The sequence below is a fragment of the Pseudomonas putida genome, from assembly GCF_030159595.1.
GTDB classification, from domain to species: domain Bacteria; phylum Pseudomonadota; class Gammaproteobacteria; order Pseudomonadales; family Pseudomonadaceae; genus Aquipseudomonas; species Aquipseudomonas putida_AC.
In genome coordinates, this window is sequence record NZ_BSKJ01000006.1 from 115,344 (window position 1) to 341,227 (window position 225,884).

Here is a 225,884-nt window from a genome sequence, read left to right on the forward strand (position 1 = left end):
CGTGGGGTAGGTTATGTACTCGAGGCCCGCTTTTGAGAAACGCCAGCCTGTCGCTACGCCTGGGCCTGAGCGTCACACTGATGGGCGCCGCCCTGGTGCTGCTGCTGGCCTGTCTGGCCGTGTTTGCCCTGGATCACGAACTGGACAGCCGCGCGCGCAAGGATCTGGCGCGCAAGATGCTGCAGGTCGAACACAACCTGCGCGTCGACCTGCGCAGCGAAGACCTGGGCACCCGCGCCCATCCTCTGCTCGACCTGGTGATGGGGCATGACAATCTGAGCCTCAGCGTGCTGGCCCTGGAAAGCCGCCACCCGCACCTGCTCAGCCTCGGCCCGGCCCTGGAGTCACGGGTGAGCGAGTTGCACACCGATGCCCGGCTAACCTTTCACACATGGCGCGACAGCAGCGGTAACCAGATCCTTACCGTAACCCGGCTGATGCGCCTGCGCGACAACACGCCGGTCAAGGTGATGATGTCGCTCAACCGCGCCGACGACAATGCCCTGCTGCAGGCTTACCTGCATTCGACCTTGCTCGCCTTGCCACTGCTGCTGGTATTGATTGGCGCGGGCGCCTGGTGGCTGATGCAGCGGGGCTTGAAACCACTGCGGCGCTTCCGGCGCATTGCCGGGCAAGTGTCGGCCCAAGACCTGCAACATCGCCTGCCGGCTGCCGGCCTGCCGCAAGAACTGGCAGAACTGGCCAGCAGCATCAATGTGATGCTCGACCGCCTCGATCAGGGCGTGAGCCAGTTATCGCAGTTCTCCGACGATCTGGCCCATGAGCTGCGCACCCCGTTGAGCAACCTGATGGGCAAGGCACAGGTGACCCTGGCACGGGAGCGGGACAACGCCAACTACCGGGAGGTGCTGGAAGACAGTATCGAGGAATTGACCCGACTCAACCGCATCATCAATGACATGCTGTTTCTCGCCCAGGTCAGCCAGCCGCAAACCCAGGTCGCATTGAAACCCTTGGCGCTGGCTGACGAGGCAGTGCGGGTTGTCGAGCTGTTTGCCTTCAGTGCCGAGCTAAAAGTGGTTGAGCTGCGGGTTCAGGGCTGGGGGACGGCGCTGGGTGACCGGCTGATGTTTCAGCGGGCATTGTCGAACCTGTTGAGCAATGCCATCCGGCACAGCCCTGAGGGTGAGCGCGTCGATCTGCGCATTGAACGCTCAGGCAGCGAAGTATGGCTTTCGGTGGAGAACCACGGGCCTGGCATTGCTACAGTACACCAGTCGCGCTTGTTCGAGCGGTTCTACCGGGTGGGCTCGGGGCGCTCGCGGCTGGAGGGCGGGACCGGGTTGGGGTTGGCGATCGTGAAGTCGATCATGCAACTGCATGGCGGGCGGGTCGAAGTGAACAGCAGCCCTTTAGGGCCTACTCGTTTTACCTTGGTGTTTGCTGCCGAATAATCTGCCTCCAGTGCCGGCCTCTTCGCGGGACAAGCCCGCGAAGAGGCCGGCACTGGCGACTAAAAATACTAGCGCGAAGCCGCCACGATCAATGCCTTCATCTCGGCCACAGCAGCCTTGAAACCTACAAACAAGGCATGCGCCACCAGCGCATGGCCGATGTTCAGCTCATTGATGCCCTTGATCGCCGCCACCGCCTCGACGTTGTGGTAATGCAGCCCATGACCAGCATTGACGATCAGCCCCTGCCCCACGCCAAAGGCCACGCCATCGACGATGCGCTTGAGTTCATCAGCCACTTCAGTCGGGGTTTCGGCATCGGCATAACGCCCGGTGTGCAGTTCGATGGCCGGCGCCCCCACCCGGCGCGAGGCCTCGATCTGCCGTTCGTCAGCATCGATGAACAGTGACACCTCGGCCCCGGTACGCGCCAGGCGCTCCACGGCTGCCTTGATTCGCGCTTCTTGCCCGGCCACGTCCAGGCCACCTTCGGTGGTCAGCTCCTGACGGGTTTCGGGGACCAGGCAAATGTGCGCCGGGCGGATCTTCTCGGCAAAGGCCATCATCTCTTCGGTGACGCCCATCTCGAAGTTCATGCGCGTCTGCAGCACATCCTTGAGCAGCACCACGTCACGCTCCTGAATGTGACGGCGGTCTTCACGCAGGTGCACGGTGATGCCATCGGCGCCCGCCTCTTCGGCGTCCAGCGCAGCCTTGACCGGGTCAGGGTATCGCGTGCCCCGGGCCTGGCGCAGGGTCGCCACATGGTCGATGTTTACGCCAAGAAGCATGCGGTTGCTGTGAGTCACGAAAGGCTCTCCTGAAGATTGAGCCCCACAGCATACGTCGTGATCAGCGCTTGCGAAACAGTTCCCGGCTGACCAACGGTTTTGCGCCCAGGTGAACCGCCAGTGCCTGGCGCATCAGACGCTTGGCAGCGAGCAAAGCGCCTGGGGTGTCCCAGTCTGCGTCGGCCAGGGCCAACAGCTCGATGCCGCGAAACAGACCGGGTTGCACCAGCTCGACCCGCTCCAGGCCGGCATCCACACGCAAGCGGTAGAGGCCGTCTGCAGCGATGGGTTGGTCGTTGACGTCATGGTTCAACGCGAACGCATAACCGAGTTCGTCCAGCAGCCGCCATTCGAACGAACGCAGCAGCGGCTCCAATGGGCGCCCGGCGCCCAACGCCTGCAAGGTCAGGGCGTAGTGCTCGAACAGGGTCGGGAACGGCGCTTCGGCGGGCAGCAGGCGCATGAGCAATTCATTGAGGTACAACCCGCTGAACAGGGCATCACCATGCAACCAGGCGGCGATGCCGGCGCTGTCCATCCGCCCGACATTCTTCAGCTCGCCACGCCCGCGCAGCTCCACCTCGAGCGGCACGAACGGCCGCACCAGGCTGCCGCCCTTACCGCGCGCACGGCGCAGTACGGCGCGCATGCGGCCCTGCGGCGTGAAGAAGTCCACCAGCGCGCTGGTTTCCTTGTAGGCACGGCTGTGCAGCACATAGGCTGGCTGGCCGACAGGTTGTTCCATGGAAGATCAATAACTCCCTGCGGCCCGGTAAAACTGCACATTGGGGCTGCGATGCAGCCCATCGCCGGCAAGCCAGCTCCCACAGGTACTGCGCATGGCTTGAGGTCGATGCGGTCGGGGTGGGAGCTGGCTTGCCGGCGATGGGCCGCACAGCGGCCCTGATAGTATTGCTTACAGGTCGCCGTAGCCCAGCGAGCGCAGGGCGCGCTCGTCGTCGGACCAGCCGCCTTTCACCTTGACCCACAGGTTGAGCATGACCTTGGAGTCGAACAGCACTTCCATGTCCTTGCGCGCCTCGGAGCCGATGCGCTTGATGCGCTCGCCCTTGTCACCAATGATGATCTTCTTCTGACCATCACGCTCGACCAGGATCAGCGCGTGAATATGCAGCACATGGCCCTGCTGCTTGAATTCTTCGATTTCCACGGTGATCTGGTACGGCAGCTCCGCACCCAGCTGGCGCATGATCTTTTCGCGCACCAGTTCAGCGGCCAGGAAGCGACTGCTGCGGTCGGTGATCTGATCTTCCGGGAAGAAATGATCGTTTTCCGGCAGGTGCTTGGCGATCTGGGCTTCCAGCGCCTCCAGGTTGTGCCCCTGCTGTGCAGAGATCGGCATCACCTCGGCGTTCGGCAGTTGCTCCTGCAGCCACTGCAAGTGCGGGATCAACTCGGCCTTCTCTTCCATGCGGTCGGTCTTGTTGACCGCGATGATCAGCGGGCCGGTCACATACTGCACGCGCTCCAGCACCAGTTGGTCCTCGTCGGTCCACTTGGTGCGGTCGACCACGAAGATCACCACATCGACGTCTTTCAAGGCCGCCGAGGCGTTGCGGTTCATGTAGCGGTTCAAGGCTTTGTCGTTGGCCTTGTGCATACCCGGGGTGTCGACGTAGATCGCCTGCACATCACCTTCGGTCTTGATACCGAGCATGTTGTGGCGGGTGGTCTGCGGCTTGCGCGAGGTGATCGCCAGCTTCTGGCCCAGGATGTGGTTGAGCAAGGTCGACTTGCCCACGTTGGGGCGGCCGACAATGGCCACGTAGCCGCAGCGAGTCGGGTTGTTATCAGTCATTGCCATTCTCCACGCCCAGGGCGATCAGTGCGGACGCGGCAGCGACTTGCTCGGCAATACGCCGGCTAACGCCCTGACCACGGCTCTTGTTGTTCAGCAGCACGACTTCGCATTCGACGAAGAAAGTACGGCAGTGCGGTTCGCCCTGGATATCCACTACTTCGTAACGCGGCAGCTCACAGCTGCGCGATTGCAGGAACTCTTGCAGGCGGGTTTTCGGGTCCTTGTTGGTATCGACCAGGGTCAGGCCTTCGAACTCGTCGGCCAACCAGGCCAGGACACGCTCCCGGGCGGTTTCCATGTCGGCGTCCAGGTAAATGGCGCCGATCAATGCCTCCAGGGCATCGGCCAGGATCGACTCGCGGCGAAAACCGCCGCTCTTGAGCTCACCCGACCCCAGGCGCAGATACTCACCCAGGTCGAAACCACGAGCCAGGCGGGCCAGGGTTTCGCCCTTGACCAGACGCGCACGCAGGCGCGACAGCTGGCCTTCGCGGGCCTGCGGAAAACGCTCGAAAAGCGCTTCGCCGGCGACGAAGTTGAGAATGGCGTCACCGAGAAACTCCAGGCGCTCATTGTTGCGCCCGGCGTAGCTGCGATGGGTCAGCGCCAGGAGCATCTGGTCCTGGTTCTTGAAGGTATAACCGAGCTTTCGCTCCAGATGGGCAAGGGAAGCACTCATACGGCCACCCGTTGGTTGTTCAACGCGTTGTTCAAATCAACATCCTGAAAGACTGTTTGGCTGTGGTGCGCCGCGCGTTGCGCGACGAATCTCCCGATCCCTGAGAACACAGCCTATGTCAGAAATGCATTCGGCGCTGTCTGCTGGACAGCGCCGAGGGTATCAATGGATCAGACCAACCCGCGACAGGTTGGGCAGGTGGCTGAGTTTGGGCTCTGGCCAGCTCATCCACACCGCGAAGGCCTTGCCGACAATGTTCCGGTCAGGAACCATGCCGTGCAGTTCCTTGGGAATGTTAGGGTCATCCCAGAAACGGCTGTCGTTGGAGTTGTCGCGGTTGTCGCCCATCATGAAGTAATGGCCTGCCGGCACGGTCCACTGCTGGTCCGGCGGCATGCGATAACGGCTCATTTCCTTGCGGATCAGGTGTTCGGCCTCGCCGAGCTTTTCCTTGTACAGCTCGGCGCTGCCCAAGGTGCCCGGCTCGGTGCCCACCAGTTGTTCGGCAATCGGCTGGCCATTGACGAACAGCCGCTTGTCGTTGGTGTAGCGAACCACATCGCCCGGCAAGCCGACCACACGCTTGATGTAATTGACGTTCGGGTCGCTCGGGTAGCGGAACACCATCACATCGCCGCGTTGCGGGTCACCCACCTCGATGACCTTCTTGTCGATCACCGGCAGGCGAATGCCGTACGAGAACTTGTTCACCAGGATGAAGTCGCCCACTTCCAACGTCGGCTTCATCGACCCCGAAGGGATCTGGAACGGCTCGACCAGGAACGAGCGCAGCACCAGCACGATGAACAGCACCGGAAAGAACGACTTGCCGTACTCGACCAGCAGCGGTTCCTTGTTCAGGCGTTCGACCACGGCCATCTCGGGCTGGCTGACGCTGCCCTGATAGTTGGCGATTGCCGCACGCCGGCGCGGCGCCAGGAACAGCAGGTCAATCAAGCCCAACAGACCGCAGACGAAGACGGCGATGACTAGCAACAGCGGGAAATTTAGCGACATAGGACCTAGCTATCCAACCTGAGCACGGCGAGGAAGGCTTCCTGTGGAATTTCCACGTTGCCTACCTGCTTCATGCGTTTCTTACCGGCCTTCTGCTTCTCCAGCAGCTTCTTCTTACGGCTGACGTCACCACCGTAGCACTTGGCCAGTACGTTCTTTCTGAGCGCCTTGACGGTTGTACGCGCGATGATCTGGCCGCCAATGGCTGCCTGGATCGCCACGTCGAACATTTGCCGAGGGATCAGTTCCTTCATCTTCTCGGTCAACGCACGGCCTTTGTAGGCCGCGTTGTCGCGGTGCACGATCAATGCCAGGGCATCGACCTTGTCGCCGTTGATCAGTACATCCAGCTTGACCAGGTTGGCCGACTGGTAGCGATCGAAATGATAGTCCAGCGAAGCATAGCCGCGGCTGGTGGACTTGAGACGGTCGAAGAAGTCCAGCACCACTTCGTTCATGGGCATGTCGTAACGCACCTGCACCTGGCTGCCGAGGAACTGCATGTCGCGCTGCACGCCACGCTTCTCGATACACAGGGTGATGACGTTACCCAGGTGCTCCTGTGGCACCAGGATGGTCGCGGTGACGATCGGCTCGCGGAAGTCGGTGACGGACGAGACATCAGGCAGCTTCGACGGGTTGTCGACGATGATGGTTTCGCCGGTCTTGAGTTCGAGCTCGTAAATCACACTCGGTGCGGTGGTGATCAGGTCCAGGTCGTATTCGCGCTCCAGGCGCTCCTGGATGATCTCCATGTGCAGCATGCCGAGGAAGCCACAACGGAAGCCGAAACCCAAGGCATCGGAGCTTTCCGGCATGTACTGCAGCGACGAGTCGTTCAGGGTCAGCTTCTGCAATGCATCGCGGAAGTCCTCGAAATCGTCGGAGCTGACCGGGAACAGGCCGGCGTAGACCTGTGGCTGGATTTTCTTGAAGCCCGACAGCACTTCGACCTCTGGGGTCGAGGACAAGGTCAGGGTGTCACCCACTGGCGCACCGTGAATGTCCTTGATGCTGGCGATGATGAAGCCCACTTCGCCGGCTTTCAGGTCAGCGGTCTGGGTGTGCTTCGGGGTGAACACGCCCACGCTGTCCACCAGGTGCACCTTGCCGGTGGACTTGACCAGAATCTTGTCGCCTTTCTTGACGCGGCCCTGGCGCACGCGCACCAGCGAGACCACGCCCAGGTAGTTGTCGAACCAGGAGTCGATGATCAGTGCCTGCAAGGGGGCATCGATCTCGCCTTCCGGAGCAGGGATCGTTTGCACCAGGCGCTCGAGCACTTCGTCCACGCCCATGCCGCTCTTGGCGCTGCAGGCCACGGCGTCGGTGGCGTCGATGCCGATGATCTTCTCGATCTCGTCCTTGACGCGGTCCGGGTCGGCCTGGGGCAGGTCCATCTTGTTCAGGACAGGCATGACCTCCAGGCCCTGCTCGATGGCGGTGTAGCAGTTGGCCACGGATTGGGCTTCGACGCCCTGACCGGCGTCCACTACCAGCAACGCGCCTTCACAGGCCGCCAGCGAGCGCGAGACTTCGTAGGTGAAGTCGACGTGGCCGGGGGTGTCAATGAAGTTCAGCTGGTAAGTCTTGCCGTCTTGCGCCTTGTAGTGAAGCGTGACGCTGTGGGCCTTGATGGTGATACCGCGCTCACGCTCCAGGTCCATGGAATCAAGCACCTGGGCTTCCATTTCGCGTGCCGACAGGCCACCGCACATCTGGATGAAACGGTCGGCCAGCGTCGACTTGCCATGGTCGATGTGGGCGATGATGGAGAAATTGCGGATATGACTCAAATCACTCACAGGTCAACACTCGAAAAGGCTGCGAGCCGGACGCCCGCCGAAAAATAGCCGGGAATTGTACCTTAAGCTGCTGGGATATGGGAGATTCCTCTGTCCGACTGTACACAGCAATCATCCCTGCAATTGTGAAAAATCATGAAAAAGGGCAGCCGAAGCTGCCCTTTTTTCCTTGTCAGACCGCTTATTCAGCGAGCTTGAAGGTAATGAAGCTGGCACGCCCCTGACGCAGTACGCGCATCGACACCGAACGGTTCTTCGGCAGCTCCTTGGCGATTTCGGTGAATTCCTTGGCCGAGCCGATGGCCTGGTTGTTCAGGTGGCTGATGACATCACCCGGACGCAGGCCGATCAGCGCTGCCGGGCCATCCTGCACTTCCTTGATGACCACGCCGCCTTTGAGCTCCAGGGATTTTTTCTGCTCGGCGGTCAGGTCGGCGACCGATACGCCCAGACGGTTGCTGCTGCGCTCGGCACTGCCTCCGGTCCCCGTGCCGATGTCGGCATCGTCGTCCGGCAGTGCGCCGACGCTGATGTCCAGGTTCTGGCGCTTGCCGTTGCGGATGATTTCCAGCTTGGCCTTCTCGCCATCCTTGAGGCCGCCCACCAGGTGCGGCAGGTCGGCCGACATGACGATCGGCTGGCCATTCATGCTCAGGATCACGTCGCCCACCTGCAGGCCGCCTTTGGCTGCCGGCCCGTTTTCCAGCACCTGGGCCACCAGGGCGCCGGCCGGTTTGTCCAGACCGAAGGATTCAGCCAGGTCCTTGTTGACCTCCTGGATGACCACGCCCAGCCAGCCACGGCTGACCTTGCCATCTTTCTTCAACTGGTTGGACACGTCGATTGCCACGTCGATCGGGATGGCGAAGGACAGGCCCATGAAGCCGCCGGAGCGGGTGAAGATCTGCGAGTTGATGCCCACCACCTCGCCCTTCATGTTGAACAGCGGGCCGCCCGAGTTACCCGGGTTGATCGCCACGTCGGTCTGGATGAACGGTACATAGGTGTCATTGGGCAGGGTACGCCCCTTGGCACTGACGATACCTTTGGTCACCGAGTGGTCGAAGCCGAACGGCGAACCGATGGCCAGCACCCACTCGCCGACCTTGAGCTTCTCGGAATCACCCAACTTCACGGTCGGCAGGTTCTTGCCCTCGACCTTGAGCAGGGCCACGTCGGTACGCGGGTCGGTGCCTACCAGCTTGGCCTGCAGCTCGCTACGGTCCGACAGGCGGACAATGATCTCGTCGGCATCGGCCACCACATGGTTGTTGGTGAGCACATAGCCATCGCTGGAAATGATGAAGCCCGAACCCAGCGACTGAGCCTCGCGCTGGCGGTCACCGCGCGGCGAGCGCGGCTGCTGCGGCATGTTGCGCTCGAAGAACTCGCGGAACATCGGCGGCAGGCCTTCCAGGTCCGGCATCTGCCCGGCGGCGACGCGGTCGGGCAGCTTCTGCTTGGTACTGATGTTGACCACGGCTGGCGAGGCCTGCTCGACCAGGGTGGTGAAGTCCGGCAGGGCTTCCTCGGCCTGGGCGGTGAGCACCTGGCCGAGCATCAGCACGGCGGCGAACATCGTTAGGTAGGATTTCAAGCGTGGTATTGACATACGGCTCCCGTCACAACGAGCGGTAGTTTAGAAAGACCCCTGCACAAAGCAGGAAAGGCCAGGCTCCTGAGAGCCTGACCTATAGAAAATTTGCCGGTGGATTGCAAATGACAATGCTTTAATTTCATTTCAGCCGTATGTCCGCCTGCCTTGGCACAGCCCGCAAAAGCACGCCATCACTGGCGCGCCTGGGCATCCTGAGGGCGCATCGACAACGCGACGCGTTCTGCCGTACCCAGCGGGATTTCGCCGACCACAGTCACCATCACCTTGCCCTTTGGCGTATTCAGGCGGCGTGAAACGGCCGACGTCGGGCCGAGTTGAGTGCGCATGTCGGTGCCGCCATCATCGTTTACCGGCTCGAGAAATACCGAGAAACGCGCCAGGCCATCGTCATACATCAGGCTGCTGACCGAACTGTTGCGCTTGGGGTCGCGACGCACCGAGCTGTTGACCAGCTCGAACCCGGGCGGCAGCCAGTCCGAGCGCCAGCCAGCCACGCTGTCATTACTGACGGGCGCGGTATGCTGCACAGGCTTGCAGGCAGCACTGGGGCGCAAGTCGTCGTCACTAGGCGGCTCGTCGGTATCGAGGCGGGTCATCTGGAAGCGCTCCAGCAACTGCCCTTTGTCGTTGAGCATCAACGAGCGCAGTGGCAGGCCGGTATTACGGTCCAGATGCAGTTCGAAGGCGTAGCGATGCTGGTCGCGGGGCGTGAGCGTCACGATCACGGCGTCGCGCCCGGCAACCCGTGACTTGCCCGCCACGCTCAAATCGTACCAGCCCATCAGTTTCAGCGGATCAAGCACACGCGGCGCGGTGTCCGGCGGTGCCGCAACACTGCTCACCAAGGCCCCGCTGACACACTCCACCTTCCCATCCGCGCGCACGATTTCCTGGGCGGCGCCATCGAGCTGCAACAGCCGCTCGCTGACCTTGCCGTCTTCGACCCTGTGCCAGATATCGTGGGAAGAGAAACTGCCGTTGCGTTCGTAGACGAAAGAGCCTTGGTAGCTCTGCTTTTGCTCGGCCTGTGCCAGCTTGTTCAACCACTCGCTCGCCTGGGGCGAAGAGTTGGCCGCCAATGCTGGCACCGTCATGCAGCTGCCAATCAGCAGCGACAGGAGAGGTAGCGCGCGCATGATCCTCCTTACTTAACGGTTTTCCAGGCTGGCGGCGCGGGCATACGGCAATGCGGTTTCAGTGCCCTTGAGCGCAGATTCCTGGGCATGCTGGCGCAGGTAACCTGGCAGACGCTGATCCCAGCCGGCCTGGTTCTGCAGCACGCCGTTGGCCATCGGCCCGGTCGGTTGCTCACTGCTCTCACTATAGCCTGCCAAAACAGCCGGACCCTGGGCTTGTGGCACACTCAGGCCTTGTTGGGCAGGCTGCTGGGCTGCCAGCTCGGCACCCGTGATTTCATCCTGGTTGTACATGCGAACACCGGCCAGCACCGCAACGGTGACCGAAGCGGCTACCGCCAGGCGACCAATGGTGCGCCATGGGCCCTTTTTGACCTTGGCCGGCACAGCCTCGTCGGCCAGCGCCGCAGACACCGCCGAAGCGATATCCAGGTTAGGCAGCAGCAGCTCCTTGTGCATGGCTGCACGGGCAACCTGATAACGCGACCAGGTGGCACGGGTTTCGGCATCGTCGACGGCGCTCAGCACCCGACGCAACTCCAGTTCGTCCGCTTCGTTATCCATCACCGCGGACAGCGATTCCTGCAAAGCTTCACGACTCATGGCGGTTCCTCTCTTGGCTATCGCCGCTGTCTCAGGTTTCCTGCAACAACGGCTGCAGGGCTTTGTCTATGGCCTCCCGAGCGCGGAAGATTCGAGAGCGCACGGTACCCACCGGACATTGCATGACACTGGCAATGTCTTCGTAACTCAGTCCGTCGAACTCGCGCAGGGTCAATGCCGTACGCAGGTCTTCGGGTAGCTGCTGGATGGTGCGATGGACGGTGCCTTCGATTTCATCCCGCAACAACGAGCGCTCTGGGGACTCGAGATCCTTGAGGCCATGATCGCCGTCGTAAAACTCCGCATCCTCGGAGCTCACATCACTGTCTGGCGGCCGTCTTCCACGCGACACCAGGTAATTCTTCGCCGTGTTGATGGCGATGCGGTACAGCCAGGTATAAAACGCACTGTCACCGCGGAAATTGCCAAGCGCACGGTAGGCCTTGATGAAGGCTTCCTGTGCTACATCCTGGGCCTCGTGGGTATCGTGAACGAACCGCACGATCAACCCGAGAATCTTGTGCTGATACTTCAGCACCAACAGATCGAACGCTCGCCTGTCACCGCGCTGAACACGCTCGACAAGCTGCTGATCCTCTTCCTGGGTTAGCATGAACACTCCTCAGTGAACTCGAAGGAGCGTTGCAACAGCCATCGTTCAGGCTTGCAACCATAGACTCGGGCTTTACGCAAAAGTTCTCCCCTCCAAGCAAGTTTCCTGCAGCCCTTGGTCGGCTTGCACGGAAGACGCGGCGCGGTCACGGCCGGCTACGTCGATAATCAGGTTTCGAATACGCAGGAACAGCCCGGACAGGCCTGCCGCCCTGCGTCGCCGCGGCAAATTGTGGCGTACGGGCAGCCTTCATAGGATTTCCGGCCATGCCGGAAAGTTCCCGCAAAGGTTGTCGCGACCTGGCAAGTGGCATGGAAATTGGCCACCCGGGGCTGCTATAAAGACATCCCGGCCAAGTTTAACGATAGTTTCACAATGCCATCTGCGCGTGACTATTGTGCCGCGCCCCTTCCAAAGATTACTAGTGTCCCGACATGAGCCAACAATTCCAACATGATGTCCTGGTGATCGGCAGCGGTGCCGCCGGTCTCAGCCTGGCACTTAACCTTCCCAGCCACCTGCGCGTTGCCGTGCTCAGCAAGGGCGACCTGGCCAATGGATCGACCTTCTGGGCCCAAGGCGGTGTCGCTGCGGTGCTGGACAACACCGATACCGTGCAATCGCACGTCGAGGACACCCTCAATGCCGGCGGCGGCCTGTGCAATGAAGAGGCGGTGCGCTTTACTGTCGAACACAGCCGCGAAGCCATCCAGTGGCTGATCGAACAAGGTGTGCCCTTTACCCGTGACGAGCATTACAGCGTCGACGACGGCGGCTTCGAGTTCCACCTGACGCGTGAAGGCGGTCATAGCCACCGGCGCATCATCCACGCCGCCGATGCCACCGGCGCGGCAATCTTCACTACGCTGCTGGAACAGGCACGCCTGCGCTCGAACATCCAGCTGCTGGAGCAGCGCGTGGCGGTCGACCTGATCACCGAACGCCGCCTGGGGCTGCCTGGCGAACGCTGCCTGGGCGCCTATGTGCTCGACCGCAACACCGGCGAGGTGGACACCTTCGGTGCGCGCTTCACCGTGCTGGCCACGGGGGGTGCAGCCAAGGTCTATCTCTACACCAGCAACCCCGATGGCGCCTGTGGCGATGGCATCGCCATGGCCTGGCGGGCCGGCTGCCGAGTGGCCAATCTGGAATTCAACCAATTCCACCCGACCTGCCTGTACCACCCGCAGGCCAAGAGCTTCCTGGTCACCGAAGCCCTGCGCGGTGAAGGCGCGCTGTTGCGCCTGCCCAACGGTGAACGTTTCATGCCGCGCTTCGACCCACGCGAAGAGCTGGCCCCACGCGACATCGTGGCCCGTGCCATCGACCACGAGATGAAGCGTCTGGGCGTGGACTGCGTCTACCTGGACATCTCCCACAAGCCGGCCGATTTCATCAAGAGCCACTTCCCCACCGTGTACGAGCGCTGCCTGACGTTTGGCATCGACATCACCCGCCAGCCAATCCCGGTGGTACCGGCGGCGCACTACACCTGCGGCGGGGTGATGGTCGACGACCGCGGCCACACCGACGTACCCGGCTTGTATGCCATCGGCGAAACCAGCTTCACCGGCCTGCACGGCGCCAATCGCATGGCCAGCAACTCGCTGCTGGAATGCTTCGTCTACGGCCGCGCCGCCGCCGCAGACATCCAGACCAACCTGGAGCAAGTGGGCATGCCCAAGGCCCTGCCGGGCTGGGACGCCAGCCAGGTCACTGACTCGGACGAGGACGTGATCATTGCGCACAACTGGGACGAACTGCGACGTTTCATGTGGGACTATGTCGGCATCGTGCGCACCAGCAAGCGCCTGCAGCGCGCCCAGCATCGCATTCGCCTGTTGCTGGATGAAATCGACGAGTTCTACAGCAACTACAAGGTCAGCCGCGACCTGATCGAACTGCGCAACCTGGCGCAGGTGGCCGAGCTGATGATCCTGTCGGCGATGCAGCGCAAGGAAAGCCGTGGGTTGCACTACACCCTGGATTACCCGGGCATGCTGGATGAGGCCAAGGACACCATCCTTAGCCCGCTCTGAAATCGGCATCGCGGCCTTCGCGGGCTTGCCCGCGAAAAAGCTAGCCGGGTCATGATCTATGCCCGGCTCACCTCGGCCCAGCGCCGTCGGCTGAATTTCAACCGCACCCGCAAGCGCCGATGCTCGTCAGCCGCCAGCGCATCCTGCGGTATGCACTGGCTCTCCCCCACCCATCGCCCTGCACGCTCAAAGCGCAACACCACCAGCCGCGGCAAGGCCACGCTATCCCGACACAAACGCACCGGTTGCCAGCCACGCGCACGGCTGAACACATGCCAGCCGCGCACATCACGGCGCAGGCCGACGACGGCATGCGCATGGGTCAACAGGATTCGACGGGGAATCGCCCAGCCAGCGTGGGCAATACAGGCGGCGACAATGAAAAAGGCGAGCCACCCTGGCAACGGGCTCGCCCACACGGCAAGCCACGCCAGCACCTGGCAAACCAGATAGGCCGCTAGCAGCAGGCGCGAGCCTTGCCAGCGGCACTCGAAGCACTCACTTGGGCTGGACACGGTCCAGAATGATGCGAACCATGCGCTGCAGCTCCGGGTCTTCAGACTCGGTGCGTTCCATGAACCAGCCGAACATGTCCTGATCCTCGCAGCTCAACAGACGCACATACAGTTCGCGGTCAGTCTCGTTGAGGGTGGGGTAGACTTCCTGGGTGAAAGGCACCAGCAGTACGTCCAGTTCCAGCATGCCACGGCGGCTGTGCCAGAAAAGCCGGTTGAGTTCAGTTTGTTCGACCATGGGGCCCTCCTCGAATGGCCCGCCAGTATACAGCCAGGCACGCGAAGCGACACCGGGCGTTGGTCTAGTCACCTACCTATTTTGTTACCGGCGTTCTATGATGGCCGCCAGTCTTTAGCCACCGCGATGACCCATGGCCGATTCCGCTTTCTTCTGCCCCCTGTCCCACGAGGGCATCCTCGCCGTCCGCGGCTCCGATGCAGGCAAGTTCCTGCAAGGCCAGCTGACCTGCAACATCAACTACCTCAGCCAGGAACACGCCAGCCTCGGTGCCCGCTGCATGGTCAAGGGGCGCATGCAATCGAGCTTCCGTATCCTGCCCGAGGGCAATGGCTACCTGCTGGCCATGGCCAGTGAACTGCTCGACGCGCAACTGGCCGACCTGAAGAAGTACGCCGTATTTTCCAAGGCCACGCTGACCGATGAAAGCGCCGCCTGGGCACGCTTTGGCCTGCAAGGTGGCGACGCTGCACTGCAAGCGCTGGGGCTCGACGTCCCCGCAGCTGCCGGCAGCACAGTGCGCCATGAGGGCCTGATTGCTATCGCTGTTTCTGCAGGCCGCGTGGAGCTGTGGGTGCCGGCAGACACCGCCGACACGGTGCGCGTGGCACTCGCCAGCGCGCTGCCTCTGGGCAGTCTCAACGACTGGCTATTGGGGCAGGTTCGCGCCGGTATCGGCCAGGTCATGGGGCCGACCCGTGAGCTGTTCATCCCGCAGATGATCAACCTGCAAGCCGTCGATGGTGTCAGCTTCAAGAAAGGCTGCTACACCGGCCAGGAAATCGTCGCCCGCATGCAGTACCTGGGCAAGCTCAAGCGCCGGCAGTACCGCCTGGCGCTGGACCAACAGGCCATCCCGGCGCCGGGCGCCGAGATCTTCTCGCCCACCCATGGTTCGTCAGTCGGTGAAGTGGTCATTGCTGCAGGCAACGGCGCAGGCTGTGAACTGCTTGCGGTGCTCAGCGCCGAGGCGGTGGAAGATGACAACTTGCACCTGGGTAGCCTCGAAGGCCCACGCCTGCAGGTATTGACCCTCCCTTACGAACTGGACCGCGACCGGGAAATCCAGCGCTGACCAGCCTGCCCCGCCCCTGTGGCGGGGCCGCACCACCACTGCGGTAGACACGCCCATGAACAAGCTGGCCGAGATGGTTCAAGCACAGTTGCTCGATGCCATCGAAAAGGATGACCTGGTCCTGCCGACCCTGCCCGAGGTTGCCTTGAGCATCCGTGAGGCAGCGGAAGACAGCGAGATCAGCGTTGCGGCCCTGAGCAAGGTGATCGGTCGCGATGCGGCTCTTTCAGCGCGCCTGATCAAGGTAGTCAACAGCCCGCTGCTGCGCGCAGCGGTCGAGGTCACCGACCTGCACACCGCCATCACGCGGCTGGGCATCAACTACAGCTGCAACCTAGCCATCGGCCTGGTGATCGAGCAGATTTTCCACGCCCGCGCGCCGGCGGTCGAACAAAAAATGCGCGATATCTGGGTCAACAGCCTGGAAGTGGCGGGCATCAGCTACGAAGTCTGCCGGCGTTACACGCAACTCAAACCGGACCAGGCCACCTTGGGCGGGCTGGTCAATCAGATTGGCGCACTGCCGGTGCTCATCTACGCCCAAGAGCATAACGAACTGCTGTCCGACCCGGTTTGCCTGCATTATGTGATCGAGCAGATCCAGCCGGTGCTGGGGGACAAGATCCTCAAGGCCTGGGAGTTTCCGGAGCAGTTGGTCAACCTGCCCAGCCAGGTTCAGGACCTGGACCGGCAGACTGACAAGGTCGACTACATCGACATCGTGCAGATTGCCCGCTGCATCAGTCAGCGCGGTCGCCACCGGCCGCTGGCGGCACTGCCGGCGTACCGCCACTTGGGGTTGCCGTTTGGTACTGAACTGGAGGTGGATGAACTGCTTGAAGCGCGAAGTATGCTCCGCTGACTTGCTTCAGCCTGTGCCGGCCTCTTCGCGGGTAAACCCGCTCCCACAAGAATAGCGCTGCCTTCTGATCTGGCGCAGTACCTGTGGGAGCGGGTTTACCCGCGAAGAGGCCGGCACAGGCAACTCATCAATCCGCGATAAAACTCACCCGCACCCGCAGCCCGCCGTTCTCGCCATCATGCAGGCTCACCTGCGCCAGGTGCGCCCGGCAGATCTCACCGACAATCGCCAGCCCAAGCCCGCTCCCTTGCGCACTGCGCCGGTAGAACCGCTCGAAAACCCGCTCACGCTCAGCCTCGGGAATGCCCGGCCCGTCGTCTTCCACCTCCAGCACCGCTGGTGCCACCACCCGCAAAATCACGTTGCCGCCAGCCGGCGTATGCGCCAGGGCATTGTCCACCAGGTTGCTCAACAGCTCGTTGAGCAGCGTCGGCTCCCCCTTCAGCCACACCGGCGCCTCGGCCTCCAGGGCCAGCGCAACGCCGCGTTTGTATGCCAACGGCGCCATGGCCATGCCCAGTTCACGGGCCAGCTGGCTCAGGTCCAGGCGCTGTGCACCACCTTCGGCAATCGCCCGCGCGCCGTTCTCGACGCGCGCCAGCGACAACAACTGGTTGGCAAGGTGGGTCAGGCGGTCAGTGCCCTGGGCCGCAGATTCCAGCGTCTGCCGCCACTCTTGCGGCTCCGACGAGCGCAGGCCCAGTTCCACACGCGCCTTCAAGGCAGCCAGCGGCGTACGCAATTCATGGGCGGCATCGGCAATGAACTGCGCCTGGCGCTCGAACTGGCCGCGCAAGCGCTCGGTAAAGTGGTTCAAGGCCCGCACCAGAGGGCCAAGCTCACGCTGCACCTGCACCACCGGCAAAGCCCGCAAATCATCCGGCTGGCGCTCCTCCACCGCCGAACGCAGTCGCTCCAGCGGCCTCAACGCCGCACTTACAGCAAACCACACCATGACCAGTGCGCCCAGCGCCAGCATCCCAAGGCGCAGCAGGGTATCGGCCATCAACCCGCGTGCCATGCGTACCCGTGCTTCCTCGGTTTCGGCCACGCGGATTTCCGCCATACCGTTCATGTTCGGCTCGCTCACCGCTTTCAGCAGGCTGACAACGCGCACGTCCTGGCCGAGGTAGGTGGCGTTGTAGAACCGCGCCAAGGCCGGGTAATCGTCAGTGCGCGGCGTGCCCGGCGGCGGTGGCGGCAGGTTCTCGTAACCGGAAATCAGCCGCTGCTTGATGTCCAGCACCTGGTAGTAGATGCGCCCGGCGCTGTCGTAGGCGAAGGTGTCCAGTGCCACATAGGGCACATCCGCACTCAGCGAGCCGTCACGCTGTGACAGACCTGCGGCAATGGTCCGCGCCGAGGCCAGCAAGGTGCGATCGTAGGCTGTGTCGGCGGCTTCGCGGCCATTCCAGTAGGCGCTCAGGCCGCTGGCCAGCATCAGCACCACCAGCAGCAAGGCCAGGTTGCCCAGCAGGCGCCCGCGCAAGCTGCCGTTGTCACGCATCGCGGTGCTCTAGCAGGTAACCCAGGCCGCGGAAGGTGACGATGGCCACCAGGTGCCCGTCGAGTTTCTTGCGAAGGCGGTGGATGTAGATTTCGATGGCGTCGGGGCTGGCTTCCTCGTCCAGGCCGAACACCTGGGCAGCCAACTGCTCTTTGCTCATCACCCGGCCCGGGCGGGCGATCAACGCTTCCAGCACGCTCTGCTCGCGTGACGTCAGGGTCAGGTTGTCAGCGCCCAAGGTGAAGCGTCGGGTATCCAGGTCGTAGACCAGCGGCCCGCAACGCTGCTGCCGCTCGCCACCGAGCACACTGCGGCGCAGCAGAGCCTTGACCCGTGCTTCCAGCTCGGTCAGTTCGAACGGTTTGGCCAAGTAGTCGTCGGCGCCCAGGTTCAGGCCATGGACCCGGTCCTTGACGTCGCTGCGCGCGGTCAGCATCAGCACCGGCACGGTCTTGCCACGGCCACGCAGGCGCGCCAGCACCTCGAAACCGTCCATGCGCGGCAAGCCGACATCCAGCACAGCCACGGCGTATTCCTCACTGGCCAGGGCCAGGTCGGCAGCCACGCCGTCATGCAGCACATCCACGGTCAGGCCGTGGCTTTTCAAAGCCTGGGCCACGCTTTCGGCCAGTTGCAGGTGGTCTTCGACCAGCAGCACACGCATCGGATTCTCCCTGCTCGGGTGGGACGGTGGCGCGGAGTGTACCGCTGTCGCGGAGCCTGTGAAGCCCCTTGTAACAAACCTTTCTCACTGAAAGGTTAGCGAAAGGTTCGTTACCTAGCATCGCACCACGGTCGCCCTTCGCGCCGAAAAAAGCACCCGCAAGGTGCAACGAATAAGAACAATAAACGGAGTCATCGACGATGCTGTCATCGCAGCCGCAGGCGTTCGCGCCTACCCGTTCCTTTGCCGCACGCCCCTCTGCCATCGCCAGCGCCCTCGCGCTTGCCGGTGTCGCCCCGATGAGCCAGGCCGCCTTCTTCGAAGACAGCACGGCCACCTTCGAAACCCGCAACATGTACTTCAACCGCGACTTCCGCGACGGCACCAGTGCGCAGCAATCCAAGCGCGACGAGTGGGCCCAGGGTTTCATGCTCAATTTCGAGTCCGGCTACACCGAGGGCACCGTAGGCTTCGGCCTGGATGCACTGGGCATGCTCGGCATCAAGCTCGACTCCAGCCCCGACCGCACCGATACCGGCCTGCTGCCGACCCACGACGATGGCAAAGCTGCCGACGAGTACTCCAAGCTTGGCCTGACCGGCAAAGTGAAGGTATCCCAGACCGAACTGAAGATTGGCACCCTGATCCCCGAGCTGCCGACCCTGCAACCCAACGACGGGCGCATCCTGCCGCAAACCTTCGAAGGCGGCCTGCTCACCTCGAAGGAAATCAAGGGCCTGACCTTCACGGGCGGGCGCCTGGACAAGGCCAAGGACCGCAACGACACCAACTGGGAAGACCTGGCGCTGAACAACAAGAACGGCCGCTTCGGTGGTTCGTTCAATGCCGACAACCTGGCCTTGGGCGGTCTGGACTACCAGTTCACCGACCGCATCACCGGCAGCTACCACTTCGCCCAGCTCGACGACATCTACCGCCAGCATTTCATTGGCATGGTCGCCACCCAGCCATGGGGCCCGGGTACCTTCGGCGCCGACCTGCGCCTGGCCGTGAGCGACGACGCGGGTGCCGCCAAGGCCGGCAACATCGACAACACCACCGTCAACGGCATGCTCAGCTACGCCCTGGGCGGACACAAGGTCAGCGCCGCCTGGCAGCAGTTGTCGGGCGACAGCGCCTTCCCGTATGTCGATGGCGCCGACCCGTACCTGGTCAACTTCGTCCAGATCAACGACTTCGCCGGTGCCGACGAGCGTTCCTGGCAAGCGCGTTACGACTACAACTTCGCCGCCCTCGGCGTGCCCGGCCTGACCTTCATGACTCGCTATATCAGCGGCGACAACGTCAGCCGCGCCGCCGGTGGCGAGGGCAAGGAGTGGGAGCGCAACACCGAGCTGAAGTACGTGGTACAAAGCGGCCCGTTGAAGAACGTCGCCGTGCGCCTGCGCAACGCCACCTTCCGCTCCAACTTCGCCCGCGATGCGGACGAAGTGCGGCTGCTGGTGAGCTACAGCGTCGCGCTTTGGTAATCCAATAGCACTAATCCAATAACAAAAACGCTCACGGAGATAGACGATGACCTTTTCACTGCGCCGCCTCGTCCTCGCTACCGGCTGCCTGCTGTTGGCCGGTAACGCCCTCGCTGCCGAACCGAAACGCCCAGAATGCATCGCACCCGCCTCGCCCGGCGGTGGCTTCGACCTGACCTGCAAACTGGTGCAAAGCGCCCTGGTACAGGAAAAGATCCTCAGCAAGCCGATGCGCGTCACCTACATGCCAGGTGGCGTCGGCGCGGTGGCCTACAACGCCGTGGTCGCTCAGCGCCCGGCCGATGCCGGCACCCTGGTGGCCTGGTCCAGCGGCTCGTTGCTCAACCTGGCCCAGGGTAAGTTCGGTCGTTTCGATGAGAACGCGGTGAAATGGCTGGCCGCTGTCGGCACCAGCTACGGCGCCATTGCGGTGAAAAGCGACTCGCCCTACAAAACCCTCGATGACCTGGTCGCGGCGTTGAAGAAAGACCCGAGCAAAGTGGTGATCGGCTCCGGCGGCACCGTGGGCAGCCAGGACTGGATGCAGACCGCCTTGATCGCCAAGGCTGCCGGCATCAACCCGCGTGACCTGCGCTATGTGGCCCTGGAAGGTGGTGGCGAAATCGCCACGGCGCTGCTGGGTGGCCATATCCAGGTCGGCTCGACCGACATCTCCGACTCCATGCCGCACATCCAGAGCGGCAACATGCGCATCCTTGCGGTGTTCTCGGAAAACCGCCTGGACGAGCCCGAGATGAAAGACATCCCTACCGCCAAGGAACAGGGCTACGACATCGTCTGGCCGGTAGTGCGCGGCTTCTACCTGGGGCCGAAGGTGAGCGACGAAGACTATGCCTGGTGGAAGGCTTCGTTCGACAAGATGCTGGCTTCGGAAGACTTCGCCAAGCTGCGTGACCAGCGCGAGCTGTTCCCGTTCGCCATGACCGGCGAAGAGCTGGACGGCTATGTGAAGAAGCAGGTGGCCGACTACAAGGCACTGGCCAAGGAATTTGGCCTGATTCAGTAAGTAGTCAACGCCCCGTCACCGATCTCTGTGGAAGCGGGCTTGTCCCGCGAAGTCAGCACCGCGATGCATGGCACCGGCTTTGCCGGTGTTCGCGGGGCAAGCCCGCTCCCACAGAATCCGCGTCGTTCAGAATAACAACGAGGATTCCCCAATGATCCTGCAACGCATCTTCGCCCTGGTCCTGCTAGCGGTGTGCGCCGCCCTGGCCGTGATGGCCTGGCCCTACCAGGCGGCGTTTTCCTATGAGCCGGTGGGCCCGCGGGCCTACCCCCTGCTCATGCTAGGCCTGATGAGCCTGGGCCTGCTGTACCTGGTGTTCCGCCCCACGCCCATCGTGCGCAAGGACGATGAACCGGAACTGGACCGCGAAACCCTGACCAAGATCACCGCCTGCGTGGGCCTGCTGATCGTCTTCGCGGCCACCTTCGAAGCCCTGGGCTTCATCCTCAGCGCCATCCTGGTCGGCCTGCCCATGGCCCGCCTGTACGGCGGCCGCTGGCTGCACAGCGCCATCGTGGTGATCGGCATGAGCGTGCTGCTCTACTGGCTGTTCGACCGCGTGATGGACGTGCCCCTGCCCCTTGGCCTGCTGAGCGTACTGGAGAACTGACACATGGATACCTTGAGCTACCTGGGCCAGGGCTTCGGCGTTGCCCTGTCCCCCTACAACCTGGTCACCGCCCTCTCCGGCACCCTGATCGGCACTGTCGTCGGCCTGCTGCCAGGCCTGGGCCCGATCAACGGCGTGGCCTTGCTGATCCCCATCGCCTTCGCCTTGGGCCTGCCGCCAGAGTCGGCGCTGATCCTGCTGGCCGCGGTGTACCTGGGCTGCGAGTATGGCGGGCGTATCAGCTCGATCCTGCTGAACATCCCGGGCGAAGCCTCGACCGTGATGACCACCCTGGACGGCTACCCGATGGCCCGCCAAGGCCTGGCGGGCGTTGCGCTGTCGCTGTCGGCCTGGAGCTCGTTCATCGGTGCCTTCATCGCCACCTGCGGCATGGTGCTGTTCGCCCCGCTGCTGGCGAAATGGGCTATCGCCTTCGGCCCGGCGGAGTACTTCGTGCTGATGGTGTTCGCCATCGTCGCCCTGGGCGGCATGGCAGGTGACAAACCGCTGAAAACCTTCATTGCCGCCCTGATCGGCCTGTTCCTGTCGGCGGTCGGCATCGACGCCAACAGTGGCGTGTACCGCTTCACCGGTGACAGTGTGCACCTGGCCGACGGCATCCAGTTCGTGGTGTTGGTGCTGGGCCTGTTCTCCATCAGTGAAATCCTCCTGCTGCTGGAAAAGACCCACCACGGTCACCAGGCGGTAAAAGCCACCGGGCGCATGCTGTTCAACTTCAAGGAAGCGGCTTCGGTATTCGTGGTCAACATCCGTTGCGGCCTGCTTGGTTTCATCATGGGCGTTCTGCCCGGGGCTGGTGCGACGCTGGCCAGTGCCGTGGCCTACATGACCGAGAAACGCCTGGCCGGGGAAAGCGGCAAGTTCGGCAAGGGCGATGCGCGTGGCCTGGCCGCGCCGGAAACTGCCATCGGCGCGTCCTGCTGTGGCGCCCTGGTCCCGATGCTGACCCTGGGGGTACCCGGCTCTGGCACCACCGCAGTGATGATCGGCGCCCTGACCCTGTACAACATCACCCCCGGCCCAATGCTGTTCGAACAGCAACCGGACATCGTCTGGGGCCTGATCGCTTCGCTGTTCATCGCCAACATCATGCTGGTGATCCTCAACATCCCGATGATCCGCATCTTCACCCGCATCCTCGCCGTGCCGAACTGGGCGCTGGTGCCAGTGATCGCCATCATCACCGCCATCGGTGTGTACGCCGTGCACGCCACCACCTTCGACCTGTTCCTGATGGTCGGCATCGGCATCATGGGCTACATCCTGCGCAAGCTGGACTTCCCGCTGTCGCCGATCCTGCTGGGTTTCATCCTCGGCGGGTTGATGGAGCAGAACCTGCGCCGCGCACTGTCGATCTCCAACGGTGAGCTGGGCATCCTCTGGTCGAGCCCGATCAGCATGGGCGTGTGGGCGCTGGTGGTGGTGATGCTTACCCTGCCGCTGCTGCGCATCTGGCGCAAACGCAGCCAGCAGCGTCGGGCCCTGGCCGATGCCTGATCGACCGTTGCCGCTGTTTGTCGCGACCGGGCTGGTCGGCCTTGCTGGCGGTTACATCGCCAGCAAGGTCGGCTGGCCCTTGCCGTGGATGGTCGGCTCGTTGCTGGCGATCATCCTGGTGCGCTGCCTGACGCCCTGGCAGTTGTCGGAAATTCCCAATGGCCGCAAGTGCGGGCAGTGCATCATCGGCATCGGCATTGGCCTGCACTTTACCCCGGCCGTGATTGAACAGGTGGGTAGCCACTTCGCGCTGATTTTCTTCGGTGCACTGTTCACTACCCTGTCCAGCGTGATCAGCGTGTGGCTGTTGCGAAAGACCGGTGAAGACCGCGCCACGGCTTTTTTCGCCAGCATGCCTGGAGGCTCGGGGGAGATGGTCAACCTCGGCGCACGCAACGGCGCGGTGCTCAGCCAAGTGGCGGCAGCGCAGAGCCTGCGGGTGCTGGCAGTGGTGCTGTGCGTACCGGCGCTGTTCAAGTTCTTGCTGGGTGACGGCGTACCGCTGAATCACGCCGGGAGTGTCAGCTGGGGCTGGCTGGCCTTGATCGTGCCGTTGGGTGTTGCCGTTGCACTACTGTGGCAACGGTTGCGTCAGCCTAACCCTTGGCTATTCGGGCCATTACTGGTGGCGGCCACGATGAGCCTGGCCGGCAACCTGCAGATCGCCTTGCCCAATGGCGCCAGCCAGATTGGCCAGTGGCTGATTGGCAGTGGCCTGGCTTGCCATTTCAACCGAGCGTTCTTCCGTCGGGCCCCGTCATTCCTCGGGCGTACCCTGGTGGCCACGGCATTGTGCATGGCGATTGCCGCCAGCGCCGCATGGGTGCTAAGCGTGATGACTACGCTGGACCTGCGTTCGCTGACGCTGGGGATGATGCCGGGTGGGATTGCCGAGATGAGCCTGACGGCGGAGACCCTGCAACTGTCGGTACCGTTGGTGACGGCGCTGCAGGTGATGCGCTTGCTGTTCGTGCTGTTTCTGGCGGAGCCGTTGTTCCGCTATTGGGTGAGAGCTTAAAACCAGGGGCTGCAAAGCAGCCCCACAATCCTTACAGCGGCGGCAACGTCCAGTTGATCGGCGCCATACCACGCTGCTCAAGGAAGCTGTTGGTCCGACTGAAATGGCCGCACCCCAGGAACCCACGGTAAGCCGACAGCGGCGACGGGTGCACCGACTTCAGCACCAGGTGCTTGGTCCCATCGATCAGCTTCTGCTTGCTCTGCGCATGCGATCCCCACAGCAGGAACACCACGTTCGGGCACTGCTCGCTGACCACCTGGATGACCCGGTCAGTAAAGAACTCCCAGCCCTTCTTGGCGTGCGACGCCGCATTGGCACGCTCCACGGTCATGGTGGTGTTGAGCAGCAACACCCCCTGCTCGGCCCAGCTTTGCAGGTAACCGTGGCTGGCAATCGGGATGTTCAGGTCGCGCTGCAGTTCCTTGTAGATGTTGACCAGCGACGGCGGCGTGGCCACGCCCGGCTGCACCGAGAAACACAGGCCATGCGCCTGGCCCGGCCCGTGGTAAGGGTCCTGCCCAAGGATGACCACCTTCACCTGGTCCAGCGGTGTCGAGTTGAGTGCGTTGAAGATCAGCGGCCCTGGCGGGTAGATCTCCTTGCCGGCGGCATATTCGCCACGCAGGAACTCGCGCAGTTGCTGCATGTAAGGCTGGTCGAATTCGGCGCGCAGTGCGGCCTTCCAGCTGGGTTCGAGTTTGATGCGATCGTCTTCAGTCATGGGGCCATCCGTAAACAATGGCGCGACACTAGGTAACCCCTCCCCGCTTGTCAAACGATCCGACCGACAACCGGCATGTTCAGCCAGGCAGGCCATACTTGTGCGATGACTTGAGCGAGGTAGTCCATGGCCATTCATTGCGAGGTACTCACCGGCGCCGATGGCGCCCGCATCGGCATTGCCACCCTGGATGCACCCAAGGCACTCAATGCCCTGAACCTGCCCATGATCGAGGTGTTGGGCGAACAACTTCATGCCTGGGCCCGCGACCCAGGGGTAGTCTGCGTGCTGCTGCGCGGCAACGGCGCCAAAGCCTTCTGCGCCGGGGGGGATGTGCGGGCACTGGTGCAAGCCTGCCGTGACCACCCCGGCAGCGTACCGCCCCTGGCCGCCTCCTTCTTTGCCGCAGAGTACCGCCTGGACTATGCCCTGCACACCTACCCCAAGCCGCTGCTGTGCTGGGGCCACGGGCATGTGCTGGGCGGCGGCATGGGGCTGTTGCAGGGCGCCAATGTACGCATCGTCACCCCCAGCAGCCGGCTGGCCATGCCGGAAATCAGCATCGGCCTGTACCCGGACGTGGGCGCCAGCTGGTTCCTGGCTCGCCTGCCGGGCAAGCTCGGTTTGTTCCTGGGGCTGACGGGCGCACCAATCAACGCCCGTGATGCCCTCGACCTGGGCCTGGCCGACCGCTTCTTGGGCGAGTACCAGCAAGAGGCGTTGATAGAAGAGCTGCTGCAACTGAACTGGCAGGAGCAGACCGCCCTGCAGTTGAACAGCCTGCTCAAGGCCGAACAGCACCGCGCCTGCGCCGAGTTGCCCGAAGCCCAGTGGCTGGCGCGCCGGCAGGTGATCGATGCGTTACTCGACGTGGCCGATGCGGCGGCGGCGTGGCGTGCGCTGGAGGGGCTCAAGCACCATGAAGACCCGCTGCTGGCGGACGCGGGCAAACGGCTGCATGAAGGTTGCCCACTGACCGCGCACCTGGTCTGGGAACAGATACGCCGGGCGCGCCACCTGTCGTTGGCGCAGGTGTTCCAGATGGAATACAGCATGAGCCTGAACTGTTGCCGTCACCCCGAGTTCAGCGAAGGCGTGCGCGCCCGGTTGCTGGACAAGGACGACCAGCCGCGCTGGCACTGGCCGGATGTGGCTCAGGTGCCGGCGGCGGTGGTCGAGGCGCATTTTTCCAAGGCGTGGGAGGGGCGGCACCCCTTGGCGGATCTGAGTTAGATTCAAGACCCTGGGGCTGCTTTGCAGCCCATCGCCGGCAAGCCAGCGCCCACATGTCCTGCGTAGAGGCCTCTTGTGGGAGCTGGCTTGCCGGCGATGGGGCGCAAAGCGCCCCGCTTTCATCACCTACCGCTGCCAGTTTCCACCTTGCCCTTGCCCTTGCCCACGCCGGCCATCCCAACGCCCGCCGTCATTGCGCTGCCCATTGGAGTGCCAGCCGCCATGCTGGTAACGCTGGCTACCATCACGATAATCATGCCGGTCCCGATCCTGCCTGTAGTCCTGACGCTGGCGGTTGCCGTAGTCATTGCGCGGGTTGCCATGCCACTGGTTCATCCCCGGCTGCGGATACGGCCGGTAATGGGGCGCAGGCGCAGAACGGTAGTAATAACGCGGCGCCGGCTGGTAGTAATAGCGCGGCTGCGGCGTCACATAGTAACGGTCATAGCGGTAATAGCCCGGCGACACATAGCGGTCGGAGGAGTAGTAATCCGAACGGTAATAGCCCCCGCTCTCGTAATACGGAGCGCAGGCGGAAGTCATCAGCCCCAGCAGGGCGATCAACAGGATTCGATAGGACATGGCGGCCTCCTGGACCGCTGGAGTGCCCGAACAGCGGCGCTGGCGAGCATCGATGCGTAATGCGTTCATCGACACTGAATAAGACAGCGATGCCGAGGTGCGGTGCCATTTCCGCAACAATTTGATACAGGTGCGATAACCCCGAAATACTTGCAGTCATTTATCGGTCATCTCACTAGAATGGGCGGCTCGGCACACATCATGGGAAGATCATGCCCTCACGTTCCGCTCTGTATTCGCAGCGCTCGCTGATCGTTACCCTGCTGGTGCTGCTGGCCTGCGGCTTCCTCGCTACCTCCCTGCTCAGCTACTTCGCCTCGCGCAGTGCCATCCGCGACGGCATCATCAATACCGAACTGCCGCTGACCTCCGACACGGTCTACTCGGAAATCCAGAAAGACCTGATTCGCCCGGTGCTGATCGCCTCGATGATGGCCCAGGATACTTTTTTGCGTGACTGGATACTGTCAGGCGAGAAGGACACCCAGCGCATGACACGCTACCTGGGCGAGGTCATGGGCAAGCAAGACACCTTCACCTCGTTCTTCGTATCCGACCGTACCCTGACCTACTACCAGGCCAAAGGCGTGCTCAAGCAAGTACAGCCGGGCACCTGGCGCGACGCGTGGTATTTCCGCCTGCGCGATCTCAAGGCCCCGTATGAGATCAACGTCGACCTGGACATGGCCAACCAGGACAGCCTGACCGTGTTCATCAATTACCAGGTGCATGACTACCAGCAGCGCTTTATCGGCGCCGCCGGGGTGGGGTTGAGTGTGTCTTCGGTGGTCAAGCTCATCGACCAGTACCAACGCCGCTACCAGCGTTCGGTATTGTTCACCGATGCCAAGGGCAAGGTATTGCTGACCGGCTCCGAAGGTGGCCCGCATGGTTTGCGGGTCGGCCAGCCACTGAGCGAAAACCCTGAGCTGAGTGACCTGCTGGCACAGCAAATGGTGCCTGGTGAAGGCAGCCACGAATACCATGACAGCGACAACCACAGCCACTTCCTCAACGTGCGCCACTTGCCAGAGCTGGACTGGTACCTGTTGGTGGACAAGCGTGAAACCGGCGCCCTCGACCGCATTCGCCACTCCCTGTACCTGAACCTGGCCATCTGCGCGATGATCACCTTGGTGGTGCTGGCGCTGGTACATGCCATGGTGCGCCGTCACCAGGCCAGTACCGAGGCCCTGGCCACCCTCGACAGCCTTACCGGCCTGCCCAACCGGCGCAGCTTTGACTTGCTCGCCGCCCAGGCCTTGCACGAAGCCCAGCGCGACAGTGGGCCGCTGGTGGCTTTGCTGATCGACCTGGACCACTTCAAGGCGCTGAATGACACCCACGGCCACCTGGCAGGCGACGAAGTGTTGCGCCAGTTCGCCAATGTGCTGCAAGGCAGCCTGCGCCAATCGGATATACTCTGCCGCTGGGGCGGCGAGGAGTTCATCGTGCTGCTGCGTGAAGCAGAAGGCCGGCAGGCCATCGAGGTGGCGGAAAAGATCCGCCGCCGCACCGAACAGCTCACGTTCAGCTACGACGAACAACCTCTGCGCCTGACCACCAGCATCGGCCTGAGCAGCTTGCAGCCGGGAGATACCCTGCACGCCCTGCTGACCCGCGCCGACCGTGCGCTTTATCGTGCCAAGCAGGCCGGCCGCAACCGCGTCTGCAGTGAAACCCAAGATGAATGACAGCCAACATTGCCCCGCTTGCGGCGCCCTCAACCAATGCAGCCTGGCCGACCCGCGCCGCGCCACCCAGGCCTGCTGGTGCTACAGCGTGCGTATCGACCCTGCCGTGCTTCAGGCGCTGCCAGCCGAGCTGCGTGACAAAGCGTGCCTGTGCCCGCGCTGCGCGGCCGTTGAAGAACAACTTCGATCAACCACTGCCCACTGACCTGCTGCAATGCGCCTCGACCGCTTCCTTGCCAACCTGCCCAGCCTCAACCGCCAACAAACCCGCCTGATGCTGGCGCAACACCGTGTGCGGGTGGATGACGTGGTAACCAGCGACCCGCTGACGGAGGTGCGCGAATTCAGCCGCGTGGAGCTGGACGATCAGTTGCTGCAAGCCGGTCGCCCGGCACTCTACCTGATGCTGCACAAACCCACGGGCTGCGTCAGCGCCACCCAGGACCCGCAACACCCTACCGTGCTCGACCTGCTGCCTACGGCGTTGCGGGGCGACCTGCACATTGCCGGGCGCCTGGACTTCAACACCACCGGTTTGATGATCCTGACCAACGATGGCCAATGGTCACGGCGCCTGACCCAACCTGCCACCAAGTTGCCCAAGCACTATCTGGTGGAAACCGAGGACGAGATTGGCGAGCACTACCAGGCCAAGTTCCGCGAGGGTTTCTATTTCGCCTTTGAAAACCTCACCACCCTACCCGCCCAGCTGGACATCCTGGGCCCGCGCCAGGCCCGACTGGCGATCGTCGAAGGGCGTTATCACCAGGTCAAGCGCATGTTCGGGTTCTTCGACAACAAGGTGGTGGGGCTGCATCGGGAGAGCATGGGCGCGATCCACCTGGACCCTGGCTTGGCACCAGGGGAATTTCGTGAGCTGACGGCGGATGAAGTCGCCACGGTCTAGACTGCCCGTGAAAAGGCCGGAACAGACCGCACGGGGTCGTCATACGACCGCTCAGCGACAAAAGTCACATTTCCCCCCGAACGGCACTTGCAGGATCCCCGACCCACTGCTTGAATCCAAATCGTCAGTCTGCATGTGACTACCAAGTCACGCCCGCAGTCGAAGACACCTTTTTGCCGGCCACCCAAAGCCTAGATGCCTTGGGGCACGGCAAATTGCCCGCCAAAAACAATACCGTCGACGCAAGTGCCAAGGATCGACACAGGGCCCCCGGTTATTCTTCAGGCAAATGCCTACCTGTCATAAAGAACGTGCACCCTAGGTGACGCGAATACCCTTTTTGCGCCAGGAGTCGATGACATGAGGCCAGAAATCGCTGTACTTGATATCCAAGGTCAGTATCGGGTTTACACGGAGTTCTATCGCGCGGAAGCGGCCGAGAACACGATCATCTTGATCAATGGCTCGCTGGCCACCACGGCCTCGTTCGCCCAAACGGTACGTAACCTGCACCCGCAGTTCAACGTAGTACTGTTCGACCAGCCGTATGCCGGCAAGTCCAAGCCGCACAACCGCCAGGAACGGTTCATCAGCAAGGAGACCGAGGCGCATATCCTCCTTGAGCTGATCGAGCACTTCCGGGCAGACCACGTGATGTCGTTCTCGTGGGGTGGCGCAAGTACGCTGCTGGCGCTGGCGCACCAGCCGCGGTCCGTGAAAAAAGCAGTGGTGAGTTCGTTCTCGCCGGTGATCAACGAGCCGATGCGCGACTACCTGGACCGTGGCTGCCAGTACCTGGCCGCCTGCGACCGTTATCAGGTCGGCAATCTGGTCAACGACACCATCGGCAAGCATTTGCCGTCACTGTTCAAGCGCTTCAACTACCGCCACGTCAGCAGCCTGGACAGCCACGAATATGCGCAGATGCACTTCCACATCAACGAGGTGCTGCAACATGACCTGGAGCGAGCGCTGGAAGGTGCGCGCAACATCGACATCCCGGTGCTGTTCGTCAACGGCGACCGCGACGAGTACACCACGGTCGAAGATGCCCGGCAGTTTGGCAAACATGTGGGCAGGAGCCACTTCAGCGTGATCCACGACGCGGGCCATTTCCTCGACATGGAAAACAAGGCCGCCTGCGAAGATACCCGCAGTGTCTTGCTCGGTTTCCTCAAGCCGACCGTGCGTGAACCTCGCCAACGCTACCAGCATGTACAACAGGGGCAGCATGCATTGGCCATCTGAGCGCATCGGCACTCTGTAGCAGATACCCGCAAGCTATAGGGTGCCGACAAGCTTTTTTATAACTTGGGCTTCTAATTCGTGGAGGGTTCTGGTAAAAAGTGCTGCGCAGACGCGGGTATAGTTTAGTGGCAAAACGAAAGCTTCCCAAGCTTTAGTTGAGGGTTCGATTCCCTCTACCCGCTCCACATTGCATCACCGCATGGCGTTCCAGCAACGTCATCGCTGTCAAAAGGAGCCTTGGCTCCTTTTTTCGTTTCTGCCCGCCCGCTTTTGATCTGGCCCATGGCCAATTACCTGCCGATCCGCTTCAATGCGTACATGGTTACGTGAAGCATTTCGAAAGGACGACGCATGTTTCTCTCCCGCTGGCTACCCGGTCTTGCCAACCTGCTGCATTATCGCCGCGAATGGCTCCATGCCGATCTTCAGGCCGGGCTCTCGGTTGCGGCGATCCAGATCCCCATCGCCATCGCTTACGCACAAATCGTCGGTCTGCCGCCCCAGTACGGCCTGTACGCGTGCGTGCTGCCCATGATGGTCTACGCCCTGATCGGCAGCTCACGCCAGCTGATGGTCGGCCCCGACGCCGCCACCTGCGCGATGATCGCCGGTGCCGTGGCACCACTGGCCATGGGCGACCCGCAGCGGATTGTCGAGCTGTCGGTAATCGTCACTGTGCTGGTTGGGGTGATGCTGATCGCCGCAGGCTTGGCACGGGCCGGGTTCATCGCCAGCTTCTTTTCGCGGCCAATCCTGATCGGCTACCTCAACGGCATCGGCCTGAGCCTGATCGCCGGGCAGCTGTCCAAAGTGGTGGGATTCAAGATCGAGGGCGACGGATTCATTCTCAGCCTGATCAACTTCCTGCAGCGCCTTGGCGAAATTCACTGGGTCACATTGATCATCGGCCTGGCGGCCCTGGGGCTGCTGATCTGGCTGCCACGCCGCTACCCACGCCTGCCCGCAGCACTGACCGTGGTGGCACTGTTCATGCTGCTTGTCGGCCTGTTAGGCCTCGACCGCTTCGGCGTCGCCATCCTTGGCCCGGTACCCGCCGGCATCCCGCAGCTGGCCTGGCCGCACAGCAACCTGGCAGAGATGAAGAGCCTGTTGCGCGACGCTCTGGGTATTGCCACCGTCAGTTTCTGCAGCGCCATGCTCACCGCACGCAGCTTTGCCGCCCGCCACGGCTACGCGATCAACGCCAACCACGAATTCGTCGCCCTGGGCGTGAGCAACCTGGCGGCCGGGGTGTCCCAAGGCTTTGCCATCAGCGGTGCCGACTCGCGCACCGCCGTCAATGACATGGTGGGTGGCAAAAGCCAGCTAGTGGGCATCATCGCCGCGCTTGTCATCGCCTTGATCCTGCTGTTTTTCACCGCGCCTATGGCGTGGATTCCACAGGCCGCATTGGGCGCCGTGCTGCTGATGGCCGGCTGGGGACTCATCGATATCAAATCGCTGGGACGCATCCGCCGCCTGAGCCGGTTCGAGTTCTGGCTCTGCTTGCTGACCACGGCCGGCGTGCTGGGCCTGGGCGTGCTGCCTGGCATCGTGTTTGCCGTGACCCTGGCGATCCTGCGCCTGCTGTACAGCATCTACCAGCCCACCGATGCCGTGCTCGGCTGGCTGCCGGGCACCGAAGGCCAGGTGGACATCCGCAAGTTCAAGGACGCCCGCACCGTGCCTGGCCTGGTGGTGTACCGTTTCGACGACGCGATCCTGTTCTTCAACGCCGACTACTTCAAGATGCGCCTGCTCGAAGCGGTGCAGAGCCAGGACCAACCCAAGGCCGTGCTGTTCGATGCCGAAGCCGTCACCAGCATCGACGTCAGCGGTATCGCCGCCCTGCGTGAAGTGCGCGACACCCTGGCCGCGCAAGGCATCTTCTTTGCGATCGCCCGCGCCCGGGGCACCTTCCTGCGCATGCTGGTGCGCTCGGGGATGGCACGGGAAATGGAAGACAAACTGCTGTTCGGCTCGGTGCGGGCGGGGATTCGGGCGTATCGGGTGTGGCGTAACCGCAACCGTAGTGTGCAAGTGGCCGAACGGGGTTGAAGGGGGTGTTGTTGCTAGTCGCCCTCGCACACCCTGCACGACATGCTAAAGTCGCCCCCGCTCCCCGCTCTACCCAACGGACTCCAGCATGCCCGCACTTGACGCCACCCTCACCCCCTGGCCAGAACTTGCCGCCCGCCACCCCTGCGAAGCCCTGCTGCTGGGCAACGGCGCCAGCCGTGCAGTGTGGAAGCCGTTCGGCTATTTCTCGCTGTTCGAGGAAGCACAACGCGCAGGCCGCAAGAAAGGACTGGCCGTCAGTGACCAGGCCCTGTTCAAGTCGTTGGGCACAGAATTGTTCGAGCCGGTGCTCAGCGCCCTCAACACCACCGTGCGCGCCAACGCCGCGCTGGCCATCAACTCCACCGCACCGCTGAACCGCTATTACTCGATCAAGGAAGCGGTGATTCACGCCGTGCGCACGGTACACCTGCCGTGGCCGCTGATGCCGCCAGCCACCCTCGCGACCCTCAACCAGGCCCTGCGTGGCTACCGCAGCGTCTACACCAGCAACTACGACCTGCTGCTACCGTGGGCTGTACAGAGCGCCCCACACGGCTTCGCCGACCTGTTCGACGAACAAGGCTTCTTCGACGTGCGTCGCACCCGCAGCGAAGGCACGCGGGTGATGCACCTGCACGGCGGCCTGCACCTGCTGAAACTACCCGACGGCACCACCCGCCAACGCAGCGCCGACAGCGCCGAACTGCTTGATGGCTTTGCCGTGAACATCCCAGGTGAAGTGCCACTGTTCGTCAACGAAGACCGCAGCGACGAAAAACTGCGCGCCATCCGCCATTCGGACTACCTCAGCTGGTGCCTGGGGCAGCTGGCCCAGGAAAGCCAAGGGGTATGCCTGTTCGGTCAGCACCTGGACAGCAGTGACCAGCACCTGCTCGAAGCCATCCGCCAGGCCCGACCGAAGCAGCTCTCGATTGCTATCCGGCCGGTGAGCGATGCGTCGGTGATCAACCAGAAGCAGCATTTTGTTGATCGGTTTGGAGATTTGTCGGGGACGCAGGTGCATTTCTATGACGCCACTACGCACCCGCTGGGGCTACCAGATTTGGCGATTGATCGACCAGCGGCTAGACGCTAGCACGCCCGCTGGACGAGCACGCCAGCAGGCTTGCCAGTGGTTGCTTTCAAAGCAAGCCATCCGCCCGCAACAACGTCTCCAGGCAATGCTCCTGCACCCCATAAAACGCCTTGAGCTGGCCAATCTTCTCCAGCAACTCGCCGTTAGCCACGGGCTGTCGCCGCTTCACCGCAAGAATCATCTTGTTCTTGTTGGTGTGCTCCAGCGAGATGAACTCGAACACCTTGGTCTCGTATCCGCAGGCTTCCAGGTACAGCGCGCGCAGGCTGTCGGTCAGCATTTCGGCCTGCTGGCCCAGGTGCAGGCCGTATTGCAGCATGGGTTGCAGCAACCCCGGGCTGTGCAGCTGCGGGCGGATCTGCTTGTGGCAGCACGGCGAGCACATGATGATCGCGGCGTTGCAGCGAATGCCCGTGTGAATGGCGTAGTCGGTGGCGATATCGCACGCATGCAGGGCGATCATCACTTCGATGGCCTCGGGCACCACGCTGCGTACGTCACCACACTGGAATTCCAGGCCTGAATGTTCCAGGCGTGCGGCAGCGGTGTTGCACAGGTCGACCATGTCCTGGCGCAGTTCTACACCGGTGACCTGTGCCTCGCGGCCCAGGCTGTTGCTCAGGTAGTCATGCATGGCGAAGGTCAGGTAGCCCTTGCCCGAGCCGAAGTCAGCCACTCGCAATGCCTGCTCCGCAGGCACCGGCGCACTGGCCAGGGCGTGGTCGAAGACTTCAATGAACTTGTTGATCTGCTTCCACTTGCGCGACATCGACGGAATCAACGCGCCTTGTGCATCGGTTACGCCCAGGTCACGCAAAAACGGACGCGACAGTTCCAGGTAGCGCTTCTTCTCGCGGTCATGGCCGCTGCTCGCAGTGACCTCACGCGGTGCCTGTGCGCCGTGACGCTGCAGCATCGGCTTGCCCTTCTTGCTGAAGGTCAATTGCACTTCGCCATCTGCATCGAACAGGTGGGCATTGCGGAAACCGTCCGGCAACAATTCGGCGACCAGTGCCTGCGCCTGGTCCAGCGGCAGGTTGCGGGTAATGTCGCGGGTCTGGTGGCGGTAGACCAGCGACAGGCAGGGCTGGCCCTTGACCAGCAGCGGCTTGGCAATGATCCGCTGCAAGGTCTGGTCGGCACCGACATGGCGCGCCAGCACCAGTTTGACCAAGGTATCGCCGTGCAGGGCGGCGTTCAGCAGGTCGAGAAACTGGGCGCGCGCATCCGGCGCGGAGGGGGCGGAAGTACTGGCGGACATGGAAGAACGGTGCCTCGGATAGCGGGAAACGCATTCTACACCCTATGGTGTCGGCTTCCGACTCAATCGAGAATCACCAACCGGTTGGGCAATTCGTTGCGGGCATGGGTAGGCGGCACATGCAGGCTAAGCAGCTCACCGCAGGCATCAATACACTCAACAAAGCCCTGCAGGGTCTGGCCCTGACGCACCTTTTCGGCAAAACGGGCAACGATGGCAGCGCGGGCTTCAGCGTTCAGACAATGCTCGATACCCCGGTCGACCAAGATCTCCACATGCCGTTCCGCCTCGCTGACAAAAATCAGCACGCCCGTGGCGCCTGCCGTGCGCTGCAAGTTCTGCTCGCGAAACTGCTGCCGGGCCAGCCGTGAGGCACGCCAGCGACGCAAGGCACGAGGTATCAGCCAACCGGCCAGGCGCGGGTTGCGCAGCAGCAGGCACAAGCCGACGAACAGCAACACATTGGCCACCAGCAAACCACGCACCCCGGGCCAACCCAGCAGCCAATGCAACAGGCCCGGCACCGCCAGCGCCAGCACGGCGGCCCAGAACAACGGCCAATAGGCGTAATCGTCGGCGCGGCGGGCCAGCACCGTCACCAGTTCGGCATCGGTGCGCCGTTCGGCACGGGCAATGGCTTCGGCAATCTGCCGTTGATGGTATGCGTCGAAGGGGGTCATGCCGTCGGTCTCTTGAGCGTTCTTATAGTTGTTGTCCCGGCATTCGGGGCTTCATCCGCAGGCGACATATTCAGGCATAATCCGCTGCTGGAAAGTAAGCCTGCGAATCGTACAACAATAGCCGCCTGAAAACTTCGGCCGCGCGCGTATCACCCTGGATACGGCAGAGGCCCCACAACGGAATTGATGATGAAATTGTCTTTGCTGGGCCTGGCCATGGGCCTTGCCAGTCAGGCGGCCCTCGCCGCCCCCACCGCTCCGCCCTTGCAGGACAAGCAGGCGTTCATCGACCATCTGATCAGCCAGATGACCGAGGCCGAAAAAATCGGCCAGCTGCGCCTGATCAGCATCGGCCCGGAAATGCCCCACGAAAAGATCCGCGAGGAAATCGCCGCTGGCCGTATCGGTGGCACGTTCAACTCGCGCACCGCGCCCGAAAACCGGCCGATGCAGGACGCGGCCATGCGCAGCCGCCTGAAAATCCCGATGTTCTTCGCCTATGATACCGTCCACGGCGAACGCACCATCTTCCCGATCGGCCTGGGCATGGCCGCCACCTGGGACATGGACGCCGTGGCCAAGGTCGGCCGCACCGCCGCTATCGAAGCCTCGGCCGACGCGCTGGACATGACCTTCGCGCCCATGGTCGATATTGCCCGCGACCCACGCTGGGGCCGCACCAGTGAAGGCTTTGGCGAAGACACCTACCTGACCTCGAAAATCGGCCAGGTGATGGTGCGCTCGTTCCAGGGCAGCAGCCCGGCCAACCCCGACAGCATCATGGCTATCGTCAAGCACTTCGCCCTCTATGGCGCCGTGGAAGGCGGGCGCGACTACAACACAGTCGATATGAGCCTGCCGAAAATGTACAACGACTACCTGCCACCTTACCGCGCCGCCCTCGACGCCGGTGCTGGCGGGGTGATGGTGGCGCTGAACTCGATCAACGGCGTGCCGGCCACCTCCAACACCTGGCTGATGAACGACCTGCTGCGCAAGGAGTGGGGCTTCAAGGGCGTGACCATCAGCGACCATGGTGCCATCCAGGAGCTGATCCGCCACGGCGTTGCCCGCGACGGTCGCGAAGCCGCCAAGCTGGCGATCAAGGCCGGCATCGACATGAGCATGAACGACACCCTGTACGGCGAAGAGCTGCCAGGCCTGCTGAAGTCCGGCGAAGTGACCGAGGGCGAGCTGAACCAGGCCGTGCGCGAAGTGCTTGGCGCCAAGTACGACATGGGCCTGTTCAAGGACCCCTATGTGCGCATCGGCAAGGCCGAAACCGACCTGAAAGACTACTACGGCAACGACCGCCTGCACCGCGAAGCCGCGCGTGATGTGGCCCGCCGCAGCCTGGTACTGCTGGAAAACCACAACCAGACCCTGCCGCTGAAGAAAGCCGGCACCATCGCCCTGGTCGGCCCGCTGGCCGATGCACCGATCGACATGATGGGCAGCTGGGCCGCCGACGGCAAACCCGTGCACTCGGTGACGGTGCGTGAAGGCTTGCGCCGTGCCGTAGAAGGCAAAGCCAAGCTGGTCTACGCCAAAGGATCCAACGTCACTGGCGACAAGGCGATGTTCGATTACCTGAACTTCCTCAACTTCGATGCCCCGGAAATCGTCGACGACCCGCGCCCGCCTGCGGTGCTGATCGACGAAGCCGTCAAGGCGGCGAAGCAGTCCGACGTGGTCGTGGCCGTAGTCGGCGAATCGCGCGGTATGTCCCACGAGTCGTCCAGCCGCACCACCCTGGAAATTCCTGCCAGCCAGCGTGAACTGATCAAGGCCCTGAAGGCTACCGGCAAACCGCTGGTGCTGGTGCTGATGAACGGCCGACCGCTGTCGATCAGCTGGGAGCGCGAACAGGCCGACGCCATCCTCGAAACCTGGTTCGCCGGTACCGAGGGCGGCAACGCCATCGCCGACGTGCTGTTCGGTGACTACAACCCGTCCGGCAAGCTGGCGATCACCTTCCCACGATCGGTCGGACAGATCCCGATGTACTACAACCACACCCGCATAGGCCGGCCGTTCACGCCGGGCAAGCCGGGCAACTACACCTCGCAGTACTTCGAAGAACCCAACGGCCCGCTGTACCCGTTCGGCTATGGCCTGAGCTACAGCAGCTTCGAGCTGTCGGGCGTGAAGCTGTCGAGCAAAGACCTCAAGCGCGGTGACACGCTGGAGGCAAAGGTGACGGTGAAGAACACCGGAAAAGTAGCAGGCGAGACGGTGGTGCAGTTGTACCTTCAGGATGTGTCGGCGTCGATGAGCCGGCCGGTCAAGGAGCTGAAGAACTTCCAGAAGTTGATGCTCAAGCCGGGCGAGTCGCGGACCTTGACCTTCCGCATCAGCGAAGAAGACCTGAAGTTCTACAATGGCCAGCTGCAGCGGGTTGCCGAACCAGGGGAGTTCAATGTCCAGGTAGGGCTGGATTCCCAGACAGTGCAACAGCAGAGCTTTGAACTGCTGTAACTGAAGCAGGCCGCCTGTACCGGCCTCTTCGCGGGTTTAACCGCGAAGGGGCCAGCCCCGATATCCCTTCACCGGATACGCCCCAATGCCCTTTTCCTTTCGCGCCCTGCGTCTGGGGCTGATCACCCTGCTCATCCTGCTGGGCACCGCGCTCAGTGCCGGCTGGGCCATGCACCAGGCCAAGCGCCAGTCCATGGAGGACGACGCCCAGCGTGCCAGCCAGCAACTGGGCCTGTACGCCAATGCCCTGCACACCCTGATCGACCGCTACCGCGCCCTGCCCGCCGTGCTGGCATTGGACCCGGAACTGATCGCTGCCCTGCGCGGCCCGGTCAGTGAACAGGTACAGGACGCCCTGAACCGCAAGCTGGAGCGCATCAATGGCGCCGCCAACTCTTCCACCCTGGAGCTGCTCGACCGCACCGGCCTGGCCATTGCCGCCAGTAACTGGCGTCTGCCCAGTAGCTACGTCGGCTCCAACTACGGTTTCCGCCCCTACTTCAAGCAAACCCGCAGCCAGGGCAGTGGCCGCTTCTACGCCGTGGGCGTAACCAGTGGCGTGCCGGGCTACTTCCTCGCCAGCGCGGTAAATGACGAGCATGGCCGCTTCCTCGGTGCCATGGTGGTCAAGCTGGAATTCCCCGAGCTTGAACGCGAATGGCGCCAGGGCAGCGATATCCTGCTGGTCAGCGATGCCCGTGGCATCACCTTCATCGCCAACCAGGACGGCTGGCGCTACCGCGAGCTGCAGCCGCTCAGTGGCGCCGACCGTGCCGAGCTGGCTGAAACCCGCCAGTACGACAAGCAGCCGCTGGTCCCGCTGCAGCACCAGGTACTGACCCGTTTTGCCGAGTACAGCACCCTTAGCCGCGTGCAAAGCCCCCAGGGCAGTGCCGAGTACCTGTGGGAAAGCCTGCCGCTGGAAGGTGAAAACTGGACCTTGCACCTGTTGCGCAAGCCGCAGGTGGCCGCCGATGGCCGCAATGCCGCGCTGGGCGCCGCAGCCGTGTGGCTGAGCCTGGTGTTCGCCGCCCTGTTCGTCAGCCAGCGCCTGCGCCTGGCTCGCCTGCGCCAACGCAGCCGGCAGGAGCTGAAGCGCCAGGTCGAAGCGCGCACCCGCGAGCTGCGCACGGCCCAAGAGGGCCTGGTGCAATCGGCCAAACTGGCCGCACTTGGGCAGATGTCGGCAGCCATGGCCCACGAAATCAACCAACCCTTGACCACCCAGCGCATGCAGCTGGAAACCCTGCGCCTGCTGCTTGACCATGGCCGGCATGACGAAGCACGCCAGGCGTTGGAGCCGCTTGAGCAAATGCTCACGCGCATGGCCGCACTCACCAGCCACCTGAAAACCTTTGCCCGCAACAGCCCGGTCGGCCTGCGCGAGCGCCTAGACCTGGCCACGGTGGTCGACCAGGCCTTGCACCTGCTGGAAACCCGCATTCGCAGCGAAGAAGTGGAAGTGGCCCTGTACCTCGCACGTCCGGCCTGGGTACGCGGCGATGCCATCCGCCTCGAACAGGTGCTGATCAACCTGTTACGCAATGCCCTCGACGCCATGGCCGACAAACGCTACAAACGCCTGGAAGTCCGCATCGAACCTGACGGCGAACTGTGGCGCCTGAGCGTGCTGGATTCCGGCGGCGGCATTGCCGAGGCCGACTTGGTCAAGGTCTTCGACCCGTTCTTCACCACCAAGCCGGTAGGTGAAGGCCTGGGCCTGGGCCTGGCCATTTCCTTTGGTATCGTCCACGAGGCTGGTGGCCAACTGCAGGCCGAAAACGTGCCTGGCGGCGCACGCCTGAGCCTTACCCTGCCGCGTGACCTGGAGCCTGTATGTTGAATTCAGTAATCGTCGTCGATGATGAAGCCAGTATCCGCACTGCAGTCGAGCAATGGCTGAGCCTGTCCGGCTTCAGTGTGCAGTTGTTTTCCCGCGCGGAGGCGTGCCTGGCAGACCTGCCACGGCATTTCCCTGGGGTGATCATCAGCGATGTGCGCATGCCAGGCATGGATGGCCTGCAATTGCTCGAACGTCTGCAGGCGGACGACCCCGACCTGCCCGTGATTCTGCTGACCGGCCACGGTGATGTGCCCATGGCAGTAGAAGCCATGCGCAACGGGGCCTATGACTTCCTGGAGAAACCGTTCACTCCGCAACACTTGCTGGGCAGCCTGCGCCGGGCCCTGGAGAAGCGCCAGCTAGTCCTTGAAAACCGTCGGCTGCACGAACAGGCCGACCTCAAGTCACGTCTGGAAGGCACGCTGCTGGGTATGTCCCAGGGCCTGCAGCAACTGCGCCGGCAGGTGCTGGACCTGGCCAGCTTGCCAGTCAACGTGCTGATCCGTGGTGAAACCGGCAGCGGCAAGGAACGGGTTGCCCGTTGCCTGCACGATTTTGGCCCGCGCGCCGGCAAACCTTTTGTCGCCCTCAACTGCGCCGCGATCCCTGAGTCGCTGTTCGAAGCCGAGCTGTTCGGTCACGAGAGCGGCGCCTTCACCGGCGCCCAGGGCAAGCGCATCGGCAAGCTTGAGTACGCCAACGGTGGCACGGTGTTCCTCGACGAGATCGAGAGCATGCCACTGGCGCAGCAGGCCAAGCTGCTACGCGTGATCCAGGAGCAGAAGCTGGAGCGTTTGGGGGCTAACCAAAGCATCAATGTAGACTTGCGCATCATTGCCGCAACCAAGCCCGACTTGCTCGAAGAAGCCCGGGCTGGGCGCTTTCGCGAAGACCTCGCCTACCGCCTGAACGTGGCCGAATTGCGCCTGACGCCGTTGCGTGAGCGGCGTGAGGACATTCCGCTACTGTTCGAACACTTTGCCCGTGCAGCAGGCGAAAAGCTTGGGCGTACCGCCCCGCCGTTGTCCGGGGCACAACTGGCGCAGCTGCTTTCGCACGACTGGCCAGGCAATGTGCGTGAGCTGGCCAACGCAGCAGAACGGCATGCGTTGGGGCTGGGTTCTCCGAACATTGAGGTGGCACCTGCCGGGCAGTCGTTGAGTGAGCAGATGGAAGCGTTCGAGGCGCAATGCCTGCGCGTAGCGTTGCGCCAGCATGGGGGCGAGATCAAGGCGGTGATGGAGGCCTTGCAGCTACCGCGGCGTACGCTTAATGAAAAGATGCAGCGGCATGGGTTGGCGCGCGAGGCGTTCATCGAGCGGGAATGAGCGGATTTCCGCTTATGGATGGTTGGAGATGGGCGGGGTTCCGCTTATTCCTGTGAGATGTTGGGGCTGCTTTGCAGCCCATCGCGACACAAGGCCGCTCCTACAAGGGCCGCGCAAAGCCTGCTATTACAGGGCTCAAGAAACTCGCAATGCCCCCAAATGAATCACCCCGCACCCATTTGGCACACCTTCTGCAATTGCCTTGGCAAGCTGCGCCACGGCGCGCTCCACAAAAACAACGAGAAGGTATCCCTGATGGATAACGCCACCTCCCTGCCCGCTGGGGCGGCCACTGCGCCCGCCGCTGAAAAAACCACCGCCAGCCGCCTGAAGTCGATTTTCAGCGGGTCCATCGGCAACATGGTCGAATGGTACGACTGGTACGTCTACGCCGCATTCTCGCTGTACTTCGCCAAGGCCTTCTTCCCGGCCGGTGACTCCACCGCCCAATTGCTCAATACCGCCGCGATCTTTGCCGTGGGCTTCCTCATGCGCCCGATCGGTGGCTGGCTGATGGGCCTGTACGCCGACCGCAAAGGCCGCAAGGCCGCACTCATGGCCTCGGTACTGCTGATGTGCGCAGGCTCCTTGGTCATCGCCTTGACCCCGGGCTATGAAACCATCGGCGTCGCCGCGCCGATCCTGCTGGTCATCGCACGCCTGCTGCAAGGCCTGTCTGTGGGGGGGGAGTACGGCACCTCGGCTACTTACCTCAGTGAGATGGCAAGCAAGGACCGCCGTGGTTTCTTCTCCAGCTTCCAGTATGTGACCCTGATTTCCGGCCAGCTGATCGCCCTGGCGGTACTGATCGTCCTGCAACAGACGCTGACCACCGAGCAGCTGTACGCCTGGGGCTGGCGCGTACCGTTCGTGATCGGAGCGCTCTGCGCCGTAGTGGCGCTGTATCTGCGTCGCGGCATGGAAGAAACCGCCTCGTTCACCAAGAAGGAAAAAGCCAAGGAAAGCCTGATGCGCACCTTGATGCGCCATCCCAAGGAGCTGATGACCGTGGTCGGCCTGACCATGGGCGGCACCCTGGCCTTCTACACATACACCACCTATATGCAGAAGTACCTGGTCAACACCGTTGGCATGAGCATCAGTGACTCGACCACCATCTCGGCCGCCACACTGTTCCTGTTCATGTGCCTGCAGCCGGTGATCGGTGGCCTGTCCGACAAGATCGGCCGGCGCCCTATCCTGATCGCCTTCGGTGTGCTCGGCACCCTGTTCACCGTACCAATCCTCAGCACCTTGCACACCATCCAGACCTGGTGGGGCGCGTTCTTCCTGATCATGGCGGCGCTGATCATCGTCAGCGGCTACACCTCGATCAACGCCGTGGTCAAGGCCGAGCTGTTCCCGACGGAAATCCGCGCCCTGGGCGTGGGCCTGCCGTACGCCCTGACCGTGTCGATCTTCGGCGGTACCGCCGAGTATGTGGCGCTGTGGTTCAAGAGCGCGGGCATGGAGAGCGGCTTCTACTGGTACGTCACCGGTTGTATCGCCTGTTCGCTGCTGGTTTACGCGACCATGAAGGACACCAAGCAACACTCGCGGATTACTACTGAGTGATTGTAAGTTCGCTGTAATCAGGAAGGGCGCCCTGTTTTCGGGGCGCCCTTTTTTGTTGCCTGCAAAAGTCTTTGATGAGTCGATTAGAAGTCCTGTTCGGCTCATCAGCCCCCTTGAACCTGGTTCAGGACATCTCCAACGCCTGACGCGGCTCACGGCGCTGGTACCAGCTGGCCATCAGCACCAGTACCAGCAGTACCCCGCCCAGCACTGCCGACGAACCGATTGTGCCGAAGTCCAGGCCGCCCTTTTCATGAGGTTTGGTGAGGAAGTCGCCCAAGGTGGCGCCAAACGGGCGGGTGAGTACAAATGCCACCCAGAACAACACCACGCCAGGGATGCGCGTCCAGTAGCGAGCCACCACTACCAGTGCAATGGCGCTGCCGATGAGCAACGCGCCGCCAGCAAAACCGAGCCCCGAATCATCGGCCAGGTAATCGCCCAGGGCGGTGCCGAGCGTGTTGGAAAACAGGATCGCCACCCAATAGAACAGCTCGCCCGTGCGGTTCTTGATGCGGGTGACATCCAGCGGGTTGCCGCTCAGGCGCCAGACCAGGAAGGTCAGCAGCAGGATGCCGATGAGCAGGGCCGACCCTGTGGCGTAACCCAGGCCCAGGGTGCGGTCCATGAAATCGGACATGGTGGTACCGGCGGTACTGGTGGAGAGGATCACCAGCCAATACAGCATCGGGTGGTAGCGACGCGAGTAAAGCTGGCCGAGCAAGGTCAGCAGGAACACGCTGATCAGCAGCAGCGAGCTGACTGCATAGCCGACGTTCAGCGTCATCGACAGCAAGTCGCCTGCCGTTTCGCCAAGGGTGGTAGCGCAGATCTTCATGACCCAGAAGGCCAATGTGATTTGCGGAAGTTTGTTCATTGTTGTGCCGCTCCAGTTTGAGGTGCGGCGATGGTGCTGATCAGCGTTTGAAAAATCGGTTGGTGATGTATGAAAAAAGCGTTGATAGATCTTTGAAACAAGATATTTCGTTCTTAACGCCCCATTAATTCCCGCCTTTCAAGCTGCAATGGCTGACAGAACAACGACGCGAGGGCTTGCGGCGCCTGATTCACTCCGCTGCCTGATTCACGCGAAGCGTACACAATTACATCGATTAATTCGATTTATTAGCGCTATTTTTTGCGCTTTTTAATCAATTTTATCGGCGTAAGATTGAACCCATAGAAACAAACAACCTCTCGAACCCCTGGAGCAACGACCATGAAAAACAAACTGATCCTCACCCTGGCCCTCTCGGTTTTCGCCGCCGGCGCCTTCGCCGAAGATGGCTTCGACCGTACCAGCGCCCACACCTTTGCAGCGGTGCAAAGCCAGTCTGCGACCTACGCTGAAGATGGCTTCGACCGCACGGGTGGCCAACGCTTCGCCGAAGACGGCTTCGACCGCACGGGTGGCCAACGCTTCGCCGAAGACGGCTTCGACCGTACTGGTGGCCAACGCTTCGCCGAAGACGGCTTCGACCGCACGGGTGGTCAACGCTTCGCCGAAGACGGATTCGACCGCACCAATGCCCACCGCATCAGCTGATCCCTGATGCGTGCACCCAGCCCGGCTTTGGCCGGGCTTGATCATTTGCAGACGGGCACAGGCTTGGCACACTAGGCACCTCGCAACCCAGGAGGTGGGCCCGCAAGCCCAGCACAGATGTACTACTACGAACCTGCCAAAGGCCACGGCCTGCCACACGACCCGTTCAATGCCATCGTCGGCCCCCGCCCTATCGGCTGGATCTCCTCGCAAGATCGTGAAGGCCGCCTTAACCTGGCGCCCTACAGCTTCTTCAACGCCTTCAACTACATCCCGCCGATCATTGGTTTCTGCAGCGTCGGGCGCAAAGACAGCCTGAACAACATCGAGCAGACCGGCGAATTTGTCTGGAACCTGGCCAGCCGCTCGCTGGCCGAGCAGATGAACCAAAGCTGCGCGCCAGTGGCTGCCGAGGTAAACGAATTTGAATTGAGTGGACTCACTGCCACACCGTCGAGCATCGTCAACGTGCCGCGTGTGGGTGAAACGCCAGTGGCCTTCGAGTGCAAGGTCAGCCAGATCGTCCAGCTCAAGCGGGCCGACCAGGAGCTGGTACCCAGCTGGCTGATCCTTGGGGAAGTGGTGGCCGTGCACATTGCAGAGCATCTGCTGAAAAACGGCATCTACGACACCGCTGCCGCCGAACCGATCCTGCGTGGTGGTGGCCCGGCGGACTACTTCGAGCTGGGTAACCTGTTCAAGATGGCCCGCCCACCGGCCTGATCACCAGATCAGCTCGCCCTCTTCGCTGACGCCTTGCAGGCGTTGCAGCTCGGCCGTAGCCGCTTCGTCGGCGGCCACGGCGCCCTTGAACACCTGCCCGTCGAGCACCTTGTGAAAGCGCGGTGCACCGCCCATGCCCAAGGCCTTGACCGCAATGGCAGCGCTATAGCCGCCACCGTCCACCGGCACCATCGCCGATACCGCTTCGAAATGAGTGAATTCCCTACGTGCCATGTTGCTATCCGCTTGGTTGAACAAGGGTGTCACTTTACCTCATCCACCTTCAATCGAAGGTATGCAGGTCCAGGCTGCTGACCACCCGCGCCTGCACCAGCTCGCCAAACACCTGCAACGTCGGAGAAGCAAAATAGCCACTCATCGCCTGCTGATCCTGCCAGCTACCGCTGAGCAACCACAGGTCGGCATCGGCCTGGGAACGCTGCACCGTGAAACTCAGGCAACCTGGCGCACGCAGCGAGGGTTCGAGCAGGTCACGCAGGCGCGCGCCCAGCTCCGCCGAGCGCCCGCTGCTGGCACGGATGAAAGCAAGGTGGGTGACCGGTTGTTTTAAGGTCATTGCACAATCTCCTTGAAGCAGGCGGACAGAAAAGCCAGGCTGCCAAGGTTAGGGGCTCACCCGCGCGGCGCGTTAGGCCATTACTGCACGCCGATTGCCTGATCCTGCAGCACGGCAGGATCAGGCAATCGACGTGCAGCTTTCGACTAGCGCCCGCCATTGCCCAAACCTATGCTGCGTCGGTCAGTAGAGGAAAGCCATCATGACCACCGCCACAACCACCGATCCGACCTTGGAAATGCAGCGCCAGGAGCTTGCGGAGCTGATCCGCCGACATGCCGGCGAGCCCCACGGCCCGGCGTCGGCTATTGATGACTTGTACCTGGTGCGCTACACCGAGAACGTACGCTCGGTACCGACCCTGGCACAACCCGCGCTGTGCATCCTGGCCCAGGGCAGCAAAAGCCTGTTCCTCGGTGACGAGCAGTACGCCTACGACCCGCTGCACTACATGGTCGTTTCGGTAACCTTGCCGCTAAGTGGTGTGAAGCTCGACGCCAGCCCCGAGCACCCCAGCCTGGGGTTGCGCATGGACCTGGACCCGGCAGAGATCAGCCAGCTGATTGCCGAAAGCGGGCCGATGCTGGTGCCTAACCGGCCTTCCGGCCGCGGCCTGTATGTGGACAAGACCGACGCAGCGCTGCTCGACGCCCTGCTGCGGCTGATCCGCCTGCTGGACACCCCGCGCGATATCGCGATGCTGGCGCCACTGTTTCGCCGGGAGATTCTCTACCGGCTGCTGCGCGGGCCACAGGGTTATCGGTTGTACGAAATCGCCTTGGCCAACAGCCAGACACACCGGGTTTGCCAGGCCATTACCTGGCTGAACCAGAACTTCCAGTTGCCCTTGCGTATCGAGGACCTGGCCCGTGAGGTAAACCTGAGCACCTCGACCTTGCACCACCGTTTCAAGGCCTTGACCTCCATGAGCCCGTTGCAGTACCAGAAGCAACTGCGCCTGCAAGAGGCGCGGCGGTTGATGCTCAATGACGGGCTTGAAGCGGCGGTGGCCGCCTATCGGGTGGGGTATGAAAGCCCGTCGCAGTTCAGCCGGGAGTACAGCCGATTGTATGGTGCGCCGCCGATTCGGGATGTGGCCAGGTTACGGGCCACTGCTGGCTGAATCCGGCACAGTTGAAGCACTGCATCAATCCAGCACTGTTTCTTGCCACTGATTCTGGTCAACCTGAATCAAGGTCGGCCCCTTGCGCTCCATCGCCTGCCCCAGTGCCACCTGCAACTGCGCCACATCTGCCACCTGCTCCGCCGCCGCGCCCAACGCCCGCGCCACGCCGATGAAGTCCGGGGTATGGATATCCACCCCGACCGGCTCGATCGCCCGGTTGACCATGTACTTCTTGATCTCTTCGTACCCTTGGTTGTTCCACAGCAGCACGATCAGCGGCACCTGCGCCTCCACCGCACTGGCCAGCTCCGGCAGGGTGAACTGCAAACCGCCGTCACCAATCAGGCACACCGCAGGCGCACGCTGGCCGATTTGCTCCGCGCTCCCCAACCAGGCGCCCATGGCCGCTGGCAGCGCATAACCCAAGGTGCCGTAGCCGGTCGAGGCATTGAACCAACGACGTGGCTGGTCCATGTCCAATGTCAGGTTGCCGGTGTAGACCGGCTGGGTCGAGTCGCCCACCAGAACGGCATTGGGCAGTCGCTCAAGGATCGCGCTCAGCAAACGCGTCTGGCTGAGCGTTGGCTGGTCCCAACCTGCCGCCAGTGCCTGGCGCAGGCTGGCAACGCGGGCCACACCCCAGGTGCTTTCGCGCACGGGTTGCGGCTGGGCCTGCAAGGCACCGAGCAATGCTTCGGCGGCCAGCTCGGCATCGGCCACCAACGCAAGCTCGGGCAAGTAATTGCGCACGGTCTGGTCCGGGTCGATGTCGATGCGCAGCAGGCTGCCCGGGATTTCGAAACCACCCTTGAAGGTCACGTCATAATCGGTTTCGGCCAGTTCGGTGCCGATCGCCAGCACCACGTCGGCCTCAGCCACCAGCGCCCGTGTAGCGGGCAGCGACTGGGTCGAACCGATCTGCAACGGATGGCTGGCCGGCAACAAACCCTTGGCGTTGATGGTCAGAGCCACCGGGGCCTGAAGGTGCTCGGCCAGGCGTGCCAACGCAGCACCGGCTGCCAACGCGCCGCCGCCTGCCAGGATCAACGGCCGCTTTGCACCTGCAAGGCGCTCGGCCATCTGTGCCACGGCCTGCGGCGCTGCCCCTGCCCGGCTGCCACGCACCGGACGCCCCGGCAGCAGGAAGTCGGCCGGTTCGACCAGCACGTCCAGCGGGATTTCGATATGCACCGGGCGTGGCCGGGCGCTGTCGAACACGGCGAATGCCCGGGCCAGCACCTGCGGCAGGTCGGCGGCACTCATCAAGGTGTGGGAAAACGCCGCCACACCCGCCACCAGCGCTGCCTGGTTGGGCAGCTCGTGCAGCTTGCCACGGCCACCGCCCAGTTGGTCACGCGACTGTACGCTGGAAATCACCAACATCGGGATCGAGTCGGCATAGGCCTGGCCCATCGCCGTGGTGATGTTGGTCATGCCCGGGCCGGTGATGATGAAGCAGACCCCGGGTTTGCCACGCGTGCGCGCATAGCCGTCAGCCATGAACCCGGCACCCTGCTCATGGCGCGGGGTGATGTGGCGAATGGACGAGCCCGCCAGGCCACGGTAGAGCTCCACGGTATGTACACCAGGAATGCCGAAGACATGGTCAACGCCATAGCCTTCAAGGAGATTGACCAGTACTTCGCCGCAGGTTGCCATCGGGTTTCACCATGAATCTTGTTGGAGTGTGCCCTTATTGGACCCAAGCGACGGCTATCGCCACAATGCAAAAAAACACATACTAGCCATGTCCTGTAATCATGGCTCAGCGCAATGAAACGACTCCCCCCCCTGCCCGCCTTGCACACCTTTCTGGTCACCGCCCAGCACTGCAATTTCACCCGGGCCGGGCAACAGTTGCACATCACCCAAGGCGCCGTCAGCCGCCAGATTGCAGCCCTCGAAGAGCACCTGGGTTATGCCCTGTTCCAGCGCCAGGCCCGCGGGCTCAGCCTGACCCGTGAAGGCCAGGACTGGCTGCCACGCGTGCAGCAAGTGTTCGCGCTGATTGAGCAAAGCGTGCGTGAAGTAGGGGGACGCAGCACAACGTTGCAGCTCAAGGCCCCCACCTGCGTGATGCGCTGGCTGCTGCCGCGCCTGATGGAATGGCAGGCACTGCGACCGGACGTGCCGGTGGAGCTGACCACCACGGTACAACACGGAGTGGATTTTCGGCGCGAGGGCTTTGATGCGGCGGTGGTCTATGGCGATGCGCCGAACCCTGGGCTGCATGTGCGCAAGCTGTTCGATGAGCAACTTACACCCGTGTGTGCGCCCTCGCTGCGCGAAGGGCCGGTACCGTTGCAGCAGGTGGAAGACCTGGCGCGGCACATGTTGCTGCACCCGTCGCGGGATGAACATGACTGGCAGCTGTGGTTGCGGGCGGCTGGGGTGATGTTGGCTACGCATGGGCCGAAGCAGCACTTCGAGACGCTGGACATGGCGATGGCCATGGCCTCGCAGGGAACGGGGGTGGCGATCGGCGACTGGTCGCTGATTGGTGATGACTTGCGCGGGGGGCGGCTGTGCATGCCGTTTACGCTCAAGGTGGTGACCGGTAAGGCGTATTACCTGGCGAGCCAGGCCAAAAGCTTGCCGCCGGGGTTGGTGGCGTTGCTGGATTGGCTGGAGCACCAGGCAAGTCAGTGAGGGCCTCTTCGCGGGCGACTTAGTACCCGACCGTGAAGCGCTGCCGCGAATGCGCCGGCTTTTCCAGCTCATCGATCAAAGCAATCGCAAAGTCGGCAAAGGTGATCCAGCTTTTGCCGTCTGCACCAATCAGCAGATGGTCCTTGCCCAGCGTGTACCGCCCGCTGCGCTCACCTTCGACAAACTCCGCCGACGGTGACAGGAAGGTCCAGTCCAGGTTCGGCTCGCGTTGCAGCGTCTCCAGAAAGCGCACCCCGGCAGTAGCCTCGGCCTTGTAGGCTTCCGGGAAATCCGGGCTGTCGATCACCCGGTGCCCCGACGGCAGCAACAGGCTACCTGCACCACCCACCACCAGTAGGCGCTTGACCCCGGCCCGCTTGACCGGTTCGATGATTGCGTGCGGCTCGATGGTCGAGAAATGCGCCGCGCTCAGTACGGCGTCCACGCCCGCGACCGCGGCTTGCAGAGCCGCGCTGTCCTTGGCATCCAGCGCCTTGACGGTGACCCCTTCCCGGCCCTGCAGTTTCGAAGGGTCACGGGCGATGGCCAACACACTGTGGCCACGGCGCAGGGCTTCTTCCAGCAACTGGCTGCCAGCGCGGCCAGTGGCACCGATGATTGCGATCTTGCTCATGGGAAACTCTCCATCAGTTGAACGGAATTACCACTTCATTTCGCCCTTGGCGACCTTGGCCCCCAGCTCCAGCGAGCTTTCATCGGCCAGGCCCGGGTAACGTTGCTTCATGGCCTCGATCAGCGCGCCAGCGTCTTTTGCCTTGGCCGCTTCGGCATCGAAGTCACGAATGTAATTCGCCGTGAAACGCACAGCCTCCAGCGAGCGGCTACTATCCCCCAGGTAATGGCCCGGGATGACCGTACGCGGCGCCAGCGCTTCGATGTGGGCCAGAGTGCCGAGCCAGTCGGCATGCGACTGGGCCGTCTGGGTATCGGCCATCCACACATGAATGTGCTCGGACACCACCACGCCCCCGACCACCGCCTTGATCGACGGGATCCACACAAAGCTGCGATCTGGTTGTGGGCCGTCCAGGCCAACCACCTCGAGGGCCTGCCCTTCCAAGGTCAGGTGGTTGCCTTCAAGTACCTGCGGCAGCACCAGCCGCGCCGGCTTGTCCGCGCCCATCTGCGGCCCCCAGTACGCCAGCTTGGCATCCATGGTCTGGCGGATGTGGGCAACGGTCGCTGCCGAGGCCAGCACCTTGGCGTCGGGGAACGCCTGGGTCAGGGTGTTCAGGCCAAAGTAGTAGTCCGGGTCACCATGGCTGATGTAGATGGTGGTCAGGTGCTTGCCGCCAGCTTGCAGCCGCTGCACCAGTTGCTGGGCCTGAGCCTTGCCGAACTGGGCATCGACCAGCACGGCGTCGTGCTCGCCACTGACAATCACCGAGCTGACCGGGAAAATCGCCTCGTGCCCGGGGTTGTAAACTTCCAGCTTCAAGGGTTCGGCGGCCAGCGCCGGGCCGGCCAGGGTAACGCAGGCCAGCAGCAGGCCACGCAAGGGAGTGAACAGGGACATTGGCAAGCCTTCCGAAGAACGATGCCCAACAGCTTAGTTGCCCGATCCGTCACAAAAAATGCGATGCTCAACTATAGTTTGTTTCTGAAATCGGGCAAATCATGGACCGTCTCAACGCCATGCGCGTTTTCGTCACCGTCGTCGACCTGGGCAGCCAGTCGGCAGCGGCGGATCATCTGCAGCTTTCACGGCCGGTGGTCTCGCGCTACCTGGCAGAGCTTGAAGACTGGATGGGCGCGCGCCTGATGCAGCGCACTACGCGCAAGCTCAGCCTCACCGCCGCGGGCCAGGAAACCCTGCCCCGCTGCCGGCAACTGCTGGAACTGGCCGGGGACCTGCAAGCGGCAGTGCAACAGCCGGATGAAGCGCCAAAGGGTGCGCTGCGGATCAGCGTCAGTACCTCATTCGGCCAGGCGCAATTGGTGGATGCAGTGGCGGCCTATGTGCGGCGCTATCCTGGGGTGAAGGTGGAACTGCAGATGCTCGATCGCACCGTCAACCTGGTGGACGAGCGCATCGACCTTGCCATTCGCACCAGCAACGACCTGGACCCCAACCTGATCGCCCGGCGCCTGAGCGTGTGCCGCTCGGCGGTGTGCGCGGCGCCGGCCTACCTGAACGCGCACGGCACCCCGCAGCGGGTCGAAGAACTGAGCCGGCATAACTGCCTGACCCATGCCTATTTCGGCCATAGCCTGTGGCACTTCGAGGTGGGCGGCCAACCGATCGCCGTGCCGGTGACGGGGAACATCAGTGCCAACGAGGCGATGACACTGCAGAAGGCCGCGCTGGCTGGCGCGGGTATCGCCATGCTGCCGACCTACCAGGCCGCCGATGCCCTGCGCCGGGGCGAACTGGTGCGCTTGCTGCCCGAGGCAAAGCCGCGTGAACTGAACCTGAATGCGGTGTACACGTCACGCAAGCACATGCCGGCGACTTTGCGCAGCATGCTGGATTTTCTGGTGCAGCGGTTCAAGGACGAACCCGAGTGGGACCGGGATCTCTGATGTAACGTGAGAAATCGCCTACGATTAAAGGTATCACCTGTCGCTGTAACAGGAGGTGAGTACCATGGGCATCAAATCAAGAAGAGTCGCCCTTGTCATGGCCCTGACTGCTGTCGCAGGGCTGTACGGCTCAGCCTGTTGGCGCGCCGAGCTGCTACGGAGCCAGCCCAGTGCCGCCAACAGCTGCGAGCAGGCACATTGCGTGCCTCACACCGCAACCTTGAGCGCCGTCCGTTGAGTTGACGGCGCGCCGCCGGTCACTCTTCCACGCTCATGTATTCCTTGGCCCAGCGGATGTAATCCTCGGGCTGGGTGTAGGTGTGCGAGAGTTCGGTAGCGCTGAGGTTTTCCGACTTGTTCTGCTGGCCGCGCTGCAAGCGCAGGCAATCGTAGGTGGCCTTGATCGCGGCAAAGTAGGCCGCGTGACCATCGACTACGATGCGCACGCCCAAGCGCGCCAGGCGCGCGTCATCGCGCAGGCTCGGGTTGCCATAGGTGACCAGCATCAGCGGTACCGTCAGGTGCTCGGCAATTTGCTCAAGCTGCTCGAAGTCCTTCACGCCCACCATGCAGATGCCATCGGCACCGGCCTTCTGGTAGCTCTGCGTGCGCACGATGATTTCTTCGGTGGTAAGCACGCCCGCATTGGTGCGAGCAATGATCGACAGCGACGAATCGACCCGCGCCTCCAGCGCCGCACGGATCTTGCCAACGCCCTCTTCGACCGGGATCAGGTCGGTGGACTTGCGCCCGAACTGGGCGGGCAGCAAGGTGTCTTCGATGGTCAGCGCAGCCACGCCGGCGCGCTCCAGCTCGATTACCGTGCGCATCACGTTCAGTGCGTTGCCATAGCCATGGTCAGCGTCAGCCAGCACGGGCAGTTGTGCTACCCGGCCAATCCGTGTGGCCTGCTCGACGAACTCGCTGAGGGTAATGAGGGCAAAGTCCGGCGCCGCCAGAACCTGCAACGAAGCGACCGAGCCACCGAGGATGCCGACCTCGAAGCCCAGGTCTGCGGCAATGCGCGCCGACATCGGGTCGAACACCGAGGCGGTGTGGTAGCAGGAACCTGAAGCGAGCAGCTCGCGGAAGGCAAAACGCAGATCTTGATGGGAAGCCTTGGGCATGATCACTCCGCAATAAGTTGAAATTTGAACGGTAACTACCGACCCCTGTAATCGGGTCTACCTGACCTGTTCCAACCGTCGCCATCTGGGCGGTCATGCTCGACATGCAGGCAGAGGAATAAAAGGTGTGGGAGACAGACGCCTGGAAAAGCTGCGGCATATTGTTGCACCAAGCTGGTGCAAGCCGCGGATTTCAGCCCCTGTGGCATACCAACGATATCACGCAGCCATGCTGCACTGGATGAATGCGCCAATGCCGATTCGGCATAGGGGATGCAGATAGTACATAGGAAGCTACCTAACTCAGGTTACAATCCGACGTGCCCGCGAAGAGGCCGCCACAGACAAACAAGGTATTCCCGTGACCGCCGCCCTGCCCCCCACTACCCTGCGCAACGTGCTCACCGCCCTGATGCTGGCGATCTTCCTCGGTGCACTGGACCAGACCATCGTTGCCGTCTCGCTGCCTGCGATCTCGGCCCAGTTCAACGATGTCGGCCTGCTGGCCTGGGTCATTTCCGGCTACATGGTGGCCATGACTGTGGCCGTGCCGATCTACGGCAAACTGGGCGACCTGTACGGTCGGCGGCGGATGATTTTGACCGGCATCAGCCTGTTCACCCTGGCCTCGATCGCCTGCGCCATGGCCCAGGACATGCAGCAACTGGTGCTGGCCCGCGTGCTGCAAGGCATTGGCGCAGGCGGTATGGTCTCGGTCAGCCAAGCCATCATCGGCGATTTCGTGCCACCGCGTGAGCGTGGTCGCTACCAGGGCTACTTCAGCAGCATGTACGCAGTGGCCAGCGTCGCCGGGCCGGTGCTGGGTGGCTGGCTGACCGAGTATCTGTCGTGGCGCTGGGTGTTCTGGATCAACCTGCCGCTGGGGCTGGTTGCCTTGTGGGCGATCCGCCGTGCCCTCGGCGGCATGCCGGCGCAGCGCCGCGAGGCCCAGGTGGATTACCTCGGCGCCGTGCTGCTGATCCTCGGCCTGGGCAGCTTGTTACTGGGCATCACCTTGGTCGGTCAGGGCCACGTCTGGACCGATCCTGCCGTACTGGCGCTGTTCGCCTGCGCCGTACTGGGCCTGGCGCTGTTCATCGCTCATGAGCGCCGCTGCCCGGAGCCGCTATTGCCCTTGGGCCTGTTCAGCAATCGGGTGGCGGTGCTGTGCTGGGGGGTGATCTTTTTCGCCAGCTTCCAGTCGATTTCCCTGACGATGCTCATGCCGTTGCGCTACCAGGGCATCACGGGTGCTGGCGCCGACAGCGCCGCGCTACACCTGCTGCCACTGGCCATGGGACTGCCCTTGGGCGCCTTCACCGGCGGTCGCATGACCAGCCGGACCGGGCGCTACAAGCCGCAAATTCTGGCCGGTGCGTTGTTGATGCCAGTGGCCATTTTCGCCATGGCGTTGACCCCGCCACAAGCTGGGTGGCTCAGTGCATTGTTCATGCTGCTGACCGGTATTGCCTGCGGGTTGCAGTTCCCGACATCGCTGGTAGGCACGCAAAGCGCGGTGGACAGCAAGGACATTGGCGTGGCCACCAGCACCACCAACCTGTTCCGTTCGCTGGGCGGGGCCATGGGCGTGGCTTGCATGTCCAGCCTGTTGCTGGCACTGCTGCACCAGGGCGGGTTCGACATGTTGGGCAACCCTTTACTGGGGAGCCTGAAGGCAGGTGAAGTGGACCTGGTCACACAAGGGCGCCTGCTTGAGACGTTCCGGCACTTGCTGATGGGGAGTGCGCTGATTGCGGTGCTCGGGCTTGTAGCGGCAGTGGCATTGCCCGACCGGCAACTGCGTGGACGCTGAGGGTTCGGGGCCACCCGCTGACCCCGCCTTTAATCCCCGCTTAATACAAAGGGGAAACACTCCCTCACAATCCTTAACAAAGTGTCATTTGCGCAGCGCCGGGCTCAAGCGCAGCATATCCAGCCCGGTGTCGACCCATTTTTCGACATCACCCAACAGATCGACACTGTCTGGCAGCAACAACCAGCGCCCGATCAGGCCATCGACATAGGCAAACATGGCCACCGCCGCGCGCTCGACATCCAGCTCGCCAGGCAACTGGCCCCGGCGCACGGCATTGGCCAGCGCCAGGGTGATGCCCTTGTGGCAATCCAGCACCGCACCCTGGCGCTGCTGGCGAATTTCACACATGTCATCGGTGAACTCGCACTTGTGATGCAGGATTTCATTGATACGCCGGGTTCGGGCATCGAGCACCAGCTCGTTGAACACCTGCAACAGCAGCTTGCGCATGCAGCCAAGCGGGTCGACTTCGTCCTCGCTTTCGCTCGCCCGCGCCAAATGGTCATGGGTCTCGTGCAGGCTGTCGAGCAACGCCTGCACCAGCTCGGCCTTGTTGTTGAAGTGCCAGTAGATAGCCCCCCGCGTCACACCTGCCAGTTCGGCGATGTCGGCCAGGGTGGTTCGCGCAACCCCGCGCTTGTAGAAGGCCTTTTCCGCCGCCTCGATAATCTGGGCGCGGGTTTCCTGGGCTTCCTCTTTGGTTCGACGGACCATGGCAGTACAACCTCATCTGGCCCGAACGCGCAGCGCGTACGGGGAACGCTCCGGGGGCACCTCTGCGGGGAGCCTCACGGATGAGCTAATCAAGGGCTGTGGCGGTACCTAAGTACAACTCAGCGGTATTTACAAACAACCATGAATGTAAGTATATTCCTTAGCAAGCTATTTATCCACCCGATAGCAATTTTTCCAGATCAAGACACTTCCACTACTCTTGAGCGTTTCCCTGCTCCAGCGACCCGAGGATCCTCATGCAATTCAAGCCAGCCGTTACCGCTCTGGTTTCCGCCGTCGCCCTGGCAACCCTGCTCAGTGGCTGTAAGAAAGAAGAAGCAGCGCCAGCGGCGCAGGCTCCTCAGGTCGGCGTCGTGACCATCCAGCCTCAAGCCTTCACCCTGACCTCGGAATTGCCGGGGCGTACCAGTGCCTACCGCGTGGCCGAAGTGCGCCCGCAGGTCAATGGCATCATTCTCAAGCGCCTGTTCAAGGAAGGCAGTGAGGTCAAGGAAGGCCAGCAGCTTTACCAGATCGACCCGTCCGTATACGAAGCCACCCTGGCCAACGCCCAGGCCAACCTGCAGGCTACCCGCTCGCTGGCCGAGCGCTACAAGCAGCTGATCGACGAACAGGCCGTCTCCAAGCAGGAATACGACGACGCCAATGCCAAACGATTGCAGGCTGAGGCTTCGTTGAAAAGTGCACAGATCGACCTGCGCTACACCAAGGTCCTGGCACCGATCAGCGGCCGTATCGGTCGTTCTTCGTTCACCGAGGGTGCCCTGGTGAGCAATGGCCAGACCAACGCCATGGCCACCATCCAGCAACTCGACCCGATCTACATCGACGTCACCCAGTCCACCGCCGAGCTGCTCAAGCTGCGCCGTGACCTGGAAAGCGGCCAACTGCAGAAGGCTGGCGACAACGCCGCCTCGGTGCAATTGGTGCTGGAAGACGGCAGCCTGTTCAAACAGGAAGGCCGCCTGGAGTTCTCCGAAGTCTCGGTCGACGAAACCACTGGCTCGGTTACCTTGCGCGCGATCTTCCCCAACCCCGACCACACCCTGCTGCCTGGTATGTTCGTGCATGCGCGACTGAAAGCCGGGGTCAACGCCAACGCCATCCTGGCCCCGCAACAGGGCGTGACCCGTGACCTCAAAGGCGCACCGACCGCACTGGTGGTCAACCAGGAGAACAAGGTCGAGCTGCGCCAACTCAAGGCCAACCGTACCCTGGGCAGCGACTGGCTGATCGAGGAAGGCCTGAACCCGGGTGACCGCCTGATCACCGAAGGGCTGCAATATGTCCGCCCGGGCGTAGAAGTGAAGGTCAGCGAAGCCACCAACGTCCAGAAGCCGGGTAGCCCTGATCAGGCCAACGCGACGAAAGCAGACGCCAAAGCGGAGTAAACCATGTCGAAGTTCTTTATCGATCGCCCGATCTTCGCCTGGGTGATCGCCTTGGTGATCATGCTGGTCGGCGCCTTGTCGATCCTGAAGCTGCCGATCAACCAGTACCCCAGCATCGCGCCGCCGGCCATCGCCATTGCCGTGACCTACCCGGGCGCCTCGGCGCAAACCGTGCAGGACACCGTGGTACAGGTGATCGAGCAGCAGCTCAACGGTATCGACAACCTGCGCTATGTGTCGTCGGAAAGTAACTCCGACGGCAGCATGACCATTACCGCCACCTTCGAGCAGGGCACCAACGCCGACACCGCGCAGGTTCAGGTACAGAACAAGCTGAACCTGGCCACCCCGCTGCTGCCGCAAGAAGTGCAGCAGCAGGGTATCCGTGTCACCAAGGCCGTTAAAAACTTCCTGCTGGTGATCGGCCTGGTGTCCGAAGACGGCAGCATGACCAAGGACGACCTGGCCAACTACATCGTCTCCAACATGCAGGACCCGATCTCGCGTACGGCCGGTGTAGGTGACTTCCAGGTGTTCGGTGCGCAGTACGCCATGCGTATCTGGCTCGATCCGGCCAAACTGAACAAGTTCCAGCTGACCCCGGTCGACGTCAAGACCGCCGTGGCCGCGCAGAACGTGCAGGTGTCCTCCGGCCAACTCGGCGGCCTGCCAGCCTTGCCGGGCACCCAGCTGAACGCCACCATCATCGGCAAGACCCGTCTGCAGACTGCCGAGCAGTTCGAAAAGATCCTGCTCAAGGTCAACACCGACGGTTCGCAAGTACGTCTTGGTGACGTTGCCCAGGTCGGCCTGGGCGGTGAAAACTACGCGGTCAGCGCCCAGTTCAACGGCAAGCCGGCCTCTGGCCTGGCGGTCAAACTGGCCACTGGCGCTAACGCTCTGGACACCGCCAAGGCACTGCGCCAGACCATCAGCGACCTGGAACCCTTCTTCCCACCTGGGGTGAAAGCGGTATTCCCTTACGACACCACCCCGGTGGTCACTGAGTCGATCAGCGGGGTAATCCACACCCTGATCGAAGCTGTGGTCCTGGTGTTCCTGGTGATGTACCTGTTCCTGCAGAACTTCCGCGCCACCATCATCACCACCATGACCGTACCGGTGGTATTGCTGGGTACGTTCGGCATCCTTGCCGCCGCAGGCTTCAGCATCAACACCCTGACCATGTTCGCCATGGTGCTGGCCATCGGCTTGCTGGTGGACGACGCCATCGTCGTGGTGGAGAACGTCGAACGGGTCATGTCTGAAGAAGGCTTGCCGCCCAAAGAGGCGACCAAGCGCTCGATGGAGCAGATCCAGGGGGCCCTGGTGGGTATCGCCCTGGTGCTGTCGGCGGTACTGCTGCCCATGGCCTTCTTCGGCGGCTCCACGGGTGTGATCTACCGACAGTTCTCCATCACCATCGTCTCGGCCATGGGCCTGTCGGTGCTGGTAGCGCTTATCTTCACCCCGGCCCTGTGCGCCACCATGCTCAAGCCGCTGAAGAAGGGCGAACACCATGTGGCCAAGCGTGGTTTCTTCGGCTGGTTCAACCGCAACTTCGACCGCAGCGTAAACGGCTACGAACGCAGCGTCGGCACCATCCTGCGCAACAAGGTGCCGTTCCTGCTGGCCTATGCTCTGATCGTGGTCGGCATGATCTGGCTGTTCGCCCGCATCCCCACCGCGTTCCTGCCAGAAGAAGACCAAGGCGTACTGTTCGCCCAGGTGCAGACACCGGCCGGTTCGAGTGCCGAGCGCACCCAGGTGGTGGTCGACCAGATGCGTGAGTATCTGCTGAAAGAAGAAGCCGACACGGTGGCTTCGGTGTTCACCGTCAACGGCTTCAACTTCGCCGGCCGTGGCCAGAGTTCGGGTATGGCGTTCATCATGCTCAAACCATGGGGCGAGCGTTCTGCCGAGAACAGTGTGTTCAACCTGGCTCAACGCGCCCAGCAGCACTTCTTCACCTTCCGCGATGCAATGGTGTTCGCCTTCGCCCCGCCAGCGGTGCTCGAACTGGGCAACGCAACCGGCTTCGACGTGTTCCTGCAGGACCGCGGCGGTATCGGCCACGCGAAGTTGATGGAAGCGCGCAACCAGTTCCTGGCCAAGGCGGCGCAAAGCAAAATCCTGATGGCAGTGCGCCCTAACGGCCTGAACGACGAGCCGCAGTACCAGCTGACCATTGATGACGAACGTGCCAGCGCCCTGGGCGTGACCATCGCCGACATCAACAACACCCTCTCGATTGCCTTGGGTGCCAGCTACGTCAACGACTTCATCGACCGCGGCCGGGTCAAGAAGGTGTACATCCAGGGCGAACCCAACGCACGGATGAGCCCGGAAGACCTGCAGAAATGGTATGTGCGCAATGGCGCTGGCGAGATGGTGCCGTTCTCCTCCTTCGCCAAGGGCGAATGGACCTACGGTTCGCCGAAGCTGTCGCGTTACAACGGTGTCGAGGCGATGGAAATCCTGGGTGCACCAGCGCCAGGCTACAGTACTGGTGAAGCCATGGCCGAGGTCGAGCGCATTGCTGGCGAACTGCCAAGCGGCGTCGGCTTCTCCTGGACCGGCATGTCCTACGAGGAAAAACTCTCCGGTTCGCAAATGCCGGCGCTGTTCGCCCTCTCGGTACTGTTCGTGTTCCTGTGCCTGGCAGCCCTGTACGAAAGCTGGTCGATCCCGATCGCCGTGGTCCTGGTAGTACCGCTGGGTATCATCGGTGCCCTGATCGCCACCAGCCTGCGCGGTTTGTCCAACGACGTGTACTTCCTGGTCGGCCTGTTGACCACCATCGGCCTGGCGGCAAAGAACGCCATTCTGATCGTCGAGTTCGCCAAGGAGCTGCACGAACAAGGCCGCAGCCTGTATGACGCGGCGATCGAGGCGTGCCGCATGCGTCTGCGCCCGATCATCATGACCTCGCTGGCGTTCATCCTCGGCGTGGTACCGTTGACTATCGCCAGCGGCGCCGGCGCCGGCAGCCAGCACGCCATCGGTACTGGTGTGATCGGCGGCATGATCAGTGCGACCGTGCTGGCTATCTTCTGGGTCCCCCTGTTCTTCGTCGCAGTGTCGTCGCTGTTCGGCAGCAAAGAGCCGGAAAAAGACGCCACCCCTGAAACTCCACGTTATGAGGCTGGGCAATGACCAAGTCTTTGTTGTCCCTGGCGGTAACCGCTTTCATTCTTGGCGGCTGCTCGCTGATCCCCGACTACCAGACCCCGGACGCGCCGGTGGCAGCGCAGTGGCCGCAAGGCCCTGCGTACTCGCCGACACAGTCGGCGGACGTTGCCGCCGCCGAACAGGGCTGGCGCCAGTTCTTCCACGACCCGGCGCTGCAGCAACTGATCCAGACCTCGCTGGTCAACAACCGCGACCTGCGTGTTGCCGCGTTGAACATCGACGCTTACCGCGCGCAATACCGCATCCAGCGCGCGGACCTGTTCCCGGCGGTTTCGGCTACCGGCAGCGGCAGCCGCCAGCGGTTGCCGGCGAACATGTCGACCTCCGGTGAGTCCAGCATCAGCAGCCAATATTCGGCCACTTTGGGCGTCAGTGCCTATGAGCTGGACCTGTTCGGCCGTGTGCGCAGCCTGACCGAGCAGGCTCTGGAAACCTACCTGTCCAGCGAGCAGGCACGTCGCTCCACGCAAATCGCCCTGGTGGCCAGCGTGGCCAACGCCTACTACACCTGGCAAGCCGACCAGGCGCTGTTCAAGTTGACCGAAGAAACGCTGAAGACCTACGAGGAAAGCTACAACCTCACCCGTCGCAGCAATGAAGTCGGCGTGGCTTCGGCACTGGACGTCAGCCAGGCGCGCACCGCTGTGGAAGGTGCCCGGGTCAAGTACTCGCAGTACCAGCGCCTGGTCGCCCAGGACGTCAACAGCCTGACCGTGCTGCTGGGCACCGGCATTCCGACAGACCTGGCCAAGCCACTGGAGCTCAATGCCGACCAGCTGGCCGAAGTACCGGCCGGCCTGCCGTCGGACATCCTCCAGCGTCGCCCGGACATCCAGGAAGCCGAACACCTGCTCAAGGCCGCCAACGCCAATATCGGCGCCGCCCGTGCAGCGTTCTTCCCGAGCATCAGCCTGACAGCCAACGCCGGGAGCATCAGCCCCGACATGGGTCACCTGTTCGCAGGCGGCCAAGGCACCTGGCTGTTCCAGCCGCAGATCAACCTGCCGATCTTCAACGCCGGCAGCCTGAAGGCCAGCCTGGACTACTCGAAGATCCAGAAGGACATCAACGTCGCCAAGTACGAGAAAACCATCCAGACCGCCTTCCAGGAAGTCTCCGATGGCCTCGCGGCGCGCAAGACCTTCGAGGAGCAGTTGCAGGCACAACGCGACCTGGTGCAGGCGAACCAGGACTACTACCGCCTGGCCGAACGCCGCTACCGCATCGGTATCGACAGCAACCTGACCTTCCTCGACGCCCAGCGCAACCTGTTCAGCGCCCAGCAGTCGCTGATTACCGACCGCCTGTCGCAGCTGACCAGCGAGGTCAACCTGTACAAGGCGCTCGGCGGTGGCTGGTACGAGCAGACCGGGCAGGCCAACCAGCAGGCCTCGGTGGAAACACCGAAAGGCTGATTGAGTCTGTAGCAGCATCAAGCCCACCTTCGCGGTGGGCTTTTTGTTATCTGCTGCCTGTACCCGCGAAGTGGCCGGCACGGGAAAACAATTAACTAACTGGAACATTCCGTTCGATAATCGCCCCGTTCCGTTTGCGGCGAATTGCCTCACCCCCGCGCTACCCCGCAACATCCCCTTACGCAACGTTGCCCAAGTTCATCAAAAAGACCCGCACCTGCAGGCTCGATCCAGCAGTGCACCGGCTCGCCCCATAAAAACAAGAGATCCACGACAGATGAGCACTTTTCAACCCGCACGCCAGCTGCTGCCCGGCCTGTTGGCCATGTCCTGCACCTTCCCGCTGTTCGCCGCCGAAGGCGGTTTCATGGAGGACGCCAAGGCCACCCTCAACCTGCGCAACTTCTACATCAACCGCAACTTCGTCGACCCGGCCCACCCGCAGGGCAAGGCCGAAGAATGGACACAGAGCTTCATTCTCGACGCCCGCTCCGGCTTCACCCAAGGCACCGTCGGTTTCGGTGTGGATGTACTGGGCATGTACTCGGTCAAGCTCGACGGCGGCAAAGGCACCACCAATACGCACCTGCTGCCCGTGCATGACGACGGCCGCCCGGCCGATGACTTCGGCCGCCTGGGTGTGGCGCTGAAAGCCAAGCTGTCCGAGACCGAGCTGAAAGTCGGTGAATGGATGCCAGTACTGCCCATTCTGCGCTCGGACGATGGGCGCTCACTGCCGCAGACCTTTCGCGGCGGCCAGCTGACCTCGAAGGAAATCGCCGGCCTGACCCTGTATGCCGGCCAGTTCCGCGGCAACAGCCCGCGCAACGACGCCAGCATGGAAGACATGTCGATGAACGGCAAAGGCGCGTTCACCTCCGATCGTTTCAACTTCGGCGGCGGTGAATACACCTTCAACGACAAACGCACCATGATTGGCCTGTGGGATGCCCAGCTCAAGGACATCTACCGCCAGCAATACCTCAACCTGACGCACAGCCAGCCGCTGGGCGACTGGACCCTGGGCGCCAACCTTGGCTACTTCATCGGCAAGGAAGACGGCGCCGAACGCGCCGGCAAGCTGGACAACCGCACCGCCTCCGCCTTGCTCTCGGCACGCTACCAAGGCCACACGTTCTACGTCGGCCTGCAGAAGGTCAGCGGCGACGATGCCTGGATGCGGGTCAACGGCACCAGTGGCGGCACCCTGGCCAACGACAGCTACAACTCCAGCTTCGACAATGCCAAGGAACGCTCCTGGCAGGTGCGCCATGACTTCAACTTCGCCACCGTTGGCGTGCCTGGGCTGACCTTGATGAACCGCTACATCAAGGGTGACAACGTCACCGTGGGCAGCGTGGACGATGGCAAGGAGTGGGCCCGGGAGACCGAGCTGGCTTATGTGGTGCAGTCGGGTAGTTTCAAGGACCTGTCGGTGAAATGGCGCAACTCCACCATGCGCCGGGACTTCAGCACCAATGCGTTCGATGAGAACCGGTTGATTGTGAGTTACCCGCTGAATCTCCTCTGATTTTCCCGGCCTCTTCGCGGCGTCGAACCGCCGCGAAAGGGCCCAAGAACCATCAAATAACCTATAGCTATAAACAAATCAATAAACCTTCTTTGACGATATAAGCTGTAACAGCTTGAATAGGCCCCTGTTCCCCGCCCCAGAGCCGTGACATGGACCTCCGCCAGCTGCGCTACTTCATCGCCCTCACCGAATACCGCAGCTTCGTCCGTGCCGCCGAGGCCATGGGCATCACCCAACCCGCTTTCAGCCGCGCCATCCAGAGCCTGGAACACACCTTCGGCTGCCCCTTGGTAGACCGCGCAAGCAAAGCCCTGCCGCCTACCCCCGAGGGGCTGGTGGTGCTGCAACATGCTCGTCGCTTGGTGCAAGGCGCCGCGCAACTGAGCAACGAAGTACTGCAAATGACCAAGCTTGACGCTGGCGAGCTGCATTTCGGCAGCGGCCCGGCGCTGGCCGTGCGCTTGGTCCCCGATGCCCTGCGCCACTTCATCGAACGCCACCCGGGCATCCGCACCTCGCTGCTGGTGGACAATGCCGAACGCCTGGGTCAGGCCCTGCGCCGCGAACAGATCGAGTTTTTCGTCGACGATATCCGCCCGTTCGAAACCGACCCCAACTTCCACACCGAGCCCCTGTCGCCACGCCCAGGGCTGTTCTTCTGCCGCCCGGGCCATCCATTACTCGCCAAGGACAGCTTGTCGACCAACGACCTGTTCTGCTACCCACTGGCCAGCGCCCTGCTCGCCCCCGGCGTACGCAAGCGCTTGGCCAACCTCAGCGGGCGCAGCGACTTCACCCCGCACTTGCAAACCGAGCACCTGGCGGTGCTGCGCAGCGTCGTGCAGGCCAGCGATGCCATTGGCACCGCCAGCGAAGAGGCCGTGGCCGAAGACCTCGCCGCCGGCACGTTGGTGCGCCTGCACTGGCGCAACCTGCCACCTGCGCTGGAGGTGCTGAGCGTGCGCTGTGGAGTGGTCAGTCGCAGTGGCTATCGGCTGTCGCCAGCGGCGCGGGCGATGATCGAGACACTGGTGGGGCTGGATATGCCAGTGCGGGCTGCCGCCATTCGCTGAGCTGATGATGGTGTTGGCTGCGGGCTATCCTGTTCACTATCAGGCAACACAAAGCTGAACAGGGAGGCACAACAATGAAAAACCTCGTCGACCACCTGAGCCAATACGCCAGCTACCACCGCGACCCACGCAACATCGCCACCCACTTCGTCGGCATCCCGATGATCGTGCTTGCCGTCACCATCCTGCTGTCGCGCCCAGGCTGGGAGGTGGCCGGCATGTGGCTATCCCCTGCCCTGCTGGCAGCGGCGGCCTCAGTCTGGTTCTACCTGCGTCTGGACCTGCGCTTCGGGCTGGTGATGGGCTTGTTGCTGGGTCTGTGCCTGTGGGTAGGCCAGGTGCTGGCAATGCAGACCACAGTGCTGTGGCTCAGCGCCGGGCTGGGGGCATTCGTGCTGGGCTGGATCATCCAGTTCGTCGGCCATCACTACGAAGGCCGCAAACCGGCTTTTGTCGACGATGTCAGCGGCCTGATCATCGGGCCGCTGTTCGTGGTGGCAGAAGCTGCGTTCATGCTGGGCCTGTGCCCGGCCCTCAAAAGCGCAGTAGAACACAACGCCGGCCCTGTGGCCTTGCGGCAGAAGAATGCTGCCATGTGAACATGCCACGGCCCTATCGCCGGTACAGGCTTTACTGCTGGCGCGACTCTACGCCCAACTCATCCCACACCGACTCGGCCATGTGGAAGGTGGCGTTGGCCGCTGGAATGCCGCAGTAGATCGCGCTCTGCATGAGCACCTCTTTGATCTCGTCGCGGGTCACGCCGTTGTTGGCCGCCGCACGCAGGTGCAGTTTCAGCTCATCGTTGCGGTTCATGCCAATCAGCATGGCGATGGTGATCAGGCTGCGGGTATGGCGCGGCAGGCCTGGGCGGGTCCAGATGTCACCCCAGGCGTGACGGGTGATCATCTCCTGGAACTCGCCGTTGAAATCGTTGAGTTTTTCCAGGCTGCGGTCCACATGGGCATCGCCAAGCACTGCACGGCGCACTTGCATGCCGGCGTCGTAACGTTGTTTCTCGTCCATGGCGTTGTCCTCAGTGAGCCAGCAGGAAGTCAAGCACGCGGCGGCTGAAGGCCTCGCCAATCTCGACGTTGGACAGGTGCGCCGCCGGGAAGTCGACGTACGCGGCACCTTGGATACCGGCCTGCATGAAGCGGCCATGCTCGGGGGTAGTCACCACGTCTTCAGTACCGGCAACGATCAGCGCCGGCACCTGGATGCGGCCCAGTTGCTCGCGGTAATCGGCGTCACGCACCGCTGCACAGTTGCCGGCATAACCTTGTGGGCTGGTTTGCGCCAGCATCTGGCAGATGCGCTGAGCCTGTTCTGACTGAGCCTGGGCAAAGGCCGGGGTGAACCAGCGGGCGATGGAGCCATCACGCAGGTCGACCATGGCTTGCTGGCCGCCCTTGAGCACGGTGTCGATACGGGTGTTCCACACCTCGTCGTTGGCGATCTTGGCGGCGGTGTTGCACAGGGTCAGGCTGTGCAGGCGCTCGCCGGCGTTGATGCCCAGCCACTGGCCGATCAGGCCGCCCATGGACAAGCCTACGAAGTGCGCTTTCTGGATGTCCAGGCCATCGAGCAGGGCCAGCACGTCTCGTCCCAGTTGCTCGATGCTGTAGGGGCCTTCGGTGACCAGCGAGGCACCGTGGCCACGCGTGTCGTAGCGCAGCACACGGAAATGCTGGCTCCACAACGGAATCTGGGTGTCCCACATACCCAGGTCAGTGCCCAGCGAGTTGGACAGGACCAGCACCGGGGCGTTCTCCGGGCCATCGATCTGGTAGTTCAAAACGCCATCGGCCAGTTGCAAATGCGCCACAGCAGTCTCCTTCAGGCAGTGAAATGTTGATGTTCGGATACGGCGCGCGCCACCCAAACGCGGGCCTGCCCCAGGTAATGGGCAGGGTCGAGCAGGCGATCGAGTTCTTCGGCAGACAGCTCGGCACTGACGTGCGGTTCATCACCCAGCACCGCACGCAGGTGGCGCTGTTCGGCCACGGCGCGCTGGCAGCATTGCTCCAGCAGGTGGTGGGCGCGGTCGCGGCCCAGACGCTGGGCGAGGACGATGCTTACCGCTTCGGCCAGCACCAGGCCCTGGGTCAGGTCGAGGTTACGGCGCATGCGCGCCGCATCCACTTCCATGCCCTCGGCAATTACCTGGGCCTGGCGCAGCGCCCCGGAGACCAGGCAGCAGATATCCGGCAGGGTTTCCCATTCGGCGTGCCACAAGCCGAGGCTGCGCTCGTGCTCCTGAGGCATGGCGGCGAACAGCGTCGACACCAGGCCCGGTACACGGGTGGCAGCGCCGATCAGCACCGCAGCGCCCACCGGGTTGCGCTTGTGCGGCATGGTGGATGAGCCACCCTTGCCTGGCGCGGAAGGCTCGAACACCTCCCCCGCCTCGGTCTGCATCAGCAAGCTGACATCACGGCCAAACTTGCCCAGGCTGCCGGCCACCAGGCCCAGCACCGAGGCAAACTCCACCAGGCGGTCGCGCTGGGTATGCCAGGGTTGCTCAGGCAGGGCCAGTTTCAGTTGCTCGGCCAGGGCCTCGGCCACCGGCATCGCTTTGCTGCCCAGAGCGGCCAGGCTGCCCGAGGCGCCGCCGAACTGCAGTACCAACAGGCGCGGGCGCAGTTCCTGCAAGCGCTGGCGGTGGCGGGTCAATGCCCCCAGCACGCCGGCCAGTTTCATGCCCAGGGTCACCGGGGTAGCATGTTGCAGCCAGGTGCGGCCCACCAATGGCGTATCGGCATGCTTCAAGGCCTGCTGCGACAGGGTATTGGCCAGTTTGCCCAGGTCGGCTTCGATCAGGTCGAGGGCCTCGCGCAGCTGCAGCACCAGCCCGGTGTCCATCGCGTCCTGGCTGGTGGCGCCCAGGTGCACATAGCGCTCAGCCTCGGGCACGCCACTGGCAATCACCTTGCCCAACGCCTTCACCAGCGGGATTGCCGAATTGCCTGCGGTGGCGATGGCATTGGCCAGCGCACCCACGTCATAACGCTCGGCCTGGCATGCCGCCTCGATGGCGGCCACGGCGCTGTGCGGGACCAGCCCCGCAGCGGCTTCGGCACGGGCCAGCGCAGCTTCGAAATCGAGCATGCCCTGCAAGCGGCCACGGTCGGAGAAAATCTCGCGCATGGCCGGCGCGGTGAAGTAGGCGTCGAACAGTTGGTTGGTCATGCCACGTCCTTAGTCATCGTGGTGCAGGTACGCGGCCTGCTTCGGCAGGCGCAGGCTGAACAGGAAGGCAATCGCCATCATGGCCGTCACATACCAGTAGAAAGTGTTTTCCATGTCCAGGGTCTTCAGGCCCAGGGCCACATACTCGGCAGAGCCGCCGAACGCCGCGTTGGCCACCGCATAGGCCAGGCCCACACCCAGCGCACGCACCTGTGGCGGGAACATTTCGGCCTTCACCAGGCCGCTGATCGAGGTGTAGAAACTGACAATACACAACGCCAGGCTGATCAGCACGAAGGCCATGAACGGGCTGGTCACGGTTTTCAGCGCCATCAGCAGCGGCACGGTGCACAGGGTACCGAGCGCGCCAAACAGCAGCATCGAATTACGCCGGCCGATACGGTCGGACAGCATGCCGAAGAACGGCTGCAGCACCATGAACAGGAACAGTGCGCCGGTCATCACATAGCTGGCGTTTTTCGCCGTCATGCCAGCGGTGTTGACCAGGTACTTCTGCATGTAGGTGGTGAAGGTGTAGAAGATCAGCGAACCACCAGCGGTATAGCCCAATACGGTGATGAACGCCGCTGCATGGTTGCGGAACAGGCCACTGACCGAACCTGCATCCTTGTCATTGCGGGTTTCGGCGCTGCTGGTCTCGTGCAGCGAGCGGCGCAGCATCAGCGAGATCAGCGCGGCGATGGCACCCACGACAAACGGAATGCGCCAGCCCCAGGCCCGCAATTCATCTTCTGTCAGCAACTGTTGAAGGATCACCACTACCAGCACCGCCAGCAACTGGCCGCCAATCAGGGTGACGTACTGGAACGAAGCAAAGAAACCGCGCTGGCCGCGCAGGGCCACTTCACTCATGTAGGTGGCGGTGGTGCCGTACTCGCCACCCACCGACAGGCCCTGGATCAGGCGGGCCAGCAATAGCAGTGCCGGGGCCCAGGTGCCGATGCTTGCATAGGTGGGCAGACAGGCGATCATCAGAGAGCCGAAGCACATCATCAGCACCGAGATCATCAGGGAATTCTTGCGACCATGGCGGTCAGCGAGGCGGCCGAAGATCCAGCCACCGATGGGGCGCATCAAAAAGCCTGCGGCGAACACCCCCGCGGTGTTCAGCAATTGCACCGTGGGGTCGTCGGAGGGAAAGAACGCCGGGGCGAAGTAGATCGCGCAGAAGGCGTAGACATAGAAGTCGAACCATTCCACCAGGTTGCCTGAAGAGGCGCCCACGATTGCGAAGATGCGCTTGCTGCGTTCTTCGCCGGTGTAATAGGTTGAGGTCATGACGGTTTACTCCTGGAGGGTCCTAGGTAAGTCTAGACATACCTGGTAACACACTCGTTCCGCTATCTGGCTGGCAATTGGCCTTGTGTCTAACAAGGCCGGCCTCTTCGCGGGCAAGCCCGCTCCTACAGGGGGAGGCGTGGTTCCCCCTGTAGGAGCGGGCTTGCCCGCGAAGAGGCCGGTACAGGTCAAACCCGCTCGATGGCCAAAGCCAGACCTTGGCCAACCCCTACACACATGGTCGCCAGGCCCTTACGCCCACCACTTTTCTCCAGCTGGTGCAGCGCCGTCAGCACCAGGCGCGCGCCACTCATGCCCAGCGGGTGGCCCAAGGCGATCGCGCCGCCATTAGGGTTCACCTGCGGCGCATCATCGGCCACACCCAGCTCACGCAGCACCGCCAGGCCTTGGCTGGCAAAGGCTTCGTTCAGCTCGATCACATCAAAATCACTGACCGCCACACCCAGGCGCTCGGTCAACTTGCGCACCGCAGGCACCGGGCCAATGCCCATCACCCGTGGTGCGACACCGCCGCTGGCCATGCCCAGTACCCGGGCACGCGGGGTCAGGCCGTGTTTCTTCACCGCTTCAGCTGACGCCAGGATCAGCGCCGCGGCACCGTCATTCACGCCCGAAGCGTTGCCAGCGGTGACCGTCTTGGCCGGGCCATTGACCGGCTTGAGCTTGGTCAGGGCTTCCAGCGTGGTTTCCGGGCGCAGGTGCTCGTCACGCTCGACGATGGTTTCGCCCTTCTTGTGCGCAATGCGCACCGGCACGATCTCTTCGGCGAAGAAGCCAGCGGCCTGTGCGGCTGCAGCTTTCTGCTGGCTGCGCAGGGCGAAAGCGTCCTGATCAGCACGCGAAACCTGGTAGTCGTCAGCCACGTTGTCGGCGGTTTCCGGCATGGAATCCACCCCGTACTGGCTCTTCATCAGCGGGTTGATGAAACGCCAGCCGATGGTGGTGTCTTCCAGCTTCATGTTGCGCGAATAGCCGCTTTCGGCCTTGCCCATGACGAATGGCGCACGCGACATCGACTCGACGCCGCCGGCAATCGCCAGCTCCATTTCGCCGCTGGCGATGGCACGGAAGGCGGTGCCGATGGCATCCATGCCCGACGCGCACAGGCGGTTCAGGGTGACGCCCGGGATGCTGTCCGGCAGGCCGGCCAGCAGCAGCGCCATGCGCGCCACGTTGCGGTTGTCTTCACCGGCCTGGTTAGCGCAGCCGAAGAACACTTCGTCGACTTGATCCCACTGCACGCTCGGGTTGCGCTCGATCAGCGCTTTCAGCGGCACGGCAGCCAGGTCGTCGGCACGCACGCCAGCCAGGGCGCCGCCAAAGCGGCCGATCGGGGTGCGGATGGCGTCACAGATAAATACGTCGCGCATTAGGCTTCTCCTGCCACTGGCCATGGGCCGCGGCGGTACGTTTGGAGGCTACTGGTCAGGGTGCTTCGATGCGCTCAGATTAAGGAGAGTGGCAGGGGGCTTACAATCCGATAATCGACTATTTGTGCGATTAGCGAACAACTTGTTGCTTTGCCAACCCTACAACACCGCGCTGCAAATGGGCCGCCATGCGGCCCCTGCCCCTCAAGTCGCGTCCGCGTGGCTGACCAGCCCTTTCACGATCACCCCCACGGTCGCCAGCGCCGCCGGCACCAGCAATGCCGTCAGCACCTGCTCGAAGTTCCAGCCCAGGCCCAGCAGCGTCGCGCCGCTCCAGGCCCCGAGAATCGCGCCAAAGCGGCCAATACCCAGCATCCACGATACACCCGTGGCACGGCCCTGAGTCGGGTAGAAGCGCGCCGCCAGCGACGGCATCGCCGACTGCGCACCGTTCACACACATACCCGCAATCAGCACCAGGGTGGCCAGTACGGTGATGCTGCCCAGGCTCTGCCCCACTGCGTAGGCGAACACTCCGGCCAGCAGGTAGAAAATGCCGATCACCTTGTGCGGGTTGTAGCGGTCCATGGCCCAGCCCACACCCACGGCACTCAGCACGCCGCCGAACTGGAACAGCGCACCGATGAACGCGGCCTGCTCCATACTCGCGCCGCTGTCACGCATCAGCGTTGGCAGCCAGCTGGTCAGCAGGTAGACGATCACCAGGCCCATGAAGTAAGTCAGCCACAGCAGCACAGTGCCCAGGCCATAGGTGCCGGAGAAGATCACCGCAAACACGCTGCGCGCGGCTACGGCCTTTTGTTCTGGCACGCTGAAGCTGCCCGCCTCGGCCACCACCTGCGGCGCAATCGGCGACAGGGTCTTGCGCACCTTGTCGGTACCTCGGTTGCGCACCACCAGGAACCGCGCCGACTCCGGCAGCCAGACCATCAGCACCAGTGCCAACAGCAGTGGCAGCACCCCACCGATGACCAGCAGGCTGTGCCAGCCGTAGGCCGGGATCATCTTGGCGGAAATGAAGCCACCGCCCGCCATGCCCAGGTTGAAACCACAGAACATGCTGGTTACCAGCAACGACTTGAGGCGCTCCGGGGTGTATTCAGACAGCAGTGTGGTGGCGTTGGGCATTCCCGCACCAAGGCCCAGGCCCGTGAGGAAGCGCAGTACCAGCAGTTGGTCGACGTTGGTGGCGTAAGCCGAAGCCAGACTGAAACCGCCAAACACCAGCACCGCGCCGACCAGTACACCTTTTCGACCGAAACGGTCAGCCAGCGGCCCGGAGCCCAGGGCGCCGAACACCATGCCGATCAACGCAGCACTCATGACCGGGCCGAGGCTGGCGCGGTCAATCCCCCACTCCTGCGACAGGGCAGGGGCGATGAACCCCATGGCAGCGGTATCCAAGCCGTCGAGGAAGACGATCAGGAAGCACAGCAACACGACCCGCCACTGATAGCGGGACAGCGGCTGCTGATTGATGAACGACTGAACGTCGAGGCTTTTGCCGACGTTGTTTTGCGCTTGGTTCATTGTTGTTATCCAGAATGAAGGGCACAGCCAGACCACTGCACGCGGGCAACCGGCACAGAGGACAATGATGGGGGAACAGGGCCTGTGTCAGCCTGGATACAACGGGACTGCGCGCGGGTGCGGCCGCGGCAGCGAGGGGACAGTATTCATGGTAGTGCCTCTAATGTTTTTCTTGTTCGGTCGGCATGGCCGACCGTTGCGAGAGACATTAATCAGCGGGCGCAGGTGAAGCAATTCACCCGGAACGACACTGTGCGTTTATCGCACAAGAAACGGTTTTGCCTGTTCTATTTTGGAGCCGTCTTGCGGCCCCAGCCATCTCAACCAAACAACTGATGACAAAGGTCGCGGCTAGCGGCCAGCAGTATCGGCAAGAAACGCTGCTCCAGTTCACTGCGCGTCACTCGCCCCACATGGGTGCTCACGTTCAACGCCGCCAACACTTGCCCCGATGCGTCATAGATCGGCACCGCGATCGATCGCAGCCCCTGCTCCAGCTCCTGGTCCACCACGCACCAACCCTGGGCGCGCACCTGCTGGATGCAGGCGAACAATGATTCAGGGTCATGCAGGGTACGGCTGGTGCGTGCCTTCAGGTCGGCACGTTCCAGGTATTCACGCAGACTGGTGTCGTCCAGGGCCGCCAGTAGAATGCGCCCCATCGACGTGCAGTAGGCCGGCAGGCGTCCGCCCACCGACAAGTCCACCGAGATCAGCCGCTCCACCGTGGCCGAGCGAGCGATATAAAGAATGTCGTCACCTTCGAGAGTGGCCATGTTGGCCGCCTCATGCAACTGGTCGCTGATGCGGTCCAGGTAAGGCTGGGCAGAAATCGCCAGCGGCGTCGACGACAGGTACGCATGCCCCAGGGTCAGCACTTTGGGTAACAGCGAATAGGTACGCCCGTCCGTGGTGGCGTATCCCAGCTTGATCAACGTATGCAGGCAACGGCGCACCGCTGCGCGGGGGATTTCGGTGCGGTGGCTGATCTGGGCGATGGTCAGGTGGCGCTTGCGCTCCTGGAACGCCTGGATCACAGCCAGGCCACGAGCCAGGGAGGTCATGAAGTCCGGGTCGCCGGTAAAGGCCTGGATGCGCTTGGCCGGGGAAGCCACGATCGGCGGCGCCATGGCAGCCGAGGCAGGTCGTGCCACCTCCGGATTGCCGGAATCGTTGCCCAGGGTTTCGTCACTCATCGCACACCTCAAAAAAAACGCCGGTTCGTGCGATTATCGAACAAACGGCCGATAATCGCAATTGACCGCCGACACTTTTGCTTATACCTTTCTCATGCCACTTGTGGCTTCTTTGGAGAGACTGGTCAGGTACCCACCGTAGAAGTCCCCAGGCAACGGCCTCGCCTTTTGGCGAGGCCGTTTTTCATTCGGGCATCGCCCCGGCACTGCAGCGAACTTTTATCCGCCATGCCTTTCAAACTTGTACGAAAGGTCCAGATTGCATCCCGACACACGCCTCTATTAACGTCAGGTGATGTCAGGGTTGGGTAAATAACGATGTTCGGCAAATTATCGATTGCTATAATCGATTACGCAGGCCCCGACGTTACCGTGGCAATGCAACCTTCCGTTGTATCAAGCCGTTGTGGCCAGTACGGTATGTGCAGGCTGCACAACGCATAACAACAGTCATTACACTTCATTCAGGTACTGCATGTGACGAAAGATGAACTGCGCGCAGAACTCGAGCGCCAGGCTGAACGTTACAAGGATGTTTACGGTGGTGAAGTCACCACTTACGCCGCACAGCCGGATCCGGAACGCAAACCTTGGCGCAAACGTGCCAGCGTGCGTGACCAGTCCTTCAGCCAGGAACTGGAGCGTATGGAAAAGGAACTGCGCAGCGACAATCCCTGACCCAGGGCCACGCCAGCGCGTCGTCGCCCGGCCAGCCCGGGCGAGGTCAACCTTTGATCGATCTTTACCGCCTGACTGACGATGTAATGGAATTACACAAATTTCATACGGTCGTTTGAATGATGGCGAACCCGCTATTTCTTCACTTTTCTGCCTGATTTCGCCAGATTTTGCGCTTTTTAGCAGATATTTACCTGCCCGAATGCCCCATCACGCACAGCATGCCAATGTCATGAAGATTGCCATCGGTCTGTAGCAAGTGCATCGATTGCCAAGGTTTTCTGGCATAATCCCGCCCCCCTATGACCGCCAGACAACCTTCATGATCGATTTATTCAGCGGACTGGATGCCTGGGTGTTGGTGAGCCTGCTGCTCGCCTTGACCTTCGTACTCGCCTTCGAGTTCATCAATGGCTTTCATGACACCGCCAACGCGGTAGCTACCGTCATCTATACCAAAGCCATGCCGCCGCACCTCGCCGTGTTCTTCTCCGGCGTGTTCAACTTCCTTGGCGTTCTGCTCGGCGGTGTCGGGGTGGCCTATGCCATCGTGCACCTGTTGCCGGTAGAGCTGCTGATCAACGTGAACACCGGACACGGCCTGGCCATGGTCTTCTCGCTGCTGGCTGCGGCCATCACCTGGAACCTGGGCACCTGGTACTTTGGTATCCCCGCTTCCAGCTCGCACACGCTGATCGGCTCCATTCTCGGTGTCGGCCTGGCCAACGCCCTGATCAACGACATCCCGCTGGGTGACGGCGTCAACTGGCAGAAAGCGATCGACATCGCCATGTCGCTGGTGGTCTCGCCAATGGCCGGCTTCGCCGTTGCCGCCCTGGTGCTGATCGGCCTGAAGTGGTGGCGCCCGCTGTCGAAGATGCACAAGACGCCCGACCAGCGCCGCAAGCTTGACGACAAGAAGCACCCACCTTTCTGGAACCGCCTGGTGCTGGTAGTTTCCGCCATGGGCGTGAGCTTCGTGCACGGCTCGAACGACGGCCAGAAAGGCATCGGTCTGATCATGCTGGTACTGATCGGGATCGTCCCGGCCAAGTTCGTCCTCGACCTGAACAGCACCACCTACCAGATCGAGCGTACCCGCGACGCCACCCTGCACATGAGCCAGTTCTACCAGCGCAACGCCGCCACCCTGGGCGAGTTCCTGGCGCTGGGCAAAGCCAAGTCCAGCGACCTGCCGGAGCAGTTCAGCTGCAACCCTCAGCAGACCGAGCCGACCATTGCCGCGCTGCAGGCCTCGCTGCAAGGCGTAACCGACTACCACAGCCTGGATGCCGAAAAGCGCGTCGAAGTACGCCGCTACCTGCTGTGCCTGGATGACACAGCGAAGAAGGTTGGCAAGCTGCCAGGCCTGGAGGCCCGTGAAAAGGCCGACCTGGAAAAACTGCGCAAAGACCTCACTGCCACTACCGAATACGCCCCGTTCTGGGTGATCGTGGCCGTCGCCCTGGCCTTGGGCCTGGGCACCATGGTTGGCTGGAAGCGCGTGGTACTGACCGTCGGCGAGAAGATCGGCAAGCAGGGCATGACCTATGCACAGGGCATGTCGGCACAGATCACCGCGGCCTGCGCCATCGGCATGGCCAACGTGTTTGCCCTGCCGGTATCGACCACCCATGTGCTGTCGTCTGGCGTGGCCGGCACCATGGTCGCCAACAAGAGCGGCCTGCAAGGCGGCACTGTGAAGACCATCCTGTTGGCTTGGGTACTGACCCTGCCGGCTTCGATGGGCCTGGCGGCTGGCCTGTTCTGGCTGGCATCCAAAGCCATTGGCTGAGTGACACCGCGATGAATGAAGGCGCCCACGGGCGCCTTTTTCATTCCACAATACGGCCTGTTCCGTCGTCCACTCTCCAGCAACTGTGGTGCATGTTGATGGAGGGTTAATCCAGAACAACTGCGTCAAGCCCGGCAGCCGCAAGATGACGCTCCCGGAAGAAAAGAAAGAGTGGCAAAGCCAACGAAGGGCCAACAGCAAGACAACACAGCGGCACCCACAGTCGGCGCATTGCAAGCCTACGGCCTTCTACTATCACGAATACAGCAACCGCTATTCCTGAAATGAGTACATCAGCCCAAGCGAATGCCGCGATGTTGTCGGAAGTTGCCTGTTGTACCAGTAGCGGTATGTTGAGGTTGTGGACAGCAAGCCATGGAACAAATTGCGAGAGGGGCAAAGCCGCGCCCGCAACGCACAGAATAATGTAGAAGACCTGCATATTGCCTCCTGTCGAGCCAAACTTGATGTAGACCATGCCGACCGCTGGCCATGGCGGGTGCTTGCAGTATGAAAGGGCACCAGCCCTTGCCAACTTCTTCGCGGATACAGGCCAACTACCTTTTCTTGCCCCCCAGCAATGAGCCCATCAACCCCCGCACCAGCTGCCGCCCCAGCTGATTGGCCGCCTGGCGCACCGCCGACTTGATCGCCTGCCCTGCCGCACTCTGCAAGAAATCACCAGCCTTGTCGGCAAAGCTCTCCTCATCCGGCTGCGGCGCCGGCTCCACGGCCTCGCCCTTGCGCTGGGTCAGCATTTCATAAGCCGACTCACGGTCCACTGGCTTGTCATAACGCCCCGCCAGCGGCGAAGCGGCAATCAGCGCACTGCGTTCAGCCGCAGACAAAGGTCCGATGCGTGACTGCGGCGGTGCAACCAGCACCCGCTGCACCATGGCCGGGGTGCCCTTCTCTTCCAGCGTACCCACCAGCGCCTCGCCAATCCCCAGCTCGGTCAACACCGCCAGGGTGTCGAACGCCGGGTTGGGGCGAAAGCCATCGGCCACCGCTCGCAGCGACTTTTGCTCCTTCGCGGTAAACGCCCGCAAGCCATGCTGAATGCGCAAACCCAGCTGGGCCAACACCGCATCCGGCAGGTCGCCGGGCGACTGGGTAACGAAGTACACCCCCACACCCTTGGATCGAATGAGCCGCACCACTTGTTCCAGCCGATCCTGCAACGCCTTGGGCGTGCCGTTGAACAACAAGTGCGCTTCATCGAAGAACAAGGCCAGCACTGGTTTGTCGGCATCCCCTCGCTCGGGCAACTGCTCGAACAACTCAGCCAATAGCCACAGCAGGAAAGTCGCGTACACCTTGGGCGCTTCATGCACCAACCGACTGGCATCGAGCAGGTGAATGCGCCCACGGCCATCCGGGTCCGGCCGTAGCAGGTCTTCAAGCTGCAATGCCGGCTCACCGAAAAGTGCTTCGGCGCCCTGCTGCTCCAGGGTCGCTAGCCGCCGCAACAAAGCCTGGGTAGAGGCAGTGGTCATCAGCGCGCTGTCTTCGCCCAGCAGTTGCGGGTTGTCCTTCAGGTGCGCAAGCAATGCCTTGAGGTCTTTCAGGTCCAGCAGCAACAGGCCCTCGCGGTCTGCGACCTTGAAGGCGGCGTACAGCGCGGCTTGCTGGCTGTCGGTCAGCTCCAGCAGGTTGCCCAACAGCAGTGGCCCCATCTCACTGAGGGTGGTGCGCAGGGGGTGGCCGGACTGCCCGGCGATATCCCACAGGCTTACCGGGTAGGCCTGGGGCGTATGCCCCAGCCAGGGCATACCGGCAATACGCTCGGCCACCTTGCCCTGTGGCGCGCCGGCAGCCCCCAGGCCGCAGAGGTCGCCTTTGACATCGGCCGCGAACACAGCCACCCCCGCCTTGCTGAACACTTCTGCCAGATGCTGCAGGGTGACGGTCTTGCCCGTGCCCGTCGCGCCCGCCACCAGACCGTGACGGTTGGCCAGCCGCATCGCTTGCCCTACTGGCTGGCCATCCGGGCCAGCGCCTACAACGATGGTCGAAGATTCCGACATCTCATTAATCCTCTGCTCAAGCTTTACCTTAATTCGGCCGATACCTTTGGGTGATATTCGCCTTAATAGAGAGGAACAACCGAAAAGGGATATTTCGGGATGTTGCATTGCCTTGCGCTCCCCCCGAGCGAACGCCTGATATAACACCTTAGCGGAACCGATTACGCCATGAACAAAAGCCTTCGTTTCAGCCACAAGATTCTTTTGGCGGCATCACTGATCGTGATGCTCGCCTTCAGCCTTTTCACCCTCTACAACGATTACCTCCAGCGTAATGCGATCCGCGAGGACCTGGAAAACTATCTGGCTGAAATGGGCACCTCCACTTCGACCAACATTCGCAACCTGTTCGAAGGTCGTATCAAACTGGTGGAGAACCTGGCGCAGAACATTGCCCAGGACCCAACCAACGCCGAGACCCTGATGGGGCAGAACGCGCTGGCCTCCAGTTTCCTCACGGTCTACCTGGGTAAGGTCGACGGCGGCTTTAGCGTACGCCCGGACTCAAAAATGCCCGATGGATACGACCCGCGCACCCGCCCTTGGTACAAGGATGGCATGAATGCGGCGGGCGCGACCCTGACCGAGCCGTACATCGACATGACCACCAACAAGATGGTCATCGGCATCCTCAGCAAGGTGTCCAGCAGTGTCGGCGTGGTGGGGGGTGACCTGGCGCTGGACGGCCTGGTGCAGATCATCAACTCGCTGAACTTCGGCGGCATGGGCTACGCCTTCCTGGTCAACGACCAAGGCAAGATCCTGGTGCATCCGGACAAAGACCTGGTAATGAAGTCGCTGTCCGACCTGTTCCCGCAACACACGCCGAAACTGACCGGTGAGCTGACCGAAGTACAGAGTGATGGCCAGACCCGCCTGCTGACCTTCACCCCGATTACCGGCCTGCCGTCGGCCAACTGGTACATTGGCCTGTCGGTGGACAAGGACAAGGCCTTCTCGATGCTCAGCACCTTCCGCACCTCGGCGGTGATCGCCACCGTGGTAGCGGTGGTAATCATCATCGGTCTGCTCGGCCTGCTGATCCGCGTGTTGATGCAGCCGCTGCACACCATGACGCGCGCCATGGAAGACATTGCCGAAGGTGAAGGCGACCTGACCAAGCGTCTGCGCATCCACAATCACGACGAGTTCGGCATCCTCGGCAACGCCTTCAACCGGTTCGTAGAGCGCATTCACAGCAGTATTCGCGAAGTGTCCTCGGCCACCGCGCAGGTCAACGAAGTCGCCCTGCGCGTGATCAGTGCTTCGAATTCGTCGATGACCAACTCCGACGAGCAGTCCAACCGCACCAACAGCGTGGCTGCCGCCATCAACGAATTGGGTGCCGCCGCCCAGGAAATTGCCGGCAACGCTGCCCAGGCTTCCCAGCATGCAAGCTCCGCGCGCCTGTTGGCCGAAGAAGGCCAGCAAGTGGTCGAGCGCAACATTGCCGCGATGAACCGCCTGTCCGACCTGATCGTCACGTCCAGCGAGCACATCGAAACGCTGAACAGCAAGACCGTGAATATCGGGCAGATCCTCGAAGTGATCACCAGCATTTCCCAGCAGACCAACCTGCTGGCGCTGAACGCCGCTATCGAGGCGGCCCGCGCCGGTGAAGCCGGGCGTGGTTTTGCCGTGGTCGCCGATGAAGTGCGCAACCTGGCACACCGCACCCAGGAATCGGCGCAACAAGTGCAGACCATGATCGAAGAGCTGCAGGTCGGTGCCCGCGAGTCGGTCGAGACCATGGACCAGAGCCAGCGCCACAGCCAGGACAGCATGCAGATCGCCAACCAGGCCGGTGAGCGGCTGGACAGCGTTACCGTGCGCATTGGCGAGATCGACGGCATGAACCAGTCGGTGGCCACTGCCACTGAAGAGCAGACCGCCGTGGTGGAGGCCATCAACATGGACATCAACGAGATCAACATGCTCAACCAGGAAGGCGTGGAGAACCTGCAAGCCACCCTGCGTGCCTGTTCGGACCTGGAGCAGCAGGCTGGTCGCCTTAAACATCTGGTGGGCAGCTTCCGCATCTAAATACAGACCGCGTCGCCTGCTTCGCGGGTAAACCCGCTCCCACAGAGACTACGCAGGCCTTGATGCTTGCGCTGCCTCCTGTGGGAGCGGGTTTACCCGCGAAGAAGCCCACGCCGCTCCCCGCCCAACCCCGACCGAACAAACTATCCTTCTGAAAGGTCAACCTTTAGGCGCGTCATCGCCGGCCCACTACCGCCGGATGACAGACCCGAAGACGATCCCGGAGGGATGCTGATCGTGCACATCGCCGACATCACCATGTTCTACGCCCCGGCCAGCGGTGGCGTACGTACCTATCTTGATGCCAAACACCGCCGCCTCGACGCCATCCACGGTGTACGCCATAGCTTGTTGATTCCCGGCGCCAACGCCCGTCATGCCGATGGCATCTTTCATGTACCCGCCCCACCTCTGCCGTTTGGCAAGGGCTACCGCTTTCCGGTACGCCTGGCCCCCTGGTGCAAGACGCTGCGCATGCTCAAACCCGACCTGATCGAAGTCGGCGATCCCTACCTGACCGCCTGGGCGGCGCTGGAAGCACGGCGCCAGCTCGATGTGCCGGTGATCGGTTTCTACCACTCCGACTTGCCGCTACTGGTCAGCAACCGCATGGGCAACTGGTTCACACCCAATGTCGAGGCCTATGTCAGCAAGCTGTACGGCAATTTCGACCGGGTACTGGCGCCCAGCCAGGTCATGGCCGACAAACTGCGCCGCCTGGGCATACGCGATGTGCATGTGCAACGCTTGGGCGTGGACTTGGCCACCTTCAACCCCGATCAACGCGACCCGCACTTGCGCGCGCAGCTGGGCATTGCCGACACCAGCCGCCTGTTGATCTACGCCGGCCGCGGCTCGCGGGAAAAGAACCTGCCGGTGCTGCTCGACTGCATGCAGCAGCTCGGCGCCCCCTACCATCTGTTGTTGGTAGGTTCGAACATGCCCGCCAATGTGCCGCACAACGTCAGCGTCATCGACCACTTCTGCCCGGCTGCGGAGGTGGCCCGGCTGATGGCCAGCGCCGACCTGCTGGTGCACGCTGGCGACCAGGAAACGTTCGGCCTGGTCATTCTCGAAGCCATGGCCAGCGCTACGCCGGTGGTAGCCGTGCGCGCGGGTGCCTTTGGTGAAATCATCAACGAACAGTGCGGCCGGTTGTGCGCGCCCAACGATGGTCGGGCCATGGCATCGGCCGTACGCGAGGCGTTCGATGCAGGTGTAGACACGCTCGGCGCACAGGCCCGTCGCCATGTAGAGCAGCATTACTCGTGGGATAACGTAGTCACGGGCCTGCTACAACACTATCAGGCCGTGCTCGGCCATCAGCCACAGGTGCGTGCCCATGCCTGAGCCCGACTCCAGCCAACGCAGCCTCATGCTGGTGCTGCACGATGTAGCCCCGGAAACCTGGCCAGACTATGAGCCATTCGTAGAGGCCGTGGACGCGCTAGGCAACGTGCCCATGACATGGTTGGTGGTCCCGGACTTCCATCGGCGCAATCCGCTGCCCCAGGCCCCCTCGTTCTGCCACCTGCTGGACAAACGCCTGGCCAACGGGGACGAACTGGCGCTGCACGGCTACGCCCATGCTGACGAAGGGCCGCCACCGCGCAGCCCCATCGACTATTTCATGCGACGCATCTATACCCATGAAGGCGAGTTCTACAGCCTTGATGAAGACGAAGCACTTACCCGCCTGCAGGATGGCCTGGCACTGTTCGAGGGCCAAGGTTGGCCTGTGGCAGGGTTTGTCGCACCGGCCTGGCTTATGAGCCAAGGTACTCGACAAGCGTTGCGCCGCCTGCCGCTGAAGTACACCAGCACACCGCAGCATTTGTACCGTTTGCCTGACTTCATCGCTATCGATGCACCAGGCCTTGTCTGGAGTGCCCGCAGCGCATGGCGTCGCGAATTGTCCCGCGTGCTGTGCGACTGGCAATACCGTCGCTGGAAAGGCGCGACCACATTGCGCCTGGGGCTGCATCCGGTAGACATGCGCCATCGCTCGTCGCGTGACTATTGGCTGCGCACACTGGAGCAACTGCTTGAGGATGGGCGCGAGCCGCTGACCAAATCGGCCTGGCTGGAGCGCCAGGTGGCAGCATGAACCGCTGGGCCTTGCTGATGCTGGCATTGTTGGGCGCAGCGCTGGTGCCAGCGCTGTTGGGAGGTAGCCAGCTGCTGCCCAGGCTAAGCCGGTTCGACCCACAACTGCTGCTCATATTGCTTGGCATGATTCTATCGTGCTGGGTCATCAACGCCCTGCGCTTGCGCTTGTTGCTGGGTGAGCAGGCAAAACAGTTAAGCCATGCACGCAGCCTCGGCGTGGTCATGGCCACGGAGTTTGCCATCTGCACGACCCCCGGTGGCAGTGGTGGGCCTTTGACCCTGATGGCCCTGCTGGCGCGCGACCGAATCGGCCCCGCACGCAGCGGCGCCGTGTTCGCCATGGACCAGTTGAACGATCTGGCGTTCTTCTTCTGCGCAATGCTTGCGATAGCCGGCTACGCGTTGTTCCACAGCCTGGGCCGCAGCCAGGAAAGCATGCTACTGGGCAGCGCATGGCTGCTATGCACCGCACTGGCCGGGGTGATCGGGCTATTGCGCTACCGGCGCACGGTAATGCGCATGAACGGCAGGCTGCTGCAGCACCTGGGCGTGGGCCAGCCACGCAAACGCCGCTGGGCGCGCAAACTGCTGCACTTCATCGACGCACTGGTACAGACCTGGCACCTGCCCAAGCGCACGCTGAGCCTGGTATTCACCCTGACCTGCGCCCACTGGGGCCTGCGCTACAGCGTGCTGTACCTGGTATTGCGAGGGTTGGGAGTGGACCTGGCGTGGATCCCAAGCTTCCTGGTGCAGATGCTGTCGCTCAGTGCCGGCCAGTTCAGCCTGTTGCCCGGAGGGGCGGGTGCCGCCGAGCTGACTTCGGCCAGCCTGCTGACGCCCTTGGTGGGCAGTTCGACCGCAGCGGCGGCGATCCTGATATGGCGGGCGGTTACTTACTACTTCTATCTGCTGGCGGGTGGGCCGGTATTTGTGTGCCTGCTGGCGCGTCCGTTGCTGGAGCGCTGGCGGCGTCAGGCAGGTTGAGTTGTTGCCAGAGTTCGGCGGCGCCGGGGAAGTCGGTGCCGTCAGTGTCATCCAGGGCTTCGGGGTCGTAGCGGGCCAGGCAGCCTTCGCCGAGGGTGGGCGGGGGGGAAGCAGTGGGGGTGTTACGTTGCTTGGCCATTGGCGTATGCCTCAAGATTGCCGGGGGCGCTTTGCGCCCCATCGCGACACAAGGCCGCTCCTACAAGGGATCGCGTACCGACATTGCATCGCATATCTCCTGTAGGAGCGGCCTTGTGTCGCGATGGGCTGCAAAGCAGCCCCAAAATCCCACAGGCAACCAAGTAGTATCAGTCAAACACCACAGTCTTGTTGCCATGCACCAGCACCCGGTCTTCCAGGTGATAACGCAGGCCACGGGCCAGCACCATCTTCTCCACATCACGGCCAAAGCGGACCATGTCCTCGATGCTGTCGGCATGACTGACACGCACCACGTCCTGCTCGATGATCGGGCCGGCATCCAGCTCTTCGGTGACGTAGTGGCAGGTCGCGCCGATCAGCTTCACGCCTCGCAGGGCCGCCTGGTGGTACGGCTTGGCGCCGACGAACGACGGCAGGAAGCTGTGGTGGATGTTGATCACTTTCTCGGCATAGTCCTGGCACAGTTGCGGCGGCAGGATTTGCATGTAGCGGGCCAGCACCACTACATCGGCAGCATGCTCATTGACCAGGCGCGACACTTCGGCAAAGGCAGGGGCCTTGTCCTTGGGGTCGACCGGCACATGGAAGAACGGAATGCCGTGCCACTCGACCATGCTGCGCAGGTCGTTGTGGTTGGAAATCACACACGGGATCTCGCAGTCCAGCTCATCGGTGTGCCAACGGTGGAGTAAATCGGCCAGGCAGTGCGACTCTCGGCTGGCCATCAGTACCACGCGCTTTTTCTGTGCCGAGTCGGTCACGCGCCAAGTCATGGAGAACTCTTCGGCGATGGGCGCGAAGGCCTCACGGAAGGCTTCGATACCGAATGGCAGGGATTCAGCGCGAATTTCATGGCGCATGAAGAACCAACCGCTCTGCTCATCGGAATGGTGGCTGGCTTCGTTGATCCAGCCATTGTACAAGGCCAGGAAATTACTGACTTTCGCCACGATGCCGACGCGGTCGGGGCAGGCGATCACCAGACGATAGGTGCGCATGAATGAGACTCCAGAACTTCGCAAAGGCGCCTATTCTAGCGGCCCGCCAGAAAAAACGCAGTATTGATCGAAGCCGCGAGGGTCAATGCAGGCCTGCAAACGCAGCCACGCGCTTTGTCTGACAGACATGACGAAATGCAGGGCTTTTATGTGAATTTTTGTTCACATAGCGAAATGTTGTCACCGCTTAATTAACAGTTAACTGCCCAATATCATGTTTACTTGCGAGTATCGCCTGTCTATTATTGCCCCACACATTTCTGAACACGCATTAAGGAACACTCCATGTCCCTGATCAACGAATACCGCGCTACCGAAGAAGCCATCAAGGAACTTCAGGCCCGCCTGGCCAACCTGTCGCAGGATGACAAGCTGAAGAAAGAACTGGAGTTCGAAGGCAAACTGCGCACGCTGATGGGTGAATACTCCAAGTCGCTGCGCGACGTGATTGCCCTGCTCGACCCAGAGTCGAAACTGAGCAAGGCACCTCGTGGTGCTGTCAAGACCACTGCCACCAAGCGTGCGCGCAAGGTCAAGCAATACAAAAACCCGCACAACGGTGAAGTGATCGAAACCAAGGGCGGCAACCACAAAACCCTGAAAGAGTGGAAAGCCACTTGGGGTGGCGATGTGGTTGAAAGCTGGGCGACCCTGCTGGACTGATTGTCCACCTACGCCTTTTGCTTATCGCAACAAAAACGCCGGCACATTGCCGGCGTTTTTGTTTGCCCACCTGTCAGTCAATTGCAAATTGTGTCTGCAATTGCCTGGCATGCCTGTGCCAAGCCTCCAACACACGTCGGCCAGCCTCGTCAGCGCCCTCCCAGGCTTGCTGGCGCGCCTTCTCGAAGTCGCCCAGCGTATTCGGTGCGCCCCACTGCGGGTCGCTCAAGCGCTGCTGACAGAAGCCATACCAGCGCTGGCGCTCTTCGCTGTTCAGGGTGTCAGGGAAGTTACGCGCCCGATAGCGGAACAACAGTTCAGGTAAGCGCGGGTCATCGAACATCCAGTGCCCATGGCTCAACTGTGCCGGTTCCAGCGCACGAACTTGCTCGCATAAGCGTCGGTCGCGATCGCCAATAAAACCCTCGTACAACTGCTGTTCCGGGTCCTCACTCGGGGCGAACTCATCTTTGCCATAGATGTGTTCCAGCTTGTCTTGCCATTGCGCCTGTTGATGGGCCAGCTGTTCACCGCGCAATTGTAACAACGTCAAGTCCAGGCCCAATCGTTGTTGATCGGCCGGGCGCAATACCGACAGCGGTGCCAGTACGGGGCAACGATTGATCTGCACCAGTTTGAGCGGTACCGGTAATTCACCCTCGGCCAATTCATCATGGCGGGTGTACAAGCGCTGGCGCAAAACTTCAGCACTTTCCCGCAATAACGGTAGGGTTTCCTGATGCAGGTCGCACACAATCAGTGCATTGCGATTACGCGGGTGCCAGGCCAGTGGCAATACGACACCCAGGTAATTACGCGCCGCCGAAAAGCGCCCGGATATATGCACCAGTGGCTGTAACAAACGGATCTGCTCCATCACTTTATGCTTGCTGCGTAACTGGAACAGCCAGTCATACAATTTTGGCTGTTTCTGCCGAATCAGGCGGGCCAGGGCAATGGTTGCCCGCACGTCGGAAAGCGCTTCGTGGGCATGCCCGTGATCAATGCCATTGGCTTTGCTCAGCAGCTCCAGGCGCAGGCTGGTGCGGCCGTCCTGCTGCGGCCATTGAATGCCGTCGGGGCGCAGGGCATAGGCGGTACGCACGATGTCGATCAGGTCCCAGCGGCTGTTGCCGCCCTGCCACTCACGGGCATAGGGGTCGAAAAAGTTGCGATACAGGCTGTAGCGGGTCACTTCATCGTCAAAGCGCAGGGTGTTGTAGCCGGCACCACAGGTGCCCGGCTGCGCCAGCTGTGCATGCACCCGGGTCATGAACTCGGCTTCGCACAGGCCTTGCTCAGCCAGCAGTTGCGGGGTGATACCGGTCACCAGGCAGGCTGCCGGGTGCGGCAGGATGTCGTCCGAAGGCCGGCAATAAAGGCTGATCGGCTCGTCGACCTCGTTGAGGTCGAAGTCAGTGCGCACGCCGGCCACCTGCAGTGGGCGGTCGCAGCGTGGGTTGATGCCGGTGGTTTCGTAGTCGTGCCAGAAAATGCTGGAGGTCACGGGGTCGTCCTGTATCGAGGTCGACCCGATTCTAGCGCAGCCTCAGACAGAAGCGTTGGCGGGGTGGAAACTGAAATAGTCGCGCAACGAATGTACGAACTCGTCGTATTCGCGCGGTGCCTGCAACAGCATGAAGCCCGAATCGTAGTGCCCGGGCGTCTGGTCTTCGCGGCACCACAGGCAACTGGCGGTAAGGTTGACGAACTGATGCCCCCCGCCGACCAACGGCATGCGCAGTTGCAATTCGTAATCGGGCCCGACCAGCACGGGCAACTGGCTGATGACCATCAGGCCATCTTCGGAGGCATTGCCTAGCTGGCCGATCTCCTGGTTGGTAAACCGGTTGAACACCTTGAGGACACAAGGCAGCTGATGACGTTCGATGTGGCGCTTGTTGAACATGATCGCAAGTGTATTCCGTACCTGATGCCAGGAATACAAGGAACTGGCGGTTGTTGTAACAGCTGAGTTACAGATTAGCGCAGCGCGCGCAGCAAATCTCGTGAAATAAACCACACCTTGGTGTTAGCGCCAAGGTACGGTCGTCACCGGCTTGGCCACCGCCGTTTCACCGCCGCGCAAATGGCCCAGCTTTTCCAGAGTCTGCAGGCGTGCCTGGGCGCGATAGGCGTACTCGTTGCCCGGGTACTGCTGGATCAGGTATTGATAGGTCTGCGCGGCATCCACATACAGCGCCTGGCGCTCCAGGCACTGGCCGCGTAACAGCGACACCTCGGGGTGGATGAATGGCCGCGCACGGCTGGTGCGATCGACCTGCGACAGTTCCAGCATGACCCGGGCGCAATCGCCACGGTCATAGGCGCGGTAGGCATTGTTCAGGTGGTGGTCCATGGACCAGCGGGTGCAGCCGACGACGCTGGCGGCCAGGGCTAAAACAATCAGGGCTCGCATGGGGATCTCCTTTGATGCCTGTTTATCGGCCAACGCCAACAAATCTTCACAGCCTTTTGCAAGGATACCTTGCCCGTTCAAATGCCACCCTGCCTTGGTCGCAGGTAGTGCAACGGAACAATGACTACAGCGAGATTCAGGAGTAGCCTTTCGCTGCGCTTCACTATAGGAGTCTGTGCATGAGTATCCGCCGTACCAAAATCGTCGCCACCCTTGGCCCCGCCAGCAACTCGCCGGAAGTGATCGAACAGCTGATCCTCGCCGGCCTGGACGTGGCACGTCTGAACTTCTCCCACGGCACGCCGGACGAGCACAAGGCCCGCGCGCGCCTGATCCGTGACATCGCCGCCAAGAACGGCCGCCATGTAGCACTGCTGGGCGACTTGCAGGGTCCGAAGATCCGCATCGCCAAGTTCGCCAACAAGCGCATCGAATTGAAGATCGGTGACAAGTTCACCTTCTCCACCGCCCACCCGCTGACCGAAGGCAACCAGGACATCGTCGGTATCGACTACCCCGACCTGGTCAAGGACTGCGGCGTCGGTGACGAACTGCTGCTCGACGATGGCCGCGTGGTCATGCGCGTCGAAACCGCCACTGCAGACGCCCTGCACTGCGTGGTGATCATCGGTGGCCCGCTGTCGGACCACAAAGGCATCAACCGCAAAGGTGGCGGCCTGACCGCACCGGCCCTGACCGAAAAAGACAAGGCCGACATCAAGCTGGCCGCGGAAATGGACCTGGACTACCTGGCCGTGTCCTTCCCGCGAGACGCCAGCGACATGGAATACGCGCGCAAGCTGCGTGACGAGTCCGGCGGCAGCGCCTGGCTGGTGGCCAAGATCGAACGCGCCGAAGCGGTTGCCGACGACGAGACCCTCGACAAGCTGATCGCCGCCTCCGACGCCGTGATGGTTGCCCGTGGCGACCTGGGTGTGGAAATCGGCGACGCCGAGCTGATCGCCATCCAGAAGAAGATCATCCAGCACGCCCGCCGCAACAACAAAGCGGTGATCGTGGCGACCCAGATGATGGAGTCGATGATCCAGAACCCGATGCCGACCCGTGCCGAAGTGTCCGACGTGGCCAACGCCGTGCTGGACAACACTGACGCGGTGATGCTGTCGGCAGAAAGTGCCGCCGGTTCCTACCCGATCGAAGCCGTACAGGCCATGGCGCGTATCTGCTCGGGCGCCGAAAAGCACCCGACCAGCCAGAAGTCCAGCCACCGCCTGCACACCACCTTCGAGCGCTGCGACGAAAGCATCGCCCTGGCGGCCATGTACACCGCCAACCACTTCCCGGGCGTGAAGGCGATCATCGCCCTGACCGAAAGTGGCTACACCCCGCTGATCATGTCGCGCCTGCGTTCGCATGTGCCGATCTTCGCCCTGTCGCCGCACCGCGCTACCCAGGCTCGCGCCAACATGTTCCGCGGCGTGTACCCGATCGCCTTCGACCCGGCCTCGCTGCCGGCCGACAAGGTGAGCCAGGCAGCGGTCGACGAACTGCTCAAGCGTGGCTTGGTGGAGCAAGGTGACTGGGTAATCCTGACCAAAGGTGACAGCTACCACACCATCGGTGGTACCAATGGCATGAAAATCCTGCATGTCGGTGACCCGCTGGTCGGCTGATACTGCTTTAAGGGGGCCGCTCTGCGGCCCTTCGCGGGCAAGCCCGCTCCCACAGGGATATCACTGTTATCGAAACCTGTGATATTCCTGTGGGAGCGGGCTTGCCCGCGAATAGGCTGGTACAGTCAACACAACTCTCAGGCATGCTCGACAAACACATCGGCAAACACCTGCCCCCGCGGCACCCCGGCAATGAACAGCCGCCGCGCAAACCGCTCCACACTCCCCGGCGCCCCACACACTAGCGCCACCGTCTGCCGTGACGTCAGCCGTAACCCCGCCAGCGCTTCCTCCACCTGCTCCGTCAGCACCAACTCGACAGTCACACCTGCCATTTCCTGCAACGGCCCAGCCAGATAATGCCCGGCGACGTCCCTCGCCACATGCAGCACCCGAATCTCGCCGCGATGCCCCTGTCGCACCGCCTCACGCAGGATGCCCCACAACGGCGCAAGCCCAGTGCCCGCTGCCAGCAGCCATAGAGGCCGATCCTGCCAATCCGGATCGTAATGCAACGCCCCGCCTCTGAACTCACCCAGGCGCAGCACATCACCCACCTGCAAACCACGGGCCTTGTCGCAGAAAGCGCCAGGGCGCTGGCAATCGATGTGGAACTCCAGAAAGTCATCTTCTCCCGGCAGGCTGGCCAGCGAATACGGCCGCGCTACCACACCATCCCACAACACCACATGCTGCCCCGCCTGGTAACGCACCGCCCGCTCAGGCCGCAGCCGCACGCGCAACACATCACCGAACCAGTCCAGCGCACAGACATGGGCCGGCACGCCATCGCGCTGCGGGTCGAACAGCGCCACTTGCAGGTCTTCGACCACCCGGCACTGGCAGGCCAGGCGCCAGCCCAGGGCATGCTTGTCGAGCGCCAACGCCTCGGGCAAGGCATCCAGCGGTTGCCCGGCCAGGCAATGGACCAGGCAGGCATGGCAACTGCCGGCGCGGCAGCTGTAGGGCACGTTGAGCCCGGCATCATTCAAGGCATCGAGCAGGTTGCTGCCAGTCGGCACCGCCCAGCGGCGCTCGCCCACGCAAAGTTCGGGCATGGTTGGTCGTTCTCCACAAATCACAGTCCACTTTAAGCCAAGCGCGCAACGGCAGCAAAAAGGATGCCCAACCACTGCCGACCATGGTCCAGACCGGCCGCAGGTGTGCCCGGCAAGGATGCGCGCTATACTGCCGCGCCTTTTTCCGTCGGCCTGACCTGCCGGCGCCTTGCAAGGCGCTTCGACATGCTGGTCGGCAACGTCGAGCGTCTTTTTGAATGTTCCCGTCTTTAAGAGGAGCGCGCTGCATGACCGTGATCAAGCAAGACGACCTGATTCAGAGCGTCGCCGACGCCCTGCAATTCATCTCGTACTACCACCCCGTCGATTTCATCCAGGCCATGCACGAGGCCTACCTGCGTGAAGAGTCGCCTGCTGCGCGCGACTCTATCGCCCAGATCCTGATCAACTCGCGCATGTGCGCCACCGGCCACCGCCCGATCTGCCAGGACACCGGTATCGTTACCGTGTTCGTACGCGTGGGCATGGACGTGCGCTGGGACGGCGCCACCCTGAGCGTCGACGACATGATCAACGAAGGTGTGCGTCGCGCCTACAACCTGCCGGAAAACGTCCTGCGCGCTTCGATCCTGGCCGACCCGGCCGGTGCCCGCAAGAACACCAAGGACAACACCCCAGCAGTCATCCACTACTCCATCGTTCCTGGTGACAAGGTTGAAGTGGACGTGGCTGCCAAAGGTGGCGGTTCCGAGAACAAGTCGAAGATGGCCATGCTCAACCCGTCCGACTCGATCGTCGACTGGGTGCTGAAGACCGTCCCGACCATGGGCGCTGGCTGGTGCCCGCCTGGCATGCTCGGCATCGGCATCGGCGGTACCGCCGAGAAAGCCGCGGTCATGGCCAAGGAAGTGTTGATGGAGTCCATCGACATCCATGAGCTGAAAGCCCGTGGCCCGCAGAACCGCCTGGAAGAAATCCGTCTGGAGCTGTTCGAGAAGGTCAACCAGCTGGGCATCGGCGCCCAGGGCCTGGGTGGCCTGACCACCGTGCTCGACGTGAAGATCATGGACTACCCGACCCACGCCGCATCCCTGCCGGTGTGCATGATCCCCAACTGTGCCGCCACCCGTCACGCCCACTTCGTGCTCGATGGCTCCGGCCCGGCCGAGCTGGAAGCGCCGTCGCTGGACGCTTACCCGGAAATCGTCTGGGAAGCCGGCCCAAGCGCCCGTCGCGTCAACCTCGACGACATCACCCCGGAAGAAGTCGCCAGCTGGAAGCCGGGCGAGACCATCCTGCTCAACGGCAAGATGCTGACCGGCCGCGATGCCGCGCACAAGCGCATGGTCGAAATGCTCAACCGTGGCGAAGAGCTGCCGGTAGACCTGAAAGGCCGCTTCATCTACTACGTCGGCCCGGTCGACCCGGTCGGTGACGAAGTGGTAGGCCCAGCCGGCCCGACCACCGCCACCCGCATGGACAAGTTCACCCGCCAGATCCTCGAACAAACCGGCCTGCTGGGCATGATCGGCAAGTCCGAGCGTGGCCCGACCGCCATCGAAGCGATCAAGGACAACAAAGCCGTTTACCTGATGGCCGTGGGTGGTGCTGCCTACCTGGTGGCCCAGGCCATCCGCAAGTCGAAGGTCCTGGCCTTCGCCGAGCTGGGCATGGAAGCGATCTACGAGTTCGACGTCAAGGACATGCCGGTGACCGTTGCCGTAGACAGCAACGGTGAGTCGGTACACATCACTGGCCCTGCCCTGTGGCAGAGCAAGATTGCCGAGAGCCTGGCAGTCGAAGTGAAGTAAGCCTGATGTAACAGTGGCGCCTGCTTTGCGGGCGCCACTGTTTTCACAAGACTCTGTCAAACTGCTCCGGCCAGTCCCTGCGGGTAAACACCTGCCCTTCCCGCCTCACCCGCCGCACGTCCTCCAGGTCCACCTCACACACCAGCCACTGGCTGCACGCCGGGCTCAGTGCCTCGCTCAACGCCACGACCCCATCCCCCGGCATCCCGTGATCCGGCGGAACGAACAACCCTGCCCGACCGATGTTCTCGTCCAGCGCCGGCGACCACGGCGCCAGCCCGACCGTAGGGCTTTGCAGCACAGCAATCTGGTTTTCCAGCGCCCGCGCCTGGGCGCCGATGCGTACCCGGTGGTAACCCGCCTCGGTATCGGTACAGCTGGGCGCCAGGATCAGATCGGCACCAGCCTCGGCCAGGCGCCGGGCCAGCATGGGAAATTCATTGTCATAACAGATCAGGATGCCCAGGCGCCCCAATTCGGTGTCGAACACCTGCAGCCCCTGGCCCGCATCGATATCCCACTGCTCGCGCTCGAACCGGGTCATCATCAGTTTGTCCTGATGGCCCAATACACCTGTGGGGCCGAACAGCCAGGCCCGGTTACGGTACCGCCCATCACTGTCCAGCACCGGCATGCTGCCCGGTTGCAGGTAGATGCCCCAGCGCCTGGCAATGCTCTCGCACAACGCCTTCCAAGGCTCGATCAATGGCTGAATGGCGGCGATCGAAGCCTTCAGATCACCCCGCTGCTCGGCACCCAGCTGGCCACTAAGCACTAGCCCGGCGTACTCTGGCAGCAGCAGCAGGCGGGCGCCGGCCTCCGCTGCTTCAGCGCACAGGCCCTGCAGGTGGTCGGCGTAGGCATCCCAGGTTTCATGCAGTTCGATGGCGTACTGGCAGGCCGCCAGGCGGATCATATCGGCAGTTCCTTGGTCCAGAACGACATGATCTTTTCCGAGCTTTCCTGCTCGTCCAGGTCGCGCCACGCATAACGGGTGCGCAATGACGGGTCATGCAGGAAACCTCGATTGCGCCAGAAACCGTGCAACGGCTTGTAGTCTGCAGGGCGTCGCGGGTGTGCGCCGGGACGCTCCACGGCGCAGAAGGCGCAGAAGTCGAACTCGGCCAGCTTGTGGGCATAGGACTCGCGCTCGATGAAAAAGCGCACCCCCAGGCCACGACCACGGTACTCCGGCAGCACCAGCGATTCGCCAAAGTAGTAGACGCCGGCAGGGTCGCGTCCATGGGCCAGGAACGGCTGCTGGAACTCGGGCGCCACGTCCACCAGCGGCAGGCCAGTAGAGGCGCCAACCACCTTGCCGTCGTCCAGCGCCAGCACCAGCAGGCTGCGCCCGGAACGGGCATAGGTGGCCAGGTAGTCGGCCTCGTACTCCGAAGTGCCATCGTAAAGGTAGGGAAACTCGCGAAACACGCTAAGGCGCAGGCGAGCGAGGTCATCGATGTAAGGCGCGATAGCGGCGCCGTGCAACAGGCGTATTTCCATGCTTGGCGGTCGTTTTGTCGATGTGGATGACGCGCTCGGCTAAGCCGGGCTTGAGGGGAAACCCTATCATCCGGGGCAACGACCCGCCTTTTCCCTACACGACAGGTATTGTTCCATGACCGCTACCGAACTGGTAAATGCTTACTACGCCGCCTTCAACGCCGGTGACATGCAGGGCTTTCTGGCGCTACTGAGCGAGGACGTGATCCACGACATCAACCAGGGCGAGCGGCAGATGGGCAAGGCCCGGTTTGCTGCGTTCATGGACAAGATGAACCGCTGCTACCGCGAACGCCTGGCCGACATCGTGGTGATGCAGAACGCCGATGGCAGCCGCGCTGCGGCGGAGTTCACGGTACACGGTGAATATCTGGCCGATGACGAAGGGCTGCCAGCGGCCAACGGGCAGACCTATGTACTGCCGGCGGGGGCGTTTTTCTATATCCACTGCGGCAAGATTGCCCGGGTGACCAACTACTACAACCTCAATGACTGGGTCGACCAGGTCGCCTGAGCCTGTTCGAGCCGTGTTGCCTGCACCGGCCTCTTCGCGGGTAAACCCGCTCTCACAGGTACCCCCCCTCTCAGGTTCAATGGGATCCCTGTGGGAGCGGGTTTACCCGCGAAGAGGCCCGGTCAGGCAATACGAGTACCCAGCACGTTGAGGAAGGCCGCCAGCCACGCCGGGTGCGCTGGCCACGCCGGTGCGGTCACCAGGTTGCCATCCACATGCGCCTGGTCCACCGCGATATCGATGAACTTACCGCCCGCCAGACGCACCTCCGGCGCACATGCCGGGTACGCGCTGCATTCGCGCCCCTCCAGCACACCCGCCGCCGCCAGCAGCTGGGCGCCATGGCAGACCGCCGCAATCGGCTTGCCGGCCTGGTCGAACGCCCGCACCAGCTCCAGCACCTTCTCATCCAGGCGCAGGTATTCCGGCGCACGGCCACCCGGGATGAGCAGCGCGTCGTAACTCTCAGCCCGCACCCGCACGAAGTCATAGTTCAGGGCAAAGTTGTGCCCCGGCTTTTCGCTGTACGTCTGCTCACCCTCAAAATCATGGATGGCTGTGCGCACGGTCTGCCCCGCCAGTTTTTCCGGGCACACCGCATGCACCGTGTGGCCCACCATGCTCAAGGCCTGGAACGGCACCATCGCCTCGTAGTCCTCGACGTAGTCGCCTACCAGCATCAGAATCTTCTTCGCCGTCATCGCACCCACTCCTTCGGTTAACAGATACTGCACGATAGCCGTTGTCAGTCACGGCGGTCGAGCAGGTTGACCACCAGCCGGTCGATCCATCCCCAGATCCGCTGTTTCACCCTGCGCCACAGAGGGCGGGCATGCCAGTGGTCGAGGTCGACTTCCTCGCTCAGGGCAAAGTCGCGCTCGAAACTGGCCACGACCGCCGCCGTCAACGGCGGGTCCAGCGCCTCGATGTTGGCCTCAAGGTTGAAACGCAGGTTCCAGTGGTCGAAGTTGCACGAACCAACGCTGACCCAGTCGTCTACCACGGCCATCTTCAGGTGCAGGAAGCACGGCTGGTACTCGAAAATCCGCACCCCGGCGCGCAGCAGGCGTGGGTAGTAACGGTGCCCGGCGTAGCGCACCGATGGATGATCGGTGCGCGGGCCGGTCAGCAACAGCCGTACATCAAGCCCCTTGCTGGCAGCCCGACGCAACGAACGGCGCACGCTCCAGGTCGGCAGAAAATACGGTGTGGCCAGCCATACCCGTTGCTTGCCGCTGTTCAACGCCCGCACCAGCGAATGCAGGATGTCCTGGTGTTGGCGGGCGTCGGCATAGGCCACCCGGCCCATGCCCTGCCCCTGCGCAGGCACCTTGGGCAGGCGCGGCAAGCCGAAGCCTTCGGCAGGGCGCCAGGCGGTGCGGCGGTTATTGGCGGACCACTGGCGGTCGAACAGCAGTTGCCAGTCGTTCACCACCGGCCCCTGGATCTGCACCATCACCTCATGCCATTCGCTGGTTGCGTCGGCCGGCGTCCAGAATTCATCGGTAACGCCCGTGCCGCCCACCACTGCCCAGCGTTCATCCACCAGCAGCAGTTTACGGTGGTCGCGGTACAGGTTGCGCAGACCGCGCTTCCAGCGCAGGCGGTTGTACCAGCGCAGGTAAACGCCGGCCTCAAGCAGGCGCTGGCGCAGGGCACTGTTGAAGGCCAGCGAGCCATAGTCATCGAACAGGCAGCGCACCCGCACACCACGCCGGGCGGCCTGCTCCAGCGCTTCGACCACGGCTTCGGCACACGCGCCGGCCTCGACCAGGTACAACTCCAGATCGACCTGGAATTCGGCGCCCACGATCGCCGTGAGCATGCGCGGAAAGAACTCGGGGCCGTCGATCAGCAGTTCGAACTGGTTGCCATCCCGCCAGGGAAAGACCGGCCCCGGCATGTCAGCGGGCGGTGAAGATCAGCACCGCGCTAACCGGTACCGACGGGTTGATGGACTTGAGCCCGGCGAACTTGCGCAGCTTTTCCAACCCCGGCAGCAATCCGAAATCCTCGGCGCGCAGCAGCAGCGGCTCAAGGGTCACTACCTGAAAGCGCCGCGCGTCGAGGCGTGTGGCCAGCAGCAGGGCGTTGTAACTGTGCGATTGACCATGCAGGGTGACCGTCAACGGCAGTCGCAACTCGATCTGCGCACCGTCGGCCAGGTCATTGATAGGGCGCAGATCGATTTGCGCCTTCACGGTGGCCTCGGCGAAGCGCTCGACCTCGAACAGGTTGTCGCGCATCTGCTCGTCACGCAGCGGGATGCCGCTGCTGACCGAGTCCATCTCGATACTCAACCCCGCCACGCCTTTGCGATCGACCGTGCCATGCAGCACCAGAAAACGGTGCACTTCGGCCGTGTCACCGTTCCTGCCGGTAATGAACGACAGGCGCGACGATTCGCCATCGAGGTGCCAGTTGGCATGGGCGGGTAGGCAAAAAGCCAGCAACAAGGCAGGCAGCAGACGGGGCAGCTTGAACATGACAGATCTCGTGAAACCAGGCCGCCAACCTTACCCGCCCGCCTTCATGGCAGCAAGCGGCAGCCCTCGCGCGGGCCCTGCCAGGCAGCCTGGTTGCACCGCCCCAGGCCCTCGGCAGTGACTTGCCGTTGCGGGGTGTTTTCCTCCAGCAGGCTCAGTGGCAGCCATTGCTTCACATAGCCTTGGCAGTAGGCCTGCTCGAAACCCATGACGAAGCGGCACGAACAGTACTCCTTGGCCGAATAGGCCGAGAGGATGCCAGGGAAATCTGCCAGTGCCTGACGCTCGTGCCAGGCCCAGAACACCAACCCCAGCAACACCAGCAGCAGTAAGCGCTTCATGCCCCCTCCCCGGCCAATGCCGCCAACACCCGCTTGAGCAGTTCGTCGTGCTGGTAACTGCCGTCACGGTCATCGGCATAGCGCACGATCACCAGCTTTTGCGCAGGCAGTACATACAGCGCCTGGCCCCAATGGCCCAGGGCGGCGAAGGTATCTGCGGGCGCATTCGGCCAAGGCCGCCCGGCATCGGCCAGCGGCTGGTTGAGCCACCAGTGGCCGCCCGGGTTGGCCTCACCGGGGACAGGTTCGGCATGCGTAAACGGCGTACGGTTGAAGGCCACCCAGGCCTTGGGCAGCAGCTGTCGACCCTGCCACTGCCCCTCGCGCTGCATCAGCAAGCCAATGCGTGCCAGGTCCCGGGCGCTGAGGTACAGATAGGAAGAGCCCACGAAGGTACCCGCCTGGTCACGCTCCCACACCGCACTGTTGATGCCCAAGGGTGTGAACAACGCATGCCAGGGGTAATCGGCGTACTGCCCGGCATCGAGCATGCCGCGCAGTGCAGCGGCCAGCAGGTTACTGTCGCCACTGGAATAGAGAAAACGCTGGCCGGGGCTGGCCATCGTGCCCCGTGCCGCCGTGTAGGCGGCCATGTCCTCGCGGCCACGCGTATACAGCATGGCCACCACCGAGGACTTGAGCGGGGCGTATTCGTAGTCTTCCTGCCAGTCCAGGCCGCTGGCCCAGTGCAGCAGGTCGACCATGCGTACGCCCGGGTGGTCGCGCATGGCGGGGTAGAAACGCGTGACCGGATCTTGCAACTGGAAGCGCCCTTCGCCCTGAGCCACGCCCATCAGCGTGGCGAGTACGCTCTTGCTGACCGACCAGGTCAGGTGTGCGGTGGCGGCAGTGGTGGCGGCGGCGTAGCGCTCGTGGAGGATGCGGCCGTCACGGATGATCAGCAGGGCGTCGGTGCGGATGCCGCTGCGGTCGGGGGCGGTGCGAGGGGGGAAGGCGTAGGCGTCGACGGCTTGCCAGTCGAAGGTGGCAGGGTCGTTCTGCCACTGCGGATCAGGCCAGTCCTCGGCTTCGGCGGTTGCCAAGGCCAGGCAAAGAACCATCAGCAGACCTTTCAGCATCGCGTTTCAGGCTCGCAATTTTGGGGCCGCAAGGCGGCCCCGGGATTCATCGGTTCACGCAAAAATATCAGGTATTCATGACAATCCCGCAGCCGCCCAGGCCTTGTTCAACCGCTTCTCTCGCGCCGCCGCGGCCAACACCATCACCCCTTGGTCACGCTGCCAGATTTCTGCCCAATGCACCGGCCCTGCCGCCAAGGCCGCATCGATGGCACCCCGCAATGCCTGGAACTGCGCAAACAACCCGCCCAGCAACAAATGGCAACCCGTGCTATCGGCACACTGCCGGCTGCCCTCGGCACACCCGGCCAACAGCCCAAGCAACTGCAGGCGCAATCCCTGAGGCCAGGCGCACTCCTGCCCCACGCCATACAACCAGGCCGTCAACGCCGTCAGCACATACAAATCTTCCAGCGAGCGGAACGGCTTCACATAGGCGTCCCAACCGTCACCGGCCAGCAACTCACATGCAGCCTGTTCCAGCACCAGCCGGCCATGGCCTACTTCGGGCATCAACGGCAGGGCTGGCAGTGGCTCCAGCGTTACCCCCGGCTCCCCGGGGTAGACCACCGCAAGGTTCAACCGCGGCACTGCCCCAGCCGCTTCGCTACGCGCTGCCACCAGCAGCCACTCCGCATCCAGCCCAGCCGTGACGAAATCCTTGCTGCCCGTCAGCCGCAAACCGTCCAGGCGCGTGTGCATGTCCGCCGGCCTCACACTGCGCCGTTCGGTGGCGCACAAGGCGCCGAGACTCGGTGGCGAACTGGGCCACAACACGCGCAAGGCGGCCTGGTAACCCACCAGGAAGGCCAGCCCAGGCGTGGCCATCGCACGCCCGCCCAGTACCGCCAGTTCAAAGGGGGCAACCGGGCCAAGGCGCTCGAGTAGCGCGGCGTAGGTTTCACCCAGAGTGCCCGCCAGCGCTTGGCGAAGCGGGTCGTTCAGTCGTTGCAACCAGGCCATGGGACGGCTCCTTGCTGGGGCTTTCTGGTCAAGGTTTTAGGGGTGTCACGCAAGCATCACCAAAGATTCACAGGGGTGACACCGCGCCTACCTAGGCTGACTTTGCACAACAAAGCCGACCGGCCGCAACCCTTCATGGCTGGCTTATGGAGACTCGCAATGACTCGGATCGCTCTCTCTGGCGACAACAGCACTGAACGCCGTCTGCAAGCCGAACGCCTGGTTGGCGCCGCGGCGCTGCAAGAGGCCCAGGCCCTGCGCTACAAAGTGTTCAGCGCAGAATTCAAGGCCAAGCTCAAAGGTGCCGAGCAGGGCCTGGACATGGACGACTACGACGTGCACTGCCGCCACATTGGCGTCCGTGACCTGAGCACCGGCGAGCTGGTCGCCACCACCCGCCTGCTCGACCACCAGGCCGCCAGCAGCCTGGGCCGCTTCTACAGCGAAGAAGAATTCCGCCTGCATGGCCTGCTGCAGTTGCAAGGCCCGATCCTCGAACTGGGCAGAACCTGCGTTGCCCCCGACTACCGCAATGGCGGCACCATTGCCGTGCTGTGGGGAGAACTGGCCGAGGTGCTCAACGAGGGCCGTTATAGCTACCTGATGGGCTGTGCCAGCATCCCCATGCAGGACGGCGGCGTGCAGGCCCATGCCGTGATGCAGCGCCTGCGTGACCGCTACCTGTGCAACGAGCACCTGCGTGCCGAGCCGAAGAACCCGCTGCCGAACCTGGCCCTGCCAGGCAACGTCATCGCCGAAATGCCACCACTCCTCAAGGCCTACATGCGCCTGGGTGCGAAGATTTGCGGTGAGCCTTGCTGGGACGAAGACTTCCAGGTGGCCGACGTGTTCATCCTGCTCAAACGCGACGACCTGTGCCCACGCTACGCCCGCCACTTCAAGGCGGCAGTCTGATGCCGAAGCTGCGGGTATTGGCCCGCCTGACTCGATTGCTGCTGGTGCTGTTGCTGGGCATGTTGATGGCCAGCCTTATCGCCCTCGGCGAACGCCTGGGCTTCCAGGCCCCCATCGAACGCCGCCAGCGCTGGACCTGCCTGTTCATGAAACGCCTGGTCGCCGCCCTGCCCTTCGACGTGCGGGTAGTGGGCGAGCTGCCGCAGCGGCCAATGCTGTGGGTGAGCAACCATGTTTCCTGGACCGACATCCCCCTGCTCGGCATGCTGCTGCCGCTGTCGTTCCTGTCCAAGGCCGAAGTGCGTCATTGGCCGGTGGCCGGCTGGCTGGCGGAAAAGGCCGGCACGCTGTTCATCCGACGTGGCGGCGGCGACAGCCAGCACCTGCGCGAGCAGATTAGCGGGCAACTGGGCCTGGCCCGACCGCTGCTGATCTTCCCCGAGGGCACCACCACCAGCGGCCGCTCCTTGCGTACCTTCCATGGCCGCCTGTTGGCTGGAGCCATCGACCGGGGCGTGGCGGTGCAGCCGGTGGCTATCCAGTATTTGCGCGATGGCCAGATCGACCCGATTGCGCCGTTCATTGGCGATGATGATCTGGTGTCGCACCTGATGCGCCTGTTCGCCCAGCCGCGGGGGGAGGTTTGCATTCACCTGCTGGCGCCAATTGGCAGTGTAGGTAAAGAGCGGGCGGTGCTGGCGTTGCAGGCGCAACAGGCGATTCAGCTGGCGTTGTTCGGGGATGAGGAAGTCGAGCTGGCGCCACGGCGGCAAGCGCGGGCTGCCTGAATTTTTTGTGCTGCCAGTACTGGCGAACAACATCAGCTGACAGGCATCCGCGCCGCCGCAAATGCCTGCAACTGTGGATAAAACTCCCTGAAATCCGCCAACAGCGGCTCATACAGCCGCTCCAGTTCCCCCATCACCCCGGCCATCCCCTCCGGCCGGGACAGTCTCCGGGCAATGCCGTTGAACACCTGCTCCAACGTGGCAAACTCGCCATACGCCCCCAGCCAGTCATCCGCCGCCATGAACGGCGCAATCCGTGCCAGCCGCCCCGGCAGCTCGGGCTCCGCCAACAACACCCGATAAAAATCACCGGTGAACTGTGCCAGCGGCTGCTCGGCATAATCCTGCCAATGCCGCGCCAGGCAATGATCAAAAAACACGTCCAGCACAATGCCCGCAAAGCGCCGCCGCTCGCGCGGAAAGCGCGCCAGTGCAGCCAGCACCAACGGGTGCTGGTCGGTGTAGCTGTCGATATGCCGGTGCAACCGTATGGCCGCTTCCAGCGCAGGCGGGAAGCGCCCTTCCAGCGAACCTTTGACAAAGTCGCCATACAGGCTGCCAAGCAGTTGTTGCGGCGCCGGGCCGCCCAGGTGCAGGTGCGCAAGGTAGTTCATGCGCGCAGTCTAGCACCGCTCGCCCCTATATCGTCATAACGCGATATAGCGATTCGTGCTCAGCTCAGAACCTCTTCATATTTGTATATCGAGAACGGGCGATTTACATTTCGCCCTATCGCGATATACCGCTACAACGAGCCTCAACCCATGCCTCTCGATCTCGACGAAATCATAAAAGCGCTGGCCCATCCGGTCAGGCGAGAAATCCTCAGCTGGCTGAAAGACCCGGCAACGCAATTCCCCGACCAGTACCACAGCACCGAAAACGGTGTATGTGCCGGGCAGATCGACCAACGCTGCGGCCTGTCGCAGTCGACCGTCTCCGCCCACCTGGCCACCTTGCAGCGCGCCGGGCTGATCAGCAGCCAGAAGATTGGCCAATGGCACTTCTTCAAACGCAACGAAGCCACCATCGAGGCGTTCCTCGAACAACTGCGCCAAGCACTTTGACAAGGCAGGTAACCGCTATGACCACGCTTTTCGATCCGATCACACTGGGCGACCTGCAACTGCCCAACCGCATCATCATGGCCCCGCTCACCCGCTGCCGCGCCGACGAAGGCCGCGTGCCCAACGCGCTGATGGCCGAATACTATGTGCAGCGCGCCAGCGCCGGGCTGATCCTCAGCGAGGCGACTTCGGTCAGCGCCATGGGCGTCGGTTACCCAGATACCCCCGGCATCTGGAACGATGAGCAGGTGCGTGGCTGGAACAATGTCACCAAGGCCGTGCATGCCGCCGGCGGGCGCATCTTCCTGCAACTGTGGCACGTTGGCCGTATCTCGCACCCCAGCTACCTGAACGGCGAGCTGCCGGTCGCCCCCAGCGCGATCCAGCCCAAGGGGCATGTGAGCCTGGTGCGCCCGTTGAGTGACTACCCCACCCCACGCGCGCTGGAAACCGAAGAGATCATCGATATCGTCGAGGCCTACCGCAGCGGCGCCGAGAATGCCAAGGCTGCCGGTTTCGATGGTGTAGAGATCCACGGCGCAAACGGCTATCTGCTCGACCAGTTCCTGCAAAGCAGCACCAACCAGCGCACCGACCGCTACGGCGGCTCGCTGGAAAACCGTGCTCGCCTGCTGCTGGAAGTGACCGATGCGGCCATCGAAGTGTGGGGCGCGAACCGTGTGGGCGTGCACCTGGCGCCGCGTGCCGATGCGCACGACATGGGCGATGCCGACCGGGCCGAAACCTTTACCTATGTGGCCCGTGAACTGGGCAAACGTGGCATTGCTTTCATCTGCTCGCGGGAGCGGGAAGCCGATGACAGCATTGGTCCACTGATCAAGGACGCATTCGGCGGCCCGTACATCGTCAACGAACGCTTTGACAAAGCCAGTGCCAATGCGGCGCTAGCCAGCGGCAAGGCAGATGCGGTGGCATTTGGTGTGCCGTTCATCGCCAACCCCGACCTGCCCGCGCGGCTGGCAGCGGATGCGCCGTTGAACGAGGCGCGGCCGGAGACTTTCTATGGCAAGGGGCCGGTGGGATACATCGATTACCCGCGGTTGTAAGCGAAATCACTGGGGCCGCTTTGCGGCCCATTCGCGGCACAAGGCCGCTCCCACAGGGGAGTGCACAATCCGAAGGGGGCGCTATTCCTGTGGGAGCGGCCTTGTGCCGCGAATGGAGGGCAACGCCCTCCCCGGCCATGTCACGGCCGTGCGTTGATCTGCTGTTGCAGGTTCTGAATCTGGCTCTGCAAGGTATTCAGGTTCCGCGTCATCTGCGCCCGGAAAGCATCGAACTCCTGCACCGAAGCACCACTGGACGCTGCCGCAGCGGGGCGGTTGTCGATCTGGCTCTTGAGCACCAGCATGTCCTGCTCCAGGCCCTGGATCGCTGCGCTTGGGTTACCCTGCTTCTTCAGCGCTGCCACATCGCTGCCCAAGCTCTTTAGCTGGCCATCCAGTTTGCCGCCATCCACCTGCGCGGCCTTCAGCGCGGCAACCTGCTCGTTCAAGCCCTTGAACTGAGCATCCAGCTTGCCACCATCGACCTGGCCCGAACGCAGCGCGGCCAGTTCGCCATTCACCAGCTTCAACTGCGCCTGCAACTGGCCTTGCAGCTCGGTCACGGCCTTTTGCTGCTCACGGGTATCGGCCAGCACCTGCTCCAGGCGTTTGCCCAGGTCACCGGTCTGACCGGCCACACCCTTCTGCAATTGACGCAACTGCAGCTTCAGTGCCTCGCTGTTGGTGGACGCGCCGGACTCACTGGCATCCACCTTGCCACTGATCGCCTGCAGGCGCCCGGCCGCCTCTTCGCTGATGCGGGCAAAGCTCTCCTGGGTCGCCACCAGTTGCTGCTCCATCAGCGAGATCTGCTGGAAGCTCCACCAACCCAGGCCTACCAAGGCAATGAACGAAGCACCGAGCAACGCCCACAACGGCGCCGTGCTTGGGCCGCGGGCGGCTTTCTGGCGGCTGCGCACCACGTGCGCCGGCATCAGTTCGTCGTCATCAACGGTGCCCGCCCGCAAGGTAGGCACGTCATCGTAGTCATCGTGAGCATGGTTACGCATGGATACATTCAACCGCGGTAGTCGCAAAGAGGCACGAGTATAAACCGCCAGCGCGGCGCATTGATGACCATTGTCAGCCCTGCGGCTTCAATGCCCCGGCGGCAGGTGCTTCCACCAGCCACAGAATTCATCCAGCGCCGTCCACAGGCTGACCTTGGGCTGGTAGTCCAGGTACTGCCGGGCGCGGCTGATATCCAGGGTGAAATCACGGCTCATCACCTGCATTCCCAAGCGCGACAGGGTCGGCTGCGGGCGCCCTGGCCACAGCATGCACGCCATCTCGTTCAGCGCGGCCAGGCTGTAGGCCAGGCCGTAGGAGCGGTAGCGGGTTACCTGCGGCAGTTGCATCTGGCGCATCACATAGTTGACCACATCCCACAGCGGCAGCGGCTGACCATTGCTGATGTTGTAGGCTTGGCCCAGCGCCCGGTCGTCAGCGAACAGTGCACTGAGCAGCGCCTCGTTGAGGTTGTGCACGCTGGTGAAATCGACTTTGTTCAGGCCGTTGCCGATGATCGACACGCGGCCTTTGCGTTGCATCTGCATCAGCCGCGGGAAAATGCTGGCATCGCCGGCGCCAGTGACGAAGCGCGGGCGCAGCGCCAGCACTTCAAGGCCGAACTCCTGCGCACCGAACACTTTCTGCTCGGCCAGGTGCTTGGTTTGCGCGTAGTGATCGTGGAAGCGGCGCGGTACCTGGTCCTCACGGATATCAAGGCGCGAACGGCCGTTGAAATAGATCGACGGTGACGACAGGTGCACCAGGCGCCGTACATGCTCTTTCAGGCAGCCCTCGACCACGTTCTCGGTAACCACCACGTTGCCTTGGTAGAAGTCCTGATAGCGCCCCCAATTGCCCACTGCCCCGGCACAGTGCACCACGGCCTCGACGCCCTGGCACAGGCGGCGGGCCAGTTCGGCATCACCCAAGTCACCCGGGATGAACTGGGCGCCGCGCTTAATCAGGTGCTCGACCCCTTCGGCGCGGCGGCCGCTGACGCGCACGTCCAGGCCCTGCTCCAGGGCGAGGCGCGCAAAGCGCCCACCAATGAAGCCGCTCGCGCCGGTGACCAGAATTCGCATGTAAGACTCCGTCTTGCCAGATATCAGATGCAACTGACGCCAGCCGTGGCTACAAGGGCACCAGCCATTGCCGTGCGGTGTGCCGCAGGTGGTCGGTCAGTTGCGCGAGCAATTGCCCGCCATTGCGCCAATGATGCCAGTACAGCGGCACATCGATAGGGGTATCGCGGCAGATTTCCACCAACTGCCCACTCGCCAGTTGCTCCCGCGCCTGCAATTCGGGCACCAGCCCCCAGCCCAGCCCCGCCTCGGTCATGCGCAGGAAGCCTTCGGAGGACGGGCACAAGTGATGCAGGAAACCGTCCTCGATGCCCAGCGATGCCAGGTAACGATGCTGCAGGAAGTCATCTGGCCCGTACACGATGGCCGGGGTGCGGGCCAGGCGGGCGGCAGCAAAGCCCTGGGGAAAATGCCGCGCCATGAAGCCCGGGCTAGCCAGTGCCTGGTAGCGCATGGCGCCCAATGGCAGGCTGCGTGCACCCGCTACCGGGCGCTCACTGCCACACAGGCAGGCCGCCACTTCGCCGGCACGCATGCGCTTCAGGCCCACTTCCTGGTCCTCTACCACCAAATCGGTCAGCACGTTCTGCTGTGCGCAGAAATTACCCACCGCGCCGGCCCACCAGGTGGCGAGACTGTCGGCGTTGAGGGCGATGCGCAAGCGCTCCGGCATGCCCTCTTCGTCCAGCGCCGGCACCTGGCGTTGCAGGTCGCGTTCCAGCAGGCGCACCTGCTGTACATGGTTGAGCAGTTGGCGCCCTACTTCGGTCGGGCTCGGCGGTGTGGCACGCACCAGCACCGGCTGGCCCACCCGCGCCTCAAGCAGCTTGATGCGCTGGGAAATGGCCGATTGCGACAAACCCAGCACTTGCGCCGCACGCTCGAAACCACCCTGCTCGATCACCGCCGCGAGGGCGGCCAGCAGCTTGTAGTCGAACATCGATTTTCCTAATGACGGATCAGCTTTATTTGTTTTTCTTATACAGCGCGAACAACCACAATGGCCAGCATCTTTTCGGTTCTTTCATGGAGAGCACGCCATGTGGCAAAGCTATCTCAACGGCATGCTGGTGGCCTTCGGCCTGATCATGGCCATCGGCGCGCAGAACGCCTTCGTCCTCGCCCAGAGCCTGCGCCGCGAGCATCACCTGCCCGTTGCGGCGCTGTGCATCGTCTGTGACGCCATCCTGGTCGCTGCCGGGGTGTTCGGCCTGGCCACCGTGCTGGCCAACAACCCGACCTTGCTGGCAGTTGCGCGCTGGGGCGGCGCGGTGTTCCTGATCTGGTACGGCGCCAAAGCCCTGCGCAGCGCTTGTTCCAAGCAGAGCCTGCAGCATCAGGAAGGCCAAGGCATGCGCTCGCGCCGCGCGGTGCTGCTCAGCGCCCTGGCGGTGACCCTGCTAAACCCGCATGTTTATCTCGACACGGTGTTGCTGATCGGCTCACTGGGCGCCCAGCAGACTGCCCCCGGCGCCTATGTGGCCGGCGCAGCCAGTGCTTCGCTGCTGTGGTTCTCCACCTTGGCGATCGGCGCGGCCTGGCTGGCACCTTGGCTGGCACGGCCGGCGACCTGGCGCATGCTCGACCTGATGGTGGCCGTGATGATGTTTGCCGTGGCGGCGCAGCTGATCTTCAACTGAGTACACGCCACCGGTCGGTATTGCCAAGCCGCTCTGGAACCTCTATTCCCTATGTTTGTTGCGTGGTTATGCGCCGGGGCTGGTGCTATGATCGGGCCCTTGCGTCGCAAAGAGTACAAACTCGCCGACGTACATAGGGCCGCCCGTGATCGGCCCTGCGCAAACCGCGAACTAGACCTGAATCAGGAGATCCACCATGGCTTTTGAATTGCCGCCGCTGCCGTACGCCCACGATGCCCTGCAGCCGCACATCTCCAAGGAAACCCTGGAGTTTCACCACGACAAGCACCACAACACCTATGTCGTGAACCTGAACAACCTGGTCCCAGGCACCGAATTCGAAGGCAAGACCCTGGAAGAGATCGTCAAGACCTCTTCGGGCGGCATCTTCAACAACGCCGCTCAAGTCTGGAACCACACCTTCTACTGGAACTGCCTGGCGCCTAACGCCGGTGGCCAACCGACCGGTGCCCTGGCTGACGCCATCAACGCCGCTTTCGGTTCCTTCGACAAGTTCAAGGAAGAGTTCACCAAGACGTCGGTTGGCACCTTCGGTTCCGGCTGGGGCTGGCTGGTGAAGAAGGCTGACGGTTCCCTGGCCCTGGCCAGCACCATCGGCGCCGGCTGCCCGCTGACCAGCGGCGACACCCCGCTGCTGACCTGCGACGTCTGGGAACACGCCTACTACATCGACTACCGCAACCTGCGTCCGAAGTACGTCGAGGCGTTCTGGAACCTGGTCAACTGGGCCTTCGTTGCCGAACAGTTCGAAGGCAAGACCTTCAAGGCCTGAGTCCTTCAGCCCTGAACATAAAGACCCGGCCCTGTGCCGGGTTTTTTTATGCCTGTACCGGCCTCTTCGTGGGCAACCCCGCTTCCACAGGGAGCAGCACGGTTTTGCTTGCTCAGCCCGCATACCGCGCTAACATCAAACCTCTGGAAGATTGACACAGCGCACTCAAGTTGCGGGGTCAGGCAACCGATACACTGCTCATGAGCGGCCGATAGTGTATCGTCATCGTTGATGGCAAAATGATGCCATGCGCATGGATTAAGGAAACCCCATTGAAGCTGGAATTGCGGAACAGCTTGTCGGTCAAGTTGCTCAGGGTCGTGCTGCTGTCGGCGCTGGCAGTCGGCGTGGTGCTCAGCTGTGCGCAAATCGTCTACGACACCTACAAGACCCGCCAGGCCGTGAATAATGATGCCCAGCGCATCCTCGACATGTTCCGCGACCCTTCGACCCAGGCGGTATACAGCCTCGATCGCGAAATGGGCATGCAGGTGATGGAAGGCCTGTTTCAGGACGAGTCCGTGCGTATGGCCTCCATTGGCCACCCCAACGAAACCATGCTGGCCGAAAAGTCCCGCCCTCTGCAGGACATGTCCATGCGCTGGCTTACCGACCTTATCCTCGGCCAGGAACGCACCTACACCACGCAGCTGGTCGGCCGTGGCCCTTACAGCGAATACTACGGCGACCTCAGCATTACCCTCGACACCTCGTCCTACGGCGAAGACTTCCTGATCAACGCGGTAATCATCTTCATTTCCGGGGTATTACGGGCCTTGGCCATGGGCCTGGTGCTGTACCTGGTGTACCACTGGCTGCTGACCAAACCGCTGTCCAAGATCATCGAGCACCTCACCCAGATCAACCCCGACCGCCCCAGCCAGCACCAGATACCGCTGCTCAAGGGCCACGAAAAAAACGAGCTGGGCCTGTGGGTCAACACCGCCAACCAGTTACTGGCCTCGATCGAGCGCAACACGCACCTGCGTCATGAGGCCGAGAACAGCCTGCAGCGCATGGCCCAGTACGATTTCCTCACCGGTCTGCCCAACCGCCAGCAACTGCAGCAGCAACTGGACAAGATCCTCGTCGATGGCGGCCGCTTGCAGCACCGCGTGGCGGTGCTGTGCGTGGGTCTGGATGACTTTAAGGGCATCAACGAGCAATTCAGCTACCAGGTTGGCGACCAACTGCTGTTGGCCCTGGCCGACCGCCTGCGCGCCCACAGCGGGCGGCTGGGCGCCCTGGCGCGCCTCGGCGGCGACCAGTTCGCCCTGGTGCAAGCCAATATCGAACAGCCCTATGAGGCAGCCGAACTGGCGCAAAGCATCCTCGACGACCTGGAAGTGCCGTTCGACCTCGACCACCACCAGCAGATTCGCCTGCGCGCCACCATCGGCATCACCTTGTTCCCCGAAGACGGCGACAGCACCGAGAAACTGCTGCAGAAAGCCGAACAGACCATGACCCTGGCCAAGGCCCGTTCGCGCAACCGCTACCAGTTCTACATCGCCAGCGTCGACAGCGAGATGCGCCGCCGCCGCGAGTTGGAAAAAGACCTGCGCGAAGCCCTGCCGCGTAACCAGCTGTACCTGGTGTACCAGCCACAAATCAGCTACCGGGACCACCGCGTAGTCGGTGTCGAAGCGTTGCTACGCTGGCAACACCCGGAGCTTGGCATGGTCCCACCGGACCAGTTCATTCCGCTGGCCGAACAGAATGGCAGCATCATCAGCATCGGCGAATGGGTACTGGACCAGGCCTGCCGGCAACTGCGCGAATGGCACGACCAAGGCTTCAGTGAGCTGCGCATGGCGGTCAACCTGTCTACCGTACAACTGCACCACAGCGAGCTGCCACGCGTGGTCAACAACCTGCTGCAGGCCTACCGCCTGCCGCCGCGCAGCCTGGAGCTGGAAGTCACCGAAACCGGCCTGATGGAAGACATCAGCACCGCCGCCCAGCATCTGTTGAGCCTGCGCCGCTCCGGGGCACTGATTGCCATCGACGACTTCGGCACGGGCTATTCGTCGCTCAGCTACCTGAAATCGCTGCCGCTGGACAAGATCAAGATCGACAAGAGCTTCGTCCAGGACCTGCTCGACGACGATGACGACGCCACCATCGTTCGCGCCATCATCCAGCTGGGCAAGAGCCTGGGCATGCAGGTGATCGCCGAAGGCGTGGAAACCGCCGAGCAGGAAACCTACATCGTTGCCCAGGGCTGCCACGAGGGCCAGGGCTACCACTACAGCAAGCCGCTGTCGGCCCGAGAGCTGACCAGCTTCCTGAAGCAGGCGCAACGTAACCAGGTTTCGATGTTCTGAGCGCGCCTGCCCGGTGACACGCCGTGACCGGCATTTACATGAATTGCACGCCCACCTCTTTACAGCAAATGCAAATCTTTCGCATGATGTTGCGGTTTCGCGTGCCACGGCGCACGGTCCACCCCTTGGTCCAACCACACGACGCAGGAAAACCAACAATGATTCGAATGCCTCTGGCCTCCGCCAGTCTGCTGGCCATTGCCATCGCTCTCGCCGGCTGCGGTGAAGGCAAGGACGACAAAGCCGCCGCGCCGCAAGCCCAGGCACCTGCTGCTGCCGCCAGCACCACCGCTGCCGCGCCCGGGGCTGTCGACGAAGCCGCCGGCAAAGCCGTGGTCAAGCATTACGCCGAAATGGTCTATGCCGTGTACAGCGACTCGCTGAGCACCGCCAAAACCCTGCAGACCGCAGTGGACGCGTTCCTGGCCAAGCCCAACGACGAAACCCTGAAGGCCGCCAAGGAAGCCTGGTTCGCCTCGCGCGTTCCGTACCTGCAGACCGAAGCCTTCCGCTTCGGCAACACCATCATCGACGACTGGGAAGGTCAGGTGAACGCCTGGCCGCTGGACGAAGGCCTGATCGACTACGTCGACAAGAGCTACGAGCACGCCCTGGGCAACCCGGCGGCCAGCGCCAACATCATCGCCAATACCGAGATCCAGGTGGGCGAAGAGAAGGTCGACGTCAAAGACATCACCCCCGAGAAGCTGGCCAGCCTGAACGAGCTGGGCGGCTCCGAAGCCAACGTTGCCACCGGCTACCACGCCATCGAGTTCCTGCTCTGGGGCCAGGACCTGAACGGCACTGGCCCGGGTGCGGGTAACCGTCCTGTGTCGGACTACCTGGAAGGCCAGGGCGCGACCGGCGGCCACAACGACCGCCGCCGTGCCTACCTGAAAGCGGTCACCGACCTGCTGGTCAAGGACCTCGAAGAGATGGTCGGCAACTGGGCACCGAACGTCGCCGACAACTACCGCGCCAAGCTGGAAGCCGAGCCGGTCAACGACGGCCTGCGCAAGATGCTGTTCGGCATGGGCAGCCTGTCGCTGGGCGAACTGGCGGGCGAGCGCATGAAGGTTTCGCTGGAAGCCAACTCGCCGGAAGACGAGCAGGACTGCTTCAGCGACAACACCCACTACTCGCACTTCTACGACGCCAAAGGCATCCGCAACGTCTACCTGGGCGAGTACACCCGCCCGGATGGCACCAAAGTGAACGGCCCGAGCCTGTCCTCGCTGGTAGCCAAGGCCGATCCGGCCGCCGACGCCACCCTCAAGGCCGACCTGGAAGCCACCGAAGCCAAGATCCAGGTGATCGTCGACCACGCCCTCAAAGGCGAGCACTACGACCAGCTGATCGCCGCCGACAACGCTGCGGGCAACCAGATCGTGCGTGACGCCATCGCCGCCCTGGTCAAGCAGACCGGTGCGATCGAGCAGGCTGCAGGCAAGCTGGGTATTGCCAACCTGAACCCGGACACTGCAGATCACGAGTTCTGATCCTGCTGTAGCATGTTGATAGAGGCGGCCTTCGGGTCGCCTTTTTTGCTTCTGGCCACCATAAACCCTGGCCAACAGGCACTGATTTCATCCAGCAATTGCAAATTGCTCTTATTCAAACCCCCCCACTTTGCTAAGCTTGCACGCCGGTTTTCGCTCACGCCCAGGATCCTTGATGTCCTCGTCGCTGTCCCGAGTCTTCCCCCTGCTGCTGACCCTTGCCCTCGCCGCCTGTGACGACGCCCCGCGTTTCACCCAGGCCGAGCCCGGCGAAGCGTTGTCGGGTGGCAAGGCGACCGTGCAACGCAGCGACCGCAACGCCTATTCCCTGCCCTCGGCCAACCTCTCGCCCGAGCGGCGCCTGGACTTCGCCGTAGGCAACAGCTTTTTCCGCAACCCCTGGGTGATCGCCCCGTCCACCACCACCGCACGTGATGGCCTGGGCCCGCTGTTCAACACCAACGCCTGCCAGAACTGCCATGTACGTGATGGCCGTGGCCACCCGCCAGCGCCTGGCGACAGCAACGCGGTGAGCATGCTGGTACGCCTGTCGATCCCCGACCAGCCTTACCTGGCCAAGGTGATCGAGCGTCTCGGCGTGGTGCCAGAACCGGTGTACGGCACCCAGTTGCAAGACATGGCCATCCCCGGCGTGGCGCCGGAAGGCAAGGTACGGGTGACTTACACCCGCGAAACGGTGTCGTTCAAAGACGGCCACCAAGTCGAACTGCGCAAGCCGGCCTTGCAGATTACCCAGCTCGGCTATGGCGTGATGCACCCCGACACGCGCTTCTCGGCACGGGTTGCGCCGCCGATGATCGGCCTCGGCCTGCTCGAAGCCATCCCCGAAGCCGACCTGCTGGCCAACGAAGACCCGGACGACCGCAACCGCGACGGCATCCGCGGGCGGGCCAACCGGGTGTGGGACGATGCCCAGGGCAAGACCGTGGTCGGCCGCTTCGGCTGGAAGGCCGGGCAGCCCAACGTCAACCAGCAGAACGTGCACGCTTTTGCCGGCGATATGGGTCTGACCTCCACCCTGCTGCCCAAGGACGACTGCACCCCGGCGCAGGCCGACTGCCTGGCCGCACCCAATGGTGATGGCATCGATGGCGAAAAAGAAGTCAGCGACAACATCCTGCGCCTGGTCACCTTCTACACGCGTAACCTGGCCGTGCCGGCCCGCCGCGACGTGAATTCGCCTCAGGTGCTGGCAGGCAAGAACCTGTTCTATCAGGCCGGCTGCCAGGGCTGCCACACCCCGCAGTTCACCACCGCTGCCACTGCAGCCGAGCCCGAACTGGCCAACCAGGTCATCCGCCCCTACAGCGACCTGCTCCTGCATGACATGGGCCCAGGCCTGGCCGACGAGCGTACCGAATTCGCCGCCAACGGCCAGGACTGGCGCACCCCTCCACTGTGGGGCGTGGGCCTGAGCGAAACAGTCAGCGGCCACAGCCAGTTCCTGCACGACGGCCGCGCCCGCAGCCTGCTTGAAGCCGTGCTCTGGCATGGTGGCGAAGCCGAGGCGGCACGCAACTTCGTACTCACGTTCAATGCCGAGCAACGCAGCGCGTTGCTGGCGTTCCTGAATTCACTTTAAAACGCGCAAAGGAGCCGGGCATGTTCCGACCCAAACTGTTGTTCACCAGCCTCGCTGCACTCGCCCTCGGCGCCTGCTCGCCGCAGGACCCGCAAGCCGTGACCTCCGCTGCCATCGCCAAGCAGGTCATCCTGCCCACCTACAGCCGCTGGGTCGAAGCCGACCGCACGCTGGCCGCCAGCGCCCTGGCCTACTGCGAAGGCAAGGAAGACCTGGAAAAGGCCCGCGCCGACTTCCTCAACGCGCAAAAAGCCTGGGCAGAGCTGCAACCGTTGCTGGTCGGCCCGCTGGCTGAAGGCAACCGCGCCTGGCAAGTCCAGTTCTGGCCCGACAAGAAGAACCTGGTCGGCCGCCAGGTCGAGCAGTTGGTCAACGGCGACAAGCCGGTAGACGCCGCGTCCCTGGGCAAGGCCAGCGTGGTGGTACGCGGCCTGTCGGCCTACGAGTACATCCTGTTCGACAGCAAGCCGGACATTGCCACTGCCGAGCAGAAAGCCCGCTACTGCCCACTGCTGGTGGCCATCGGTGAACACCAGAAGGCCTTGGCCGAAGAGATCCTCAAGGGCTGGAACAGCACCGACGGCATGCTGTCGCAAATGACCAAGTTCCCTAACCAGCGCTACGCCGATTCCCACGAGGCCATCGCCGACCTGCTGCGCGCCCAGGTTACCGCGCTGGACACCCTGAAGAAAAAGCTCGGCGCCCCGATGGGCCGCCAGAGCAAGGGCATCCCGCAGCCGCTGCAAGCCGAAGCCTGGCGCAGCCACAACTCGCTGAACAGCCTGCAAGCCAGCCTCAAGGCCGCCGAAGCGGTCTGGGTCGGGGTCGACAACCAGGGCCTGCGCGGCCTGCTGCCCAGCGATCAGAAAGCGCTGGCGGACAAGATCGACGCTGCCTACGCTACCTCGCTCAAACTGCTGGCCGACAACCAGAAGACCCTGGGCGAGCTGCTGGCCGACGACGCGGGCCAGCAAACCCTCAACCAGATCTACGACAGCCTCAACGCCGTCCATCGCCTGCACGAAGGCGACCTGGCCAAGGCGTTGAACATCCAGCTGGGCTTCAATGCCAACGACGGTGACTGATCATGCTGCGACGCCAGGCCCTCAAACTCGGTAGCGTATTGCTCAGCGCCCTCACCCTGGGCGGCTGGAGCCTGTTCCGCAACAAAGGCAGCGAACCCCTGCTGCTTTCGGCGCGTGACGATGGCGACGGCAAGCACTATGCCGTCGGTTTCCGCCTGGACGGCACCCAGGTGTTCAGCACCCAGGTCGCCCAGCGTTGCCATGCCATCATCCACCACCCCGAGCAGCCAATCGCCCTGTTCGTCGCCCGCCGCCCCGGTACCGAAAGCTACCTGGTCGACTTGCGCGACGGGCGCCTGCTACAGACGGTCACTTCGCAGCCAAACCGGCACTTCTATGGCCACGCCGTGGTGCACAAAGGTGGCGAATGGTTGTATGCCACCGAGAACGACACCACCGATCCGGGGCGTGGCGTGCTCGGCGTGTATCGCTTTGAAGGCGAGCACCTGGTGCACACCGGCGAGATCCCGACCCACGGCATCGGCCCGCACGAGGTCGCCTGGCTGCCCGACGGCGAGACGCTGATCGTGGCCAACGGCGGCATTCGCACCGAAGCCGAAAGCCGGGTGGAGATGAACCTCAATGCCATGGAACCGAGCCTGGTGCTGATGCAGCGCGACGGTACCCTGCTGAGCAAGGAAACCCTGGCCCAGCAGATGAACAGCGTGCGCCATCTGGCCGTGGGCAGCGATGGCACCATCGCCGCCTGCCAGCAGTTCATGGGCGATGCCGATGAAACCGCCGAGCTGTTGGCGATCAAGCGCCCAGGTGAGCCGTTCAAGGCCTTCCCGGTGCCGGAGCGGCAGTTGCAGGCCATGGCCCAGTACACCGCCAGTGTCGCAATCCACAGCGAGCTGCGGCTGGTGGCGTTGACTGCGCCACGCGCCAACCGGTTGTTCGTCTGGGACCTGGACACTGGCGCAGTGAAGCTGGATGCGCCGATGCCCGATTGCGCGGGCGTTGGTGCGGTGAAGGACGGATTTGTCGTTACGTCCGGGCAAGGCCGTTGCCGCTTCTACGATTGCCGCAAGGCCGAGTTGGTTGGGCAGCCGATGAACCTGCCGTCCGGTTTCTGGGACAACCACCTGCATCTCGTCTGATTCTTCTGCTGCCTTCACTGGCCTCTTCGCGGGCAAGCCCGCTCCCACAGGGACCGTACAATCCGCTGACTACGCGGTTTCTGTGGGGGCGGGCTTGCCCGCGAAGAGGCCGGCACAGGCATTTCACTCCCCTCCCCTCAAAAACAGTCAATACTTCCCCCATCCACACGTGGGCAGGATCGCCCGTTGTCGTGTCTAAACGAATAACAACCGAATCCAAGGAACCGGACTTATGCTGCGCCGCCGCATGCTCACCATGTTGGCCGTGGTTCTGCTGATCGTGCTGGCCCTGGGGGGCTACAAGGCGTTCTCGATCTACCAGCAGATCCAGGTGTTCACTGCCCCCAAGCCGCCCATCACCGTCGCGGCAGCCTTGGCCGAACAGCGCCAGTGGCAAGCACGCCTGCCCGCCGTGGGCAGCCTCAAGGCACTGCAGGGTGTGGAACTGAGCCTGGAGGTGGAGGGCATCGTCAAAGCCCTGCACTTCGACTCAGGCCAGCAGGTCAAGGCCGGTCAGTTGCTGCTGCAACTCAACGACGACCAGGAAACCGCCCTGCTCGGCACCGCCCAGGCCGACCTGGGCTTGGCCAAGGTCGATTTCGGCCGAGGCAGCCAGCTGGTCGGTGACTCGGCCATCTCCCGCGGCGAGTTCGACCGCCTCACCACCCAGTACCGCCGCAACCAGGCGGTCGTCGAGCAACTCAAGGCCCAGAAGATAAAGAAAAGCATCAACGCGCCGTTCAGCGGCACCATCGGCATCCGCCAGGTGGACATTGGCCAATACCTGGCCGCCGGCACGGTGATTGCCACCCTGCAGGACACCTCCAGCCTCTACGTCGACTTCAACGTGCCGGAACAGGCGCTGCCACAGCTGAACCTGGGCCAGCAGGTACTGGTGCAGGTAGCCGCCTACCCGGGCCAGACCTTCCCTGCCAGCCTCAGCGCCATCAACCCCAAGGTCGAGGAAACCACGCGCAACCTGCTGGTGCGCGCCACCCTGGCCAATCCCGACGGCAAGCTGCTGCCAGGTATGTTCGCCAACCTGCTGATCCTGCTGCCCAATCCACAGCCACAAGTGGTGGTGCCGGAAAGTGCCATTACCTACACCCTTTACGGCAATTCGGTGTATGTGGCCGCGCCGAAGAAGGACAAGGATGGCAAGCCGGAAAACGACGACAAGGGCCAACCCCAGCTGGTCGCCGAACAACGCACCGTACAGACCGGCGAGCGCCGCGACGGCGTAGTGGTGGTCAGCAAGGGTTTGCAAGCAGGTGAACAGGTGGTCACCGCCGGGCAACTGAAGCTCACCCCCGGCGCCGCTATTCGCATCGGCCAGGACAAAGCCCTCAAGCCCGAGCAGGGCACACCGGGCAAGGACTGAGGAGGCTGACATGGCGTTCACCGACCCGTTCATCCGCCGCCCGGTGCTGGCCAGCGTGGTCAGCCTGCTGATCCTGCTGCTGGGCTTCCAGGCCTGGAACAAGCTGCAGATCCGCCAGTACCCGCAAATGGAAAACGCCCTGATCACGGTGACCACCGCCTACCCCGGGGCCAATGCCGAGACCATCCAGGGCTACATCACCCAGCCGCTGCAGCAGAGCCTGGCCAGCGCCGAAGGCATCGACTACATGACCTCGGTGAGCCGGCAGAACTTCTCGATCATTTCCATCTACGCGCGCATAGGCGCCGACAGCGACCGACTGTTCACCGAGCTGCTGGCCAAGGCCAACGAAGTGCGCAACAAATTGCCGCAGGACTCCGAAGACCCGGTACTCAGCAAGGAAGCCGCCGATGCCTCGGCGCTGATGTACGTCAGCTTCTACAGCAAGGAAATGAGCAACCCGCAGATCACCGACTACCTGTCGCGGGTCATCCAGCCCAAGCTGGCCACCTTGCCAGGCATGGCCGAAGCGGAAATCCTCGGCAATCAGGTCTTCGCCATGCGTATCTGGATCGACCCGGTGAAGCTGGCCGGTTTCGGCCTGTCGGCCACCGACGTGACCAACGCCGTACGCCGCTACAACTTCCTCTCCGCCGCCGGTGAGGTGAAGGGCGAATATGTGGTCACCAGCATCAACGCCAGCACCGAACTGAAGTCGGCCGAAGCGTTCGCCGCCCTACCGGTCAAGACCAGCGGTGACAGCCGCGTGCTGCTGGGCGATGTGGCGCGGGTCGAGATGGGTGCAGAAAACTACGACACGGTCAGCTCGTTCGACGGCACCCCGTCGGTGTATATCGGCATCAAGGCCACCCCGGCGGCCAACCCGCTGGAAGTGATCAAGGAAGTGCGGCGCATCATGCCCGAACTGGAAAGCCAGCTGCCCTCGGCGTTGAAAGTGTCGATCGCCTACGACGCCACGCTATTCATCCAGGCCTCGATCGACGAAGTGATCAAGACCCTTGGCGAGGCAGTGCTGATCGTCATCGTCGTGGTGTTCCTGTTCCTCGGTGCCCTGCGTTCCGTGCTGATCCCGGTGGTGACCATTCCGCTGTCGATGATCGGCGTGCTGTTCTTCATGCAGATGATGGGCTATTCGCTCAACCTGCTGACCTTGCTGGCCATGGTGCTGGCCATCGGCCTGGTGGTGGACGATGCCATTGTCGTGGTGGAGAACATCCACCGGCACATGGAAGAAGGCAAAACGCCGTTCGACGCGGCCCTGGAGGGCGCCCGTGAAATCGCCCTGCCGGTGGTATCAATGACCATCACCCTGGCCGCCGTATATGCCCCCATCGGCTTTCTCACCGGGCTCACAGGGGCCTTGTTCAAGGAGTTCGCCCTGACCTTGGCCGGGGCGGTGATCATCTCCGGCATCGTGGCCCTCACCCTGTCACCGATGATGTGCGCCCTGCTGCTACGCCAGGAGCAAAACCCCAGCGGCCTGGCCCACCGCCTGGACGTGCTGTTCGAACGCCTGAAAGTGCGCTACCAGCGCCTGCTGCACGCCACCTTGGACAGCCGCCCGGTGGTGCTGGTGTTTGCCGTGATTATCCTGTGCCTGATCCCGGTGCTGCTCACCTTCACCCAGAACGAACTGGCCCCCAACGAGGACCAAGGGGTGATCTTCATGATGAGCAGCTCGCCGCAGCCGGCCAACCTCGATTACCTCAACGCCTACACCGACGAATTCACCCCACTGTTCAAGGCTTTCCCTGAGTACTATTCGTCGTTCCAGATCAACGGTTTCAACGGCGTACAGACCGGCATCGGCGGTTTCCTGCTCAAACCCTGGAACGAGCGGGAACGCACGCAGATGGAGCTACTGCCGCTGGTGCAAGCCAAACTTGAGGAAATCGGCGGTTTGCAGATTTTCGGTTTCAACCTGCCCTCCCTGCCGGGCACCGGCGAGGGCCTGCCGTTTCAATTCGTGATCAATACCGCTGGCGACTACCCGGCACTGTTGGAGGTGGCCCAGCGCATCAAGGCCCGCGCCCAGGAGTCCGGCAAGTTCGCCTTCCTCGACATCGATTTGGCCTTCGACAAGCCCGAAGTGGTGGTGGATATCGACCGGGCCAAGGCAGCGCAGATGGGGGTATCGATGGACACCCTCGGCGGCACCCTGGCTACCCTGCTGGGCGAGGCGGAAATCAACCGTTTCACCCTCGAAGGCCGCAGCTACAAGGTGATTGCCCAGGTCGAACGGCCGTACCGCGACAACCCCGGCTGGCTGAACAACTACTATGTGAAAAATGATCAGGGTCAGATGCTGCCGCTGTCGACCCTGATCACCCTCACCGACCGCGCCCGCCCCCGCCAGCTCAACCAGTTCCAGCAACTGAACTCGGCGATCATCCAAGGCGTGCCCATGGTCAGCTTGGGCGAAGCGCTGAAAACCGTGCAGGACATCGCCCGCGAAGAGGCCCCGGAAGGCTTCGCCTTCGACTATGCCGGCGTGGCACGCCAGTATGTGCAGGAAGGCAGCGCGCTGTGGGTCACCTTCGGCCTGGCACTGGCGATCATTTTCCTGGTGCTGGCGGCACAGTTCGAAAGCTTCCGCGACCCGCTGGTGATTCTGGTGACAGTGCCGTTGTCGATCTGCGGGGCGCTGCTGCCGCTGTTCCTGGGCATATCGAGCATGAACATCTACACCCAGGTCGGGCTGGTGACCTTGATCGGGCTGATCAGCAAGCACGGCATCCTCATCGTCGAGTTCGCCAACCAACTGCGTGAGGAACGCGGCCTGAGCGTGCGCGAGGCGATCGAGGAAGCAGCGGCTATTCGACTGCGGCCAGTGTTGATGACCACAGCGGCGATGGTGTTTGGCATGGTGCCGCTGATTCTCGCGACCGGGGCCGGGGCGGTGAGCCGTTTTGACATCGGTACGGTGATTGCCACCGGGATGTCGATTGGCACATTGTTTACCCTGTTTGTGCTGCCTTGTATCTACACCTTGTTGGCGCACAAGGCCAAAGCCAAGGAACCGGCATTAGCCTAAACCAGCCACTTCGCGGGTAGATCCGCGAAGTGGCCAGCAAGGCAGATGCAAAGATGCAAAGATGCAAAGATGCAAAGATGCAAATAGAAATACACTTCTCCGCAGTACAACCTAACAATTGCGCCTTCAAACGCCCCATCATTTAGATTCAAGCCTGATTTTGCTGCTTGGTGGTGAAAGACATAGTCACTCTCTCATCTAATTCGCACGAAAAATGTCAGCATCATAATACTTTGGCACCCGCGCCCTAGACGTCTTACAACAAAACCCAACCATTCTTAAAAACACCCGGTAAAAAGCCCTACAACCTCATCAGAAATTTCGCCACCCTGTTCGGCTTGTACATCCCGGGCTTAAAGCTACTATCAAAAGCGCACCTATTTAATAATATGAACACAATGCATTGCAATTCAAGACAGCGGAACCAACAGCATGAGTACAAACCAAAAATTTAAAACCATCATTCTTCACCCATTGCTTTTGATTCTTTTATGCCTGTTAGGCGTTTTCCCTCTGGACGTCATACTTCCTTCATTCCCTGCGCTTGCAGAGGTGTTCAGAGTAGAGCTAAAGCAAATCGCCTACTCCGTAAGCTTCTTCGCGTTTGGCGTTGCTGTGGCGCAAATGGTGATTGGTCCCCTGTCAGATCGAATCGGTCGAAAACGATTGCTACTCGGTGGCTTGGGGGTATCCATTGTCGGAGCGATTGGTTGTATATTTTCAACTGACTATAATACTTTCATGATATTCCGAATACTACAAGCTGCAGGCTGTGGAAGTCTCGTTCTAGGGCAGGCACTTGTACAAGACCTGTACAGTGGCAAGCAACGCAATACCATGCGTATCATATTAACGAGTGCCAGTGGTTCATTCATATCAATCTCACCGGTCGCCGGCGCTGCGCTCCAACAAATATTCGGCTGGGCAGACAGCTTTACGGCTTTTATTTCAATAGCTATTGTTGTCATGCTGCTTGCATGGGTGCTATTGCATGAAACTTCCGCATTACGCAGCAGTAACGCTGGCATTCAAAGCTATCTTCCCATGTTGCGTGACACGCTCTATATAGCCTACTCCCTACAGGCCACTTTAGCGTTCGCCTGCCATTTTGCCTTCATCGTCATTGCACCATTGGTACTGATGGATCAGCTTGGCCTAACGCCGTATCTGTTTTCCGTTGTATTCATCGCCTATGGGCTGGCATATGTCATCGGTGGTGCGACTGCGACCTTCTTGAACAATCGCGTCAGCGCACAGGCTCAAATCTGCACGGGATTCCTGCTTTTAGGTACCGCAGGGGTCACTCTATTGATTTGGCAGTGGGCAGCAGGGCTATCGGTAGCTGGCCTCATGATACCGATGATCGTATGTACGGCAGGAACAACGATGGTAAGACCCGCCGCGGCTTCGCAGGCGTTGGCCCGTTATCCGCAACAGGCAGGAGCAGCAGCGTCGCTCAATACCACATTGCTATTTGCCGGCGGTGGACTTTCCGGCACTTTGATTGCGTCAGCCGAGCATTTGCTTCCAATGAGCTTAGGAGTTCTATTCTTGAGCTGCGCCCTCAGCGGCTATCTGCTGCTCATATGCCTCAAGGGCAATAGCATGCAGCATTGCTGACTTCTGCCGAAAACACCGACACAAAAAGCCAGAGGCCCCGCGATTGCGGGGCCTCTGGCATTTCTAGCTCACACCGGGCTCAACCAAAAGGCCGCAACCCCTGGCGCATGCCGAACAGGAACAGCAACAAGTCCTGATCGGGCGCGGCCTGTGCCTGTTGCTGCGGTTTCACATCCCGCGGCAACGCGCACTGGTCGGCCATCTCGGCCTTGCTGAACACTGTCGGCCTCGGCTCTTCCCAAGCAGCCACCGCCACGGTGGTTACCGCCAGGCCAGCCACCAGGAACAAAGCTCGAGCTATTTCTAGTTTCATTACTCTAACCCTTTGACAGCGCTGCCAAACGCCATCTTGTAAAAGTAGAGCAGCGTCTGCCATTCCGCGTCATTGATCGACGAATGGCGGCGCAGCTGACGCAGGTCGTTACCTGCCGCACGCTGGCAGCTGATACGCCGCCGGCACTTTTCCAGGTCCAGCAGTGCGACTTCGACGCGCGCCTGCTCGCCTTCGCCGATGACCTTGATGAATACATGCTTGCCATACAGGCAGCCGTGCTGCCAATGCCCCAGGTGCATGCGCGCCAGGTTGTCCGCCAAGTCCTTGAGCATGCGCTCATGCACCACCTGCGGGTAACGCTCGCGGGCACCTTCGGCATGCCAGTTGTCGAGTTCGATAAAGCCGTCCAGTGCTTCGCTGACCAGCAGCGCACGCCACTGGTGGTCGGCATCGCGTTCGGCACCACAGAAGACGATACGCGGTACACGCACGCCCAGTTGCTCGAAGCTGTTCAGCGCATCGAGTTCACGCAATACGGTCGGCCGACCAAAAGGGTGCAGCAGGCTGCGGTAGATGTGTCCGACCTGGCGCTTGGCATACAGCAGCTTGCCATTGGCATCATTGAGGCGTTGCACGCCGCTCTCGCCACCGCGGCGCTGGTTAGGCTCCTCGACCCACTCGCCTTGCTGGCGCCAGTAAAAATCGAACCGCGACTCCCCTTTTTGGGCTACAGCCATCAAACACTACCCCTTACGCAATACATAGACCCGCCACATGGCATAGAACGGCAGGAAGTCGAGGCGTTCCTGGATTCTGAAGCCGGCGGCCCTGAATTCTTCTTCGACCGTTTCGGCTGGTAACACGAAACGGTTCTGGTAATTGTCCTGCTCGGTCTTGGCACTGCGGCGCTGTTCCAGTTTTTTCCGGCGCCAGGCCTTGAAGTTGCCATCCACCCACAACGACAGAATCACACTATCACGGCTAACCCGTTGAAATTCCGAAAGTATGGTCTTTCTGTGCGCCGATTCGCCAATGTGGTGGAACAGCCGCATGCAGAAGATGCTGTCTACCGAATTGTCTGGCAGGTCGATGGCAAATGCCGAGGTTTGCAAGGGACGTACCCGTGCCACCACCTCTGGCGGTTGCGCGGCACAGGCTGTCTCGATCATCGCTTCGGAGTTGTCAGCACCGATGATCACACGGTTGGGCTTTTCTGCCAGCAGTGGCCAGAAGCGCCCGGCACCGCACGGCAGGTCCAGTACCAGGCCAGGTTCGCCGGCCAATGCCAAGGCGCGACGCGCCAACTGCTCATCTCGCTTGTGGGAAAGGCGTCGCGCCAGGCCGTCCTGGTGCTTGAGAAAGTACTCACGCGCATGGTCTTTGTCGTACTTCTCGGAAAATTCAAGCTTGATAGGGCTACGCATTGGGCATCTCCTGACTCCATTCCACCCACATTAGGTAGGCAAGCGTTGGAATCAGGTCATGCCAATGTGAAAAAAATGTTGCGCGCCCGATGACCTGTTACAAGAGATTACTCGACCAACGCGTCCGAGTCGCTCTTGGCTGCGGAATTACTCAAGTCCACCTGGAAACGACAACCGTGCGGCAAGGTGGATGTCAGGGTGACATGCCAGCCCTGGTCGTCACAGATCCTCTGCACCAGCGACAGCCCCAGGCCCAGGCCCTCGCCGCGCCGCTCATCGCCACGTACGAACGGTTTGAACATCGCCTCGCGCTGTTCTTCGGGGATGCCCACGCCGCTGTCTTCCACACTGAAGCCATTGGCCTCCAGGCTTAAGCGGATATAGCCACCGTCAGTATAGTGGGCGGCATTGCGCAGCAGATTGCCCATCACCGACTGCAGGAACGTGGCGTTGTACAACACGGGGCTGGCGCTGACGCGTCCGTCGAAATACAGGGTGAGGCCCTTCTGCTCGATAGTGTCGCGCCACACACCGATGAGTTCGTCGGCCACTTCCCGCAGGGTTGCCCTCGAGGCCACCGCGCCCTCATCACGTTGCGCTCGGGCCAGCATCAGGAAGGTCTGGACCAGCTCACGCATTTCTTCCGTAGCCCGCGCCACGCGCTCGACCTGGCTGCGCGAACGTGCGTCCAGCGTCGGGTTTTCCATCAGCAGTTCGCACGAGGTGGCCAGCACCATCAAGGGCGTGCGCAGTTCGTGGCTGACATCGCTGGTGAACAGCCGCTCGCGGGTCAGCGCGTCGCGCAGGCGGCCCAAGGTATCGTCGAAGGCTACCGCCAACTGGCCTACTTCGTCCGCCGCATAGTCCGGCGCCAGCGGTGGGGCCAGGCCCAATAACTGGTCGCGATGCCGCACCTGGCGCGCCAGGCGCACGACCGGTGCCATCACACGGCGTGCCACCAGCCAGCCAAGGATGACCGCCAGCACCAGGCTGAGCACGAAGCCCACCACCACCACGGCGAACAGCACGCGCTCACGCTCTTCGAAATCGCTCTGGTCCTGCAGCAGCACATATCGGCGGCCATCGACGATCTCGACCATGGCGTGGTACGACAGCTGATCGCGGAACACTTCGTGGAAGCCCCGGTCGAGGTGGCGCAGGTCCTTGGGCAGTTCGAAATCGTCTCGCCCACCGCTGAAGTAGAACAGTTGGTCGGGGCGTGGCCGGTGGCTCCAGTCGCTGACGCTGTCCATGCGCAGCAGGCGCTGCAGGTCGCCACCCAGTACCGAGGAAATCAGCCGCTCTTCAACCAGGTGCACGGTGGCGACGATGCCAAAGGCGAAGGCCCCGGCCACCAGCGCACTCATCAACGCAAAGGCGATGATGATGCGCTGGGCAAGGCTTTGCTTAAACTCCATCGCGGCCCTCGGCGAGGCGATAGCCGACGCCATGGACGGTATGCAGCAACGGTTTTTCAAACGGTTTGTCGATCACTTGGCGCAGCTGGTGCACATGGCTGCGCAGGCTGTCGCTGTCAGGGCAGTCGTCGCCCCACAAGGCTTCTTCCAGTACTTCGCGGCGCAGTACATGCGGGCTTTTCTGCATCAGCACGGCCAGCAGCTTGAGGCCGACCGGGTTGAGCTTGAGCAGGCGGCCCTGGCGGGTAACTTCCAAGGTGTCGAGGTCGTAACTGAGGTCGGCCACCTGCAAGGTGCGGCGCCCTCCGCCCTGGGCACGGCGCAGCACTGCTTCGATGCGCGCCGCCAGCTCCGACAGGGCGAACGGCTTGAGCAGGTAATCATCAGCCCCGGAGCGGAAGCCTTGCAAACGGTCATCCAACTGGTCGCGGGCGGTGAGCATGATCACCGGCGTGTCCCGGCGGGCGTCTTCGCGCAGGCGCTTGCACAAGGTATAGCCATCGATACCGGGCAGCATGATGTCGAGCACGATCAGGTCGTAGTGTTCGGTGGCAGCCAGGTGCAGGCCGGACAGGCCATCCTGGGCGCAGTCAACGGTGTAGCCTTTCATACCAAGGTAATCGGCCAGGTTGGCCAGGATATCGCGGTTGTCTTCAACCAAAAGAATGCGCATCGGTTTCTCCTGTGCGGCGCTTCTCGCTGTGGTGCGCGGCAGGCGCAGCTTAAGGCCTATGCTTGCACGGTGCCAGCCCCCGGGAAAATTCACCGCACTTGACGGTTTTTTCACTGATCCTTCACGGACACAGGATAGCGGGCGACCGACAATGCCCGATCTTTTTCGTGCCCTGGAGCCGCCATGCAGCAACGAACCCGCCCTCGCCCGATCAATTTCTGGCTGTACCTGGGCATACCCTTGGCGACCGCGCTGGCCTTGATCCTGCTGGAGCTGACGTCGATCGACATGGATGTGGCCAACCTGTTCTTCGACCCTGCCGCCGGGCAGTTCATTGGCCGTCACAGCTACTTGCTGGAAAACATCCTGCACGACCGGGTCAAGCAAGTGGTGATCTTGCTGGGGGTGCTTTCGCTGCTGACGTTTGCCGCCAGCTTCGTCTGGAAGCGCCTGTTCGGCTGGCGCCGCGAGCTGGGCTGCCTGGTGCTGGCACTGGGCCTGTCCACGGCGTTTGTCACGCCGTTGAAAAAGGTGACTCAGGTGCAGTGCCCATGGAGCCTGACCCAGTTTGGCGGCACGGAAACCTACAGCAAGTTGCTGGAACCACGGCCTGCTACCGACAAAGCCGGGCTGTGCTGGCCGGGTGGGCATGCAGCGACCGGCTTCTGCCTGTTTGGCCTGTTCTTCATGCTGCGTGATCGCAAGCCACGATTGGCGCGGGTGGCACTGGCGGTGGCATTTGTCGCCGGGTCGGTGCTGTCGGTGGGCAGGATGATGCAGGGGGCGCACTTCCTATCGCACAACGTGTGGACGGCAGTGTTCTGCTGGTTGATCGGGTTGGGGTCGTATTACCTGGTTCTGTATCGGCGGGGTGTGGTGGAAGCGCCAGCTGTCGAACGTAGCGTCGCCTGACCGAGGGGCCGCTTTGCGGCCCCAATGGCCCTCACAGGGAAAACGAAAAAGCCCCGGTTCTCACGAACCGGGGCTTTTTGATGGTGCGGAGGGTAAGGCTGGCTTACATCATGCCGCCCATGCCACCCATGCCGCCCATGTCTGGCATGCCGCCGCCAGCTGGGGCTTCGCTCGGAGCGTCAGCAATCATGGCTTCGGTGGTGATCATCAGACCGCCAATCGAAGCAGCAGCTTGCAGGGCCGAACGGGTGACCTTGGCTGGGTCCAGGATACCCATCTCGATCATGTCGCCGTATTCGCCGGTAGCAGCGTTGTAACCGAAGTTACCCGAACCTTGCTTGACCTTGTCAGCGACAACGCTTGGCTCGTCGCCGGCGTTGGCAGTGATCTGGCGCAGCGGGGCCTCAACAGCGCGACGCAGCAGGGCGATACCGACGTTCTGGTCTTCGTTGTCGCCTTTCAGGTCGACAATGGCAGCCAGGGCGCGAACCAGGGCAACACCACCGCCAGGCACCACACCTTCTTCGACGGCTGCACGGGTAGCGTGCAGGGCGTCTTCAACGCGGGCTTTCTTCTCTTTCATTTCAACTTCGGTGCCAGCACCGACCTTGATCACGGCAACACCGCCAGCCAGCTTGGCCAGACGCTCTTGCAGCTTCTCACGGTCGTAGTCCGAAGACGTTTCTTCGATCTGGGCGCGGATCTGTTTGACGCGAGCCTGGATGTCGTCTTCGGCGCCAGCGCCGTCGATGATGATGGTGTTTTCCTTGGACAGGGTCACACGCTTGGCGTTACCCAGGTGCTCCAGGGTAGCGGTTTCCAGGGACAGGCCGATTTCTTCGGAGATGACCTGGCCGCCAGTCAGGACGGCGATGTCCTGCAGCATGGCTTTGCGGCGGTCGCCGAAGCCTGGTGCCTTGACCGCAGCAACCTTGACGATGCCGCGCATGTTGTTGACTACCAGGGTAGCCAGCGCTTCGCCTTCAACGTCTTCGGCAACGATCAGCAGTGGACGGCCGGCCTTGGCAACGGCTTCCAGAACTGGCAGCAGCTCACGGATGTTGGAGATCTTCTTGTCGACCAGCAGCAGCAGCGGGCCTTCCAGCTCGGCAACCATGGTGTCCGGCTTGTTGACGAAGTACGGCGACAGGTAGCCACGGTCGAACTGCATGCCTTCTACGACGGACAGTTCGTTTTCCAGGCCGGAGCCTTCTTCAACGGTGATCACGCCTTCTTTACCGACTTTTTCCATGGCTTCGGCAATGATGTTGCCGATGGAGTCGTCGGAGTTGGCAGAGATGGTGCCTACCTGGGCGATGGCCTTGGAGTCGGCGCATGGCTTGGACAGGTTCTTCAGCTCGGCAACAACGGCAGCAGTGGCCTTGTCGATACCGCGCTTCAGGTCCATCGGGTTCATGCCGGCAGCGACGGCTTTCAGGCCTTCGTTGACGATGGCCTGAGCCAGAACGGTAGCGGTGGTGGTGCCGTCACCGGCAGCATCGTTGGCCTTGGAAGCAACTTCCTTGACCAGCTGGGCGCCCATGTTTTCGAAGGCGTCTTTCAGTTCGATTTCTTTGGCGACGGAAACGCCGTCCTTGGTGATGGTTGGCGCGCCGAAGCTCTTGGCCAATACCACGTTACGGCCTTTCGGGCCCAGGGTCGCTTTTACCGCGTCAGCCAGAACGTTGACACCAACCAGCATTTTCTTACGAGCGGAATCGCCGAATTTTACGTCTTTAGCAGCCATGATCGTTTAATCCTTGGAATTCTTTGGAGTAACGGGAAGTCGGGGAAATCAGCCTTCGATAACGGCGAGGATTTCGTTCTCGGCCATGACCAGCAGGTCTTCGCCATCGACTTTCACGGTGTTGCTGCCCGAGTAAGGGCCGAAGACCACTTTGTCACCCACTTTCACGGCCAGCGCGCGAACTTCGCCGTTGTCCAGGATGCGACCGGTGCCGACGGCAACAACTTCACCGCGGTTTGGTTTTTCAGCGGCCGAACCCGGCAGGACGATACCGCCAGCGGTTTTCGATTCTTCTTCGCTGCGGCGGATAACGACGCGGTCATGCAGAGGACGAAGCTTCATTGTCGATCTCTCCCAAATTGTGGTTTTCATCGGCCGGTATCGACACCGGCGGGTAGATGCGGTCCGGCGTAGCCGGGGGTGGCCCGCAATGGGCGAACCACCTGTGTCATGTCTGGCGTTTCCACCAGAAACCTTGCGGTGACCACATACATGAGGCCGCCATATTCAATTACAAGGCTTGTTTCAGAAAATTTTTCATTAGCCCACAAACCGGGGGCCGCAAAGCGGCCCCCGGTTCTTACTTGTCGCGGCGCTCGTACTCGCCTTCGATCACATTCGGACGGTGACCGCTTTCACGCGGCTGCGCCTGGAACGGGTCGTCCTGGAACGCACGCTGGCGCATCGCCTGGGCTTCGGCACGCTCGCGCATTTTGCGCGCGGCCAAGTGGCGGGTGAACGGCAACAGGCACAGCAGGCCCAGCACGTCGCTGATGAAGCCTGGCAGCAGCAGCAGGCCGCCACCGACGGCCAGCATCATGCCCTGGAACATGTCCTCGGCGGGCAGCTCGCCACGCTGCAGGCTTTCACGGGCGCGCAGTGCGGTGGCCAGGCCGGCCACGCGCATCACCAACACACCCAGGGCGGAGCCGGCGATGATCAGCAGCAGCGCCGGGAAGAACCCGATGGCCGCGCTGACCTTCACGAAGACGAACAGCTCCAGCACGGGAAACAGCAGAAGCAACAGTAGAAAAGCACGCATCAAAGCAATCCTCGTTGGAAGACAACCTTCCTGTCAGACCAACAGATGGATGCGTGTGCTCGGTTTTTCAACCCTCGACGTCTGTCGCAACCGGCCACTGGTCGGCGCGCGCCAGCAAAACAAGGGCTTCGCGGACTTGTGTCGGCGTGTTGCAAATACTGGGGAAAGGCAACCAGTGCACCGCCTGGCCAATGCGCAGGTGCATGCCTTCGCTGTCTACACCCACCATTTGCGCCGGCGAATGGCGCGGCAAATCGGTCAGTTCCACATAGTGGGCGATGGCATTGGCGTGGTCACTGTTCATGTGCTCGACCATGCTCGCCTCGGCCTTGCCAGCGAACGGGTTGGCCAAGGTCACCTGGTCGAGCCAGTGGATCGCGCCAAAGCCGCCAATGTAGCGATGCCGCACGGGCTGCAAGACCCAGAAGTCGAAATCGTGTGCCTTGTGATAGTTGGCAGCGTCCGGGAAGTAGCGGTAGTAGCGTTCGGCAGCCGCCTCGACAGCCGCTTCGTCGACCAGCTTGTGCGCTTCGGCCATCACGGTCAGGCGCCCCACGGCTTGCACATCTTCAGCTTCGCGCTCCCCCACCAGCAGCGAGCACTTGGGGTCTTTCTGCAGGTTGTGGGTGTGCTGGGCGATGCGGCTGATGAGGATCAGCGGGTTGCCGTGGGCGTCCAGGCAGTAGGGCACGACCGAGCCGAAGGGGTAGCCGGGCATCGACTTGGAATGGGTCGAGAGCACGCCGCGGTATTCCTTGAGCAGCAGTTCCCGGGCGGGGCGAATGGCGTTGGTACTCACTTGGGGATGGCTCCTGGCAGCGGACTGGATGGGGACAAGATAAGCATTATCAGTTCCAGTGCCAATGGGGCTGCTGCGCAGCCCCGTCGATTTACCAGGTCACGCCGAAGCCAGCGGTATAGCGGGTCTTGTCCAGATCGCTCTCACGCGTGCCAGAGATGATGTCCTTCTCCGCCTTGAGGTTCAGCGAAGCCCACTCGGTGACCTTGTAGCGCAAGCCAACTTCCGCATCCAGCGAGTAATTGGCCACGCCACCCAGTGGCTTGGCGAACTCGCCGTTGGTGAACAGTTGCACGTTCTTGCCGATCAGGTAGCGGGTGTAGTCCCACTTCACCGCTGCGGAATAGAAGTTGTCTTTGGCGCCGTCCTGGTACTCGAAGTCGGTACGGTTGACCAGGGAGCCCAGCGAGAACGCCCCCAACTCGTCGTCCCAGAACTGGTAACCCGGGCCGGTACCCACGGTGCGCTGGCGAGCCAGGTCTTCGATGCGGTCCCGCTTGTATTCCGCTCGGCCCTGCCAGAACCACTTCTCGGTCATGAAGCGGTCCAGCGCGTACTCGGCGCTCCAGTTATCGGTGGTGGTGACATCGTCCTTGGTTTCGCGGTTGTACTCACCTTCGGCGTTGTGCCGCCAGCGGCCATGGCGGGCGGTGGTCTTGAAGCCAACGTCGTAATCGTCGGTGTCGTTCTCGGCGCGCTTGTAGTCCAGAGCCACATCGACGTTGCCTTTCCACACGAAGTCCTCGACCAGCGGCTTGGGCTTCATGATCTGCTCGATGCTGGCCAGTTCCACGGTCTTGGGCGCTTCGCCATTGGCCAAGGTCACCTTGCCAGGCTCGGCGGCCTTCAGCGACTTGGCCTTCTCACCGTTGTAGGCGTCCTGCTTGACCAGCATTTCCTGGTCGCTCTCCAGGGTCTGGACCTCTTTCCAGTCCAGGGCGATGGACCCGCCGTAAGGGGTTTCCAGCAGCAGCTTGCCGCCGTCGAACACTTTGATCTTGCCGCTGAGCCGGTCACCGTTCTTCATCCACACGGTGTCGGCGAACACCGGGGCGGCGCACAGGGAAGCAGCTAGCAGGCACAACAAGGATCTAGAATACATAAGCGGACTACGGGTTCGATTTGACGAAAAAAGCCGGGCATTATCCAGATACCGACGACCAGAGCAAGGACAGACCGAGCGTATGCCGTTGAGTTCAACTCTCATTTGCCGGACCACCGGTCCGTTTTCATCTGCAGCCCAAGGGGGGCGTGATGTCTGATGGATATGAGCACGCCCTCGAATCCGCCGAGGGCCGACGAACGGCGCTATATTCAGTACTGGGGCAGGTCCCATCCGGCAAGGTGGTGAGTTATGGCCAACTGGCCGAACTGGCGGGCCTCGGCCGCGCGGCGCGCTGGGTCGGGCGCACACTCGGACAGTTGCCTGCGGACACCCGTTTGCCCTGGCACCGGGTGCTCGGCGCAGGTGGCCGGCTGAGCCTGGCATTGGGTACCCCGTCGGGGGATGAACAAAGGGCGCGATTGCGCGCGGAAGGTGTCAATGTAACCAACAATCGTGTGGATATGACGCGCCATGGCTGGCGCCCAATGGAGCACAGCGGTTAGAGTGCGCGCTTTGTTTTCGCAAACTTGAGGCAGATGTTGGCCCATGCCCCGTAAAACCTGGCGCGCTGCGCTTGCTGCCTATGCCAGCCCGTCAACCTTGGTACTTTTGCTACTCGGTTTCGCCGCCGGCCTGCCCTACATGCTGGTGTTCTCGACACTGTCGGTGTGGTTGCGCGAAGCGGGCGTAGCCCGTGAAACCATTGGTTACGCCAGCCTGATCGGCCTGGCCTACGCCTTCAAATGGGTGTGGTCGCCGCTGCTCGACCAATGGCGCCTGCCGCTGCTTGGTGGCCTGGGGCGCCGACGCTCCTGGCTGCTGCTGTCGCAAGCGCTGGTGGTCATCGGCCTGGTCGGCATGAGCCTGTGCGATCCGCAACAACATCTGTCATGGCTGATCGCCATGGCCGTGCTGGTGGCCTTCGCCTCGGCAACCCAGGACATTGCCGTCGACGCCTACCGTCTGGAAATCGCTGACGACCAGCGCCAGGCCGCGCTCGCAGCCAGCTACATGGCTGGCTACCGGGTAGCAGCCCTGCTCGCCACCGCGGGTGCCCTGTTCTTCGCCGAGTGGTTCGGTTCAACCGGCTTCAGCTACCTGCACAAGGCCTGGGCCGGCACTTATGTGATGTTCGGGGTGATGATGGTGCCCGCCCTGTTCACCACCTTGGTCATGCGCGAACCGCCAGTGCCCATGCGTACCCAGCTTTCGGCAGCACGCTACGGGCTGGTGCATCAGATGGCCTCGGTGTTCGTGCTGATCATTCTGCTGGTGTCGGTACCTGCCAGCTTCACGCAGATGTTCAACACCGGCTGGTCCACTGTCATCTCGGGTGACGCCACACCGCTTGACCTGCTGCTGGAAGACCGTGCCTTCCTGCGTCTGATCCTTTATGTGCTGCTGACCTGGGCGTGCCTGTCGAGCCTCGGCCGTCGCGGCCTGGCCCCCGTGCTGACCCCGGTCAACGACTTCATCGCCCGCTACCGCTGGCAGGCACTGCTGCTGCTCGGCCTGATCGCTACCTATCGCATGTCGGACACCGTGATGGGCGTCATGGCCAACGTGTTCTACATCGACATGGGCTTCACCAAAGACCAGATCGCCAGCGTCAGCAAGATCTTCGGCCTGATCATGACCTTGGTCGGCGCCGGGGTCGGTGGGCTGCTGATCGTGCGCTTCGGCATCATGCCGATCCTGTTCATCGGCGGCGTAGCGTCAGCCGGCACCAACATCCTGTTCCTGATGCTGGCCGATATGGGCCCGAACCTGGAAATGCTGGTGGTGACCATCTCGCTGGACAACTTCAGCTCCGGCATGGCCACCTCGGCCTTCGTTGCCTACCTGTCGAGCCTGACCAACCTGAAGTTTTCGGCAACCCAATATGCGCTGCTCAGCTCGATCATGCTGTTATTGCCAAGGTTGATCGGTGGGTATTCGGGCGTCATGGTGGAGAAGTTCGGTTACCACGACTTCTTCCTGATTACCGCATTGCTGGGTGTGCCTACGCTGATCCTGATCGCCCTGCAGTGGCGCCAGGAAGCTGGGCGGGGTACGCCGGTGGCAGAGGAAGGATCAGCGGCCGAGCGCCCCTGAGAGACGTCTACAGCCTGTAATGGCCTCTTCGCGGGCTTGCCCGCTCCCACAAGGTGCTGCACAGGTTTTGGAGACCGTGCGATACCTGTAGGAGCGGGCAAGCCCGCGAAGAGGCCGGTACAGGTAATAGCGATTACTGAGTAACAGCCCCTTCCCCAGAGCGCCCGCCTACCACAAACCACAGCGGCCACAGCGCCAATGCCCCCGCCACCCCTGCCGCCAAGGCGAAGTGCAGCAAGCTGGCCCCGGCCCCGATCATGGCCAGCACTGCCCCGCCCAGCCCCAGCAAGGCAATGGTGATCATCCCCAACATGGCCGAGACCAGGCCCTTGCTCTGTTCGCTGGAGAACAACGTCATGCGGTACAGCACCGCGTTGGCCACACCCAGCCCCAGCGCGTACAGCGACATGCCCGCCACCACGCTGGTCACACTCGGCCAGTACCAGGTCGCCAGCACCATCAGGCACAGGCCAGCCAGATAAGGCCACAGCGCGCCTCGCACCAAGGCCGGCAGCGGGTAGCGGTCGGCGATGCGGTTGATGATCAGGTTGCCAAGGATCAGCCCGCCGAATACTGGCAGCTGCCACAAGGCATATTCCAGGGTGCTGAGCCCTTCATCGTGAATCAGCAGTACCGGCGACAGGCCGATCCAGCCAATCAGCGGCAAACCGACCAGGCCCAGGGCAGCGCTACCAGCAACGAAGCGGCGGTTGGCCAGCAACTGACCATAACCGGCCAGCAGCGGCAGCAGGTGGATCGGCGTGAACGCCAGGCGCGAGCCGTCACGGCGCTCCACACCGAGGGTTTCCGGCATCAGGCGGTACAACAGCACCCAGGCCAGCACCGCGCCGATGGCAAAGGCCACGAACAGCCAGCGCCAATCCAGCCACTGCAGCAGCAATGTACCCACCAGCGGCCCCAGCAAGGGTGACAGCAAGGCGATGTTGGCCAGCAAAGCCATCATGCGCACGGCATCAGCCTCGCTGAACGCTTCATTCAGGGCCGGGTAGCTGACCGTGACCACGAAGCCCAGGCCAATACCCTGTAGCAGGCGCAGCACGTTGAACAAGCCAATGTCGTGGACCCAGAAGGTGGCCAGGCAGGCCAGGCCGAAGAACGTGCAGCCAATCAGCAGCAGCGGGCGCCGGCCATATCGGTCGGCCAGCGGGCCAATCAGCCATTGCAGCACCACGCCCCCCAACAGGTACAGGTTGAGGGCATGGGGGATGTATTCAGGGCTGGCGTTCAGGTCGCCTACCACCACTGGCATGGCCGGCATGACCGCGTCGCTGGCCAGGTAGGTCAACAGCTCGAACAGGGCCAGGGTGAGGCCGAACAGCAAGGCGCGCAGGGGGGTGATGTAGAGCAGTGGTTTCATGATGGCGTATCGGGTGTGGCGGCTGGGGTCAGGCTATATGCCAGAAATGGCGGGATATTGCTGTGAACAAGTGTAAAAACCGGGGCCTTGCGCCCCGGTTTCAATGCGGTTTACTGCGTTGCAGTCTCCTGCACCACACGAATCACCCGCTGCGGGAACGGAATGTCGATACCTTCGGCCTTCAACCGGTCGCGTGCATGCTCGTTGAGCATGAACATGATGTCCCAGTAGTCGGCAGTCTTGACCCACAGGCGCAACGACACAGTGATCGAGCTGTCACCCAGGGTCGAAATCACCGCTTGCGGTGCCGGGTCGGGCAGCACGCGTGGATCTTGCGCCAGCTTCAGCAGCACGTTGCGGGCCTTTTGCAGGTCAGCCTCATAGTCCACGCCCACATCGAACACCACCTTGCGCGTCGGCTGGCGGTTGGTGTTGGTAATGATGCCGTTGGACAGGCTGCCGTTGGGCATGATCACCGTCTTGTTGTCACCGGTGCGCAGCACCGTATGGAAGATCTGGATGCTGTCGACGGTACCGGATACGCCTTGCGCCTCGATCCAGTCACCGATGCGGAACGGGCGGAACATCAGAATCAGCACACCACCGGCGAAGTTCGCCAGGCTGCCCTGCAACGCCAAGCCGATGGCCAGGCCCGCGGCACCGATGGCGGCAACGAACGAGGTGGTCTCGATGCCGATCATCGACGCCACGCTGACGAACAGCAGCACCTTCAGCACAATGTTCGACAAGGTGCTGATAAACCCTTGCAGGGCCGCGTCGGCGCGCAACCCGGCCAGCTTGCCAAGGCGGGCACTGACCCGGTTGATCAGCCACCAGCCAATGGCCAGTGTCAGCAGCGCCAACAGCAAACGGCTGCCGTACTGCATGATCAACGGGATCCACGTCTGGGACTGGCGAACGAGCTGATCGACTTCAGCGTTCAAATCCATATTCATCTCCTGATGCCTGAAGGCATGTACACGGTAAAACCGGCCGCAATCCGCAACGCGGCCATGGAACCGATGGACATCATTTGGCCATCGGGGTTCCGGGCATTGCCTGCATCAGTCGCGGAAGTTGTTGAACTGCAGCGGCATGTCGAATTCCTTGGTGCGCAGCAGGGCAATGGCTTCCTGCAGGTCGTCACGCTTCTTGCCGGTGACGCGCACCTGCTCGCCCTGGATGGCGGCCTGCACTTTCAGCTTGCCATCCTTGATGGTGGCGACGATCTTCTTGGCCAGGTCCTTGTCGATGCCTTCGCGGAACTTGGCTTCCTGTTTCTTTTCCTTGCCCGAAGGATACGGGTCTTTGGTTTCCAGGCACTTCACGTCGATCTTGCGCTTGACCAGCGCCAGGCGCAGGATTTCCAGCATCGCTTCGAGCTGGAACTCTTCTTCGGCAGTGAGCATCACGGTCTGATCTTTGTCCTTGAACTCGAAGGTGCCCTTGCCCTTGAGGTCATAGCGGCGGTCCAGTTCCTTGATGGCGTTGTCGACCGCGTTCTGCACTTCGTGCTTGTCCAGTTCCGATACCACGTCGAACGAAGGCATGGTTGTTCTCCCAAAATAAAAGCGCGCTCGGCTGAAGATGGAGCGCGCTGGGTTTGACGGTTAAAATGCGGGCTCATTATAACGGGTTGCGAAACGCATATGAGCAGCACCTGGCATATTCTCGGCGCAGGTAGCCTGGGCAGCCTGTGGGCTGGTCGCCTGGCACGCGCGGGCAAGGCAGTGCGCCTGATCCTGCGCGACGAGCAACGGCTGCAGTCCTACCAGCAAGCCGGCGGCCTGACCGTGGTCGAACAGGACCAGCCCCGCCACTACGCCGTCCCCGCCGAAACCGCACAGGCGCAGGGCCCCATCCACCGCCTGCTGGTGGCCTGCAAGGCCTACGATGCAGCCCCGGCCATTGCCGGGGTAGCGACACGTCTGGCAGAGGGTGCCGACGTACTGTTGCTGCAGAATGGCCTGGGCAGCCAGGACGAAGTGGCCGACCTGGTGCCCCACGCACGCTGCATCTTCGTCTCCAGCACCGAAGGGGCTTTCCGCGAGGGCGATTGGCAGGTGCGCTTTGCCGGCCATGGCTTCAACTGGCTGGGCGACCCGCGTAACCCGACAATCCCAGCCTGGTTCGATGACCTGCACGAAGCCGGCATACCCGCTGAATGGACCGTGGACATCCTCACCCGCCTGTGGCGCAAGTTGGCGCTCAACTGCGCCATCAACCCACTGACCGTGCTGCACGACTGCCAGAACGGCGGGCTGCTGGGGCACCTGGGTGAAGTGGACGCGGTGTGCATCGAACTGGCTCAGTTGTTGCGCCACTGCGGCCAACCGGAAGCTGCGGTCGAGCTGGACGAAGAAGTGCAACGGGTGATCCTCGCCACCGCAGCCAACTACTCTTCCATGTACCAGGACGTGCGCGCCGGCCGACGCACCGAGGTGCATTACCTGCTCGGCCATGCCTGCCGCGCAGCCGGGCGCCACGGCCTGCAGTTGCCCCAGCTGGAACGCCTGTTGCAGCGCCTGGTCGATAACTTGCGCGCGCGTGGCTTGCCCTGCGACTGATGCGGCCCCTTCAACCGGATACGGACATTGCCTAACCCATGACCTTGCGCCAACGCCTGGAAAACCTCCCGGTCGGACAGAAGCTGCTGGCAGCCCTGCTGGTATTGCTGGTGACCATCCTGCTGGTGGCCAACCTCACGTTCATCAGCGCTGCCTACTGGATCACCCAGGAAAGCATGGCGCCGCAGGCACTGCAGACCATCGGCCGGCTGGTGGCCAACCCGCAGCTGGCTGCACGCGCTGGCGACACCCCGGAAACCGCCAATGCCCTGCTCCAGGAGCTGGACAGCTACACGCCTTTGCGCGCCGCAGCCGTCTACGGTGGCGACGGCCGCCTGCTGGCGCAATTGCAGCATGGCGATCCGTTGACCCTGCCCAAGCGCTTTCGCAACATCGACGGCTGGCGCCTGATGGAGTTCCGCAGCACCCAGCTGATCCGCATCCCGCGCGACGCCAACCCGCCGGCGCACCTGCTGCTGGTGGCCAGCAGCGAGCTGCCCACTGCCTTCTACACCGGCACTCTCAGCGCCAGCCTGGGCATCCTGGTGTTCAGCATCCTGCTGTGGATCGTTATCGCCCGGCAGATCAAACGCCTGATCACCCAGCCAATCAACCAGCTTGAAGAGCTCAGCCGCCAGGTCACCCGAGAAGAGAGCTACGCTTTGCGCGCCCGGCGCGGTAACGACGATGAAATCGGCAGCCTGGCCGAGGCCTTCAACACCATGCTGTCGCGCATTGAGGCCCGCGAGCAGCAACTCAAGCGTGCCCGCGACGAATTTCAGGACGCCTATGACCAGGCTCAAGGCCTGGCCGAGGAAACCCGTCACTCCAATCGCAAGCTTGAACTGGAGGTCCAGGTACGCAGCAAGATCGAGAAAAAGCTCACCGGATTTCAGAACTACCTCAACAGCATCATCGACTCGATGCCCTCGGCGCTGATCGCCCTCGACGAACAGCTTTATGTGACCCAGTGGAACCAAGAAGCCACGGTGCTTTCCGGCACGCCACTGGACGAAGCGCTCAACCAGCCGGTATTCATCGCCTTCGAGCCGCTCAAGCCATTCTTGCCGCAGCTGAAGGATACGGTGGAAAAGCATCGGGTGGCGAAGATCGAGCGGGTCACCTGGCCCAAGGGCGACGACCTTCGCCACTACGCCCTGACCTTCTATCCGCTGACCGGTGGTGGCGGGCGCGGCGTGGTCATCCGTATCGACGACATCACCCAGCGCCTGTCACTGGAAGAGATGATGGTGCAATCGGAGAAAATGCTTTCGGTCGGCGGCCTGGCGGCCGGTATGGCGCACGAAATCAACAACCCGCTGGGCGCCATCTTGCACAACGTGCAGAACATCCGCCGACGCCTGTCACCGGAGCTGCCACGCAACCAGGAACAAGCCGAAGAGCAGGGCATCGACCTGGCGACGGTCAACCGCTACCTGGTCAGCCGCGAAGTGCCGCAATTGCTCGACGGCATCCAGCAGGCCGGCGCACGGGCGGCGAAAATTGTCACCCATATGCTGAGCTTCAGCCGCCGCAGCAACCGCCAACTGGCACCTTGCGACTTGCCGGCGCTGATTGACCAGGCGATGGAAATTGCCAGCAACGACTTTGACCTGACCATCGGCTTCGACTTCAAGGGCCAAGCCATCGTGCGCCAGTTCGACGCGGACCTTGGGCCAGTGCCATGTACCGCCAACGAACTGGAACAGGTACTGCTCAATCTGCTGAAAAACGCGGCCCAGGCTATTCATGTGCGCCCGCAGCCAAGTGAACCTGGGCGCATTACCCTGCGCACCCGGCTGAACCCGCCATGGGCAGAAATCCAGGTCGAGGACAATGGGGTCGGCATGCCCGAGGCGGTGCGTAAACGCACCTTCGAACCATTCTTCACTACGAAAGAAATCGGCCAAGGTACCGGGCTGGGCTTGTCGGTTTCGTACTTCATCATCACCAATAACCACAAGGGGCAGATGGAAGTGCAGTCCACGCCCGGCCAGGGCACCTGCTTTACCCTGCGCCTGCCCCTCGGCCAACCGGCGGCGCCGGCCAACACGGAGAAATGACATGGGCTACCGCCTGTCGAAGATTTACACCCGCACCGGCGACAAGGGCGAAACCGGCTTGGGCGATGGCCGCCGGGTACCCAAGGACCACCCGCGGATCGAGGCGATTGGCGAGGTCGACAGCCTGAACAGCCAGTTGGGTGTGCTGCTGGCTGGGCTGGCGGAGCAAGGCCTGGATGAGGTAAGCGCCGTGCTGGCGCCGTGTCAGCACCGCTTGTTCGACCTTGGGGGGGAGCTGGCAATGCCGAGTTACCAGGCGCTGAACCTGGCGGAGGTCGAGCGGCTGGAGGCGGCTATCGATGTGTGGAATGAAGAGCTGGGGCCGTTGAAGAACTTCATCTTGCCCAGTGGTTCGGCGCTGGTGGCGCAGGCGCATGTGTGCCGGTGCCTGGCGCGTAGTGCGGAGCGGCGGTGCCAGCAGTTGAATGCGGTGGAGCCGTTGGAGGGGGTTGGGCTGGCGTATATCAACCGGCTTTCGGATCTGCTGTTCGTGGCGGCGCGGATCATTGGGCGGCGGCAGGGGGTGGCTGAGGTTCTGTGGCAGCCTGCCGAGAAACCGAAAGGCTGAAATTTACGCTATTCCCTGTGGGAGCGGGTTTACCCGCGAAGAATCCAACGCGGTGTATGGCACCGGCTGCGCCGGTGTTCGCGGGTGAACCCGCTCCCACAGGGGCCCAATTGACTCAAATTTCAGGCCAGAACGCCCTGATCCCGGCCACACCTTGTGCACCGGCTTCCCAAGCTTGCTCGCGCTCACCCGGCCCTACCCCACCCAGCAGGTAAACCGGCTTGTTGAACCCAGCAATCAACCGCTGCACCTCATCCCACCCCAACGGCACCGCCTCGGGGTGAGTCTGGGTCGCCTGCACCGGCGACAAGGTGACAAAGTCCACGTCCATCTGCTCCGCCAGCGCCAGCTCCTCGGCGCTGTGGCAGGATGCCGCCAGCCAGCGCTCCTTGGGGAACGGCCTGCCCTTGGCCGCGTACTTGCGCAGCTGCGCAGCCGTCAGGTGCCAACCCGCCGAGGGGAAGTCACCCAACCACTCCAGCGGCCCCTTGAGCATCAGCTGTGCCTTGCCCGCACACAGCCCGACCGCATCCACCGCCACGTCGCGGTATTTGGGGTCGTACATGTCCGGGGCGCGCAGCTGGATCAGGCGAATGCCGTTGGCCACGGCTTTCTGGATGCCCTTGAGCATCTGCGGTACTTCCAGGCCATCCGGGGTAATCAGGTATTGGTCCGGCAGGCGCGCAGCAGCAACGATCGGCTTGTTGGCCTCTGGGAATTCGTATTGCGACAGGTCGCGCGGGGCTACCCACTCCAGCGGCTGCCCTTCGGCGCCATGGGGATCGCCGGTAAACGCGTCGACTTCGCGCACATCCAGCAGCACCTGTTTGTCCGGGTAGTCATGGCTGACCTTGATCAGCGCACGCGAGCGGGTCACCTCGATGCCCAGTTCCTCACGCAGCTCACGGGCCAGCGCCGCTTCAACGCTTTCGCCCGCTTCTACCTTGCCACCCGGAAACTCCCACAGGCCTCCCTGGTGCTGGGTATCCGCCCGACGTGCGATCAGAATACGGCCGTCATTGCCGCGAATAACGGCCGCTACCACATGAATCCGCTTCACCCTTCACACTCCGCCAGGCCGGCCTGCTGCCAGGCTTTGAAGGCCGGCCACTGATGAATGGTCTCGATGTAGGCGGCCGCCTCTGCCGGCACCTCCACACGGTAGGTGCGCAAGCGCACGGCCACTGGGGCGAAGAAGGCATCGGCCAGGCTCGGCCTGCCGAACAGGAACGGGCCGCTGTCCTTGGCCACCACGCGGCATTCGGACCACAGCGCAACGATACGGTCGATATCGACCTGCACGTCCAGCGGCACATCGTCCAGGGCCTTGTCACGCGAGAGGTCGAAAGGCATGGCGCCACGCAGCGCGAAGAAGCCGCTGTGCATCTGCGCGCAGGCTGAACGGGCTTGGGCGCGGGCGGCTACGTCGGCAGGCCACAGCTGCGCTTCGGGGTGCTGTTCGTTGAGGTATTCGCCAATCGCCAGAGAGTCGGCGATCACGCCATGCTCGGTTTTGAGCAGCGGTACCTTGCCAGTGGCGGAGAACGCGAGGATGCGCTGACGGGTATCAGGCTGGTTGAGCTTGATCAGGGTTTCTTCGTAGGGCGCGCCAGCCAGCTCGAGTGCCAAGGCGCCACGCAGCGACCAGGAGGAATACAGCTTGTCGCCGATGATCAGGTGATAGCTCATGGTTCGGCTCCATTCGTTTGGAAATGTTGGGGCCGCGATGCGGCCCCATTTGGATCAGGTACGGTACTCGGCGTTGATCTTCACATACTCGTGGGAAAGGTCGGTGGTCCAGATGGTTTCGCTGCACGCACCACGGCCCAACTCGATACGGATGGTGATCTCTTCCTGGGCCATCACTGCCGAACCTTGCGCTTCGGTGTAGCTTGGGCTGCGGCCGCCTTGGCTGGCGATGCACACGCTGTCCAGGTACACGTCGATCAGGCTCACGTCCAGCTCAGGCACGCCCGCACGGCCAACGGCGGCAAGGATACGGCCCCAGTTCGGGTCGGAGGCGAACAGTGCGGTCTTGATCAGCGGCGAGTGAGCCACGGCGTAGCCGACGTCCAGGCACTCCTGATGGTTGCCGCCACCGTTGACCTGCACGGTCACGAACTTGGTAGCGCCTTCGCCGTCACGGACGATGGCCTGAGCCACTTCCATGCACACGTCGAACACGGCCTTTTTCAGCGCTTCGAACAGCGCGCCACTGGCTTCGGTCACTTCCGGCAGATTGGCCTTGCCGGTAGCGATCAGCATGCAGCAGTCGTTGGTCGAAGTGTCGCCATCGATGGTGATGCGGTTGAACGACTTGTTGGCGCCGTCCAGCATCAGGTCCTTGAGCACTGCCGGCGCGACTTTGGCGTCGGTCGCGATGTAGCCGAGCATGGTGGCCATGTTCGGACGGATCATGCCGGCACCCTTGCTGATGCCGGTGACGGTAACGGTCACGCCATCGTGCTGGAACTGGCGGCTGGCGCCCTTGGGCAGGGTGTCAGTGGTCATGATGCCGGTGGCGGCTTCAGCCCAGTGGTTTTCCGACAGGTTATCGAGGGCGGCCTGCAGCGCGCCTTCGATTTTCTCGACTGGCAACGGCTCGCCGATCACGCCGGTGGAGAACGGCAGTACCGACTCGGCCGGCACGCCAGCCAGCTCGGCCAGCTTGGCGCAGGTACGCTCGGCAGCAGCCAGGCCTGGCGCGCCGGTACCGGCGTTGGCATTACCGGTGTTGGTCAGCAAGTAGCGCACGGTGCCCTGTACACGCTGCTTGGACAGGATCACCGGCGCTGCGCAGAAGGCGTTGAGGGTGAACACGCCAGCCACGCTGGAGCCTTCGGCACAGCGCATGACCACCACATCCTTGCGCCCCGGGCGCTTGATGCCGGCAGAAGCGATGCCGAGTTCAAAACCCGGAACCGGGTGCAGGGTGGGCAAAGGACCAAGACCAACAGCCATTAGAGCGCTCCTAGAAAAACGGTGAAATGATGATGGAAGAGCGGGGCCGCTTCGCGCCCCATTCGCGGCACAAGGCCGCTCCCACAAGGGCATCGCAGCCTTGGATGCGGCGCGGTCCCTGTGGGAGCGGCCTTGTGCCGCGAATGGGCCGCACGGCGGCCCCGGATTTGTCACGTTACTGCGAGTGGATCAGATCACTCGATCTGGCCGTGGCAATGCTTGAACTTCTTGCCCGAACCGCACCAGCACGGTTCATTGCGGCCCAGCTTCTGGTCGTTGCGCACTGGCGCTGCGGCGACCGCCACTTCGTCGCCCTCCTCGCTCAGTTGCTCGCTGTCCAGACCCGGTGCAGCGGCATGCTGGAACTGCATGCGGCTAGCCAGTTCCTCGGCCTCGCGGCGCAGGCGGGCTTCTTCTTCGACCGGGTCTTCGCGGCGGACCTGAACGTGCGACAGCACGCGGATGGTGTCGCGCTTGATCGACTCGAGCAGTTCCTGGAACAGGGCGAACGACTCGCGCTTGTACTCCTGCTTCGGGTTCTTCTGCGCATAGCCGCGCAGGTGAATACCGTGACGCAGGTGGTCCATGGTCGACAGGTGGTCTTTCCACAGGTCGTCCAGCACGCGCAGCAGGATCTGCTTCTCGAAGGTACGCAGGGCGTCGATACCGGCCTGATCTTCCTTCTCGGTGTAGGCAGTGGTGATCTCGCTCAGCAGCTTCTCGCGCAGGGTCTCTTCGTAGAGGTGATCGTCCTCGTCGAGCCACTGCTGGATCGGCAGCTTCATGGCGAAATCGCTGGCCAGCGATGCTTCCAGGCCGGCCACGTCCCACTGCTCGGGCAGCGACTGCGGCGGAATGTGCTGGCTGATGGTAGCGTCCAGCACTTCCTTGCGGAATTCGACGATGGTGTCGCCGATGTTCTCGGCAGCCAGCAGGCTGTTGCGCATGTGGTAGATCACCTTGCGCTGCTCGTTGGCCACGTCGTCGTATTCGAGCAATTGCTTACGGATGTCGAAGTTGCGGCCTTCGACCTTGCGCTGGGCCTTCTCGATGGCGTTGGTGACCATGCGGTGTTCAATGGCCTCGCCCGACTGCATGCCCAGTGCCTTCATGAAGTTCTTCACCCGGTCAGAGGCAAAGATACGCATCAGGCTGTCTTCCAGCGACAGGTAGAAGCGGCTGGAGCCCGGGTCACCCTGACGACCCGAACGACCACGCAGCTGGTTGTCGATACGGCGCGATTCGTGGCGCTCGGAAGCGATCACATGCAGGCCACCGGCTTCGATCACCTGCTGGTGACGCTTCTGCCAGTCTGCCTTGATCTGGGCGATCTGCTCGGCGGTCGGGTTTTCCAGGGCCGCCACTTCGGCTTCCCAGTTACCCCCCAAGAGAATGTCGGTACCACGGCCAGCCATGTTGGTGGCGATGGTCAGCGCACCCGGGGCACCGGCTTGCGCGATGATCTCGGCTTCCTTCTCGTGGTACTTGGCGTTGAGTACCTTGTGGTCGATGCCTTCCTTCTTGAGCAGGTTCGACATGTGCTCGGAGGTTTCGATCGTCGCGGTACCCACCAGGATCGGCCGGCCCTGCGTCATGCTTTCCTTGATGTCGGCGATGATCGCCGCGTATTTCTCGTCGGCGGTCAGGTACACCAGGTCGTTGAAGTCTTTACGCGCCAGTGGCTTGTTCGGCGGGATGACCATCACGTTGAGGGCGTAGATCGACTGGAACTCGAACGCTTCGGTGTCAGCGGTACCGGTCATGCCGGACAGCTTGGTGTACAGGCGGAAGTAGTTCTGGAAGGTGGTCGAAGCCAGGGTCTGGCTCTCGGCCTGGATGTTCAGGTTTTCTTTCGCCTCGATGGCCTGGTGCAGGCCCTCGGACAGGCGACGGCCTGGCATGGTGCGGCCGGTGTGCTCGTCGATCAGCAGGACCTGGCCGTCCTGGACGATGTACTCGATGTTGCGGTGGAACAGTTTGTGCGCGCGCAGGCCAGCGTAAACGTGGGTCAGCAGGCCCAGGTTATGCGCCGAGTACAGGCTCTCGCCCTCGGCCAGCAGGCCGGCCTGGGTGAGCATTTCCTCGATGTACTGGTGACCGGCTTCGTTCAGCTCGACCTGGCGGCTCTTCTCGTCAATGGTGAAGTGGCCTTCCTGGGTGACCTGGCCTTCCACTTCCTCGATGTGCTGCGTCAGGCGCGGGATCAGGCGGTTGATCTCGATGTACAGCTTGGAGCTGTCCTCGGCCTGGCCAGAGATGATCAGCGGGGTACGCGCTTCGTCGATGAGGATGGAGTCGACTTCGTCGATCACGGCGAAATTCAGTTCACGCTGGAACTTCTCTTCCTGGCTGAACGCCATGTTGTCGCGCAGGTAGTCGAAACCGAATTCGTTGTTGGTGCCGTAGGTAATGTCGGACGCATAGGCGGCGCGCTTTTCTTCCGGCGGCTGGAAGGCCGATACGATACCGACCGACAGGCCGAGGAATTCGTACAGCGGGCGCATCCAGTTGGCGTCACGGCGGGCCAGGTAGTCGTTGACGGTGACCACATGCACGCCCTTGCCGGACAGTGCGTTGAGGTACACGGCCAGGGTACCGACCAAGGTCTTGCCTTCACCGGTGCGCATTTCTGCGATCATACCCTCGTGCAGGGTCATGCCACCGATCAACTGCACGTCGAAGTGGCGCATGCCCATCACGCGTTTGCCGGCCTCACGGGCCACGGCGAAGGCTTCAGGCAGCAATTGGTCCAGTGTCTCGCCTTTGGCCAAACGCTCCTTGAACGCTGCGGTCTTGCCCCGCAGTTGATCGTCGGAGAGGGCCACCATCTTCTCTTCGAAGGCATTGACGATACTCACCGTCTTGAGCATGCGTTTCACTTCACGCTCGTTCTTGCTTCCAAAAAGTTTTTTTAACAAAGGCGCAAACATATTGGCAGGATCTTCCACACGAAGGGATGGAGGGCGGCCCCATGAGTCGCCCGTGCAGCCCTCAGGCCGCATGCGAACGAGCATTCTACCCGGAAACGATGGTGAAGAAAGTGGTGGATTTCCACGATGCTATTACAGCGTTTTGGCGGGGCCTTGGTTTAGATAGGGGCATTTTCCCTGAGTTCAAGGCTTGGCAACATGAAAGGTATCGAGAATGAGTCGTATCTTTTGTTGCCCACGAAGAGGCCGGCACGGGTAACAGAGATGTTAGACTGCTGACCATGTAACCTCACATGTACCCCATGGCCTACAAACCCTCCCCCGCCCAGCCACCCTCGGCACTGCTGCGCCAGGTGCGCCCGCTGCGCCTGCTGCTGAACCAGGCCGAGCGCCTGGAACACCTGCAACGCCTGCTGGAAAGCCAGCTGCAGCCGGCTGCCCGCGAGCACTGCCATGTCGCGTCATGGCGCGATGGCACCTTGTTGCTGGTGGTCACCGACGGTCATTGGGCAACTCGCCTGCGCTACCAGCAGAAGCGCCTGCTGGCGGCATTACAGGCCATGGAAGCATTCGGCAACCTCAGGCGCATCCTGTACAAGGTCCAGCCACCGCTGGTGCCAGCCAAGCGAGGCGGCCACGCTGCAGAGTTGTCGAGCAGCGCCGCCGAGAGCCTGCGCGACACCGCCGAGGGCATCACCGACCCCAAGTTGCGTGCAGCGCTGGAACGGTTGGCCGCCCACGCCAACGGCAAGCCATAAAAAAGGCCACCCGAAGGTGGCCTTGATGACAACACTAGAGAGAGTGTTCGAACTTACACGGCCGCAACAGGGCGCATGTACGAGATCGGTGCCGTGCTGGCATCTTCGAAAGTGACCACTTCCCAGGCATCGGTTTCGGCAATCAGCTTGCGCAGCAGCTGGTTGTTCAGCGCGTGGCCGGACTTGTAGCCCTTGAACTCGCCGATCAGGCTGTTGCCCAGCAGGTAAAGGTCGCCAATCGCGTCGAGGATCTTGTGCTTGACGAATTCGTCATCGGAACGAAGGCCGTCTTCGTTGAGCACACCGGTCTCGTCGACCACGATGGCGTTCTCGACACTGCCGCCCAGCGCAAGGTTGTGCTTGCGCAGGTACTCGATGTCACGCATGAAGCCGAACGTGCGGGCGCGGCTGACTTCCTTCACGAACGAGGTGCTGGAAAAGTCGACGACTGCACTCTGGGTCTGGCCCTTGAGGACCGGGTGATCGAAGTCGATCTCGAAGCTCACCTTGAACCCTTCGAAAGGCAGGAACGTGGCGCGCTTGTCGCCCTCTTCCACGGTTACCTCACGCAGGATGCGGATGAACTTCTTGGCTGCGTCCTGTTCTTCCAGGCCGGCAGACTGAATCAGGAATACAAAGGGACCGGCGCTGCCATCCATGATCGGCACTTCCGAGGCGGAGAGCTCGACGTAGGCGTTATCGATGCCCAGACCCGCCATGGCGGAAAGCAGGTGCTCGACCGTATCGACCTTGACGTCACCGTTGACCAGCGTCGTCGACATGGTTGTCTCGCCGACGTTGGCCGCGCGCGCAGGAATTTCGACCACAGGGTCGAGATCGGCGCGGCGGAAGACGATGCCGGTGTCAACAGGTGCAGGCTTGAGGGTCAGGTAAACCTTCTCCCCGGAGTGCAGACCGACACCTGTGGCACGGATGGTATTCTTCAGGGTGCGTTGTTTAATCATGGCATTGGCCGCTTCAGCGCAAATTGCGAACAGGTATCAACAAAGGCTGGGGATGATAACAGACCCAACCTTTGATGAATACCAATCACCCTTATACCCCTGATAAATTCCATTAATCAGCCTGACGACGCAGGAATGCCGGGATATCGAGGTAGTCCAGGTCATCCTGAGGGTTCAGTTTAGCGGCTGCGGCAGCACCTGCATGCGCCTGGTTGCGCATGACGGTCGGGCGCTCCAGGTCACGGTAGTTGACTGCTGGCTGCTCCTGACGAACCGGTGCAGGGTTGGACGCTTCGTACGCCTGCTGGGCGGTCTGCAGGGTGTTGTCCACCACCTTGACCGGCTTCTCGATGCGCGCGCCCAGGCCAGTGGCCACAACGGTCACATGCAGTTCGTCGCGCATGTCCGGGTCGATCACGGTGCCGACCTTGACCATGGCCTGATCAGAGGCGAAGGCTTCGATGATGCTACCCACGTCGGAGTATTCACCCAGCGACAGGTCAGGACCTGCGGTGATGTTCACCAGGATGCCGCGAGCACCTTGCAGGTTGACGTCTTCCAGCAGCGGATTGCGGATGGCGGCTTCGGTGGCTTCACGCGCACGGTTCGGGCCGCTGGCGCAGCCAGTACCCATCATCGCCATGCCCATTTCGCCCATCACGGTGCGCACGTCGGCAAAGTCGACGTTGATCATGCCCGGGCGCTTGATGATGTCGGAGATACCGCGAACGGCACCGGCCAGTACATCGTCGGCCTTGGCAAAAGCAGACAGCAGGCTCGCATCCTTGCCCAGGATGGTCAGCAGTTTCTCGTTGGGAATGGTGATCAACGAGTCGACGCTTTCAGCCAGCATGCGGATGCCTTCATCGGCAATCTGCATACGTTTGCGGCCTTCGAACGGGAACGGACGCGTCACCACGGCTACGGTGAGGATGCCCATTTCCTTGGCCACTTCGGCAATGATTGGCGCTGCACCGGTACCGGTACCGCCACCCATGCCAGTGGTGATGAACACCATGTTGGTGCCCTGCAGCACTTCAGCGATGCGCTCACGGTCTTCCAGCGCGGCCTGACGGCCGACTTCCGGATTGGCACCGGCACCCAGGCCCTTGGTCACGCCAGTGCCCAATTGCAGGATGGTACGCGCACCGATGTTTTTCAGCGCTTGAGCATCCGTGTTGGCGCAGATGAATTCGACGCCTTCGATGCTGCTCTTGACCATGTGGTTGACGGCGTTGCCGCCACCACCACCAACGCCGATCACCTTGATGACCGGACTTTGCGGGACGTTGTCTACGAGCTCGAACATTTTCCCTCTCCTTACAGTTCTCTAGTTGTTGCGCCTACCACTACTGCTTTGAAACTTAGAAGTTGCCCTGGACCCATTTCTTGAAGCGCTCAAGCACTGGGGCCTTCGGTTCATCGCCATAGCTGTTGTTGCTGCTGTTGCTGTTACCGGTCAGGACCATGTCCTCGGACTGCTTCAGCAGACCGTAGGTGAGCAAGCCCACGCCGGTGGAATAGATCGGGTTGCGAACCACGTCGCTCAGCCCCCGAACGCTGTGCGGTACGCCCAGGCGTACCGGCATGTGGAAGATTTCCTCGGCCAGTTCCACGGCACCCTCCATCTTCGCGGTGCCGCCGGTGAGGACGATGCCGGCTGGCACCAGGTCCTCGTAGCCGCTGCGACGCAGCTCGGCCTGGATCAGGGTGAAGAGCTCGTCGTAACGTGGCTCCACCACCTCGGCCAGGGCCTGGCGCGACAGCTCGCGCGGTGGGCGGTCGCCCACGCTCGGCACCTTGATGGTCTCGCCGGCGCCGGCCAGTTTGGCCAGGGCGCAGGCGTAGCGGATCTTGATTTCTTCGGCGTACTGGGTGGGGGTACGCAGGGCCATGGCGATGTCGTTGGTCACCTGGTCGCCGGCAATCGGGATGACCGCGGTGTGACGGATGGCGCCTTCAGTGAAGATGGCGATGTCGGTGGTGCCACCACCGATGTCCACCAGGCACACGCCCAGCTCTTTTTCGTCGTCGGTCAGCACCGAGTAGGCCGAGGCCAGCTGCTCGAGGATGATGTCGTCGATTTCCAGGCCGCAGCGGCGTACGCACTTCTCGATGTTCTGCGCAGCATTAACGGCGCAGGTGACCACATGAACCTTGGCTTCCAGACGTACGCCCGACATGCCCAGTGGCTCGCGCACGCCTTCCTGGTTGTCGATCACATAGTCCTGCGGCAGGGTGTGCAGCACACGCTGGTCAGCTGGAATCGCCACAGCCTGGGCGGCGTCGAGTACGCGCTCCAGGTCAGCCAGGCTGACCTCACGGTCGCGGATGGCGACGATGCCGTGGGAGTTCAGGCTGCGGATGTGATTACCGGCCACCCCAACGAAGGCCGAGTGGATACGGCAGCCGGCCATCAACTGCGCTTCTTCCACGGCGCGTTGGATCGACTGCACGGTGGACTCGATGTTCACCACCACGCCCTTCTTCAGGCCGCGAGACGGATGGGTGCCGATCCCGACGATTTCCAGGGTGCCGTCTTCGCCCACTTCGCCCACCAGCGCCACCACCTTGGAGGTGCCAATGTCCAGCCCGACGATCATTTTGCCGCTATGCGCGTTTGCCATGGTCCTGCCTCTCTCTAATTCTTCGCAACGGCGGGTTGGGCCGTCGTCGGTGCAATCGGTTCCCGCCAGCCAACGGCAAGTCCGTTGGAATAACGCAGATCAATGCGGGCGATAGTGGTGATCTGGTCTTTGAGTGTCTTGTCGTAAATGGCAATGAAACGGCGCATCTTCTCCACCAGATGGTCGCGCCCCAACAGCAGCTCGATGCCTGGCCCGGCGCTGCTCGCACCGGTGGTCAGGAACCAGCTGCCTCGCTCGCGCAGCTCCAGGCGAGCGATGGAAAAGCCCATGGGGCGCAGCATCTGGCTCAATACCTGATACTGCTGCATGACTTGTTGCTGAGCACGCTGCGGCCCGGCCAGCTGCGGCAGGTGCTCGTAGTTGGCCAGTTCGCGAGGGGTGAACGCCTGGCCCTGGTTGTTGAGCAAGGCTTCGTCACCCCAGCGCGCTACCGGCAGCTGTTCTTCCAGGCGGATCACTACCTCGTCAGGCCACACCCGGCGCACTTCGGCGTGGGCGATCCAGGGCATCTGTTCGAGCTCCGCACGCATCGCTGGCAGGTCGACGCTGAAGAAGCTCGCCGCCACATAGGGCGCGATACGCTGCTGCACCGATTGCTGGCTGATGTAGCTGAGGTCGCCTTGCACGTCGATCTTGGTGATCGGCCGGTCGGCGTACGGCATCAGGCGAATGGCGCCCTCGTAGGCACCAAATCCGGCCGCCACCAGCAGCACCGGCCACAGCAAGCGCTTGAGGCCACCCAGGCTTGGCCGCGGCAGGCGCGCCGATACGGGCTCGTCGGCCACCAGCCGGCTGGCACCACGCGGCACCGGCTTGCTACGGCCGGTAACGGGTTGCTGCTGACGTATCATCGCGCCTTGCATGGTTGTTAACCTCGCGTCGTCACGCTTTCAGCCAGGATTGCCAGCACCAGTTGCTGGAAGTCCAGGCCTGCCGCGCGGGCCGCCATGGGCACCAGGCTATGATCAGTCATGCCGGGTGCGGTGTTGACTTCGAGCAGCCAGAACCGGCCCTGCTCGTCCTGCATCACGTCCAGACGCCCCCAGCCTTCAATGCCAATGGCATCACAGGCGCGTGCGGTCAGGTCGATCAGTTCCTGTTCCTTGACGCTATCCAGGCCGCACGGGATGCGGTACTGGGTATCGTTGGCGATGTACTTGGCGTCGTAGTCGTAGAACACATGCGGCGTACCCAAGGCGATCGGCGGCAGCACCTGGCCGCGCAAGACCGCGATGGTGAACTCCGGGCCGTGGATCCACTGCTCCACCAGTACCTGGGAATCGTATTTGGCGGCGTCCTGCCAGGCGGCGACCAGTTCCTGGGCGCTGTTCACCTTGGCCATGCCGATGCTAGAGCCTTCATGGGCGGGTTTGACGATAAGCGGGAAGCCCAGTTCCGTACTGGCCAACAAACAATCGCTTTCGCTCGCCAATACTGCGTGGCGCGGGGTCGGAATGCCCAGGCTTTGCCACACCTGCTTGGTGCGCAGCTTGTCCATGGCCAGTGCCGAGGCAAGGATGCCGCTGCCGGTGTAGGGAATGCCCAGGCACTCCAGCAGGCCTTGCATGCTGCCGTCTTCACCGCCACGGCCGTGCAGGATGATGAACGCGCGGTCGATCTTCTCGCGTTGCAGGCGGTCGAGCAGGTCATCACCCACGTCAATGGCGACCACGTCGACACCAGCAGTGGTCAGGGCATCGATCACCGCAGCACCGGACTTCAGCGACACTTCACGCTCGGCACTTTTGCCGCCGTACAACACCGCGACGCGGCCGAACGCCTTGACGTCCAGGGTCGAGTGCAGTTTTTCGTAGGCGCTGGTCATTTCGACTTCTCCTGCTTGGCGCCAGCGAACAGCGGGCTTTTCATCAATTGCGGGGCCAGGCCGCCGACATCACCGGCACCCTGGCAGATCAGGATGTCGCCAGCACGCAGCAGTGGTTTCACCAACGGTGCCAGCTCGGCGCCACGTTCGATGTAGATCGGGTCCAGCTTGCCGCGCTGGCGGATGCTGTGGCACAGCTGGCGGCTGTCGGCACCGGGGATCGGCTCTTCGCCGGCCGGGTAAACTTCCATCAGCAGGAGCACGTTGGCATCGCCCAGCACCTGGACGAAATCGTCGTACAGGTCACGGGTGCGGCTGTACCGGTGCGGCTGGTAGACGATCACCAGGCGGCGGCTTGGCCAACCACCGCGCACGGCCTTGATCACCGCTGCCACTTCGGTCGGGTGGTGACCATAGTCGTCGACCAGCATCACGCTGCCGCCTTCGACTGGCAGTTCGCCGTACACCTGGAAGCGTCGACCGACACCCTGGAAGCCGGACAGGCCCTGGATGATGGCCTCGTCGGTGATGCCTTCGTCAGTGGCGATGGCGATGGTGGCCAACGCGTTGAGCACGTTGTGGTTGCCGGGCATGTTTACCGACACCTCAAGCGGCTCGCGATCGCGGCGCAGCACGGTGAAGTGGGTCTGCATGCCCTGCTGGCGCACGTTGATGGCGCGGATGTCGGCCTCTTCGCTGAAGCCATAGGTCACGGTCGGGCGCTTCACTTGCGGCAGAATCTCACGCACCACCGGGTCGTCCAGGCACATCACGGCCAGGCCATAGAACGGCAGGTTGTGCAGGAACTCGACGAAGGTTTTCTTCAGTTTGTTGAAGTCACCTTCGTAGGTCGCCATGTGGTCGGCGTCGATGTTGGTGACCACGGCCACCATCGGCTGCAGGTGCAGGAAGCTGGCGTCGCTCTCGTCCGCTTCGGCGATCAGGTAGCGGCTGGTACCCAGCTGGGCATTGGTGCCGGCAGCAGTCAGACGACCCCCAATCACAAAGGTCGGGTCCAGACCGCCGGCAGCGAACACCGAGGCCAGCAGGCTGGTGGTGGTGGTCTTGCCGTGGGTACCGGCAACCGCCACGCCATGACGGTAGCGCATCAGCTCGGCGAGCATCTCGGCACGCGGCACCACCGGAATGCGTCGCTCAAGGGCGGTGGCAACTTCCGGGTTGGCCGGGTTGATGGCACTGGACACCACCAGCACATCGGCGGTAGCGGCGTTTTCGGCGCGGTGGCCGACGAAGATCTCGGCACCGAACGATTCCAGGCGCTCGGTCACCGGCGAAGCTTTCAGGTCCGAACCGGACACTTCATAGCCCAGGTTCAGCAGCACTTCGGCAATGCCGCACATGCCCACACCGCCGATACCGACGAAGTGAATACGGCGGATACGGCCCATTTTCGGCTGGGGCATGGCTTTCTGGCTCTCAACCATGGGCCACCTCCAGGCAAATATCGACCACGGTGCTGGTTGCGGCAGGTTTGGCCAGGCGCCGTGCGGTGCCTGCCATGATGTTGAGTTTCTCGGGTTGCATCAGCACCTCGTTCAGGCGTTCAGCGAGCTGCGCTGCGCCAGTTGTCGCTTGTGGCATCAGGAAGGCAGCGCCTTCGTGGGCCAGATATTGGGCGTTGTGGGTCTGGTGGTCGTCGATGGCGTGGGGCAAAGGCACCAGCATCGAAGGCAGGCCTGCTGCCGCCAGCTCGCTGACGGTCAGGGCACCGGCCCGGCACACCACCATGTCGGCCCAGCCATAGGCTTGGGCCATGTCCTTGATGAAGGGCTCTACCTGAGCCTCGACGCCCGCCTCGTGATAACGCTCGGCGGTGATCGGAGCATGTTGCTTGCCAGCCTGGTGGAACACCTCTGGCCGCAGCGCGGCGGGTACTTCGGACAGGGCCTTAGGCAACAATTTGTTCAATGGTTCCGCACCCAGGCTGCCGCCGAGCACCAACAAGTGTGCACGGCGCTCGGCCAGGGGTGCGCGTTGCGCGTCCATGAACAGCTCCGGGCGCACCGGGTTGCCGGTGGTGCGACGTTTGTCGCTGGCCTCGAAGGTGTTCGGGAACGCTTCGCAGACCCGCGCCGAGAGTGGCACCAGCAGCCGATTGGCGGTACCGGCCCGGGCATTCTGTTCATGGATCACCAGCGGCACGCCGCACAACCGCGCAGCCAAACCGCCAGGGCCGGTCACATAGCCGCCAAAGCCCAGTACGCATACCGGCTTGAGCTGGCGAACGATGCGCCGAGCCTGCAGCACGGCCTTGACCAGGGTGAACGGCGCCTTGAGCAGCGACAGTTTGCTTTTGCCGCGAAGACCGCTGACCTGAATCAGGTGCAGGGGCAAGCCAGCCTGTGGCACCAGCTCGTTTTCGATGCCACGCGGGGTGCCCAGCCAGTGAACGCTGTAACCGCGCGCCTGGAACTCTCGGGCGCAGGCCAGGGCCGGGAACACATGCCCCCCGGTGCCGCCAGCCATGATCAGTACGTTTTTGCCGTCAGCGGCCATGACTGGTCTCCTCGGCAAAATCGCTTTCGCTGAATTCGTGTTCCTCGCTCCCCAGGTGCGTGCGACTTTCCCACTCGATACGCAGCAACAAGCCCACGCAGGCGCAGCAAATCACCAGCGAGCTGCCCCCGTAACTGAGGAACGGCAAGGTCAGGCCTTTGGTCGGCAGCAAGCCGACGTTCACGCCGATGTTGATCAGGAACTGGCCAATCCACAGGAAGGCCAGGCCAAAGGCCACATAAGCGGCAAAGAACTGCTTGGCTTTCTCGGCCCACAGGCCGATGTACAGGGCACGCACGGTCACGAATACGAACAGCGCGATAGTGACCAGCGAGCCGACGACGCCCAGTTCTTCGGCCAATACCGAGAACACGAAGTCGGTGTGCGCTTCGGGCAGGTAGAACTGCTTCTGCACGCTGTTGCCCAAGCCAACGCCCAGCCACTCGCCACGACCGAAGGCAATCAGTGCCTGGGTCAGCTGGTAGCCAGAACCGAACTGGTCGGACCACGGATCGGTAAAGGTAATAAGCCGCGCCATCCGGTACGGCTGAGCCTGTACCAGCACGAACACCGCCAGCACCGCCAACACCACCATCAGGCTGAAGCGGAACAGCCCCACCCCGCCAAGGAACAGCATGGCCGCCGCCGCCCCCATCATCACCACGGTGGCGCCGAAGTCCGGCTCCATCAGCAGCAAGGCCGCCATGGGCAGCAGCACAATGAACGGCTTGAAGAAGCCCATCCAGGTTTCGCGCACCTCGGTCTGCCGGCGTACCAGGTAACCGGCCAGGTAGACGACCACGAACACCTTGGCGATTTCCGAAGGCTGCACGTTGAAGAAGCTGAACCCGATCCAGCGCATCGAACCGTTCACTTCACGGCCGATACCCGGCACCAGCACCAGCACCAGCAGGCCGAAGGCGCCCAGCAGCATCATGAAGCCCATGCGCTGCCAGGTAGCGATCGGCACCAGCATGGTCGCGCCACAGGCAACCAGGCCGAGGGACACATACACCAGGTGGCGGAACATGTGGTAAAGCGGGTTACCCGACTGCACCGCGGCCACTTCCGAGGACGCCGAGGTGATCATCACCAGGCCCAAGCCCAGCAACGCCAGGCAGCCGGCCAGCATCGGAAAGTCCAGGTCGATGCCTCGGCCACTGATAAGCGGCGACGGGTAGGGCTTGAAGATGCCGAAGATCATGCAAGACCTCCCGCTGCCTGGGCGAACAAGCGCCCGCGCTCTTCAAAGTTCTTGAACATGTCGAGGCTGGCGCACGCCGGCGACAGCAGCACGGCATCGCCGGCCTGGGCCAGTTCGGCACACTGCTGCACGGCGTCGTCGAGGGTCTTGACCCGCACCAGCGGCACGTCATCACCCAACGCTTCGGCCAGGCGCTCGGCATCACGGCCAAGCAAGACCACGGCGCGGCAGAAACGCTTGACGGGCTCGCGCAGCGCAGTGAATTCAGCACCTTTGCCGTCGCCACCGGCGATCAGCACCAACTTGCCTTCGATATCGGCACCCAGGCCTTCGATGGCGGCCAGGGCGGCACCGACGTTGGTGGCCTTGGAATCGTCGTACCAGTTCACGCCATTACGCTCGCGCACCCACTGGCAACGGTGGGCCAGGCCACCGAACTCGCGCAGGGCTTCGAGCATTGGCTCGAACGGCAGGCCTGCGGCATGCCCCAGGGCCAATGCAGCCAAGGCGTTGCTCTGGTTATGGGCACCACGAATCTTCAGTTCACGCGCGGGCATCAGCGCCTGGAACTCGAATGCCAGGTATTTCTCGCCGTCCACTTCACGCAGGCCGAAGGCTTTGAAATCCGGCTGGTTAAGGCCGAAGGTCCAGCATGGCTGGCCTTCCACCGGCAGCGGCCGGCTTAGAGCGTCCTGGCGGTTGACCACTACCTGCCGAGCACCGCGGAAAATCCGGTGCTTGGCCAGGTGGTAGGCCGGCAGGCCGCTGTAGCGGTCCATGTGGTCTTCACTGATGTTCAGCACGGTGGCCACTTCGGCGTTGAGCTGGTCGGTGGTTTCCAGTTGGAAACTCGACAGTTCCAGCACATACAGCTCGACGTCATCAGCCAGCAAATCCAGCGCCGGGGTACCGAGGTTGCCGCCCACCGCCACGCGTTTGCCGGCCTTGGCGGCCATTTCGCCGACCAGGGTGGTGACGGTGCTCTTGGCGTTGGAACCGCTGATGGCAATGATCGGCGCCTTGGCGTTGCGGGCGAACAGCTCGATATCGCCGGACAGCTTCACGCCACGCGCGGCGGCCTGCTGCAGGGCCGGGGTGGCCAGGGCCAGGCCGGGGCTGACGTACAGCTCGTTGGCGCGGCACAGGAAGTCCACATCCAGCTCACCACAGCGCACTTCCACCTGCGGGTAATCACGGCGCAGGGTTTCCAGTTCCGGCGGTTGCTCGCGGGTGTCGGCGACCGCAAAGGCAATGCCCCGGCTCGCCAGAAAGCGAACCAGGGACATGCCGCTCTTGCCGAGGCCGACAACGATGCGGAATTGGTCGGAAGCGATCAAAGACACGCTCATCTACCTCAGTTTCAGGGTTGCAAGGCCAATCAGCACCAGAATCACGGTGATGATCCAGAAGCGGACGATCACCCGAGGCTCGGGCCAGCCCTTGAGTTCAAAGTGGTGGTGGATCGGCGCCATGCGGAACACGCGCTTGCCGGTCAGCTTGAAGGAGGCGACCTGGATCACCACCGACAAGGTTTCCACAACGAAGATGCCGCCCATGATGAACAGCACGATTTCCTGGCGGACGATCACGGCGATGGTGCCCAGCGCGGCGCCCAGCGCCAGCGCGCCAACGTCGCCCATGAAGACTTGTGCCGGGTAGGTGTTGAACCACAGGAAGCCCAGGCCGGCACCGATCAGCGCGCCGCAGAACACGATCAGCTCGCCCGAGCCCGGCACATAAGGGATCAGCAGGTATTCGGCAAACTTCACGTTACCCGACAGGTAGCAGAAGATGCCCAGGGCGCCGCCGACCATCACCGTCGGCATGATTGCCAGGCCGTCGAGGCCATCGGTAAGGTTGACCGCGTTGCTGGAGCCGACGATCACGAAGTAGGTCAATACGACGAAGCCGACGCCCAGCGGGATGGTGACATCCTTGATGAACGGCAGGATCAGCGTGGTCTCGACGCTGGTCGGTGCGGTCTTGTACAGGAACACGGCCGCAGCCAGGCCGAACACCGACTGCCAGAAATACTTCCAGCGGCTTGGCAGGCCACGCGAGTTCTTTTCGATCACCTTGCGGTAGTCGTCAACCCAGCCGATCGCGCCGAATGCCAGGGTAACGATCAGCACCACCCACACATAGCGGTTGGACAGATCAGCCCACAGCAGGGTGCTGATGGCGATGGCCGACAGGATCAGTGCCCCCCCCATGGTCGGCGTGCCGGACTTGGACAGGTGCGATTGCGGGCCGTCGTTACGCACGGCCTGGCCGATCTGGCGAATTTGCAGGGTACGGATCATCCACGGCCCCAGCCACAGCGCCAGGGACAACGCAGTCAGTACACCAAGAATCCCACGCAGAGACAGGTACTGAAAGACCGCGAAGCCTTTGTGGAACTGTTGCAGATACTCGGCCAACAGCAGCAGCATTAATGTTTCTCCCCGCTGGCACCGCACAATGCCGCCACGACGTTTTCCATCGCAGCGCTGCGCGAGCCCTTGATCAAGATAGTGGTGTCGCTGGCATTTTCGGCGCTAACCGCGTCGATCAGCTCAGCTTGAGTAGCGAAATGGCGGCCATTGGCGCCGAACGCCTTGACCGCATGTGTCATGTTGGAACCCACTGCGTACAGGGCGTCGACCTTGCCACGCGCGTAGTCACCCACCTGACGGTGGCCTTCTTCCGCCCATTGCCCCAATTCGCCGATATCCCCAAGCACCAGGACGGTGCGCCCGGAAAAGCCGGCGAGTATATCAATGGCCGCGCACATGGAGGTGGGATTTGCATTGTAACTGTCGTCGATCACCCGCACGCCGTTCGGCGCGATCTGCGCCACGGTACGACCCTTGACCGGTTGCACGGCAGCCAGGCCGGCGGCAATGCCGCTCAAGCTCAGACCAACGGCATGGGCGGCGGCGCCGGCGGCCAGGGCATTGCTGACATTGTGGGTACCCAGCAGGTTCAACTGCACCGGCACGCTACCATCAGGCCCGTGCAGGGTGAACGATGGGCAGCCCCGGGCGTCGCGACCGATGGCGCTGGCGTGGAAATCCGCCTGCGGGTTATCCAGAGCAAAGGTAAAGATGCGGTGACTGCCGGCACGCTTGTGCCAGATATCGAACGCCTTGTCGGCCAGGTTGAGGATGGCGATACCACCCTCGCCCAGGCCTTCGAGAATCTCGCCCTTGGCTTCGACGATTTTCTCTGGGCCACCGAATTCGCCAACGTGGGCGGTACCGGCGTTATTGATGATGACCACCTGAGGTTGGGTCAGGCCGACGGTGTAGCGGATTTCGCCAATGCGCGAAGCGCCCAGCTCGATCACTGCGGCGCTGTGCTCCGGGGCGATCTCCAGCAAGGTCAGCGGCGCGCCGAGGTCGTTGTTCAGGTTGCCGCGGGTGGCGTGTACCAGGCCACGCGTGCGCAGGATGCTGGCGAGCATTTCCTTGACCGTGGTCTTGCCGCTGGAACCGGTAATGGCCACCACTGGCTTGTCGAAGGCGGCGCGGTTCAGGGCGCCGAGCTGACCCAGTGCTACCCGGCAATCCTTGACCAGCAGTTGCGGCAGGTCGACACCGGCCACTTCACGCTCGACCAGCGCGGCAACTGCGCCTTTGGCTTTAACGTCAGCCAGGTAGTCATGGCCATCGAAACGCGGACCGGCCAAGGCGACGAACAGTTGCCCGGTGCTGACGCTGCGGCTGTCGATGCTGACGCCGGTGAAGGTGGCGTCGCCACCGATTTGTTGACCACTCAGTGCTGTGGTCAGCTGGCTGAGTGACAGCGGCTTAAGCATGTGGAGCCTCCCAGGCTGCAAGGGCCTTCTCGGCTTCGATCAGGTCGGAGAAGTCATGGCGCTCGCCATTGATCTCCTGGTAATCCTCATGCCCCTTGCCGGCCAGCACGATCACGTCGTTGGCCGCGGCGGAGGCGATCAGGTGCGCAATGGCTTCGCCACGGCCGGCGACGAACTCGACGTCGTCAGGCTTGGCGAAACCGGGGCGGATGTCGTCGAAGATGCGCAGCGGGTCTTCGGTGCGCGGGTTGTCGTCGGTGACCAACACGCGGTCGGCCAGGCGCTCGGCCACTTCGGCCATCAATGGGCGCTTGCCACGGTCACGGTCGCCGCCGCAGCCGAACAGGCACAACAGCTTGCCGTGAGCATGCGGGCGCAGGGCTTCAAGCACTTTTTCCAGTGCGTCCGGGGTGTGCGCGTAGTCGACCACCACCAGCGGCTTTTGGCCGCCACCCAGGCGCTGCATGCGGCCTACCGGCCCTTGCAGTCGCGGGGTGACCTCCAGGATTTCGTCCAGCGCGTAATCCAGCGCCAGCAGGGTTGCCACGGCGGCCAGCATGTTGCTCAGGTTGAAGCGGCCCAGCAGCTGGCTGCGCAGGGTGCGCTCACCCTGGGCGGTGACCAGCGTGGCGCGCACGCCATCGTCGCTGAACACGGCTTCGCGGCAGAACAGCGAGGCATCCGGGTTTTCCAGGCTGTAGCTGAGCAGCCGGGTCTCGACAAGATCGACACTCGGGCGGCGAGCAAAGTCTTCGGCCAGGCGACGACCAAAGTCGTCATCCAGGTTGACCACCTGGCAACGCAGGTTCGGCCAGGCGAACAGCTTGGCCTTGGCCGCCTCATAGGCCTGCATGCTGCCGTGGTAGTCCAGGTGATCACGCGACAGGTTGGTCATGACCGCGATGTCGAACGCCAATGCGGCGACGCGCCCTTGCTCCAGGGCGTGGGAGGAGACCTCCATGGCCACAGCCTTGGCGCCCTGCTTTTTCAGGTCGTAAAGGGTCGACTGCACGGCAATCGGGTCTGGCGTAGTCAGCCGACCACTCTGCAGGTCTCCGTAGAAACCGGTACCCAAAGTGCCAATAAGGCCGCAGCGCTGGCCAAGCACATCAAGCGCCTGGGCCACCAACTGGGTAACGCTGGTCTTGCCGTTGGTACCGGTCACGCCCACCAGGTTCAACTGGCGGCTGGGCTCGCCATAAAAACGGCCAGCGATGTCCGACAGCTGGGCGATCAGGCCCTTGACCGGAATCAGCGGCACATCGGTCAGCGGCAGCACATCGGCGCCCTGCTCTTCATAGGCCACGGCGGCAGCGCCACGGCCCAAGGCGTCGGCGATATGCTCGCGGCCATCGACCTTGGCACCCGGCACGGCCAGGAACAGATCGCCCGGGCGTACATTACGGCTGTCCAGGGTCAGCTCACGAATCAGCGGGTCACGGCTGGCGTGGGCGAAAAGTTTGCTCAATGGCATTGTCATCATCCACGCCCTCCCTTGGCGTCTGCTGCGTTGACTTGCGATTGCACGGCGGGTGCCGCTGGCGTTGGTGGCGGCAGGTTATCTGGCGGCACGTTCATCAAGCGCAGGGTGCCGGACATGACCTTGCTGAAGACCGGCGCCGAAACCAGGCCACCGAAGTAACCACCCTTGCCCGGCTCGTCGATGACCACGACGATGGCGTAGCGGGGGTCGCTCATTGGCCCGAAGCCGGCGAACAGCGAGCGGTAGGCGTTTTCGGTGTAACCCTTGGAACCCACGGTGGCTTTACGCGCGGTGCCGGACTTGCCGGCCACGTGATAGAACGGCACCTGGGCACGGAACACGCCTCGCGGCGCTTCAATCACCTGCTGCAGCATGCCCTGAACGGTTTCGGCGGTTTCCTTCGGAATGGCCTGCACGGCTTCCGGTGCCTTGTCGACCTTGATGATCGACAGCGGCACCATCTTGCCGTCGTTGGCCAGCGCCGCGTAGGCATGCACCAGCTGCAGGGCGGTCACCGACAAGCCATAGCCATAGGAAAGGGTCGCGGTCTCGGCCTTGCGCCACTCGCGGTGGTTGGGCAGGTTGCCGACACGCTCACCCGGGAAGCCAAGGCCGGTGTACTGGCCCAGGCCGACCTGGGACATGACGCGGTAGATGGCCTCGCCGCCGATGTCGAAGGCGATCTTGCTCATGCCGACGTTACTGGAGTTGATCAGGATGCCGGTCAGGTCGAGGATCGGGCCCTCGCTGCGCGACACGTCCTTGATGGTGTAGCGGCCGATCTGCAGGCTGCCCGGGTACACCTCGACCTTGTCGGTCGGCTTCCAGCGGCCACTCTGCAGTGCCGCACTCATGGAAATCGGCTTGACCGTGGAGCCGGGCTCGAACACGTCGATGATCGCCCGGTTGCGCATTGCCGCCGGGAACATGCTGCGGCGGTTGTTCGGGTTGTAGGTTGGCTGGTTGACCATGGCCAGGACCTCACCGGTCTTGACGTCCATGATCACCAGGCTGCCGGCCTTGGCGTCCTGTTCGGCAATGGCGTTGCGCAGCTCACGGGTAGCCAGGTACTGCAGGCGCAGGTCTATCGACAACGCCAAGGTCTTGCCGGCCTTGGCGTTCTTGGTTACCTGGATGTCCTTGATCAGCCGGCCACGCCGGTCCTTGATCACCTGGCGCTTGCCGGGCACGCCGGCCAGCCACTCGTCGTAGGCCAGCTCCACCCCTTCGCGACCATGGTCGTCGAGGTCGGTGAAGCCGACCATGTGCGCAGTGACATCACCGGCCGGGTAGAAGCGGCGGAATTCCTCCAGGCCGTACACACCGGGCACTTTCAGGTCGAGCACATGCTGGCCCTGCTCCGGGGTCAGGCCGCGGACCAGGTAGATGAATTCTTTGCTGGCCTGCGCCGTCAGGCGCTCGACCAGTTGCTGCGGGTTTTGCCCCAGCGCTGCAGCCAGCTGCGGCCAGCGGTCTTTGGACGCCTGCATTTCCTTGGGGTTGGCCCACAGGGTCGTGACCGGGGTACTCACGGCCAATGGCTCACCGTTGCGGTCGGTAATCAGGCCGCGGTGTGCCGGGATAGGGATATGACGCAGGCTGCGGGCATCGCCCTGGCCCTTGAGGAAGTCACGGTCAACCACCTGCAAGTCGATGATGCGCCAGCAAATGGCGCCGACCATGATGGCCAGCAAGCCGATCACCACGCGGAAGCGCCACGGGTAGAGTGCGCCTTCGAGCTTCATCATGGCGCCACCATCCGTACTTCGTCAGCCGAAGGCACGCGCATCTTCAACTGCTCAGACGCCAGGTTCTCAATACGGCTGGCGGCGGTCCAGGTGCTCTGCTCAAGAATCAGCCGGCCCCACTCGGCCTGGGCCTTGTCGCGCTCGTTCAACTCACCGTACAGGGTGTTGAGTAGCTGACGGTTCCAGTGCGCGCTGTAGGACACGGCGATGGCGGAAACCAGCACGGCAACGAACAGCAGAAGCATCAGGAAGCTTCCGCCTGGCAAAGGCTTGGCAAACAGCCTGCTCACCGTAGCTTCTCCGCCACGCGCATCACGGCGCTACGCGACCGTGGATTGGCCTTGAGTTCGGCTTCGGAGGCGAACTGAGCCTTGCCGATCAGCTTGATTTTCGGTTCGAAGACCTTGTGCTGAACCGGCAGATTGCGCGGCAGGTTGTCGGCCTCGCCCTTCACCAGCTTGCGCATGAACAGCTTGACGATGCGGTCTTCAAGCGAATGGAAACTGATGACCGCCAGGCGACCACCGACCTCGAGCGCATCGAGTGCGGCCTCAAGGCCAGCCTCAAGGTCGCCCAGCTCGTTGTTGACGTGGATGCGAAGGCCCTGAAAAGCTCGGGTAGCCGGGTTCTTACCCTTTTCCCAAGCCGGGTTGGCCACCTTGAGCACTTCAGCCAGGTCGGCTGTGCGCGTGAACGGCTGCTTTTCGCGGCGTTCGACGACCGCGCGCGCCATGCGCCCGGCAAAGCGCTCCTCGCCGTACTCCTTGAATACACGGGCGATTTCTTCCACTGGCGCAGTGGCGATGAACTCGGCGGCACTGATGCCATGGTCCGGGTTCATGCGCATGTCCAGCGGGCCATCATTGAGGAAGCTGAAACCACGCTCGGGGTCATCCAGTTGCGGCGAGGACACACCCAGATCCAGCAGCACGCCACTGACTTTGCCATGCAGGCCGCGCTCGGCCACTTCTGCGCCCAGCTCGGCAAAGCTGCGCTGCACAATGACAAAGCGGCCGTCTTCGGCCGCCAGCGCTTGCCCCGTGGCAATCGCCTGTGGATCTTTGTCGAAGCCCAGCAGCCGGCCTTGCGGCCCGAGCTTGCTGAGAATCAGCCGGCTGTGTCCGCCACGGCCGAAGGTGCCGTCCAGATAGCAACCGTCGGCGCGCAGGGCCAATGCCTCGACAGCTTCGTCGAGCAGGACGGTAATGTGGTTGAAGCCGCTATCTATGGTCACAGGATCAGGTCACGCAATTCGTCGGGCATGGCGCCCGGTTGTTGAATAGCTGCAAGGTCGGCTGCCGAAACCGCGTTCCAGGCATCTTCATCCCACAGCTGGAATTTGTTCAGTTGCCCCACCAGCATCGCCTTCTTGTCGAGCTTGGCGTATTCACGCAGGCGGGGCGGCACCAGGAAACGCCCACTGCCATCGAGCTCCAGGTCAACCGCATTACCGATCAGCAAACGCTGCAGGCGACGGTTTTCCTCACGCAACGACGGCAAGGCACGCAACTTGGCTTCTATCTGTTCCCACTCATCGAGGGGATAAACACACAAGCAGGGGTCCACGGCGTCGATGGTCACGATCAGCTGACCATTGCAACGCGAATCGAGCTCGTCACGGTACCGGCTCGGCATGGCGAGACGGCCCTTGGCATCGAGGCTGACGGCGTTGGCTCCGCGGAACACGGCTGCGATTCCCCACAATGTTAGCTTTTTTGTGCCAGAAAACCCACTTCATCCCACTTTCTGCCACTTGCGCACACTATAGGAATCCGCCCGCAGCACCGTCAAGGCACGTTCATAAGGAAAAGCCTTACAGGACCGAGATTTAGCGCAATAAGGGAATGTGGAAGGACTACCATGAAGAAAAAAACACGAGAAAAATCAAACCCACGCAAGCGAATGGAGTTCGAAGTTAAAGTGATTTATCAAGAGTAAGATTTTTTCGGTATTACCAACGGGGATCTGCTATCGAATCAAGCAGAGGAAAGGAAGGTGGAGAGTCGATCTGTAAGCCGGGTTTTGTCGAGGACAGTCATTCCTCTACGACGGCCATCACTGGACGCCTCTAGCAACCTACCCGGTTCCGACGCGGGCCACGCCTGATGGAACCCTATTTGGTCTTGCTCCGAGTGGGGTTTACCTAGCCACGAACTGTTGCCAGCCGTGCGGTGCGCTCTTACCGCACCTTTTCACCCTTACCGGCACCGAAGTGCTTAGGCGGTTATTTTCTGTGGCACTTTCCGTAGGCTCACGCCTCCCAGGCGTTACCTGGCACTCTGCCCTATGGAGCCCGGACTTTCCTCCCCCTGCTGCTCACACAACAAAAGTTGCGGAACAAAAACAGGCAGCGACTGTCCGATCGACTCTCCGCCGACAAGGTTACCGGCACGCGCGCACAAGAACAAGCAATACCGGCATTTATATCAAACTGCCACTATTCGGTTTTCTGTTTTTCAAGGGCAAGTTGATACAACAGGTTCTTGCGCACCCCGGTAATTTCCGCAGCAAGCGCCGCAGCCCGCTTCAACGGCAACTCGGCCAGCAGCAGGTCAAGTACGCGCTGGGCCTCGGCACTGATGGCCTGCTCGCCCTCCGGCGCACTCCAGCCACCCACCAACACCACGCATTCACCGCGCTGCTGGTTGCTGTCACCCGCAACGAACGCACGCAGTTCGGCCAACGGCAGACCTTTGAGGGTCTCGAAGGTCTTGGTCAGCTCGCGCGCCAGCAATGCCGGGCGGTCACCACCAAAAACCGACTCCATGTCTTCAAGGCACTCCAGGATTCGGTGCGGTGCTTCATAGAAGATAAGTGTGCGCGGCTCTTCCTTCACCTGCTCAAGGCGCGCCCGACGCCCCGCCTGTTTGGCCGGCAAAAAACCTTCGAAAATGAAGCGATCCGACGGTAAGCCGGCTGCCGACAGCGCAGCGATCAAGGCACAGGCACCCGGCACCGGTACCACATTCACCCCTGCGGCGCGCGCCTGGCGCACCAGGTGGTAGCCCGGATCGGAAATCAGCGGCGTGCCAGCGTCTGAGACCAGCGCCACATTCTCGCCAGCCAGCAGCTTGGTAAGAAAACGCCCACCCTCATCACGCTCGTTGTGCTCATGACAGGCCGCCAGCGGCGTATCGATACCAAAGTGCTGCAGCAGACGGATCGAATGACGGGTGTCTTCGGCGGCGATGAGCGCCACGTCCGCCAGCACTTTCAGCGCCCGGGCGCTCATGTCGTCGAGGTTGCCGATGGGGGTTGCCACCACATACAGCGTCCCCACCGTGGATTTCGAAGCCCCTGCCACATCAGTCACTGCGCACACCTGTCATTCGGATCAAAGGCGCCATTGTAGCCCGAGCGCCTGCAACAGGGCGCAAAGAACTTCGCCAGCGATCAGCGGCAGGCCACCTATAGTGAAGGATCAGCACAGCAACATCGCGCCCCGGCCAGTGCTTGGGTACAATTGCCGGCCAACTTGATCGAGTAACAGGACCTTTACATGATCGCTTGCCTGCGGCTGCTCACCGCCCTCTGCCTCGCCGCCCTGCTGGCAGCCTGCGCCAGCTCGCCCTCATCCAGCCTGGGCGAACTGCCACGCACCCCGGATGCCAGCATCGAGCAACTGCTCGAAAAGGCCGCTTCCAGCAAGTCTGCGGAAGACGCCGCCCTGCTGCGCCTGAGTGCGGCCGACCTGGCTTACAAGCAGAAGGACTTCCCACGCGCCGCACGCATTCTTGAGCAAGTCCCGCTGGACACGCTCAAGCCGGCCCAGCAAGTGTTCGCCAGCACCCTCGCTGCCGAGCTGGCCATGAGCCGCAACCAGCCCAAGGCGGCGCTGACCGCACTGGCCCACCCCAGCCTGCAACGCGTAGCCGAGCTGCCGGCAGAGCAGCAAGCGCGCACCTACAGTGTGCACGCCGCCGCCCTGGAAGCCGACGGCCAGGCCCTGGCTGCCGCGCAACAACGCGTACTGCTGACCCCGCTGCTCAGCGGCCCGGCCGCCAGCACCAACAATGATGCCATCTGGGCACTCGTCGCCTCGTTGCCGGCAGAGCAGCTGCAGCAGCCAGCCAACGACCAGACCCTGACGGGATGGACCAGCCTGGCCTTCGCCGTGAAAAGCGCCGGCACCCTGGAACAGCAGCAAGCCGCCATCGAAACCTGGGTCAAGCAGCACCCGGACCACCCGGCCGCCCAGCAACTGCCACTGGCACTGACCAAGCTCAAGGAGCTGGCCAGCCAACCGCTGACCAAGATCGCCCTGCTTCTGCCACAGGAGGGCCCGCTGGCCGGTGTCGCCCGCGCCCTGCGCGACGGCTTCATGGCTGCTCACTTCCAGGCTCAGCAAGCCGGTCAGCCAGCGCCTGCGGTACAGGTGTTCGATAGCTCGCGCATCGGCTCGCTCGACGACTTCTATCGCCAGGCCCAGGCCGCTGGCGTGCAACTGGTCATCGGCCCGCTGGAAAAACCACTGGTGAAGCAACTGGCCGCCAAACCGCAGCTGCCAATTACCACCCTGGCCCTGAACTACGCTGACGCCGGTCAGAAAGCCCCGCCACAACTGTTCCAGTTCGGTTTGGCTGCCGAAGACGAAGCGCGCGAAGTCGCCCGCCGCGCCCGCGCCGACGGCATGGTCCGTGCCGTGGCCCTGGTGCCGAGTGGCGAATGGGGCGACCGCGTTCTGGCCGCCTTCCGCCAGGACTGGGAAGGTAATGGCGGTACCGTGCTCGCTGCCGAGCGCATCGCCCAGCCGGTTGCCCTGGCCCAACAGATTGCCGACCTGTTCCAGCTGCGCCAGAGCGAAGGCCGCGCCAAGAGCCTGCAAAGCACGGTAGGCGGCAGCATCGCGGCACAACCTTCGCGCCGCCAAGACATCGACTTCATCTTCCTCGCCTCGACCCCGCAACAGGCACAGCAGATCAAGCCGACCCTGAACTTCCAGTACGCCGGTGACGTGCCGGTCTACGCCACCTCGAACCTGTACAGTGCCAGCGGCGACGTCAACCAGTACAACGACATGAACGGCATCCGCTTCTGCGAAACGCCGTGGCTGCTCGACACCAGCAACAGCCTGCGTCAACAGGTTGTGCAGCAGTGGCCGCAAGCCGCTGGCAGCCTGGGCCGCCTGTATGCCATGGGCGTCGATGCCTACAGCCTGGCGCCACGCCTGGGCCAGCTGAAAGCGCTGCCGGACAACCGCGTCATGGGCCTTTCGGGCAGCCTTAGCATCAACGCCAACCAACGCGTCGAGCGCCAGCTGCCATGGGCCGAATTTACCGGCGGCCAGGTCAAGCGCCTGCCCGACACCGTGCGTTGATGGCCGCAGCATCGCCTACCCGCGCCGGGCAAGCAGCAGAAACCCAGGCCCTTGAATACCTTCAGGGGCAGGGCCTGCAGCTACTGGCGCGCAACTGGCGATGCAAAGGCGGTGAGCTTGATCTGGTCATGCTTGACGCCGATACAGTAGTATTCGTCGAAGTCCGCTACCGGTTGCACGCGGGCTTCGGAGGCGCCCTCGACAGTATCGACGGGCGCAAGCAGAAACGGTTGGTGCTTGCCGCCACCCTGTTCCTGCAGAAGGAGCCCCATTGGGGCAACCACCCCTGCCGCTTCGACGTAGTCGCCCTGCAGGGCAGCCACCATGCAGGCAGACCGCTTCAATGGCTGAAAAACGCCTTCGAATGCTGAACCCACTTCGTTTTTTTTGCTCTATGTATCGCGGGCTGGTCACTGTTGCGCGTAGCAAAGGCCACCGCCCCATTTAAGGTCACCAGATGGACATGCAATCCCGAATTCGCCGGCTGTTCCAGGCCAGCATCGACACCAAGCAACAGGCAATGGACATCCTGGCACCGCACATCGAGCAGGCCAGCCTGGTCATGGTCAATGCGCTGCTCAATGAAGGCAAGATGCTCGCCTGTGGCAACGGCGGCTCGGCCGGTGACGCCCAGCACTTTTCGTCGGAGCTGCTCAACCGTTTCGAGCGCGAGCGCCCGAGCTTGCCGGCCATCGCGCTGACCACCGACAGCTCGACCCTGACCTCGATCGCAAACGACTACAGCTACAACGAAGTCTTTTCCAAGCAGATCCGCGCCCTGGGCCAACCCGGTGACGTTCTGCTGGCGATCTCCACCAGCGGCAACTCGGCCAACGTGATCCAGGCGATCCAGGCCGCACATGACCGCGAAATGATTGTCGTAGCATTGACTGGCCGCGACGGCGGCGGCATGGCTTCGCTGCTGCTGCCCGAAGACGTGGAAATCCGCGTACCTTCCGCCGTTACCGCGCGCATCCAGGAAGTCCACCTGCTGGCGATCCACTGCCTGTGCGACCTGATCGACAGCCAACTGTTCGGGAGTGAAGAATGACCCCTATGCGCCTCGGCCTGATGGCCCTGACCCTTTGCCTGAGCGTCACCGGTTGCAGCTCGGTACTTACCTCTACGCGCAATTCGCCCATCGAGGACGATCGCGGCACGCGCACCATCGGCAGCAAGATCGACGATTCGCTGATCGAGACCAAAGCCGCCGTGAACATTTCCAAGGCCAGCCCAGACCTGGACAAGGGCTCGCACATCGTTGTCAGCAGCTACAACGGCATCGTCCTGCTGGCCGGGCAAACCCCGCGCGCCGACCTCAAGAACCTCGCCGAGCAAACCGCCGGCCAGGTACAACGGGTCAAGAAAGTGCACAACGAGCTGCAGGTGATGCAGCCCTCCTCCATCCTGGCGCGCAACAACGATGCCTGGCTGACCACCAAGATCAAGACCCAGATGCTGACCGACAATGCCGTGCCCAGCTCACGCATCAAGGTGATTACCGAGAACGGAATCGTCTACCTGCTCGGCCTTGTGACCCAGCAAGAAGCCAACTCGGCCACTGCCGTTGTCCAAAGCGTGTCGGGCGTGCAGAAGATCGTCAAACTGTTCGAGTACATCGACTGATTCACTGACTGCCTGAGCCTGCCGTTAGCGGCGACTCAGGCAAACACAACACCCGTCTTTTCAGATACCCAGGAAACACCGCATGAAAAAGCTTCTGCTGCCTGCCCTGCTGATCGGTACCTTCGCCACCCTGGCCGGCTGCTCCACCCCAAGCCTGATTACCCTCAACGATGGCCGTGAAATCCAGGCTGTCGACGCACCGAAGTTCGACCGCGACGCCGGTTTCTACGAGTTCCAGCAACTCGACGGCAAGCGCACCCGCATCAACAAGGACCAGGTACGCACCATCAGCGACCTGTAACCCGAAGTTGGCGGCAAAGAAAAAGGCGATCCGATTGGATCGCCTTTTTTTTGTTACTTGACCACTTTCAGGCTTGGCCGGCCACTTGGGCGCGGCGGCTGGCCGCCGCCTTCTGGCGGGCCATCGTCGTCCGGCTGCACGTCATCGTCTTCCAGCTCATCGCCATCCATCGGCGACTCCAACTCGAAGACCATGCCCTGGCCATTTTCACGCGCGTAGATACCCAGGATGGCGCCAATCGGCACGAACAGCGAGTGGGCCACGCCACTGAAGCGACCCTCAAAGCTGACCGCATCGTTGTCCATGTGCAGGCTGCGCACGGCACTCGGCGAGATATTCAAGACGATCTGGCCATCACTGGCGAAACCATCCGGCACCTGAACCTTCGGGAATTCGGCATTGACCAGCATGTGGGGCGTGCAATCGTTGTCGACGATCCACTCATACAGTGCTCGAACCAGATAGGGGCGACTGGAGTTCATCAACAGCTCCTTAAAGCTTGCGCATTTCACGTTCTACGGAGGACAGGCTCGCCAGGAAAGGCTCGCGAGCGAACTGCCGCTCCATGTAATCCAGCAGCGGCTTGGCTTGCCGCGGCAATTCGATACCCAACACCGGCAGACGCCAGAGTATGGGCAGTAGACAACAATCGACCAGGCTTTGATCCTCACTCATGAAACAGGCGTACTCACCGAACAATGGCGAGACGCCGGTCAGGCTTTCGCGCAGGGCCTTGCGCGCCTCGGCACGGGCGGCCTCGGTGCTGCGCGAGTCCAGCACGGTGTCGGCCAAGGTACACCAGTCGCGCTGGATGCGGTGCATCAGCAAACGGCTGTTGCCGCGCGCAACCGGATAAACCGGCATCAGCGGCGGGTGCGGGTAACGCTCCTCGAGGTATTCCATCACCACGGTCGATTCATACAACGCCAAGTCACGGTCGACCAGGGTCGGCACGCTGCCATAAGGGTTCACCTCAGCCAACTTGGGCGGCAGGCGGGCGGGATCGACATCGATGACCTGCACGCTGACGCCCTTCTCGGCCAGCACCAGGCGTACCCGATGAGAATAGTGATCAGCGGGGTCGGAATAGCAGGCTAACCTGTTGGTTGCGCCCATGTAACGGCTCCTCGCACGGGATGCTTGTGCAACTGTAAATGAAAACGCGCCCGGGGCGCCGCCAGCATTTCTGCCAGGGCGCCCCGGGCGCGTTCAACAACCAGAAACTACTGCGTGATCAGTGCACGTCCTTCCAGTATTCACGCTTGAGCAAGTAGGCGAATACGAAGAAGAAAGCCAGGTACAGCAACACATAGGTACCGATGCGCTGGCTTTCCAGTTTGACCGGGTTGGCCGAATAGGCCAGGAAGGTCACCAGGTTCTTGACCTTCTCGTCGAACTGCTCGGTCGTCAGGGTACCGGATTTCGGCGTAATGGTCAGCTGGTCGCAGGCTTCATGAGTGATCGGGCTGCCGGTCAACGGGTCGAATTGCTTCTTGCCATCGGTCACGGTCTGCACCTGCTTGCAACCAATCACCTGGTTGCCTTGCAGGCCGACCAGCACGTTAGGCATGCCGACGTTCGGGAACACCTTGTTGTTCACCCCGTAAGGCCGCGATGGGTCCTCGTAGAAGCTGCGCAGGTAGGTGTAAAGCCAGTCGGTCCCACGCACCCGGGCCACCAGGGTCAGGTCGGGCGGCGCAGCACCGAACCAGGTTTTGGCGTCACTGGGCTTCATGCCGATCTGCATGTGGTCACCGATCTTGGCACCGGTGAACACCAGTTTCTCCAGCATCAGCTCGTGGGGGATGCCAAGGTCATCGGCCACCCGCTCGTAACGCTGGAACTTGGCACTGTGGCAACCCATGCAATAGTTGGCAAAGGTACGCGCACCATCCTGCATCGCGGCCTTGTCGGTCAGGTCGATATCGGCCTTGTCCAGCTCCAGGCCATGTTCGGCAGCGAAGGAAAAGGCAGGCATCACTGCCAGCAAAAATACTGCAATCAACTTTTTCATCAGCCAGTCACCCTTTCCGGAACCGGTTTGGTCTTCTCGAGCCTTGTGTAGAACGGCATCAGCAGGAAGTAAGCGAAGTACAACACCGTGCACACCTGCGACAGCAAGGTACGCCCAGGTGTCGGCGCCAGTACGCCCAACACGCCGAGAATGACGAAGGCTACGCAGAACACCAGCAGGAAGACCTTGCTGATCCAGCCCTTGTAACGCATGGAACGCACCGGACTGCGGTCGAGCCAAGGCAATACGAACAGCACGGCGATGGCTGCCCCCATGGCAATAACGCCCATCAGCTTGTCAGGCACCGCACGCAAGATGGCGTAGAAGGGTGTGAAGTACCACACAGGCGCAATGTGCTCAGGTGTCTTGAAGGCATTGGCCTGCTCGAAGTTCGGCTTCTCCAGGAAGTAACCCCCCATTTCCGGGAAGAAGAACACCACGGCGCAGAACACGAACAGGAACACCACCACGCCGACAATGTCCTTGACGGTGTAATAAGGGTGGAACGGAATGCCGTCCAACGGAATGCCGTTTTCGTCCTTTTTCTTCTTGATGTCGACGCCATCGGGGTTGTTCGAGCCCACTTCGTGGAGGGCCAGGATGTGCAGCACCACCAGGCCCAAGATAACGATTGGCAGCGCAACCACATGCAAGGCAAAGAAGCGGTTCAGGGTGATACCCGAGATCAGGTAGTCGCCGCGAATCCACTGGGTAAGATCGTCACCGATCACCGGTATGGCACCGAACAGCGAGATGATTACCTGGGCCCCCCAGTACGACATCTGGCCCCACGGCAGCAGGTAACCCATGAAGGCTTCGGCCATCAGCGCCAGGTAGATCAGCATGCCGAACAGCCAGACCAGCTCACGCGGCTTCTGGTAGGAGCCGTAGAGCAAGCCACGGAACATGTGCAGGTAGACCACGATGAAGAACGCTGACGCACCGGTGGAGTGCAAGTAGCGCAGGATCCAGCCGTATTCCACATCACGCATGATGTACTCGACCGAGGCGAAGGCCTCTTCCGCCGAGGGGGTGAAGCTCATGGTCAGCCACACACCAGTGACGATCTGGTTGACCAGTACCAGCAATGCCAGGGAGCCGAAGAAGTACAGGAAGTTGAAATTCCTGGGCGCGTAATACTTACTCAGGTGATCTTCCCACATCTTGGTGGCGGGGAAGCGAGCGTCAATCCAGTCCATGAACTTGCTCATCATGCTTTCTCCTGGTCGACGCCGATGACGACGAGGTCATCCGACTCATAAGAGTGCGGCGGCACTGGCAGGTTGAGAGGCGCTGGCTGCGATTTGTAGACACGGCCAGCCAGGTCGTAGTGGGAGCCGTGGCATGGGCAGAAATAGCCGCCAACCCACTTCGGACCGAGATCTGCGGGCGCCACTTCCGGGCGGAAGGTTGGCGAGCAGCCCAAGTGCGTGCACAGGCCTACGAGGATGAGAATTTCTGGCTTGATCGAGCGAACCTGCGGATCGACATAGGTCGGCTGCACCGAGGCCTTGGACTCTGGATCAGACAGGTCGCCGGTGATTTTTTTCAGGTTACCAAGAATCTCCTCCGTTCGCCGCACGATGAACACCGGCTGGCCACGCCACTCGGCGACCATCTGCTGCCCTGGCTCGACCTTGGCGATATTGACCTTCACCGGTGCACCTGCGGCTTTCGCCTTGGCACTGGGAAACCATGACCCCACGAACGGTACCGCAGCCCCCACTGCTCCCGCTGCCCCGACCACGGATGTCGCGGCTACGAGGAAGCGGCGCCGGCCTGCGTTGACGCCGTCATTGCTCATTCAGTCCTCTCCCATCAGCTTGCTTGGCCTGTTGAACCAGGCTTGTACTTAGGTTGTGTCAATGGCACTAAAAATTGGCCGCCATGGTAAGAAACAAATCCACACACTGACAAGGTGATTACCCCAGCAAGGGGCGACAACCCGCGCTTTGCTTGATCTGCGTCTATGCGACAAGTGGCCACTGACATGCTGACAGGTTAGTTCAAGCCAAAAAAAAAGCCCGGTTCCAAGGAACCGGGCTTTTCTCGACTGCCGAAGCGGTATTAACGCTTGGAGTACTGAGGACGCTTACGCGCTTTACGCAGACCCACTTTCTTACGCTCGACTTCACGAGCGTCGCGGGTGACGTAGCCAGCACGACGCAGAGCGCCACGCAGGGTTTCGTCGTATTCCATCAGAGCGCGGGTGATACCGTGACGGATCGCACCGGCCTGACCGCTGACACCACCACCGGAAACGGTGACGTAGATGTCGAACTTCTCAACGGTTTCGGTCAGCTCGAGCGGCTGACGAACAACCATGCGAGCGGTTTCGCGACCGAAGAACACGTCCAGAGAACGGTTGTTGATGGAAATGTTACCAGTACCCGGACGCAGGAATACGCGAGCGGTTGCGGTCTTGCGACGGCCAGTGCCGTAGTTTTGAGTCGCCGACATAATGAACCTTCCCGTTAGATCTTCAGTTCTTGAGGCTGCTGAGCAGTGTGTGGGTGAGCAGCACCCGCGTACACTTTCAGCTTGCGGTACATGTCGCGACCCAGCGGGTTCTTAGGCAGCATGCCTTTGACCGCGGTTTCGATAACACGCTCAGGGGCCTTGGCGATCAACTTCTCGAAGTTGATTTCCTTGATACCGCCCGGGAAACCGGAGTGGGAGTAGTACATTTTGTCGGAAGACTTGGCACCAGTCACACGAACCTGCTCGGCGTTGATAACGACGATGTAGTCGCCGGTGTCAACGTGAGGGGTGTATTCTGGTTTGTGCTTGCCACGCAGACGGGTAGCGATTTCGGTAGCCAGACGACCCAGGGTCTGGCCAGCGGCGTCGACTACGAACCACTCGCGCTTTACTGTTTCCGGTTTAGCAGTAAAAGTTTTCATTCTCTAAAGCCTCAGAGGCCGCCCAGCGAAAAATAGACGGCGAATCTTACTGGATAGTGCACGGCTTGCCAAGGGCAAACGCGCAGCCGAACGCTGACGCTTTTGGGGGCTCGGGTCGGGCACGCCAATGTTCGACGGGGTTCTTCCTGCGTGATGGTGCATCACTTCCGCCACGCGGAGAGGGGCTGAATTATCCAGATTGCGCGAAAAATTTCAACCTGCTTTGATGGGCTTCTATTGCCAAGGAGTGTCTAACCGATGGAATACCGCCAGCTCGGCCGTACCGACCTCAACGTCAGCGCCCTGTGCCTGGGCACCATGACCTGGGGCGAACAGAACGTTCAGGCCGAAGCCTTCGAACAGATCGCCCGGGCCAAGGCCGCCGGGATCAACTTCATCGACACCGCCGAAATGTACCCGGTGCCGCCCCGCCCGGAAACCTACGCGGCCACCGAGCGCATCATCGGCAACTGGTTCCGTGAGCAGGGTGACCGCGACGAGTGGATCCTGGCCAGCAAGGTTGCCGGCCCCGGTAACGGTATCAGCCACATTCGCGACGGCCAGCTCAAGCACAACCGCCAGCACATCGTCGCGGCGCTGGACGAAAGCCTGAAGCGCCTGCAAACCGACCGTATCGACCTGTACCAACTGCACTGGCCGGAGCGCAGCACCAACTTCTTCGGCAAACTGGGCTACCAGCACCTGCCACAAGACCACTTCACCCCGCTGGAAGAAACCCTCGAAGTGCTCGACGAGCAGGTGCGTGCAGGCAAGATCCGCCACGTCGGCCTGTCCAACGAAACGCCATGGGGCACCATGAAGTTCCTGCAACTGGCCGAAAGCCGCGGCTGGCCGCGGGCGGTGTCGATCCAGAACCCGTACAACCTGCTCAACCGCAGCTTCGAGGTAGGCCTGGCGGAAGTGGCCATTCGTGAGCAGTGCGGCCTGCTGGCCTATTCGCCGCTGGCCTTCGGCATGCTCTCGGGCAAATACGAGAACGGTGCACGGCCGGAAAATGCCCGTCTGACCCTGTTCAGCCGCTTTGCCCGCTACTCCAACCCGCAGACCGTGACGGCCTGCAGCCGCTATGTGCAACTGGCCCGCGAGCATGGCCTGGACCCGGCACAGATGGCCCTGGCATTCGTTACCCGGCAGCCATTCGTGACCAGCAACATCATTGGCGCGACCAGCCTGGAGCAGCTGGACAGCAACCTGGCCAGCCTTGAACTGAACCTGAGTGACGAGCTACTGGCAGCGATCGAAGCCCTTCATAAGGAGCAGCCAAACCCGGCGCCTTGAGCCGAAACGGGCTGCAAAGCAGCCCCTCTGCTACACGGGGTAGACACAATCGCCAAAAAATAAGACGATCCAGCCGGTGATTGACCACTCTACCCTATAAGAACAATGACAATGATGTTTACCCAACCCTCCGCGTCGCTGCGGCGCGTCAGCATCCTGGCCATTGACAAGGTGTTTGCTTCGACCTTGATGCAAGCCAAGGATTTCTTCCACCTCGCCAGCCTGCGCTACAGCAAACAACTGGGCCTGGGCCTGCAGCCCATGTTCGAAATCTGTCTGGTGAGCCCTGACGGCCAGCCCGTGGACAGCTTCAGCAACGTGCAGCTACCCGTCGACGGAGGACTGGATGACGCCGATGTGATCATCCTCCCGGCCTACTGGGACGACTTCGACAACCTGCTGCAACGTTACCCACAGGTGTTGCCGTGGCTGCGAGAGCAGCATGCGCGTGGCGCTGTGCTGTGTGCCGAAGCCAGTGGCGTGTTCTGGCTGGCAGAATCCGGCCTGCTCGATGGCAAGGAGGCGACCACCTATTGGCGCTTCTTCACCAGCTTTGCCGAGCGCTTCCCGAAGATCCGCCTGAACCAGGACAAGCACCTGACCGACGCCGACAATATCTATTGCGCTGGCGGCGCCACCTCGGCTTGCGACCTGTACATCTACCTGATCGAACGTTTCTGCGGCGCCAACGTGGCCCGGGCCGTGGCCCGCGACATCCTCTACGAGGTGCAGCGCAACTACACCCCGGGGCGTATGGGCTTTGGCGGGCAGAAACTGCACCAGGACCTGATCATTTTGCAGATCCAGCACTGGCTGGAGGAGCACTTCGCCGACAAGTTCCGCTTCGAGGACGTTGCCCGCAACCACGGCATGAGCATCCGCAACTTCATGCGCCGCTTTCAGGGCGCGACGGGTGACAAGCCGCTGCATTATCTACAACGGCTACGGATCGAGACGGCCAAGGGGTTGTTGTCGAGCACGCGCAAGAGCATCAAGACCATCAGCTATGAGGTCGGTTATGACGATGCCAGCTTCTTTGCGCGGCTGTTCCGCCAGCATACCGAGTTGTCGCCGAACCAGTATCGGCAGCAGTTCATGCAAGAGGCTTGAGGCCAATGGGGCTGCTTTGCAGCCCCAAGATCTTACGGCTTGTGCGCGCGCGACAGGAATTCGTGCGACTGCATCTCCAGCAACCGGCTGAGGGTGCGCTGGAACTCGAAGCTCAGACGCCCACCGGTATACAGGTCTTTCAGCTCCACCTCGGCCGAGATGATCAGCTTGACGTTACGGTCGTAGAACTCGTCCACCATGTTGATGAAGCGGCGGGCGATATCGTCGGTAGCGACACCCATCTGCTCCACATTGCTCAGCAGCACGGCATGGAAGATCTTGCCCAGTTCGATGTAGTCGTTCTGGCTGCGCGGCCCGTCGCAGAGGGCGCGGAAGTCGAACCAGGCCACGTCGTCGCAAGTCCGCAGCGCATTGATCGGACGGTTCTCGATCATCAGCACATCGTTTTCGACCGCCTGGGTGCACTCAGGGGTCAGCGCCTTGAAGCTGGCGCGCATGCTCTGGTGCGCCGCATCATTGAGCGGGAAGTGGAACAGTTCGGCCTGCTCCAGGTGACGCAGGCGATAATCGACGCCGCTGTCAACGTTCACCACATCGGTGTACTGCTTGATCATGGCGATGGCCGGCAGGAAACGCGCACGTTGCAGACCGTCTTTGTACAGGCCGTCCGGCACGATGTTGGAGGTGGCCACCAGCGACACGCCGTTCTTGAACAGCTCTTCCATCAAGGTGCCGAGGATCATGGCGTCGGTGATGTCCGACACGAAGAATTCATCGAAGCAGATCACCTTGGCTTCTTCACTGAAGCGCTTGGCGATGATGGTCAGCGGGTTCTTCTCGCCCTTGAGGGTTTTCATTTCCTCGTGCACACGCTTCATGAAGCGGTGGAAGTGCGTACGCATCTTCTGCTTGAACGGCAGCGCTTCGTAGAAGGTATCGACCAGGTAGGTCTTGCCTCGCCCTACCCCACCCCAGAAGTACAGGCCCTTGACCGGGGTCTGTTCCTTCTTGCCGAACAGCTTGCCGAACACGCCCGGCTTGTTGTTCTGCGCGTGTACCAGGTCGTCGTACAGGCGCTGCAGGTGACGCACCGCAGTTTCCTGCGCCGCGTCATGGAAGAAGTCGGGACGTTTCAGATCTGCTTGATAGCGTTCTAAGGGAGTCATGATTCGTTAGCGAGGCAACAAAAAACGGGCCGTCACTGTAGCGACAGGCCCGCTTAATGGCAATCAGACTTGCGTCAATATGCCTCAGTCCTGCTGTGGTGCCAGGGCATCACGCAGGCTTTGAATGGCCGCATCACAGGCTTCGGCGCTGTCGAACTGCGGCCCGTCGGCAACCTGCTCGCCATTCAGCCACAGGCCGAAGCTCAGGCCTTCGACGCGTACATCGGCCTCGCCACCCTGCTGCAATTGCTTGCTCACGGCGCCGGCGCTCTTGCCATCGGCGAAGCTGCGCGACAGCAGCAGTTGCTCGCCGTCAGCGGCCAGCAGGCGGAAGCGGAAGCTGCCGTCTTCGTCGCGGAAGCTGACGAAGCGTGCGCTCTTGGCAGCCTTCTTCTTCACCTCGGTGCCGGCTTGCACGCTGCTGCGGAACGAACGCAGGCCAACGGACTCGCGCAGTTGTTCGAGGAACGGCGTGGCAATCTTGCGGGCCTTGGCGGCGCCGGCCAGCAGGATGTCTTCCAGGTCCGCCGGGCGGGCGATCAGCTGGTGGTAGTACTCGCGCTTCTCGGCCAATTGGCCATCCAGCAGCTGGAACAGGCGCTGCTTGGCATCACCCCAACCCAGGCCCTGCAACAGCTCTTCGCGGAACTCGGTGCATTGCTCCGGCGTCGAGAAGGCCTGGTACAGGGTGAACAGGTGCGAATTGTCCGGGTCTTTCGCTTCGCCTGGCGCGCGCGAGTCGGTGACGATGCGCGAGATGGCGTCTTTCATGTCCTTGGCGCTGGTGAACAGCGGGATGGTGTTGTCGTAGCTCTTGGACATCTTGCGCCCGTCCAGGCCCGGCAGGGTCGCCACGCTCTCCTCGATCACCGCTTCCGGCAGGGCGAAGAAGTCCTTTCCCTGGCCGAACAGGTGGTTGAAGCGCTGGCCGATGTCGCGGGCCATTTCCACATGCTGGATCTGGTCACGGCCGACCGGCACCTTGTTGGCGTTGAACATCAGGATGTCCGCAGCCATCAGCACCGGGTAGCTGAACAGGCCCATGGTCACGCCGGCGTCCGGGTCTTCGCCGTTCTCGACGTTCTTGTCCACCGAGGCCTTGTAGGCATGGGCGCGGTTCAGCAGGCCCTTGGCTGCAACGCAGGTCAGCAGCCAGGTCAGCTCGGGGATTTCCGGGATGTCGGACTGGCGGTAGAAGGTCACCTTGTCCGGGTCCAGGCCACCGGCCAGCCAGGTGGCGGCGATTTCCAGGCGCGAACGCTGGATACGCAGCGGGTCGTCGCACTTGATCAGGGCGTGGTAGTCGGCCAGGAAGTAGAACGAGTCGGCACCGGGCTGCTCGCTGGCACGGATCGCAGGGCGAATGGCGCCGGCGTAGTTGCCCAGGTGCGGAGTGCCGGTGGTGGTGATACCGGTAAGAATGCGCGTGGTCATGGGTGTTCGCTTATTCAGGCTTGGCTCAGTTCGAAAGGCGCGGCAGCAGCAGATCCTTCAGATCGGTCAGCTTGCCATGGAAGAAGTGTCCGCATTCTGCCACTTTCAGCAGCTCATGGGGGCGCGACAGGCTGTCGGACCATTCGTAAACCAGCTGCGGCGCGACCACTTCGTCGGCATCGGGCTGCACCACAGTGATCGGGCAGTGCTGTGGCAGCGGGAATTCGGCCGTCAGGCGCATGACTGCCGGGGCAATCATGAACAAGTGTTGCAGCGTTACCCCGGCGGCTTCCAGGCGGCCGGCCAGGCTGGTTGCAACGAAACCGCCGAACGAGAAGCCCATGAGTACCAGTGGCAGCTCGGGGTGCCTCGCACGCAGCCAGGCGGCGGCGGCCTCGGCATCGGCCACTTCGCCGGCCCCCATGTCATGGCTGCCGGCGCTCTGGCCGACGCCACGGTAGTTGAAACGCAGGGTCACATAGCCGGCATCGCGAGCGGTGCGTTGCAGGGTCGAGACCACCTTGTTGAGCATGGTGCCGCCCTGGACCGGGTTGGGATGGCAGATCAGTACCGCGCCACGGGCGTCGGCCACGTCCAGGTACAAGGCTTCCAGCTGGCCGCTGGGGCCATCGATGAACAAGGGGGTTTCGCGGACAAGCAAGGCACTACTCCGTGACCTCGGGAAGGGTCGATTCGTCTAGGTGAGGAATTCTGTTCTGATTTGCGATCGCTCGCGGTATACAGCGCAGGTCTGAGCCGTTAACGTAAAGCAAAGCCGTTTATAGAGGAAGGACTCGTGGAACTCTCGCTCCTTGTTTGGTTGTTGCCAACCCTGGCCCTGGTCATCGGTGTGGCGGTCGGTTTCATTGTTGCCCGCCTGCTGCCCAACGCGGCGCCGAGCAACACCCAGCGCCAACTGGATGACATCCAGAAGCGCTTCGACAGCTACCAGAACGAAGTGGTCACCCACTTCAACAGCACCGCCATGCTGGTCAAGAAACTGACCCAGAGCTACCAGGACGTACAGGATCACCTGGCCGAAGGCGCCAACAGCCTGGCCCTTGATGAAGTCACCCGCCAGCGCCTGCTGGCCGCACTGCATTCCGAAGCGCCGCAAGGCCCGCGTGACCGCCTGACCCCGCCGAAAGACACTGCCGAAGTGCCGCGCGACTATGCGCCAAAAGCGCCGAACTCGCCGGGCATGCTCGACGAGAGCTACGGGCTCAAGCGCTGAACTGAACATGGAAAAGGCCTCGTGAGAGGCCTTTTTTGTGCAACCTGCATTTACCAGGCTCGCTTGTTACAGCGCCTTGGCTTGACTCTTTTCCAGCACGTCGATGCGCTGATTCAGCTCGCGTATCGACTCGATCAACGGCGCCACCACCTTCTGGTAGTCCACAGTTAACAGCTCACCCTTTTGATGAACGAGCTCTGGATAAACCGCTTGGACATCTTGAGCCATCAAGCCAATATCTTTTCGCCCCGTTTCTTTCCAGGTGAACGTTACTCCTTGCAACCTCAGCAATTGCTCAGTAGCTCCCTTCAGGGCCTCGGGAGATGTCTTCAGCCGTGCATCGCTGAAAGGACAGCATGGCTGGCCTACATCACCACTGGCCAAAACCGCTCCGCTGGCAGTAACAGATGCGAGAACCAGAGCGATGCGAGAAACTGCATTTTTGAACTTCATGATTATGCCTTCAGGTGATCAACGGATACGGAGTGTTTTCCGTCTGTACACCCAAACTAAGCTCCCACTTCAACCTCCTCCATGAGAGCATTCTTTAGATACTCGTGAAAAACGACGCAGTTATGTAGGAATTTTATCGTGCACAAACGGCACAGCGGCTGAGCGCCTGCTCCACATCAGCCAGCAAGTCGTCGATATCCTCTAACCCAACCGAGAGCCGGACCAGCCCCTCGGAGATACCATGATGCTCGCGCTCTTTAGGTGTATAGCTAGAGTGCGTCATGCTCGCCGGGTGCTGCGCCAACGACTCGGCATCCCCCAAGCTCACCGCCCGCGCAAACAGCTGTAGCGCATTCATGAAGCGCCGCCCCGCCTCGATACCACCCTTGAGCTCAAAGGCAATCATCCCGCCCGGCTGGCGCATCTGCCGCTGGGCCAGTTCGTACTGCGCGAACGACGGCAACCCCGGGTAATGAATCAGCTCCACCTGCGGCTGCCGGGCCAGAAACTCGGCCACCTGCTGGGCATTGCTGCAATGCCGGTCCATGCGCAGGGCAAGGGTCTTGATTCCGCGCATCAGCAACGCCGCATCGTGTGGCGACAGCACTGCCCCGGTCATGTCTTTCAGACCTTCAAGGCGAATGCGGTCGACCAACGCCTTGCGCCCCACCACCAAGCCTGCGGTGATGTCGCCATGACCACTGAGGTACTTGGTTGCCGAATGCACCACCAGGTCCGCCCCTAGCTCAAGTGGCCGTTGCAGGTAAGGCGTGCAGTAGGTGTTGTCGACCACCACCAGCACATCACGCCCACGCGTGGCTTCGACGACCGCCGATATATCCACCAGTTGCATATTGGGGTTGGCTGGTGTTTCGAAGTAGATCATTCGCGTTTTACTGTTGATCGCCGCTTTCAGGGCATTAGCATCGTTAAGGTCGACATGGTGGATCTTGACCCCGAACTCGCCGATACCATGGTGCAGGAACGCGAACGTGCAGCCATACAAGGTGCGCCCGACGATCAGCTCATCCCCAGGCCGCAGCAGGGTCCAGATGGTCGAAGTAATGGCACCCATCCCCGACGCCAGCGCCAATCCCGCCTCACCGCCCTCCAGCGAGGCCATGCGTTGCTCCAGCAAGGCCAGGGTGGGGTTGGAGATGCGGCTGTAGAAGTGCCCCGCCTCCTCCCCGGCGAAGCAGGCAGCGCCGTACTCGACGGTCGGGAAGGCATAGGTAGCGGTCTGGTACACCGGCGGCACCAGGGCACCACCGTGGGAAAGCGGGTCGTAGCCATGGTGAATGGCCCGTGTGGAAAAACCGGTGTTGTTATGGGAGTCGCGCATGGCAACAGCCTCTTGTGGTTTGCTATAAGCTTATGCCACCGAGCTGCCCGATTTTTTCCAAAGTAGCCCACGCATCTGCGTGCATGCTGGAACAAAAACAATAAATAACGGATCAGGAGGGCAAATTATGCCTTCAAGCCTCGACCGCACCGACCGCGCCCTGCTAGCCGCTCTGCAGGACAACGCCCGCCTCACCGTCGCCGAACTCGCCGACCAGGTGGCGCTCACCACCTCGCCCTGCTGGCGCCGGGTCAAGCTGCTGGAAGACAACGGCTACATCACCGGCTACCAGGCCATCCTCTCGCCCAAGTCGCTGGGGTTTGGCGTGACCGCGTTCGTCAGCATCATGATGGACTCGCACACCAAGGACATGGCACTGGCGTTCGAGCAGCGGCTGATGGAAATTCCCGAGATCGTGGCCTGCCACAACATCTCCGGGCGCTATGACTTTTTGCTGGAGATTCTGGCGCGGGACCTGGAGTCGTTCGGGGAATTCACTCGGGAAGTGCTGCAGCGACTGCCGGGGGTGAAGGAGATCTATTCGAGTTTTTCCTACAAGGCGGTGAAGGAAAGACGGGTGATACCGGTGTCGGAGAAACACATCTGAACGACTTGCGTGGATGGCACGGGCTTCGCCCATGTTCGCGGGCAAGCCCGCTCCCACAGGGTACGCGCCACACTTAAGGTTTCTGTTACAAATCGGCCAACAAAAAACCCCGCCGAGGCGGGGTTTTTCATTACAGGCTTGCGCTTAGATCGCGCCGCGCTGACGCAGCACGTCCAGCACCAGCTTCACACCTTCGTCCACGCTAGTGGACTGGGTGTCGATCACCAGGTCTGCATCCAGCGGCACATCGAACGGGAAGCTTTCACCCGGGATGTTGTCACCACCGGCCGCGTACAGGCCTTGCGGGTCACGCTCGCGGCAAGCCAGTGGCGAGGCCTGGACGTAAACGGTCACCAGGCGCTCTTTGCCGATCAGTGCCTTGGCCTGTTCGCGGCCTTCGGCATCCGGGGCCACGAACGCGGCCAGGGTCAGCAGGCCGGCTTCGTTGAACTGGCGCGCCACATGGGCGGCGCGGCGCCAGTTCTCGGTGCGGCCGGCGCGGTCCTGTGGCAGGCCCTTGTTCAGGTCGTGGCGCAGGTTCTGACCATCGAGCACATACACCGCACGGCCCATGTCGAACAGCTTGCGCTCCACGGCATAGGCCAGGGTGCTCTTGCCAGCGCCGGACAGGCCGCTGAACAGCACGGTGGCTGGCTGCTGGCCGAAGCGCAGTGCACGCTCTTCGGTAGACACATGGGCCTGCTTGCCATGCTGGCCGGTGCTGCCGTGTGGCAGAACAGGCGGAGCGATGATCATGCCGGCGCCAACGGTGCCGTTGGTCAGGCGGTCGATGACGATGAACGCACCGGTGGTGCGGTTGCTGTCGTAACCGTCCAGGGCGATCGAGGCGTCCAGCGCAACCTTGACGCGGCCGATCTCGTTCAGTTGCAGTGCGCTGGCCGCGCCCTGCTCCAGGGTATTCACGTCAACCTTGTGGGTGATGCTGGCAATCGAGCCCGGCACATAGCTGGTGGCGCGCTTGATGTCGTACTTCTTGCCCGGGAGCATCGGCTCTTCAGCCATCCACACCAGCATGGCATCGAACTGGTCGGTTACCGGCGGAACGTTGTCGGCGTGCACCAACAGGTCGCCACGGGAGATGTCGATCTCGTCTTCCATGGTCAGGGTCACGGCCTGGCCTGGGCCGGCGTTTTCCAGTTCACCTTCGTAGGTGACGATGGACTTGACGCGGCTGCTCTTGCCCGACGGCAGCACGACGATTTCGTCACCCTTGTGCACCACGCCGCTGGCGAGGGTGCCGGCGAAGCCGCGGAAGTTCAGGTTCGGGCGGTTCACATACTGCACCGGGAAGCGCAGGTCGGTGAAGTTGCGGTCGGCCGACACCTCGACGGTTTCAAGAATTTCCATCAGGGTCGGGCCGGCGTACCACGGCGAACGCTCACTGTGGTTGACCACGTTGTCGCCCTTGAGCGCCGACATCGGCACGAACTGCAGGCTGCTCGGGGTCAGGTTAATGGCCTCGGCAAACTGCAGGTAGTCGGCCTTGATCGACTCGAAAACGCCCTGATCGAAGCCCTTGAGGTCCATCTTGTTGACCGCGACCACGATGTGCTTGATGCCCAGCAGCGAGGCAATGTAGCTGTGGCGACGGGTCTGGGTCTGCACGCCGTAGCGGGCATCGACCAGGATGATCGCCAGGTCACAGGTGGACGCACCGGTGGCCATGTTGCGGGTGTACTGCTCGTGGCCCGGGGTGTCGGCGATGATGAACTTGCGCTTGGCGGTGGAGAAGTAGCGGTAGGCAACATCAATGGTGATGCCCTGCTCGCGCTCGGCCTGCAGGCCGTCGACCAGCAGTGCCAGGTCGACTTCTTCGCCGGTGGTGCCGACTTTCTTCGAATCACGGGTGATGGCTTCGAGGTGGTCCTCGTAGATCATCTTCGAGTCGTGCAGCAGGCGCCCGATCAGGGTGCTCTTACCGTCGTCGACGTTGCCGCAGGTCAGGAAGCGCAGCAGTTCCTTGCGCTCATGCTGGGCCAGGTAGGCGAGGATGTCCTCGCTGATCAGATCAGATTGGTGCGACATGGAGTAACCCTGAAATTAGAAGTAGCCTTGGCGTTTCTTGTCTTCCATGGAACCGGCGCCATCGTGGTCGATGACACGGCCCTGGCGTTCGGACGTACGGGTCAGGAGCATTTCCTGAATGATGTCCGTCAGGGTCTCGGCTTCCGACTCGACAGCACCCGTCAACGGGTAGCAGCCAAGGGTACGGAAACGCACCTTCTTCTTGACGATGCGCGCTTTCTCTTCATCGGTGAGATGCTCGAGGATGCGATCGTCGTCGATCATGATCAGGGTGCCGTTCTTCTCGATGACTTCACGCTCGGCGGCGAAGTACAGCGGCACGATCGGGATGCCTTCGAGGTAGATGTACTGCCAGATGTCCAGCTCGGTCCAGTTAGACAGCGGGAAGACGCGGATCGACTCGCCCTTGTTGACCTTGCCGTTGTATACGTTCCACAGCTCGGGGCGCTGGTTCTTCGGGTCCCAGCGGTGCTTGCTGTCACGGAACGAGTAAACACGCTCCTTGGCCCGCGACTTCTCTTCGTCGCGGCGCGCGCCACCGAAGGCGGCGTCGAAACCATGCTTGTCCAGCGCCTGTTTCAGGCCCTGGGTCTTCATGATGTCGGTGTGCTTGGAGCTGCCATGGGTGAACGGGTTGATGCCCTGCGCCACACCCTCGGGGTTGACGTGGGTGATCAGCTCCAGGCCCATTTCCTCGACCATCTTGTCGCGGAAGCTGTACATCTCCTGGAATTTCCACTGGGTGTCGACGTGCATCACCGGGAACGGCAGCTTGCCCGGGAAGAAGGCCTTGCGCGCCAGGTGCAGCATCACGGCGGAATCCTTGCCGATCGAGTACAGCATCACCGGGTTGTCGAACTCGGCGGCCACCTCGCGGATAATGTGGATGCTTTCCGCCTCCAGCTGTTTCAAGTGCGTCAGTTTGTCGACCATGGCTACTCACGAAAAACGATCTTATGGACGGCCTGCGGGCCGTGTTCGAGCGAGCCACTTTATCACAGCGGCTACTTCTATTTAGGCGGCGGACTAGATCGAAAAGGTCTAACGATATGACTGGGGGTTTGGGCTGGCAGGTCCGGCCCTTTCGCGGGTAAACCCGCTCCCACAGGGACCGCGCCAGCCCCGAAGGCAACGCTGCACCTGTGGGAGCGGGTTTACCCCGCGAAACAGGCGACGCCGATCTCAGATGGGGTTCGGGCAATCGATAAACAGATGCTCCACGGCAAAGCGCCGCGCCAGGTAATCGCCCAGTGCCTGCACCCCGTAACGCTCGGTGGCATGGTGCCCGGCCGCGATGAAGCTGACGCCGTTCTCGCGTGCACTGTGGTAGGTCTGCTCGGATGCCTCACCCGTCAGGTACAGGTCCACCCCGGCGGCAATCGCCGTATCGATGTAACCCTGCCCGCCACCGGTGCACCAGCCAACCCGACGGATCATCTCGTCGCCTTCGATCAGCAACGGCTCACGTCCCAGCACCTCCTGCACCCGTCGGGCAAAATCGCGCGCGGTCATCGGTTCGACCAGCGAGCCGACCAGTCCCACCACCTTGGGGTTCTCCGGGTCCAGCGGCCCTTCGACAGTGATGTCCAGTTGCCGTGCCAACTGCACGTTATTGCCCACGTCCGGGTGCACATCCAGCGGCAAGTGAAATGCCAGCAGGCTGATATCGTTGTTCAGCAATGTCTTCAGCCGACGCTGGCGGATACCCGTAATGCACGGGTTCTCGCCCTTCCAGAAGTACCCATGGTGCACCAGCACCAGGTCGGCCTCGGCCTCGACCGCTGCATCCAGCAACGCCTGGCTGGCAGTTACACCGCTGACGATGCGGCTGACCTGCGGCCGGCCTTCGACCTGCAGGCCGTTGGGGCAATAATCCTGGATCTTCGCGCTGCCCAGGTAGCGTTCGGCTTCTTCAACCAGGGTGTTGAGAGCGACGGCCATGAAAATCTCCTCGAAAACTGCGCTTTTCTCGGGCCCAAGGCCCGTATAATGCCGGCCATTATGGGCCGTCGCCGGCACTGGGGGAACCGGTGTATGATCGCGCGCGCTCATGCCCCACTGCGCGGCCACTGGCCCCCGCTCTTTCCAGGATTCGTTCATGTTCAAGGCGTTTCGTTACTTTGGCTGGCCCCTGCTTACCGGCGTGCTGATCGCCATGCTGATCATCCAGCGCTTCCCGGAATGGGTCGGTCTGCCCAGCCAGGACGTCAACCTGCAACAGGCGCCGCAAACCACTCGCATCATGCAGGGCCCGGTGTCCTACGCCGACGCGGTGACGCTGGCCGCGCCTGCGGTGGTCAACCTGTACACCACCAAAGTGGTGAACAAGAGCGCCCACCCCCTGTTCGAAGACCCGCAGTTCCGCCGCTTCTTTGGCGACAACCTGCCCAAGCAGCGCCGCTGGGAGTCGAGCCTGGGCTCGGCAGTGATCATGAGCCCCGAGGGCTACCTGCTGACCAATAACCATGTCACCAGTGGCGCCGACCAGATCGTCGTGGCCCTGAAGGATGGTCGCGAGCCCCTGGCCCGGGTAATCGGCAGCGACCCGGAAACCGACCTGGCGGTGCTGAAGATCGACCTGAAGAGCTTGCCCGCGATCACCATCGGCCGCTCCGACACCATTCACATCGGCGACGTGTCGCTGGCCATCGGCAACCCGTTCGGCGTCGGTCAGACGGTCACCATGGGTATCATCAGCGCCACTGGCCGCAACCAGCTGGGCCTGAACAACTACGAAGACTTCATCCAGACCGACGCTGCGATCAACCCGGGCAACTCGGGCGGCGCGCTGGTCGATGCCAATGGCAACCTGGTCGGCATCAATACCGCGATCTTCTCCAAGTCGGGCGGTTCGCAGGGCATCGGCTTCGCCATCCCGGTGAAACTGGCGCTGGAGGTGATGAAGTCGATCGTCGAGCACGGCCAGGTGATCCGTGGCTGGCTGGGCATCGAAGTACAGCCGCTGAGCCAGGAGCTGGCCGAGTCGTTTGGCATGAAAGACCGCCCAGGGATCGTGGTGGCCGGTATCTTCCGCGAAGGGCCGGCGGCCAAGGCCGGGTTGCAGCTGGGAGACGTGATCCTGAGCATCAACGGCGAACCGGCCGGTGACGGGCGCAAGTCGATGAACCAGGTGGCGCGGATCAAGCCCACCGACAAGATCACCATCGAGGTGATGCGCAATGGTGAGCAGTTGAAGCTGATCGCCGAGGTGGGGCTGCGGCCGCCGCCTGCGCCGGCGGCCAATCCGGAAGAGAAATAAAGCGTTGATCTGGGGCTGCTTTGCAGCCCCATTTGCATCAATGCAAGATCTGGCTCAGGAACAACTTGGTCCGGTCACTGCGCGGCCGGTCGAAGAAGTCATCCGGCGCCGCCTGCTCCACGATCTCGCCCTTGTCCATGAAGATCACCCGGTTCGCCACAGTACGGGCGAAGCCCATTTCGTGGGTCACGCAGAGCATGGTCATGCCATCTTCGGCCAGGCCCACCATGGTATCGAGCACTTCCTTGACCATTTCCGGGTCCAGCGCCGAGGTCGGTTCGTCGAACAACATGATCTTCGGTTTCATGCACAGCGCACGGGCAATCGCCACACGCTGCTGCTGGCCACCAGATAACTGCCCCGGGTATTTGTGGGCCTGCTCGGGAATACGCACCCGCTCCAGGTAGTGCATGGCGATTTCCTCGGCCTTGCGCCGTGGCATCTTGCGCACCCACATCGGCGCCAGGGTGCAGTTTTCCAGGATGCTCAGGTGCGGAAACAGGTTGAAGTGCTGGAACACCATGCCCACTTCGCGGCGGATGGCCTCGATCTGCTTGAGGTCGTTGGTCAGCTCCACACCATCCACCACGATGCGCCCCTGCTGATGCTCCTCCAGGCGGTTGAGGCAACGGATGGTGGTGGACTTGCCCGAGCCGGACGGCCCGCACAACACGATACGCTCGCCTTGGCGCACGTTCAGGTTGATGTCCTTGAGCACATGGAACTGGCCGTACCACTTGTTCACACCCTGCATCTGGATGATGCCTTCGGGGCTGGCAGGCTGCTTGATCGCTTCACTCATTTCGAAACTCCTAACGCTTGTGGCCAGTGTCCAGCTTGCGCTCCAGGTGCATGGAGTAGCGGGACATACCGAAACAGAAAATCCAGAACACCAGGGCAGCGAACACATAGCCCTCGGTGGCCATGCCCAGCCAGGCCGGGTCGGCGGCGGCTTGCTTGACGCTGTTCAGCAGGTCGAACAGGCCGATGATGATCACCAGGCTGGTGTCCTTGAACAGGGCAATGAAGGTGTTGACGATGCCGGGGATCACCAGCTTGAGCGCCTGCGGCAGAATCACCAGGCCCATCGCGCGCCAGTAGCCCAGGCCCATGGCCGCAGCGGCTTCGTACTGGCCCTTGGGAATGGCTTGCAGGCCGCCGCGTACCACCTCGGCGATGTACGCCGACTGGAACAGGATCACCCCGATCATCGCCCGCAGCAGCTTGTCGAAGCTCATGCCTTCGGGCAGGAACAACGGCAACATCACCGACGACATGAACAGCACGGTGATCAACGGCACGCCACGCCAGAACTCGATGAAGGTCACGCACACCACCTTCACGGCCGGCATCCTCGAACGCCGGCCCAGGGCCAGCAGGATACCCAGCGGCAAGGCGCCGACGATGCCCACGGTGGCGATCACCAGGGTCAGCATCAACCCGCCCCACTGACTGGTGGCTACGGTGTCCAGGCCAAGCACACCGCCATGCAACAGGGTGTAGGCCAAGATCGGGTACAGCACCAGGAAGCCCAGGCCATAGAAGGCTTTGCGCGGGAAGCGCTTGATGAACAGCGGCGCAGCGCCGAGCACGGCAAGCCACACGGTCAGGTCCACGCGCCAGCGCAACTCGGCCGGGTAATAGCCGTACATGAACTGGCCGAAGCGCTGCTGCACGAACACCCAGCAGGCGCCTTCCTTGGTGCAGTCGGCACGGGTGGTGCCGACCCAGTTGGCGTCGATCAACGCCCACTGGATGAGCGGCGGTACGATCAACCACACCAGGTAAATGGCAAACAGGGTCAGCAGCGTGTTGAGCCAGCTGGAAAACAGATTGGTACGCATCCATGCGAGCACGCCGACGGTTTTCACCGGTGGCGGCATATCGGGTTTGAAAACATGGGCATTCACGGGCGTATCCTCACCGCTCGATCAGCGCAATGCGCTTGTTGTACCAGTTCATCAGCAGCGAAATGCTGATGCTGATGGCGAGATAGACACTCATGGTGATGGCAATCACCTCGATGGCCTGGCCGGTCTGGTTGAGCACGGTACCGGCGAACAGCGAGACCATCTCCGGGTAGCCGATACCGGCCGCCAGCGACGAGTTCTTCGCCAGGTTCAGGTACTGGCTGGTCAGCGGCGGAATGATCACCCGCAGTGCCTGGGGAATGATCACCTTGCGCAGGGTCGGGCCCTCGCGCAGGCCCAGCGAGCGCGCGGCTTCGGTCTGGCCATGGCTGACCGAACGGATGCCGGAACGCACGATTTCAGCGATGAAGGCTGCCGTATAGATCGTCAGCGCCAAGGTCAGCGCCAGCAGCTCGGGGATCAGCACCCAGCCACCGACAAAGTTGAAGCCCTTGAGCTGCGGCACTTCCCAGGTCACCGGGCTGCCGAACAACAGCACGCTCAGGCCCGGGATGACGATGAGTAGCGCCAACCCCACCCAGAACTTGTGGAACGGCACACCCGTCTCGTCGAAGCGCTTGTTGGCCAGGCGCACCATCACAACGATGGCGGCAATCGCCACCACCAAGGCAACGACGAACGGCCAGAAGCCATCGGCCATGGACGCACCAGGCATGTTCAGGCCACGGTTGCTGATGAAGAACATATCGTCGATGTTGATGCTGCCCCGCGGTCCCGGCAGGGTCAGGAACACGGCGAAATACCAGAACAGGATCTGCAGCAACGGCGGAATGTTGCGGAAGGTTTCCACATACACGGTGGCCAGCTTGTTGATCATCCAGTTCGGCGACAACCGCGCCACACCAATGATGAAGCCCAGAATCGTCGCCAGGATGACACCGATGAAGGTCACCAGCAGCGTATTGAGCAGGCCGATGACGAACACCCGCGCATAGCTGTCAGATTCCACATAGGGGATCAGGTGCTGGGCGATGCCGAAGCCGGCGCTGCGGTCGAGAAAGTCGAAACCCGAGGTGATACCCCGGTGTTGCAGGTTGGTTTGCGTGTTGTGGAACAGGTACCAGCCCAGGCCGACCACGAAGACGATCGTGAGGATCTGGAACAGCCACGCGCGCACACGCGGATCGTTAAGGGACAAGCCCTTGGGTGCGCCGATTTGATTTTGCATGAAGTGCCCCGGACAGTAGGGATTCGAACAGCCTGCGGCGGCGGGATGCCGCCGCAGGGGGCAGCCATCAGCGCACAGGTGGCGCGTACTGGATGCCGCCGTTGTTCCACAGGGCGTTCATGCCACGGTCGATCTTCAGGTCGGTGCTCTGGCCCAGGTTCTTCTCGAACACTTCGCCGTAGTTGCCGACTTGCTTCACGATTTGCACCACCCAGTCTTTGGGCAGCTTGAGGTCCTTGCCGTACTCACCGTCCGCACCCAGCAGGCGGGCGACGTCCGGGTTCTTGGTGCCTTTGGCTTCGGCCTCGACATTCTTCGAGGTGACGCCCGCCTCTTCGGCGTTGAGCATGGCGAACAGGGTCCACTTGACGATGCTGAACCATTCTTCGTCGCCTTTACGCACCACCGGGCCCAGTGGCTCCTTGGAGATGGTTTCCGGCAGTACCACATACTCGGTCGGCGCGGCCAGCTTGGAGCGCTGGGCGAACAGCTGCGACTTGTCCGAGGTCAGCACGTCGCAACGGCCCGACTCCAGCGACTTGGCGCTTTCGTCCGAGGTGTCGAAGGTGATCGGGGTGTACTTCAGGTTGTTGGCGCGGAAGAAGTCCGACACGTTCAGCTCGGTGGTGGTACCGGCCTGGATGCAGATGGTCGCGCCATCCAGTTCCTTGGCGCTGGAAACACCCAGCTTCTTGTTGACCAGGAAACCTACGCCGTCATAGTAGGTGACACCGGCAAACACCAGGCCCATGCCGGCATCGCGCGAGCTGGTCCAGGTGGTGTTGCGCGATAGCACGTCCACTTCGCCCGACTGCAGGGCGGTGAAGCGTTCCTTGGCGTTGAGCTGGCTGAACTTGACCTTGGTGGCATCGCCGAACACGGCGGCGGCCACGGCGCGGCAGACATCGGCGTCGATACCGACGATCTTGCCTTGCGCATCAGGTACCGAGAAGCCCGGAAGACCGTCGCTCACGCCACACTGGACGAAGCCCTTCTTCTTTACCGCATCGAGGGTGGCGCCGGCCTGGGCATTGCTCACGGCGCCCAGTGCGGCGGCAGCGGTCAGGACTGCCAGGGTGGTTTTCAACATCTTCATTCACAACCTCCAAATCGCTCTTGTTGTATCGAGCCGGAATTGCACCGCACCCTTTTGAGGCGTATCCGACCCGTATTGGCTTGTTATTGGGTCAATTGGCGCAATGGACTGTTCTGTGACAGCCTTCGCGTGCAAAGGGTGTTACCGTCACGGCCTGCCCTTTGCATCACAGGTTGAATTGCAAAGCGCGTACCAAAATTCGCGGCTGTAGCGTTTAAGCGCTCGTCAAGTAGGGAAAGTTGTATCGTTGCGACATTCTTTTTCCGACAATCATTTCCAGCGCCTTCTTTTCACGCACGCCATAACAAGACCCGCACACTTTCGGAGCAGTCATGACCAACCCGCTGATTCTCGAACCGCAGAAAAACGCTGACGCCTGTGTGATCTGGTTGCACGGTCTGGGGGCCGACCGTTACGACTTCCTACCGGTAGCCGAATTCATGCAGGAGCGCTTGCTCAGCACCCGGTTCATCATGCCCCAGGCCCCGACCCGCCCAGTGACCATCAATGGCGGCTATGCCATGCCCAGTTGGTATGACATCAAGGCCATGACCCCGGCCCGCGCCATTGACGAAGCGCAGCTGGAAGCGTCAGCCGAGCAAGTGGTTGGCCTGATCAAGGCCGAGCAGGCCAAAGGCATCAACCTGTCGCGGATCTTCCTGGCCGGTTTCTCCCAGGGTGGCGCGGTGGTGCTGCACACGGCCTATATAAAGTGGCAGGAAGCACTGGGTGGAGTGATTGCCCTGTCCACCTATGCCCCCACCTTCAACGACCAGCACCAGTTGAGTGCCTGCCAGCAGCGCACCCCGGCCCTGTGCCTGCACGGTGTGCATGACCCGGTGGTGATCCCGTCCATGGGCCGCACCGCCTTCGAGTACCTGAACACCTGGGGCGTCGCCGCCCGCTGGCACGAATACCCGATGGAACACGAAGTGGTGGTCGAAGAACTGAACGACATCCACGACTGGTTGAGCAAGCAACTGCAATAGGCTGGCTCTCTTGTAGTTGTGGGAGTATTCCGCTACGCCGCGCCCGGATCTTGCATTACACTGCCCGGCGTACATTCCTTAATCAGTTGATGAGACGATCGTGCTCAAAGCACTCAAGAAAATATTCGGCAAGGGAGACGCCGCGCCACAAGCCGTCGCTCCTGCTGCCAGCGTGACGCCGCCTGCGCCCGCCCCCGCCAGCGAGGCCCGGCCCGCAGTCAAACCAGCCGCCCCGCGCGCCAATCCCACCCCCAAGGCTGAACAGCCTGCCGCCGTTACGCCTGCTGACGAAAAATCGGCCAAGGACAAACCGCGTCGCGAGCGCAAGCCCAAGCCGCAGGCCAGCCTGTGGAAGCCGGAAGATTTCGTGGTCGAGCCGCAGGAAGGTAAAACCCGCTTCCACGACTTCAAGCTGTCCAACGAACTGATGCACGCCATCCACGACCTGGGTTTCCCGTACTGCACACCGATCCAGGCGCAGGTGCTGGGTTACACCCTGCGTGGCCAGGACGCCATCGGCCGGGCCCAGACCGGTACCGGCAAAACGGCAGCGTTCCTGATCTCGATCATTTCCCAGCTGCAGCAGACGCCACCGCCCAAAGAGCGCTACATGGGCGAGCCACGCGCGCTGATCATCGCGCCTACCCGCGAACTGGTGGTACAGATCGCCAAGGACGCCGTCGCCCTGACCAAGTACACCGGTCTGAACGTCATGAGCTTCGTCGGCGGCATGGACTTCGACAAGCAGCTCAAGGCCCTTGAAGCGCGTCACTGCGACATCCTCGTGGCCACGCCTGGCCGCCTGCTGGACTTCAACCAGCGCGGCGAAGTGCACCTGGACATGGTCGAAGTGATGGTGCTGGACGAAGCCGACCGCATGCTCGACATGGGTTTCATCCCCCAGGTCCGCCAGATCATTCGCCAGACCCCGCCGAAAAGCGAGCGCCAGACGTTGCTGTTCTCCGCCACCTTCACCGACGACGTGATGAACCTGGCCAAGCAGTGGACCACCAACCCGGCCATCGTCGAGATCGAGCCGGAGAACGTGGCCAGCGAAACGGTCGAGCAGCACGTGTATGCCGTAGCCGGCAGCGACAAGTACAAGCTGCTGTACAACCTGGTGACCCAGAACAAATGGGAACGGGTGATGGTGTTTGCCAACCGCAAGGACGAAGTGCGGCGCATCGAGGAAAAACTGGTACGCGACGGCATCAATGCCGCCCAGCTGTCGGGCGACGTGCCGCAGCACAAGCGCATTCGTACCCTGGAAAGCTTCCGCGAAGGGCGCATTACCGTGCTGGTGGCGACTGACGTGGCGGGGCGTGGCATTCACATCGATGGCATCAGCCATGTGATCAACTTCACCCTGCCGGAAGACCCGGACGACTATGTGCACCGCATTGGCCGGACTGGCCGGGCGGGGACCAGTGGTGTGTCGATCAGCTTTGCCGGGGAGGATGACTCGTATCAGCTGCCGGCGATCGAAGAGCTGCTGGGGCGCAAGATCAAGTGCGAGATGCCGCCGGATGAGCTGCTGAAACCGGTGCCGCGCAAGCATCACTGACCAGTGTTGGATTCTTCGCGGGCAAGCCCGCTCCCACAGGTACTCCACAGGTTTCAGAAGCTGTGGAGTACCTGTGGGAGCGGGCTTGCCCGCGAACCGGTGCGAAGCACCGGCCATCAAACAAAGGCCTACCAGCGCCCAGCGGCATCCTGGTCACTCTGCTTCCCTTCCACCCACCTTGGCCCTTCCTGGGTATTCTCCTTCTTCCAGAACGGCGCCCGGGTCTTCAGGTAGTCCATGATGAAGTTGCAGGCATCGAACGCCGCCTGCCGATGAGCACTGGCCACCCCGACAAACACAATCGGTTCGCCCGGCTCCAGCGCCCCTATGCGGTGCAACACCTCCACCTTGAGCAACGGCCAGCGCTGCTCGGCTTCAATCACGATCTTGGCCAAGGCCTTTTCGGTCATGCCCGGATAGTGCTCAAGGAACATCCCCGCCACTTCGCGGCCATCGTTAAAATCCCGCACATAGCCGACAAAACCGACCACCGCCCCCACGCCCACATTGGCCGCATGCATGGCATTGGTTTCGGCCCCTGGGTCGAACGCGCCTTCCTGCACTCGCACTGCCATGTTCAGCCTCCGGTCACCGGTGGGAAGAACGCCACTTCATCGCCCTCTTCCAGCGGCTCATCGAGCCTGCACAGCTCTTCGTTGCGCGCACACATCAGGTTTTGCTCAGCCAGCAGCTCATACTTCCCGCCCTTGGCCACCAACGCCTTACGCACATCGTCGAGCACATTGAATGCACCTTCCACGCGCTCAGCATCCACACCCAGCTGTTCGCGGTAACGGGCGAAGTACATCACCTTGACCTTCATCATGCCTCCACCTTGTAGTGCCCGCTCTTGCCACCGAGCTTCTCCAACAGGCGCACCTGCTCGATGACCATGCCCTTGTCCACGGCCTTGCACATGTCGTAGATCGTCAGGGCAGCAACGCTGGCGGCAGTCAGTGCCTCCATCTCTACGCCGGTCTGCCCGGCTAGCTTGCAGCGGGCGACGATACGCACGGCGTCCTGACCATCGGCGCCGAGTTCGACCTTGACGCTGGTCAGCATCAGCGGGTGGCACAGCGGGATCAGGTCGCTGGTCTTCTTCGCTGCCTGGATCCCGGCGATGCGCGCCACGGCGAACACGTCACCCTTGGGGTGTTCGCCATCGACGATCATCTGCAAGGTCTGCGGCAACATGCGCACCCGCGCCTCGGCGGTAGCCTCGCGCTCGGTCACGGCCTTTTCAGTGACGTCGACCATGTTGGCCCGCCCCTGGGAATCAAGATGTGTCAGCACTGCTCTGCTCCTGTGAAGGGAACAGCCAGTGTAAACCTGTGGGTCAGGTTTGAGCAGAGGGTTTACCCGCGAAGAAGCCGGGCGGCGAACCGCCCGGCGGTGAGGGTTACAGGTGCGACTCGGCGTACTCGGCCAGCACCGAGCGCGGTACACCCTGCAGGGTAATGTGCACGCCGTGGGGGAAGTCCTTGAAGCGCTCGGTCAGGTAGGTCAGGCCCGAGCTGGTCGCGGACAGGTAGGGGGTGTCGATCTGCGCCAGGTTGCCCAGGCAGACCACTTTGGAACCGGAGCCGGCACGGGTGATGATGGTTTTCATCTGGTGCGGCGTCAGGTTCTGGCACTCGTCGATCAGGATCAGGCTCTGCTGGAAGCTGCGACCACGGATGTAGTTCAGCGACTTGAACTGCAGCGGCACCCGCTCGAGGATGTACTCCACACTGCCATGGGTGCTTTCGTCATCCATGTGCAAGGCTTCGAGGTTGTCGGTGATGGCGCCCAGCCAAGGCTCCATCTTCTCGGCCTCGGTACCCGGCAGGAAGCCGATCTCCTGGTCCAGCCCCTGCACGCTGCGGGTGGCGATGATGCGCCGGTAGCGCTTGCTGACCATGGTCTGCTCGATGGCCGCGGCCAGGGCCAGGATGGTCTTGCCGGAACCGGCGGCGCCGGTCAGGTTGACCAGGTGGATATCCGGGTCGAGCAGGGCGAACAGCGCCAGGCTCTGGTGGATGTCGCGTGGTTTCAGGCCCCAGGCTTCCTGGTGCAGCAGCGGCTCCTGGTGCAGGTCGAGCAACAGCAGCTCGTCGTTGCGGATACCCTTGATCCAGCCGACGAAGCCCTGCTCATCGATGATGAACTCGTTGATGTGCACCGCCGGCAGGTTGTCGATCATCTGCACCCGATGCCAGGTGCGGCCGCGCTCCTGGCGGGTATCGACCTTGCTGACGCGGTCCCAGAACGAACCGGTGACCGAATGGTAGCCCTTGGACAGCAAGGACACGTCATCGACCAACTGGTCGGTGCTGTAGTCCTCGGCCGCAATGCCACACGCGCGCGCCTTCAGGCGCATGTTGATGTCTTTGGTGACCAGCACCACGTCCAGGTCGGTGCGCCGGCTGCGTACTTCCAGCAGGGTGTTGATGATGATGTTGTCGTTGAGGTTTTCCGGCAGCAACTTGCTGGGTTCGTTGCGCGGGCTCATCAGGATCGACAGGAAACCCTTGGGCCCACTCTTGTTTCGTTGGATCGGCACGCCCTGCTCGACATCGCTGGGCGAAGCATCACCAAGGGTCTGGTCGATCAGGCGGATGGCCTGGCGGCATTCGGCGGCGATGGTCTGTTTACCCGTCTTGAGCTTGTCGAGTTCCTCCAGCACCGTCATCGGGATGGCGACGTGGTGCTCCTCGAAGTTCAGTAACGCGTTAGGGTCGTGAATCAGGACGTTGGTATCGAGCACATAGAGGATTGGCTTGCTGGAGGAAGGGTTGCGTCCTTGGTCATCCATACTCGGTCACCTTATGTCGAAGCCATACGGCGCGGTCTGTTGCGCCGCAAAGTGACTGCCGCTGTCCCCGTATCCGCGTTGTTACGGGCGGGAAGCGAACCTGCTAGGTGGGCCTGGATGACGCCACCTGTGCTGCAGGAATCGGCTGTCTGGTTTCTTCATACCGCAAAAACCATGACCGAAAAAAGCATTTTTACGACTTTTTGAAGTTTATTTTTCCGATTGACGAAGAGGCCTTGGCGGCGAGGCCAGAGGGGACTACGCTCAGAAGTCATACCCTCTAGTCGCTATATGCATATTCCCGGCAATCTTCCCAACCGATCCCGCTTTGCGCGGTATTACGCAGCAGCCATTCCACCGCCGGCTGGGCCTTGGGCACGCTGTCATGGAACTGGATCACGCCTTTACGCCACAACAGCATCAGCGTCAGCACGCGTTGCGCCGAAGCCTCTGCGCCCAGTGCGCCATCGTCCTCGGCATCGATATCCCACAACGATACCCGCAGCTGCTGCCTGGCCATGAACGCCTCGCCATCGGCACGGCGTTGGCCATAAGGCGGGCGGAACAGCGGCACATACTGGTCCGGCAAGTCGGCCTGCACCCGCGCCTGACTGCGCCGCAGCGAGTCCTGCCAATCCGTCCACTGGGCATGGGAGCGGTATTCCCAGCCTTGAATGCCCACACACTGCCCGCGATACAGTTGGCGCAACGCATTCGCCGCCCCCGCGTCACGGCGTTGCTGCAAGCGGTTTCCCAGCACGAAGAAGGTGCCCTGAAGCTTCTGCCGACGCAGGTAATCCGTCAGCAAGTCGGTATTTCCGCCGTCCGGCCCTGGCCCGCCGACGAAGGTCAACAGGAACATGCGGTCGTTCAGTTCATCCCCGTTGCGCTCGCGCGAAGACAGCCGCTCCACCTCGCTGCTGGTCTGCGGCAGCAACGCCGCCTTGCGCACTTGCTCGTCCAGGTAGCGTACATGGAACTGATGGCTCGGCTCGACCCAGCCGGTATAGAACGTGCCGACATCCGCAGCGAATTTCGCCGCCTGGGTGCGCAAATCCGCCATTGATGTTACCGGGTAGCAGAACGACGCATCCTGCTCGCAACTGCGCTGGGCTTGTTCATAACCTTCCCACAGCCGCTGCCACATGCGCGCCCGCACCTGACGCACCTTCTGCAGGTTTATTTGCCGCAGCCCCAGCCGCGCTGCAAGCGCCCCATCGTCCAGCAATTCGCTTTCGTGCAGCACCTGGGCGAATGAGAGGATCTCGGCACGCGAGGCCACGTCGAACAGCGCCGGGCTGTCCAACTGCTCGGGCCACAGGCTGCGGTCCAGGCTTGCCTGGGGTGAAGGGGCGGCTTGCACGGCCAGGCTCAACAGAGCGGCCAGCAAGGCAAAGGCGATGCGCACGGTGGAAGGCTCCGCAACGGCAAAACGCGAACTATAGCGCCTGCACCGCTCCATGGTCTGTGACTATCGTCGCCATAGTTTGGACTTGCACCGCCCACCCCGTAGAATCCCTGGCCAACGATGCCAGGAGCCGACCCGATGCTGACGGTGATTTCCCCCGCCAAGACCCTCGACTACGACACCCCGCCGGTGACCGAGCGTTTCACCCTGCCCCAGTACCTGGACGACTCCCAGGCATTGATCCAGCAGTTGCGCGAACTCTCGCCCGCACAGATCAGCGAACTGATGCACCTGTCCGACAAGCTCGCCGGCCTGAATGCCGCCCGCTTCGGCAGCTGGACCCCAGACTTCACCCCCGCCAATGCCAAACAGGCACTGCTGGCGTTCAAGGGTGACGTGTACACCGGCCTCGACGCCGAGAGCCTGGGTGAAGACGATTTCAGCTACGCGCAGGATCACCTGCGCATGCTGTCAGGCTTGTACGGTCTGCTGCGTCCACTGGACCTGATGCAGCCTTACCGCCTGGAAATGGGCACCAAGCTGGCCAACGCCCGTGGCAAGGACCTGTACGCCTTCTGGGGCACGCGCATCAGCGAATGGCTGAACCAGGCCCTGGCCGAACAGGGTGATGACGTGCTGTTGAACCTGGCCAGCAACGAGTACTTCAGCGCGGTGAAACGCAGCGCCCTGAAGGCCCGTGTGATCAACGTCGACTTCAAGGACCTGAAGAACGGCCAGTACAAGATCATCAGCTTCTACGCCAAGAAAGCCCGCGGCATGATGAGCCGCTTCGTCATTCAGCAGCGCATCAGCGACCCGGAGCAGCTCAAGCAGTTCGATGTGCAGGGGTACTACTACAGTGCCGAGCAGTCCAAGGCTGGTCATCTGGTGTTCCTTCGCGATCATCCCACCGAGTAAGTCTGTAAGGCCCTCTTCGCGGGCACGCCTGCGAAGAGGGCCGCAACCGTGACGCATCCCCCGCCCTGCAACAGGGCTCGACTCAAACCGCCATCACGCCATGAATCCGGCGCCAACAAATCGCCACGCCTACCTTTATCGCCAAACGCCATAAGACCGTTCATACCTTTTTTGACGAATTTTGAAAAATATTTTCCGGTACTGGCATAAAAACATCTCGCAACAGTTCCGTCCTTTATACACCGGGGTGAAACCGCCGAGTGCTATCAAATTGGAACTGCCCGCCGCTGAATAAATATTTAGAAATCTTTCATCCGGGTGAAACCCGCTCAGGAACTTCTGCTACGACAAATCGCTCATAGTGCCGTAACGAATGTTCTGCCTCCGGGCTGTGAGACATGACTTACACATGACAAGGGCTGGTATCCACGACCGCCTTGATAACTTAGGCAGGTATACGGCAACCCCGAAAACCCTGTCCACGCAGGAGAGACGCGCCCTTACAAATCGTCCTAGTGGTTGATTTCAAAGGATTTTTCCACTTGAAAGAACAAGCACAGCAACGCGCCAAGTAGCGCATTGCAATAAAGACGGCTGCATTTCAAGGCACGTTTTTTAATAGATGGCTTTTTACTACCAACTTTGAGTGCATAACTTTTTGCGCTCCGGATTTATTTTGCCTGCGCTCGGCGAAGTGTGCATTCGCCATGGACCCGTGCGCCCGAAAACTGTTGTTAATCAACCCGGCCGGCACTTCTGGTAAGCGTCGGCGTGATAAACACATGAGGTGATAGCGATGCGTATCAGCATCTTTGGTTTGGGTTATGTGGGTGCAGTCTGTGCAGGCTGCCTGACGGCGCGTGGCCATGAAGTGATCGGTGTGGACGTGTCCAGCACCAAGATCGACCTGATCAACCAGGGCAAGTCGCCCATCGTCGAACCTGGCCTGGAAGCACTGCTGCAACAGGGCATCGCCAATGGCCGCCTGCGCGGTACCACCGACTTCGCCGAAGCCATCCGTGCCAGCGACGTGTCGATGATTTGCGTTGGCACGCCCAGCAAGAAGAACGGCGACCTGGGCCTGGAGTACATCGAGTCGGTGTGCCGTGAAATCGGCTATGTACTGCGTGACACCACCCGCCGCCACACCATCGTGGTGCGCAGCACCGTGCTGCCTGGCACCGTCAAGAACGTGGTCATCCCGATTCTCGAAGACTGCTCGGGCAAAAAGGCCGGCGTCGACTTCGGCGTTGCGGTCAACCCGGAATTCCTGCGTGAAAGCACCGCGATCAAGGACTACGACCAGCCACCGATGACGGTCATCGGCGAACTGGACAGCGCCAGCGGCGACATCCTGCAGGCCCTGTACGAAGAACTCGACGCCCCGGTGATCCGCAAGCCGATCGAAGTGGCCGAGATGATCAAGTACACCTGCAACGTGTGGCACGCCACCAAGGTCACCTTCGCCAACGAAATCGGCAACATCGCCAAGGCCGTGGGTGTCGATGGCCGTGAAGTGATGGACGTGGTCTGCCAGGACACCGTGCTGAACCTGTCCCAGTACTACATGCGCCCTGGCTTCGCCTTTGGCGGCTCCTGCCTGCCCAAGGACGTGCGCGCCCTCACCTACCGTGCCGCCAGCCTCGATGTGCGTGCACCGCTGCTCGACTCGCTGATGCGCAGCAACGAATCGCAGGTGCAGAACGCCTTCGAGCTGATCGAAGCCCACGACAAGCGCAAGGTCGCCCTGCTGGGCCTGAGCTTCAAGGCCGGCACCGACGACCTGCGCGAAAGCCCGCTGGTAGAGCTGGCCGAGCGCCTGATCGGCAAGGGCTACCAGTTGGACATCTACGACGAGAACGTCCAGTACGCCCGTGTACACGGCGCCAACAAGGACTACATCGAGTCGAAGATCCCGCATGTGTCGTCGCTGCTGAACGCCGACTTCCAGCAGGTGATCGACAACGCCGACATCATCGTGCTCGGCAACCGTGACGAGCAGTTCCGCGCGCTGGCCCAGCAAGCGCCAGCCGGCAAGCAGGTGATCGACCTGGTCGGCTTCATGAGCAAGCCGACCTGCACCACCAGCCGTACCGAAGGCATCTGCTGGTAAGCCCTCAGCCAGGCGACGCAGGCCCCTGGCCTGCGTCGCCCACCCTTTCCCGAATTCTCGACGGATGCTGAACATGCAAAGGCTCCAGACCGTGCTGTTGCAGTGCGCCGGGTGGCTGCTCTACATGAGCCTGCTCATGCTGATCGCCCTGGCCCTGCCAGCCGATATCTTCGACTCGCAGTCGAAGCACTTCATCTTCCTGGTCGGCGCAGTCGGCATCTGGCGCTATTCCATGGGCGCCACCCACTTCATCCGCGGCATGATCTTCCTGTACATCGTCTACCCGTACCTGCGCCGCAAGGTGCAGAAGATGGGCGATGCCACCGCCCCGTCGCATGTGTACCTGATGGTGACCAGCTTTCGCATCGAAGCGCTGACCACCGCCCAGGTGTACAGCTCGGTGATCCGCGAGGCGATCAACTGTGGTTTCCCCACCACCGTGGTCTGCTCGCTGGTGGAAATGTCCGATGAACTGCTGGTGAAGAGCCTGTGGGCCAAGTACAACCCGCCGGCCCATGTGAAGCTGGACATCGTGCGCATTGCCGGTACCGGCAAGCGCGATGGCCTGGCCTACGGCTTCCGTGCCATCTCGCGCATGCTGCCGGACGAAAACGCCGTGGTGGCGGTGATCGACGGCGACACCGTGCTGGCCGATGGCGTGGTCCGCAAGACCGTGCCGTGGTTCAAGCTGTTCCCCAACGTCGGTGGCCTGACCACCAACGAGTTCTGCGAAGTGCGCGGCGGCTACATCATGAGCGAGTGGCACAAGCTGCGCTTCGCCCAGCGCCACATCAACATGTGCTCGATGGCCCTGTCCAAGCGCGTGCTGACCATGACCGGGCGCATGTCGATGTTCCGCGCAAGCGTGGTGACCAACCCCGAGTTCATCGCCGACGTCGAAAGCGACTCGCTGATGCACTGGCGCCTGGGCCGCTTCAAGTTCCTGACCGGTGACGACAAGTCCAGCTGGTTCAGCCTGATGCGCCTGGGCTACGACACCTTCTATGTGCCGGACGCCGCCATCAACACGGTCGAGCACCCGCCAGAGAAAAGCTTCTTCAAGGCCAGCCGCAAGCTGATGTACCGCTGGTACGGCAACAACCTGCGGCAGAACTCCCGTGCGCTGGGCCTGGGCCTGGGCCGTCTGGGGCTGTTCACCAGCATCGTGCTGTTCGACCAGCGCGTGTCGATGTGGACCAGCCTGCTGGGGCTGACCGTGGCGGTGATCGCCAGCCTCAAGTTCGGCATGGCCTTCCTGCTGGTGTACCTGCTGTGGATCGGCATCACCCGCCTGATCCTCACCGTCATGCTGCTGTGCTCCGGCCACAACGTGGGCCCGGCCTACCCGCTGATTCTCTATTACAACCAGATCATCGGCGCGCTGATGAAGATCTATGTGTTCTTCCGCCTCGACAAGCAGTCGTGGACGCGTCAGCCCACTGCCCTCAAGCGTGACCTTGCCAGCTTTCAACAATGGTTCAACACCTGGTCCTCGCGGACCATGACCTTCTCGGCTGCCAGCATCTTCGTTGCTGTGCTGTTCATGGTCGTGTGAGCCCAACCCGGATCGGATCTAACAGGAACAAACACCATGAATACCGCCGTGAACGTCAATGTCGTGCATGAGTCCGAAGCCCAGCGCCAACACGCCCGGGTGCGCATTCCCGCCAAGCTGCGTTTCCTGGACGCCCAGCGCCAAACCCATGAAGTGAAGGTCGACGACCTTTCCGCAGGTGGCCTGAGCTTCCACACCAAGCAGCCACTGTCGGTGGGCGATGTACTGCGCGGGCGCCTGCAGTTCGTGGTCGACAACCTGGGCCTGTCGATCGACATCGAGTTCCAGGTGCGCTCGTACAACCCGAGCAGCGGCCGTACCGGTGCGCAGTTCCAGAACCTCGAACCCCGCGACATCGCCACACTGCGGCACATCATCACCAGCCACCTGTCGGGTGAGCTGATCAGCATCGGCGACGTGCTCAGCACCCTGCAACGTGACAACTTCACCAAGGCCCGCAAGCAAAAAGACGGCGGCTCTGGCCTGAGCGCCTTCGGCCGGCTCAAGGCAGTCACCGTCACCTTGGGCGTATTCGTGGTCGGCGTCGCTGCTTTCGGCTTCGTCGCCAAGTCGCTGTACGGCATGTACTTCGTCAGCCATGCCGAAGCTGGCGTGGTCGCCGTGCCCACCACCACCGTCACCATGCCGCGCGACGGCACCGTGAGCAGCCTGGTCGAGAGCGGTGGGCAGATCGCCAAGGGTGCGCCACTGGCCAGCTTCACCACCAGCATGCTGGACATGCTCAAAGGCAACCTGGACGACACGCAACTGGAACCGGCGAAGATCGAGGAACTGTTCGGCAAGCAGCTGTCCGGCACCCTCACCAGCCCCTGCGATTGCGTGGTCGCCCGCCAACTGGTGGACGACGGCCAGTATGCCGCCAAGGGCCAGCCGATCTTCCAGCTGATCCCGCGCACCACCACGCCAATGGTCGAAGCACGCTTCAGCTACCGCCAGTTCGACGAGGTCAAGCCAGGCACCCAGGTCAACTTCCAGGTGGCCGGCGAAGACGAAGTACGCACCGGCCAGATCGTCAGCAGCGCCAGCCTCAACAGCGAAGACCTGGCCTCCGACATTCGCGTGCAGATCAAACCCGATAGTGGCCTGCCTGCCGAACTGGCTGGCCGCCCGGCTGCGGTCAACAGCGACCGTGGCCCATCGTTGAACTGGCTGATCGACAAAGCCGTGGCCCGTGGGCTGTAAGAGGATCACAGCATGATTCCCTACAAGAAGAGCGCAAGCCTGGGCCTGTGCGCCCTGGCTGCCGCCATCACCCTGGCCGGCTGTGCCGGCCTGCCCGACCAGCGCCTGGCCAACGAAGCCATGAAGCGCGGCGACACGGCACTGGCCGAGCGCAACTACAAGGCCCTGGCCGACCTGGGCTACAGCGAAGCACAAGTGGGCCTGGCCGACATCAAGGTGGCCACCCGCGACCCGTCGCAAATCAAGGAAGCCGAGGCCACCTACCGCGCAGCGGCAGCCACGTCGCCCCGTGCCCAGGCACGCCTTGGCCGCCTGCTGGTGGCCAAGCCCGACAGCACCCAGGCCGAACGCGAAGAAGCCGAAACCCTGCTCAAGCAGGCAGCCCGTCAAGGCGAAAGCAACACCCTGATCCCACTGGCGATGCTCTACCTCAGCTACCCGCAGAGCTTCCCCAAGGTCAACGCACAGCAGCAGATCGACCAATGGCGCGCCGCCGGCAACCCGGAAGCGGGCCTGGCCCAGGTGCTGCTGTACCGCACCCAGGGCACCTACGACCAGCACCTGGGCGAGGTGGAAAAAATCTGCAAAGCCGCCCTGAACACCACCGACATCTGCTACGTCGAACTGGCCACCGTGTACCAGAAGCGTGGCCAGGCCGACCAGCAAGCCGCCCTGCTCGGCCAACTGAAAGCCGCCTATACGCGTGGCGCCGTGCCGGCCACCCGGGTCGACAGCGTTGCCCGTGTGCTGGCTGACCGCAGCCTCGGCCAGACCGACGAGAAAACTGCCAAGGACCTGCTTGAGCAGGTGGCCCCGGCAAACCCGGCGTCCTGGGTCAGCCTGGCGCAACTGGTGTACGACTTCCCCGAACTGGGCGACACCGACCAGTTGATGGCCTACATCGACAAGGGCCGCGAAGCCGAACAGCCGCGTGCCGAACTGCTGCTGGGCCGCCTGTACTACGAAGGCAAGACCCTGCCAGCCGACGCCAAGAAAGCCGAGCAGCACCTGCAGGCTGCCGCCGACGCAGGCGAGATCAGCGCCCATTACTACCTGGGCCAGCTGTACCGCCGCGGCTACCTGGGCAACGTCGAGCCGCAGAAGGCTGTCGACCACCTGCTGGCCGCCGCCCGTGGCGGGCAGAACAGCGCCGACTACGCCTTGGCCCAGTTGTTCAGCGAAGGCCACGGTATCCGCCCGCAACCGGGCAACGCCTGGGTGTTCGCCCAGCTGTCGCAGGTCAACCCCACGCCGCAATCGAGCGAACTCTTGCAGCAACTCGACCAGCAACTCACGCCCGACCAACGTAGCCAGGCCCAGCACCTGCTGGACCAGGAAAAGCAGGCACGCGGCAGCATGGCCCAGGGCGCGAACAGCACCCTGGCCCTCGAAGCCCTGCAAGACGACGAAAAAGAAGTAGACGGTGAGGACTCGCTATGACGCTCAATCCCTTCGTGAAAGCTGGCATCGGCCTGAGCTTCGCCCTGCTGTGGTCCTGCCCGACCCTGGCGGAAATGACTGCTGAAAAGAACTTTGGCCTGGATGTGAAAATCACCGGCCAGTCGGAAGACGACCGCGACCTGGGCACCCGCCCTGGCGGTGACGTCAACGGCCTGGGCCTGGACCTGCGCCCGTGGGTGTACGGCGAACGCGGCAACTGGAGCGCCTATGCCATGGGCCAGGCCGTCGCCGCCACCGACACCATCGAAACCGACACCCTGCGCCAGAACGACGACGGCAGCACCACCGACACCGGTGACGACAGCCGCCAGCCAGACAAAAGCTACCTGGCCATGCGCGAGTTCTGGGTGGGCTACAGCGGCCTCACTGCTTACCCCGGCGAGCAACTTCGCCTCGGTCGCCAGCGCCTGCGCAGCGACGATGGCATGTGGCGCGACACCAACATCGAAGCGCTGAACTGGACCTTCGACACCACCCTGCTCAAGGCCGACCTGGGCGTGGCCCAGCGCTTCAGCGAATACCGCACCGACCTCACCGAGCTGGCCCCGGAAGACAAGGACCGCACGCACCTCTACGGCAACGTCGCCACACAGTGGACCCCTGGCCACTGGGTAGGCGTGCGCGCCCATCACACCCACGACAGCGGCAGCCTGAAAAACCCGGGTGAAACCGTCGACGCACTGGACAAGACCCGCACCGGCGACCTGACCTGGCTGGGCCTGGAAGCCAACAGCGACGCCTACAACTGGCGCAACGACCACACCGTCAACTACTGGGGCAGCGTCACCTGGCTGACCGGTGACCGCGACACCCTCAGCAGCCAGGCCGTCGGCGACGATCAGGTTGCCACCGGCAAGCAGAGCGGCGACGTCAACGCCTGGGCCACCGACCTCGGCATTCGCCTGCGCCTGGACCCGCAATGGCAGGTCGGCGCGGCCTATGCCCGTGGCAGCGGCGGCGGTGGCGACGACGGCTCGAACAACTTCGAGCAGACCGGCCTTGAGAGCAACCGCTCCAACTTCACCGGCACCCGCTCGCGTGTGCACCGCTTTGGTGAAGCGTTCCGTGGTGAGCTGGGCAACCTGCAGGCCGCCACCCTGTTTGCCTCTTGGCAGCTGCGCGACGACTACGACGCCAGCCTGATCTACCACAAGTTCTGGCGTGTCGACGGCAACCAGAACATCGGTTCCAGCGGCATCAACGCCGCCGTCGACGACAACGGCGTCAACCGCCAGCTGGTCGACGGCGAAAAAGACCTTGGCCAGGAAATGGACGTGGTCGTGACCAAGTACTTCAAGCAAGGCCTGCTGCCGGCTTCGATGAGCCAGGCCATCGACGAGCCTTCCGCCCTGGTGCGCCTGCGCGCCGGTGTGTTCAAGCCGGGCGACGCCTATGGCAAGGAAGCGGATTCGTACATGCACCGCGCCTTCGTCGACGTGATCTGGCGATTCTGAGGCCGGGAGAAACCTGATGAACCTTCACCCGCACTTACGTCACAGCCTGTTGGCCAGCGCCTTGCTGCTGGCCAGCGGCCTGGTCGCCGCCGCAGAACCTCAGGTCATTGCCAAGGAACTGCAACAGGCCAAGACCTACACCGTGGCCAGCGCGCCGATCGAGCCGCTGCAGATGGACCCGCCCAAGCTGCCTGACCTGACCGGTTTCACGGCCGAGGCGGTGCAGAAGAAGATCGACCGCAGCCACAAGGGCAAGGTCAGCCTGCGCCGCATGTTCCAGGAGGACACCCTCAAGGAGTTCGTCGGCGGTGACAACAAGGCGGCCGAGTGGGTGCAGCGCCAACACGGCATCCCGCAGGCGATTTTCGTCGATGACGGCCATGTCGACCTGGTGGAGCTGAGCAAGAAGGTGCCCAAGCAGTACCTCAGCGAAGTCGAGCCGGGTGTGTACCTGGCGCGCCTGCCGATCGTGGTTGGGCAAAAGGGCATCCTCGAAATCGACGGCAAGGTCAAACAGCTGCGCCTGTCCCAGGAAGGCGGTTCGTTCCTGGTCAACGACGGCAAGCTGTTCGTCACCGACACTCAGGTGACCGGCTGGCGCGAAAAGGACAACGGCCCGGCCACCTTCCGCTCGCCCAAGGAATTCCGCCCGTTCCTGCTGTCGTGGGGCGGCACCGAGACCTACATCGTCAACACCAAGATGGCCAGCTTCGGCTACGCCAAGTCCAAGTCGTATGGCGTGAGCATCTCGCAGTACACGCCAAACATGGCCAAGCGCATGGGCCGCCCGGAACCCACCGGCTGGATCATCGGTTCGGAATTCAGCGACATGTGGTACGGCTTCTACTGCTACGAAACCCAGGACTTCGTGGTGAAGGACAGCACCTACCGCGACAACATCGTCTACGGCATCGACCCGCACGACCGCTCGCACCGCCTGATCATCGCCGGCAACACGGTGTACGGCACCAAGAAGAAGCACGGCATCATCGTTTCGCGTGAGGTGAACGACAGCTGGATCATCAACAACAAGAGCTACGACAACAAGCTCTCCGGCGTCGTGATCGACCGTAACAGCGTCAACAACCTGATCGCCTACAACGAGATTTACCGCAACCACACCGACGGCATCACCCTGTACGAAAGCGGCGACAACCTGATCTGGGGCAACAAGCTGATCAACAACCGCCGCCACGGCATCCGCGTGCGTAACAGCGTGAACATCCGCCTGTACGAGAACGTCGCCATGGCCAATGGCCTGGTGGGCGTGTACGGCCACATCAAAGACCTGTCCGACACCGACCGCGACATTGCCCTGGACCCGTTCGACACCAAGGTGTCGCTGATTTTGGTGGGCGGTGAGCTCACGGCCAATGGCTCCGCCCCGCTGTCGATCGACTCGCCGCTGTCGGTCGAGCTGTACAAAGTGTCGATGCTCGCCCCGCGCAAGGCCAGCGGCATCAGCCTCAACGGCATCCTTGGCGAACGCCAGGACGAAATCCTCGACCTGCTGGTGCGCCAGCAAAAGGCTGTGCTGATCGACCCGGTCGAACGCCAGACCGAAATGATCGATTAAGGAAGCCCAGACCATGACCCCACACCTGATGAAACTGCTGGGCCTGTCCGCCGCCCTTCTGGCGATCAGCCAAGGCGTGCGCGCCGACGACGTGAAGGCCCCCACCTTCAGCGCCGAGCCGTGCTGCCAGCTGTGCCCTGAAGCGCACGACGCCAGCCGCTACACCACCCGTTACCAGCAGAACTTCACCACGCTGGTGCAAGCCAAGGGTGACTGGCTGTTCCGTACCCGCGAAGACTTGCGCACCGAGTTCAACACCACCCCGGCCGGCTACAAACGCTTGCAACAGGTACACGATGCGTTCAAGAAGCGCGGCGTGGAACTGGTGGTGGTGTACCAGCCGACGCGTGGCCTGGTGAACCGCAACATGCTCAACCCGGCCGAGAAAGCCGCCTTCGATTACCAGAAGGCGCTGGGCAACTACCAGGCCATGCTCAAGCGCTTCGCCAGCATGGGCTACAACGTGCCCGACCTGTCTCCGCTGACCAACGAGCAGTTGGCGGCCGCCGACCAGGGCAAGGATTTCTACTTCCGCGGCGACCAGCACTGGACGCCCTACGGCGCCGAACGCGCCGCCAGGATCGTGGCCGACACCGTGCACCACATGCCGGCGTTCGAAGGCATTCCGCGCAAGGAATTCGAAACCCAGAAATCCGGGCGCATGGGCAAGACCGGCACCCTGCACAACGTCGCCGGCCAGCTCTGCGGCACCAGTTATGCGGTGCAGTACATGGACCAGTTCGCCACCGAGCCGAAAGACTCCAGCGGCGGTGGCGACGACCTGTTCGGTGACGGTGGCAACGCGCAGATCACCCTGGTGGGCACCAGCCACAGTGGCAAGAACTACAACTTCTCGGGCTTTCTCGAACAGTACATCGGCGCCGACGTGCTCAACGTCGCCTTCCCCGGTGGTGGCCTGGAAGGCTCGATGATCCAGTACCTGGGCAGCGAGGAATTCCAGAAGAACCCGCCGAAGATCCTCATCTGGGAATTCTCCCCGCTGTACCGCCTGGACCAGGAAACCATCTGGCGGCAAATCCTTGGCCTGCTCGACGACGGCTGCGACGACCGCCCGGCGCTGATGAGCGCCAGCACCACCCTCAAACCCGGCAAGAACGAACTGATGGTCAACGGCAAGGGCGGCGTGATCAAAGACCTGATCAACCGCAACCTGCAGATGGACGTGAAGTTCGAAGACCCGTCGGTGAAGGTGTTGCAGGCCACCCTCTGGTACCTCAACGGTCGCCACGAAGACATCAAGCTGGAAAAACCGGAAACCTCCGACACCGACGGCCGCTTTGTCTTCCAGATGCGTGAAGACGAGGACTGGGCCAGCCAGAGCCTGCTGGCCTTCGAGGTGCAGGGACCGGAAAGCGGCACCCAGAAAGTCGAAGCCAAGCTCTGCAAACGCAACAACTTCGCCGTGCCTGCGCAAACCGCGCAGGCCGGCCAGTGAGGCGCCCCATGACCACGTTGAAGCGAATCTACAGCCCCGCCCTGCTCGCGCTGGCCCTGTTTGGCGGTGCCGCGCAGGCTGCGTTGGTACCGCCCCAGGGTTACTACGAGGGCATCGAAAAACTCAAGACCGGTGACGGTAACTTCCGCTGCGAAGCGGCACCCAAGCCGTACACCGGTGCGCTGCAATTTCGCAGCAAGTACGAAGGGTCGGACAAGGCGCGGGCGACGCTGAACGTAGCCTCGGAAAAGGCCTTCCGCACGTCCACTGCAGACATCACCACCCTTGAGAAAGGCGTGAGCAAGATGGTTGGCCAGTATATGCGTGACGGCCGCCCGGCACAGCTCGAATGCACCCTGGCCTGGCTGGGTACCTGGGCGCGTGCCGATGCGCTGATGTCCACCGACTACAACCACACCGGCAAGTCGATGCGTAAATGGGCGCTGGGGAGCATGAGCGGCTCGTGGTTGCGCCTGAAGTTCTCCAACTCGCAGCCGCTGGCCGCGCACCAGGCCGAGGCCGAACTGATCGAAAAATGGTTCGCCCGTCTGGCCGAGCAAACCGTGCGCGACTGGAGCGACCTGCCGCTGGAGAAGATCAACAACCACAGCTACTGGGCGGCCTGGGCCGTGATGGCCAGCGCTGTGGCCACCGACCGCCGCGACCTGTTCGACTGGGCCGTGAAGGAGTACCGCGTCGGTGCCAACCAGGTCGATGACCAAGGCTTCCTGCCCAACGAACTCAAGCGCAAGCAACGTGCCTTGGCTTATCACAACTACGCGTTGCCACCGCTGGCGATGATTGCCAGCTTCGCCCAGGTCAATGGCGTGGACGTGCGCGGCGAGAACAACAACGCCCTGCAGCGCCTGGCGCAGCGGGTGCTGAGCGGATCGAAGGATCCGAGTGCGTTCAAGACGCGCAATGGCGACAAGCAGGACATGAAAGACCTGAAGATCGACAGCAAGTACGCCTGGATGGAGCCCTATTGCAGCCTGTACGCGTGCAGTGGCGACACCCTGCAACGCAAGCGCGGCATGCAGCCGTTCAACAGCTTCCGGCTGGGCGGCGACCTGACCCGGGTCTACGACCCGAGCGCAGAACTCAAGAAATAACACGATCCCCTGTGGGAGCGGGTTCACCCGCGAAAGGGCCAGGCCTGCTATCTGCGGTACCTGTGCCGGCCTCTTCACGGATAAACCCTCTCCCACAGGAGGACTAGGTATCTCCCACCTTTTGTGTGTGGGGGGTTTGGGGGGCGCTTTGCCCTGGATGCTGTGAACAAATTAGGAGAACCGGGATGGTCTTCTCGTCCAACGTGTTCCTGTTCCTGTTCTTGCCGATCTTCCTCGGCCTGTACTACTTGAGCGGGCAACGCTATCGCAACCTGCTGCTGCTGGTCGCCAGCTACATCTTCTACGCCTGGTGGCGGGTGGACTTCCTGGCCCTGTTCGCCGGGGTCACGCTGTGGAACTACTGGATCGGCCTTAAAGTCGGTGCCGCCGGCGTGCGCACCAAGCCGGCCCAGCGCTGGCTGCTGCTGGGCGTGGGCGTCGACCTGGCGATTCTTGGCTATTTCAAGTACGCCAACTTCGGCGTCGACAGCCTCAACGCGATCATCAGCTCGTTCGGCCTGGAGCCGTTCATCCTTACCCATGTGCTGCTGCCGATCGGTATCTCGTTCTACATCTTCGAGTCGATCAGCTACATCATCGACGTGTACCGCGGCGACACCCCGGCCACCCGCAACCTCATCGACTTCGCAGCGTTCGTGGCGATCTTCCCGCACCTGATCGCCGGCCCCGTGTTGCGCTTCAAGGACCTGGTCGACCAGTTCAACAACCGCACCCACACCCTGGACAAGTTCTCCGAAGGCTGCACCCGCTTCATGCAGGGCTTCATCAAGAAAGTGTTCATTGCCGACACCCTGGCGGTGGTGGCCGACCACTGCTTCGCCCTGCAGAACCCGACCACGGGCGACGCCTGGCTGGGCGCGTTGGCCTACACCGCGCAGCTGTACTTCGATTTTTCCGGCTATAGCGACATGGCCATCGGCCTGGGCCTGATGATGGGCTTCCGCTTCATGGAGAACTTCAAGCAGCCCTACATCAGCCAGTCGATCACCGAGTTCTGGCGCCGCTGGCACATCAGCCTGTCGACCTGGCTGCGCGACTACCTGTACATCACCCTGGGCGGTAACCGCAAAGGCACCTTCAACACCTACCGCAACCTGTTCCTGACCATGCTGCTGGGCGGCCTGTGGCACGGCGCCAACTTCACCTACATCATCTGGGGCGCCTGGCACGGCATGTGGCTGGCCATCGAGCGCGCGCTGGGCATCGACACCAACCCGCAACGCTTCAATCCTGTGAAATGGGCCTTCACCTTCCTGCTGGTGGTGGTCGGCTGGGTGATCTTCCGCGCCGAGAACCTGCATGTGGCCGGCCGCATGTACGGCGCGATGTTCAGCTTTGGCGACTGGCAGTTGTCGGAACTCAACCGCGCCCAGCTGACCGGTCTGCAAGTAGCCACCCTGGTGATCGCCTACCTCACCCTGGCGTTCTTCGGCCTGCGCGATTTCTATCGCAATGCCAAGCCAGCGCCCAAGGCGACCCCGGTGCAAGTCAACGCGGATGGCTCGATCGGCCTGGACTGGACCCGGGTGATGACCCGCGCCCTGGTACTGCTGCTGTTCGTGGCCTCGATCCTCAAGCTTTCGGCGCAGAGCTACTCGCCGTTCCTGTACTTCCAGTTCTGAGGCCGATGACATGAACCGTACTTTACGCATCACCTATTCACTGTCGTTCCTCGGCCTGCTGGTGGGCATGGGCGTGTGGTCCACGGGTGGCCTGCAAAGCTTCCAGCGCACCGAGCAGATGACCGTACTCAACGGCAAGCTGGCCAAGGCCGCCGAAACCCACTACGACGCCGAATTCCCGATCAAGCGCCTGGGCACCAACCTCTGGGCCGCGCTGGACTTCAAGCTGTTCAACGAAGGCCGCCCCGGTGTGGTGCTGGGCCGCGACCAGTGGCTGTTCAGCGACGAAGAGTTCAAACCCACGGCCGGTGCCGAGCAATTGATGCAGGAAAACCTGGCGCTGATCCGTGGCGTGCGCGACACCTTGCAACAGCACGGCAGCCAGCTGGTGCTGGCCATCGTGCCGGCCAAGGCGCGTATCTACTCGGAATACCTGGGCAAGGAGCAGCCGGCCAGCCTGCACGACGACCTGTACAACCAGTTCCACGCCCAGGTGCGCCAGGCCAACGTGTTCGCCCCGGACCTGCAAGCGGCCATGGAACAAGCCAAGGCCCGCGGCCAGGTGTTCCTGCGCACCGACACCCACTGGACGCCGATGGGCGCCGAAGTCGTAGCCCAGGCGCTGGCCGAGGCCGTGAGCCGGCAGAACCTGCTCAACGGTGACCCGCAAACCTTCGTCACCGAAGCCGGCAGCACTGCGCCCTACAAAGGCGACCTGACCAACTTCCTGCCGCTCGACCCGCTGTTCAGCAACCTGCTGCCAACCCCGGACAACCTGCAACAACGCAGCACCCGCCCGGCCGAAGCCGCAGGCGAAAGCGACGACGCGCTGTTCGCCAACAACGAGATCCGGGTAGCACTGGTGGGCACCAGCTACAGCGCCAACCCGCACTGGAACTTCCTCGGTGCGCTGCAACAGGCCCTGCGTAGCGACGTGGCCAACTACGCCGAAGATGGCCACGGCCCATTGCTGCCAATGCTCAAGTACCTGCAAAGCGATGCCTTCAAAAACGCCGCACCGCAAGTGGTGGTGTGGGAATTCCCCGAACGTTATCTGCCCATGAAAAACGACCTCAGCAGCTTCGATCCGCAGTGGATCGCGCAGCTGAAAAACGCCCGTAAATCCGATGAAAACCTGGCCTTGTCGTCCACCCGGACGAACCACTGAACGATAGAGAGGAAATGCACATGACTACCAAGCCTTCGATTGCCAAAGCCCTCACCCTCGCGGCCGGCCTTTCCCTTGCCTCCCTGCAGGCCTTCGCCGGTGCCGACGCCGCACTGTATGGCCCAAGCGCGCCGAAAGGCTCGACCTTCGTGCGCCTGTACAACGCCGCCAGTGCACCGGCTGCCGCCAGTGTCGGCAACACCCAGATCAAACAGGTTGGCGCCCAGGCCAGCAGCGACTTCAGCTTCCTGCCGGGTGGCGATTACACCGCCCAGGTAGGCGGCAAGAGCGTGCCGGTGAAGCTGGCCTCGGACAAGTATTACACCCTGGTCAACAGCAGCAGCGGCAACCCGCAGCTGATCGAAGAACCACCGTTCAAGAACAAGCAGAAAGCCCTGGTGCGCGTACAGAACCTGAGCGACCAGCAGCTGACCCTGAAAACTGCCGACGGCAAGACCGAAGTGGTCAAACCAGTGGCTGCCAATGGCCGAGGCGAACGTGAAATCAACCCGGTCAAGGTCAACCTGGCGCTGTACCAAGGTGACAAGAAAGTCGGTGACGTGAAACCCGTCGCCCTGGAGCGCGGCGAGGCCGCGGTGCTGTATGTAACAGGTTCCGGCAACGCCTTGTCGCCGGTGTGGGTAACTCGCCGCGTGGCTAGCAACTGATCCCCCTGCCTCTAAACGACTATTGGAGAAACATGATGATCCCGGTAATTCTTTCTGGTGGTAGCGGTTCGCGTCTGTGGCCTCTGTCGCGCAAGCAGTTCCCCAAGCAGTTCCTGGCCCTGACCGGTGAACACACCCTGTTCCAGCAAACCATCGAGCGCTTGGCGTTCGAAGGCATGGACACGCCAATCGTGGTCTGCAACAAGGACCACAAGTTCATCGTCCAGGAACAACTGGCTGCCCTGAAGCTGGAAACCCAAGGCATCCTGATGGAACCGTTCGGCCGTAACACCGCACCGGCCGTGGCCATGGCTGCCATGAAACTGGTCAACGAAGGCCGCGACGAGCTGATGCTGGTGCTGCCCGCCGACCACGTCATCGATGACCAGAAGGCCCTGCAACGCGCCCTGGCGTTGGCCACCGTGGCCGCCGAGCGTGGCGAAATGGTGCTGTTCGGCGTGCCGGCGACCAAGCCGGAAACCGGCTACGGCTATATCCGCTCCAGCCAGGACGCCCTGCTGCCCGAAGGCGTGGCGCGGGTGGCGCAGTTCGTCGAGAAGCCCGACGAAAAACGCGCCGCCGAGTTCGTCCAGGCCGGTGGTTACTTCTGGAACAGCGGCATGTTCCTGTTCCGTGCCAGCCGCTTCCTCGAAGAGCTGAAAAAGCACGACGGCGACATCTACGACACCTGCGTGCTGGCCTTGGAACGCAGCCAGGAAGACGGCGATGTGCTGAGCATCGACGAAGCCACCTTCGCCTGCTGCCCGGACAACTCCATCGACTATGCGGTGATGGAGAAAACCCAGCGCGCCTGCGTGGTGCCGATGTCGGCCGGCTGGAGCGACGTGGGCTGCTGGTCGTCGCTGTGGGAAGTGCACGAGAAGGACGACAACGGCAACGTCACCAAGGGCGACGTGGTGGTGCAGGACAGCCGCAACTGCATGATCCATGGCAACGGCAAGCTGGTGTCGGTGATCGGCCTGGAAAACATCGTGGTGGTCGAGACCAAGGACGCCATGATGATTGCCCACAAGGACAAGGTCCAGGGCGTGAAGCAGATGGTCAAGACCCTGGACGAGCAGGGCCGCACGGAAACCCAGAACCACCTGGAAGTGTATCGCCCGTGGGGCTCGTACGACTCGGTGGACATGGGCGGCCGTTTCCAGGTCAAGCACATCACCGTCAAGCCGGGCGCCAGCCTGTCGCTGCAGATGCACCACCACCGTGCCGAGCACTGGATCGTGGTATCGGGCACTGCCGAGGTGACGTGTGACGAGAACGTGTTCCTGCTGACCGAGAACCAGTCGACATACATCCCGATCGCCTCGATCCACCGCCTGCGCAACCCGGGCAAGATCCCGCTGGAGATCATCGAGGTGCAGTCCGGGAGTTACCTGGGCGAGGATGACATCGAGCGCTTCGAGGATGTGTATGGGCGAACCTCTACACCCGTCGAGCGTGGGGTTTCGGTGAAGACCATCGCGCAATAAACAGCATCCTGGGGCCGTAATACGGCCCCTTCTTTTGAGACATCCCCGATTTGGCGCTACGATGGTCAGACCCCGCGCAACCAAGGTCTGCCCGCTCCCATGATCATCGGTGCCTTCCTCATCCTCACCTGGCTGGTGCTGCTGTTGCGGTACCCTGCGAAGGCGCTACCGATATCACTGGCCGCCGTTTGTGGCCTGGGCCTGGTTGCGCTGTTCGTCGCCTGGCAAGACAACCGCGAAACCTCGCAACTGGCCCGCCTGGACCTGCGCCTTGCCTATGCCCCCGAACAATGCCCTGCCGACCGTGCGTTGCAGGTGCGCATGAAAAACGGCAACAAGGTGCCGCTGACCGAACTGCGCTGGCGGGTGGCGGCGTATGCGCCGGGCGACACCGTGAACCTGGCCGAAAGCACCTACAACGCCCCGCGCTATCGGGGGCCGGGTGATTTGCAGCCGGGGGCTGAGTGGAAAGACTGCTTGCCGTTGCCGCCGCTGCGGTCGGGGTATCGGCCGCAAACGCTGGAATTCCGTGCCGAACACCTGCAAGGTACCTTCGCCAATTAATCAAAGGCCTCCCCCATGCCCACCGTTCTGATCACCGGTTGTTCCAGCGGCATCGGCCGCGCACTGGCCGACGCCTTCCGCGATGCCGGCCACCACGTCTGGGCTACTGCGCGCAAGGCAGAGGATGTTGAAGTGTTAAGCGCCGCCGGTTTCACCGCGCGGCAGTTGGACGTGAATGACAGCGAGGCCCTGGCCCGCCTGGCCGAGGAGCTCGAAACCCTCGACATCCTGATCAACAACGCCGGCTACGGCGCCATGGGCCCATTGCTCGACGGGGGCGTGGACGCCCTGCGTCAACAGTTCGAAACCAACGTGTTCGCCGTGGTGGGCGTGACCCGCGCGTTGTTCCCGCTGCTACGCCGCTCACGCGGCACGGTGGTGAACATCGGCAGTGTCTCGGGCGTACTGGTCACGCCATTCGCTGGCGCCTACTGCGCCTCGAAAGCCGCTGTACATGCCTTGAGCGACGCCTTGCGCCTGGAACTCGCACCGTTCGGTGTGCAGGTAATGGAAGTGCAACCGGGCGCTATTGCCACGCAGTTCGCCAACAATGCCCAGCGCCAGGCAGAGCAGGTACTGGCGGCGGATTCGGCGTGGTGGCCGTTGCGGGAGTATGTGCAGGCCCGGGCGCGGGCTTCTCAGGACAGACCGACTTCGGCGGCGGTGTTCGCCCAAGGGGTGTTGGCGGCGGTTGGGAAGTCGCCGGTGCCGACGGTGGTGCGGTTGGGGAACGGCAGCACGGTGCTGCCGTTGATGGCCCGATTGCTGCCGCGGCGGTTGCTGGATTGGGCATTGCGCAAGCGGTTTGGGCTGCTGCGACCACTGTGAGTTTTGGGCTTCCTGTACCGGCCTCTTCGCGGGCAAGCCCGCTCCCACAGGGATCGTGTTATGCCGAGGTTAGCGCTGTACCTGTGGTAGCGACCTTGTGTCGCGATGGGCCGCACAGCGGCCCCGCTTTTTACGCTTTCTTCGCCGGCTGTTCATCGAACGCCTGCCAGCCACCACCCAGGGCCTTGTACAACCCCACCAGCGCCTGGGACACCGCCGCCGAGCTGTCGATCCACTGCTCCTCGCTGGCCAGCAATGCCCCCTGCACCGTCAGCACATTGAGAAAGTCCACCGCCCCTTCCACATACTGGCGTTGGGCAGTTTCCAGGGCGATGCGGTTCTGTCGCACCGCTTCGGCCAGGTGGTCACGGCGCAGTTGGCTGGCGTTATACAGCCGGAGAACATCGTCAATCTCATGCCAGGCCCCCAGCACCACCTTGCGGTAGTTCAGCGCCGCTTCCTGCTGCTGTGCCTCACGCAATTCCAAAGTGCCCTTGAGCCGGCCACCCTCGAAGATCGGCAATGACAGCTGCGGGCCGAAGGCAAAGCGGCGCGAATCCCAGGCGCCAAAATCAGACAGCTGCATGGCCTGGAAGCCAACACTGCCCGACAGCCGGATGCTCGGGTAGAAATCAGCCTTGGCCACGCCAATGCTGGCAGTGGCGGCATGCAGGCGGGCTTCGGCCTGGCGAATGTCCGGGCGGCGCTCGGCCAGTTCGGATGGCAGGCCGATGGCAAACTTCTGCTGCGGCGCGGGTAATTCGCCGCCTTGCAGCAACTCGGCCTGCAGGCTACGCGGTGGTTCTGCGGCAAGCAGGCTGAGGGCGTTGATCAGGTCATCACGCCGGGCTTCGAGGCTTGGCAGGCGGGCCTCGATCGACGCCACCTGGGCACTGGCCTGAGCCACGTCGAGCCGAGTGGCAACACCTTCGGCCTGACGGTCTTCGGACAATTTCAGGCTGTGTCGGGCGACCTTGAGGTTGTCCTGTGTCACATCAATCGTGTGCTGCACCGCACGCAGCTGGATGTAGTTACCGGCGGTTTCCGACAGCAGGGCCAGCAGCACCCCGCGGCGGTCATTCTCGGCCACTTCGACCGTGGCGTCGGCAGCCTCGACCTGGCGCCGCACGCGCCCCCACAAGTCCAGCTCCCAACCGGCCACCAGATCGCCTTGCCAAAGGTTGTACGCCTCTCTACCCGCTTTACCGGAAGGGTCGCTCAAGCCTTCGGCGCTGTTACGAGCGCGGCTGTAACCGGCGTTGGCGTCTACCGATGGCACCTCATCGGCGGCCACGGTGCTGCGCAAGGCGCGGCTTTGCAGCAGGCGGGCACTGGCCATCTGCAGGTCGAGGTTGCGTTCGGCAACGCGCTGGATCAGCGCGCTGAGCTGTCCGTCATGAAAGGTTTCCCACCAGCGCAGCTCCAGCGGTTCGGCTTGCGGCTGGCTGGGTGCTGCCTGGCCTTGAAGCGGCGCCCACTGTTGCGGTGCCTGGCTGTCGGGGCGCTGGAAGTCCGGGCCCATCGTGCAACCCGCCATCAACACAGCCAGCAGCAAGGGGCTCAAGCGTAATGCCGGTTTCATCGTACGCTTACCTCTTTGCCGTCCAGCTTGTCGCCACGCGTATCGATGGTCGCCTCCACCGACATGCCCACCCGCAAGCGGGAGAGCAACGGCTGCCCGTCATCGAACACGATCTTCACCGGGATGCGCTGCACAACCTTGGTGAAGTTGCCGGTGGCGTTGTCTGGCTTGACCGCAGCGAAGGTCACGCCGGTAGCCGGGGCGATACTCTCTACATGGCCTTGCAGCTTTTCACCGGAGAAGGTGTCAACGCTGATACTCACCGGCTGCCCCGGCTGCACATGGGTCAGCTGGGTTTCCTGGAAGTTGCCGACCACATAGGCCTGCTGCAACGGCACCACCGATAACAGGCGTGCGCCGGGATTGACGTAAGCGCCCACGCGCAGGGCGCGCTCGCCGACCATGCCATCCACCGGCGCCGTGATGCGGGTGTAGGACAGGTCGAGCTGTGCCTTTTCCACACCGGCTTCGGCACGCTTGAGCTGGCCATCGGCACTGGCCACCTGGGCGGTGAGGATGTCCACTTGCTTACGCGCCGCCACCAGCGCCGCCTGGGCATTGGCCAAGCGCGCGCGGGCCTGGTCGACGCCGCTGCGTGCCTGCTGGGCGTTCTGCACGGTTCCGGCACCCTGCTCGGCCAGGCGGCTGTAGCGGTTGACCTCATGGTCCGCGAACGCCGCTTCGGCCTGAGCCGCCTTCACCGCAGCTTCGGCCTGGGCAATCAACGATGCCTGACGCTCCAGCGTGGCGCGGGCATCGGCGCTTTGCGCCTGGGCGACCAGCAACTGGGCCTGCGCGGCATCCAGCGCGGCCTGGTAGTCACGTGCATCGATGGTCGCCAGCAACTGGCCGGCGGTGACCTGCTGGTTATCTTCCACCAGCACCTCCTTGATAAAGCCGGCGACCTTGGGCGCGACCACGGTGTAGTCGGCTATTACATAGGCATCATTGGTGCTCTGGCGGTGGTCACTGCCGAGCATCCAGGGGCCGACGATGCCAGCCAGGACAGCCACGGCCAGCACCGAGCCGATGAACAGGGTTTTGCGGTTGTTGGTCATTTCAGCGGTTCTCGAATTCATCCAGGGTTCAGGCCACCGCACGCGGCGGATAGACCCGGGTAGGCACGAAAGGAATAAGGCAGATCAGGGCCACGGCGATGCCGGCCATGACCAGGTAGAGGTCGGCGGAGGTCAGCACCAGCGCCTGGTCGTGAATACGCCGGGCCAGGCCCGCAGCGCTGTCATCGACCAGCGGAGCGTTTCCCAGGCTGTCCACCAAGTGGTTGGAATGGAAGTGCCGGCGCAAGGTGCCAAGTGCGTCCAGCAAGCCACCCGCAATAACTGCGGCCAAGCCTTTCACGGTATTGAACCAGCTGGAGGCGAACGGGCCTTCCTGTGGGGTCATGCCGTTGGTGGACAGCATCAGCAGCGGCAGCACTGCCATGGGCTGGCCGAACACCTGCAGCAGGTAGAACGGGTAGAAGTCGCCACGGATCCACTCGCTGGTCAGCAGGCTGCTGCCGACACAGGACACCGCCAGCATCGCCAGGCCAATGCCCAGCACCCAGCGGCAGTCCACCGCGCGGATGTTGCACAGCGCCGCCGTCAGCGGCAGGGCGATCAGCTGCGGCATCGCCACCAGCATCATCAGCGGGCTGGTCTGTGCCGGACGGTAGCCCTGGATCTGCGCTAGGTAGGCCGACGGAATGCTGCCCACGCCCGACAGCACGATCAGCACGCCGGCCAGGGTCACCAGGGCGAAACTCAGGTTACGCCGCTGCAACATGCGCAACTGGAAAAACGGCAACGGCTCGGACCATTCGTTGTACATGAACAGCACCAACAGCAGCAGGCCACCCCCCAGCAGCCAGCAGATCAGCGGCGAATCGAACCAGCCCCAGCGGTCACCCAGCGACAGGCCCAGCACGATGCAACTGATGGCAGGCAGGCCGAGCACCACGCCGCGCCAGTCGAACTGTTTGAAACGCTCCAGGCGCAGCGGGTCTTGCGGCAGGCCCCAACCCACGCAGACGATGGCCAGCGCCGACGGCAGGATGATCTGCCAGAAGGCCCATTGCCAACCGACGTACTCGGTCCACAGCCCCGCCAGCGGCGTGCCAAGGTTGGGGCCGAAAGTGGCGGTCAGGGCGTAGCAGGCCAGGCCGTATACCTTGATGCCCGGCGGCAGAAAGCGCAGGGCCACGCTCATCAGCATCGGCGGCAAGGCACCCGAGGCAAAGCCCTGGAGTACACGCAGCAGCATCAGGCTGTGCAGGTTGGGGGCGAACGGTTGCAGCAGGCCAAGCACGGCGAACAGGCCAATGGCGCTCATGGTGAAGCGCCGCAGTGAGAAGGTGGTGGCCAGCCACGGCGCAAAGGCCATGGCCGAGACCGAGGCAGCGCTGTACACCGCCAGCAGCCAGGCGCCTTCATCGGCACCGATACCCATGGCACCGCGGATATCGGCCAGGGAAATCTTGGTGACTGACTCGTTCAGGCCCGCGCACAGCACGGCCAGCAATACACCGAACAGCCCCACCACCACTTGCACGCCGAACGCCGTCTGCGCAGGTGCAGCCGGCGCGGGGGCGGCGGCCAACGCCGCAGAGGGTGCGGTCAGGGAACTCATGAAATTACATCTCCAGCAACAATTTCGAGGCTGGAGCAAGTTTAAGAAGGTCGAATGCTGACGAAAACTAACTTGTTGGCAGCTTTATATTGCGTCAGACGCAATTGTCAGCAGCATCACGGATCAATACTGCCGCACGCTTTCAACGTCTGGCGTAGCCAACGGTGCGCGGGATCGTTGTCGAACCGCGGGTGCCACGCCTGTTTCACATTGACCTTTTCCAACGGCACCGGGATCTCGAACGAGCGCAACGGCAACTTCAACCGTTGCACACTGTTGAGGATATTGGCCGGTATCGGCAGGATCAGGTCCGAATCCGGCAGCGAGAACATCGCCGAATGGAAGCTGGTGGTGATCAGGGCCACTCGCCGCTCCACCTTGTGGCTGGCCAACGCCACATCGATCGGCCCATTGGCACGGCCGCGCCGCGATACGCTGATCTGCGGGTAGGCGGCAAAACGCTCGGGGGTGATCGGGGCGTCGAAGATCGGGTGCCCTACTCGCGCCAGGCCTACGAAATAGGTATTGAACAGGCTCTGCACCTTGATCTCAGGGCCCAGTTCGACGGCCGAGCTGATGATCAGATCGATATGCCCATTGCGCAGCACCGCATCATCGTCGCCACTGCCCTCCGGGACGAACCGCAACACCGTACGCGGCGCCTGGTCCAGCATCATGCGCAGCAGTTGGGCGCCGTACAGGGCAATGAACAAATCATTGGTGCGGATGTTGAAGGCACGGTCCAGGTTCACCAGGTCGACATCATCACGGCTGCGGAACACCTGCCCGGCCTGCTCCACCAACCCGTGCACCTGCTCGCGCAGGGCCAGCGCCCGTGGCGTCGGCACCAGGCCACGGCCGGCGCGCACAAGAATCGGGTCGCCCATGGCCTCGCGAATGCGCCCCAAGGTCCGGCTCATCGCCGCCGGGCTCAGGTTCATGCGCTGTGCTGCGCCTACCACGCTGCCCTCGTCGAGCAGGACATCGAGGGCGACAAGCAGGTTCATGTCCGGGAGTTGCATGGGCGTTTTCCGTTAACGCTGTAAGAGCGGCGATGGTAGCAGGTTGGTGGATTGCATCAGACGCAATGCGCTCTTGCGTGGTGGGGCATTTATTCGATGGTCGTGTTCGGCCTTAAATGCAGCATTGCCAGGCCCGGCCTCTTCGCGGGCACGCCCGCGAAAGGGTCGACCCTGCAGATACATCAGCCAGCCATTGCCAAGGATCCCCAATGCCCATCCCCGTCCTGATCGCCATCGACGCCTCCCCCGCTTCCAGCGCCCTGCTCACCCTCGCCCGCCGCTACTGCCGCCCCAACGACCACGAACTGCATGTGCTACTGGCCATCGATTCAACCTTCGCCGTCCACGACCAACCAGCGCCCTACACCGCCGAGGAACTGGAAGAATACCCCGCCGCCTGCGAGGAACAGCAGCATGCCGACCACGCCGTAGCCGAGGCCGTGCGCGCGTTGCAGCAAGCCGGCTTCGCCAGCCAGGGCTGCATGGTGGCGGGGCAACCGGTCGAGGTGATCGTGGCCAAGGCGCAAGAGTTGAAATGCGAGCTGATCATCATGGGCCACCGCCACCTGTCGCGGCTGGGGCGGATGTTGGACCCGTCGATCAGCGCAAAGGTGATTGATCGGGTGGAGGTGCCTGTCTTGGTGGGGGCTGCCTGACCGCTCATCACTGAGGTAATGCACTGCATTGACCTGGCAATGCAGTCGCATTACCTTGGATCGTATCGTTGTAACCCATAGGACATTACCAATGGCTGCCACCTTCGACGTCGAGTCCACGCTGACCGATCGCTATCAGACCACTGTGCCCGAAACGGTGCGACGCGCCTTGGGTTTGAAAAAACGTGACAAGATCCATTACTCGATTCGCCCTGACGGTGGGGTGATACTCACCCGCGCAGAGGCAACCGAGGACGATCCGGTACTGGGAAAATTTCTGGATTTTCTGGCACACGATATCGCTACCAATCCTCAACGGCTGCAGGTTGTCGATGCAGGCCTCATCGCTCGTCTCGACAAGCTTGTCGGCGACGCGGAGGTCGACCTGGATCAACCTCTGGCGGCGGATGATGAATGAGTGATGCGAGCAGGAAGCCTCTGGTTATTCATGGATGGACTGTGATTGCCCACCCACTGTTTCTGGCCAAACTGGACGCGCTCAGCACTCAAGTGCAGGCTCAGATGCACAAGGACCCAACGGGTTACACGAGCAAGAATGCCTATAAGAGGCTGGCGGCCATCAAGCGACTGGCTTTCGATGTTATCCCTCAAGACCCGACCAAACCGGAGTACCGGCAGGGAGCCACACTGGGTGGTGACCACAAGCACTGGTTCAGGGCAAAGTTCTTCCAGCAGTACCGGTTGTTCTTCCGCTACCACACCCCCAGCAGGATCATTGTGCTGGCCTGGGTCAACGACGAGTCGAGCAAGCGGGCCTACGAAAGTAGCGACGATGCTTACAAGGTCTTTCAGAAGATGTTGCATACCGGCCACCCACCGGACGATTGGGAGCAGCTACTGCGAGAAGCTGCAGCCGAATAAGCCGACTGGCGCCCACAGATGATGCGTGAGGCCGGGATGGTTCCGAGGGTCATCCCTCGCTCGGCTTCACCACCACCGTACAGGTCGTCCCCGCCGCCAGCAAAAACCCTTCCGGCACTTCATCGATATGAATCCGCACCGGCACGCGCTGCGCCAATCGCACCCAGTTGAAGGTAGGGTTCACATCGGCAATCAGCTCACGGCTTTGCGGGTTGTCGCGGTCGTAGATGCCGCGGGCGATGCTCTCCACATGGCCCTTGATGCGCTCGCCGCTCATCATCTGCAACTCGGCCTGGTCGCCCACCTTCACATGCGGCAGCTTGGTCTCCTCGAAGAACCCGTACACCCAGAACGAATTCTCGTCGACCACCGCCATCACCGCCTCGCCGGTACGCGCGTAGTCGCCCTTGTGGATGTTCAGGTTGGTCACATAGCCGTCCACCGTGGCCACGATGTGGGTGCGCTTGAGGTTCAGTTCGGCGGCAGCCAGCTCGGCAAGGGCTTGCTGGTAATCGGCCTGGGCGGAGTTGGCGATGTTGCTGGCGTCGTCACGGTTTTCCTTGGAGATCACCAGGTTGTCCATGTCGGCACGGCGCTTGGCGTTGACCTTGCGCATTTCCCAGGTGGCCTTGCGCGAGGCAACCAGCGCCTTGGCCTGGTCGACCGCCAGTTGATAATGCTCGGGGTCGATCTGGATCAGCAGGTCGCCCTTCTTCACCCGTTGGTTGTCCTTGACCGGCACATCCACCACATAGCCCGGCACGTCGGCGGCAACGTTGATGATGTCGGCACGCACGCGGCCATCCCGGGTCCAGGGCGTGGTCATGTAGTGCAGCCACAACTGGCGACCGATCACCACGGCAGCGGTCAGTACCAGCAAGGTAGCGATCAGGCTGAAAAACTTTTTCATCGAAGGGTTCTCACCAGTAGAGCGACAGCGCCAGGGCGCCGAACAGGCAGACGAACAGGCTCAGGCGCAACAGCGCCGGGTGCCAGAAGAAGCGATAGCCATCATGGCTGGCGATGAACCGGTCCAGGCCCCAGGCCAGGCCCAGGGCGAACAGGAACATCAAGGTCATGGTGGGCATGTACACGCCATGGAAGGCGATTTCACGGGGCATGGTGCAGTCCTTTCGCCGGTGCCAGTGGCGACTGTGGGTCCAGCAGGGAAGAACGGATGAAGTGCAGGTAGCTTTGCGCACGGCGCAGCACCGAGGTGTCGAAGTGCCGGGCGAACGGCTCGTCGGTGGCCTGCACGCGGGCGATGGCGTGGTCCACCGCCACCAATGCACGCTCGTGGTTGCTGGCGCTGGGCTGCAAGAACAGCCTTGCCAGTGCACGGCCCATCACGCGAATGGCCTGGCGCCACGGTTGCGACTCGGCGTAGGCCGGGTGCACCGGTGCGCGGGCCTGCTCTTTGCGCAGCTCGATGACGGCGTGACCGATCTCCAGCACGGTGAACATCCAGCCCATCAGCTGACTTTGCACCTGCGGTTTGCCGGCCGCCAGACCGTAGGCCTGGTGCAACAGGTCGCGGGTGCGGCTTTCGAAGGCCGACCCCAGGCCGCGCAGGCGACCGCTGATGGCGAACAGCACTTGCTCACGCAGTTCCTGCTCCAGCCGACTCCACAGCCAGCGGCTGTTGGGCGGCAGGATGATCGCGCCAGCAGCGGCGCAGACGAACATGCCAATGACCATGCCGATGTAGTCGTTGATGAACGTGTAAGGGTCATACACCGTCAGGTTGTTCGGCACCGAGCCAATGGCGAAGAACACCAGCAGGCCCAGACCATAACCGGCGTACGCGGGGCGTGAGGCGAGAAACGCGCCGAGCACGAACACCGGCGCCAGCACCATGCACAGCAGCG

At 62.4% G+C, this 225,884-nt stretch carries 210 protein-coding genes, 1 tRNA gene, 1 other RNA gene and 2 pseudogenes (2 of these 214 cut by a window edge); 96 read left to right on the forward strand and 118 right to left on the reverse strand.

Going from position 1 to position 225,884, the window contains the following annotated elements; translation table 11 throughout:
- A protein-coding gene (locus QQL85_RS15140; protein ID WP_284354326.1) for a heavy metal response regulator transcription factor crosses the window boundary here: on the forward strand, window positions 1–36 show its end. It extends 639 nt beyond the left edge of the window; only the last 36 of its 675 coding nucleotides appear in the window; its start codon lies beyond the left edge, outside the window; its stop codon occupies window positions 34–36.
- Window positions 33–1,415 (forward strand): heavy metal sensor histidine kinase, encoded by a 1,383-nt coding sequence (locus QQL85_RS15145; protein ID WP_284354327.1) that lies wholly within the window; start codon window positions 33–35, stop codon window positions 1,413–1,415. Before QQL85_RS15140 ends, QQL85_RS15145 begins: the two co-directional genes overlap by 4 nt.
- A 68-nt stretch (window positions 1,416–1,483) precedes the next feature.
- Here QQL85_RS15145 and pdxJ read toward each other — a convergent pair whose 3' ends face one another.
- From pdxJ to rpoE, 10 genes are all read right to left on the reverse strand, one after another.
- Window positions 1,484–2,206 carry a pyridoxine 5'-phosphate synthase gene (gene pdxJ / locus QQL85_RS15150; protein ID WP_434482139.1) on the reverse strand — a complete coding sequence of 241 codons (723 nt, stop codon included), beginning with the start codon at window positions 2,204–2,206 and terminating at the stop codon, window positions 1,484–1,486.
- Window positions 2,207–2,267: 61 nt separating this feature from the next.
- Window positions 2,268–2,951: a DNA repair protein RecO gene (gene recO, locus QQL85_RS15155; protein ID WP_284354329.1), complete on the reverse strand. Its 684-nt coding sequence runs from the start codon at window positions 2,949–2,951 to the stop codon at window positions 2,268–2,270.
- Between the two features lie 171 nt (window positions 2,952–3,122).
- Window positions 3,123–4,025 carry a GTPase Era gene (era, locus tag QQL85_RS15160; RefSeq protein WP_016498176.1) on the reverse strand — a complete coding sequence of 301 codons (903 nt, stop codon included), beginning with the start codon at window positions 4,023–4,025 and terminating at the stop codon, window positions 3,123–3,125.
- The gene (rnc, locus tag QQL85_RS15165) at window positions 4,018–4,707 is read right to left on the reverse strand and encodes a ribonuclease III (RefSeq protein WP_284354330.1); all 690 of its coding nucleotides are present in this window, start codon (window positions 4,705–4,707) and stop codon (window positions 4,018–4,020) included. Before rnc ends, era begins: the two co-directional genes overlap by 8 nt.
- Before the next feature lie 162 nt (window positions 4,708–4,869).
- Window positions 4,870–5,724, reverse strand: a complete 855-nt coding sequence (gene lepB / locus QQL85_RS15170; protein ID WP_016713698.1) for a signal peptidase I — start codon at window positions 5,722–5,724, stop codon at window positions 4,870–4,872.
- 5 nt (window positions 5,725–5,729) lie between these two features.
- A complete protein-coding gene (gene lepA / locus QQL85_RS15175; protein ID WP_284354331.1) occupies window positions 5,730–7,529 on the reverse strand; it encodes a translation elongation factor 4 in 1,800 nt (599 codons plus the stop codon).
- A gap of 181 nt (window positions 7,530–7,710) precedes the next feature.
- Entirely contained in the window at window positions 7,711–9,108 is a 1,398-nt protein-coding gene (locus QQL85_RS15180; RefSeq protein ID WP_434482140.1) for a DegQ family serine endoprotease, read from the reverse strand.
- A gap of 209 nt (window positions 9,109–9,317) precedes the next feature.
- Entirely contained in the window at window positions 9,318–10,283 is a 966-nt protein-coding gene (locus tag QQL85_RS15185; RefSeq protein ID WP_284354333.1) for a MucB/RseB C-terminal domain-containing protein, read from the reverse strand.
- A 12-nt stretch (window positions 10,284–10,295) separates the two neighbouring features.
- Window positions 10,296–10,886: a sigma-E factor negative regulatory protein gene (locus tag QQL85_RS15190; RefSeq protein ID WP_284354334.1), complete on the reverse strand. Its 591-nt coding sequence runs from the start codon at window positions 10,884–10,886 to the stop codon at window positions 10,296–10,298.
- Window positions 10,887–10,917: 31 nt separating this feature from the next.
- A complete protein-coding gene (gene rpoE, locus QQL85_RS15195; protein WP_003252049.1) occupies window positions 10,918–11,499 on the reverse strand; it encodes an RNA polymerase sigma factor RpoE in 582 nt (193 codons plus the stop codon).
- Between the two features lie 434 nt (window positions 11,500–11,933).
- Between rpoE and nadB the strand changes: the two genes are divergently transcribed.
- Entirely contained in the window at window positions 11,934–13,538 is a 1,605-nt protein-coding gene (gene nadB, locus QQL85_RS15200; RefSeq protein ID WP_284354335.1) for an L-aspartate oxidase, read from the forward strand.
- A gap of 56 nt (window positions 13,539–13,594) precedes the next feature.
- Here nadB and QQL85_RS15205 read toward each other — a convergent pair whose 3' ends face one another.
- The gene (locus tag QQL85_RS15205) at window positions 13,595–14,053 is read right to left on the reverse strand and encodes a protein YgfX (RefSeq protein WP_284354336.1); all 459 of its coding nucleotides are present in this window, start codon (window positions 14,051–14,053) and stop codon (window positions 13,595–13,597) included.
- On the reverse strand, window positions 14,037–14,291 hold the full coding sequence (locus tag QQL85_RS15210) for a succinate dehydrogenase assembly factor 2 (protein WP_003252043.1): 255 nt from the start codon (window positions 14,289–14,291) through the stop codon (window positions 14,037–14,039). The genes QQL85_RS15205 and QQL85_RS15210 overlap by 17 nt, the downstream gene beginning before the upstream one ends.
- A gap of 133 nt (window positions 14,292–14,424) precedes the next feature.
- Here QQL85_RS15210 and QQL85_RS15215 point away from each other — a divergent pair, with 133 nt between their 5' ends.
- Both QQL85_RS15215 and QQL85_RS15220 read left to right on the forward strand, forming a co-directional pair.
- Window positions 14,425–15,366, forward strand: coding sequence for a YgfZ/GcvT domain-containing protein (locus tag QQL85_RS15215; protein ID WP_284354337.1), 942 nt, complete (start codon window positions 14,425–14,427; stop codon window positions 15,364–15,366).
- Window positions 15,367–15,421: 55 nt separating this feature from the next.
- Window positions 15,422–16,228: an HDOD domain-containing protein gene (locus QQL85_RS15220; RefSeq protein ID WP_284354338.1), complete on the forward strand. Its 807-nt coding sequence runs from the start codon at window positions 15,422–15,424 to the stop codon at window positions 16,226–16,228.
- A gap of 127 nt (window positions 16,229–16,355) precedes the next feature.
- Here QQL85_RS15220 and QQL85_RS15225 read toward each other — a convergent pair whose 3' ends face one another.
- Both QQL85_RS15225 and QQL85_RS15230 read right to left on the reverse strand, forming a co-directional pair.
- Window positions 16,356–17,735, reverse strand: a complete 1,380-nt coding sequence (locus QQL85_RS15225; RefSeq protein ID WP_284354339.1) for a sensor histidine kinase — start codon at window positions 17,733–17,735, stop codon at window positions 16,356–16,358.
- On the reverse strand, window positions 17,728–18,399 hold the full coding sequence (locus tag QQL85_RS15230; protein WP_284354340.1) for a response regulator: 672 nt from the start codon (window positions 18,397–18,399) through the stop codon (window positions 17,728–17,730). Before QQL85_RS15230 ends, QQL85_RS15225 begins: the two co-directional genes overlap by 8 nt.
- A gap of 200 nt (window positions 18,400–18,599) precedes the next feature.
- On the opposite strand from QQL85_RS15230, the gene QQL85_RS15235 reads away from it, so the two are divergent.
- The 5 genes from QQL85_RS15235 to QQL85_RS15255 all read left to right on the forward strand — a co-directional run bounded on the left by QQL85_RS15235 (window position 18,600) and on the right by QQL85_RS15255 (window position 24,062).
- A complete protein-coding gene (locus tag QQL85_RS15235; protein ID WP_284354341.1) occupies window positions 18,600–19,889 on the forward strand; it encodes an OprD family porin in 1,290 nt (429 codons plus the stop codon).
- Window positions 19,890–19,935: 46 nt separating this feature from the next.
- Window positions 19,936–20,916 carry a Bug family tripartite tricarboxylate transporter substrate binding protein gene (locus QQL85_RS15240; protein WP_003252023.1) on the forward strand — a complete coding sequence of 327 codons (981 nt, stop codon included), beginning with the start codon at window positions 19,936–19,938 and terminating at the stop codon, window positions 20,914–20,916.
- Window positions 20,917–21,067: 151 nt separating this feature from the next.
- Window positions 21,068–21,526: a tripartite tricarboxylate transporter TctB family protein gene (locus QQL85_RS15245; protein ID WP_284354342.1), complete on the forward strand. Its 459-nt coding sequence runs from the start codon at window positions 21,068–21,070 to the stop codon at window positions 21,524–21,526.
- 3 nt (window positions 21,527–21,529) lie between these two features.
- On the forward strand, window positions 21,530–23,044 hold the full coding sequence (locus QQL85_RS15250; protein WP_284354343.1) for a tripartite tricarboxylate transporter permease: 1,515 nt from the start codon (window positions 21,530–21,532) through the stop codon (window positions 23,042–23,044).
- Complete coding sequence (locus QQL85_RS15255; RefSeq protein WP_284354344.1) at window positions 23,037–24,062, forward strand: AbrB family transcriptional regulator; 1,026 nt, start codon at window positions 23,037–23,039, stop codon at window positions 24,060–24,062. The genes QQL85_RS15250 and QQL85_RS15255 overlap by 8 nt, the downstream gene beginning before the upstream one ends.
- Before the next feature lie 31 nt (window positions 24,063–24,093).
- Here the strand turns inward: QQL85_RS15255 and ung are convergent, their stop codons facing one another.
- Window positions 24,094–24,786 (reverse strand): uracil-DNA glycosylase, encoded by a 693-nt coding sequence (ung, locus tag QQL85_RS15260; protein ID WP_284354345.1) that lies wholly within the window; start codon window positions 24,784–24,786, stop codon window positions 24,094–24,096.
- Window positions 24,787–24,912: 126 nt separating this feature from the next.
- Between ung and QQL85_RS15265 the strand changes: the two genes are divergently transcribed.
- On the forward strand, window positions 24,913–26,019 hold the full coding sequence (locus QQL85_RS15265) for an enoyl-CoA hydratase/isomerase family protein (RefSeq protein ID WP_284354346.1): 1,107 nt from the start codon (window positions 24,913–24,915) through the stop codon (window positions 26,017–26,019).
- Between the two features lie 126 nt (window positions 26,020–26,145).
- Here the strand turns inward: QQL85_RS15265 and QQL85_RS15270 are convergent, their stop codons facing one another.
- Window positions 26,146–26,601, reverse strand: a complete 456-nt coding sequence (locus tag QQL85_RS15270; RefSeq protein ID WP_284354347.1) for a hypothetical protein — start codon at window positions 26,599–26,601, stop codon at window positions 26,146–26,148.
- A gap of 212 nt (window positions 26,602–26,813) precedes the next feature.
- Between QQL85_RS15270 and QQL85_RS15275 the strand changes: the two genes are divergently transcribed.
- From QQL85_RS15275 to QQL85_RS15305, 7 genes are all read left to right on the forward strand, one after another.
- Complete coding sequence (locus QQL85_RS15275) at window positions 26,814–28,295, forward strand: sensor domain-containing diguanylate cyclase (RefSeq protein WP_284354348.1); 1,482 nt, start codon at window positions 26,814–26,816, stop codon at window positions 28,293–28,295.
- Window positions 28,288–28,500, forward strand: coding sequence for a cysteine-rich CWC family protein (locus tag QQL85_RS15280; protein ID WP_284354349.1), 213 nt, complete (start codon window positions 28,288–28,290; stop codon window positions 28,498–28,500). Before QQL85_RS15275 ends, QQL85_RS15280 begins: the two co-directional genes overlap by 8 nt.
- A 9-nt stretch (window positions 28,501–28,509) precedes the next feature.
- On the forward strand, window positions 28,510–29,202 hold the full coding sequence (locus QQL85_RS15285) for a pseudouridine synthase (RefSeq protein ID WP_284354350.1): 693 nt from the start codon (window positions 28,510–28,512) through the stop codon (window positions 29,200–29,202).
- Window positions 29,203–29,562: 360 nt separating this feature from the next.
- Entirely contained in the window at window positions 29,563–30,450 is an 888-nt protein-coding gene (locus tag QQL85_RS15290) for an alpha/beta fold hydrolase (RefSeq protein ID WP_284354351.1), read from the forward strand.
- 111 nt (window positions 30,451–30,561) lie between these two features.
- Window positions 30,562–30,635 (forward strand) — tRNA-Gly (locus QQL85_RS15295).
- A 166-nt stretch (window positions 30,636–30,801) separates the two neighbouring features.
- Entirely contained in the window at window positions 30,802–32,508 is a 1,707-nt protein-coding gene (locus QQL85_RS15300; protein ID WP_284354352.1) for a SulP family inorganic anion transporter, read from the forward strand.
- A gap of 88 nt (window positions 32,509–32,596) precedes the next feature.
- Window positions 32,597–33,607 (forward strand): DUF4917 family protein, encoded by a 1,011-nt coding sequence (locus tag QQL85_RS15305; protein WP_284354353.1) that lies wholly within the window; start codon window positions 32,597–32,599, stop codon window positions 33,605–33,607.
- A 46-nt stretch (window positions 33,608–33,653) separates the two neighbouring features.
- On the opposite strand, the gene QQL85_RS15310 is transcribed toward QQL85_RS15305, so the two are convergent.
- Entirely contained in the window at window positions 33,654–34,868 is a 1,215-nt protein-coding gene (locus QQL85_RS15310) for a class I SAM-dependent methyltransferase (RefSeq protein ID WP_284354354.1), read from the reverse strand.
- Window positions 34,869–34,930: 62 nt separating this feature from the next.
- The gene (locus tag QQL85_RS15315; RefSeq protein ID WP_284354355.1) at window positions 34,931–35,548 is read right to left on the reverse strand and encodes a TPM domain-containing protein; all 618 of its coding nucleotides are present in this window, start codon (window positions 35,546–35,548) and stop codon (window positions 34,931–34,933) included.
- 186 nt (window positions 35,549–35,734) lie between these two features.
- Between QQL85_RS15315 and bglX the strand changes: the two genes are divergently transcribed.
- The 4 genes from bglX (at window position 35,735) to QQL85_RS15335 (ending at window position 42,772) form a co-directional block, all read left to right on the forward strand.
- Complete coding sequence (bglX, locus tag QQL85_RS15320; RefSeq protein ID WP_284354356.1) at window positions 35,735–38,026, forward strand: beta-glucosidase BglX; 2,292 nt, start codon at window positions 35,735–35,737, stop codon at window positions 38,024–38,026.
- Between the two features lie 85 nt (window positions 38,027–38,111).
- Window positions 38,112–39,869, forward strand: coding sequence for a sensor histidine kinase (locus QQL85_RS15325; RefSeq protein WP_284354357.1), 1,758 nt, complete (start codon window positions 38,112–38,114; stop codon window positions 39,867–39,869).
- The gene (locus QQL85_RS15330) at window positions 39,863–41,197 is read left to right on the forward strand and encodes a sigma-54-dependent transcriptional regulator (RefSeq protein WP_284354358.1); all 1,335 of its coding nucleotides are present in this window, start codon (window positions 39,863–39,865) and stop codon (window positions 41,195–41,197) included. Before QQL85_RS15325 ends, QQL85_RS15330 begins: the two co-directional genes overlap by 7 nt.
- A 255-nt stretch (window positions 41,198–41,452) precedes the next feature.
- The gene (locus tag QQL85_RS15335) at window positions 41,453–42,772 is read left to right on the forward strand and encodes an MFS transporter (RefSeq protein WP_284354359.1); all 1,320 of its coding nucleotides are present in this window, start codon (window positions 41,453–41,455) and stop codon (window positions 42,770–42,772) included.
- Between the two features lie 124 nt (window positions 42,773–42,896).
- On the opposite strand, the gene QQL85_RS15340 is transcribed toward QQL85_RS15335, so the two are convergent.
- Window positions 42,897–43,649, reverse strand: coding sequence for a COG4705 family protein (locus QQL85_RS15340; RefSeq protein WP_284354360.1), 753 nt, complete (start codon window positions 43,647–43,649; stop codon window positions 42,897–42,899).
- 342 nt (window positions 43,650–43,991) lie between these two features.
- On the opposite strand from QQL85_RS15340, the gene QQL85_RS15345 reads away from it, so the two are divergent.
- Together QQL85_RS15345 and QQL85_RS15350 are read left to right on the forward strand one after the other, a co-directional pair.
- Window positions 43,992–44,318, forward strand: a complete 327-nt coding sequence (locus QQL85_RS15345; protein ID WP_284354361.1) for a hypothetical protein — start codon at window positions 43,992–43,994, stop codon at window positions 44,316–44,318.
- A gap of 117 nt (window positions 44,319–44,435) precedes the next feature.
- Window positions 44,436–45,041 (forward strand): flavin reductase family protein, encoded by a 606-nt coding sequence (locus QQL85_RS15350; protein ID WP_284354362.1) that lies wholly within the window; start codon window positions 44,436–44,438, stop codon window positions 45,039–45,041.
- Here QQL85_RS15350 and QQL85_RS15355 read toward each other — a convergent pair whose 3' ends face one another.
- Together QQL85_RS15355 and QQL85_RS15360 are read right to left on the reverse strand one after the other, a co-directional pair.
- Complete coding sequence (locus QQL85_RS15355; protein WP_284354363.1) at window positions 45,042–45,308, reverse strand: hypothetical protein; 267 nt, start codon at window positions 45,306–45,308, stop codon at window positions 45,042–45,044.
- 16 nt (window positions 45,309–45,324) lie between these two features.
- Complete coding sequence (locus QQL85_RS15360) at window positions 45,325–45,618, reverse strand: putative quinol monooxygenase (RefSeq protein ID WP_056801990.1); 294 nt, start codon at window positions 45,616–45,618, stop codon at window positions 45,325–45,327.
- A gap of 202 nt (window positions 45,619–45,820) precedes the next feature.
- On the opposite strand from QQL85_RS15360, the gene QQL85_RS15365 reads away from it, so the two are divergent.
- On the forward strand, window positions 45,821–46,741 hold the full coding sequence (locus tag QQL85_RS15365) for an AraC family transcriptional regulator (protein ID WP_284354364.1): 921 nt from the start codon (window positions 45,821–45,823) through the stop codon (window positions 46,739–46,741).
- Window positions 46,742–46,765: 24 nt separating this feature from the next.
- Here QQL85_RS15365 and QQL85_RS15370 read toward each other — a convergent pair whose 3' ends face one another.
- On the reverse strand, window positions 46,766–48,403 hold the full coding sequence (locus tag QQL85_RS15370; protein WP_284354365.1) for a 5-guanidino-2-oxopentanoate decarboxylase: 1,638 nt from the start codon (window positions 48,401–48,403) through the stop codon (window positions 46,766–46,768).
- A 114-nt stretch (window positions 48,404–48,517) separates the two neighbouring features.
- Between QQL85_RS15370 and QQL85_RS15375 the strand changes: the two genes are divergently transcribed.
- Window positions 48,518–49,393, forward strand: coding sequence for a LysR substrate-binding domain-containing protein (locus QQL85_RS15375; RefSeq protein ID WP_284354366.1), 876 nt, complete (start codon window positions 48,518–48,520; stop codon window positions 49,391–49,393).
- A gap of 19 nt (window positions 49,394–49,412) precedes the next feature.
- On the opposite strand, the gene QQL85_RS15380 is transcribed toward QQL85_RS15375, so the two are convergent.
- Entirely contained in the window at window positions 49,413–50,027 is a 615-nt protein-coding gene (locus QQL85_RS15380) for an NAD(P)-dependent oxidoreductase (RefSeq protein WP_284354367.1), read from the reverse strand.
- A gap of 27 nt (window positions 50,028–50,054) precedes the next feature.
- The gene (locus QQL85_RS15385) at window positions 50,055–50,930 is read right to left on the reverse strand and encodes an MBL fold metallo-hydrolase (RefSeq protein ID WP_284354368.1); all 876 of its coding nucleotides are present in this window, start codon (window positions 50,928–50,930) and stop codon (window positions 50,055–50,057) included.
- 101 nt (window positions 50,931–51,031) lie between these two features.
- Here QQL85_RS15385 and QQL85_RS15390 point away from each other — a divergent pair, with 101 nt between their 5' ends.
- Window positions 51,032–51,937, forward strand: coding sequence for a LysR family transcriptional regulator (locus QQL85_RS15390; protein ID WP_284354369.1), 906 nt, complete (start codon window positions 51,032–51,034; stop codon window positions 51,935–51,937).
- 257 nt (window positions 51,938–52,194) lie between these two features.
- Here the strand turns inward: QQL85_RS15390 and QQL85_RS15395 are convergent, their stop codons facing one another.
- Window positions 52,195–53,064, reverse strand: a complete 870-nt coding sequence (locus QQL85_RS15395; RefSeq protein ID WP_284354370.1) for an isocitrate lyase/PEP mutase family protein — start codon at window positions 53,062–53,064, stop codon at window positions 52,195–52,197.
- A gap of 361 nt (window positions 53,065–53,425) precedes the next feature.
- Here QQL85_RS15395 and QQL85_RS15400 point away from each other — a divergent pair, with 361 nt between their 5' ends.
- Window positions 53,426–54,877 carry an MDR family MFS transporter gene (locus QQL85_RS15400; RefSeq protein ID WP_284354371.1) on the forward strand — a complete coding sequence of 484 codons (1,452 nt, stop codon included), beginning with the start codon at window positions 53,426–53,428 and terminating at the stop codon, window positions 54,875–54,877.
- Window positions 54,878–54,961: 84 nt separating this feature from the next.
- On the opposite strand, the gene ttgR is transcribed toward QQL85_RS15400, so the two are convergent.
- Complete coding sequence (ttgR, locus tag QQL85_RS15405; protein ID WP_021785779.1) at window positions 54,962–55,594, reverse strand: efflux transport transcriptional regulator TtgR; 633 nt, start codon at window positions 55,592–55,594, stop codon at window positions 54,962–54,964.
- Window positions 55,595–55,851: 257 nt separating this feature from the next.
- Between ttgR and ttgA the strand changes: the two genes are divergently transcribed.
- From ttgA to QQL85_RS15435, 6 genes are all read left to right on the forward strand, one after another.
- Window positions 55,852–57,006: a toluene efflux RND transporter periplasmic adaptor subunit TtgA gene (gene ttgA / locus QQL85_RS15410; RefSeq protein WP_284354372.1), complete on the forward strand. Its 1,155-nt coding sequence runs from the start codon at window positions 55,852–55,854 to the stop codon at window positions 57,004–57,006.
- A gap of 3 nt (window positions 57,007–57,009) precedes the next feature.
- Entirely contained in the window at window positions 57,010–60,162 is a 3,153-nt protein-coding gene (ttgB, locus tag QQL85_RS15415; RefSeq protein ID WP_284354373.1) for a multidrug efflux RND transporter permease subunit TtgB, read from the forward strand.
- Window positions 60,159–61,613 (forward strand): AdeC/AdeK/OprM family multidrug efflux complex outer membrane factor, encoded by a 1,455-nt coding sequence (locus QQL85_RS15420; RefSeq protein ID WP_284354374.1) that lies wholly within the window; start codon window positions 60,159–60,161, stop codon window positions 61,611–61,613. Before ttgB ends, QQL85_RS15420 begins: the two co-directional genes overlap by 4 nt.
- A 277-nt stretch (window positions 61,614–61,890) precedes the next feature.
- Window positions 61,891–63,144: an OprD family porin gene (locus QQL85_RS15425; RefSeq protein WP_284354375.1), complete on the forward strand. Its 1,254-nt coding sequence runs from the start codon at window positions 61,891–61,893 to the stop codon at window positions 63,142–63,144.
- Window positions 63,145–63,296: 152 nt separating this feature from the next.
- The gene (locus tag QQL85_RS15430) at window positions 63,297–64,220 is read left to right on the forward strand and encodes a LysR family transcriptional regulator (RefSeq protein WP_284354376.1); all 924 of its coding nucleotides are present in this window, start codon (window positions 63,297–63,299) and stop codon (window positions 64,218–64,220) included.
- 74 nt (window positions 64,221–64,294) lie between these two features.
- Window positions 64,295–64,819, forward strand: a complete 525-nt coding sequence (locus tag QQL85_RS15435; RefSeq protein ID WP_284354377.1) for a DUF962 domain-containing protein — start codon at window positions 64,295–64,297, stop codon at window positions 64,817–64,819.
- A 31-nt stretch (window positions 64,820–64,850) separates the two neighbouring features.
- Here the strand turns inward: QQL85_RS15435 and pcaC are convergent, their stop codons facing one another.
- The 7 genes from pcaC to pcaR form a co-directional block, all read right to left on the reverse strand.
- Complete coding sequence (gene pcaC, locus QQL85_RS15440) at window positions 64,851–65,246, reverse strand: 4-carboxymuconolactone decarboxylase (RefSeq protein ID WP_003259581.1); 396 nt, start codon at window positions 65,244–65,246, stop codon at window positions 64,851–64,853.
- Window positions 65,247–65,256: 10 nt separating this feature from the next.
- Window positions 65,257–66,048 (reverse strand): 3-oxoadipate enol-lactonase, encoded by a 792-nt coding sequence (gene pcaD / locus QQL85_RS15445; RefSeq protein WP_284354378.1) that lies wholly within the window; start codon window positions 66,046–66,048, stop codon window positions 65,257–65,259.
- 11 nt (window positions 66,049–66,059) lie between these two features.
- Window positions 66,060–67,412 carry a 3-carboxy-cis,cis-muconate cycloisomerase gene (locus QQL85_RS15450; protein WP_284354379.1) on the reverse strand — a complete coding sequence of 451 codons (1,353 nt, stop codon included), beginning with the start codon at window positions 67,410–67,412 and terminating at the stop codon, window positions 66,060–66,062.
- Window positions 67,413–67,421: 9 nt separating this feature from the next.
- Window positions 67,422–68,711 carry an MFS family transporter gene (locus QQL85_RS15455; protein ID WP_284354380.1) on the reverse strand — a complete coding sequence of 430 codons (1,290 nt, stop codon included), beginning with the start codon at window positions 68,709–68,711 and terminating at the stop codon, window positions 67,422–67,424.
- Window positions 68,712–68,899: 188 nt separating this feature from the next.
- The gene (gene pcaF, locus QQL85_RS15460) at window positions 68,900–70,102 is read right to left on the reverse strand and encodes a 3-oxoadipyl-CoA thiolase (RefSeq protein WP_284354381.1); all 1,203 of its coding nucleotides are present in this window, start codon (window positions 70,100–70,102) and stop codon (window positions 68,900–68,902) included.
- A 204-nt stretch (window positions 70,103–70,306) separates the two neighbouring features.
- On the reverse strand, window positions 70,307–71,653 hold the full coding sequence (locus tag QQL85_RS15465; protein WP_284354382.1) for an MFS transporter: 1,347 nt from the start codon (window positions 71,651–71,653) through the stop codon (window positions 70,307–70,309).
- Between the two features lie 320 nt (window positions 71,654–71,973).
- Window positions 71,974–72,849: a pca regulon transcriptional regulator PcaR gene (gene pcaR, locus QQL85_RS15470; RefSeq protein WP_284354383.1), complete on the reverse strand. Its 876-nt coding sequence runs from the start codon at window positions 72,847–72,849 to the stop codon at window positions 71,974–71,976.
- Window positions 72,850–73,326: 477 nt separating this feature from the next.
- Here pcaR and QQL85_RS15475 point away from each other — a divergent pair, with 477 nt between their 5' ends.
- Both QQL85_RS15475 and QQL85_RS15480 read left to right on the forward strand, forming a co-directional pair.
- A complete protein-coding gene (locus QQL85_RS15475) occupies window positions 73,327–73,527 on the forward strand; it encodes a hypothetical protein (protein WP_012273990.1) in 201 nt (66 codons plus the stop codon).
- A 322-nt stretch (window positions 73,528–73,849) separates the two neighbouring features.
- Entirely contained in the window at window positions 73,850–75,322 is a 1,473-nt protein-coding gene (locus QQL85_RS15480; RefSeq protein ID WP_284354384.1) for an inorganic phosphate transporter, read from the forward strand.
- 106 nt (window positions 75,323–75,428) lie between these two features.
- On the opposite strand, the gene QQL85_RS15485 is transcribed toward QQL85_RS15480, so the two are convergent.
- Window positions 75,429–75,800 (reverse strand): DUF2834 domain-containing protein, encoded by a 372-nt coding sequence (locus tag QQL85_RS15485; RefSeq protein ID WP_284354385.1) that lies wholly within the window; start codon window positions 75,798–75,800, stop codon window positions 75,429–75,431.
- 79 nt (window positions 75,801–75,879) lie between these two features.
- Window positions 75,880–77,349 (reverse strand): helicase HerA-like domain-containing protein, encoded by a 1,470-nt coding sequence (locus QQL85_RS15490; RefSeq protein WP_284354386.1) that lies wholly within the window; start codon window positions 77,347–77,349, stop codon window positions 75,880–75,882.
- A 225-nt stretch (window positions 77,350–77,574) separates the two neighbouring features.
- On the opposite strand from QQL85_RS15490, the pseudogene QQL85_RS26790 reads away from it, so the two are divergent.
- The 5 genes and pseudogenes from QQL85_RS26790 to QQL85_RS15510 all read left to right on the forward strand — a co-directional run.
- Window positions 77,575–78,534: pseudogene (locus tag QQL85_RS26790) on the forward strand (cache domain-containing protein); the annotation flags it as partial.
- Window positions 78,535–78,795: 261 nt separating this feature from the next.
- A pseudogene (locus QQL85_RS26795) lies at window positions 78,796–79,392 on the forward strand (methyl-accepting chemotaxis protein); the annotation flags it as partial.
- Window positions 79,393–79,620: 228 nt separating this feature from the next.
- Entirely contained in the window at window positions 79,621–80,742 is a 1,122-nt protein-coding gene (locus tag QQL85_RS15500) for a glycosyltransferase family 4 protein (protein ID WP_284354388.1), read from the forward strand.
- Window positions 80,735–81,499, forward strand: a complete 765-nt coding sequence (locus QQL85_RS15505) for a polysaccharide deacetylase family protein (RefSeq protein WP_284354389.1) — start codon at window positions 80,735–80,737, stop codon at window positions 81,497–81,499. Before QQL85_RS15500 ends, QQL85_RS15505 begins: the two co-directional genes overlap by 8 nt.
- Window positions 81,496–82,488 (forward strand): lysylphosphatidylglycerol synthase transmembrane domain-containing protein, encoded by a 993-nt coding sequence (locus tag QQL85_RS15510; protein ID WP_284354390.1) that lies wholly within the window; start codon window positions 81,496–81,498, stop codon window positions 82,486–82,488. The genes QQL85_RS15505 and QQL85_RS15510 overlap by 4 nt, the downstream gene beginning before the upstream one ends.
- Window positions 82,489–82,796: 308 nt before the next feature.
- Here the strand turns inward: QQL85_RS15510 and purU are convergent, their stop codons facing one another.
- Window positions 82,797–83,648 carry a formyltetrahydrofolate deformylase gene (gene purU / locus QQL85_RS15520; RefSeq protein WP_284354392.1) on the reverse strand — a complete coding sequence of 284 codons (852 nt, stop codon included), beginning with the start codon at window positions 83,646–83,648 and terminating at the stop codon, window positions 82,797–82,799.
- A gap of 285 nt (window positions 83,649–83,933) precedes the next feature.
- Between purU and mvaT the strand changes: the two genes are divergently transcribed.
- Complete coding sequence (gene mvaT / locus QQL85_RS15525; protein WP_012273998.1) at window positions 83,934–84,311, forward strand: histone-like nucleoid-structuring protein MvaT; 378 nt, start codon at window positions 83,934–83,936, stop codon at window positions 84,309–84,311.
- 73 nt (window positions 84,312–84,384) lie between these two features.
- Here mvaT and sbcB read toward each other — a convergent pair whose 3' ends face one another.
- From sbcB to QQL85_RS15540, 3 genes are all read right to left on the reverse strand, one after another.
- Window positions 84,385–85,818: an exodeoxyribonuclease I gene (gene sbcB / locus QQL85_RS15530; protein WP_284354393.1), complete on the reverse strand. Its 1,434-nt coding sequence runs from the start codon at window positions 85,816–85,818 to the stop codon at window positions 84,385–84,387.
- Between the two features lie 42 nt (window positions 85,819–85,860).
- Window positions 85,861–86,220, reverse strand: coding sequence for a PilZ domain-containing protein (locus tag QQL85_RS15535; protein WP_060497981.1), 360 nt, complete (start codon window positions 86,218–86,220; stop codon window positions 85,861–85,863).
- A gap of 123 nt (window positions 86,221–86,343) precedes the next feature.
- Complete coding sequence (locus QQL85_RS15540) at window positions 86,344–86,730, reverse strand: hypothetical protein (protein WP_016713621.1); 387 nt, start codon at window positions 86,728–86,730, stop codon at window positions 86,344–86,346.
- Between the two features lie 179 nt (window positions 86,731–86,909).
- Here QQL85_RS15540 and pyk point away from each other — a divergent pair, with 179 nt between their 5' ends.
- Window positions 86,910–88,364, forward strand: coding sequence for a pyruvate kinase (pyk, locus tag QQL85_RS15545; RefSeq protein WP_152954684.1), 1,455 nt, complete (start codon window positions 86,910–86,912; stop codon window positions 88,362–88,364).
- Between the two features lie 137 nt (window positions 88,365–88,501).
- Here the strand turns inward: pyk and QQL85_RS15550 are convergent, their stop codons facing one another.
- Window positions 88,502–89,422, reverse strand: a complete 921-nt coding sequence (locus QQL85_RS15550) for an iron-sulfur-binding ferredoxin reductase (protein WP_284354394.1) — start codon at window positions 89,420–89,422, stop codon at window positions 88,502–88,504.
- 248 nt (window positions 89,423–89,670) lie between these two features.
- Here QQL85_RS15550 and QQL85_RS15555 point away from each other — a divergent pair, with 248 nt between their 5' ends.
- Window positions 89,671–91,194, forward strand: a complete 1,524-nt coding sequence (locus QQL85_RS15555; protein WP_016498103.1) for a fumarate hydratase — start codon at window positions 89,671–89,673, stop codon at window positions 91,192–91,194.
- A 43-nt stretch (window positions 91,195–91,237) separates the two neighbouring features.
- Here the strand turns inward: QQL85_RS15555 and QQL85_RS15560 are convergent, their stop codons facing one another.
- Both QQL85_RS15560 and QQL85_RS15565 read right to left on the reverse strand, forming a co-directional pair.
- On the reverse strand, window positions 91,238–92,110 hold the full coding sequence (locus QQL85_RS15560) for a carbon-nitrogen hydrolase family protein (protein ID WP_284354395.1): 873 nt from the start codon (window positions 92,108–92,110) through the stop codon (window positions 91,238–91,240).
- A complete protein-coding gene (locus tag QQL85_RS15565) occupies window positions 92,107–92,697 on the reverse strand; it encodes a GNAT family N-acetyltransferase (protein ID WP_284354396.1) in 591 nt (196 codons plus the stop codon). Before QQL85_RS15565 ends, QQL85_RS15560 begins: the two co-directional genes overlap by 4 nt.
- A gap of 115 nt (window positions 92,698–92,812) precedes the next feature.
- Here QQL85_RS15565 and QQL85_RS15570 point away from each other — a divergent pair, with 115 nt between their 5' ends.
- Window positions 92,813–93,211, forward strand: coding sequence for a nuclear transport factor 2 family protein (locus QQL85_RS15570; protein ID WP_284354397.1), 399 nt, complete (start codon window positions 92,813–92,815; stop codon window positions 93,209–93,211).
- A 122-nt stretch (window positions 93,212–93,333) separates the two neighbouring features.
- On the opposite strand, the gene QQL85_RS15575 is transcribed toward QQL85_RS15570, so the two are convergent.
- The 6 genes from QQL85_RS15575 to QQL85_RS15600 all read right to left on the reverse strand — a co-directional run bounded on the left by QQL85_RS15575 (window position 93,334) and on the right by QQL85_RS15600 (window position 98,080).
- Window positions 93,334–93,912 carry a DJ-1/PfpI family protein gene (locus QQL85_RS15575; protein ID WP_284354398.1) on the reverse strand — a complete coding sequence of 193 codons (579 nt, stop codon included), beginning with the start codon at window positions 93,910–93,912 and terminating at the stop codon, window positions 93,334–93,336.
- A gap of 44 nt (window positions 93,913–93,956) precedes the next feature.
- Entirely contained in the window at window positions 93,957–95,114 is a 1,158-nt protein-coding gene (locus QQL85_RS15580; RefSeq protein WP_284354399.1) for a phospholipase D-like domain-containing protein, read from the reverse strand.
- Between the two features lies 1 nt (window position 95,115).
- Window positions 95,116–95,697: a YceI family protein gene (locus tag QQL85_RS15585; protein ID WP_284354400.1), complete on the reverse strand. Its 582-nt coding sequence runs from the start codon at window positions 95,695–95,697 to the stop codon at window positions 95,116–95,118.
- 44 nt (window positions 95,698–95,741) lie between these two features.
- Complete coding sequence (locus tag QQL85_RS15590; protein ID WP_284354401.1) at window positions 95,742–96,038, reverse strand: amidase; 297 nt, start codon at window positions 96,036–96,038, stop codon at window positions 95,742–95,744.
- Entirely contained in the window at window positions 96,035–97,117 is a 1,083-nt protein-coding gene (locus QQL85_RS15595) for a serine hydrolase domain-containing protein (protein WP_284354402.1), read from the reverse strand. Before QQL85_RS15595 ends, QQL85_RS15590 begins: the two co-directional genes overlap by 4 nt.
- Before the next feature lie 75 nt (window positions 97,118–97,192).
- Entirely contained in the window at window positions 97,193–98,080 is an 888-nt protein-coding gene (locus QQL85_RS15600) for an acyl-CoA dehydrogenase (protein ID WP_284354403.1), read from the reverse strand.
- Window positions 98,081–98,239: 159 nt separating this feature from the next.
- Here QQL85_RS15600 and olsB point away from each other — a divergent pair, with 159 nt between their 5' ends.
- Together olsB and QQL85_RS15610 are read left to right on the forward strand one after the other, a co-directional pair.
- The gene (gene olsB / locus QQL85_RS15605; protein ID WP_284354404.1) at window positions 98,240–98,995 is read left to right on the forward strand and encodes an L-ornithine N(alpha)-acyltransferase; all 756 of its coding nucleotides are present in this window, start codon (window positions 98,240–98,242) and stop codon (window positions 98,993–98,995) included.
- A complete protein-coding gene (locus tag QQL85_RS15610; RefSeq protein WP_284354405.1) occupies window positions 98,995–99,783 on the forward strand; it encodes a lysophospholipid acyltransferase family protein in 789 nt (262 codons plus the stop codon). The genes olsB and QQL85_RS15610 overlap by 1 nt, the downstream gene beginning before the upstream one ends.
- Before the next feature lie 32 nt (window positions 99,784–99,815).
- Here the strand turns inward: QQL85_RS15610 and QQL85_RS15615 are convergent, their stop codons facing one another.
- On the reverse strand, window positions 99,816–100,397 hold the full coding sequence (locus QQL85_RS15615) for an ACP phosphodiesterase (RefSeq protein WP_284354406.1): 582 nt from the start codon (window positions 100,395–100,397) through the stop codon (window positions 99,816–99,818).
- A 150-nt stretch (window positions 100,398–100,547) separates the two neighbouring features.
- On the opposite strand from QQL85_RS15615, the gene QQL85_RS15620 reads away from it, so the two are divergent.
- Window positions 100,548–100,850: an ArsR/SmtB family transcription factor gene (locus tag QQL85_RS15620; RefSeq protein ID WP_016498090.1), complete on the forward strand. Its 303-nt coding sequence runs from the start codon at window positions 100,548–100,550 to the stop codon at window positions 100,848–100,850.
- A gap of 17 nt (window positions 100,851–100,867) precedes the next feature.
- Window positions 100,868–101,917, forward strand: a complete 1,050-nt coding sequence (locus QQL85_RS15625) for an alkene reductase (protein WP_284354407.1) — start codon at window positions 100,868–100,870, stop codon at window positions 101,915–101,917.
- Between the two features lie 140 nt (window positions 101,918–102,057).
- On the opposite strand, the gene QQL85_RS15630 is transcribed toward QQL85_RS15625, so the two are convergent.
- The 3 genes from QQL85_RS15630 to QQL85_RS15640 form a co-directional block, all read right to left on the reverse strand.
- A complete protein-coding gene (locus tag QQL85_RS15630) occupies window positions 102,058–102,927 on the reverse strand; it encodes an ATPase (protein ID WP_284354408.1) in 870 nt (289 codons plus the stop codon).
- Between the two features lie 87 nt (window positions 102,928–103,014).
- A complete protein-coding gene (locus tag QQL85_RS15635) occupies window positions 103,015–104,010 on the reverse strand; it encodes an NAD-dependent epimerase/dehydratase family protein (RefSeq protein ID WP_284354409.1) in 996 nt (331 codons plus the stop codon).
- A gap of 49 nt (window positions 104,011–104,059) precedes the next feature.
- On the reverse strand, window positions 104,060–104,950 hold the full coding sequence (locus QQL85_RS15640) for a LysR family transcriptional regulator ArgP (RefSeq protein ID WP_284354410.1): 891 nt from the start codon (window positions 104,948–104,950) through the stop codon (window positions 104,060–104,062).
- Between the two features lie 100 nt (window positions 104,951–105,050).
- On the opposite strand from QQL85_RS15640, the gene QQL85_RS15645 reads away from it, so the two are divergent.
- The 10 genes from QQL85_RS15645 (at window position 105,051) to QQL85_RS15690 (ending at window position 120,113) form a co-directional block, all read left to right on the forward strand.
- Window positions 105,051–105,650 carry a LysE/ArgO family amino acid transporter gene (locus tag QQL85_RS15645; RefSeq protein ID WP_284354411.1) on the forward strand — a complete coding sequence of 200 codons (600 nt, stop codon included), beginning with the start codon at window positions 105,051–105,053 and terminating at the stop codon, window positions 105,648–105,650.
- A 196-nt stretch (window positions 105,651–105,846) separates the two neighbouring features.
- Window positions 105,847–106,443, forward strand: a complete 597-nt coding sequence (locus tag QQL85_RS15650) for a superoxide dismutase (RefSeq protein WP_012274023.1) — start codon at window positions 105,847–105,849, stop codon at window positions 106,441–106,443.
- Window positions 106,444–106,715: 272 nt separating this feature from the next.
- Window positions 106,716–108,770 carry a putative bifunctional diguanylate cyclase/phosphodiesterase gene (locus QQL85_RS15655; protein WP_105945762.1) on the forward strand — a complete coding sequence of 685 codons (2,055 nt, stop codon included), beginning with the start codon at window positions 106,716–106,718 and terminating at the stop codon, window positions 108,768–108,770.
- Between the two features lie 158 nt (window positions 108,771–108,928).
- On the forward strand, window positions 108,929–110,269 hold the full coding sequence (locus QQL85_RS15660) for an imelysin family protein (RefSeq protein ID WP_284354412.1): 1,341 nt from the start codon (window positions 108,929–108,931) through the stop codon (window positions 110,267–110,269).
- 175 nt (window positions 110,270–110,444) lie between these two features.
- The gene (locus QQL85_RS15665) at window positions 110,445–111,872 is read left to right on the forward strand and encodes a di-heme oxidoredictase family protein (RefSeq protein WP_284354413.1); all 1,428 of its coding nucleotides are present in this window, start codon (window positions 110,445–110,447) and stop codon (window positions 111,870–111,872) included.
- Between the two features lie 20 nt (window positions 111,873–111,892).
- Window positions 111,893–112,957 carry an imelysin family protein gene (locus QQL85_RS15670; RefSeq protein WP_284354414.1) on the forward strand — a complete coding sequence of 355 codons (1,065 nt, stop codon included), beginning with the start codon at window positions 111,893–111,895 and terminating at the stop codon, window positions 112,955–112,957.
- 2 nt (window positions 112,958–112,959) lie between these two features.
- Complete coding sequence (locus QQL85_RS15675; RefSeq protein WP_284354415.1) at window positions 112,960–114,057, forward strand: DUF1513 domain-containing protein; 1,098 nt, start codon at window positions 112,960–112,962, stop codon at window positions 114,055–114,057.
- 232 nt (window positions 114,058–114,289) lie between these two features.
- Window positions 114,290–115,438, forward strand: a complete 1,149-nt coding sequence (locus QQL85_RS15680; RefSeq protein WP_284354416.1) for an efflux RND transporter periplasmic adaptor subunit — start codon at window positions 114,290–114,292, stop codon at window positions 115,436–115,438.
- 10 nt (window positions 115,439–115,448) lie between these two features.
- Window positions 115,449–118,493: a multidrug efflux RND transporter permease subunit gene (locus tag QQL85_RS15685; protein ID WP_284354417.1), complete on the forward strand. Its 3,045-nt coding sequence runs from the start codon at window positions 115,449–115,451 to the stop codon at window positions 118,491–118,493.
- 432 nt (window positions 118,494–118,925) lie between these two features.
- The gene (locus QQL85_RS15690) at window positions 118,926–120,113 is read left to right on the forward strand and encodes a Bcr/CflA family efflux MFS transporter (RefSeq protein ID WP_284354418.1); all 1,188 of its coding nucleotides are present in this window, start codon (window positions 118,926–118,928) and stop codon (window positions 120,111–120,113) included.
- Window positions 120,114–120,192: 79 nt separating this feature from the next.
- Here the strand turns inward: QQL85_RS15690 and QQL85_RS15695 are convergent, their stop codons facing one another.
- From QQL85_RS15695 to colR, 5 genes are all read right to left on the reverse strand, one after another.
- Window positions 120,193–120,426: a hypothetical protein gene (locus QQL85_RS15695; RefSeq protein WP_284354419.1), complete on the reverse strand. Its 234-nt coding sequence runs from the start codon at window positions 120,424–120,426 to the stop codon at window positions 120,193–120,195.
- On the reverse strand, window positions 120,426–121,124 hold the full coding sequence (locus QQL85_RS15700) for a lipopolysaccharide kinase InaA family protein (RefSeq protein WP_284354420.1): 699 nt from the start codon (window positions 121,122–121,124) through the stop codon (window positions 120,426–120,428). The genes QQL85_RS15695 and QQL85_RS15700 overlap by 1 nt, the downstream gene beginning before the upstream one ends.
- 6 nt (window positions 121,125–121,130) lie before the next feature.
- Complete coding sequence (locus QQL85_RS15705; protein ID WP_284354421.1) at window positions 121,131–121,811, reverse strand: class I SAM-dependent methyltransferase; 681 nt, start codon at window positions 121,809–121,811, stop codon at window positions 121,131–121,133.
- A 107-nt stretch (window positions 121,812–121,918) separates the two neighbouring features.
- Complete coding sequence (locus QQL85_RS15710; protein WP_284354422.1) at window positions 121,919–123,229, reverse strand: sensor histidine kinase; 1,311 nt, start codon at window positions 123,227–123,229, stop codon at window positions 121,919–121,921.
- Entirely contained in the window at window positions 123,219–123,902 is a 684-nt protein-coding gene (gene colR / locus QQL85_RS15715) for a two-component system response regulator ColR (RefSeq protein WP_003255215.1), read from the reverse strand. The genes QQL85_RS15710 and colR overlap by 11 nt, the downstream gene beginning before the upstream one ends.
- A gap of 183 nt (window positions 123,903–124,085) precedes the next feature.
- Between colR and QQL85_RS15720 the strand changes: the two genes are divergently transcribed.
- Window positions 124,086–124,814 (forward strand): phosphatase PAP2 family protein, encoded by a 729-nt coding sequence (locus tag QQL85_RS15720; RefSeq protein ID WP_284354423.1) that lies wholly within the window; start codon window positions 124,086–124,088, stop codon window positions 124,812–124,814.
- A gap of 103 nt (window positions 124,815–124,917) precedes the next feature.
- On the opposite strand, the gene groL is transcribed toward QQL85_RS15720, so the two are convergent.
- The 5 genes from groL to QQL85_RS15745 form a co-directional block, all read right to left on the reverse strand.
- Window positions 124,918–126,561 carry a chaperonin GroEL gene (gene groL / locus QQL85_RS15725; protein ID WP_284354424.1) on the reverse strand — a complete coding sequence of 548 codons (1,644 nt, stop codon included), beginning with the start codon at window positions 126,559–126,561 and terminating at the stop codon, window positions 124,918–124,920.
- Window positions 126,562–126,609: 48 nt separating this feature from the next.
- Complete coding sequence (locus tag QQL85_RS15730) at window positions 126,610–126,903, reverse strand: co-chaperone GroES (RefSeq protein ID WP_003260750.1); 294 nt, start codon at window positions 126,901–126,903, stop codon at window positions 126,610–126,612.
- A 238-nt stretch (window positions 126,904–127,141) separates the two neighbouring features.
- A complete protein-coding gene (locus QQL85_RS15735) occupies window positions 127,142–127,603 on the reverse strand; it encodes an FxsA family protein (RefSeq protein ID WP_284354425.1) in 462 nt (153 codons plus the stop codon).
- 67 nt (window positions 127,604–127,670) lie between these two features.
- Entirely contained in the window at window positions 127,671–128,402 is a 732-nt protein-coding gene (locus tag QQL85_RS15740; RefSeq protein WP_284354426.1) for a HugZ family protein, read from the reverse strand.
- A 91-nt stretch (window positions 128,403–128,493) separates the two neighbouring features.
- Window positions 128,494–129,504 (reverse strand): DUF481 domain-containing protein, encoded by a 1,011-nt coding sequence (locus QQL85_RS15745; protein ID WP_284354427.1) that lies wholly within the window; start codon window positions 129,502–129,504, stop codon window positions 128,494–128,496.
- A gap of 152 nt (window positions 129,505–129,656) precedes the next feature.
- Here QQL85_RS15745 and QQL85_RS15750 point away from each other — a divergent pair, with 152 nt between their 5' ends.
- On the forward strand, window positions 129,657–130,010 hold the full coding sequence (locus tag QQL85_RS15750; protein WP_284354428.1) for an MGMT family protein: 354 nt from the start codon (window positions 129,657–129,659) through the stop codon (window positions 130,008–130,010).
- 43 nt (window positions 130,011–130,053) lie between these two features.
- The gene (locus QQL85_RS15755; RefSeq protein ID WP_284354429.1) at window positions 130,054–131,601 is read left to right on the forward strand and encodes an AmpG family muropeptide MFS transporter; all 1,548 of its coding nucleotides are present in this window, start codon (window positions 130,054–130,056) and stop codon (window positions 131,599–131,601) included.
- A 133-nt stretch (window positions 131,602–131,734) separates the two neighbouring features.
- On the opposite strand, the gene QQL85_RS15760 is transcribed toward QQL85_RS15755, so the two are convergent.
- From QQL85_RS15760 to QQL85_RS15770, 3 genes are all read right to left on the reverse strand, one after another.
- Window positions 131,735–132,979 carry an MFS transporter gene (locus QQL85_RS15760; protein ID WP_284354430.1) on the reverse strand — a complete coding sequence of 415 codons (1,245 nt, stop codon included), beginning with the start codon at window positions 132,977–132,979 and terminating at the stop codon, window positions 131,735–131,737.
- A 110-nt stretch (window positions 132,980–133,089) separates the two neighbouring features.
- Window positions 133,090–133,929: a mechanosensitive ion channel family protein gene (locus QQL85_RS15765; protein WP_284354431.1), complete on the reverse strand. Its 840-nt coding sequence runs from the start codon at window positions 133,927–133,929 to the stop codon at window positions 133,090–133,092.
- A 114-nt stretch (window positions 133,930–134,043) separates the two neighbouring features.
- Window positions 134,044–134,529, reverse strand: a complete 486-nt coding sequence (locus tag QQL85_RS15770; RefSeq protein ID WP_016488946.1) for a YajQ family cyclic di-GMP-binding protein — start codon at window positions 134,527–134,529, stop codon at window positions 134,044–134,046.
- A gap of 99 nt (window positions 134,530–134,628) precedes the next feature.
- Between QQL85_RS15770 and QQL85_RS15775 the strand changes: the two genes are divergently transcribed.
- The 3 genes from QQL85_RS15775 to QQL85_RS15785 are packed head-to-tail and all read left to right on the forward strand — an operon-like array spanning window position 134,629 to window position 138,177.
- A complete protein-coding gene (locus QQL85_RS15775) occupies window positions 134,629–135,546 on the forward strand; it encodes a putative 2-dehydropantoate 2-reductase (protein ID WP_284354432.1) in 918 nt (305 codons plus the stop codon).
- Between the two features lie 38 nt (window positions 135,547–135,584).
- The gene (locus tag QQL85_RS15780) at window positions 135,585–137,609 is read left to right on the forward strand and encodes a sensor histidine kinase (protein ID WP_284354433.1); all 2,025 of its coding nucleotides are present in this window, start codon (window positions 135,585–135,587) and stop codon (window positions 137,607–137,609) included.
- A 1-nt stretch (window position 137,610) separates the two neighbouring features.
- Window positions 137,611–138,177: a cob(I)yrinic acid a,c-diamide adenosyltransferase gene (locus tag QQL85_RS15785; RefSeq protein ID WP_284354434.1), complete on the forward strand. Its 567-nt coding sequence runs from the start codon at window positions 137,611–137,613 to the stop codon at window positions 138,175–138,177.
- 115 nt (window positions 138,178–138,292) lie between these two features.
- Here QQL85_RS15785 and QQL85_RS15790 read toward each other — a convergent pair whose 3' ends face one another.
- From QQL85_RS15790 to secA, 4 genes are all read right to left on the reverse strand, one after another.
- A complete protein-coding gene (locus QQL85_RS15790) occupies window positions 138,293–139,237 on the reverse strand; it encodes a Nudix family hydrolase (protein WP_284354435.1) in 945 nt (314 codons plus the stop codon).
- Window positions 139,234–139,866, reverse strand: a complete 633-nt coding sequence (locus QQL85_RS15795) for a glutathione S-transferase family protein (RefSeq protein ID WP_284354436.1) — start codon at window positions 139,864–139,866, stop codon at window positions 139,234–139,236. The genes QQL85_RS15790 and QQL85_RS15795 overlap by 4 nt, the downstream gene beginning before the upstream one ends.
- Window positions 139,867–139,920: 54 nt before the next feature.
- Entirely contained in the window at window positions 139,921–141,138 is a 1,218-nt protein-coding gene (argJ, locus tag QQL85_RS15800; RefSeq protein WP_284354437.1) for a bifunctional glutamate N-acetyltransferase/amino-acid acetyltransferase ArgJ, read from the reverse strand.
- Between the two features lie 194 nt (window positions 141,139–141,332).
- Window positions 141,333–144,068, reverse strand: a complete 2,736-nt coding sequence (gene secA, locus QQL85_RS15805; RefSeq protein WP_284354438.1) for a preprotein translocase subunit SecA — start codon at window positions 144,066–144,068, stop codon at window positions 141,333–141,335.
- A 302-nt stretch (window positions 144,069–144,370) separates the two neighbouring features.
- On the opposite strand from secA, the gene QQL85_RS15810 reads away from it, so the two are divergent.
- Window positions 144,371–144,826: a DUF721 domain-containing protein gene (locus QQL85_RS15810; protein WP_284354439.1), complete on the forward strand. Its 456-nt coding sequence runs from the start codon at window positions 144,371–144,373 to the stop codon at window positions 144,824–144,826.
- Window positions 144,827–144,879: 53 nt separating this feature from the next.
- Here QQL85_RS15810 and lpxC read toward each other — a convergent pair whose 3' ends face one another.
- From lpxC to rsmI, 18 genes are all read right to left on the reverse strand, one after another.
- Complete coding sequence (gene lpxC / locus QQL85_RS15815) at window positions 144,880–145,791, reverse strand: UDP-3-O-acyl-N-acetylglucosamine deacetylase (RefSeq protein WP_016713567.1); 912 nt, start codon at window positions 145,789–145,791, stop codon at window positions 144,880–144,882.
- Window positions 145,792–145,903: 112 nt separating this feature from the next.
- Window positions 145,904–147,100, reverse strand: coding sequence for a cell division protein FtsZ (gene ftsZ / locus QQL85_RS15820; protein WP_284354440.1), 1,197 nt, complete (start codon window positions 147,098–147,100; stop codon window positions 145,904–145,906).
- 55 nt (window positions 147,101–147,155) lie between these two features.
- The gene (ftsA, locus tag QQL85_RS15825; RefSeq protein ID WP_016713566.1) at window positions 147,156–148,418 is read right to left on the reverse strand and encodes a cell division protein FtsA; all 1,263 of its coding nucleotides are present in this window, start codon (window positions 148,416–148,418) and stop codon (window positions 147,156–147,158) included.
- Window positions 148,419–148,432: 14 nt separating this feature from the next.
- A complete protein-coding gene (locus QQL85_RS15830; protein WP_016498051.1) occupies window positions 148,433–149,302 on the reverse strand; it encodes a cell division protein FtsQ/DivIB in 870 nt (289 codons plus the stop codon).
- A 5-nt stretch (window positions 149,303–149,307) separates the two neighbouring features.
- Window positions 149,308–150,264: a D-alanine--D-alanine ligase gene (locus QQL85_RS15835; protein WP_284354441.1), complete on the reverse strand. Its 957-nt coding sequence runs from the start codon at window positions 150,262–150,264 to the stop codon at window positions 149,308–149,310.
- Window positions 150,261–151,709, reverse strand: coding sequence for a UDP-N-acetylmuramate--L-alanine ligase (gene murC / locus QQL85_RS15840; protein ID WP_016713564.1), 1,449 nt, complete (start codon window positions 151,707–151,709; stop codon window positions 150,261–150,263). The genes QQL85_RS15835 and murC overlap by 4 nt, the downstream gene beginning before the upstream one ends.
- Window positions 151,702–152,781: an undecaprenyldiphospho-muramoylpentapeptide beta-N-acetylglucosaminyltransferase gene (gene murG / locus QQL85_RS15845; protein WP_284354442.1), complete on the reverse strand. Its 1,080-nt coding sequence runs from the start codon at window positions 152,779–152,781 to the stop codon at window positions 151,702–151,704. Before murG ends, murC begins: the two co-directional genes overlap by 8 nt.
- Window positions 152,771–153,985: a putative lipid II flippase FtsW gene (gene ftsW / locus QQL85_RS15850; RefSeq protein ID WP_434482136.1), complete on the reverse strand. Its 1,215-nt coding sequence runs from the start codon at window positions 153,983–153,985 to the stop codon at window positions 152,771–152,773. The genes murG and ftsW overlap by 11 nt, the downstream gene beginning before the upstream one ends.
- Window positions 153,982–155,328, reverse strand: a complete 1,347-nt coding sequence (gene murD / locus QQL85_RS15855; RefSeq protein ID WP_284354516.1) for a UDP-N-acetylmuramoyl-L-alanine--D-glutamate ligase — start codon at window positions 155,326–155,328, stop codon at window positions 153,982–153,984. The genes ftsW and murD overlap by 4 nt, the downstream gene beginning before the upstream one ends.
- Before the next feature lie 6 nt (window positions 155,329–155,334).
- Window positions 155,335–156,417: a phospho-N-acetylmuramoyl-pentapeptide-transferase gene (gene mraY / locus QQL85_RS15860; RefSeq protein ID WP_016498046.1), complete on the reverse strand. Its 1,083-nt coding sequence runs from the start codon at window positions 156,415–156,417 to the stop codon at window positions 155,335–155,337.
- Window positions 156,417–157,784, reverse strand: coding sequence for a UDP-N-acetylmuramoyl-tripeptide--D-alanyl-D-alanine ligase (locus QQL85_RS15865; RefSeq protein WP_284354443.1), 1,368 nt, complete (start codon window positions 157,782–157,784; stop codon window positions 156,417–156,419). The genes mraY and QQL85_RS15865 overlap by 1 nt, the downstream gene beginning before the upstream one ends.
- The gene (locus tag QQL85_RS15870; protein WP_284354444.1) at window positions 157,777–159,267 is read right to left on the reverse strand and encodes a UDP-N-acetylmuramoyl-L-alanyl-D-glutamate--2,6-diaminopimelate ligase; all 1,491 of its coding nucleotides are present in this window, start codon (window positions 159,265–159,267) and stop codon (window positions 157,777–157,779) included. The genes QQL85_RS15865 and QQL85_RS15870 overlap by 8 nt, the downstream gene beginning before the upstream one ends.
- Window positions 159,264–161,012: a peptidoglycan D,D-transpeptidase FtsI family protein gene (locus QQL85_RS15875; RefSeq protein ID WP_284354517.1), complete on the reverse strand. Its 1,749-nt coding sequence runs from the start codon at window positions 161,010–161,012 to the stop codon at window positions 159,264–159,266. Before QQL85_RS15875 ends, QQL85_RS15870 begins: the two co-directional genes overlap by 4 nt.
- Complete coding sequence (gene ftsL / locus QQL85_RS15880) at window positions 161,012–161,305, reverse strand: cell division protein FtsL (RefSeq protein ID WP_003260787.1); 294 nt, start codon at window positions 161,303–161,305, stop codon at window positions 161,012–161,014. The genes QQL85_RS15875 and ftsL overlap by 1 nt, the downstream gene beginning before the upstream one ends.
- The gene (rsmH, locus tag QQL85_RS15885) at window positions 161,302–162,249 is read right to left on the reverse strand and encodes a 16S rRNA (cytosine(1402)-N(4))-methyltransferase RsmH (protein ID WP_434482137.1); all 948 of its coding nucleotides are present in this window, start codon (window positions 162,247–162,249) and stop codon (window positions 161,302–161,304) included. The genes ftsL and rsmH overlap by 4 nt, the downstream gene beginning before the upstream one ends.
- Window positions 162,246–162,701 carry a division/cell wall cluster transcriptional repressor MraZ gene (gene mraZ / locus QQL85_RS15890; protein ID WP_004575120.1) on the reverse strand — a complete coding sequence of 152 codons (456 nt, stop codon included), beginning with the start codon at window positions 162,699–162,701 and terminating at the stop codon, window positions 162,246–162,248. The genes rsmH and mraZ overlap by 4 nt, the downstream gene beginning before the upstream one ends.
- 309 nt (window positions 162,702–163,010) lie before the next feature.
- Window positions 163,011–163,385: RNase P RNA component class A (rnpB, locus tag QQL85_RS15895), an RNA gene on the reverse strand.
- Window positions 163,386–163,452: 67 nt separating this feature from the next.
- The gene (rsmI, locus tag QQL85_RS15900; protein WP_284354445.1) at window positions 163,453–164,328 is read right to left on the reverse strand and encodes a 16S rRNA (cytidine(1402)-2'-O)-methyltransferase; all 876 of its coding nucleotides are present in this window, start codon (window positions 164,326–164,328) and stop codon (window positions 163,453–163,455) included.
- Window positions 164,329–164,514: 186 nt separating this feature from the next.
- Between rsmI and QQL85_RS15905 the strand changes: the two genes are divergently transcribed.
- The 5 genes from QQL85_RS15905 (at window position 164,515) to QQL85_RS15925 (ending at window position 168,259) form a co-directional block, all read left to right on the forward strand.
- Window positions 164,515–166,332, forward strand: a complete 1,818-nt coding sequence (locus QQL85_RS15905) for a penicillin-binding protein activator (RefSeq protein WP_284354446.1) — start codon at window positions 164,515–164,517, stop codon at window positions 166,330–166,332.
- A complete protein-coding gene (locus QQL85_RS15910; RefSeq protein WP_284354447.1) occupies window positions 166,332–166,703 on the forward strand; it encodes a YraN family protein in 372 nt (123 codons plus the stop codon). The genes QQL85_RS15905 and QQL85_RS15910 overlap by 1 nt, the downstream gene beginning before the upstream one ends.
- Before the next feature lie 86 nt (window positions 166,704–166,789).
- Complete coding sequence (locus tag QQL85_RS15915) at window positions 166,790–167,383, forward strand: phosphoheptose isomerase (protein ID WP_016713550.1); 594 nt, start codon at window positions 166,790–166,792, stop codon at window positions 167,381–167,383.
- Window positions 167,380–167,958, forward strand: coding sequence for a BON domain-containing protein (locus QQL85_RS15920; RefSeq protein WP_284354448.1), 579 nt, complete (start codon window positions 167,380–167,382; stop codon window positions 167,956–167,958). Before QQL85_RS15915 ends, QQL85_RS15920 begins: the two co-directional genes overlap by 4 nt.
- Window positions 167,959–168,040: 82 nt before the next feature.
- On the forward strand, window positions 168,041–168,259 hold the full coding sequence (locus tag QQL85_RS15925; RefSeq protein WP_012274072.1) for a YgdI/YgdR family lipoprotein: 219 nt from the start codon (window positions 168,041–168,043) through the stop codon (window positions 168,257–168,259).
- 53 nt (window positions 168,260–168,312) lie between these two features.
- Here QQL85_RS15925 and QQL85_RS15930 read toward each other — a convergent pair whose 3' ends face one another.
- The 7 genes from QQL85_RS15930 to rplM form a co-directional block, all read right to left on the reverse strand.
- On the reverse strand, window positions 168,313–168,741 hold the full coding sequence (locus QQL85_RS15930) for a ClpXP protease specificity-enhancing factor (protein ID WP_284354449.1): 429 nt from the start codon (window positions 168,739–168,741) through the stop codon (window positions 168,313–168,315).
- Window positions 168,742–168,751: 10 nt separating this feature from the next.
- Window positions 168,752–169,375 carry a glutathione S-transferase N-terminal domain-containing protein gene (locus QQL85_RS15935; RefSeq protein ID WP_284354450.1) on the reverse strand — a complete coding sequence of 208 codons (624 nt, stop codon included), beginning with the start codon at window positions 169,373–169,375 and terminating at the stop codon, window positions 168,752–168,754.
- A gap of 118 nt (window positions 169,376–169,493) precedes the next feature.
- The gene (locus tag QQL85_RS15940; protein ID WP_012274075.1) at window positions 169,494–170,273 is read right to left on the reverse strand and encodes a cytochrome c1; all 780 of its coding nucleotides are present in this window, start codon (window positions 170,271–170,273) and stop codon (window positions 169,494–169,496) included.
- Complete coding sequence (locus QQL85_RS15945) at window positions 170,273–171,484, reverse strand: cytochrome b (RefSeq protein WP_284354519.1); 1,212 nt, start codon at window positions 171,482–171,484, stop codon at window positions 170,273–170,275. Before QQL85_RS15945 ends, QQL85_RS15940 begins: the two co-directional genes overlap by 1 nt.
- Window positions 171,484–172,077 (reverse strand): ubiquinol-cytochrome c reductase iron-sulfur subunit, encoded by a 594-nt coding sequence (gene petA, locus QQL85_RS15950; protein ID WP_284354451.1) that lies wholly within the window; start codon window positions 172,075–172,077, stop codon window positions 171,484–171,486. Before petA ends, QQL85_RS15945 begins: the two co-directional genes overlap by 1 nt.
- Window positions 172,078–172,340: 263 nt before the next feature.
- Window positions 172,341–172,733: a 30S ribosomal protein S9 gene (gene rpsI / locus QQL85_RS15955; RefSeq protein ID WP_003260797.1), complete on the reverse strand. Its 393-nt coding sequence runs from the start codon at window positions 172,731–172,733 to the stop codon at window positions 172,341–172,343.
- A gap of 14 nt (window positions 172,734–172,747) precedes the next feature.
- On the reverse strand, window positions 172,748–173,176 hold the full coding sequence (gene rplM, locus QQL85_RS15960; RefSeq protein ID WP_003251819.1) for a 50S ribosomal protein L13: 429 nt from the start codon (window positions 173,174–173,176) through the stop codon (window positions 172,748–172,750).
- 258 nt (window positions 173,177–173,434) lie between these two features.
- Here rplM and QQL85_RS15965 point away from each other — a divergent pair, with 258 nt between their 5' ends.
- Both QQL85_RS15965 and QQL85_RS15970 read left to right on the forward strand, forming a co-directional pair.
- Window positions 173,435–174,475, forward strand: coding sequence for an NADP(H)-dependent aldo-keto reductase (locus QQL85_RS15965; RefSeq protein ID WP_284354452.1), 1,041 nt, complete (start codon window positions 173,435–173,437; stop codon window positions 174,473–174,475).
- 189 nt (window positions 174,476–174,664) lie between these two features.
- The gene (locus tag QQL85_RS15970; RefSeq protein ID WP_284354520.1) at window positions 174,665–175,585 is read left to right on the forward strand and encodes a GlxA family transcriptional regulator; all 921 of its coding nucleotides are present in this window, start codon (window positions 174,665–174,667) and stop codon (window positions 175,583–175,585) included.
- Window positions 175,586–175,617: 32 nt separating this feature from the next.
- Here QQL85_RS15970 and zapE read toward each other — a convergent pair whose 3' ends face one another.
- The 3 genes from zapE to QQL85_RS15985 all read right to left on the reverse strand — a co-directional run bounded on the left by zapE (window position 175,618) and on the right by QQL85_RS15985 (window position 178,807).
- On the reverse strand, window positions 175,618–176,712 hold the full coding sequence (zapE, locus tag QQL85_RS15975; RefSeq protein ID WP_284354453.1) for a cell division protein ZapE: 1,095 nt from the start codon (window positions 176,710–176,712) through the stop codon (window positions 175,618–175,620).
- 84 nt (window positions 176,713–176,796) lie between these two features.
- Window positions 176,797–178,146, reverse strand: coding sequence for a tryptophan--tRNA ligase (locus QQL85_RS15980; RefSeq protein ID WP_284354454.1), 1,350 nt, complete (start codon window positions 178,144–178,146; stop codon window positions 176,797–176,799).
- A gap of 25 nt (window positions 178,147–178,171) precedes the next feature.
- Window positions 178,172–178,807, reverse strand: a complete 636-nt coding sequence (locus tag QQL85_RS15985; protein WP_284354455.1) for an alpha/beta hydrolase — start codon at window positions 178,805–178,807, stop codon at window positions 178,172–178,174.
- A gap of 135 nt (window positions 178,808–178,942) precedes the next feature.
- On the opposite strand from QQL85_RS15985, the gene QQL85_RS15990 reads away from it, so the two are divergent.
- Window positions 178,943–179,380 (forward strand): YhcB family protein, encoded by a 438-nt coding sequence (locus QQL85_RS15990; RefSeq protein ID WP_016488987.1) that lies wholly within the window; start codon window positions 178,943–178,945, stop codon window positions 179,378–179,380.
- Between the two features lie 66 nt (window positions 179,381–179,446).
- Here the strand turns inward: QQL85_RS15990 and QQL85_RS15995 are convergent, their stop codons facing one another.
- Window positions 179,447–179,833, reverse strand: coding sequence for a tail fiber domain-containing protein (locus QQL85_RS15995; RefSeq protein WP_284354456.1), 387 nt, complete (start codon window positions 179,831–179,833; stop codon window positions 179,447–179,449).
- A 133-nt stretch (window positions 179,834–179,966) separates the two neighbouring features.
- A complete protein-coding gene (locus QQL85_RS16000) occupies window positions 179,967–181,175 on the reverse strand; it encodes a methionine gamma-lyase (protein WP_284354457.1) in 1,209 nt (402 codons plus the stop codon).
- Between the two features lie 127 nt (window positions 181,176–181,302).
- Here QQL85_RS16000 and QQL85_RS16005 point away from each other — a divergent pair, with 127 nt between their 5' ends.
- Window positions 181,303–181,782 (forward strand): Lrp/AsnC family transcriptional regulator, encoded by a 480-nt coding sequence (locus QQL85_RS16005; RefSeq protein WP_016498026.1) that lies wholly within the window; start codon window positions 181,303–181,305, stop codon window positions 181,780–181,782.
- A gap of 144 nt (window positions 181,783–181,926) precedes the next feature.
- Here QQL85_RS16005 and cysN read toward each other — a convergent pair whose 3' ends face one another.
- From cysN to QQL85_RS16020, 3 genes are all read right to left on the reverse strand, one after another.
- Window positions 181,927–183,828, reverse strand: coding sequence for a sulfate adenylyltransferase subunit CysN (gene cysN, locus QQL85_RS16010; RefSeq protein WP_284354458.1), 1,902 nt, complete (start codon window positions 183,826–183,828; stop codon window positions 181,927–181,929).
- A gap of 15 nt (window positions 183,829–183,843) precedes the next feature.
- Window positions 183,844–184,761, reverse strand: coding sequence for a sulfate adenylyltransferase subunit CysD (cysD, locus tag QQL85_RS16015; RefSeq protein WP_284354459.1), 918 nt, complete (start codon window positions 184,759–184,761; stop codon window positions 183,844–183,846).
- 249 nt (window positions 184,762–185,010) lie between these two features.
- Entirely contained in the window at window positions 185,011–185,769 is a 759-nt protein-coding gene (locus QQL85_RS16020) for a Nif3-like dinuclear metal center hexameric protein (protein WP_105945726.1), read from the reverse strand.
- Between the two features lie 157 nt (window positions 185,770–185,926).
- Between QQL85_RS16020 and algW the strand changes: the two genes are divergently transcribed.
- The gene (algW, locus tag QQL85_RS16025) at window positions 185,927–187,087 is read left to right on the forward strand and encodes a Do family serine endopeptidase AlgW (protein ID WP_284354460.1); all 1,161 of its coding nucleotides are present in this window, start codon (window positions 185,927–185,929) and stop codon (window positions 187,085–187,087) included.
- Between the two features lie 37 nt (window positions 187,088–187,124).
- On the opposite strand, the gene QQL85_RS16030 is transcribed toward algW, so the two are convergent.
- From QQL85_RS16030 to QQL85_RS16045, 4 genes are all read right to left on the reverse strand, one after another.
- The gene (locus QQL85_RS16030) at window positions 187,125–187,889 is read right to left on the reverse strand and encodes an amino acid ABC transporter ATP-binding protein (RefSeq protein WP_133975306.1); all 765 of its coding nucleotides are present in this window, start codon (window positions 187,887–187,889) and stop codon (window positions 187,125–187,127) included.
- 10 nt (window positions 187,890–187,899) lie between these two features.
- Window positions 187,900–188,997 carry an amino acid ABC transporter permease gene (locus QQL85_RS16035; RefSeq protein ID WP_284354461.1) on the reverse strand — a complete coding sequence of 366 codons (1,098 nt, stop codon included), beginning with the start codon at window positions 188,995–188,997 and terminating at the stop codon, window positions 187,900–187,902.
- Between the two features lie 10 nt (window positions 188,998–189,007).
- A complete protein-coding gene (locus tag QQL85_RS16040; protein ID WP_284354462.1) occupies window positions 189,008–190,186 on the reverse strand; it encodes an amino acid ABC transporter permease in 1,179 nt (392 codons plus the stop codon).
- A gap of 67 nt (window positions 190,187–190,253) precedes the next feature.
- Complete coding sequence (locus tag QQL85_RS16045; protein WP_284354463.1) at window positions 190,254–191,282, reverse strand: amino acid ABC transporter substrate-binding protein; 1,029 nt, start codon at window positions 191,280–191,282, stop codon at window positions 190,254–190,256.
- Between the two features lie 332 nt (window positions 191,283–191,614).
- Between QQL85_RS16045 and QQL85_RS16050 the strand changes: the two genes are divergently transcribed.
- The gene (locus tag QQL85_RS16050; protein WP_284354464.1) at window positions 191,615–192,271 is read left to right on the forward strand and encodes an alpha/beta hydrolase; all 657 of its coding nucleotides are present in this window, start codon (window positions 191,615–191,617) and stop codon (window positions 192,269–192,271) included.
- 100 nt (window positions 192,272–192,371) lie between these two features.
- On the forward strand, window positions 192,372–193,835 hold the full coding sequence (rhlB, locus tag QQL85_RS16055; RefSeq protein WP_284354465.1) for an ATP-dependent RNA helicase RhlB: 1,464 nt from the start codon (window positions 192,372–192,374) through the stop codon (window positions 193,833–193,835).
- 128 nt (window positions 193,836–193,963) lie between these two features.
- On the opposite strand, the gene moaE is transcribed toward rhlB, so the two are convergent.
- The 5 genes from moaE to QQL85_RS16080 all read right to left on the reverse strand — a co-directional run bounded on the left by moaE (window position 193,964) and on the right by QQL85_RS16080 (window position 198,037).
- Window positions 193,964–194,410, reverse strand: a complete 447-nt coding sequence (gene moaE / locus QQL85_RS16060) for a molybdopterin synthase catalytic subunit MoaE (RefSeq protein WP_284354466.1) — start codon at window positions 194,408–194,410, stop codon at window positions 193,964–193,966.
- 2 nt (window positions 194,411–194,412) lie between these two features.
- Window positions 194,413–194,658, reverse strand: coding sequence for a molybdopterin converting factor subunit 1 (moaD, locus tag QQL85_RS16065; protein ID WP_119371362.1), 246 nt, complete (start codon window positions 194,656–194,658; stop codon window positions 194,413–194,415).
- Window positions 194,658–195,128 (reverse strand): cyclic pyranopterin monophosphate synthase MoaC, encoded by a 471-nt coding sequence (gene moaC / locus QQL85_RS16070; protein WP_284354467.1) that lies wholly within the window; start codon window positions 195,126–195,128, stop codon window positions 194,658–194,660. Before moaC ends, moaD begins: the two co-directional genes overlap by 1 nt.
- 106 nt (window positions 195,129–195,234) lie before the next feature.
- Window positions 195,235–196,629: a PhoH family protein gene (locus tag QQL85_RS16075; RefSeq protein ID WP_051098608.1), complete on the reverse strand. Its 1,395-nt coding sequence runs from the start codon at window positions 196,627–196,629 to the stop codon at window positions 195,235–195,237.
- 280 nt (window positions 196,630–196,909) lie between these two features.
- Entirely contained in the window at window positions 196,910–198,037 is a 1,128-nt protein-coding gene (locus tag QQL85_RS16080; RefSeq protein WP_284354468.1) for a polysaccharide deacetylase family protein, read from the reverse strand.
- A gap of 138 nt (window positions 198,038–198,175) precedes the next feature.
- On the opposite strand from QQL85_RS16080, the gene yaaA reads away from it, so the two are divergent.
- From yaaA to QQL85_RS16155, 15 genes are all read left to right on the forward strand, one after another.
- The gene (gene yaaA, locus QQL85_RS16085) at window positions 198,176–198,955 is read left to right on the forward strand and encodes a peroxide stress protein YaaA (protein ID WP_284354469.1); all 780 of its coding nucleotides are present in this window, start codon (window positions 198,176–198,178) and stop codon (window positions 198,953–198,955) included.
- A gap of 796 nt (window positions 198,956–199,751) precedes the next feature.
- The gene (locus tag QQL85_RS16090) at window positions 199,752–201,068 is read left to right on the forward strand and encodes a nucleotide sugar dehydrogenase (protein ID WP_016713524.1); all 1,317 of its coding nucleotides are present in this window, start codon (window positions 199,752–199,754) and stop codon (window positions 201,066–201,068) included.
- A 73-nt stretch (window positions 201,069–201,141) separates the two neighbouring features.
- Window positions 201,142–202,623 (forward strand): glycosyltransferase family 2 protein, encoded by a 1,482-nt coding sequence (locus tag QQL85_RS16095; protein WP_284354470.1) that lies wholly within the window; start codon window positions 201,142–201,144, stop codon window positions 202,621–202,623.
- A 36-nt stretch (window positions 202,624–202,659) separates the two neighbouring features.
- Complete coding sequence (locus QQL85_RS16100) at window positions 202,660–203,826, forward strand: PilZ domain-containing protein (RefSeq protein WP_284354471.1); 1,167 nt, start codon at window positions 202,660–202,662, stop codon at window positions 203,824–203,826.
- Between the two features lie 12 nt (window positions 203,827–203,838).
- A complete protein-coding gene (algK, locus tag QQL85_RS16105) occupies window positions 203,839–205,266 on the forward strand; it encodes an alginate biosynthesis TPR repeat lipoprotein AlgK (protein WP_284354472.1) in 1,428 nt (475 codons plus the stop codon).
- A complete protein-coding gene (locus QQL85_RS16110; protein WP_284354473.1) occupies window positions 205,263–206,741 on the forward strand; it encodes an alginate export family protein in 1,479 nt (492 codons plus the stop codon). Before algK ends, QQL85_RS16110 begins: the two co-directional genes overlap by 4 nt.
- 16 nt (window positions 206,742–206,757) lie before the next feature.
- Complete coding sequence (algG, locus tag QQL85_RS16115; RefSeq protein ID WP_284354474.1) at window positions 206,758–208,317, forward strand: mannuronan 5-epimerase AlgG; 1,560 nt, start codon at window positions 206,758–206,760, stop codon at window positions 208,315–208,317.
- Between the two features lie 13 nt (window positions 208,318–208,330).
- Window positions 208,331–209,773 carry an alginate O-acetyltransferase gene (locus QQL85_RS16120; RefSeq protein WP_284354475.1) on the forward strand — a complete coding sequence of 481 codons (1,443 nt, stop codon included), beginning with the start codon at window positions 208,331–208,333 and terminating at the stop codon, window positions 209,771–209,773.
- 8 nt (window positions 209,774–209,781) lie between these two features.
- On the forward strand, window positions 209,782–210,885 hold the full coding sequence (locus QQL85_RS16125) for a mannuronate-specific alginate lyase (RefSeq protein ID WP_284354476.1): 1,104 nt from the start codon (window positions 209,782–209,784) through the stop codon (window positions 210,883–210,885).
- Between the two features lie 185 nt (window positions 210,886–211,070).
- Window positions 211,071–212,528, forward strand: coding sequence for an MBOAT family O-acyltransferase (locus QQL85_RS16130; protein ID WP_105945712.1), 1,458 nt, complete (start codon window positions 211,071–211,073; stop codon window positions 212,526–212,528).
- Window positions 212,529–212,538: 10 nt separating this feature from the next.
- Complete coding sequence (locus tag QQL85_RS16135) at window positions 212,539–213,696, forward strand: alginate O-acetyltransferase (protein WP_284354477.1); 1,158 nt, start codon at window positions 212,539–212,541, stop codon at window positions 213,694–213,696.
- 14 nt (window positions 213,697–213,710) lie between these two features.
- The gene (locus QQL85_RS16140; RefSeq protein ID WP_284354478.1) at window positions 213,711–214,364 is read left to right on the forward strand and encodes an alginate O-acetyltransferase AlgF; all 654 of its coding nucleotides are present in this window, start codon (window positions 213,711–213,713) and stop codon (window positions 214,362–214,364) included.
- Between the two features lie 35 nt (window positions 214,365–214,399).
- Window positions 214,400–215,854 (forward strand): mannose-1-phosphate guanylyltransferase/mannose-6-phosphate isomerase, encoded by a 1,455-nt coding sequence (locus QQL85_RS16145; RefSeq protein WP_284354521.1) that lies wholly within the window; start codon window positions 214,400–214,402, stop codon window positions 215,852–215,854.
- Between the two features lie 99 nt (window positions 215,855–215,953).
- Window positions 215,954–216,418, forward strand: coding sequence for a multidrug transporter (locus tag QQL85_RS16150; RefSeq protein WP_284354479.1), 465 nt, complete (start codon window positions 215,954–215,956; stop codon window positions 216,416–216,418).
- A gap of 15 nt (window positions 216,419–216,433) precedes the next feature.
- On the forward strand, window positions 216,434–217,246 hold the full coding sequence (locus tag QQL85_RS16155; protein WP_284354480.1) for an SDR family oxidoreductase: 813 nt from the start codon (window positions 216,434–216,436) through the stop codon (window positions 217,244–217,246).
- A gap of 130 nt (window positions 217,247–217,376) precedes the next feature.
- Here QQL85_RS16155 and QQL85_RS16160 read toward each other — a convergent pair whose 3' ends face one another.
- The 4 genes from QQL85_RS16160 to QQL85_RS16175 all read right to left on the reverse strand — a co-directional run bounded on the left by QQL85_RS16160 (window position 217,377) and on the right by QQL85_RS16175 (window position 222,478).
- Entirely contained in the window at window positions 217,377–218,828 is a 1,452-nt protein-coding gene (locus QQL85_RS16160; protein WP_284354481.1) for an efflux transporter outer membrane subunit, read from the reverse strand.
- A complete protein-coding gene (locus tag QQL85_RS16165) occupies window positions 218,825–219,886 on the reverse strand; it encodes an HlyD family secretion protein (RefSeq protein ID WP_284354482.1) in 1,062 nt (353 codons plus the stop codon). Before QQL85_RS16165 ends, QQL85_RS16160 begins: the two co-directional genes overlap by 4 nt.
- 28 nt (window positions 219,887–219,914) lie before the next feature.
- A complete protein-coding gene (locus QQL85_RS16170) occupies window positions 219,915–221,456 on the reverse strand; it encodes an MFS transporter (RefSeq protein ID WP_284354483.1) in 1,542 nt (513 codons plus the stop codon).
- 116 nt (window positions 221,457–221,572) lie between these two features.
- Window positions 221,573–222,478, reverse strand: a complete 906-nt coding sequence (locus QQL85_RS16175; protein ID WP_284354484.1) for a LysR family transcriptional regulator — start codon at window positions 222,476–222,478, stop codon at window positions 221,573–221,575.
- Between the two features lie 209 nt (window positions 222,479–222,687).
- On the opposite strand from QQL85_RS16175, the gene QQL85_RS16180 reads away from it, so the two are divergent.
- The 3 genes from QQL85_RS16180 (at window position 222,688) to QQL85_RS16190 (ending at window position 224,016) form a co-directional block, all read left to right on the forward strand.
- Window positions 222,688–223,134: a universal stress protein gene (locus QQL85_RS16180; RefSeq protein WP_284354485.1), complete on the forward strand. Its 447-nt coding sequence runs from the start codon at window positions 222,688–222,690 to the stop codon at window positions 223,132–223,134.
- Window positions 223,135–223,225: 91 nt separating this feature from the next.
- Complete coding sequence (locus QQL85_RS16185) at window positions 223,226–223,552, forward strand: type II toxin-antitoxin system PrlF family antitoxin (protein ID WP_284354486.1); 327 nt, start codon at window positions 223,226–223,228, stop codon at window positions 223,550–223,552.
- Entirely contained in the window at window positions 223,549–224,016 is a 468-nt protein-coding gene (locus QQL85_RS16190) for a type II toxin-antitoxin system YhaV family toxin (RefSeq protein ID WP_284354487.1), read from the forward strand. The genes QQL85_RS16185 and QQL85_RS16190 overlap by 4 nt, the downstream gene beginning before the upstream one ends.
- 49 nt (window positions 224,017–224,065) lie before the next feature.
- On the opposite strand, the gene QQL85_RS16195 is transcribed toward QQL85_RS16190, so the two are convergent.
- The 3 genes in view from QQL85_RS16195 to QQL85_RS16205 are tightly spaced (at most 10 nt apart) and all read right to left on the reverse strand, a layout consistent with a single transcriptional unit that may run on beyond the window.
- Complete coding sequence (locus QQL85_RS16195) at window positions 224,066–224,926, reverse strand: efflux RND transporter periplasmic adaptor subunit (protein WP_264360721.1); 861 nt, start codon at window positions 224,924–224,926, stop codon at window positions 224,066–224,068.
- A 10-nt stretch (window positions 224,927–224,936) separates the two neighbouring features.
- On the reverse strand, window positions 224,937–225,137 hold the full coding sequence (locus tag QQL85_RS16200) for a DUF1656 domain-containing protein (RefSeq protein WP_008097766.1): 201 nt from the start codon (window positions 225,135–225,137) through the stop codon (window positions 224,937–224,939).
- Window positions 225,127–225,884: the end of an FUSC family protein gene (locus QQL85_RS16205; RefSeq protein WP_016713501.1), read on the reverse strand. 1,420 nt of this gene lie beyond the right edge of the window; 758 of the gene's 2,178 nt are visible here — the last part of the coding sequence; its start codon lies beyond the right edge, outside the window; its stop codon occupies window positions 225,127–225,129. The genes QQL85_RS16200 and QQL85_RS16205 overlap by 11 nt, the downstream gene beginning before the upstream one ends.

What these genes read in the sequence shown, in the direction of transcription:
- pdxJ (WP_434482139.1), bottom strand. Translation starts at nt 2,206, where the DNA reads ATGCTTCTTGGCGTAAACATCGACCATGTGGCGACCCTGCGCCAGGCC.
- recO (WP_284354329.1), bottom strand. Translation starts at nt 2,951, where the DNA reads ATGGAACAACCTGTCGGCCAGCCAGCCTATGTGCTGCACAGCCGTGCC.
- era (WP_016498176.1), bottom strand. Translation starts at nt 4,025, where the DNA reads ATGACTGATAACAACCCGACTCGCTGCGGCTACGTGGCCATTGTCGGC.
- rnc (WP_284354330.1), bottom strand. Translation starts at nt 4,707, where the DNA reads ATGAGTGCTTCCCTTGCCCATCTGGAGCGAAAGCTCGGTTATACCTTC.
- lepB (WP_016713698.1), bottom strand. Translation starts at nt 5,724, where the DNA reads ATGTCGCTAAATTTCCCGCTGTTGCTAGTCATCGCCGTCTTCGTCTGC.
- QQL85_RS15180 (WP_434482140.1), bottom strand. Translation starts at nt 9,108, where the DNA reads ATGTTCGCCGCCGTGCTGATGCTCGGCCAGGTGCTCACCGCCCAGGCC.
- QQL85_RS15185 (WP_284354333.1), bottom strand. Translation starts at nt 10,283, where the DNA reads ATGCGCGCGCTACCTCTCCTGTCGCTGCTGATTGGCAGCTGCATGACG.
- QQL85_RS15190 (WP_284354334.1), bottom strand. Translation starts at nt 10,886, where the DNA reads ATGAGTCGTGAAGCTTTGCAGGAATCGCTGTCCGCGGTGATGGATAAC.
- rpoE (WP_003252049.1), bottom strand. Translation starts at nt 11,499, where the DNA reads ATGCTAACCCAGGAAGAGGATCAGCAGCTTGTCGAGCGTGTTCAGCGC.
- nadB (WP_284354335.1), top strand. Translation starts at nt 11,934, where the DNA reads ATGAGCCAACAATTCCAACATGATGTCCTGGTGATCGGCAGCGGTGCC.
- QQL85_RS15210 (WP_003252043.1), bottom strand. Translation starts at nt 14,291, where the DNA reads ATGGTCGAACAAACTGAACTCAACCGGCTTTTCTGGCACAGCCGCCGT.
- QQL85_RS15215 (WP_284354337.1), top strand. Translation starts at nt 14,425, where the DNA reads ATGGCCGATTCCGCTTTCTTCTGCCCCCTGTCCCACGAGGGCATCCTC.
- QQL85_RS15220 (WP_284354338.1), top strand. Translation starts at nt 15,422, where the DNA reads ATGAACAAGCTGGCCGAGATGGTTCAAGCACAGTTGCTCGATGCCATC.
- QQL85_RS15225 (WP_284354339.1), bottom strand. Translation starts at nt 17,735, where the DNA reads ATGCGTGACAACGGCAGCTTGCGCGGGCGCCTGCTGGGCAACCTGGCC.
- QQL85_RS15230 (WP_284354340.1), bottom strand. Translation starts at nt 18,399, where the DNA reads ATGCGTGTGCTGCTGGTCGAAGACCACCTGCAACTGGCCGAAAGCGTG.
- QQL85_RS15235 (WP_284354341.1), top strand. Translation starts at nt 18,600, where the DNA reads ATGCTGTCATCGCAGCCGCAGGCGTTCGCGCCTACCCGTTCCTTTGCC.
- QQL85_RS15240 (WP_003252023.1), top strand. Translation starts at nt 19,936, where the DNA reads ATGACCTTTTCACTGCGCCGCCTCGTCCTCGCTACCGGCTGCCTGCTG.
- QQL85_RS15245 (WP_284354342.1), top strand. Translation starts at nt 21,068, where the DNA reads ATGATCCTGCAACGCATCTTCGCCCTGGTCCTGCTAGCGGTGTGCGCC.
- QQL85_RS15250 (WP_284354343.1), top strand. Translation starts at nt 21,530, where the DNA reads ATGGATACCTTGAGCTACCTGGGCCAGGGCTTCGGCGTTGCCCTGTCC.
- QQL85_RS15255 (WP_284354344.1), top strand. Translation starts at nt 23,037, where the DNA reads ATGCCTGATCGACCGTTGCCGCTGTTTGTCGCGACCGGGCTGGTCGGC.
- ung (WP_284354345.1), bottom strand. Translation starts at nt 24,786, where the DNA reads ATGACTGAAGACGATCGCATCAAACTCGAACCCAGCTGGAAGGCCGCA.
- QQL85_RS15265 (WP_284354346.1), top strand. Translation starts at nt 24,913, where the DNA reads ATGGCCATTCATTGCGAGGTACTCACCGGCGCCGATGGCGCCCGCATC.
- QQL85_RS15270 (WP_284354347.1), bottom strand. Translation starts at nt 26,601, where the DNA reads ATGTCCTATCGAATCCTGTTGATCGCCCTGCTGGGGCTGATGACTTCC.
- QQL85_RS15275 (WP_284354348.1), top strand. Translation starts at nt 26,814, where the DNA reads ATGCCCTCACGTTCCGCTCTGTATTCGCAGCGCTCGCTGATCGTTACC.
- QQL85_RS15280 (WP_284354349.1), top strand. Translation starts at nt 28,288, where the DNA reads ATGAATGACAGCCAACATTGCCCCGCTTGCGGCGCCCTCAACCAATGC.
- QQL85_RS15285 (WP_284354350.1), top strand. Translation starts at nt 28,510, where the DNA reads ATGCGCCTCGACCGCTTCCTTGCCAACCTGCCCAGCCTCAACCGCCAA.
- QQL85_RS15290 (WP_284354351.1), top strand. Translation starts at nt 29,563, where the DNA reads ATGAGGCCAGAAATCGCTGTACTTGATATCCAAGGTCAGTATCGGGTT.
- QQL85_RS15300 (WP_284354352.1), top strand. Translation starts at nt 30,802, where the DNA reads ATGTTTCTCTCCCGCTGGCTACCCGGTCTTGCCAACCTGCTGCATTAT.
- QQL85_RS15305 (WP_284354353.1), top strand. Translation starts at nt 32,597, where the DNA reads ATGCCCGCACTTGACGCCACCCTCACCCCCTGGCCAGAACTTGCCGCC.
- QQL85_RS15310 (WP_284354354.1), bottom strand. Translation starts at nt 34,868, where the DNA reads ATGTCCGCCAGTACTTCCGCCCCCTCCGCGCCGGATGCGCGCGCCCAG.
- QQL85_RS15315 (WP_284354355.1), bottom strand. Translation starts at nt 35,548, where the DNA reads ATGACCCCCTTCGACGCATACCATCAACGGCAGATTGCCGAAGCCATT.
- bglX (WP_284354356.1), top strand. Translation starts at nt 35,735, where the DNA reads ATGATGAAATTGTCTTTGCTGGGCCTGGCCATGGGCCTTGCCAGTCAG.
- QQL85_RS15325 (WP_284354357.1), top strand. Translation starts at nt 38,112, where the DNA reads ATGCCCTTTTCCTTTCGCGCCCTGCGTCTGGGGCTGATCACCCTGCTC.
- QQL85_RS15330 (WP_284354358.1), top strand. Translation starts at nt 39,863, where the DNA reads ATGTTGAATTCAGTAATCGTCGTCGATGATGAAGCCAGTATCCGCACT.
- QQL85_RS15335 (WP_284354359.1), top strand. Translation starts at nt 41,453, where the DNA reads ATGGATAACGCCACCTCCCTGCCCGCTGGGGCGGCCACTGCGCCCGCC.
- QQL85_RS15340 (WP_284354360.1), bottom strand. Translation starts at nt 43,649, where the DNA reads ATGAACAAACTTCCGCAAATCACATTGGCCTTCTGGGTCATGAAGATC.
- QQL85_RS15345 (WP_284354361.1), top strand. Translation starts at nt 43,992, where the DNA reads ATGAAAAACAAACTGATCCTCACCCTGGCCCTCTCGGTTTTCGCCGCC.
- QQL85_RS15350 (WP_284354362.1), top strand. Translation starts at nt 44,436, where the DNA reads ATGTACTACTACGAACCTGCCAAAGGCCACGGCCTGCCACACGACCCG.
- QQL85_RS15360 (WP_056801990.1), bottom strand. Translation starts at nt 45,618, where the DNA reads ATGACCTTAAAACAACCGGTCACCCACCTTGCTTTCATCCGTGCCAGC.
- QQL85_RS15365 (WP_284354364.1), top strand. Translation starts at nt 45,821, where the DNA reads ATGACCACCGCCACAACCACCGATCCGACCTTGGAAATGCAGCGCCAG.
- QQL85_RS15370 (WP_284354365.1), bottom strand. Translation starts at nt 48,403, where the DNA reads ATGGCAACCTGCGGCGAAGTACTGGTCAATCTCCTTGAAGGCTATGGC.
- QQL85_RS15375 (WP_284354366.1), top strand. Translation starts at nt 48,518, where the DNA reads ATGAAACGACTCCCCCCCCTGCCCGCCTTGCACACCTTTCTGGTCACC.
- QQL85_RS15380 (WP_284354367.1), bottom strand. Translation starts at nt 50,027, where the DNA reads ATGAGCAAGATCGCAATCATCGGTGCCACTGGCCGCGCTGGCAGCCAG.
- QQL85_RS15385 (WP_284354368.1), bottom strand. Translation starts at nt 50,930, where the DNA reads ATGTCCCTGTTCACTCCCTTGCGTGGCCTGCTGCTGGCCTGCGTTACC.
- QQL85_RS15390 (WP_284354369.1), top strand. Translation starts at nt 51,032, where the DNA reads ATGGACCGTCTCAACGCCATGCGCGTTTTCGTCACCGTCGTCGACCTG.
- QQL85_RS15395 (WP_284354370.1), bottom strand. Translation starts at nt 53,064, where the DNA reads ATGCCCAAGGCTTCCCATCAAGATCTGCGTTTTGCCTTCCGCGAGCTG.
- ttgR (WP_021785779.1), bottom strand. Translation starts at nt 55,594, where the DNA reads ATGGTCCGTCGAACCAAAGAGGAAGCCCAGGAAACCCGCGCCCAGATT.
- ttgA (WP_284354372.1), top strand. Translation starts at nt 55,852, where the DNA reads ATGCAATTCAAGCCAGCCGTTACCGCTCTGGTTTCCGCCGTCGCCCTG.
- ttgB (WP_284354373.1), top strand. Translation starts at nt 57,010, where the DNA reads ATGTCGAAGTTCTTTATCGATCGCCCGATCTTCGCCTGGGTGATCGCC.
- QQL85_RS15420 (WP_284354374.1), top strand. Translation starts at nt 60,159, where the DNA reads ATGACCAAGTCTTTGTTGTCCCTGGCGGTAACCGCTTTCATTCTTGGC.
- QQL85_RS15425 (WP_284354375.1), top strand. Translation starts at nt 61,891, where the DNA reads ATGAGCACTTTTCAACCCGCACGCCAGCTGCTGCCCGGCCTGTTGGCC.
- QQL85_RS15430 (WP_284354376.1), top strand. Translation starts at nt 63,297, where the DNA reads ATGGACCTCCGCCAGCTGCGCTACTTCATCGCCCTCACCGAATACCGC.
- QQL85_RS15435 (WP_284354377.1), top strand. Translation starts at nt 64,295, where the DNA reads ATGAAAAACCTCGTCGACCACCTGAGCCAATACGCCAGCTACCACCGC.
- pcaC (WP_003259581.1), bottom strand. Translation starts at nt 65,246, where the DNA reads ATGGACGAGAAACAACGTTACGACGCCGGCATGCAAGTGCGCCGTGCA.
- QQL85_RS15450 (WP_284354379.1), bottom strand. Translation starts at nt 67,412, where the DNA reads ATGACCAACCAACTGTTCGACGCCTACTTCACCGCGCCGGCCATGCGC.
- QQL85_RS15455 (WP_284354380.1), bottom strand. Translation starts at nt 68,711, where the DNA reads ATGACCTCAACCTATTACACCGGCGAAGAACGCAGCAAGCGCATCTTC.
- pcaF (WP_284354381.1), bottom strand. Translation starts at nt 70,102, where the DNA reads ATGCGCGACGTATTTATCTGTGACGCCATCCGCACCCCGATCGGCCGC.
- QQL85_RS15465 (WP_284354382.1), bottom strand. Translation starts at nt 71,653, where the DNA reads ATGAACCAAGCGCAAAACAACGTCGGCAAAAGCCTCGACGTTCAGTCG.
- pcaR (WP_284354383.1), bottom strand. Translation starts at nt 72,849, where the DNA reads ATGAGTGACGAAACCCTGGGCAACGATTCCGGCAATCCGGAGGTGGCA.
- QQL85_RS15480 (WP_284354384.1), top strand. Translation starts at nt 73,850, where the DNA reads ATGATCGATTTATTCAGCGGACTGGATGCCTGGGTGTTGGTGAGCCTG.
- QQL85_RS15485 (WP_284354385.1), bottom strand. Translation starts at nt 75,800, where the DNA reads ATGGTCTACATCAAGTTTGGCTCGACAGGAGGCAATATGCAGGTCTTC.
- QQL85_RS15490 (WP_284354386.1), bottom strand. Translation starts at nt 77,349, where the DNA reads ATGTCGGAATCTTCGACCATCGTTGTAGGCGCTGGCCCGGATGGCCAG.
- QQL85_RS15500 (WP_284354388.1), top strand. Translation starts at nt 79,621, where the DNA reads ATGCTGATCGTGCACATCGCCGACATCACCATGTTCTACGCCCCGGCC.
- QQL85_RS15505 (WP_284354389.1), top strand. Translation starts at nt 80,735, where the DNA reads ATGCCTGAGCCCGACTCCAGCCAACGCAGCCTCATGCTGGTGCTGCAC.
- QQL85_RS15510 (WP_284354390.1), top strand. Translation starts at nt 81,496, where the DNA reads ATGAACCGCTGGGCCTTGCTGATGCTGGCATTGTTGGGCGCAGCGCTG.
- purU (WP_284354392.1), bottom strand. Translation starts at nt 83,648, where the DNA reads ATGCGCACCTATCGTCTGGTGATCGCCTGCCCCGACCGCGTCGGCATC.
- mvaT (WP_012273998.1), top strand. Translation starts at nt 83,934, where the DNA reads ATGTCCCTGATCAACGAATACCGCGCTACCGAAGAAGCCATCAAGGAA.
- QQL85_RS15535 (WP_060497981.1), bottom strand. Translation starts at nt 86,220, where the DNA reads ATGTTCAACAAGCGCCACATCGAACGTCATCAGCTGCCTTGTGTCCTC.
- QQL85_RS15540 (WP_016713621.1), bottom strand. Translation starts at nt 86,730, where the DNA reads ATGCGAGCCCTGATTGTTTTAGCCCTGGCCGCCAGCGTCGTCGGCTGC.
- pyk (WP_152954684.1), top strand. Translation starts at nt 86,910, where the DNA reads ATGAGTATCCGCCGTACCAAAATCGTCGCCACCCTTGGCCCCGCCAGC.
- QQL85_RS15550 (WP_284354394.1), bottom strand. Translation starts at nt 89,422, where the DNA reads ATGCCCGAACTTTGCGTGGGCGAGCGCCGCTGGGCGGTGCCGACTGGC.
- QQL85_RS15555 (WP_016498103.1), top strand. Translation starts at nt 89,671, where the DNA reads ATGACCGTGATCAAGCAAGACGACCTGATTCAGAGCGTCGCCGACGCC.
- QQL85_RS15560 (WP_284354395.1), bottom strand. Translation starts at nt 92,110, where the DNA reads ATGATCCGCCTGGCGGCCTGCCAGTACGCCATCGAACTGCATGAAACC.
- QQL85_RS15565 (WP_284354396.1), bottom strand. Translation starts at nt 92,697, where the DNA reads ATGGAAATACGCCTGTTGCACGGCGCCGCTATCGCGCCTTACATCGAT.
- QQL85_RS15570 (WP_284354397.1), top strand. Translation starts at nt 92,813, where the DNA reads ATGACCGCTACCGAACTGGTAAATGCTTACTACGCCGCCTTCAACGCC.
- QQL85_RS15575 (WP_284354398.1), bottom strand. Translation starts at nt 93,912, where the DNA reads ATGACGGCGAAGAAGATTCTGATGCTGGTAGGCGACTACGTCGAGGAC.
- QQL85_RS15580 (WP_284354399.1), bottom strand. Translation starts at nt 95,114, where the DNA reads ATGCCGGGGCCGGTCTTTCCCTGGCGGGATGGCAACCAGTTCGAACTG.
- QQL85_RS15585 (WP_284354400.1), bottom strand. Translation starts at nt 95,697, where the DNA reads ATGTTCAAGCTGCCCCGTCTGCTGCCTGCCTTGTTGCTGGCTTTTTGC.
- QQL85_RS15590 (WP_284354401.1), bottom strand. Translation starts at nt 96,038, where the DNA reads ATGAAGCGCTTACTGCTGCTGGTGTTGCTGGGGTTGGTGTTCTGGGCC.
- QQL85_RS15595 (WP_284354402.1), bottom strand. Translation starts at nt 97,117, where the DNA reads ATGCTGAAAGGTCTGCTGATGGTTCTTTGCCTGGCCTTGGCAACCGCC.
- QQL85_RS15600 (WP_284354403.1), bottom strand. Translation starts at nt 98,080, where the DNA reads ATGGCCTGGTTGCAACGACTGAACGACCCGCTTCGCCAAGCGCTGGCG.
- olsB (WP_284354404.1), top strand. Translation starts at nt 98,240, where the DNA reads ATGACTCGGATCGCTCTCTCTGGCGACAACAGCACTGAACGCCGTCTG.
- QQL85_RS15610 (WP_284354405.1), top strand. Translation starts at nt 98,995, where the DNA reads ATGCCGAAGCTGCGGGTATTGGCCCGCCTGACTCGATTGCTGCTGGTG.
- QQL85_RS15615 (WP_284354406.1), bottom strand. Translation starts at nt 100,397, where the DNA reads ATGAACTACCTTGCGCACCTGCACCTGGGCGGCCCGGCGCCGCAACAA.
- QQL85_RS15620 (WP_016498090.1), top strand. Translation starts at nt 100,548, where the DNA reads ATGCCTCTCGATCTCGACGAAATCATAAAAGCGCTGGCCCATCCGGTC.
- QQL85_RS15625 (WP_284354407.1), top strand. Translation starts at nt 100,868, where the DNA reads ATGACCACGCTTTTCGATCCGATCACACTGGGCGACCTGCAACTGCCC.
- QQL85_RS15630 (WP_284354408.1), bottom strand. Translation starts at nt 102,927, where the DNA reads ATGCGTAACCATGCTCACGATGACTACGATGACGTGCCTACCTTGCGG.
- QQL85_RS15635 (WP_284354409.1), bottom strand. Translation starts at nt 104,010, where the DNA reads ATGCGAATTCTGGTCACCGGCGCGAGCGGCTTCATTGGTGGGCGCTTT.
- QQL85_RS15640 (WP_284354410.1), bottom strand. Translation starts at nt 104,950, where the DNA reads ATGTTCGACTACAAGCTGCTGGCCGCCCTCGCGGCGGTGATCGAGCAG.
- QQL85_RS15645 (WP_284354411.1), top strand. Translation starts at nt 105,051, where the DNA reads ATGTGGCAAAGCTATCTCAACGGCATGCTGGTGGCCTTCGGCCTGATC.
- QQL85_RS15650 (WP_012274023.1), top strand. Translation starts at nt 105,847, where the DNA reads ATGGCTTTTGAATTGCCGCCGCTGCCGTACGCCCACGATGCCCTGCAG.
- QQL85_RS15660 (WP_284354412.1), top strand. Translation starts at nt 108,929, where the DNA reads ATGATTCGAATGCCTCTGGCCTCCGCCAGTCTGCTGGCCATTGCCATC.
- QQL85_RS15665 (WP_284354413.1), top strand. Translation starts at nt 110,445, where the DNA reads ATGTCCTCGTCGCTGTCCCGAGTCTTCCCCCTGCTGCTGACCCTTGCC.
- QQL85_RS15670 (WP_284354414.1), top strand. Translation starts at nt 111,893, where the DNA reads ATGTTCCGACCCAAACTGTTGTTCACCAGCCTCGCTGCACTCGCCCTC.
- QQL85_RS15675 (WP_284354415.1), top strand. Translation starts at nt 112,960, where the DNA reads ATGCTGCGACGCCAGGCCCTCAAACTCGGTAGCGTATTGCTCAGCGCC.
- QQL85_RS15680 (WP_284354416.1), top strand. Translation starts at nt 114,290, where the DNA reads ATGCTGCGCCGCCGCATGCTCACCATGTTGGCCGTGGTTCTGCTGATC.
- QQL85_RS15685 (WP_284354417.1), top strand. Translation starts at nt 115,449, where the DNA reads ATGGCGTTCACCGACCCGTTCATCCGCCGCCCGGTGCTGGCCAGCGTG.
- QQL85_RS15690 (WP_284354418.1), top strand. Translation starts at nt 118,926, where the DNA reads ATGAGTACAAACCAAAAATTTAAAACCATCATTCTTCACCCATTGCTT.
- QQL85_RS15695 (WP_284354419.1), bottom strand. Translation starts at nt 120,426, where the DNA reads ATGAAACTAGAAATAGCTCGAGCTTTGTTCCTGGTGGCTGGCCTGGCG.
- QQL85_RS15700 (WP_284354420.1), bottom strand. Translation starts at nt 121,124, where the DNA reads ATGGCTGTAGCCCAAAAAGGGGAGTCGCGGTTCGATTTTTACTGGCGC.
- QQL85_RS15705 (WP_284354421.1), bottom strand. Translation starts at nt 121,811, where the DNA reads ATGCGTAGCCCTATCAAGCTTGAATTTTCCGAGAAGTACGACAAAGAC.
- QQL85_RS15710 (WP_284354422.1), bottom strand. Translation starts at nt 123,229, where the DNA reads ATGGAGTTTAAGCAAAGCCTTGCCCAGCGCATCATCATCGCCTTTGCG.
- colR (WP_003255215.1), bottom strand. Translation starts at nt 123,902, where the DNA reads ATGCGCATTCTTTTGGTTGAAGACAACCGCGATATCCTGGCCAACCTG.
- QQL85_RS15720 (WP_284354423.1), top strand. Translation starts at nt 124,086, where the DNA reads ATGCAGCAACGAACCCGCCCTCGCCCGATCAATTTCTGGCTGTACCTG.
- groL (WP_284354424.1), bottom strand. Translation starts at nt 126,561, where the DNA reads ATGGCTGCTAAAGACGTAAAATTCGGCGATTCCGCTCGTAAGAAAATG.
- QQL85_RS15730 (WP_003260750.1), bottom strand. Translation starts at nt 126,903, where the DNA reads ATGAAGCTTCGTCCTCTGCATGACCGCGTCGTTATCCGCCGCAGCGAA.
- QQL85_RS15735 (WP_284354425.1), bottom strand. Translation starts at nt 127,603, where the DNA reads ATGCGTGCTTTTCTACTGTTGCTTCTGCTGTTTCCCGTGCTGGAGCTG.
- QQL85_RS15745 (WP_284354427.1), bottom strand. Translation starts at nt 129,504, where the DNA reads ATGTATTCTAGATCCTTGTTGTGCCTGCTAGCTGCTTCCCTGTGCGCC.
- QQL85_RS15750 (WP_284354428.1), top strand. Translation starts at nt 129,657, where the DNA reads ATGTCTGATGGATATGAGCACGCCCTCGAATCCGCCGAGGGCCGACGA.
- QQL85_RS15755 (WP_284354429.1), top strand. Translation starts at nt 130,054, where the DNA reads ATGCCCCGTAAAACCTGGCGCGCTGCGCTTGCTGCCTATGCCAGCCCG.
- QQL85_RS15760 (WP_284354430.1), bottom strand. Translation starts at nt 132,979, where the DNA reads ATGAAACCACTGCTCTACATCACCCCCCTGCGCGCCTTGCTGTTCGGC.
- QQL85_RS15765 (WP_284354431.1), bottom strand. Translation starts at nt 133,929, where the DNA reads ATGGATTTGAACGCTGAAGTCGATCAGCTCGTTCGCCAGTCCCAGACG.
- QQL85_RS15770 (WP_016488946.1), bottom strand. Translation starts at nt 134,529, where the DNA reads ATGCCTTCGTTCGACGTGGTATCGGAACTGGACAAGCACGAAGTGCAG.
- QQL85_RS15775 (WP_284354432.1), top strand. Translation starts at nt 134,629, where the DNA reads ATGAGCAGCACCTGGCATATTCTCGGCGCAGGTAGCCTGGGCAGCCTG.
- QQL85_RS15780 (WP_284354433.1), top strand. Translation starts at nt 135,585, where the DNA reads ATGACCTTGCGCCAACGCCTGGAAAACCTCCCGGTCGGACAGAAGCTG.
- QQL85_RS15785 (WP_284354434.1), top strand. Translation starts at nt 137,611, where the DNA reads ATGGGCTACCGCCTGTCGAAGATTTACACCCGCACCGGCGACAAGGGC.
- QQL85_RS15795 (WP_284354436.1), bottom strand. Translation starts at nt 139,866, where the DNA reads ATGAGCTATCACCTGATCATCGGCGACAAGCTGTATTCCTCCTGGTCG.
- argJ (WP_284354437.1), bottom strand. Translation starts at nt 141,138, where the DNA reads ATGGCTGTTGGTCTTGGTCCTTTGCCCACCCTGCACCCGGTTCCGGGT.
- secA (WP_284354438.1), bottom strand. Translation starts at nt 144,068, where the DNA reads ATGTTTGCGCCTTTGTTAAAAAAACTTTTTGGAAGCAAGAACGAGCGT.
- QQL85_RS15810 (WP_284354439.1), top strand. Translation starts at nt 144,371, where the DNA reads ATGGCCTACAAACCCTCCCCCGCCCAGCCACCCTCGGCACTGCTGCGC.
- lpxC (WP_016713567.1), bottom strand. Translation starts at nt 145,791, where the DNA reads ATGATTAAACAACGCACCCTGAAGAATACCATCCGTGCCACAGGTGTC.
- ftsZ (WP_284354440.1), bottom strand. Translation starts at nt 147,100, where the DNA reads ATGTTCGAGCTCGTAGACAACGTCCCGCAAAGTCCGGTCATCAAGGTG.
- ftsA (WP_016713566.1), bottom strand. Translation starts at nt 148,418, where the DNA reads ATGGCAAACGCGCATAGCGGCAAAATGATCGTCGGGCTGGACATTGGC.
- QQL85_RS15830 (WP_016498051.1), bottom strand. Translation starts at nt 149,302, where the DNA reads ATGCAAGGCGCGATGATACGTCAGCAGCAACCCGTTACCGGCCGTAGC.
- QQL85_RS15835 (WP_284354441.1), bottom strand. Translation starts at nt 150,264, where the DNA reads ATGACCAGCGCCTACGAAAAACTGCACTCGACCCTGGACGTCAAGGCG.
- murC (WP_016713564.1), bottom strand. Translation starts at nt 151,709, where the DNA reads ATGGTTGAGAGCCAGAAAGCCATGCCCCAGCCGAAAATGGGCCGTATC.
- murG (WP_284354442.1), bottom strand. Translation starts at nt 152,781, where the DNA reads ATGGCCGCTGACGGCAAAAACGTACTGATCATGGCTGGCGGCACCGGG.
- ftsW (WP_434482136.1), bottom strand. Translation starts at nt 153,985, where the DNA reads ATGATCTTCGGCATCTTCAAGCCCTACCCGTCGCCGCTTATCAGTGGC.
- mraY (WP_016498046.1), bottom strand. Translation starts at nt 156,417, where the DNA reads ATGCTGCTGCTGTTGGCCGAGTATCTGCAACAGTTCCACAAAGGCTTC.
- QQL85_RS15865 (WP_284354443.1), bottom strand. Translation starts at nt 157,784, where the DNA reads ATGCTTAAGCCGCTGTCACTCAGCCAGCTGACCACAGCACTGAGTGGT.
- QQL85_RS15870 (WP_284354444.1), bottom strand. Translation starts at nt 159,267, where the DNA reads ATGATGACAATGCCATTGAGCAAACTTTTCGCCCACGCCAGCCGTGAC.
- QQL85_RS15875 (WP_284354517.1), bottom strand. Translation starts at nt 161,012, where the DNA reads ATGAAGCTCGAAGGCGCACTCTACCCGTGGCGCTTCCGCGTGGTGATC.
- QQL85_RS15905 (WP_284354446.1), top strand. Translation starts at nt 164,515, where the DNA reads ATGATCGCTTGCCTGCGGCTGCTCACCGCCCTCTGCCTCGCCGCCCTG.
- QQL85_RS15910 (WP_284354447.1), top strand. Translation starts at nt 166,332, where the DNA reads ATGGCCGCAGCATCGCCTACCCGCGCCGGGCAAGCAGCAGAAACCCAG.
- QQL85_RS15915 (WP_016713550.1), top strand. Translation starts at nt 166,790, where the DNA reads ATGGACATGCAATCCCGAATTCGCCGGCTGTTCCAGGCCAGCATCGAC.
- QQL85_RS15920 (WP_284354448.1), top strand. Translation starts at nt 167,380, where the DNA reads ATGACCCCTATGCGCCTCGGCCTGATGGCCCTGACCCTTTGCCTGAGC.
- QQL85_RS15925 (WP_012274072.1), top strand. Translation starts at nt 168,041, where the DNA reads ATGAAAAAGCTTCTGCTGCCTGCCCTGCTGATCGGTACCTTCGCCACC.
- QQL85_RS15930 (WP_284354449.1), bottom strand. Translation starts at nt 168,741, where the DNA reads ATGAACTCCAGTCGCCCCTATCTGGTTCGAGCACTGTATGAGTGGATC.
- QQL85_RS15935 (WP_284354450.1), bottom strand. Translation starts at nt 169,375, where the DNA reads ATGGGCGCAACCAACAGGTTAGCCTGCTATTCCGACCCCGCTGATCAC.
- QQL85_RS15940 (WP_012274075.1), bottom strand. Translation starts at nt 170,273, where the DNA reads ATGAAAAAGTTGATTGCAGTATTTTTGCTGGCAGTGATGCCTGCCTTT.
- QQL85_RS15945 (WP_284354519.1), bottom strand. Translation starts at nt 171,484, where the DNA reads ATGAGCAAGTTCATGGACTGGATTGACGCTCGCTTCCCCGCCACCAAG.
- petA (WP_284354451.1), bottom strand. Translation starts at nt 172,077, where the DNA reads ATGAGCAATGACGGCGTCAACGCAGGCCGGCGCCGCTTCCTCGTAGCC.
- rpsI (WP_003260797.1), bottom strand. Translation starts at nt 172,733, where the DNA reads ATGTCGGCGACTCAAAACTACGGCACTGGCCGTCGCAAGACCGCAACC.
- rplM (WP_003251819.1), bottom strand. Translation starts at nt 173,176, where the DNA reads ATGAAAACTTTTACTGCTAAACCGGAAACAGTAAAGCGCGAGTGGTTC.
- QQL85_RS15965 (WP_284354452.1), top strand. Translation starts at nt 173,435, where the DNA reads ATGGAATACCGCCAGCTCGGCCGTACCGACCTCAACGTCAGCGCCCTG.
- QQL85_RS15970 (WP_284354520.1), top strand. Translation starts at nt 174,665, where the DNA reads ATGCAAGCCAAGGATTTCTTCCACCTCGCCAGCCTGCGCTACAGCAAA.
- zapE (WP_284354453.1), bottom strand. Translation starts at nt 176,712, where the DNA reads ATGACTCCCTTAGAACGCTATCAAGCAGATCTGAAACGTCCCGACTTC.
- QQL85_RS15980 (WP_284354454.1), bottom strand. Translation starts at nt 178,146, where the DNA reads ATGACCACGCGCATTCTTACCGGTATCACCACCACCGGCACTCCGCAC.
- QQL85_RS15995 (WP_284354456.1), bottom strand. Translation starts at nt 179,833, where the DNA reads ATGAAGTTCAAAAATGCAGTTTCTCGCATCGCTCTGGTTCTCGCATCT.
- QQL85_RS16000 (WP_284354457.1), bottom strand. Translation starts at nt 181,175, where the DNA reads ATGCGCGACTCCCATAACAACACCGGTTTTTCCACACGGGCCATTCAC.
- QQL85_RS16005 (WP_016498026.1), top strand. Translation starts at nt 181,303, where the DNA reads ATGCCTTCAAGCCTCGACCGCACCGACCGCGCCCTGCTAGCCGCTCTG.
- cysN (WP_284354458.1), bottom strand. Translation starts at nt 183,828, where the DNA reads ATGTCGCACCAATCTGATCTGATCAGCGAGGACATCCTCGCCTACCTG.
- cysD (WP_284354459.1), bottom strand. Translation starts at nt 184,761, where the DNA reads ATGGTCGACAAACTGACGCACTTGAAACAGCTGGAGGCGGAAAGCATC.
- QQL85_RS16020 (WP_105945726.1), bottom strand. Translation starts at nt 185,769, where the DNA reads ATGGCCGTCGCTCTCAACACCCTGGTTGAAGAAGCCGAACGCTACCTG.
- algW (WP_284354460.1), top strand. Translation starts at nt 185,927, where the DNA reads ATGTTCAAGGCGTTTCGTTACTTTGGCTGGCCCCTGCTTACCGGCGTG.
- QQL85_RS16030 (WP_133975306.1), bottom strand. Translation starts at nt 187,889, where the DNA reads ATGAGTGAAGCGATCAAGCAGCCTGCCAGCCCCGAAGGCATCATCCAG.
- QQL85_RS16040 (WP_284354462.1), bottom strand. Translation starts at nt 190,186, where the DNA reads ATGCAAAATCAAATCGGCGCACCCAAGGGCTTGTCCCTTAACGATCCG.
- QQL85_RS16045 (WP_284354463.1), bottom strand. Translation starts at nt 191,282, where the DNA reads ATGAAGATGTTGAAAACCACCCTGGCAGTCCTGACCGCTGCCGCCGCA.
- QQL85_RS16050 (WP_284354464.1), top strand. Translation starts at nt 191,615, where the DNA reads ATGACCAACCCGCTGATTCTCGAACCGCAGAAAAACGCTGACGCCTGT.
- moaE (WP_284354466.1), bottom strand. Translation starts at nt 194,410, where the DNA reads ATGGCAGTGCGAGTGCAGGAAGGCGCGTTCGACCCAGGGGCCGAAACC.
- moaD (WP_119371362.1), bottom strand. Translation starts at nt 194,658, where the DNA reads ATGAAGGTCAAGGTGATGTACTTCGCCCGTTACCGCGAACAGCTGGGT.
- QQL85_RS16075 (WP_051098608.1), bottom strand. Translation starts at nt 196,629, where the DNA reads ATGGATGACCAAGGACGCAACCCTTCCTCCAGCAAGCCAATCCTCTAT.
- yaaA (WP_284354469.1), top strand. Translation starts at nt 198,176, where the DNA reads ATGCTGACGGTGATTTCCCCCGCCAAGACCCTCGACTACGACACCCCG.
- QQL85_RS16090 (WP_016713524.1), top strand. Translation starts at nt 199,752, where the DNA reads ATGCGTATCAGCATCTTTGGTTTGGGTTATGTGGGTGCAGTCTGTGCA.
- QQL85_RS16095 (WP_284354470.1), top strand. Translation starts at nt 201,142, where the DNA reads ATGCAAAGGCTCCAGACCGTGCTGTTGCAGTGCGCCGGGTGGCTGCTC.
- QQL85_RS16100 (WP_284354471.1), top strand. Translation starts at nt 202,660, where the DNA reads ATGAATACCGCCGTGAACGTCAATGTCGTGCATGAGTCCGAAGCCCAG.
- algK (WP_284354472.1), top strand. Translation starts at nt 203,839, where the DNA reads ATGATTCCCTACAAGAAGAGCGCAAGCCTGGGCCTGTGCGCCCTGGCT.
- QQL85_RS16110 (WP_284354473.1), top strand. Translation starts at nt 205,263, where the DNA reads ATGACGCTCAATCCCTTCGTGAAAGCTGGCATCGGCCTGAGCTTCGCC.
- algG (WP_284354474.1), top strand. Translation starts at nt 206,758, where the DNA reads ATGAACCTTCACCCGCACTTACGTCACAGCCTGTTGGCCAGCGCCTTG.
- QQL85_RS16120 (WP_284354475.1), top strand. Translation starts at nt 208,331, where the DNA reads ATGACCCCACACCTGATGAAACTGCTGGGCCTGTCCGCCGCCCTTCTG.
- QQL85_RS16125 (WP_284354476.1), top strand. Translation starts at nt 209,782, where the DNA reads ATGACCACGTTGAAGCGAATCTACAGCCCCGCCCTGCTCGCGCTGGCC.
- QQL85_RS16130 (WP_105945712.1), top strand. Translation starts at nt 211,071, where the DNA reads ATGGTCTTCTCGTCCAACGTGTTCCTGTTCCTGTTCTTGCCGATCTTC.
- QQL85_RS16135 (WP_284354477.1), top strand. Translation starts at nt 212,539, where the DNA reads ATGAACCGTACTTTACGCATCACCTATTCACTGTCGTTCCTCGGCCTG.
- QQL85_RS16140 (WP_284354478.1), top strand. Translation starts at nt 213,711, where the DNA reads ATGCACATGACTACCAAGCCTTCGATTGCCAAAGCCCTCACCCTCGCG.
- QQL85_RS16145 (WP_284354521.1), top strand. Translation starts at nt 214,400, where the DNA reads ATGATCCCGGTAATTCTTTCTGGTGGTAGCGGTTCGCGTCTGTGGCCT.
- QQL85_RS16150 (WP_284354479.1), top strand. Translation starts at nt 215,954, where the DNA reads ATGATCATCGGTGCCTTCCTCATCCTCACCTGGCTGGTGCTGCTGTTG.
- QQL85_RS16155 (WP_284354480.1), top strand. Translation starts at nt 216,434, where the DNA reads ATGCCCACCGTTCTGATCACCGGTTGTTCCAGCGGCATCGGCCGCGCA.
- QQL85_RS16160 (WP_284354481.1), bottom strand. Translation starts at nt 218,828, where the DNA reads ATGAAACCGGCATTACGCTTGAGCCCCTTGCTGCTGGCTGTGTTGATG.
- QQL85_RS16165 (WP_284354482.1), bottom strand. Translation starts at nt 219,886, where the DNA reads ATGACCAACAACCGCAAAACCCTGTTCATCGGCTCGGTGCTGGCCGTG.
- QQL85_RS16170 (WP_284354483.1), bottom strand. Translation starts at nt 221,456, where the DNA reads ATGAGTTCCCTGACCGCACCCTCTGCGGCGTTGGCCGCCGCCCCCGCG.
- QQL85_RS16175 (WP_284354484.1), bottom strand. Translation starts at nt 222,478, where the DNA reads ATGCAACTCCCGGACATGAACCTGCTTGTCGCCCTCGATGTCCTGCTC.
- QQL85_RS16180 (WP_284354485.1), top strand. Translation starts at nt 222,688, where the DNA reads ATGCCCATCCCCGTCCTGATCGCCATCGACGCCTCCCCCGCTTCCAGC.
- QQL85_RS16185 (WP_284354486.1), top strand. Translation starts at nt 223,226, where the DNA reads ATGGCTGCCACCTTCGACGTCGAGTCCACGCTGACCGATCGCTATCAG.
- QQL85_RS16190 (WP_284354487.1), top strand. Translation starts at nt 223,549, where the DNA reads ATGAGTGATGCGAGCAGGAAGCCTCTGGTTATTCATGGATGGACTGTG.
- QQL85_RS16195 (WP_264360721.1), bottom strand. Translation starts at nt 224,926, where the DNA reads ATGAAAAAGTTTTTCAGCCTGATCGCTACCTTGCTGGTACTGACCGCT.
- QQL85_RS16200 (WP_008097766.1), bottom strand. Translation starts at nt 225,137, where the DNA reads ATGCCCCGTGAAATCGCCTTCCATGGCGTGTACATGCCCACCATGACC.